This window comes from Anaerotruncus colihominis (genome assembly GCF_010206195.1).
GTDB lineage: Bacteria > Bacillota > Clostridia > Oscillospirales > Ruminococcaceae > Anaerotruncus > Anaerotruncus colihominis_A.
Genome location: NZ_VIQT01000016.1, coordinates 1 through 199521, shown reverse-complemented (window position 1 = coordinate 199521; position 199521 = coordinate 1). Strand labels below are relative to the sequence as shown.

Here is a 199521-nt window from a genome sequence, read left to right as displayed (position 1 = left end):
GCTCTGCACCTGGTCAGACAGAGCTTCTGCATATTCACGATTAAGATGCGCAAATCGCTCAACCTCTTGTTCCAAATATGTCTTATCAGCCAATAATTTTTCCTGTATCTCTAAGAGCAAATTTATTTTTTCCTGTAAGTTCTTTGTGTTTTGCTCCAGTTCATCATATCGGGTTTGCCAATCTTCATTTTGTCTTTTAAAATCCTCATTTAATTGTTCTAGCTGTTCATATCTGATATTCCAATCTTCGTTTTGTCTTTTAAAATCCTCATTTAATTGTATCAAATCATTTGATTTGTTTGTTAATTGAGAATTAAGCTCCTCCATTTGACTTTTTAAAATTTGATTCTGACCAGAAAGTTGCGTATTTTTAGCAATATTATTCTCATTCCATCCCTTCATCTTTACATAATTTTCATAATAAAGGTTCGTACGATTTAAATAATAAAGCATTTCATACAAAGCCTGTTTAAAATCATATGATTCCACTTCGGAATAAAGTTTTTTATCTAAAAATAATAAATTTGCTCTTATCACATCTGCTAAGAAATATCCCATTTGCTCTAATAATTGATTTACTTTTTCACCTGTCTCTGCACTTACCTCCACCCAAATCGCAGGATGAAACCGCTGTATGGATTGCTGCATCCCAGCCAATACATCACATTCGAAGCCTTCTGTATCAATTTTTACAAAATCCAATCGTTCCAATTGGTTCTCTTGAACAAAGATATCCACGGTTGTCAAAGGAATTCCTACGGAATCATCGGATTTTTGTACCTCAAAGCTGGTAGAGCCGAGATTCGATTCATCATAGTTTTTTATCTGAACAATGTTTTTCTGCCCCCCTACCGCCTCGGGAACAATAACAACCCGCTCCTGGAGCTGATTATCATCACAATTTCTTTGCAGACATTCCAAATTGGCTTTAAGCGGTTCGAAGGAGTAAATTACTTTGGGTGAAAGCTTAGTTGCCCAGTAGAGAGTATGATTTCCTAAATTGGCGCCTATATCAAAAATCACCTGCGGATTTTTAATAAGACTGCTCCACTTTTTTAATGTATCAGCCTCATAAAAATCATGCGTTTTTTCGATATTTTCAAAAATATATTCACCCTCATAGCCGTTAATTTTTAAATCTCCGATGTTGGTAACTTTTCTTTTCATTAAACGGACCTCTCTTGTGGTTACAAATATTTTTCCTGATAATCGCGCAGCGTAGGAGAGAATTCTTCTCTCTCCTGCGCTGTCATGGCATTAAATTCTCGAGCAAATCCACAATATGGCATAATAATATTTTCAGGTTTCTCAATTCCCAGTATTCTACCTTGATGCAACCACATTACTTTGTCGCAAAAATCCTGCATTTGCGGAACGGAGTGACTGACAAACAATATTGTCTTGCCGCTTTGGCGTATCTCATCCATCTTGTTAATACATTTATCCGAAAAGCTGTTATCACCGACCGAGAGAGCTTCATCAATAATTAAGATATCAGGATTCATGTGAACTGAGATAGCAAACCCCAGCCGGGAACGCATACCGCTCGAATAAGTCCGAAGCGGCTGATCAATATATTTTCCGATATCTGCAAATTCAATTATTTTTTCCTGGATCTCTGCAATTTCATGTTTATCCAAGCCCATTAAGATGCACTTATAATAGATATTCTGCATTCCCGTAAGCTGTTCCTGCATACCAGCGCTGGCCGCAAGCATGTTTACATCGCCTACAACCTGAATATCCCCTTCACTGGGGAAGGTGATACCAGTAATAATACATGCCAAAGTCGATTTTCCAGATCCGTTTAGGCCAATAATACCTACAATTTCACCTTGTTTAAACTCCAAGTTAATATCCCAAAGTGCTGTAAACTCCTCGGGATGATACCATGGAAATAATAACCCTTTCAATCGTTGAAAATCCCCATGATATAAAGGATATCGTTTATACAAATGCTCACAGCGGATTGCCACCTGTTTTGCCATTATCATTTGTTCCTTTACATATTTTATATTAGATCAAGTCGATGAAACGTTTTCTAAACTTCATATGAATATTGCATCCTAAAATAAATAGTCCAACAGTAACGGCCCAAAAGTATAAGCCCTGTTTCCAATGGGCCTCCAAGGAATTCCCATATAAAATACTTTCCCGATATCCGTCGACGATATAAGCCAGTGGATTAAACTTTAATATAAACCGCAAAGAATCTGGTAAAGAATCCTGAACCCAAACAACCGGAGTGATATAAAACAACAAACGAATGACAGAACTAAGAATTTTCTGAAGATCTCGAAACAACACAGTAACAGCGGAGGTAAGCAAAGCATATCCAGATAAAAATGCTATACCGCATAACAAAAAATAAGGAAGTTGTAATGTATAAATGCTTACACCATAGCCTGATACAAAAATCACTGCAAAAACAACCAACAAAGCCCATAGATGGCTGATGAATTGTGCCAATACCGTTTTAATGGGAACCAATGCAATAGGAAAATTCATTCGCTTGAGTACGCCGCTATAATTAAAGATGGAAAGGGAGCTGCCATTCATGGCTCCGCTGATATAAAACCACGGAATGATGCCAACTACCATCCAAATGATATATGGATAATCGTCCCGCGGCGGGGAGGTATTCAGACCAATTGCAAACACAGTCCAATAAACCAGAATTTGCAGTGCGGGATTTAAAAAATTCCAAATAAATCCGAGCAATGTGCCATTATTCTGTGACTGCATTTCGTAATTAGCCAGCCTCACCAGCCGCCGCCAGTTACGTATATTTTCCATTAATACTATCTTGACCGAATTTATCACGCTTATATCCCTTTCACTGATATTCTGACGGGCGTCACAAGCCGTTCTAATTAATTGTTTGCGCAAAGTACATCTGCAATCCGTTCACATGCATGTCCATCTCCATAGGGATTTGAGGCTTTACTCATTGACTCGTACATCTGCGGATCATTAAGGAGGTTAAAAAACGCGGAATAAATATGATCTTCATTTGTCCCTACTAACTTTAATGTGCCTGCTTCCACACCCTCCGGACGCTCGGTCGTATCACGCATAACCAGTACCGGCTTACCAAGCGAAGGGGCTTCCTCTTGGATTCCGCCGCTATCAGTCAAAATCAAATAAGATCGCGCTAAGAAATTATGAAAGTCCAATACATCCAATGGTTCAATCAGACGGATCCGTTCATGTTCCCCCAATATTGTCCGCGCTGTCATACGCACATCTGGATTCATATGGATCGGATAGATAACCTTCAAATCTGGCGTTTCATCCACAATCCGGCGGATCGCACGGAACATATGCCGCAGCGGCTCTCCTAAATTTTCTCGCCGATGAGCAGTCAGCATGATTAACCGGCTTCCATTGGCCCAATCAAGCATGGGATGCGTATAATCGCTGCGCACCGTAGTCTTGAGCGCGTCTATAGCCGTATTGCCAGTTACAAATATATGGCTGCCGGGTTTACCCTCGTCTAACAAATTTTGTTTTGCCAAATTGGTAGGCGCAAAATGATAAGCGGCAATAATTCCAACCGCTTGCCTGTTAAATTCTTCAGGAAACGGAGAATAAATATTGTGTGTGCGAAGACCCGCTTCCACATGGCCTATAGGGATCTGCAAATAAAAACAGGCCAGCGCGGTTACAAATGTCGTGGATGTATCCCCATGTACCAGGACAATATCGGGGCGTTCCGCTTCCATCACTTTGCGAATATTCAAAAGAATATTCGCCGTTAAATCAAATAATGTTTGCTGCTTCTGCATGACGGAGAGATCATAATCCGGTGTGACCTCAAAACACTCCAGCACCTGATCCAACATCTGCCGATGCTGCCCAGTCACACAAACCACTGTCTGTAGCTGGGAACGCCGTTTTAGTTCTTTAACAAGCGGACACATTTTGATGGCCTCCGGCCTAGTTCCAAAAACCAACATCACTTTGTTCATTAAATCATCACCATTTCTATATTATCCAACGGTTACATGAAATTCAAAGCGTATATACGCCCTTTAATCCGCAAATGTGCCTGGTATCCAATATGACCTTTCCATTCAAACGATCCATATTTTCATGAATATGACTGTGCCCAACCAACAACACAATAAAATCAATATCATTCAAAAACGCGTCAAAATCATGATATTGATTTTCAACAATATCTCTTTCCACCCATGGATCATACACCTTGACCCCAGTAGCTAAATGTCTTTTCATTGAATCAAGCATCTGTAAAGTTGGACTCTCGCGCACATCATCCACATTCTCCTTATAGGTAAGGCCATAAAAACCTACCCTGGAGACATCATGAATATCGTTCTCCTTCATAATCTGTGAGATACGCTCCAACACAAAATCAGGCATCGAATCATTGATCAGCCTTGCCTGATGAATAAGCTTCGCAATTCCCGGATAATCTCCAACTAAGAACCATGGATCTACCGAAATACAATGGCCGCCTACGCCCGGACCCGGCTGTAAAATATTGACGCGGGGATGCATATTGGCAATGCGAATAATTTCGTACACATCCATCCCATGCAAACGGCAAATCTTAGCCAGTTCATTGGCGTATGCAATATTGATATCCCGAAAGGTATTTTCCACCACCTTGGTCATCTCGGCCGTACGAATATCTGTGACCACGATATCGCCTTGGCAGAAAGAGGCATAAACCTGCTTTACCCGTTCACCGATTTCCTTACTGTCCGCGCCAATAGTACGGGAGTTGTGCAATAGCTCATATATCATATTGCCAGGGATAATTCTTTCCGGCGCATGCGCCAGATGGATATCTTCTCCGATTTTGCGTCCAGCCTGCTCTATAATAGGACGTACATATTTATCAATTGTTCCAGGCGACACTGTAGACTCCACCACTATTACAGCGCCCTTTGGACAAACCTGAATCAAATCTTTTATTGCATCTACCAAATAGACAGGATCTATTTTTTTGCTCAGCGCATCATAGGGCGTAGGCACCGCTATGATATACATCTCCGTTTTTACATATTCTGTAGTAAAAGTAATATCTTTTTTACGGGCTTTTATAAATAATTCGTCAAGGCCGTCTTCCTGAAATGTAATATGTCCATTACGCAACATATTGACCAGATTTTCATTTCGATCAATACCTATGATCGATACCCCATGAGCAGCCATCATCAATGAGGTGGGAAGGCCGATATATCCGAGTCCTACTACGCACACTTTCATTTTCATCTCTCCTATGGTATATAAAATACTGTTATTAACATCTCAGGTTTTCTTAACAACTGTTCACCCAAACAAACCGGCACCATAATTCCTGCGCGCCAAACAATGGTCTCAAAGGAAAACGCTTTGCTTTTATTGCGGCAAACCCCCATATTGGGGGGAAGATACGCAAATTGCTCCAGCAATACATTAAAGATTTGTCCATTATCTCCTATTTGCGGCCAATACCAATAATCATGTTTAGCAAGCGGCATTTGCTCTTTCAAAGCAGCTGGGCGCCATTGCTTACATTGATAAAATGAAATTTCACCTTGATTATTCATATCAAGCCAATCATTTTCAAAAATCCGGACAGATTCCGTAAAGAGCACCGCTACGGACGGCCTTGTCTGCACAAGTTCAATTCCAACGTGCTGTGCCAAATTACACAATCGCTTATGACAAGTATGATTAAGAAAAACTTCATAAAAATTCGCACTGCGCATCTGTTGGATCTTTTGAGGCGAAGGCCGCTCCTCTCCAACAAACCATACCCGATCAGAAAAAAAACGCCTTAATCCACAGGACTCATTGCTGATAACCACCTCTCCACAGGCCATTAATTCGAATACCCGCCGGGCAAACATCGTTGGCGAACTTTTAACTGTATTGATATTGACAGCATACAAATAGCCGCCAAGTACTTGTCCAAGCTGATCAAATGGTACGCCCGGACGGACAAGCGGTTTATATTTAATCGGATACTGACAATTTGGATCTGAAGAACCGCTCTGACGATCATAAATATCCAGATGCAGCCCTGACGAAAGCACCGTATCAAATAAACTACACATATCTTGACAGCGCTCATATTGGTCTGCATACCAACTTCCGGCAAATACCGCCTTATCCTGCATTTGCTTTCCTGTCGGATGAAACAGTTTCGGCGAGAATCCAAATTGCCATACACTTACATTTTCATGGCCTTTTGCCCGATACGAATCAACACATTCCTCTGCGGTTGTCAATATATAGTCAAATCGTAAAGCTGTATCAACAAAATCGTATTGCTGATTCCCCCAAAAAGTAGGGTCCTCTTTATTCCAAAACACGCTGACAATACCCATATCACGACAGAAATCAAGAATCTGTAATAACTCCCGCCGCTGCTCAAACAGCACTTGATGGTTGCGATAGATCCGGGCGCGCCAGCAATCACGATATTCATCTATTCCCGACCAAGCAGATTCACATAAAAAAATATCCGGCTTCCAGTCCTTGAGCACCTCATACCAATTTTGCGGCGTTAAAAAACGCGCATCACATTCTGCGCTGAAATCCTTCCACGTCATCTCGTCGCACACGAATGCGACTCTTAATTCCTTGAGACAAGCCACACGTCTGCGCCGGTCATACGGCTTGTCTCGTCTAGCCGCAGGCGGCCTTAAAGCATTTTGCCGCTTGAGCCTAGGCCACCATTTTAAATATAAATAATGAGTAATGGTCACCATCAGTGAAGACTTCTGAATTGCCCGGTAACAAGAATATATCCACCGCCTAAATTTCCTTACCATTTTTCTCCCGTTATAGCCTATATTTGCGTTTCGCACGCCATGCATAGCTCCATAAATATTTTCCGGCCCGCAATATTGAAAGGCTCTCCTGCTTGCGGTAAATTTCCCAGCGTTTCAAGGCGGCCTTAAGTTTATTGGAAGACCTTCCTCCGCACCGATAATTTACCAACAATTCCGGAATTCCTACAAAGCACACCCCTTTTCGCAATAAAATTAACCATAACGCATAATCCTCGTGAAAAAATCTTGAAGAAAATGGCGCACAGGGCAAGCAGGATTTTTCTACTAAAACAGTGGAGCAACCCACCACATTTTCACACAGCATCTCCTCATAACTGGTTTGTTCCGGCGGATAATAACCCTGATCCGTCTGCCCGTCCAGTCCTTGAATGCAATAGCCTGTATAGCATAATTGCGCACCCGTTTTTTGCAGCAACTCCAATTGCCGATGCAATTTATCAGCTTTCCAACAATCGTCGCTATCTAAAAAAGCTATATATTTGCCATTGGCCAGCTCTATGCCATCATTTCTGCGTGCAGCCACACCGCCATTAATACTTGATACAATCAATCGTATTCTCGAATCTTTACTTTTGATTTGTTCCACGATCTGCGCGCTGGCATCTGTCGAGCCATCATCCAACACAATCAGTTCCCAACTTTTGAGATCTTGTCTCTGCACAGAAGCGATTGCTAACTCAACAGTCTTTTCACTATTATACATCGGCATAATAACTGAAACCAGCGGTTTCTCCAATTGAGAATCATCTCTGTGTATCTTCTCTGAATAGGATTGTTCCATTTTCCGCAAATTCTGATTCCTAGCGGTTATGATGTTTGTATCGTGAGGGCGAATACCATCCGTGATCCTCTTGATTTCAGGCGTCAAGTTACAATCTGTATCCATTTTATAACCCACACTCCAGCCACATTAAACAGCATACTTTTATTAACTGGTTAACATTTATATTTTATTCCAAGCCAAACAGACAAATATCCTCGATATTTTAGGCAAAACAGGACATGTAAAAGAAGGATCTTTATAAATATTACATAAACTGAACCTGTATTTTGTATTAAAAACATACATCATTTTTTATCTATCTGCTTTTGCAGCAGTGCACTTTATTCGCTCAATTATTTTATAATATTAAATATTATACCCATCTCCGTTCCATAACATCAGGCATAATACCTAATTATAGACAATCGGAATTTCTTGCTCAGAATAATTAAAAAACATCTGGGTTTATCCTCAAATTTCGATTATTGTTTCCAATTATTTATTTGAATCTGCAAAATCAGACAAACTACTTATTTTAAGTATTTTAGCATATCTGACCCTACTTGTAAAGAATACATCCTGGTCTATTAGTTGCTTGCTTATGCTGTATTCCTTCACTTGCAGCATCATTCAAATCGCATCTTGCCAGCCTGCCAATTCCATCAAAAAACCGAAATATTTTAGATTCATAAAATAATAACCATGTCTTGCCGGCGAAAACAAAAAAGACAGCAAATCGAATATCGATTTGCTGTCTTTTTTCTTTTGGAGGCGCCACCCGGAATCGGACCGGGGAATGAGAGTTTTGCAGACTCCTGCCTTACCGCTTGGCTATGGCGCCGCGCCCATATACATATGTATATGGAAAAAGAGGCGTTGATGAACAGCGGCCTCTTTTTAGTGGAGCGGGTTACGAGGCTCGAACTCGCTACCTCCACCTTGGCAAGGTGGCGCTCTACCAGATGAGCTAAACCCGCGAATGGTGCCTTCGGTCGGAATCGAACCAACGACACGAGGATTTTCAGTCCTCTGCTCTACCAACTGAGCTACAAAGGCAAAACTGGCGACCCGGATGGGGCTCGAACCCACGACCTCTAGCGTGACAGGCTAGCGTTCTAACCAGCTGAACTACCGGGCCAGACTGCGCTGTTTTCCCGAACAGCGCGTTATTTATTATAATCCATTGCAGGCGCTTTGTCAATAGGCGCGCGGGAAAAATTTTCAAAAAAACTTCCAGCTTATCCACGGACTCCGCGCGTCCTTTCATGGTATTCCCTAATCGCCAAAGGATATACCGAGCCGGCGCGCTGTAAAAATCATCTGATCGTCGGCCGGGATAAACTTTGTCTTGCCGGCCACATCGGACAAAAGATTATGGTTCACGACATTGTTCTGCATCGCCACGGTGACGCCGAAAATCCCACGGCTGACCAGATCGGCCGCATAAACGCCGAACTGAGAAGCCAGCACGCGGTCATACGCTGACGGCGCGCCGCCGCGGATAAAGTGACCTGGAACAACCATGCGCGTTTCAAAACCGCTGTTTTCCTCGATCTGGCGAACAATACGAGCCGAGGCTGTCGTCTCGCCGGCCGCCGCGCGCCGTTCGGCGCGCTCCTTTTTTTTGAGCCTTGCTTCCTCCACGTCGAACGCGCCTTCCGCTACGCAGACGATCGAAAAGCCGTGTCCATCCGCGGCACGGCGCTCAACCGCTTTGACCACCTTTTTGATATCATAAGGGATCTCCGGGATCAGCACCACGTCCGCGCCGCCCGCTACGCCTGTATAAAGCGTCAGCCATCCGACCTTGTTTCCCATGATCTCGATAACCATCACGCGCTTATGGCTGCTGGCTGTTGTGTGGATGCGGTCGACCACCTCTGTGCCAAGCCCGACGGCCGTATGAAAACCAAATGTGACGTCGGTGCCCCAGATATCATTGTCAATCGTCTTAGGCAGTCCGATGACATTAAGCCCTTCCTCGGCGAGCAGATTCGCCGTTTTATGCGTGCCGTTCCCACCGAGCGTCATCAGACAGTCCAGCTTCATTTTTTTATAGTTGCCTTTCATGCGCGCGACCTTGTCGACATCGTTCTCGACAACTTTCATGCTCTTATAAGGCGTGCGCGCCGTGCCGAGAATCGTCCCGCCGCGCGTTAGAATTCCGGAAAAATCGGATTGTTTCATCTCATGGTATTCGCCTTCGATCAGGCCTTTAAAGCCGTCGACGATCCCTACAATCTCCACATCGTTCATCTTTTGATACATGGCCTTTGCGACACCGCGAATCGTTGCGTTCAGCCCGGGGCAATCGCCGCCCGCCGTCAGGATGCCAATACGTGTTGCCATTTTTATTTCCTCCTCCTGCAAAAGCCTGGCGCGGCCCTTACCGCCACAGCAAAAACCAGGCCAAAAAACCATACTCCACCAAAGTGACTGCCGGAATTCCCATGACAAAATACCAATGGCGCGTCTTGTGCCGGAACAGGTACATGCCGCCCCAGACACCCCATCCGCCGCCGAGCAGCGCCAACAGAAAGAATGTCCGCTCCCGCACGCGCCAAGCCTTGCGCTTCGCCCTGCGCTTGTCGACAAAGCAAACAGCCAGCCCCGCCAAATTGAGCGCTGTCAGTATCCAGAAAATAGCTTGTCCCATTCGCAGGCTCCTTTATGCGTGTCTTTACCAAATCAATTACAAACTGATTTTATATTCAGTATACCACTATTTTCCGGCTCATGCAAATCGTTCCGGCAACCTTTATTCTGCTCAGCGCAGCAAAAAATCGAGACGGTTATGCCTTCTGCACAGATATTTTGCCGGCAATCGATCGCTGCTTTTGAAACTGTGCGGGGACATCGAACAGATCGCATGGAACATCCGACAGTGCGGCTGCACGGAATCCCAGCGAAAAAATGTCTATGGCAAAACAATCCACACATGGATTCTCTCCCTCCCTTTTCCTAGCGCGGCGTGTTCTGATAATCTTTGATTTCCAGCGGACCTGCACCGGATAAGCTGGCAAAACATATATTTGTTATTGCCCTGTCTGCGCCCTTCTCCCAAAAAGAACGCGGGCAAAATCAGCCGTTAAGGAGGTTCTTATGTTTTCTTTATTTGAGACATTTTGCAATCTGATCTATTTTGCCCTGCATATCACTGGGACCGGATCCTTCCCACGCCCTTTATCCGCCAAGGAGGAGCGCGAATGTCTGGAGGGAATCGCCCGGGGTGATGAGGACGCAAAAACACGCCTCATTGAACACAATCTGCGGTTGGTTGCACACATCATCAAAAAATATTACAGCGCTTTCAAGGATCAGGACGATCTCATCTCCATAGGCACAATCGGCCTGATCAAAGCGGTTTCCACATTCAAGCCCGAAAAGGGTACGCGTTTTGCAACCTATGCATCCAGGTGTATCGAAAATGAAGTCCTCATGCATTTTCGCAATAAAAAGAAATCCGCCCAGGATGTTTACATAAGCGATCCAATTGATACAGATAAAGACGGCAACTCTTTGACGCTTCAGGATATCATGGCCGAGGATGACAACATTGTGGACTGTATTGACCTGCGTATCAAGTCCGAACAGCTGTACCAGTTTATTGAAGGCGCACTGGATGAACGGGAACGGCAGATTATCATCATGCGTTATGGGCTTGGAGGCACGCGCTCGCTTACACAGCGCGAGGTGGCAAAGAAGCTGGATATTTCCCGCTCTTATGTATCGCGGCACGCTTAATGTAAGCGCGCCGCGGTATAGCGGTATAAATAAGGCCGCGATCAAAACCACAAAAGTCAGGTCCATACGGCGGCTGTTCCTTGCTTTTCATGCTCCCGGCAAAAGCTTTCTTTATATCATCAAGCTGATCCCCGTCAGGCTTATGCCCGGGCAAAATACATCTGTGGCGCCCAGGCCGCCTCCAAGGGGACGGCCTGGATTGCGTATGCCGCATACTGCGTGGACAGCCTTCCTTCTGACAAAGACAGCAAAGCTTTATAAAAAAGTATTTAGACATACTTTTTGCACATAATTTTCGTACAATCGTACACAAAACCATACAATATTGCATTTTTCCGCCCCTTTCCACCCGCTATAATAAAAGAAAACAACAGGAGGCGCTAAAATGGCGGAACAGTTTGATCTGATCCTGACAAATTTACAATATGTCAACCTTTTTACCAAGGAGATCTATCCCGCTGAAATCGCCATTCGAAACGGCAAAATCGCGCGGATAACCCAACCGGGCGATCCTCCTCTCACCGGAGAAAACCACTACGATGCGCAGGGTAAATTCGCCCTGCCCGGCTTGATTGACACCCACCTACATATTGAAAGCACCCTGATGGGACCAAAGGGCTTCTGCGGCGCGGTGCTGCCTCATGGCACGACGACTGTGTTTGCCGACCCGCATGAGATCGCGAATGTGATGGGTCTGGACGGGATGCGTTATATGCTCCGGGAAAGCGAGGGGCTGCCAATGGAAATATTGTTCCTGGCGCCTTCCTGTGTCCCGTCGGTCGTTGGACTTGAGACAAGCCAAACCATCTTTGACGCGCCGGAGATCGCGAATTTGCTGTCAGAAAAACGAATGGCCGGCCTCGGAGAAGTGATGGACTACCCCGGCGTCATCAAACGAGACAGCCGGATGCAGCGAATTTTAGCCGCGGCGCGCGCCTCGGGGAAATTCATCCAGGGACATGCCCCCGGCCTGCGCGGACAGCAGCTCGCGGATTATCTCGCTGCTGGAGTGGAGTCCGATCACGAAACGCACGCCCCGGATGAAGCCCTGGAAAAGCTGCGGGCGGGGATGGTTCTGGAGTGCCGCAACGCCTCCAATTGCCGTGATTTGGAGGCGCTCGCGCCGGTCATTATCCGGCTCGGTTATCCGGAAAACGTGACTTTCTGTACCGACGACTGCGCGCCGGGCGACCTGCTCAAAAACGGACATATGGATTACGCGGTACGCACTGCAATCCGTGCGGGCCTCGATCCAATCGAAGCGTTCAAGATTGCGACTGTCAATGCAGCGCGGCTCGGACGGCTGCACGACCGCGGCAGCCTGCGTCCCGGATACCGGGCAGATATCCTGCTGCTGCATGACCTTGAATCCGTCTCGGTGGACGAGGTATTTGTAAATGGAAAGCTCGCGGCGCGCGGCGGCTGTCTCTGCGAACCGCTGCCTCAAACCACAAGCCTGCCGGAAAACACCGTCAAGCTGCAAAAGCCGATAACACAGGCGGATTTTTGTATTCGTGCGGAGGGGAAAACACATGTCCGTCTGCACACAATCTGTTATGATCTGGACGACCGCTTTGTGACCAAGCTGGGAACACGCCTGTTCCCGGTCGAGGATGGGTCGGCGCAGGTCGGGCAGCAGCCGGACTTCGCGCTTTTCGCGGTTTTGGAACGGCATGGAATCAACGGAAACCGCGCGATCGCACCGGTGCGCGGCGTGGGGCTGAAAGAAGGCGCGGTCGCAACCACCATCTCACATGACAGCCACAACCTGTTTGTGCTTGGACGCACGCCCGAGGAGATGCTTTTAGCCGCACAGACGGTTATAAACGCAAAAGGCGGCGTCTGCTGTGTGCGCGGCGGGCAAGTGACAGCGCTGCTTGAGCTGCCGATTGCGGGGCTGATGTCCGACGCGCCGGCCGAGCTGCTCGCGCAAAAGAGCGAACAGCTCCAAAATACCCTGCGTGAGATGGGCATTTTAGGGGACGCGCCGCTGATGATTCTCGGTTCCTTCGCTCTGGCGGTCATCCCCGAGGTGCGTCTGACCGACGTGGGGCTGGTCGATACGGTGAACCAGAAAAAAATACCTTTGTTTGTGGAGGAGGATGAAACAGATGTCTAAAATACAACTGGTCAAAAGCGATCCACTCTTTATGCAGGAGGTTGACACGCCTGTTGTCACGCTGGAAAAAGAAGATTATCTGCTGCGGCTGAACCTGCTGGTCGAACGGATCAAGACATGTGGATATACACACGCGGTCATTTACGGCGACCGGGAGCATTTTTCCCATATTGAATATTTCACCAGCTACGATTGCCGGTTCGAGGAAGCGTTATTCATCGTCAATGCCGCCGGGGAAACGGCGATCCTCGTTGGCAATGAGGGGCTGGCGTACAGCGAGCAGATCCCCTATCCGATCCGGCGCGTCCTATACCAGAATTTCAGCCTGCAAGGCCAGCCTAAGGATCAGCTTCGCCCCCTTTCCACTCTGTTTTCCGAGCTTGGAATCGGCAGGGAAAGCAAGGTTGGCCTGGTTGGGGTCAAATACTTTGAGAGCAGCATTGAAGGCGACCCGGTCCACACGTTTGACCTGCCGTCCTATATTCTTGACGGGCTGTATCGGGTCTGCCCACAGGAGCAGGTGTTCCAGTTTGGACAGGAGCTGACCGGCTATCCAGACGGCATCCGTATCCGTCTGCACTCCGCCAAAGAGATCGCATGGGCGGAATCGGCGGGCAACCGGGCTGCGCGGGCAGTCCAGCGGATGTTTAAGCATATGAAGCCGGGCATGAGCGAATTGGAAGTTTCGGCGTCTGCCGGTGTGGAACTCGAGCCGCTCAACGTTCATCCGATGATCAATTTCGGCGCGCGCAGCGTCTCCCGCGGGTTAAAATCCCCCCTGCAAAGCGAACGCCTCGCACTCGGACAGGTCTGCGGACTCTGCTACTCGGTGCGCGGCAACCTGACCTCGAAAATTTCGGTGGCGGCCTACGATCTGAACTCGTGGGCGGACGAGCTGAAGCCCTATTATGAAACTTTCTACCAGGCCCACTTTGCGGCGATGGCCGCATGGTACGAGTCGGCGAAGATCGGCGTCTGCTGCGGCGATGTTTACAAAGCGGTTTATCGCCATATCAGTCACGAAGAACACGGCATCACCCTCAACCCCGGCCATTCGACCGGCACCGAGGAATGGCTCAACAGCGCGTTCTGCCCCGGTTCGTCCCACAAAATCAGCGACGGGGAATTTGTACAGGTGGACATCATCGCAAGCGGTTCCAACCCGGTGCGCACCTCGATCTGTGAGGACGCCGTGGTGTTCGCGGGGGAACGGCTCCGGGCGCAGCTTCGCGAACAATTCCCGGACGTTTATGCTCGGATTCTGGCGCGCCAGAAGGCAATGCGGGAGGTCTTGGGAATTCAAATTTCAGACGAGCTGCTGCCGATGAGCAACCTCAACGGGGTCTATTACCCGTTCATGCTGAATCTGGACACAGTTTTTGCCTGCCGGTAAAGCTGGTAGACAAAAAGATATTTTTTAGAAAAGGGGAAAAAAGATGAAAAAATTGATCTCTACCGTTCTGGCCACCCTGATGCTTACAGGGGCACTCGCGGGATGCGGCGGCAGCTCCGGGCAGTCCTCCGCAGCGGCGCCTGCAAACTCCACGCCCGCAAACTCCACCACAGCGGCCGGTTCCGAAGCGGCCGGAGAGCCGCTCAAAATCGGCGTTTCGATGAACTCGGCGGACGAGTTTCGCACCTCGCTTTACAATGCGATTGCAGCCAACGCACAAAGTAAGGGGTATGAGGTGATCCAGACCAATGCCGACTTCGACCCAAGCAAGCAGCTGAGCGACGTGGAATCCCTCATCCAGAAGCAGCCGGATGTAATTGTGATCTTTGCGGTCGACGGCGAGGCGGCTGTCGCTGCGGTCGAGGCTGTCAAGGCCGCGGGCATTGGCTGCGTAGCGGTTGACTTCCACATCAACACCGACGCGTACGACGTGTTGATCGCCGACAACCAGACCCTGCACGGCGAGCTACAGGCACAGTATGTGCTTGACTGGCTGAATGAGGACGAAAGCCGTGTTGCCAACGTCGGTTATCTGATCGGCGCGTATATGGAGAGCGCGCTTGAACGTCATGATGGATTTGTAAACGCCTGTAACAACGAAATCAACAGCCGGGTGAACCTGCTTTCGGAACAGTGCGGAAACTGGATGGCGGACGACGCGATGGCGATCACTGAGGACTGGATTCAGAAATTCCCGGAGATGAACGTCTTTGTAAGCATGAACGACGATATGGCCATCGGCTGTATCCAGGCGCTCAAGGCGGCAGGCCGCAATATGGACGAGGTGCTTGTGCTGGGAATCGACGGAACGGTCAACGGCCTCGAGGCTGTGCGCGCGGGCGAATTGGACGGCACGACCGTTGTAAGCGTCGAGGGAACCGCCGAAGTGGTGATTTCTACCTGTGAAAAGATCGCCGCGGGCGAACAGTTTAACGGCAGCACCTACGAGCCGGGAATGATCGAGCTGGTTACAAAGGCGAATATCGACACAGTCGCGTAATTTTTCGGCAGGTCGGACGGGGGACCCTGCGTCCCCCGTTTTTTGCAGATTGCCAAAGGAGGATGGATATGGCGGACAGGCAGGTGGTGCTGGAGGCCCGGGGAGTCTCCAAAAAATTTCCGGGCGTGCTTGCGCTCAACCAGGTCGACTTGACGCTTTATAAGGGCGAGGTGCTTGCGCTCATTGGGGAAAACGGCGCGGGAAAATCAACCCTGATGAAAATCCTACTCGGGGAGTATCAGAAATCCTCGGGCGAAATCCGCTATCTGGGAGAGCCTTTCGAGGCAAAAAATCCCGCCGAGGCGCTGCGCAGCGGGATCACGATGATCCACCAGGAGATCAGTGCGATCCCTAGCATGACCGTCTCGGAGAATATCTGGCTCGGACGTGAGGAGCTTTTCTGCAAAAACGGTTTTCTTGATCACGCGAAAATGCGCGCCGCGACTGAAAGCCTGCTCAAGAGGCTTGAGATCGCGGTCGACCCGGACGCTCAGGCAAAAAGCCTCTCTGTCGCGGCGCTCCAGCTGGTTGAGATCGCACGTTCCGTTTCCTACGAGGCAAATATAATTGTAATGGATGAACCCACCTCCGCCCTGACTGAAACAGAGGTGCAGAAGCTTTACAAAATCATACGCGACCTTTCCTCACAGGGGCGGTCGATCATCTTCATCTCCCACAAGCTTGACGAGCTGTTTGAAATCTGCGACCGGATCACGGTCCTGCGGGACGGCTGCTATGTGGATACCAAGCCGGTTTCCGAGCTTACAAAGGACGATTTGATCCGGATGATGGTTGGCCGGGAGATCACCGATATGTATCCGAAAGCCAATGTCCCGATCGGAGAGGAGCTGTTCCGTGTGGAGCACCTCTCCCGCACAGGCTATTTTGAGGATGTGAATTTCCATGTCCGCGCCGGAGAAATTGTTGGTTTTTGCGGGCTGATGGGCGCGGGGCGCACCGAGATCATGCAGTCGATCTTTGGGTTGGACCCCTGCACCAGCGGGACGGTCACAGTGGCAGGCCAAACCTTTCATCCCGGCAGCACTCCTGAAGCGATCAGCCGCGGCGTCGCGATGGTGACTGAGGACCGGCTGCGTCAGGGGATCATCGCCAAGCTTCCGGTCAAGCAGAATATGACCCTCGCCTATCTGCAAAAAATTTGCAGGCTGGGATTCATCGACAGAACGCGGGAGCGGCGGGACTTTCAGCGGATGCGCGACGCAATGAGCCTTAAAACAGCGGGGGAAACACAGGAAATTGGTTCACTCAGCGGCGGCAATCAGCAGAAGGCGATCATTGCGAAATGGCTGCTTGCCCAGCCGAAGGTATTCATCCTTGACGAGCCGACCCGCGGAATCGACGTTGGGTCGAAGGCAGAGATATACAAGCTGATCGGAGAGCTGGCGGCGCAGGGCAAGGGGATTGTAGTGGTTTCCTCCGAGCTGCCCGAGCTGATGGGCATCAGCGACCGGATTTATGTGGTCTGCGGCGGCCGGATTGTGCACGAATCTGTGCGGGGCGAAGCAGACGCGCAGCTGCTGATGAAAAAAGCGTTTGGCGAATAGGGGGCTGTTCACGCCCGGAAAGGGATATGTTTATGGACAAGGCAAAACGAACGGAGGTCAACCGAGCTGTAACCTTCATCTTGGACAATAAGGCGCTGCTCATCCTGTTGATACTCGGCACGGCAATCCAGATTTTGACTGGGGGGCTTTTCCTTAACGCCTCCAATATCAGCAGCATCGTGCGTCAGATCTCAACCTCAGTCGTGCTTGGCGTGGGATTCACCGCTGTGCTTGCGTCAGGCGGGGTTGACCTCTCGGTCGGCCAGATGTTGAGCCTGATGGGGATTCTCTACGCCCATTATACCCTGCTGATGCCGCTGCCGCTCGCGATTCTGGCCGCGCTTCTTTCAAGTGTGCTGCTTGGCTGCCTCAACGGCGTGTTGAGCGTGACCTTCCGGCTGCCGGCCTTCATCGTTACACTGGCGACCGCGCAGGTGTTCAAAGGGTTCGCCTATCTGCTTTGCGACGGAAAATCGGTAGGCGGACTGAGCAACGCGGTCAAAAAGCTTGGCAGTGGGATTGTATTCGGGGTGCCGGTTTCAGCGATTGTGGTGCTGGTATTGGCGGCGATCATGGCGATTATGCTTCACCGCACCAAGCTCGGGCGGCATATCATCGCGACCGGCGGCAACGCGGCGGCGGCCAAAGCCTCGGGAGTGCGTGTTGAGAGAATTCAGATTTTGGGATATGTACTGATGGGAATCTGTGTCGCAATTGCGGCGATGCTGCTGACCGGACGGGTTTCGACCGCTCTGCCCGGCGCGGGCGAAGGAATGGAGATGGACGCAATCGCTGCGACAATCATTGGCGGTACCCCGATGAGCGGGGGATATGCAAAAGTCTCGGGCACGATCTTCGGCTGTCTCATCATCGGCATTATCAACAATGGACTCAATCTGCTGGACGTCAGTTCGTTCTGGCAGTGGGTCGCCAAAGGCGCGGTCATCATCTTTGCGATTCTGATCGACGCACAGACCGAACGGTTCTTCAATAAGCGGCGGGTTGCCCTATGAGCGGCCGCTTGCTATAATAATAAAGACAAAAACCGGCGCTGCCGGTTTTTGTAGTTTGTGATATGGCAGGAACGCGCAAAGGAGACGCACGTTATGAAGCTGATAGAGACGATTCTGGTGGATGATGACCAATTGGCGCTCGAATATATTGAGGAACTGATCGACTGGCAGGCTGCGGGATTCCATATCGCGGGACGGGCGCTCGATGGGGAACAGGGCTATAGGCTTTACCAGCGGGTGCGCCCCAAGCTGGTGATCGCAGATGTGCGTATGCCGGTAATGGATGGGATCGCCCTCGCTGAACGGATTTTGCAGGATGGGCGGGGCGCCTGCGTGCTGCTGCTCTCCAATTTCGATGAGTTTTCCTATGTGCGGCAGGCAATGCGCGCCGGTATTCGTGATTATATCCTCAAGCATGAGCTTGACGCGCCTTCTTTGCTGGAAAAACTTTCCTCAGTTAAAATGGAGCTGTCCCAAAAAGAACGGGAAAATTGGGACGCAGCAGAATCTTTTATCCGTGCGCAGTTCACCCGGCCCGAGCCTCCCTTGCCAAAAAATCAGACAGAAAGCGACCTTCTGCACCGGCAGTTCCAATATCTGCTGGTGCGGGAGGCCTTGCCGTTTTTGGAGCTTGTCCAGCTCTGCGGCGGCCGGGAGCAGCAGGCAAACAATCAGGCTGAACTGATCCGCACAGGCTGGACACGCCCTGAACAGGTCGGCTGTGTAACGGCAGTCGGCCGGGGGATCTTTGCCGTAGTGCTTGAAGCGGAGAATAAAGCCTCGGCGGTCGAGTCCCAACAGAAGATGTTTTTCAGCGCGCAGAAGCTTTCCCGCTTTTTAGAAAACCATTTGGGACATCCCTGCTCGGTCTTTACGGTTTCCGCCCCCTGCACGCTGCCGTTCGCCGCCGCTCTCTGGAAGAAATTTTCCCATACGCTCGACGCCTGTTGGTTTTTTGAGGAGGGAGCGGCCAGCGAGTGGGAGGAGTTTGCCCGGCAGCAAAGTTCAAGCAGTGCGCCCCCCTGCCCCGCTGCGGACGGCGAGCCCTATGCTCTGTTAAAGGAATCGGTGCGGGTGCAAAATTATCCGCTCTTTTTGCAGTCTGCCCGGCAGGTCCTGCGGCAAATTTTGACCGATCCCTCTCAGCCTGCGTTCGACCCCGTGCAGGAACCGGCCGGGTGGCACACCGCACAGGCGTTTCTGACCTGGGCCGGCGGCCGGCTGGCCCAGGCGCATCCAAATTGGTCGCAGCCGGTACGTGAGGCCGCCGCTTATATCCGCGCGCAGTACCGCGACCCTGGCCTCTCAGTGCAGCAGATTGCGCAGCACGCCGCGGTCAGCCGGTCGCATTTAAGCGCGCTCTTTCGAGCCGAGGTCGGCAGCGGTGTCAACGAATATCTGGCGCAGTACCGCATTGACCAGGCGGCCGCACTGATGGAAACAGGCCGTTACAAAATTTACGAGGTCTCAGAAATGGTCGGTTACTCGAGCAGTCAATACTTCTGCCGGGTATTTAAAAAACTGAAGGGGTATCCCCCGCGCACGGAAAGAAGGGGCAGGGATTGAAAAAAACATACGGATGGCGTTTGGGGATCACAGGAAAATTGTTTGTCATCATCTGTGCGGCGGCCTGTGCGGTGCTGCCTGCGCTCAATGCAATTCTTCCACAGGTGTTCATCCTGACCTTGCAGGACGACGCGATCAAAAGCGGCCAACTGCGCAACAGACAGATCATGTCCCAATTGGATTTAAGCCTGGGAGTGGTGGATGGTATCGGCAGGAGTATCCGGCTCGACCGCGAGATGGAAAACTGTATCCGCACAGCCGCCGGAAATGAAGCTGCTACACGCTTTGAAGTGCGGGGCAGGCTGAACGGTTACGTTATCAACAGCGCAGGAAAGCTGATCTCGGTCATCCTGCACCTGGACAACGGAGAATTTTACGCAAGCTCGGAGCTGTCAGCGCAGGAGCACGCGCTGTTCGAACAGGAATGGTATCAAAATTTTCAGGCGCAAAGGCGTGAAAAACGGTATTCCAGCGCACTGAAGGGATATTCCGGCACCTTCTCGATCAACTATCAGGATGCGAATGGGCGCGGGATCGGCAGTGAAACCGCTCTTGCGATTGCTATGCCCTATCTGGGTCCGCAAGGTTCGCATGGGTCGGTTCTGCTGATCTGTTCGCTCGCGCCGCTGATGCAGACCTCCACCTATCCGCTGGAGATCGAGGGGACGCGCTTCCAGCTTTATGACAATCAAAACGCCCCGTTTTATCCGGTTGACAGCATATTTGATCCAGCGGACGCCCAGACCTTTTTGGAAACCGCCTCGGAGCAGTCCGTCCTGCGCAGCGACGCCCGCAAAACCCCAGAGGGCTATCTGCTGTCGGAACGCTCGCGGTATGGCGACCTCAAGCTGGTGACTGAGATGACATGGGAAATGCTGCTTGCGCCCTATCACAATGTGATCCAGTTTATCAGTTGCTTCACCCTGTCGGCCGTGCTGCTGGTCTTTTGCCTGATCTTCCCTTGTATCATCCGTGCGCTCAAACCGCTGCGGCAGCTCTCCGCTTCAATGGGGTCAGTCGCCGAGGGCGATTTTTCCAATGAGTTGCAGGTCCGCTCGAACGATGAGGTGGGGGATTTGACCATCAGCTTTAATGAGATGCTCCGACAGCTTGCAGAATATTTTGTACGGATTCAAAAGAAGGAGGAGGAGAAGGAACGGCTGAGACTCGGGCTGATTATCGCTCAGATTTCTCCGCATTTTATCTATAATACGATGAATACAATCACCTACCTTGCCCGCAAGGGCCAGACTGAGGATGTCATCCGGGTAAACGGAATGCTAATCGGGGTGCTGCGCGACCGGCTGCGGATCAGCGATATCAATGTGTGTTGTCCGGTGTCGGAGGAAAAACATATCATCGATCAATATGCGGTGATTCAAACCTATCGTTATGGAAATATTTTTCAGATTATCTGGGAGATCGAAGAAGGGATGATGGATCATTTGATCCCCAAATATCTGATCCAGCCACTGGTGGAAAACGCTCTGTTCCACGGCCTGCTGCCGAACAAAGAGGAAAATGGGAATGTGCTGGGCGGAACAATCCGGGTGCAGATCGGCGGGAAGGGCGGACAGATGCGGATTGTCGTTTCGAACGACGGACGTATGATCGAACCCGAACAGCTCGCGCTGCTCAACCAGATCATAAATTCGACCGAACCCGCTGTGGATGGGCGGGGAATCGGTATCCGCAATGTAGCGGCGCGGCTGCGGCTGCTGTATAAGGAGAGTTCACGGATGCGGCTGACGAGCGGCGATGGCGTCACTGCCGTGGAGCTGTCATATCGGGAAACGTGTTAAATGGTTCAGAATGCATCAGCCGGCTTACCGATTGCATCCTCACACCGGCCGCCAACTGAATATGGATTCTTTGTTCCAGCTAAAAAGCCGAACCATCTGGATGGTTCGGCTTTTTCATTTTCTTATAAGACAGGCAAAAGATTGGTTCAACCGCATATAGTTTTATAAATAAATGAACATGGTGGCGTCCTGTGAAACAACATGCCTTAAAAAACAACGCATATTTTCCGGGGATGGAGAGGATATGCGTCAGCTTATACGCCAATCCTTTTATTTTATCTGCTTCGTTTTTTTGATGGAGACTGACAGCTTCATTGCGGGCTATACAACGAATGGCCGCTTATTTCGGGAGGGACCTCATGTATTTCTCAATAAGCAGCCCCATGGATTACCATGCGGCGTTATACATTCGATTATCAAAGGAAGACGAAAGCGAGGGACCGTCGGAGAGCGTCAGCAATCAAAAATCCCTGCTGGATGAATTTGTCCGGCAGCAGCGGCTGAATGTCTATGATACCTATATCGACGACGGCTGGTCCGGGACCAGCTTTGACCGGCCGGATTTTCAACGGATGATCCGCGATATTGAGGCCAAAAAGGTCAATATGGTCATCACCAAGGATTTAAGCCGTCTGGGACGCGACTACATTATGACTGGCCACTACATGGAGCGATACTTCCCCGAACACAGGGTGCGGTACATCTCCCTGCTGGATGGCATCGACACCGGGGTGGACTCCACCGCCAACGACATCACACCTTTCCGCGCTATCATGAATGATATGTACGCCAAGGATATCTCCAAAAAGATTGCCTGTGTCAAGCATGACAAGCAGCGTAAGGGGTTGTTCATCGGTGGGAAGCCGGTCTACGGCTATAAAATGCACCCCACCGAGAAAAACAGGATCGTCATCGACGAGGAGGCCGCCTGCATGGTGCGCCGGATCTTCAGTATGGCCCTCTCCGGCATAAGCTGCCGGCAGATCGCCGCCCAGCTCAACGAGGAGCATATCCCAACCCCAGCCACCTACGCAAACCTCCGTGTGGCTAACCCCGGCCCATACGCCAGCCTGTGGGCCAGCGAGCGCATCTCCGATATGCTGCATAACGAGACCTATATCGGCAACATGGTGCAGGGACGCAGCCGGAAGGTCAACTACAAAACCAAGAAGTGCATCCGCCAGCAGCCCAAGGACTGGATAGTGGTGGAGGGTACCCACGAGCCCCTCATCGACCGGGAAACCTTTGACAAGGTGCGACGGCTGGTGGACAGCCGCAAGCATACCCGCAGCCGCACCTATGACTTTCTGCTCAAGGGGCTGATCTTCTGTCATGAATGCGGCTACCCACTGGCGGTACTCAACCGCAAAAATGCCAAAGGCGAGGAGGTGCTGTACTTTGTCTGCCGCACCTATCAGCGGTTCACCAAAGCTGGGGTATGTACCTGCCATTCCATCAAGGAACAGACGGTCACCCAAGCAGTGATGGAGCGGGTACGGGAGGTTTGCCAAACCTATTTGCAGTCGGAAAAACTGCTGCCTATCGCCCGGCAGGAGATCGCAAAGGCTCAGGCTCAGGCGGACCACGGGAAAGCGATTGCCGCTCTGAAAGCCAACATTGACAGCCTGTCCGCTCATCTGGACCGGGTGTATATGGATAAGTTGTCCGGCCTGCTGGATGAGGCGGACTTTCAGCGGGTCTACCGGAAGGTCAAGGCCGACCGAACCGCGCTGGAACAACGGCTCTCCCAAACCGGCCGGCCGGACTTCTCCCCAGAGGAGCAAAACGATCTGGCCAAAAAGCTGGTGGAACGCTTTCTGGCTACTGCCCCCGCCAGCCGGGAGGTATTGATCTCCCTGATCGAGCGGGTAGAACTGACCGAAGAAAAAGAGGTCATCCTCCACTTCCGGTTCCGGGAACTGGAGCAGAGTGGGCGCCCCCTGTAATTGCAGGACCCTGCGCCTATGTACGGCGCATTTCTTTGGAGGAAAAATCGTTTACAATAGCGCCGCCGCGGTACATAGCGCCCCAGTTAATGTAAGCGGCAGAGCTTTGAAAAATGTGCCGCCTGTCAACAGCACAACTTTGGCTTTATCCGGTTTTATCCCACTCTTCCGATTGCCGGAATCGGAACCGGATGATCATTCGCTTGTTCCCGGTCAGCTCTACTCGCCTGTTCCAATAAATTGCGGCTGGCTTTTACCTTCCGGCAGATCCGTTTAAAGTCTCCGTCGTACAAAGTGCCATCTCTCGGTGGAGAAACAGTAGAAACGAGCGGAACAAAAGCTCGCCCGCATCCTCCTTTCCAAAGCGGCAGGTGATTTGCAGCTGACGTTTTCTCATTGTTAGATCCCCTTTCCATTGAAATAGTAAAGGATATGCGGGAAAACGCCCCTGCTTGCCTGTCTACAGCGAGGAACGCCGTAGACAGATGTGATTGGCGTTTCTCCGCGGAAAACAGTTTATTCAGTTGTATCTTGTTGTCTTTCGGCAATCAATTCGACTCCGAGGATCCCCTGTACACCATTGGACGGCGGATCATAATTCAAGGATCAGCGGGCGCTTGATGGAGACGCCGTCCAATATCACTTCACGGAGCGGCCAGCTCCCCGTCTGGGTGATGATCTCCCGCCGGTCTCCCTCGATCAGATAGGTGTCCTCCAGTTTGACACCCGCGATCGTCGGGTTCCACGAGAACGCCTGACAAGGCTGCACCGTCTCAACGCACGTCTCTCCGGCACAGTAGTCGCGCGTAGCGTAGCCAAGCGCACCGCCCTGGTGGTGTAGGTGGAAATCCTCGCCGTAGCCGGCCTCCTCGTAGGCGATACGGCCACGCCGCACGATGTCCCCTGCACGCGCACCGGACACGGTGTCGCGGATGTAGCCCGCGTCGATGCGCAACAGCGCCTCGTAACGCCTGCTTCGGTCGCTGTCGGGCGGGCCGAAGCTGACGATTCGGCTGAGGGAGACGGTCAGCCCGTACTTCTGCGCGCACACAGCCAGCATCGCGCAGCGTTCCACGCGGACATCCTTGGGGATTGGATGGCGGTAGCGCGTGAGGCGTTCGTCCGCCGCCACCAGGCAGACGGGCAGCAGATAGCCCGCCGCCGTCAACGCGGCAGACGCGCGGCCGGCGATTTCCCGCTCGCTCTCCCCCAAGCGGATTTCACGGCAGCACCGCTCGACGATGCCCGCCGCCTCGGGGCCTATCTCCCGATAACGCGCGGCCTCCTCGGGCGTAAGGCGGTAGCGCAGGCGCTGCAGGTCTGCGGCGCGGTTTTCAGTGCCGAAAGCGCCTGAATCGGAAACGGTTCTGCGCCCCGCGAGCAGTTCCCCGATCCGCTGCGCCTCGTCCTCGTGCCAGCGGTAATCCACCAGTTCAAACCCGCCGCCCGTCAACTCCTCCTCCATGATGCGGTACTGCTCGCTCGAGCAGCAGGCCGCATACAGCTTATCCATCGTGACAATCACCTTCGCTACCGCGCTGCCGGTACCCTGGTCGACGTAGGCCGACCGGCCGCAGCTAATCCAACCGAAGTTGTCGTTGGTTGTGAACAGCGCCGCTCCGCAGCCCTGCGCCTCTAAAAAGCCGCGCACCCGCGCCAGCTTTTCCTCCAGTTCTCTTTGCATCAAAAACGCTCCTTCCACACATCCCGCGCGGCTGTCGCGCGGAGACGCCGGAGGCTCGCCGCGGGAATGCGGCGAGCCTCCGGATCAGATTATTTGAACACAGCCTCGCGCATAAGGCGCATCGCCTCGGTGGCATCGGTTCCGTTGATGCAGGCGGTCAGCTTATCGAAACCGATCCTGTCAACAGCTTCATCGAACAGCTTCATGTAGCGGATGCTCTCCTCGGCGGCGCGGAAAGCAGGCTCGCGGAAGGGGAAGATATCGACCGATGTCCAGCCTTCGTAGCCGATCTTGCGCAGCGAATAACAAAGTTCAATATATTCGGCATAACGCACCGACCCGAGGATCATGTCGTCGTCCCAAGCGCCGTAGTTGTCGTTGACGTGGAGGTTATAGAGCATGCCGTGATTGGCGCACATCTCGATCACCTGGGCGATGTTGCCCTGGCTCTGGAACACATGGCCGAAATCAACGGTGAGGCCGACATTGGGGCGGCCGACATCCTTGGCAAGCAGCAGGGTGGTGCCGGCGCTGTCGAGGATGCAGCGGTTGCGCGGCTCACGCGGCTTGAATTCGAGCGCGATCTTCATAGCGGGGTTGTAGTCGCAGATTTCGCGCACCGCTTCCACCAGCAGGTTCCACTGACGGGTGTAGTCGGTCTGGAATACGTAATCGAAACCATCCTGCCCCATCCACACATTGACAAACTCTCCACCGACCGCGACGGCGAAGTCGACCGAGTCCTTACAGTACCGAATGGCGCGCTTGCGTATCTCGGAGTCGGTGTTGGTGAGGGATCCAAATTTGAAAGCCTTCTCACCGGTAACGGGGGCGTTGACGCCCGACACCTTGACGCCGTATTTCTCGCACCGCGCCTTGACTACGGCGGCGTCGCTCTCGCAACCATCGACGTCGTAGCAGAGCTCGACCGCCTCCAGCACGCCTGTCTCCGCAAGCCCTTTGATCTTCTCGTCGCCGCTGATCTCCTCCTTATAGCCGCAGCTCATGAAGCGGTCGCAGCGGTTCCCCATCGAACCGGTGATACATGCAAACTTGAGTTTACCCATAGCGTATGACCTCTTTCTCAATTGAATTTTGGCATATCTTCCTCCACGAAATACAGGACCATTCTCCCTCACGCCCCGCCGGTCTTTCCGAGCAGGGCCAGGAAGCGCCCGTAGGCGTCGTCCCACGCCGTACCGCTGCGCGGCTCGTAAGTCGTGATCCTGCACGAGCGGGCGGACAGCTCACGCGCCTGCGCGAGACTCGAAACCTCCCCATACGCCCGGAGTTGCAGGAGCAGGTTGCCGGTGAGCGCCGCCTCGTCCGGTCCGGCGTAGACCGGGCGGCCGCACGCGTCGGCGGTATACTGGTCAAGCAGGCCATCGCGGCTGCCGCCGCCCAGGATATGGATGGCCCGCAGCGGCCTGCCGATGATGCGTTCGAGCCTGACAAGCGTCCAGCGGTATTTAAGCGCGAGGCTCTCGTCGATACAGCGGATGAACTGGCCAGGCGTCTCGGGGACTGGCTGGCCGGTGTCGGCGCAGTAACGTGCGATCTTGCTGGTCATCTCCCCCGGCTCATAGAAGCGTCCGTCGTCAGGGTCGATCAGGCTGCGGAAGGGGGACCCAGCGCGGGCAAGCCGTTCGAGATCGTCGTAGCCGTACTCCTCCCCCCGCCGCCGCCAGTCGAGACGGCATTCCTGCGCAAGCCACAGGCCCATGACGTTTTTGAGCAGGCGGTAACGTCCGTCCACGCCCCCCTCAAGCGCAAAGTTGTAACGGAACGTCTCGTCGCTGACCACCGGTTCGTCAAGCTCGACGCCGACGAGCGACCATGTGCCGCTGCTGATAAAAGCGACGTCCGTCCGGTTGGTGGGCAGCGCGGCTACCGCGGAAGCGGTGTCATGCTCGCACACCGATACAACATCCATCGCGGGCGTCCCGAAGTCCGCGGCCGCGCGGGCCGTGAACCGCCCCAGCACGGCGCCGGAGGGCGTGATGGGGGGAAGGATTGTGCGCGGAATACCAAACCGGCCAAGGATTTCCTCAGACCAGCCTCCTGTACGGTAGTCGAACATCTGTGTGACCGATGAGATCGTGTACTCCGACCGCTTCTCCCCAGTGAGCAGGTAGCCGAGCAGATCCGGGAGAAGCAGCATCGTATTGCCCTCCGAGAAAAGGTAACGTTCTCCCTCTTCGGCCATCGCGGCGAGCTGCATGACCGTGTTAAAAAGGGCGTTCTGGTTGCCCGTCAGCATGTGCAGCTCCCGCCGGGAAATTTTGGCGTAGATGCCCTCGGCACAGCGGGCGGCGCGGGGGTCGCGGTAGCAGCGCATCTGCGACACAACGTCTCCGCGCGGGCCAACGAAGGCGAAATCATTGGAATAGGTGTCCAGCCCCACGCTAACCACGTCCCGCCCGAGCGCGCACGCCCGGCGGATGCCCTCCGTGAGGTTTTCATAGATACCCAGCAGGTTCCAGTAAAGGTCCCCGCCGAGGCTGATCTGCCGGTTTTCAAACCGGTGAACCGTACGGGCGGACAGGGTTTCCCCGTCAAATTCGCCCAGCAGCATCTTGCCGCTCGACGCGCCCAGATCAAACGCGATCGCTTTCACATTACCCTCCCGGGCGCCGGCCGCGACTCCCCGAAAGGCCGCTCCACGCTAGCACGCGACGTGCGTTTTTACCCCCCTGAGGCCAAGCATCCGCAGGCTTTCCTCGTCCGCGCCATCGTCGGTGATGACAAGTTCCACCTTGGAGAAGTCGGTCAGATACACCGCGCCCTGTTCATGAAATTTTGAGTGGTCGGCCAGAACGTAGACGTGCTGCGCATTGTCGATCATCGCCCGCTTGGTGTCCACCTCGTAAATGCTCCCATCGGTGAAGCCCGACTCGGGACGGATGGCGCGGCAGGACAGAAACGCCTTGTTCGGCCGGAAATTGTGCACCCATTCGTTGGCCAGTATCCCCGTCAGCGATAGGTTCTTCGCACGGAAGATCCCCCCAAGCGAGATCATGACCAGATTGGGATTGTTGACGTTGACCGACTCGATCAGCAGCTTGATAGAGTTGGTGATGACCGTCACCTGGTACGCCGGGTTGATGTTTTTGATCAGGCTGATGGTCGTGGAACTGTTGTCGATGAAGATCGTGTCGCCGTCCTCGATGAGCTGCGCAGCCGCCTTGCAGATCTTCGCCTTCTCCTCGTAATTCTGGATTTCCCGCATCTTAAAGGGGTACTCGGAGGTGTTGCCACCGGATGTTTCCAACACCGCTCCCCCGTGGGTGCGCTGGATCAGGCCCTCCTGCTCAAGCTCCCGCAGGTCGCGGCGCACCGTCTCCTTTGAAATCTCCAGCATCTGCGCGAGCTGGTTTACGCTCACCTTACTGTCCTTCTTCAGAAGGCTGACGATCAACGCCTTTCGTTCGATGTTGTACATCTTGCTACCCCCGACAATTTTTATTTTTCGGAAAATATTGTATCTTTAAATATACAATATTTTCGATTGGGGCGCAATCGGAACTATCGGATTTCTCCACTGAATTTAATGCTGTCCACCATGACCGCGATGAAGATGATGACGCCGCGGACAACGGTGTAGGCATAGGGGGAGGCGTTGGTGATGGTGAGACCATTGATGATAACCTGAATCATGATGATGCCGATCAGCGCGCCGGGGAACACCTTGCCCTTGCCGCCGAAAAGGCTCGCGCCGCCCACCACCGCCGACGAGATGACGACGAACTCGTCCCCAATCGCAAAGTTCTGGGTGATGGAGGTGAGATTGCAGGCGTTCACCATGCCTGCCAGCCCCGCCAGACAGCCGCACACAAGGTAGGCGATAAAGACGGTACGGGGGCCGTTGATGCCGATCCTGTTAGCGCCGGTGAGGTTGTTGCCGCAGGCGAAGAGCTGGCGGCCGAACTGGGTACGCGTGAACACGAAATGCCCGATTGCAACCGTGATGAGGAATACAAAGGCCATGACCGGTACGCCGAACAGGCGGGTATTTGCCACCTTGAAGCCTTGCTCGTTGAGTATCACCATCTTCTGGTCGGAGATGATGAGGCCGAAGCCGCGCGCAATGCTCATGGTTGCCAGAGTGGTGATGAAGGGCACCATCTTAAACCTGGCGACAAAAATCCCGTTGATCGTGCCGATGAAGGCGCCGCAGAGCACCGCTACCACGAACGATACGAGGATGGGGACATTGAAACGGTTGAGCAGGTAGCTGCCCATCAGGGCGGAGAAGTACATGTTGGACGCCACTGAGATGTCGATGCCGCCGGTGATCAGCACGAAAAACATGCCGACCGTGGCGATGCCCAGCGCGGAGGCGAGCTGCACAATGGTTATGGCGTTCTTGACCGTCAAAAACTGTGCCGACCGGCTGGCAAAGTAGACGATAACAAGCAGAAATATGATGTAGAGGCCGTAGTTGCAGAACAGGCCAATGAATCTCTTTTTGACGTTCCCGGCGGGCTTGGCGCCGGCGCCAGCAGTTGTCGCGCTCATTAGATACCTCCTCCTATCGCGGCCGTCATGATCCGCTCCTGGCAATAGTCCCCCTTGAGGAACTCGCCGGTGACGCGGTTGTGGCTCATGACGAGGATACGGTCGCACATACCCATCAGTTCCTCCATCTCGGAGGAAACCATCAGAACGGTGGATTTGTTCTTTGCCAAATCGTTGATGATGCTGTAGATCTCATACTTTGCGCCCACGTCGACGCCGCGCGTCGGCTCGTCAAGCAAAAAGACATTGGGCTTGCGCAGAACCCACTTGCCGAACACCACCTTCTGCTGGTTGCCGCCCGACAGGTTGACAGCCGCCTGTTTGGCGGGATCGAACGTCTTGACGTTGAGCTCCTTGACGGTCTGTGCGGTCATCGCCTGCTCGCGCCCGAAATCGAGAAAGCCGAACCAGCGCCGCCCCAGCTCCTGGAGGCTTGCCATGACGGTATTCTCCTTGACCGTCTTGGGCAGCAGCAGGCCCTCCTCGCGGCGGTTCTCGGTGATGAAAGCCATGTTGTTCTTGATACAGTTCTCGGGCGTCACCGGGGAAATGGCCTTGCCGCGGAAGGTGATCTCCCCGCCGTCCATGGGGTCCACTCCGAAGATGCAGCGCAGAAATTCAGTACGCCCCGCGCCCATCAACCCGAACAGGCCGACGATCTCCCCCTCCCGCAGGCTGACGCCGACCCCCTCGAATCGGCCCTCCTGCCGGATATCCCGCGCTTCAAATACGACGTCCCCGATCTCCTTTTCGATTGTGGGGTATATCTTGTTGAGCTCCCGGCCGACCATCATACGGATGACGTTGTGTTGATTGAGGTTGCCGATCACATCCTGGGTGATGATCTCGCCGTCGCGCAGCACAGAGATCTCGTCGCAATGGGCGAAAACGTCCTCGAGGATGTGGGAGATGAAGATGATCGACTTTCCCTGCTCCCGCAGGTCATGCATGATGCGAAAGAGCTTCTCTTTCTCCTTGTTGGACAGGGAGGTGGTTGGCTCGTCGAGAATGATGATGCGCGCGTCGTGCATGATCGCCTTGGTGATCTCAACAAGCTGCCGCTGGCCCATGGGCAGCGTGCCGACAATCGTATCGGGGTCTATGCCGTCGATGTCAAGCTGGTCGAGTTTCTCACGCGTAACCGCCTTCATCCTTCGAAAATCAACAGCGCCACCCGCGTGGGGCATGTCGGTGATAAAGAGGTTTTCCGCCACGCTGAGATTGGTGAAAAGGTTAAGCTCCTGGTGGATGAAAGCGATACCCGCCGCCTGCGAGGTCTTGGGGTCGGCCGGTTCGAAGGGATCGCCGTCAAGCAGGATTTCGCCGCCGTCACGCCGGTAGACGCCGCCGAGGATATTCATCAGCGTCGACTTGCCGGCGCCGTTCTCCCCCACAAGGCCGAGGATGCTGCCGCGGCGCAGGCTGAGGGTGATGTTTTTCAGCACGTTCACCAGCGCGAAGGACTTTGTAACATTTCGCAGCTGCAATATGTAGTCGCTATTCTGTGCCAAACGATTCACTTCCCATCTGAAAAATTGGGATTGCACCCCCGGTCACACGCGCACCTTCGCCTGCTTGAGCAGGTCGATGCTGGAGGCGATGAGGATAATTGCGCCTTTGATGATGCTGATAACGAACCACGGCACCCCCAACAGATTAAGGCTGACGTTGATGATAATGATGAGCAGCGATCCGAGGATGGTGCCGGTGATCCTGCCACGGCCACCCATCGGGCTGGTGCCGCCAATGATGATGCTCGCCATAATATCGATGAACAGGTTGCTCGCGTAGCCGGAGGCGCCCGCCTCCATCTGGGCGATCATGATGATACCCGCACAGGCCGCGCAAAGCCCGCTGACAATGTACAATTTAAAGATGGTCCGCTTAACCGGGATACCCGAGATGAGCGACGCCTTGGGGTTGGTGCCGACCGAGTATATCTGCCTGCCGAAACGGGTGCGGCTGAGCATGGTGTGGGTGACAGCCACCACGGCCGCCGTGAGCAGGAGCGCGTAGGGAAAGATGCCGATGCTGCCTGTGCCCATCACCGTGAAGCTGTCGGGCAGATTGCCGATCGTCTGGCCCTTGGTGTACCACACCGCGAGGCCGGAACCGACCATCTGCGTCGCCATGGTGACGATGAATGAGGGCATCTTGAAGGTGATGATTGAAAAGCCATTGACGACGCCGAAGACGATACCGATGCCGAGCATGGCTAAAATAGCCGCGGGCACCGCGTACCACTGTCCGCCAAGCAGGCCGGTAGCGCTCATGATCGAGGCTCCCACCACGCTCGTGAGCGCGATGACCGACGTAGCGGAGAAGTCGACACCGCCGTTGAGAACTGTGAAGTGTTCGCCGCAGGCGACCGTCAGCAGGACGCAGAGCTGTCCAAGGATGTTCTTGATGTTGTAGGCGGTGCCGAAGTTGGGCACCGCTAAGAGCGACAGGGCGACATAAAGCAGTAATATCCAGAAGATCGTGTTTACCGACTTTACCTTTTCCATAACACGTTCCATAAGTTTACCTCTCTATCCGTTTGAATTTGCTGTCAGGGGGGTAAAGTCCCTGTCACCGGGCGCTTTCAAAGCGCGGGCTTTAGTGGAAAAGTTGGGCGGGTTCCAAGTCCGCCCAACTTTTCCTGCCTGCGGATGGGCCAATTAATAACCGGCGAATCCTTTTTCCTCTACGTTCTCAAGCGCGACCTCAAATCCGGGATCGTAGGCGTTCGGGTCGACCGTCTCGCCCCTGGCGAGTTTGACCGCATTCTCGACGCACAGCTTGCCCTGCATGGTGGCGTCTTGTACGGAGACGATATCGACATATTTGGCCTTGATCTGGTCGACGGCATCCTTGGCGCCGTCAAAGGTGACGAATGTGACGTGCTTCTCATCATCGGCGGGATACCACTTGTCCACCTGCTTGAGCGCGGACTGGATGGCCGGCAGCAGCGCGTCGGACGGGGAGAAAATCATATTGATGTCCGGGTTTGCCTGGAAAGCGTTGAGCGCGCCGGAGAGGGCCAGCTCAGGTTTCCACTCGGTCGGAACCTCAGCCACGACCTCGAAGACGTCGGGATTGGCGTCCGCAACCTTCTTGAAGCCCTCGTCGCGCGCAACGGCGTTGACGTCGGTGAGGTTGCCGATGAACTTGAGCACCTTGTATTTCTTGCCGCTCGCCTTAGCCTGCTCGAGGATGTAGTTCATCTCGCGCTCGACCATGGCGGTGTTGTCGGAGGAGACGGTACACGCGACCTCGGCGCCCTCGCCCGCCGCGCGATTGTTCATGACGACGGGGATGCCCGCCTCGTTGCACTTTTTGATCGCGGAAACGATCGCGGTGCCGTCCTTCGGCGCGATAATGATCGCGTCAACGCCGGCGGCAATCAGCGTCTCAACCTGCTGATTCTGCTTCTGAGCGTCGCCGTCCGCGATGACCTCTGTGTACTTGACGCCCATTGCATCGAGCGTCTCATGCATGGAACGCTGATTTTCTACCCACATCTGGGATTCGATCGCATCCATCGAAATGCCGATGGTGATCTCGCCGTCTGCGGCGGGCGCTTCCTCTGGGGGTTCGGACTGAGCCGCAGGGGCTTCAGGCTGAGCCGCGGGGGCCGAGGTGGTTGCCGGGGCGCTGCTGCCGCACGCGCCCAACACAAAGAGCATTGCACACGCCAGGACCAGACACATGATTCTTTTCATTCTGTTTGCCTCCTAGTTTTTTGTTTTATACAACAGGGGGGAAAGTTTCCTCCCTGAAGGCAGACTGTCTGGGCTTGTTTGAAAATAGAGGGATTACCGGATTTTTCATGGACAGCCAGAGAACGCAAGGCAAAAAACGCAGGAATCCTTTTGGATTCCGAGGCTTTTTAACGCAGCATCCGCCGCTGTTTGCAGAAAAAGACGGTCATTTTGATTTTTCAAACAGCCCCTAAATAAGGTTCTTGAAGATGCCGCACATGGCGTCGGTCTCCAGCCGTTCGAGCATACAGTAGGCGGTGGTGAGGTTGGAGCCGGTGCAGAGCACTCCGTGCAGCGGGATCACCACACCGAGCGGCATCTGTTCCGACTTGTCGCGCATACCGTCAAAATACTTGTAGATGTTCTGCGCGAGTTCGGGGGTGTAGGCCCTCGTATAGGGGATCGCGCCGCAGTCGCCCTTCTGCATGGTGGCCTCGGTTACTGAGGGGATGGGCTTGCTCTGCGAGGCGTACACCATGCAGTACTGCGGGTGCGCGTGGATACACGCGCGGATGTAGGCGAAGTTCTTCAGCAGCCCGATATGCATATCGCTCTCCCGTGAGATATTCCCCTCCCCCTCAAGGATATTCTTGTCAAAGTCGATCAGCAGGAAGTCCTCGACGGCGATGTTGCAGCGGTGATCCTCCGACATCATCGAGGGGGACACCAGCAGCTTGCCGTCGTCGACCTGTACCGCGATGTTGCCGCCCGCCGCATTGGTGAGCCTGCGGTCGAACATGTGGTGCACGATCTCCAGCATTTCAGTGCGTTCCTTAATATAGGACAGATGATTTCCCAAAGCGATACCTCCAAATCTGTATTGGCTGAATCCTCACAGCCGGCGGATCACGACCCGTTCGCGCAGCGCCATCGCGCGTCCATGGTCAAACCCAACCGTCATCTCCGATTCGGCGGTAGCCGCCGAGACGGCGCACGCGAGGCGCAGGATGTCCTCGAACGGCAGCCCCTGCGCGAAGCCGCAGACCATGCCGCTGAGATAGGCGTCGCCGCAGCCGATGGTGTTGACAACGTCGACGTCAAGCGGCTCGACGCGGTAGGTATCATCACGGTAACGGACAAGCGAGCCTTCCCCGCCCAGCGAAACCGCCACCACCTCGACTCCCTGCGCTGCAATGTCCGCCATCGCGCCGAGGATCTCCTGCGTGTCCCCGATCGGCTTGCCGGCGAGCTGGGAAAGCTCGTCGGCATTGGGCTTGACGAGGAAGGGTTTGGCCTTGATACCCTCGATCAGGTTGTGGGAGCTGGTGTCAAGGAAAACGCGCACACCCTTGGCTGCAACGCGCTCCATCACGCGGTTGTAGAAGAAAGGCGTCTCGGTATTGGAGGCGTCGCCCGACAACACCATGAAGTCCCCCGGCGCGGTGCCTTCGGCGATGTGATCGAGCAGCTCCTCGCAGATATCCGCAGGGATGACCCTTCCCTTCTCGGTGATGAGGGTGCACTCGTTGGTCTGTTCGATCAAAGCGTAGTTGGTGCGGGAGTTTCCGTCGGGATAGTGCAGGAAGCGGACGTCGATGTTGCCCCGGCGGCGCAGGATCTCCCCGATGCGCTCCCCTATCTCGCCGAAGGTCACGCCGAACACCCGATTCGGCACGCCTAGCTGGCTAAGGTTGATCGATACATGCGTGCCCTTACCCCCCAGCACCTCCTCTGTTTTGAGGATGCGGTTGGTACTGTTCTTATGTAGCTCCTGGATAAAGAGCAGCCTGTCGAGCGCAGTGTTGATGGTTAACGTACTGATCACGATTTACCTCCGACCACGGAATCGGTTGTTTGTTTTGTTCCGTTTACGTGAATATAATCGCATAAATTTGGATGTTTTACAAGCCCCAATTTCTGATTCTCTGCACTTTTGTATATATTCACAAGTTTTTCAGTAAAATTCCGGCATCTTTTCCATTGTATTCTGTGGTTTTCTTCTTTATAATAAACAAAAGGGGCATATTAAAGACTAAATCAGTCTCAAACAGTCACAAAATGAAACAGGATAGATTTTCTCTCCGCCGCCCCGCGCACGGCGGACGCCCCCCATTACCTGCCGCGCGCGGCGGCGGAACGGATGGTTCTAATGACCGTACAGAACAGCGACGCTGGATATGTGGTGGGGATCGACATCGGCGGAACCAACTTCCGCATTGGGGCCGTGGACCAGAATGGCGCTCTGCTCGCCAGCGCGCACGAGAGCAGCCGCCGCTTCTTCGGCGGCGCGGACGCCGTCCAGGCGCTGGGGGACTACATTGATACCTTTCAGAAACGGGTGTCGGGTGAGCTGCGCGGCATCTGCGCCGGTTTTCCCGGAACCGTCGCCAAGGACAAGAGCCGCGTGCTCTCCTGCCCCAACCTGCCCGCCTTCACAAACGTCAATGTCGGCCGCCCGCTGGCCGCCCGTTTTGGCGTGCCCGCCCTCGCGGAGCACGATGTCATTCTCCTGCTGGAGAACGACATGCGCGCCGCAGGGCTGCATGGCCAGGATTGCGTCATGGCAGTCTACCTTGGCACCGGGCTGGGCAACGCGATGTACATCCACGGCCGCTTCCTCGACGGCAAAAACGGCGTGTCGGGGGAGCTCGGACATATCCCCGTTCTGGGCAGCGACGCCCCTTGTCCCTGCGGCAATCGCGGCTGTATTGAGCTGTGGTCGTCGGGCAAGCGCCTCGAACAGCTCCAGGAGGAGCATTTCCCCGCGCTGGAGGATTTCCGGACGCTGTTTACGCTGCACGCCGGCGACCCGGCGATCGATGGCTACCTCGACTGTGTCGCCACCGCTATCGCCGCTGAGATCAACATTCTCGACCCCGACACCGTACTGTTGTCGGGCGGGGTGTTGAACATGCCCGATTTCCCTTACGAACGGCTACTTGACCGCATCCGCCTGCACACGCGCAAGCCTTACCCCGCCGAAGCCCTTTGCTTCCTGCGCGGAGTGCAGGACAAGTACGCGGGTATCCGTGGCGCAGCCAGTTACCTCTGGTCCCGGCTGTGAGCGGTGTGAATGGCCTCCGTTTGTGCCCGCTGCGCGGTCGGTGGATGTGATTTTTTACACATGCTCCAGGATCTGCCGACCTCTGCACGCGTTCCGCGCTCCACGGAGCTTTCATTCCACAAAAATTTTGTTTCTCGCTTGACATTTGACTGTTTATGTGGTTATATGATGTAAAACACATGTATTCAGTCAATGTCAAGCGAAAGGAGATTCCGTTTATGAACAAAATTTCCCCATCCGTCATGTGTATCGACATGATGGACCTGAAAAACCAACTCGCGCGGCTCGACGCCGCAGGCGTGGATTTCTATCACATCGATATTATGGACGGCCACTTCGTCCCCAACTACAGCCTCAACGGCGACCTCATGCGGGCGATCAAAGGCGTGTCGAATACGCCGATGGACGTACATCTGATGGTGACAAACCCCACCGAGTACATCCAGTACTTCGTGGACGCGGGCGCCGAAATCATCACGCTACATATCGAAACGCTCGACCACCCCATCCGCGCGCTCAAGCAGATTCGTGCGCTCGGCAAAAAGGCAGGGCTCGCCGTCAACCCGGCTACCGATATCTCCAAATTCAAATATCTGCTCGACTTTCTCGACCTTGTGTGCGTAATGACGGTGGATCCCGGCTTCGCTGGCCAGACGCTCATCCCCGCCACTGTCAGCAAAATCTCCGAGCTGCGCGCGATGTTTGACGCGGCGGGCAAGCAGGGCGACATCGACATCATGGTTGACGGTCAGGTCAAAGAGGAGACCGCGCAGATGCTGGTAGACGCGGGCGCCAACATGCTCGTGCTCGGCTCATCGGGGCTCTTTAAGTTCCCGCCCGAGCGATATGCCGAGGTGGTAGCGATGTACAAAAATCTGAAGAAAGCGCAGGGCTGAGAAAATGAAAGAGCTGAAGTTGTTTGGATTTTCCGTCTCCTTTGACCCGTCGAACGATCGCTTAGTTTTGGGCGAGGGCGCCTCCTACGAGGACTACAGCCGCAAATACTCCAAGGCCATGTTTGGGTTGTTGGCGGACAGGGATTACCGCACCGAGGACGACCCCTACTACGATTTCTACAAGGCGATCGTCCGCGACGCAGATCGCGAGAAATTCTCAGGTGCGGGCCTGCGCTACGACAGCACCGTCATCATGGCGGGCCAAGCGGGCGCGGAGTTCAAGAAGACCGCAGGCCACTTCCATTGCGAGGCCCCCGGCAAGCAGATGAGCTTCCCGGAGCTTTACCAGGTCGTCAAAGGACGCGCCCTCTTTGTCATGCAGAAGGTGGACGACTGCCGCAAGGAGGGCCGGATGGTGGTCGAAGACGCCATCCTCGCAGAGGCCGGCCCGGGCGAAACGGTCGTCATCCCCCCCGACTACGGCCACTGCACTGTCAATATCAGCGATGAGACGATGGTGTTCATCAACCTCGTGGCGTGCGCCAGCCAGAATTTCTACGACTCGGTCAAGGCGAGCGCGGGTATGTGCTGCTACGCGATGCAGGACGCGGGCGGCTACCGTATCGAGCGCAATCCCCGCTACGACTTTGCTTGCGAGCCGCGCGTCGTCGCTCCACTCGACTGCGACGCGCTCGGGGTGCGGCAGGGCCTGTCCGCCTATGACGCCTTCCTGCGCGACCCGGAGAAGTTTGCCTACCTGCGTGAGCCGGAACGGGCTGCCGGTAGCTATCCCACCGCTTTTTGCGCCAAGTAACGACATTTCCCATTCATTTTCATTTTTCTTTCTCCATATGTCCGGCAGCCGTCTTTTTTCAGGCGGCTGCCGCGTGCTATCTGATTGCAGCAGTGGCGTCGCGGTATTCTTGGAGCCTGTATCCACAGCCGCCAAGCGCCGTCCGGCTGTGAATACAGGTTCTTATTCTGTCAGGAGGGATTTCTGTGGAAAAAATCAGGATCGGCATCATCGGCGGCGGCTGGCGCACAGAGTTCTTTACCCGCATCGCCCACTACGTCCCAAAGCGGTTCGAGATCGTCCGTGTGTACATGCGCAACGCCGAGAAGGCGCGAGCCTTCACTCAAAAATTTAATATCCCCACCACGCAAAATCTACCAGAACTATTCTCCAGCGGGCTCGACTACGTGATCCTCTCGGTAACGCGCGGAGCGGTCTACCCTTTCCTTGAGCGGCTTTTCGAGGCGGGAATCCCGGTTCTCTGCGAGACCCCGCCTGCCGAGACGCTCGGCGAGCTTAACGCCCTCTGGACACTCAAGCAAAAGCACAACGCCAAGATCAACGTAGCGGAACAGTATTTCCTACAGCCCTACCACCAGAGCGTTCTACGCCTGATTTCTGACGGGCTGATCGGCGAGGTCAACAGCGTCAACCTCAGTATGATGCACCAGTACCATGGCATGAACATGATCCGCCGCTACCTGGGGATCGATATGGAAAACTGCGTCGTGCGCGGACGGCGGTACACGGCGCCGACGATGCGCAGTTGCGACCGGCCGGGCATGGAGTACACCGGCGAAGTCCGTGACTGTACCCGCGAGGTGTTGACCCTCGAATTCGAGAACGGCAAGCACGCCCTGTTCGACTTCGACAACGAACAGTATTTCTCCTACATCCGTTCCCGCCATCTCTGCGTGTCGGGCGTGCGCGGCGAGGTATACGACACGGATGTGCGCTACATGGACGCGCAGTTTTCCCCCGTCCACAGCCGGCTCCAGCGGGTGGACCTCGGCGTCTACAGCAACCTGGAGGGCTACAGCCACCGGGGTATCACGCTCGACGGCAAGTTCCTCTACCGCAACCCTTACGAGTATGCCCGCCTCAACGATGATGAGATTGCCATTGCGGGTTGTATGGAAAAGATGTACCGCTCGCTGAACGGCGAGCCGGACTTCTATCCGCTCGAGCAATCGCTCCAGGACAGCTATCTCGCACTCGCGATGACTGCGGCGCTCGATTCGGGCGAACCGTTCGCCACCACCTCCCAGTCGTGGGCGCTATGACCGGCGACCTGCACTGTCACAGCCGCCACTCCGATGGCTCCGCGACCGTGGAATCGATCGTCTCCTATGCGGTCCGCTTAGGGCTCGACTATGTGGCGCTCACCGACCACGATACAATGGCGGGGGTCGACGAACTGTGCGAGCGCGGGCGGCGCGCCGGGCTGGGGACGATCCCAGGTGTCGAGTGTTCGGCGCGGGACGGGCGCACCGGGCGGCCGGTACACCTTCTCTGTTACCTGCCCCGCAATCGTGTGGTCCTACAGGCGGCGCTCGACCGGACGCTCGTCAGCCGCGCCGAAACCAAGTGGCAGATGGTCGAACACATCATGGAATCCTACCCTCTCACACGCGGCGACGTGCTTCGCTACAGCCGTGAGAGCGCATCGGTCCACGAGCCGCACATCATGCAGGCTCTCGCGGACCTCGGCTACACCAACACAGTCATTGGTCCGCTGATGGACGAGCTGATCGGCAAAAACGGGAGCTGCTACGTGCCCAATGTCTACCCCGAGGCGCGCGATATCGCCCGCCTTATCCAAGAGGCGGGCGGGATCGCAGTGGTGGCGCACCCCGGCCAGTTCGATTCTCTCGAGCTGGCCGAGGAGCTCGCGCGGGACGGGCTAATCGGCGGTATCGAGTGCCATCACCCGCGCAATTCCCCCGAGGTTACACAAAAGGCGATCGCGCTCGCCGCACGCCATGATCTGATCGTGACGGGCGGCTCGGATTTCCACGGCCAGTTCGCCAAGCGCCCACATCCGCTGGGGACGTGCGTCACCGACGGCGAAAATATCCGCAGACTGCTTGCGGCCGCAGGACAATGAGTAGGGATATTTAAAGCAGGCGGCATAGAAAAGGGAATAGCAAGACAGAAACCCAAGCGGGCCCCGGCTAACTATCAGAAGGAAGTCAGACAACCAAATAAAGTGACGGTCTTGATTTCTCAAAACCGTCACTTTAGGCGTGACAATTTGTGCTGTATGACAGCTTTTTTCTTTAGCAGTCATACAGCAGTTTTTAATTATCCTATCATCTTTGTAATGTTAGTACCAATCGTGTTTCTCACCCCGATCCAGAGCGTTGATCTGCGCCATTTCCTCATCAGTCAGCGCAAAGTCATACAGCTCGGTATTCTCCCGGATATGATCTGGATTGCTGGAGCCGGGGATGACCACCACGCCCTTTTGGAGATTCCACCGAAGGATCACCTGAGCGGAGAATACACCACAGCCTGCTCTCGCAAGGCTTTCCGGGCATCGTTTACATTAGCTGCGGCGCTATGTATCGCGGATTGAGAAAAAAGCGATCAGCATCCTACGCAGCAAATTTGAAAAGGAAGGCGCATTTTTAACAGAAGCTTAAGCGGGATACCAAAAGCCAGCAAACACGAACGGCTCTGTGTATCCTATGCAAACTGGCTGTAATACAGATCGGCATAAGCGCCCTTCGCCTTTAGCAGAGACGCATGGTCCCCCTGCTCAATAATGTCGCCGTTCTGCATGAACAGAATCAAATCGGCGTCCACAATTGTTGATAGCCGGTGGGCGATTACAAAACTGGTCCGGCCCTTCATCAGCGCTTTCATGGCTTTTCCGATTTCCACCTCTGTGCGGGTATCCACACTGGAGGTTGCTTCATCGAGGATGATAACAGCGGGATTACAGAGGAATACCCGGGCAATCGTTAAAAGCTGCCGCTGTCCGATAGAAATATTCTCAGCGTCGTTGCTTAAAACAGTGTCATAACCATGCGACATCGTGCGGACAAAAAAATCTACTCTTGCCGCCTTGGCCGCCGCTACGATCTCCGCGCGTGTGGCGTCCGGGTTGCTGTAGGCAATATTCTCTGAGATCGTTCCGCCAAACAACCAGGTATCCTGCAAAACCATCCCAAAATTGCTTCTTAAATTGGAGCGCGCCAGATCCTTTGTATCGATCCCGTCCAGGAATATTTTTCCTCCGTTTATCTCATAAAAACGCATCAACAGATTGATCAGCGTCGTCTTACCCGCACCCGTGCTGCCTACAATGGCCACCTTCTGGCCAGGCTTTACGGAAAAACTGATATTACGCATCAGCATCCGGTCCGCGGTATATCCAAAGCGGACATTTTGAAACTCTACCATTCCCTTTGCGTCATGAACTGCCAGAGGCGCCGCCGGCTCGGCTGAAAGCTCCTCCTCGTCCAGCAAATCATAAATCCGTTCAAGCGACGCCAAGGCGGACTGCATACTGTTGACCATATATGCAACTTCCGTCAACGGCTCCGAGGATTGGTTGATATACTGAAAGAATGCCTGGAACACGCCGACGGTCAGGGCGCCATCCAAAAGCATTTTTCCTGCGAGGACAGCGATCAACACCTGGCCAAAACGGTTGACCAAACGAATGGCAGGATTGATGGCGTTGATCATAAATTCCGCTTTCCGCGTGGATTCGGCCAGCTCCTGCGTCGCCCTGTGCATCTTTTCGGAGCTGTTTTCCTCCTGATTAAAAGCTTTTATGATCACGCGCCCGCTGTACGCCTCCTCCACATGGGCCGTCACATTGCTGACGCATTGCTGCCTTTCCATCGCATATTTCAGGGTCTTTGCGGAAAACAGGTTCGTAGAGATCAAGGCGATCCCTGTAAATATCATGAAGATCAGGGTCAGGGAAACGCTGAACCGGAACATCATAATCAGCGAGCCGGCAACCATTCCGACAGCTGTAAAAAGCTTAAGCAGGCCGGTCTGCAATGCTTCCGACATTTTATCCAGGTCATTGACCGTCCAGCTAAGGATCGCGCCTGTCTTTGTCCGGTCGAAAAAAGAGAGCGGCAGCCGGCTGAGCTTTGTGCTGATTTCTGTTCTCAGGCGCAGACTGAGCTTTTCAGCAAAGCTGGACATCAGATATGCTTGCAGCGTATAAAAGAGGGCCGTCGCCAGATAGATCAGCAACAGGTAAAAAATATCCCTGCCGCCATCTGCCCACGTCACACGAAACGCGGCTCCATCTGCGATGGCCGCCTTGATACTGTTCCAAAGCAGATCGACGATATGTGCGCTATAGGCTGGCGCAATGATGGATAGAAATGTATAAAAAACAACAGATACCAGGACAATCGTCAGCCGTTTATGTTGGTCGTTTACAAAACGCCACAATCTTTTTAGTGTTCTTCCCGCATGCGCTGGCGTTTCAAAATTCATTCCATCGTCCATGATGTCCATGCTGTCGTTATATTCACTCATCGCAAGCCCCTCCTTTCATCTGGGATTTTGCAATATCGCGATAAACCGGGCAGCTCTCCATCAAAACCGCGTGGCTGCCGATACCGGCAACTCTTCCATCCTCCAAAACAATGATTTGCTCCGCATTCATGATCGTACTGATCCGTTGGGCAATGATCAATACCGCCGCGCCCGCCGTCTCATTTTTCAGGGCCTTTCTCAGGGCTGCGTCGGTCTTAAAATCCAAGGCGGAAAAGCTGTCGTCAAAAATATACAGGTCGGCCCTTTTCATCAAGGCTCTCGCAATGGACAGCCTTTGCTTCTGGCCGCCGGAAAAATTTGCACCACCCTGCGCCACGGGGGCATACAGGCTGTCGGGCAGGCTGTTTACAAAGTCGGCCTGCGCCGTCCGCAGGGCGTGCTCCATCTGCTTTTTGTCCGTGTCTCGATCGCCATACCGCAGATTATCCGCGATTGTCCCCGAAAACAGCCATGCCTTTTGCGGCACATAGGCGATCCGCTCCCGAAGCTCCGCCTGAGTCATCCCACGAACGTCACAGCCGCTGAAAAGAATGGAGCCGGAGGTGACATCGTGAAAGCGCAAAATCAGCTTTGCAATCGTCGATTTACCGCTTCCGGTGCTGCCGATGATCGCTGTTGTCTCTCCACGTTTGCAGACGAAATTTAAATTCCACAGGGTGTCCTCATCCGCATCCGCAAACCGGAAGCTTGCATGATCAAAACGGATCACCTCGTCCATTCCCGTTCCCCCGGCGCAGGCTGCGGTTGGGCTGTCCTCAATCTCAGGCGTATGGTGCAGCACGGCGGAAATGCGCCGGACACAGATCATCGCCCGTGGGATTAGGATAAATACCATCTGCGCCATGATGATGTAAAACAGGATCATGACCGCATACTGCGTCAGGGCGGCAATATCCCCAATGTTCATAAAGCCTGCGCCAATCCGGTTTCCACCCAGCCAAAGGATGAATACAATGCACAGATTGATCGCAAACAGTGCGGCGCTCTCAAGGCCAGCGAATAAGCGGTTTGCCTGGATTGCCGATTCCGCATAGTCCTCAAAGGATTTTTTCATACGTTTTTCTTCAAACGCCTCCTTATTGAAAGCACGGATAACACGAACGCCTGTCACATTTTCACGAAGCACAATATTCATCCGGTCCAGAAAGCCCTGCAAACGGTCAAAAATAGCGGAGGCCTTTCTTGTGACAAGAACAGCCAGCAAAATGACAAAAACGGTGGCGCCTATAAGCAGGAAGCCCATCATGGTGTCAATGGAAAAAGCCATGACGATGCCCATAAGGCAAACCGCAGGTACCGGCAGCACCATTTGGATAAACCAAACAACGCCCTGCTGGATAATATTTACATCATTGAGCGTACGGGTGATCATGGAGCCGGTCCCAAATTGTTCAAAATCATAGGCGGAAAACGTAAGCGATTTGTCATAAAGCGCATTTCGCATATCCCGCCCGATCTTCGCGGAAAGGTCCGCGCTCAGATAGCTGCCGGTCAATGCGCCAAGGCTGGTAATCAGGGTGATGACCAACATATAGGCGCCGTTGCGGAGCAAATACTGCATATCCCCGCCGCTTACCCCCACATTGATCATATCGGCTGTAATGGTTGGTATCAGTAAGCCGCCTGCGACATCCAGCACCATCACAAGCAGGGTAAAGAAGCATAAGCATTTGTACGGTTTCATAAACTGCAAGATGGTTTTCATTGTGAATGATCCTCCCTGGGGCTGTTTGAAATCAGATGCGGTCCTGTTTTAGCTTCTCCTTCAGGCTTTTTATATACTTTTGGGTCAGCCGCAGCAGCTCCTCCTGTTCCTGCGGCAATAACGCCATAAAAGCCTCTCTCTCCTTTTGGACGACCGGAACGATATGTGTTTCTATGAATCCTTTTCCGCTTTGCGTCAGGCAGATATGTTTATCCCTTCCGCGTCCCTGTTTCAGATAAAGATATCCTTTCCGCTCCAGCTTTTGAATGGAGGAATGAACGGTCTGCTTATTTGCAAAGGCTTCGCGGCAAATATCCTTTTGCAGACATCCGTCTCCAAGCTCATGGATAATATAAAAAATAGTGAAAGCGCTGTCTGAAATATTCATCCTCAGAGCAACCTCATGATATATGTCGTCCAATTCCTTATCAATCCGGTTGAACGCCCTTAACAGTTCATTTGTTTTATCCTCCACGCAGACACTCCCCCTGGTCCGATTTCGTACTTATTGCATAGGATAGTATAGTCCGAAATCATACTCGTGTCAAGCCCTAAAAAAGAAAAACCGTCCGGGCTTTACCATTTCAGGTAAAGCCCGGACGGTTTTTATCATTCGATCGCAGGTATCATAACACGCGGCCCATGGCACTGTTCCCTCACAGCTTTCAGCGTCCGTTCATCAGGATGGATGAACACACGTCCGGAATAGCCGTCCACAACAGAAATTTCCCCTTCACGCAGGGCAAACAGCCCCTTACCGACGCCGACTACCGCCGGTACGCCCATGGTCCGCGCAAGGATCGAAGCATGGGAATCACGCGTCCCGCCGCTGGTGACAATCGCCAACACACGCCCGCGCTCGAGGCGGATCACCTCGCTGGGCAGGAAACGATGCGCGGCGATCACCCATTGGCCGCGCGCTCCACAAAGCTCCTGTTCCTTAAGGCCGCGCAGTTGGCGGATCAAACCGTTGCAGAGATCGACAATATCGGCGCCGCGCTCTCTGAGGTAAGCATCATCCATCCTCCAAAAAACACGGGCAAAGCGATGCCCCGCCTCCTGAACGGCATATTCCGCGACATAGCCATCCTCCAGAATCAGCTTTGCAACCGCATCGATGAAATCCAGATCCTCAAGAATCATCCTCTGCGTGTCAAAGATCATCGCCTCATCGCCGCCGACTTCTCTGGCGGCCCGCTCGCGCAATTCACCAAGCATCCCAACAGCGGCAGCACGCGCACGTTCAAACCGCTCGTTCTCAGCCGCAGGGTCCAGTGTCTTACGCGCTTTCTCGGACTTTGCCGCGTTATTGAAAAAATGGATCTGGCCGGCCACAATGCCGTGGGACGAGCCAATCCCGGATAATATCGTCATATGTCTCACCCCTGGCCTTCCGGAGCACCCGTTATGTCCGCTTTTACAACCGGTGCGCTCCATTCCCTCTATAAGTAACCAACGGTCCGCTTTCTCTTAGAGCCTATTCAAATTCTCAAAGCATATGGATTGGCGAGAGGTTTTTTCGTCCTGCAAAGCAAACATTCGCAGGCATACTGTATGTCTGGCAAGAATTTTTAACGCAGCCAGGGTGGAAAAACAGCCGCCTGGACATATGCTGGGAGATTTTGAATAGGCTCTTAGTGTATCAAAATACAGCCTGCAAAACCGGTCTGCAGGCCCAACATATAGGCATCCGCTGTTTGTTGCTTATTCACAACAGACCGCGTCAGCCCAAAAGTGAGAATTATTCATTTCTGACCCTATTATAAACCGATGATCCATCCGCGTCAATGCGTTTTTTGCAGGCTATTTCAATAAAGAATACTTTCTAAATTTCCGCTTGATTTTATTGCAATGCTCCAATAGATTTTATACACATTCCTATTTTCGGGCATTTGTTTTGCGGCACCAAACCGGCGCGGCTGCCGGCCGCATTAAGAACCTGTATTCACAGCCGCCAAGCGCCTGCAAAAATTTTCCTTGACCGGGTACAAACCCCTCGTCTGTCCAGCGTCCTTCGGCTGTGAACACAGGTTCTAAAGGGCGCCGGAGGATGTGTTATCCTCCGGCGCAAACAATTTGGTTTTTATGCATCGGGAAGCGATAGATTATCAAACGCAGTCGACTGATTTGACAGCCCCTCCTGAGTGGAATATTCAATCCTGACACGGTCCCCCTCGCGCGTCAATGCAAGCTCATCCGACACCATCGCCGGAATGATAAAGATCTGTCCCGGCTGCTCCTCCAGCAGCAGCTTATACGATGTCTCCCCGCCGTCTACCTCGGACGCCACACGGAGCACCACGCCGGTTGCCGTTTGAAGCTGGGCGGCCGTGCTGCCGCCTGTGGAGATGCCGGAATTTTTCAGCCCAAGCTGATAGTCGCGCAGCGCGAGGTCAATCGTCTCGCCTGTGCCGACGATCGAATAGTTTTCGACCGATACGAACGCATACTGCTTGATAAGCAAACTGCGGTCTTTGAGCGCCATAAAATAGGTCGGCTGCCCGTCAATGTTGAGAATCAACGGGAAGGTCGCCTGATAACCAAGATGCTGCACCTTACCCTGTGCGGAGCCTTGCGCAGCCTCCTCCGTCGCACCCGGCATCTGATAAACGATCGAATCCTTTGTCACCATATCGACCATGATAAAGCCGATGGCGCTGTCATCGCCGCCGATGCTTGTAATGCCTGTAAACAGGTAGCAACGGTCGTTGTTATAAATAATCATATGCCCCTGCGAAACGCGGAACTTGTCTCGGTCGGCAAAGTTGAGCCATCCATGCACAAACTCGCCTTTATTATTGATCTGTGTCAGGATAAACGATTCGGGCTGGATGCGGTCGACCCACTCCGGGATCGCATCGATTGTATATTTATGCATTTCTCCGGTGGTCGCGTTGACGACCCAGGCGCCGGTGGCCTCCGGCAGAGAAAATCCCCGCAGGTTGCGGTAGGTCGTATAGACCCAATAGGGCTGGCCGCTGTCGTCAATTTCAAAGGACGGATCGGCCAACCCGTCGAACCACCCGCCGAAAAAGCGCGTGTGACGCGTCAAATCCTGCATCAGATAATTTCCAGGCTGGTACTTGACCCTGTAATCTTCCACATACTGCACATCGTTGACGTCTGTAGCGGACACCAGGATATATCCCGGCGTGCCGGAGAGATTTGTCAGCCATTTGAACACGCCTGAATGATAAAGCGGCACCGCCCATACCAGCTTGCCGTTGACGCGCTGGATGGTCACGGCGTCCGTTCCCAGGCGCACCTGGCTGCCAAGTCCCGCGCGTTCGCCAAGCTTCTTGTCCGCCAGCACAACCGCAAGCTCCTCATCGACGATTGGCACCTGCTTGAGATCAATCGCCTGCATGTCGCTCGAAAATTCACGGTACTCCGATTCCCCAAGCTGATCGCGAAACGCGTTCGGATGGAAAATGAACGACGAGCCGATCAGAAGCGCCACATAAAATACCCACGGAGCGGCTAAAAGAATTTTTGTCCAGCGTGGAAACTTGCGGTTGGGCACATAATTGAACGCCCGCGCGCTGCGGTCTGTGAACTGGAATGTCAGCTCTCCAAAGCGCATCAGCGCCCAGGTGCCGATATAAATTGTGATAACAGCCGCCCAGAACAGCGCGCCGTCCGAAAAGAAAAACGGGTTCAGATTTGGCGCCTCAACAAAAATATAGGCTGCGATCAGCAGCGTAATTACGCCGAATACAACAACCTTATACCTCTTTTGCTTCATGTATCGGAATACTCCTTTCAACTCTGGTCCTGATGATGCTCCCTGGGCGCATCTGCATCCGTCTTTTTGCGGCCGATGTACGGCACATGCGCCCCACGGCGGCGCGGCTTATCCTGCGTATCCTGTTTTTGCGCAGATGTGCGCAAAAGCGGCGCGTCGGGCGCACAGTAGCTCTCGATATCGACCGGCATCTCGCGCGCCGACAGGCGGCTGTCAATAAACCGCTGGATCAGCATGTAAATGACCGAAAATACCGGCACGCCCAAAAACATCCCGATGAATCCATACAACCCGCCGAACAGCATGATTGCAAAAATAACCCAAAACGCAGAAAGCCCCGTTGAATCGCCGAGAATTTTCGGGCCGAGAATATTGCCGTCAAACTGCTGCAAAATCAGGATGAATACCAGAAACCACAGCGCCTTGATGGGCGCGTCGATCAGGATGATAAAAAACGAAGGGACCGCACCAATAAACGGCCCGAAATACGGGATGACGTTTGTCACGCCAACGATCACAGAAACCAGCATCGCGTTCGGCATACCAAGCAGCGACATTCCAATAAAGCACAGCATTCCGATGATCAGCGAATCAAGAATTTTTCCTCCGATAAATCCGCCAAACACATGGTTTGCCTCCGCCGCGAGGTCAAGAATCCAATCGGCCTTCTTTTTTGGCAGGATCGCATACCAGATCTTTTTGATACCGGCACAGAACCGCTCCTTGTCCATCAGCATATAGATAGAGATGATAATGCCAACGACAATCGTCAACAAGCCCGATGCGATCCCCGTCGAAACCGACAGCATCCATGGGAACAGCTGTTTGAGCATCGTCATCGCCGAACTCATGATCGTGTCGGCGTACTGACGAAGCGCTGTTTCGATCGTTGCATTGATATCAAAATCCGGCAGCAGGGCCAGCAGGCCAGGCAGCCATGTCTCCGTGGAATTGAGGTACGCCGTCATTTTTGCGATCAGCCCCGATATGCTCAACACAAGCTGGGGAAGGACAATTTTTGCAAAGATGGCGATCATCCCCGCTGAAAGCAGATAGGTCAGCAGAATTGCCAGGGCACGCAGCGGCTTGTCGCCAATACGCGTGCCAAACAGGCGGCGCAAAAACACACGTTCGACCACCTTGAGCACCGGATTAAGGATGTAAGCGATCCCAAAAGCATACGCAAACGGCATCAATAAGCGCGCGACTGTTGATACAAGCCCGCGCACGCTTGGAAAGTTGTCCAACAAGCTGTTGAACAGGATTGCCGCCGCCAGCACAAGAAACGCGTAAACGGCTATGGTTGTGTGCTGTCTGTTAAAGTTCAGTTTCATCGCTTTCTTATTCCCTTCCAACATCCATGCACCGCCGCCAAACGCGGCGATTGTCTGCATCTATCATACCATAGCCAGTTCCAAAAGAATAGCAGGAATCCCAGACTTGTTCAAAAGCAGGTCATACGCCGGACCTTTCAAACAGCATCCAGTCTGTTTTGGGGTTACATAAAATTGACCTGCCAGACCGTTCCCGGCCTGGGGCCTTTTTCACTTTATATCCCATATTTTTATTAAAAACCCGTGCTCAGCGCCACCACCGCACGGTTAACGGCAGCGGCATAGGCCAGCCAGACGCAATAGGGGACGACCAAAAGCCCTGCTATACGGCGCAAAGACAAAAAGCACGCGGCCATGACAATTGTCAGAACCAACAGCGCGCTCAGCTCCCAGAATGCGGGGCGCAGAAGCCCTAAACGAAAAAACAGCGGCGGCCACAGCAGGTTCAGGACAAGCTGCACCGCATAAAAGGTCAGCGCCCGTGTGCGGGCGGCGCTCTCCGGCGTGCGCCAGATCATCCACGACGCAATTCCCAATAGCAGATACAGCACAGGCCATACCACTCCAAACAGCCATCCGGGCGGCGCAAACGCCGGTTTATCAAGCGCTGCATACATAGCGGACATATCGCCCGCTAAAAGCGAACCGATCAGCCCCACTGCTTGCGGTATAGCAAGTGCGATCAACAGTGGTTTCAGTCTGAAGGATCCCGACATAACACCTTCCCCCTTTATCAAAAGACTCTTTAAAAATCAGAAATACGCTCCTGCTTCTGTTTTCAAACAAACCCTAATTTTTCCACAATAAGAGCTTATGGCATTTTTTCAAAAATTATACGGAAGATTTGACGCGGCGCGCCCTTTGGGGGTATAATAATCGCAGGGTTTGGGGCTTGTTTGAAAATAGAGGAATTGCCGGACTGTTCGCAAGCTGCGGACGAATGCAATGCAAAGAACGCGGGCATTCTTTGGGATTGCAATACCTTTTAACGCGGCATTCGCCAGCGTTTGTAGAAAAACACGGTTGTTCCGATTTTTTTAACAGCCTCTAATACGGCGTACAGAATGAAGCGCCCCAGGAAGGACATCACTTGCTTATGAAGCACATGCCAATTCATCTGAAGCTGTTTCTTGTATTTTTTAAGATCGGGCTGTTCACCTTTGGCGGCGGTTACGCCATGATCCCGTTGATCCACCGTGAAACGGTGGAGAGCAACCAGTGGATTGATGATGAAACCATGCTGGATATGCTCGCCATCGCTGAATCAACGCCCGGCCCGGTCGCGATCAATTCCGCAACGTTCATCGGCCATCGCGTGGCCGGTTTTTGGGGCGCGCTGTGCGCGACACTCGGCGTCACACTGCCGTCCTTTCTCATTATCTCCATCCTGTCACTGTTCATTATGCAGTATAAAAAGATCAAGTGGCTTGCCTGGATATTTGATGGCATCCGCGCCGGCGTCGTCGTGCTGATTGTCAACGCCGTCCTCAAGCTTGGCAAGCAATGTCCGCGCACAAACTTCGCAGCCGTCATCATCCTGTTGGCGTTGCTTGGGTCAGCCTTCTTTGGCGTCGATGTCATTATCTTGTTGATCTGCGCCGCCATTGCCGGGATCATCCGTCAGATGATCCTTGCGCACAGGCACAGCGGAAAGGGGGATGAGGTATGATCCTCCTCTATCTGTTTTTGACCTTTTTCAAGATCGGTCTGTTCACATTTGGCGGCGGCTATGCCATGATCCCCATGATACAGCAGGATATCCTGTCCCATGGGTGGGTTTCACAGAGCGATTTGATCGACTTCATCGCCATCAGCGAATCGACGCCCGGCCCATTCGCAATCAATATCGCCACCTTTGTCGGTATGTCAAAGGCAGGGCTTGCCGGCGCTGTTTTTGCCACGCTCGGCGTCGTGCTGCCCTCGTTTTTGATTATCCTTTTGATCGCTAAATTTTTTGCGCATTTTCAGGATCACAAATATGTCAAAGCGGCCCTGTACGGTCTGCGCCCCGCGGTCGTCGGCCTGATTGCCGCCGCCGCTCTCTCTATCTTTACCTCTGTCGCCCTGGGGGGTATCAGTCCGCATGCGCTGCTCTATTTCCGCGGTATGCCGTCCATCAGTTGGCGCGCCGTGCTGATTGTGCTGCTCGTCTTTCTTATCAGCCGCTGGCGTAAAAAGTTGCACCCCATCTGGCTGATCGCCATTTCCGGAGCTTTCGGATTTTTGTTCCACGCATTTTTGCCGACGCTCCATTGACGTTTTGAAGGAGGGTTCCCAATGACAAAAAAACAAGCTGCGCACGAAGCCGTGCGCCTGCTCAAAGAGGCTTATCCGGACGCTATCTGTTCGCTTGAATACCGAAAACCACACGAATTGATGATCGCCACACGTCTGGCTGCACAATGTACAGACGCGCGTGTCAACATCGTCTGCGTCGATCTGTTTGATAAATACAGAAGCGTCCGGGATTTTGCTGAAGCGAATCTGACCGACGTGGAGGAAATTATCAAGTCGTGCGGGCTGTATAAGACAAAGGCGCGCGATATCATCGCAATGTGCCAAATGCTGATGGAGAAGTACAATGGAGAACTGCCTGATACCGTAGATGAGCTGACCAAGCTGCCCGGCATTGGACGCAAAACCGCCAATCTTGTCGTCGGCGACGTGTTCCACAAGCCAGCGATTGTCTGCGACACGCATTGTATCCGGATCACCAATCTGCTCGGATTAACAGAGGGAAAGGACCCCGCCAAGGTCGAAAACCAACTGCGTCCGCTGCTTCCGCCGGAGGAATCAAACGATTTTTGCCACCGCCTTGTTCTGCACGGACGCGCTGTCTGCGTCGCGCGCCGCCCACAGTGCGACGCCTGCGTCCTCAAGGTCTGTTGCAAACACTATAAGGATACATACAAGCTAAAATAACAAATTGTAATAAAAAAGCCCCCGGCGAACGGGGGCTTTTGTTGTACCTCTATTTCCGATTTATAAGCGCCTCAAGCTCCGCACGCGTAAACGTATATGTCTTATCGCAGAAATGGCACTCCACCTGCGCTGACTCCTGCTCCTGGGCAAGGCGGCGCAGCTCGTCGCGGCCAAGGCTGACAAGCGCGCGCTCGACGCGTGCCTTTGAACAGGTGCATGTGTAAGCGACCGTGCGTGTTTCGAGCACATCGGGCGACAGGCCCGCCATCACAGTATCGATGATCTGTTCAGGCGTCATCCCCTCGTCGATCATCGTGGAGGCCGGCTTGATATCGCGGATATTTTCCTCAATCCGGGAAATCACATCCTCGCCTGCACCGGGCAAAAGCTGCACAAGATAGCCGCCCGCGGCGCGCACGCTTAGATCGGGGTTTACAAGCACCCCGAGCGCGCAGACAGCCGGCGTCTGTTCGCTGACCGCATAATAGTTCGTAATATCTGCGGCAATCTCACCGGAAACGATCGGCACGGAACCGGTCGCTGGCTCGGGCAGGCCGACATCTTTGATCACCGTCAGCATCCCTTCTTTGCCAACCGCACCCGCCACATCGAGTTTGCCCTGTGCGTTGAGCGGTATTTCCACAATGGGATTTGCGACATACCCGCGCGGATTGCCCGCGCTGTCCGAGACTGCGATCAGCGTGCCGGACGGGCCACCGCCCGCCATGCGCACGGTGACGCTGTCCTCCTCGTTTTTGAGCTGGCTGCCCATAATAGAGGCCGCCGTCATCAGGCGCCCAAGCGCGGCTGTAACAGTGGCCGATGTTTTGTGTATCTGCTCCGCCCGCGCCGCGATATCGGTCGAATCGACGGCCGTACAGACTGCAAGGCCGTCCGCGGCGATCGCGCGTACCAATTTTCCCATCTTATTCGTCCTTTCAGTTTACCCGCGCGTTTGATGCGCGGCGTCTTTTCGCGATATAAACAGCGCGCTGCGCCGTCTCTCCCGGCGGGCCGAAGGTATCGCCCTCACAGACAGCGCACAGGTCAAAGCCCGTCCGGTCCAGCAGCCCTGCCAACGTTTCATGTGTATATGCCCGCTCACAAAACCGCTCGCTTTCACGTGTATAACAGGCGCCGCTTTGCAGAAAGAAGTCGAGCGTAATCTCCGTTACAAGCGATGCATTCGTCGTATTCTGCCAAACACAGAACAAATCGCCAAGATCGTACACAAATGTATTGTTCGCCAGAATTTCCCGATGCTTGTACGGCGTGTTGACATCAAACACAAATACGCCGCCCGGCGCCGTAAAAAGCGCGACGCGCGCGAACGCCGCCTCAAGCGCGGCGGCGTCAGTGATATGGTTGAGAGAATCGAGCGCGCAGACGACAGCGCCGACTGTCCCATACAGATCGAGCGTATCAAACGCCTGGCAGAGAAACAAAATTTTTCCCCGTCCCTTTGCGGCGGCCTCTGCGAGCATATCGGCGCTTGCATCCACGCCGATCACATCGTAACCGATGGCGCTCAACTCGACCGACAGGCTGCCTGTCCCGCACGCCAGGTCCAAAAGCAGATTTTGTTCGGGCGTATCGGCATACCGACGGATCAACGTATCAAAATAGCGCGCCCGCGCCCGGTAATCGATCTCGTTTCCGATCAACCGGTCATAATAGGCCGCGAAGGATTGGTAGGCCATCAGCCCTTCACCCGCTCGAACACCACTTTATAGCCGTCGCTTCCGTAATTAAGCGATCGGTTGACACGACTGATCGTCGCAGTGGAAGCGCCTGTTTTTGACACAATATCGCTGTACACGCAGCCTTCACTAAGCATCTTGGCAACCTCTAACCGCTGCGACAGAGCCTTCAGCTCCGGAACCGTGCACAGATCCTCAAAAAAGCTGTAACATTCCTCCATCGTTTCAAGAGAAAGAACCGCCTTAAACAGATAATCCACATTCATGTCCTTGAGTTTCGTGTTCAAACAATCCGCCTCCAAAATGGGAACCCACCCGGCGCTGTCAGCGCACACAGGCAGGCTCCAAAAATAGTTGTTGCGGATATTTTATCATACCCGCAAAGCGGCATGATAAAATCGGCTATCAGGACGGCAGCGGGCCGCGCCCGCGTATCGCCCCGGCCATATCCGGATAGAATAATCTCCATTGCAATTATTTTATCATTTTAGTTTGCGAAAGTAAAGGATTTTGCAGCGTAAAGTATAAAATTATTTTACTTGTTATTCCAGATCGTTGCGAACCAGATCCTCATAGGTTTCACGCTTCACAACCACGCGCGCCTGCCCGCCGCGCAGCATGACCACTGGCGGACGCGGAATGCGGTTATAATTTGACGACATGGAATAATTGTATGCCCCCGTAGCCAGCACAGCGATGATATCGCCGGGATGTATCTCCTGTATCTGCATCCCCTCGCCGATCAGATCGCCGCTTTCGCAGCATTTACCCGCCAATGTGACGGTGCGTGTCTTTGGCTGCGACGCTTTGTTGGCGACCATCGCTTCATATTCGCTGCGGTACAGTATGTAGCGCGGATTGTCGCACATGCCTCCGTCGATTGATACATAGGTTCTCACGCCGGGAATCTCCTTGACCGCGCCGGCCGTATAGAGCGTGACGCCGGCCGGTCCTGCGATCGAACGGCCCGGCTCGATCACAATAAACGGCGTCTTAATGCCGCGCGCCTGTGACACGCGCCGGACTGTGCGCGCGACGCGCTGCATGTAGCGGTCGTATTCAACCGGATCGTGCTCCGGCAGGTATTTGATGCCGAATCCGCCCCCGAGGTCGAGGATTTCAAGCTCGCATCCCGTTTGATCACGCACATCCGCGATGAAGCCGAGCATCACCTCAGCCGCATGTTCGAACGGTTCGATATCAAAAATCTGGGAGCCGATATGGCAATGCACGCCCCGCAGGCGCACCCCCTGCATCGATACAGCCGCCCGGACAGCCTGCATCGCTTCTCCTGTTTCAAGCGCAAGTCCAAATTTGCTGTCGATCTGCCCGGTACGCACAAAATCATGCGTATGCGCGTCGATACCAGGTTTGATCCTGAACAGGATATTAGCCGGCTCGCCGCGGCTGAGTGCGAGCTGGTTGAGCGTCTCGAGCTCATCGAAATTATCGACGACGATCTGCCCGACGCCGTAAGCGAGCGCCTCTGTCAGCTCCTGAACCGTCTTGTTGTTCCCATGGAAAAAAATGCGTTCCGCCGGGAATCCCGCGCTGATTGCTGTGTAAAGCTCGCCGCCTGAAACAACGTCAAGCCCCAGTCCCTCCTCGGCCGCAATTTTGCAGGCGGCCTTGCAGCAAAACGCCTTGCTCGCGTAGGTTACAAGCCCGCGGCCGTCGTAATACCGTTCGATGGAACTGCGATAGCTGGCGCATGCGCGCCGGATTTCATCCTCGTCCATGACATAAAGCGGCGTGCCATACGTCTGCGCGAGCGCAACCGTATCGCAGCCGCCGATCGTTAAATGTCCAAGCTTGTTGAGCCCAAGGCAATCGGAAACAAACATTGTCATACACCCCTTGTCAGATTAGGGGCTGTTTGAAAAATCAAAATTTCCGGATTTTTCTATTTTCAAACGAGCCCTAAAACAGCCCCTTATTCGGCCGGCGGCTGCTCCATACCGTCATGCTCAATTTGAGCGACCACATCCTTGACAGCGTCGACCCCTTCGCCTGTTTCGGAAGAAAAGGGGATCGTTATGATCTGGTCCGCGCACGGCAATTCCGTCTCAAGCGCGGCCAGGCGGGCCGCACGCTGCGTTTTGGAGAGTTTATCGGCCTTTGTCAGCACAACGACAAACGGAATCTCACGGTCGATCATGTAGTTGATCATCGTCAGATCGTCGGCCGTCGGAGCGTGGCGCATGTCGATGAGCTGAAACACAAGCCTCAGATCGCGGTCCTGCTCAAAGTACCCGCCGATCAGTTCGCTCCAGCGGCGCTTTTCACCCTTGGAAACCTTTGCGTAGCCATAGCCCGGCAGATCGGCAAAGCGCAGCCCGTCGGCGCGGAAAAAGTTGATCGTCGCCGTTTTGCCGGGCACAGCCGAAACGCGCGCGAGCTGTTTACGGTTAAACAGCTTGTTGATCATCGAGCTTTTCCCAACATTCGAGCGGCCTGCGAACGCAATTTCCGGCAGCTCGGATGGCGGCAGCTGCGCCGCCGTCCCAAAGCTCGTTTCAAATTTTACATTGTGATAATTCATGTCGTCCCTTTCCAATATACCCTATTGCGGGATCGGTGAATTCGCCTTTCCAAGCGGCTGCTCCGGCGCGGCGGCCGGCAGCGCCGAAAGTGGCTGGGGAGCCTGTTTCTGCGGCCTGTCCACGAGCGCGGCGTCGAGTACTGTGTCAATGCGTTCCGCTGTCACGAAACGGACGGCACCGCGCACAACAGGATCGATGTCCGCCAGGTCCGGTTCGTTCTCCGCCGGAATCACAACCGTGCGCACGCCCGCGCGATAGGCGGCCATCGCCTTTTCACGCAGGCCGCCTATCGGCAACACGCGGCCGCGCAGCGTAATTTCACCCGTCATCGCCACGTCGCGGCACACAGGCGTACCCGAAAGCGCCGAAACAAGCGCCGTGCAGATGGTTACGCCGGCCGACGGTCCATCTTTGGGAACAGCCCCCTCCGGAACATGGATATGCAAATCCTTCGTTTTATAGAAATCATGGTCGACGCCGTACTCCTCCCAACGCGTGCGGATAAAGCTGACGGCAGCGCGCGCTGATTCCTTCATCACATCGCCGAGCGATCCTGTCAGCTCCAGTTTGCCTGTGCCGTCCATAACGGCGATTTCCACTTGGAGCAGCTCTCCACCGACCGAGGTCCAGGCCAGCCCGTTGACCAGACCGATTTCGTCATGCGGCGAAATCAGTTCGGGACGGAATTTGCGCGGCCCGAGGAGCGAAACGATGTTGTCGTTGTCGACAACGACCTTCTTTTCCTCGCCCGAAACGATCCGTTTTGCCGCCTTGCGCAGCAAAGAAGCAATCTCCCTTTCAAGCCGGCGCACGCCCGCCTCACGCGTATAGTTGTCGATCAGCGCATAAAGCGCGTCGTCAGCCAGCTTCGCTTTGGCGGCTGTCAGGCCGTGGCGCTTGAGTTGCTTGGGATAAAGATGCTTCTTTGCAATCTGAAACTTTTCCTCGCGCGTATAGCTGGTCAGCTCGATGACCTCCATGCGGTCAAGCAGCGGCCGCGGGATGGTATCGAGCGTGTTTGCCGTCGCGATGAACAGCACGTCGGAGAGATCGAAGGGTACCTCGATAAAATGGTCGCGGAACGCATGGTTCTGCTCCGAGTCAAGCACCTCCAGAAGCGCCGCGGACGGGTCACCGCGATAATCGTTTCCGAGCTTGTCGACCTCGTCGAGCAGCATCAGCGGATTGCGGCTGCCGGCGAGCTTCATCGCATTCATGATCCGTCCAGGCATCGCGCCGATGTACGTCTTACGGTGGCCGCGGATATCGCTCTCATCACGCACGCCGCCAAGCGAAATACGCGTGTACTTGCGGCCCATGGATTTGGCGATCGAACGCGCAATCGATGTTTTGCCGACGCCCGGCGGTCCCACAAGACAGATGATCTGCCCCTTGATATCCGGCGCGAGCTTGCGCACGGCCAAAAGCTCAAGGATCCGCTCCTTGACCTTCTGTAGCCCGTAGTGCTCGCGGTTCAACAGCGCCCCCGCCTTTTTGATGTCGATCTTATCCTGCGTGCATTTGTCCCACGGCAATTCAAGCACCGTATCGAGATAACCGCGGATCACGCCGGCTTCATTTGAATTGCCCGGCAGCTTTGTGAGACGGTCGACCTCCTTGCGCAACTTCTCGGCCGTCTGCCCGTCAAGATTGAGCTTTTCAATGCGCTCATAATAATCGGCCGCCTCATCCTGTTCGTCGTCCTCGCCAAGCTCATTGCTGATGACCTTGAGCTGCTCGCGCAGATAATATTCGCGCTGGTTTTTATCGACCTGTCCCTTGACCTTCTCCTGGATATCGGCTTCCAGCGAGAGGATATCATTTTCTTCCTCCAGAAGGTGCGCCAAAATTTCCAATCGTTTGAGCGGCTCGCTTTGCGACAGAATGGCCTGCTTATCCGCAACCTCCATCTGCATGTTGCCGGCTATGTATTCCGCCAGGTGAACGGGGTCCTCGCTGATCAGGGCGTTGACCACCAGCTCTTTTGGCATACGCGGCGTCAGATAACAGTACTCCTCAAACAGCTCCTTAACGGTCCGCATCAGCGCATTGCACATCGCCGATTTGACGCTGCGCGTGATCCGCAGCGGGAATTCGACGACCTGCCCCTCAAAGTACGGCTCCTCGCCAAGCACCTCCAGCAGCTTGGCGCGATACAGCCCCTCCACAAGCACGCGCCATGTGCCACCCTGAGATTTTATAATTTGCTTCACCTGCGCCACGACGCCGATTTTATAAAGATTCTGCGCTTTCGGCTCGTCGTCACGAATATCCTTCTGCGCCACAAGAAAAATTCTGCGGTCGCCGCCCATCACCTTGTTGAGCGCCAGCAGCGACTTTTCGCGTCCGACATCGAAGTGCAGCACCATCTGAGGAAACAGCACAAGGCCGCGCAGCACAAGGATAGGCATCCGCATCGGCTCTGGCGGCTCCTGTATTCCTGATTTTTTAACGATCGATTCGCTCATTTCGCGCCTCCATTCCTGGGTATACAAAAAAGTAAAGCAACACGCGGCCGCTTTACATCTATGGTCAGGGCCAAACGCGGACATAATCCGCTTTTCCGTCCGAAGAAGCAATGACGCTATGTCCGCGCACAGCATGGTATCCTCCCGGCAACCTAGTTCGACGCTTTGCGGCGGTTGCCGCCGGACGGCGGCTGCAAACGGCTTCGCCGTTTGCCCTGCGCATATGATACCATAAACGTCCACGTTTGTAAACGGCGGCCGCGTGGGAAATACCGCCACGTCCAAAGCAGCTTTTCAAAATTGAATTGTTATAAAAACAGCGCCCACCAGGCATCGCCGGTGGGCGCCAGGATTGCTGTTTTTCGGTCAGGACGCAGTTTCACGCCGGCGCGCGGGCACACGGCGCGCCGTAGAGATTTGCAAACGCGTTGGGCGGCGGTTTGTATCATAGACAAACGACGGCTTTTCCGTCCCCTCGACACAGCCCTTTGTGATCTTCACGGACGCGATCGTATATTCCGAGGGCGTGTCATACATCAGCGGGCCGAGCGTCTCCTCAAGGATCGCGCGCAGGCCGCGCGCCCCGGTCTTGCGCTCGATCGCCTTGTCGGCAATCGTCTCAAGCGCGCCGTCCTCAAATGTCAATTCGACATTGTCGAGGCTGAACAGCTGCTTATACTGACGCACCAGCGAATTTTTCGGCTCTGTGAGGATGCGCACAAGCGCATCGCGGTCGAGCGCCTCAAGCGCAGTCAGCACCGGCGTGCGTCCGACAAGCTCGGGAATCAGTCCGAATTTGACAAGGTCCTGCGGGATCACCTGTTGGACAAGGCGGTCGCGCGCCTTTACGTTTTTAAGTGTCGATGAAAAGCCAAGCGAGCTTTTATCCGTGCGGCGCTCAATGATCTTGTCGATGCCCTCAAATGCACCGCCGCAGATAAACAGGATATCCTTTGTGTCAATCTGAATAAACTCCTGCTGCGGATGCTTGCGTCCGCCCTGCGGCGGGACATTAGCGACCGTGCCCTCCAAAATCTTGAGCAGTGCCTGCTGCACGCCCTCACCGGAGACGTCGCGCGTGATGGACGGGTTCTCGCTCTTGCGTGAAACCTTGTCGATCTCGTCGATATAAATGATGCCCTTCTGTGCGCGCTCCACATCATAATCAGCCGCCTGAAGCAGCCGCAGCAGAATGTTTTCAACATCCTCGCCGACATACCCCGCCTCGGTCAGCGTCGTCGCGTCGGCAATGGCGAACGGGACGTTGAGCATACGCGCAAGCGTCTGCGCAAGCAGCGTTTTGCCAACGCCAGTCGGGCCGAGCAGCAGAACGTTCGTCTTACTCAGCTCCACATCACCGACATCGCCGAAATAAATGCGCTTATAATGGTTGTAAACCGCGACAGAAAGAGCTATTTTAGCGCGCTCCTGCCCAATGACATATTCGTCCAGCTTTTCCTTGATCTCGTGCGGCTTGAGCACAGCGATCTGCTGCTCCTGCCGGTTCTGTCGAGCGCGCGGTGCGGGCGGCGCGTCGTCGTCCAGCACGCTCTGGCAAAGCTCCACGCATTCGTTGCAGATGCATACGCCCGGCCCGGCGATCAGCCTTTGAACCTGGTTTTGCATCTTGCCGCAGAATGAGCAGCGCAATTCCCTCTGGTCGTCGTTCTTTGCCATGAAAAACCTCCCGGGGCAATCATCCCCATTGCAATTATCTTTCACAGCGCCCGCCTGCTTACGGCCCTTTGGGTTCTGCTGACAAAGCCGCAGCAGCCGAAACAGCGGCGCTGCTTAATTTGTCAGCAGTCCCCTTTCAGCCGCTTTATAAACACGCGGACGCATTAAAACGCAGAGCTTATTCCCTGTGCGCAATGATCTTATCCACAAGCCCGTACTCCATCGCCTGCTGCGCCGTCATAAAGTTGTCGCGCTCCGTATCGCGCTCGATCACTTCAAGCGGCTGGCCGGTCTGCTCAGCCATGATGCGGTTGAGCTTTTCACGCGTGCGGATGATCCAGTCGGTATGGATCTTCATATCGCTGGCCTGGCCGCGCGCGCCGCCAGACGGCTGATGGATCATGATCTCAGCGTTCGGCAGGGCAATGCGCTTGCCCTTGGCGCCCGCTCCGAACAGAAACGCGCCCATCGAAGCCGCAAGGCCGATACAAGTGGTGGAAACATCACACTTGACGAAATTCATTGTGTCGTAAATCGCCATACCCGCGGTGACGGAACCGCCGGGGCTGTTGATATACAGATTGATATCCTTATCAGGGTCCTGCCCCTCCAGATACAAAAGCTGCGCTACGACAAGGCTCGCCGTTGTATCGTTGACCTCGTCGCAAAGCATTACGATGCGGTCGTTGAGCAAGCGCGAAAAAATGTCATAGGAACGCTCGCCTCGGTTTGTCTGTTCCACTACCATTGGTACAAGACTCATATGCTGATTCCTCCCATAGCCAAATTCATCCGGGCGCCCGCCCGGAGCCGCGGGCCTGCCAGCCTGCGGTATATGATAAAACCAGCGCGTGCACGCCGGTATGTATGAGGAGGGTCCGCCGCGCGGCCGCGCGGCGGACCCCTCTCCGACTGATCGCGTATTATTCGGCGGATTCAGCAGGCGCCTGCTCGGCCGGCGCGGCCTCGGTCTTAGCTTTCCTGGCGCGCGGCTTGGAAGCCTTTTTCGGCTTCTCCGCAGGGGCCGCCTCCTCCTTGACCTCGGTGATCACGGCGCTGTCTCGCACAAGATCAAGCGCCTTGCCCATCGCCAGGTTGTGGGCCACGTCCTCGGGCGAAACGACCTTGCGCACACGTTCAACATCCATATTATAATTGCCGGCGATCTTGAGCAGCTCGCCGTTGATTTCCTCCTCGGTCGCCGCCAGCTTCTCAAGCTCGGCGATCTTCTCAAGCGCCAGACGCGTCTTAACCTGCGCCTCGGCCTGCGCCGCATACGTCTTGCGGAACGATTCAAGCTCCATGCCTGCGTACTGCAAATATGTCTGGAGATTCAGGCCCTGCGACTGGAGACGGTATTCAAACTCGCGCACCATCTCGTCGATGCGGCGCTCGTACATGCACTGCGGGATGTCAACGGTCATCTTGGCGCAGACAGCCTCCATCAGCTTATTCTCCGTCTCGGTCTCGCTGCGGCTGTCGTGGCGCTCCTGGGCTTTTTTCTTCAGATCGGCTTTCAGCTCGTCGAGCGTGTCGAACTCGCTGACATCCTTGGCGAACTCGTCGTCCAACGCCGGCAGATCCTTTGTTTTCAGCTCGTGCAGCTTGCATTTAAACACGGCGGGCTTGCCTTTCAATTCCTCCGCGTGATAATTCTCCGGGAATGTGACGTTTACTTCAAACTCATCGCCGACATTGTGGCCGACTACCTGACCTTCGAAGCCCTCGATAAAGCTGTTGGAACCAAGCTCAAGCGGATACTTCTCGCCCTTGCCGCCCTCGAACGCCTCGCCGTCGACAAAACCCTCAAAATCGATTACTGCGGTGTCGCCATTTTGGGCGGCGCGATCCTCTACAGCAATCACACGGCCGTTCTGCGCCTGCATACGGGAAAGCTCGGCGTCGACCTCGGCGTCGGTCGCCTGCGCCATCTTCTTCTCAACCTCGATACCCTTGTAGCCCTCAATCGATACCTCCGGCTTGACAGTGACGGTCGCCTTGAAGCTGTAGCCGTCCTTCCCAACCTCCATAACCTCGATGTCGGCGCGGTCAACCGGCTCAATGCCTTTTTCCTTTACCGCGTCCTCATAGGCGGCGGGATACGTATTATTGACGGCTTCCTCATAAAATACGCCCTCGCCATACAGGCGCTCAATCATTCTGCGGGGCGCTTTGCCGCGGCGGAAGCCTGGAACATTCATCCGTTTGCTGTTGCGCTTGAAAGCCGCGTCGACCGCCTTTTCAAACGTTTCGGCGTCCACCTTGATTTCAAGCTCCACACGTTTGTCGTCGTTTGTTTTCATCGATGTAACTGACATTTCTACTTCCTCCTGAAAAATTCTCCTGCTCCTGCCATTTTTCATGGAGGAACGGCCGGACGGCGCCAAAGCGGACCCGCCCGGAAATTACGGCCGGTCCGCGCGCAGTCCCCCTCGACCGCTGCCGCGTGTCTGCCAGCCATCCGTTGGGCCTTTCTGGATATTATAAGCCCACTATCTTGTAATTATAGCAAACAGGCGCGTCCATGCCAATAGATAAATTATGAATTTCCCGAAAAATCCGCAGTTTTTTTACCTGGTTCCACCAGCAGCGGGTCAAAACGCCGGTAATCGCTGCTGACGAGCGAAAAGAAAATGCCTCCGCGCTCCCCCTCGAAAGCCCACCGGCATCCGGCCGCATGGATATGGCCGTAATAACAGCGGCGCACGCTGTGGCGCGCGAGCACATCGAGAATCTGCGGCGACGTGTTTTCGCCGTATAAAGGCGGGTAATGCAAAAAGGCGACCGGCTCCAGCCCTGTCTTTTCCGCCTCAGCGATCGAAAGCTCCAGACGGATCGCTTCGCGGCTGATGATCTTATCGTCAAACGGCTCGCCCGTCTCAAACAGCCATCCACGCGAACCGCAGACAGCCACGCCGTCCGCAGCGACGCAGTTATTATTGAGGATTTGCAGAGACTTTAATCCGTGCGCCAAAAAAAAAGCCTCCATCTTTGTCCTGGTCGTCCACCAGTAGTCGTGGTTACCCTTTAAAAGGATCTTTTTCCCGGGCAGAGATTCCAGAAACATAAAGTCGGCGAGCGCCCCCTCCAGCGACATTCCCCAGGACGTGTCACCCGGCAGCACAACCGTATCGTCCTGGCAAATCTTCGCGCGCCAGTTTTCTTCTATCCGGCCGACATACCCCTCCCATCCCGGGAACACATCCATCGCGTGATCTCCGGAAAGCGACAGGTGCAGATCGCCGATTGTATACAGCGCCACCGCCTATCCCTCCCCGGAAAGTTCGTACCGTTTCATAAAGTCGAGCGCGTTTTCAAAAAAGAGGCGGTTGGCCAGCGTCTGGCCGAACGCCCCGCACACAAGCTGGTAAAGATCCTCCACCTTGCGCGCCGGGTCAAGCCACGACGGTACATCCGTCCCGTCGTAATCGGAGCCGAGCGCGAGCGTTTCCTCTCCGCCGAGCGACAGAAAATGCTCGATATGCGCCGCCAGGCACGAAAACGGGGGATCGGCAATCTCCTCCGACAGAAAATGCGTGCAGAAATTTAACCCGACCAGCCCTTTGGCCGCCACGATGCGCGCAAACTGTTCATCCGTCAGGTTGCGGCGATGGTTGCAGACGGCGCGCGCATTCGAATGCGACGCGACAAACGGCCGCCGCGCCAGATCCGCCGCCTGCCCAAAGCCGCGGTCGTTGAGATGCGAAACATCGACGATAATCCCCGCGTCCTCGCACGCCTCGACCACCTTGACGCCTCTGGGCGTCAGGCCGCCCGGCATATCCACGCCGCTGCCAAGCTCGTTTTCCCCGTTCCAGGTAAGCGTCAGCATCCGCACGCCGTCCGCCGCCAGCTCCGCCGCCCGCGAGCAGTCCCCCGCGAGCACAGATCCGCCCTCCACGGTGAGCAGCGCGGCACATTTCCCACTGTCGACCGTCTCCAGGATTTCGCCGGCCGTCCGTATCTGGGCGATACGGTCTTTGTTCGCGGCAAGCTGCGTGCGGAAAAAGCGAAGGTTCTGCTCATAATAATCGATCGCGGCGCGCCCGCGCAGCCCATCCGGCATAAAAATCGCGAAGCACTGGCACCATGAAAGCCCCTCCATGCGCTCCAGGTCGATGTGCGCGCCGTTGCGGCACAGGCTACGGTCCCCTAGTTCGAGGCGCTCGCCTGTGCTCAGGCGGGTGATTGTATCGCAGTGCAGGTCAAAGAAATACATCCAGATCCCCCGTATCATATGCATTTACAAGATGCGAAAAGCGCGTCACGCGCGCGCCGTCCGGGCCGCCGGACACGATCTCAAACACATCGAACCGCGGCTGCACAGCCCCCGTATTATATATGCCGCGTGCCCGCAGATATTCCACCGCGGCCAGCGCGATACGCCGGCGCTGCGCTCTCGTGACAAACGCCGCCGGCGCTGCCAGCGCATGTTCGCCGCGCGTTTTGACCTCGACAAATGCGATGGTATCACCGCGCTGCGCGATCAGATCGATCTCGCTGCGTCCGCTGCGCCAGTTGCGTTCCAGGATGCGGTAGCCCTCCGCCTCCAGCGCGTTTGCCGCGAAAGCCTCCCCGGCCGCGCCATATGTACGCGTACTCACAATCCGAGCTTGCGCAGGAACAGTTTCCGGTGCGCCGGGCACGGTCCGTATTTTAGCAGCGCCTCGCGGTGCGTCTTTGTCCCGTAGCCCTTGTGGCGCTCAAAGCCGTACTGCGGATACTGCACGGCCAGCCGCTGCATATAGCGGTCGCGTGTCACCTTGGCCAGGATCGACGCCGCTGCAACCGACGCGCTTTTTCCGTCGCCGCCGACGATGGTTTTACACGGCACGCCTTCAAAATGCGGATCGCGGTTGCCGTCGACGAGCGCGAAATCCGCGCGCACGCCAAGCCCCTCGACCGCGCGCCGCATCGCCAGCAGCGACGCCTGCAAAATATTGAGCTGTTCGATTTCCTCTACGCTCGCCGAGGCGACGCACCATGCGGCCACCTGCTCTGTGATCACGCCGTAGAGCGCCTCGCGCCGCTTTTCAGACAGCTTTTTTGAATCATTGACGCCCGCAAGCTCAAGCCCCGGCGGCAGGATCACCGCGGCGGCGTACACATCCCCGGCGAGCGGTCCGCGCCCGGCCTCGTCGACCCCGCAGACAGACGTATAACCCTCCAGGCGCGCGGCCTGTTCAAACTCGTACATACTCATTTCCCCGGCGGCACCTCCAGTGTGAATTTCCCGAGCTTCCCGCTGCGGAATTCATCGAGCACTGTGATCGCAGCGCGCTCCGTGTTGACCTCCCCGCCCGCGGCGAGCATCCCGCGCTTTTTGCCGACAAGGCGCAAAAGCCCGTACGCGTCGAGTCCGTCCGCCTCGCTCGGCGCAAAACGGTACCGCTGTGCGAGCTGATCCGGATAATCCACAGCCAGCAGCGCGAGCAGGCGCATCGCCAGCAGCTCAATATCGACAATATCGTCCTTGACCGCCCCGGTAAACGCAAGGCGTTCGCCGACGGCCGGGTCCTCAAATTTCGGCCAGAGCACGCCGGGCATGTCGAGCAGCTCGACGCCCTTGCCGAGCGATACCCATTGCCGCCCGCGCGTCACGCCGGGGCGGTCCTCCACCTTGGCGCGCCTGGAGCCCGCCATCCGGTTGATCAGCGACGATTTTCCCACATTCGGCACGCCGACCACCATCATACGCACCGGCTGACCGGCCATGCCCTTTGCGGCGCGTTTGGCAAGCTGCGGCGCGAGCGTCTCGCGCACAAGCGGCAAAAACGCCCCCAGGCCGCGCCCGCTGCGGCAGTCGGCCGCGAGCGCGGGCAATCCGGCGCCCGCGTAGTAATCGAGCCAGCGGCGCGTCATGGCGTCGTCGGCCGAATCGCATTTATTGAGCAACAGCACGCGCGGCTTTTGGCCGGCCAGGCGCCCGATCTCCGGGTTGCGGCTTGAGGCGGGGATACGCGCGTCCGCAAGCTCCACCAGGATATCGACGAGACGCAGGCTGTCCGTCATCAGGCGGCGCGTCTTTGCCATATGCCCCGGGAACCACTGAATGGACGGCATGTCCACGGCTGCCGGACTGTTTGTGAATCCAAGCTCCTCCATCAGACGCCTCCAATCTTATTGAACGGATAGATGCGGAACACTGCCTCACCCATCAAGCGCCGCTCGTCGACCATACCGACCGAACTGTCACGGCTGTCAAGCGAATGGTTTCGATTGTCCCCCATGACGAACACACAGCCCTCCGGCACACGCGTCGGGAAGGTCATATCGCCGGAAAGCGCGGTCGGCTCGTTGATATACGGCTCGTTGAGCAGCTCGTCGTTGCGCCAGACCTCATGCGTATTAAAATCAATATAAATAACGTCGCCCGCCTTGCCGATAACGCGCTTGACAAGCGGCTCCTCGCCGTCCTGCGTGCGGTCGACGACGACAATGTCGCCATACTGCGGTTTATAACCGATCTGGCGCAGCACAAGGCGCTGTCCCTCGTGCAGCGTCGGCTCCATAGAGACGCCGTTGACCGTCGCCAGCCGCACAAAGAACACAAACACAACCAAAAACAGCAGAAGCGGCGCAAGAAACGACTCGGCCCACTCGTACGCCTCGGCGCAGGAGCCGCCTGCGCGCGGCTGTCCTTCATCCTGAGGCGCATCCGGTCCTACACAGCTGTCCGGCTCATTCGGCGCGTCCTGCTCAAAGGGCATATCCGCTTCGCGTTCTGTATCCATCATGATTCCTCCGTCCTGTCAGTCTGTCAGCGCGCCCGCCGCGCCAACCGGGAAAAAGCGGAACACCGCGCGCCCCATCACCTGCCGCAAATCGACCATACCGATCGATACGTCGCGGCTGTCCGACGAGTGGTTGCGGTTATCCCCCAATACAAAAATATGTCCCTTTGGCACGACAACCGGGAACTCGACGCCGAGATTTATATATGTCGGCTCGTTGATATACGGCTCGTCGAGCAGCACGCCGTTGCGCCGCACATCGCCTGTATCAAAATCAATATCCATTTCATCGCCTGCGCGTCCGATCACCCGCTTGATGATCGGCGGCTGACCGTGCGCGGCGCGGTCGATGACGACAATATCGCCATACTGCGGGTCGTTATAACCCGCCTGCATCAAAATCAGACGGTCTCCGTCGTGCAGCGTCGGTACCATCGACGGCCCCGACACAGTCGCCGTGCGCAGTACAAATGTAAACAGAGTCAGAATCACGGCGATTGCCAGCACACATGATTCAATCCATTCGTACAGCTCTGTGACCGCCGCGCCCGGACGGCGCACGCCATTGAGCGAATTTTTAATATCATAGCGAAAATCCCACTCGCGCTTCCACTCCCACTCCGGCGGTGATCCATTTTCCACAGCGCGCCCTCCTTCCCGCAGACGCAGCGCGTCCCTGAAATCCCCTTCATCGTATCATACCGCGCGGCGCGGCGCAAGAAGGGGATTGTAAATGAAAAAGGGACGTTTCCACGTCCCTTTCCCCAAGCGCCCCGCTGCTTTCAGCGGATGACATCCCTGACCTTGGCGGCCTTGCCGACACGGTCGCGCAGATAATAGAGCTTGCTGCGGCGGACGCGGCCGTTGCGGACCAGCTCCACCTTGTCGATGTTGGGCGAATGGATCGGGAATACCCTCTCCACGCCGCAGCCGTGCGCCACACGGCGGACGGTAAAGGTCTCGGAGATGCCGCCGTGCTTCTTGGCGATGACGGTGCCCTCAAAAACCTGGATTCTCTTTTTCTCGCCCTCTTTGATCCAGACGTGAACCTTGACGGTGTCGCCAATCTCGATCTTGGGCAGCTGTGCTTTTGCACAGTCGCTGGCAATGTGCTTCAAAGCGTCCATTTACGCTTCCTCCTTCTTTTTTACAGACATTCATTCCCATTCGATCGATGGCAGAGGACTGTCCGGTTTCATGTACAATCCCGGCGGGATTGGGCACGAACGCCCGTTGCAGGCTCCAACGTTCATTACATGCCTATATATGTTACCACAGTGGCTGTCAAAATGCAAGCATCTTCCAAAATTTTTTCCGCTGCGCCTCTTGCCGTCATGCTTTGACAATCAGCGCCATAAATTCAAGCGGCTGCGTCCCGGCGTTGGCGATGCTGTGCCCCTCTCCGGAAGGCGTATAGGCGCAGTCGCCTGCGCGCAGCGTGACCCATTCGCCGTTATCGCAATAGCGCGCCGCTCCCGCGAGGATATAAAATGTCTCGCTCTCACCGTGGTGCTCATGCCAGCCGATTGAGCAGCCAGGCTCAAGCGTCATCTTTGCGAACAGACGTCCATGGCCGCAAAACTGCGCCTCATCGATCACCGGCGTCTGTAAAGCGCGCCCGTCGCCGCCGCGCATCTGTTCCTTTATAATGGGGCGGATATTCTCTTTCCTTGTAACCATATCAAAATACCTCCTCACACCATTGCTTTGCTTACTCAAACGGCCGCAGCTTTTCGTCGAGCACAGCCGTGCGCACCACGCGCACCCAACCGGCGCGCGCGCCGCCTTCCTGCGCAAACGTGTCGAGCAGCAGCGTCGGATTCAGGTTGAAGGCGCTGCCGGCGGCCGCGCGGATGGAACATGTCAAGGTATCGCCGTCCGCGCGCGGTTCTTTCAGGGTAAAATGCGGCTTCACATCGACGGTACGCTCGCCTTTTTTCCCTTTCTTGACGACCGGGACTGTCTCTCTGGCGCACCAGTGTGCAAACGCCCGCCACGCTTCGTCCGCATCCGCGCCGTCAAACTCCTGCGTCACTGTGTAGTCAGCCCACCTGATCGCATCCGGCTTCATGACGGCGGGCGCGGCCGCATAGCAGGAGATTCCCTCCGGCAGCACGGCGTTGAGCCTGTCGACGACAGTTTTCATCGGCAGCGCCTCGGTCAGACGGAAATCCATCGATTCGCATTCGCTCTCATAACCGAGCGCAAGCGGCAGCGCAAACGTCAGATACACATGCGGATGAAAGCCGAGCGTGTGCCATACGGGCAGCTTCGAACGCTTGAGCGCGCGTGAAATGCAGCGCACCAGGTCGAGATGCGAAATATACTTTGCGCGCCCCATTTTTTTATAAAAGACGCGCGCCGTCACGGCAAACAGATCAGTCCCCAAAGCACGCACCTCCCAACAGCCGGTTTGCACCGCAGGCCGAACAAGTGGCGCGGCAGTGCGGCGTCGTGCCGCCGTCGTGGGCGCGCTCATTTTCTCGCCTCAGAAACGCCTTCGACACGCCGTAATCGAGATGGTCCCACGGCATCACCTCGTCATAGGCGCGACGGCGGTTTGCGTAAAATGAGAAGTCGACGCCGCAGACCGCGGCCGCGTCCTCCCAACGCTGCATGGAAAAGAAATCGTTCCAGCCGTCAAGCCGCGAGCCTTCGCGCCACGCGTATTCGACCACCGGGCACAGCCGCCTGTCCCCGCGCGCGAGCGCCGCCTCCAGAAAGCTGGTCGGGCTGTCGTGGTATTTGACGGAAATTTTTCGCGACGAAACCGTGTCAAGCAGAATTTTCTGCTTGCGGCGCAGTTCCTCCATGGTGTCCTGCGGTTCGAACTCGAACGGCGTAAACGGCTTCGGCACAAAGCACGCCACAGACACCGTCACATTGACGCCGCGCCCCTTGGGCTTGTCCGGCATGTGATAAAACGCGTCCACAACCTTTTGCGCCAGGTGGATGATCCCCGCGATATCCTCGTCCGTTTCGGTTGGCAGCCCCATCATAAAATAGAGCTTTACATTTGTATAACCGCCGGAAAACGCCGTTTTGCAGGTGCGCAGGACCTCCTCCTCCGTGACGTTTTTATTGATCACGTCCCGCAAACGCTGCGTCCCAGCCTCCGGCGCGAAGGTCAGCGACGATTTGCGCACAGCCGCGACGCGCTCCATCAGCTCCCTGGAGAAATTGTCGACGCGCAGCGACGGCAGCGCAATATTCACCGCATCAGGCTCCGTCCAGGTGAGCATTTCGTTTAAAAGCGGCTCGATCTCCGAATAATCGCTTGTCGAAAGGCTGGTGAGGGACACCTCATCGTAACCTGTGCTGTCGCACAGGGCGCGCGCGTTTTTATTGAGCGTTTCGTGGCGCTTCTCCCGAAACGGCCGGTAAATAAACCCCGCCTGGCAGAACCGGCATCCGCGGATACATCCGCGCAGCACCTCAACCATCGCGCGGTCATGAACGGTTTCCGTAAACGGGACAACGAACGTTTCAGGATAAAAAACGTTGTCCAAATCCCGGACGATGCGTTTATGCACGACAGACGGAGCGTCCCCGCGCGGCGTGACGGCGGCAATCGCGCCGTCGGGCCGATAGGTCACGTCGTAAAGCGACGGTACATAGATGCCCGCAATCTGCGCGGCGCGGCGCAAAAACGCCTCCTTGGACACGCCCTCGCTCTTACAGGCTTTATACAGATCGATCAGCTCCAGGTTGACCTCCTCGCCCTCGCCCAGAATAAACAGATCGATAAAATCGGCGATCGGTTCGGGATTGCAGGCGCACGGGCCTCCCGCCACAACGAGCGGCGCAAGGGTTGGACGATCCTTTGAACGCACCTCAAGCCCCGCGAGATCGAGCATGTTGAGGATCGCCGTAAAGCTCAATTCATATTGAAGCGTAAAGCCGATCATATCAAAGCCGGCGATTGCATCCAGGCTTTCCAGCCCGAACAGCGGAATTTTATGCGCGCGCATCACACGTTCAAAATCGTCGCCCGGGGCGAATACACGTTCGCACCAGACATCATCGCGCGCGTTCATCAGCGAATAGAGGATTTTCATCCCCAGGTGCGACATGCCCACCTCGTATAAATCCGGGAAGCAAAATGCGAACCGCACATCCACCGACGCCGCGTCCTTCACAACGCTTCCTAATTCGCCCCCCGTATAGCGCGCGGGCTTCTGCACCTGCAAAAGCACCCGTTCCAGCGCCTTTCTGACATTCATGCACTCGTACATCCTTCCAGGGCACAACATCCCATGATACTGTCTGCTATTGTATCGCAAATGCGTTTATATTGCAAGCGCCCCGTCTCTTTTTGAAAAAGGTCCCCGCATGTGCAGGCGCCCACTTTTCCCGGCAGAGCTTCATAAAAGGCCATGCGGGCCGCTACAGCCCGCATGGCCTAAATTGTTGTATACGGTATCGCCAAAATTTCAGGCGGGTTTATGCGCCGGCCGCTTGTACGCAGCGGCCGCCGTCAGGCCAGATACCGCTCGGCGATCTGCTCCAGCCCCTTCGGGTCGGCCGCGTTCCAGGCGTCAAAATCCATTCCGCTTTTCGCCACCGCCGTCCCCAGCTCCACCAGAAACGCCGGGATCTCCGTCTCCAAAATTGTCCCCAGCTCCCGTCCCATGGACTCTTTTCCCTGGCGTTCGTCCCCGTTGACATACAGGACAAACGCAGGCTGCGGCTTCTTATCCACAGATTTCACACCACCTCTGAAGCCCAGCGCGCCAATCTGATGGGTGCCGCAGGAGGAAGGACAACCGGAAATGTGAATCTGAGGCAGAGCTTTGTCAGGAATGCCCGCCTTACGCGCCGCTTCTACGCAGGCCGCTAAAAGAGCCTGGGAATCGCGTAGGCCCACCTGGCAGATCCGCGCTCCGATACAGCTTACTGAATTTTCAAACAGCGTACCAGCGCTGTTTTTTGTCAGCTCCAATACCTTTCGGGCTTCGTTTCCGGTCAGGTTGATGATATAGGCCGTTTCGTCCGGCGCAAGGCGCATTTCTACACCGGGCATCTCTGTTAGCGCATCGCTTAAAGCACAAAATTCCTCCGGCGCGGGCTGTCCGCCGATCGGATGCCACTGCACCGTGTAAAGGCCGTCCTGCTTTTGCTTCAGGACCCGGCGGCCCTGCGCTGTAGAACCGTCGCCCCGCTTGTCAAAGGTTATAGGCTCTGCAACAATCGTCAGATCCTCGCCGCTGCAAAGCACCTCGTCCAATTTCTCGCGGTACGCCTTTGCATAGTTTTCGGGGCCGCCCAGCGCGTCCTGCATATAACGGGTGCGCGCTTTCCCGCGGTTTTCATAATTGCCATAAGCGCAGAAGGTCAGCCACATGGCTTTGATATAATAAAGGATTTTTTCAGGCTGGACCGCCTCAGCCACCTTGACGCCAAAACGGGGATTGTTCCCAAGCCCGCCCGCGCTGTATACATCGAACAGTCCATCTGCTCTTGCCGCAAAGCCCAAATCGCGGAATGTGGCGTGCGTCAGGTTTTTGGGAGAGTTGGAGAATCCGACCTTTAATTTCCGCGGCATCTTCTCAGCCTTGATAAAACTCATCAGATATTCCCCGGCCGCCTGCGCCCAGGGGAGTACATCAAAAAATTCATCCTGCTCCACGCCCGAAAGCGGGGAACACATCACGTTGCGGGGATAATCCCCGCCGCCGCCGATTGTCACAATTCCTGCATTTAGAGCGCCTTCCATAATACCGTATACCTGATCGGGCCGAAGGTCATGGAGCTGAATGGTCTGACAGGTGGTAAAATGCAGCCTTTTAATATCATATTGACGCAACGCCTTTGCCGTATACTCCATTTTCTCCCTGGTCACGCGGCCCGCCGTCATGCGCAGACGCAGCATACTCGCTTTCCCGCCTTTCTGCGCGTAGCTTCCGTAGTAGCCGGAAAAAGCCTTATAAGCGCCCTTATCCAGCTCCCCTGCGTAGAAAGCGTCCGTTTTTTCCTTAAATAGCGCGATATCTTCTTTCCATGCCTCGGGGGCAACCATTTTCATAGCCTGTCCATCCTTTTCTTTTTATAAAATACCATTCCGCCGTATTCCGGCAGTCCGGCGATGTATTCAGTTTACCCAAGTTTATCCACATTTTATCATGACCGCGCAGCGGCATGATAAAATTAGCCATCAGGGCGGCAGCGGGCCGCGCCCGCGTATCGCCCTGGCTATATATTTATATAAAATGATCGCGGAGCGATTATTTTATCATGCCGCTGCGCGGTCATGATAAAATTGGCCATCTGTACAGCTTCAAGCGTCCCTGATATCTATTCAGTGTATATTGTATCATATTATACATCGTGTCTCAACCAATTTTTCCCGGATACACAATCCCCTATTCCCCCGCTATTTTTCATGCAACGCCAAGGGCCGCCCCGATTGGGGCGGCCCTTGGCGATCACGTGCACAGAAGCGTAACGGCGAGGTAGACCGTTGTAAAAAGCAGCGTGCAATTTCCGTGTGCAAACAGCCAAAAGCCGCCTGCAAACAGCGGCGTCAGGATGACAAAGCCGATCACCCGGCGCAGCAGATCAGCTCGTTCCAGGCCGCCTGTACGGCACAGCAGCAGATGCAGCAGAACGCCCCCGTCAAGCCGGCCGATAGGAAGCAGGTTAAATCCTGCAAGCGCGGCGTTTGCAGTTGTAAACAGATTCCAGCCCGCAAAGGGGAAGGCCGCCGCCAGCGCCGCAAGATTGGCCGCGGCGCCTCCAAAATAGACAGCCGCCTCCTGGCCATAGGAAAGCAGGCCCTGCTTTTTCATACGCACGCCGAATGCGCAGAACTGTAAATCGGTCACGCGCGCGCCCACTATATGCATCGCTGCAATGTGCCCGCACTCGTGCAACGCGACACAGCAAAGCGCCGGTAAGCCCGCACCTGTCCGGTCAAACAACATATAAAGCGCCAGCACCATAAAAAAACCAAAAGTAAAAAAATAGCGCGTTCCACGAAGCTCAAATCCCATAGCCGTCCATCCCGTCAAGTACCCAAGCGGGATTATAATACTTCCCGTTCAGGTTGATTTCAAAATGGACATGCGGTCCGGTCGATATCCCTGTACTGCCAACATATGCAAGCAGCTCACCACGGCGCAGATTTGCGCCGACAGGCGCGACAATCTCCAAGCAATGGCAATAGGTCGTCTGAAGCCCTCCTCCGTGATCGAGCGTGATGTAATTTCCATAAATCGGAGACGTATCCACCTCGGCCACGCGCCCGGGCAGCGCGGCATATACGCCCACACCCTCCGGTGCAGCGATATCAAGCCCCCGGTGAAAATCATCCGCGCCGCTGATGGGGTGTTCGCGCCAGCCATACAGGGAGGTCACTGTACCCGACGACGGCGGTTCCACAAGCGCGGAAACAAAAATCGGAGCCAGAGCGCAGGAATCCGGCGCAGCCTTGCCGGACTCCCGCTTTGCGTCCATCCAGCCGCCCGCGCCGCCTGGCGGCGCGGATGTTGTCTGCGCCTGTGTTTCCGGCGCGCTGGATATGGCGTCTTCGGCGTGGTCATCCTCCTCAGCCTTTACAAACGCATTCCAGGCGTCAAGCGGCATACTCTCCGTCGACGGCTGCTGTGCGCTGTCTGCCTGGCCGATGGATGGCCGCTGCGCATCAGATGTGGAATCAACAGTCTCCGGCGGAGTCTGGCCGCGCGGCATAAATAAGCTACTGGCTTTCTGCGAGAGCCAGTCGGCCGCACGGTCGGCTGCCTGTCCGATACGAACCGGCAGATCGGATGGGAGCTTCCATGTCAGGCCGCCGCCTGGCTCCAGATAAGCGTTGTACTGCGCGCCCACTTCGTCCGCGAGCATGGGATTTAATTGCACCAACGCGAACGACACACCGCCAAGCAAAATGCAAAGTGCAATCTGTACCGTCATCAAAAACAGGTATGGGTCCTTTTTTTTTCCGCTGCGCGCCGGCGCGCCCGGCCTTCTGCGCGGCGGATGGGCTGTGTGAACCGTCATAATCGTCCTTCTCCTTTATATGGAATTAGACGCCGCCTGAAATTGCCGGGGCAATCTTCCCAGCAAACCAGCTCTGATCTTTGATAAGACAAGTCTATGCGCGCGCGGAAAAAATCATGCCCAGCGGACAAGCCCGCCGGGAAGTAAAAACGGGGCGCTTAAAGCGCCCCGTTTTTACTGTGACCGTCGTTGTTTAATTTTTGGAACGGATGTATTCGTCAATCGACTGCGCAGCGGTTTTTCCCGCGCCCATCGCAAGGATCACCGTCGCCGCTCCGGTCACGGCGTCGCCGCCGGCGAACACGCCGGGCTTTGTCGTCGCGCCCTTTTCATCCGCCACCAGACAGCCGTGCTTATTCGCCTCCAGGCCGGTCGTCGTGGAGCGGATCAGCGGGTTCGGGCTTGTTCCGATCGACATAATGACTGTATCGACATCGAGCACAAAGTTGCTGCCTTCCTTCGGGATCGGACGGCGGCGTCCGGACGCATCCGGCTCGCCAAGCTCCATCTCGACGCATTCAATCCCTGTGACATGCCCATTTTCATCTCCGATGATCTTCACGGGATTGTTGAGCAGCTTAAAGACAATGCCCTCCTCCTGCGCGTGATGGACCTCCTCGGCGCGGGCGGGCAGCTCCTGCATGGAGCGGCGGTAAACGATGTAAACAGTGTCCGCGCCCATACGCTTGGCGCAGCGCGCCGCGTCCATCGCCACGTTGCCGCCGCCGACAACGGCGACCGCCTTCGATTTTGCAATCGGCGTGTCATACCCTTCGTGGTATGCTTTCATCAGATTGATGCGCGTCAGATACTCATTGGCCGAATAGACGCCGAGCAGCCCTTCGCCCTCGATGCCCATAAAGCTCGGCAGGCCCGCGCCGGATCCAATGAACACCGCTTCATAGCCCTGTTCAAACAATTCGTCGACCGAATCCACCTTGCCGACGACCATATTTGTCTCAATATCAACGCCAAGCTCTTTGAGCGCGCCAACCTCGCGCGCGACGATCTCCTTGGGCAGACGAAACTGCGGGATCCCATAGACAAGCACGCCGCCGGCCGTCTGAAGCGCCTCGAACACAGTGACCTCATAGCCCATTTTCGCCAGATCGCCGGCGCAGGTCAACCCGGCCGGGCCAGCGCCGACCACCGCGACACGGTGGCCGTTGGAGGCAGGCTTTTCCATTTTACCGTCTCCATGCTCCATCCACCAGTCCGCGACAAACCGCTCCAGACGGCCGATGCCGACCGGTTCGCCCTTGACCCCGCGCACACATTTGCCCTCGCACTGTGTCTCCTGCGGACAGACGCGTCCGCAGACAGCAGGCAGGCCGTTGGTCAGCGCTATTTCACGGTACGCGCCGGCAAAATCGCCCTCCGCCACCTTTGCGATGAACTGAGGGATATGTACGTTGACTGGACAACCGGCCACGCACGGCTGATGCTTGCAGCGCAGGCACCTCTGCGCTTCCTCCATCGCCATCTCAGCCGTATAGCCAAGCGCGACCTCCTCAAAATTATGGTTGCGTACATCCGGCGCCTGTTCCGGCATTGGATGCTTCTTCGGCGACATATTAGGCATTGCGTTTTCCTCCTGTCAGACGGCAGATATGGGCCGGGTCCTCGCGATCAGCGGCCTCCCGCTCTTTATAGAAGCTGTTGCGATGCATCAGCTCGTCAAAATCGACCTCATGGCCGTCAAAATCCGGCCCGTCGACGCATGCGAATTTCATCTGGCCGCCGACCTTGACACGGCAGCCGCCGCACATGCCCGTTCCGTCAACCATGATCGGGTTGAGTGATACGAGCGTTTTAATGCCGTAGGGCTTTGTGGTGGCCGCGACAAACTTCATCATAATGACCGGGCCGATCGCAATCACCTCATCGTACTGTTCGCCAGCGTCAATCAGCGCCTGAAGCTTGTTGGTGACAAGCCCCTTTTCGCCGTATGTGCCATCGTCGGTCATGATGTACAGATGATCGGTGACAGCCTTCATTTCGTCCTCAAGGATCACGATGTCCTTCGAACGAAATCCCGCGATCATATCGACCGCGATTCCGGCGTTGTGCAGCGCCTTGGCCTGCGGATAGGCGATCGCTGTGCCGACGCCGCCACCGATGACACAGACGCGCTTGGCGTTTGGATCGATATGTGTGGGCACGCCGAGCGGGCCGACAAAGTCCAGGATGCTGTCGCCTTCCTCCAGCGTGTTGAGCAGCTTGGTCGAAGCGCCAACAATCTGATAAATAATCGTCACGGTCCCGGCCTCGCGGTCATAATCCGCGATGGTCAGCGGCACGCGCTCGCCCTGCTCGTCGACGCGGAAAATAATGAACTGGCCCGCCTTCGCCTTTTTGGCGATGTGCGGCGCCTGCACCTCCATTAAGGTCACGCTGTCATTGAGGGCGCGTTTTCTTACGATTTTGTACATTCTTTCACTCCTGCCTCCCGAACCACGCACACGCGGGTTCTGTTTTGAAAATCTGTAAAATAAACAAATTTTTCTCATTTATTATATCAAACTTTGTAAGCAGACGCAATAAGAAAATATCCTGCATACATGCCCGCTACGAGACAACGCGGATTTTAAACCTTTCCACAGCCTCGCTGCCGTTATAGCCCTCGGCAATCAGATACGCCGTGCCCTCCCGGAGCCCCTCAACATATACCGTGTGCTCGTCGTCGCTGATCTTTGAGATCTCCAGAATATCCGGATCGCTTACGCTCCACTTGATGCCGGGGTCCTCGGCGTTGGCCGGCGACACCTCGCCGGTGTATTCGCCGCGGGAGCCGCCCGCCTCCAGCTCGTCCGGGCCGGAAATGGAAATCGATTCCACAAGCACGCCTTCCTCCGGCTCGGCCTGCTCGCCGTCCTGCTCATCGTCTGAGCTGTCGCCGCGCACCTTGACGGTGCAGGCCGCCGTCTTGCCGCCGTCGTCCGTTGTAACAGTGACCTGCGCTTCGCCCTCACCGACAGCAGTCAGTTCCCCGGACGACGATACCTCAACGACATCCTCGTCGTCCGACTCCCATGTAACGTCCTTGTTTTCCGCGGTCCGCGGGCGGACGACCGCTTCGAGCTGATACGTCTCGCCCACGCGCATCGAAAGCTTCTCGCGATCGAGCGATACGCTTTCAACCGCGTCGCCGCCCTCGTCACCGCCGCCGGCGTCCTCGTCCTCCTCATCGTCGGAGCCGTAATATCCGGAGCTTGTCCCCCCCAGATACGCGCTCACGCCGTTGGCGATCGCTTCGGCGATGCGGTTTTGATATTTGGAATTGATCATCTTCGTATACTCGTCGTCGTTTGACAAAAATCCGATCTCAGCCAGAACGCACGCAAACTGGCTTTCGCGCGTCATGTAGTAAAGCCCGGCTTTCGCGCCACGGTTATCCGTGCCAAGCGCCGACGCCACATTCGCGGAGATATTGGCTGCGAGCTGTTTGGCAAACGGATAGAAATAGTAAACCTCCGTCCCCTTGGCCGAGCTGTTCTGCGCGGTATTGCTGTGGACGCTGACAAGCACCTGCGCATTGAAAGAACGCGCGGCCGCCAGACGCGTGGCCATTGTGGAACCGGGCTGCGTCATCAGCACGGACGCGCCCTGGCTCTTGAGGTTCGCAACGAGCTTTTCAGAGATCGCATAGTTGATATCCGCCTCGTCCTTGCCCGGATAGAAGCCCTCCGCGCCCGGATCGTTTCCGCCGTGTCCCGGGTCCACGACCACCCGCGCCCCTGAAAGACCGCCTGGGGAGTTGTGAAAGCGCAGGTTCAGGCTGTCGCCCTCATAATACGCCCTGTATCCGATGAAACCGCCCGCCTTTTTAAGCTTCAGCACCAGATTTGACCCATCCCATGAGGCGGACTCAAAGATACCCTTTCCATCGGCGGAACCAGGCGTTTCGGACGTATACTGGAACCGGAACACAAGGCGGCCGCCGTCGTACTCCACCTTGTAGGGAACCTTCTGCGTCATATCGAGCGTGACGGTCGTATACGAACCAGACGTCCTGATGCGTATATCGGAGATAACGTTCTGATCCGGCATGGATCCCCCGCTCGCCTTGATATCGGAGGAATAAACGCGCACGCCCGATTCCAGCTTCCAATACGTCTTTGTCACGCTGCCGTTTTTATAAACAATCTCATCGCCATATGTCTTGTCGACCGTTCCCTGCGGCAGCGGGAAATAGTTCGGATTCGAGTTGTCGTTGAGCGTGTCAGTCGGGAACGTCTCGGCCTGGTCCGCAGTGACATAAACAACCGCGCCGTCGCCCATCACAGCGAGCTTGTTGACCGTGACGGACGCGCCCTGCATCGTCTGCGTCTCTCCCTGGACCGTGGCGGTAAAGGTGATATTCCCCATCGAGGTCGCGGTCGCCGACGCGCTCGGCGCTGTAAATACGCCGACATACAGCCGGTAGCCCGAATCGCGCTCGGCCCCGTCCGTGTCGTCCTTTGTTTCGGAGAGCTGGATTGTCTGCCCGCCGACACTCGCCGTCACCTGCGCGCCCTCATACGCCAACGCGGTGACGGACACCTGCATACCGCCGTCGACAGAGATCTTCCCCGTCGGGCTGACCTCCTTGATGACCTGTACGATGCGCGTAATATTGTAAGTCAGGCTCTTGCCCTTGTGTTCGATTGTAAAGGTGTTCAACCCCGCCTTGAGATCCTCGCGGATTGTAAAGTAGCCGCTCTCATTCGTCGGGATTTTCTCCCCGTTGATCGTTACGTCCGCCTGCGGGTCGGAGGCGCCCTGGAAGGTGACTGTCTGCTCCTGTGTTGTAAAGGTCAGCTCTGCCGGCTTTGTAACAGCGAGCTGCGTGAGCACCCACTGCTCGTTGATCTCGTCGTTTAAATATTGAATCAGCGTCGTGGTGCTGCCGCCCGGGTCGCTTCGCAGGGCCGAGAGCGAATTAAACGCGCTGCCGGAACTGCCGCCCGCCTCCTCAAGGCGGATGATCTGCGCTGTAAGCTGCTCATAGACCGTCCAGCCGACCGACTGCGTCCCAACGCGGTCGGCTGCGTGCATCATATAGAGCTTTGTATCCATACCGTCGACGACGCCGGCCCACCACGCCGCGACAACGCCGAACTGCGCCGTCTCCTCGTTCGTGGAGCCGTAGTTTTTGACCATCACGAAATCGAACAGCCCATCCTTTACAAAGGCGCGCGTATCCGCGTTGCCCGTACCGAGGGCCGTCGTTTCAGATTTCGTGTCAGAGCCGTCCGGATCGGCGTTGCTGTTCTGCCAGACCGCCTGCGCATAAAGCCCAACCTGCACGCCCGGCGCGCGCTTACGCACCGCAGCGGCCGCCGTCTCAAGCAGCGCGCGCGGGACCTGGCGCTGATACGCTTCATAGCCCATACCGCCGCCGCTTTGCAGATAACCTGCATAGGCGGCCGCGCTGTCCGCGCATTCATAACCGTCGAGCAGGATGCCGTCTGGTTTGTACGCTTCGGCAAACGCGCCGATATTTTCCGCCAGGTCGTCAAGCGCCGCGCCGTTGGCGGTCAGCCCTTCTCCGCCCGAACGGTTTGAAACATCATATGTCGCATAGACGTAAAAACCCATGTCGCGCGCCTTTGCGCAGAGGTACTCCGTCACGTCAAGCCCAAGCGGCGCGCTCTCCAGCGCGCTGCTCTCAAACAGGACGCTGCCGCCGTACTGCGTGTCGATGATCACCGTGTTCATCGTGAGCTGCTGCGCGGCGGCAAGCGCCTCGTCAAGCTGCGCGGCAAGCTCCTGCGCGCTCACATCCGTCCCGTTTGTCAGATAATCGGTCCCCGCGGAGATCATCACGCCGCGCATCTCGGCCGGCACGTTGAAATAGACAGGCTCGTCCGCCTGCCCGTCATCCGGACTGTCCGCCTCCGTCTCCCCGGCCATATCCTGCGGCGCGGACGACGCGTCCAGCGCCGGATCCGGGTCCTCCGCGGAAATGTCCGGCAGCTCGTCCGCCTGTGAAGAATCCGCCGGCGGCCCGCTTTGTTCAAAGATTTCACCATCCGTCCCCTGTTCGCCGCCGCCCGGCTGATCCGCCGGATGCTCGGAGCTTCCGCTTTGCGCCGGCCCCTGCGCAAACTCCGTGAGCGGACCGCTCAGAGAAGCCAAAACGCCCGTCAGCAGCGTCAGGGAAACGAACACTGCCGACAGGACGAGAATCAGTTTTTTTCGATTGGGGGCGTCTTTAAACACAGCTTGCCTCCCCGCCCCGGCGAGCTGCTCCGCCGGGCTTCTTAAATCCGCGCCGCGCCGCGGCAATGCATGGCGCAGACGGGCCGGAGGCGTCCGCCTTTAAAAAGGCGGGCAGCTCGCGCCCCGTCTCATCAGCCATATCAAAATACTTTTTTCAGATTGCTGCGCTCGATCTTCATCTGCTCAGACACATCGCCGAACAGCGATTCGTAGCTGTAGATCACAACGCCGCCGTAGTGCTCCGCCTTGCGGGCCGTCTTGACCATGCGCGCAAGGATATCGGTCGTATCGATCCATTCGTTCTTTCCGCCACCGGCCCAGGTATCGACTGTACCGACCTTATAGGCGGCGATCCCGACATACAGCTTGATCGAATCGACCTTGATCATATTGTCCCACAGCGCGACCGTTTCCGCGTAAGGGGCCGTACCGTTGCGATAACCGTAGTAAATCTGCGGACAGATATAATCGACATATCCCGGCTCGGAGACCCAGGTGCGCACGTCGGCAAACTGGCCGTTGTAGTTGATGTCCACATTGCCCTGCGGGCTGATGCCGAACAGGCAGTCGGGATTGGCCTTCTTCACAGCGGCGTAGACGTCGCGCACAAGCTTGTTGACGTTTTCCCGCCGCCAGTCGGCCTGCGGCAGGCGGCTGCCGGACGCCTGATAGGCCGCCGCGTCAAACGTCAAATCCGTGGTCGGATAAAAATAATCGTCAAAATGAATACCGTCAACGTCGTAATTTTCCACAATCTCCCGCACGCCGTTTACAATCAGCCCGCGCGCCGCGGCACTGCCGGGATTGTAGTAGACGCCGCCGTTCCACATGAGCGCGCCGTCATTGCCGCTGGCCAGCCATTTTTTCGCCTGGTTGTCCGCCGACATGGGCTTGTCGTCGAGCCGCACCCGGTACGGATTGATCCACGCCTCGATGCGCAGCCCGCGTTCATGCGCGAGCGAAACCATCAACTCCAGCGGGTCGTAGCCGGGGTTGCGCCCCTCCTCGCCTGTCAGATAACGGGACCAGGGGAAATAATTGGACTTATAAAGCGCGTCGCCAAAGGGCCGCACATGGACAAATACCGTATTAAACCCAAAGCCGGCCGCCTGATCAAACGCATCCCCGATATTTTTCACAAACTGCGCCTGTGTCTTCCCCTTGATCATCGGCTCCAGCGTCAGATAAGAAATCCACACCCCACGCACCTCGCCGTCAACCGCAGAGGAAAGCACCGCGGTCTGCGCGCCGCCGAGCGCGTCCCTGTCGCGGCTGTCGGGCGCTTCCACGCCGTATACGCTCGTGTGTTCCGGACGGTTCAGCATAACCGGCGTTTCTTCCCCGCCGGACGGCGAGCCCGCGGCAATTTGGCCGCATCCGGCCGCCGCCAGCATCAACACCGACAATATCACGCTCAAAACCTTTTTCATGCGTTCGACTCCTTCTCGCAAGCATTCGTCATAATTTTACACGTTCCGCACCGGCAGGTCAATAGCCTGGAAAAACTTTCCGTGATCACCATTGACATTTTCAACATTTTGTATAAACTGGTAAACAGGCGGCGACCGCTTTATTAAATTTTTCAAAAATTAACTTTGTCCATGCCGCATAAAACGGCGTAAAAGGTGACGTTCATGTTCCCAAAAAATATATTCAGTATCCATACAAATATAGTACCATCGGCAACAGTCAATATTTGCTGCCCGCGCTGCGGGCAGCGTGGGCAAATGTCCGTCTTTCACGTGCAGCGCGACGCGGCCTTTTGTGGCTTGCGCTTTCTGCGCCGGGATGGACGCCGCATTCTCGTCTGTCCTTCGTGTGCGGGCGTATTCACGCTCAAAACGTTCAAGAAAACGTATCTGTCCAAAGCATCGGACAGTGTCCGCTGAAAAAGCGGCGGCCAAAAGGGCCGGACGGCGCTGCCGTCCGGCCCTTTTGGCCGCCGCTTTTATATGTTTTCATCCTCCTGCCAGGAATCGATCAGCCCCTCGCACACGCGGCGCAGCTGCGTGGCCGCTGCGCAAAGCGCAAGCGAACGCGCCAGAAGCGCCTCACGCGCGCCGGGCATTTCACCGTCTGGCTGGACCAGCTCGCGCAGCAGTTCAGGCAGACGCCCGCGCAGACGGTCTTTCATCAAAAGCGCCTGTGTATATGCACGTTCAAAATCCATTTCGTCCTGACCGCATGAAACAAGCTTTTTGATATCGGAAAGCGCGAGCTGCTGCTTGAGCGTTAAGATGCACAATAGCTGCATCACCTGGCCGCGGGAATACTTTTTGCCGCGAACGGGCATAATAAGGCGTTCCTTGCTGTAATTGTTGACCATCGTTTTTGTCAGCAGCTTGTCGCCCGGCAGCCGCTTGTTGCGCGCAAGCCCCTCATCGACCAGAGTCAGAATCTGATCCATATACAGATCAATACGAGGCACTTCGGAAGCCTGTAAGTCGGCGTCCCCGAATGCCTGTTCCAGAATTTCATCAAACGATTTCATCGGATCGCCTCCAGCTCTTATTGTATCTATTATATATAAAATCATTATTAACCGCAATATTCTATTGATTTTTCAATTATTTGCATTATAATAATTATATAAAGTAGTTATTAAAACTATATAATACATTTCAGAGGTGTATATTATGCCCAGAATCTTTCAAAGGGCCCGCGATCCCATCAGCAGCTATACCCATTTTATCGGTGCGGCTCTGTCATTGGTGGGATTGGCAGCCATGGTGATTGAACTGATGCTGACATCGGAGCAAAGCCCGCTCAATGCTGTCTCCTGTATCCTGTTCTGCCTGTCGCTGATTGCGCTTTACAGCGCCAGCGGCGTCTACCACTTTTCGCGCGCCGCCGCCAACGTGTTGGTCGTACTGCGCAAGCTCGACCATGCGATGATTTATGTGCTGATCGCCGGTACCTATACGCCGCTGCTGCTCACGCTGCTGCCCGCTCCGCATGGAGCGGTTTTCACCGCGGTCATCTGGGCCGTCGCGCTGGCCGGCATTGTTATGAAGCTTTGTTGGATCAATGCGCCGCGCTGGCTTGGCACTACATTATACCTGCTGCTCGGATGGGCCATCGCAATTGACCTGCCCGCGCTCGCCGCGCTGCCGGTTCCGGCTGTCGCGCTGCTTGCGGCCGGCGGGCTGCTTTACACTGCCGGCGGACTGATCTATATGGTGGGGCGTCCCAACCTGTCCGAACGATTTGGCTTTCATGAGCTGTTCCATCTGTTTGTAATCGCGGGAAGCGTCTGCCATTATTTTCTTGTGCTGCTGTATATCGCGTGACATCCGCGCGGTTTTGTGATATGCTGAATTCGACAAAATAGCTGCAAGGGGATCACTCGTCATGCGGAAAAAGAACGGTGCGCGCTGGAAAATCGGATATGGAACGGTTGGGTTTCTGGCGCTTGTTCTGACCGCTGCGCTCATATGGTATGGCGTTGCTTCCGCCCTGCCCGAAGTTCCCGCTTCAATCCGTTTTACTCCCGCGCCCATTCTCAACCCGTATCCTGAGCTTGAAGGGCTTGTTGTACACATTAACACAGCCTCGGAGGAGGAATTGACACAGTTGCCAGGCATCGGTCCGGCACGGGCAAAGGCGATCCGGGAGTATATCGCCCGTTTCGGCCGTATCCGTACGCCGGAACAGCTTTTGGAAATTGAAGGGATCGGGGAACAGACGCTCGAAAATCTCCGCCCTTTTTTGGCATTTGACTAAGGTCTGTTTGAAAAATCAAAATTTCTGAATTTTTTTATTTTCAAACAAGCCTTAGGGCCACCCGATATTCGAGCCTGGAAATAAAAACCGGCCGGAATATCCGGCCGGTTTTTTACAATTTGTTTTCATTCACCCAGTTGCGTGCGCGGATCACATCATCCTCATCGACGATGGGAGCCCCATTTCGGTACCCCTCGGCCTGGGAAATGGCCTGATTGATAAAAGCGCTTGTAACCTCCGCGTTCGGGTCAATCCGCGCGTAATTGCCATGCAGGATCTTACGGCCTGGACCCTCGGGATGGATATATCTATTTTTTTCGAACGCATGCATTCTGCGCGCCTCCCTGAAAAAATTTCGGCGGCAATGGCTGCGCGCCGCCTGCCTTTAGTGTGTGCGGACAGGGGCGCAATCATTCGCCTGCCTCCTCAGAAAATCCGTCCCTTCACAGTGCATTTTTCAATGTTACAGTTTTTGGGTTAAAAATTGTAGATTTTTAAAAAAATCTATTTAAAATGGTTGACTTTTCCGGACAGGCATAGTATAATAAATCTCGTCGCTTGTGGATGCCACATCCAAAAGGCAAATGTGGGAGCTTAGCTCAGCTGGGAGAGCATCTGCCTTACAAGCAGAGGGTCACAGGTTCGAGCCCTGTAGTTCCCACCAATAGGGCCCGGTAGTTCAGTTGGTTAGAACGCTAGCCTGTCACGCTAGAGGTCGTGGGTTCGAGCCCCATCCGGGTCGCCATCTTTCTTCTATAAGCTTTGCCAGTGCTTACGCCTTTGTAGCTCAGTTGGTAGAGCAGAGGACTGAAAATCCTCGTGTCGTTGGTTCGATTCCGACCGAAGGCACCATTCGCGGGTTTAGCTCATCTGGTAGAGCGCCACCTTGCCAAGGTGGAGGTAGCGAGTTCGAGCCTCGTAACCCGCTCCACAGTAAAAAGCGTTGAAACCATATGGTTTCAACGCTTTTTACTTTTGGCAAAGCATCGCCCGTTTTGGGATGCCGCTTTGATGCAGCTCCCTACAATAGATCACCCTCCCTGCGCTTATTCACACAAGGAGGGCGAATTCGAAGGGCAATTATTCGAATCTATGCGCTTTATTCAACCTCTGTTTGATTTGCCGCTCACAAATAAATTACATAAAAATCGCCCGATATTTTAGGAAATATGTGGATTTTGCAAAATAAATATTGTATAATAGAGGACAAGCGGTACAATTTTCCGCTGAATTACAGAAGGAAAAAGAGGTGCAGGTATGAATCGTTCCAAAATGACCCGCCTGTTCGCAGGTTTCACTGCGGCGCTGCTGACAGCGGGAACCCTTTCCTTGGGTGCGTTTGCCACCCCGGCGCAGGAAGATACCCATATCCGGATCTTCCACACCAATGATGTCCATTCAAGGTACGACATGTCGACAAACGACGATGGGACACTTTCGGGATTTGGATACGCGCGGATGAAATCGCTCGTTGATACCTATTCCCAGGGTGTGGATGAAACGTTGGTATTCGACGCCGGCGATACCTTCCACGGCCAGCCGTTCGCGACCCTCAATCGCGGCCTGAGCATCGCACAGCTTATGAACGTGGTTGGATATGACGCAATGGTTGCGGGCAATCACGATTTTAATTATGGCGCGTCCCGTACCTCGACGCTCGCACGCCATGCGGGTACAGCCCTATTGGGCGCCAATGTATTGGATAAGGACACCGGCGCTGTTCTAAAGGGCTTTACTGCAAACAAAATGTACCGCGTTGGCGATGTGAAGATTGGCGTCTTTGGCCTTTCCACGCCGGAAACCGCCTATAAAACCAACCCCTTGAATGTAAAGCAGGTCAAATTTGCCGATCCTGTTTCCACAGCAAAAAAACAGGTACAGGCGCTTGAAGAACGAGGCGCAGACGTCATCATCTGCATTGCTCATCTGGGGATCGATCAGGAGAGCGGAACTGCGGTCAGCACCAATGTCGCCGCCAAGGTGAACGGGATTGACCTGATCATTGATGGGCACAGCCATTCCACGCCCAATGAGTATCAGGCGGTCAACGGCACTGTGATTGCAAGCTGTGGGGAGTACATGGCCTATCTGGGTATGGTGGATATCACGGTTTCCCCTGACGGGACAGTTACTGTCGAATCAAATCCGCTGAACGCCTCAGATTATACAGCGGATGAAATCGCGCCCGACGCGGCTGTCCAGGCCACAATCGACGCGATCAAAAAAGGCCAGGAAAGCAAGCTTGGCCAGGTAGTCGCCACCACGCCTGTCGCTTTAGATGGCGAACGCGCCCATGTGCGTACCAGTGAAACCAATCTTTCCCGCCTGATTACCAGCGCGATGCTCGCTGAAACCGGCGCGGATGTGGCGCTGACCAACGGCGGCGGAATCCGCGCGTCGATCGATCAGGGGCCCATCACGGTAGGTGAGGTTCAGAATGTTCTGCCCTTTGGCAACTACATTGTAACCATCAAACTCACTGGCAAAGACCTGCGTGCGGCCGTCGAGCATGGGCTGCCGGGTTATCAGGCAGACGGAACACTTGAGCAGCTTGGACGTATGAGCCAGTTTGCCGGTATGGAGGTTTCCTACGACCCAGCGCGTCCACAGGGAAGCCGTATCCTTTCCATCACTGTCAACGGCAGGCCCCTTTCTGAAACACAAACCTATCTCGTTGCAACAAACGATTTTATGTCGGTTGGCGGAGACGATTATACCATGCTTAACAAGCCGATCGTCAATGAATTCTGTGCTTTGGATGAAGCAGTCATCAAATATCTCAACAGCAGCGGAAATCAGGCGCTCGAGGAGGCCGAAGGATCCGTTCGTCTGGCGGCAGCATAATTTCGTACAACTAATAAAAATCCCCCCGCTTTGCGGGGGGATTTTTATTTTTTCTTGCCGCGCCGGGCGGCTTTTGGACGCACCGATCCTGGCTTCGCCATATGCGCGCGCGCCTCGCCGCCGCGCGCTGCACGCGCAGGGCGCGGTGGCCGCGCCTCCTTGGGCGGCGTCTCAAAGACCTGCATTGGATACGGATGCTCCTTAACCACCGGAATTTTTTTGCCGATCAGTTTTTCAATCACGCCCAGGTTCTCCATCTCCATAATGCTGCAAAATGAAATCGCTATACCTCCCAGCCCCGCCCGGCCGGTCCGGCCGATCCGATGCACATATGTCTCTGGGATATTGGGCAGATCATAATTAAATACATGTGATAATTCGTCGATGTCAATACCGCGTGCTGCGATATCTGTGGCCACTAATACGCGGATATCCCCATTTTTAAATGCGGACAGCGCACGCTGACGCGCGCCTTGACTCTTATCACCGTGGATCGCCTGCGCCTTGATTCCAGCTTTCACAAGCTCGCGCGCGACACGGTCCGCGCCATGCTTTGTAAAAGTGAATACAAGCGCCGATACGATGGAGGCATCCTCCAGAAGATAAATCAACAACCGGCGCTTATTCGGCTTATCCACAAAGTAAAGGCGCTGTTCGATCGCCTCGACCGGCGAGGAAACCGGCGTGACAGCGACCTTGACCGGGGCTGTCAGGATTCGGTCGCACAAATGCATAATTGCTTCCGGCATTGTGGCGGAAAAAAACAACGTTTGGCGCTTATGCGGCAAATAGGTAATCACCCGCTCCACATCATGAATAAATCCCATATCAAGCATACGGTCAGCTTCATCGAGCACAAAGGCGCGCACAGAGGAAAGGTCTATGATTCCCTGCCCGATCAAATCATTTAAGCGTCCAGGCGTAGCAACAAGAATATCCACGCCGCGGCGCAGTTCGTCGACCTGAGGCGTCTGCGACACACCGCCGAATACAACTGTGGAACGCAAACGCAGATACCGGCCATATGACCGAAAGCTGTCTCTGATTTGAAGCGCCAGCTCACGAGTTGGCGTGAGCACCAGCGCACGGATCACACAGGGCGTTTTTAAGCCAGCGCGCTGTGTGTCCAATCTCTGTAAAATCGGGATTGCAAAGGCGGCTGTTTTGCCTGTGCCTGTTTGGGCACAGCCCAAAACGTCATGTCCTGCGAGCGCGGGCGGGATCGCCTGTTTCTGAATTGCAGACGGCTCCACATATCCTTCGTCACGTACTGCACGCAGGATGGGCTGAATCAACCCAAGTTCTTCAAATTTCATAAATTTTTTCAATATCCTTTTACTGAATTGCACCATGCAGTGGAGATTGCATGGCCGCAGCGACTGATTTCAAAGCGGTATAGCGTCATCACTCTGGCCATCAACATTGGCGTATCGCCGTATCGCCCTGGCCATAAACAAGGTACCCGCATAACCGCTCTGCGGTTATTATACCATGTCCGCGAAGCGGCATGGTATCATTGGCCATCGGGGCGGCAGCGGGCTGCGCCCGCGTATCGCCCTGGCCATAAGGTGTATAATAACCGCTCTGCGGTTATTATACCACATTTCAACCCAAAGCGTACACACACTCTTTTCCCAGTTCTGTCCGTCTCATAAGGACAGGCGCGCCCTGCATAAAATCGTAGAGGGGCCTATTCAAGATACCAGGCCGATGGCGTCTCCAACAGACAATTTATTCAGACTACACAGGAAGGAAATGCGCATGAAAATCATTGATAAGCTGCTGCTCCCCGTCGCGCTCGCCTTTGCCGTCGCGGCAGGAGGCGTCGCCGCGCATCTTGCACGCAGCATTCCCACAAACGCGGCTGCCCCAGACGGCATTGAACTGCCAATTGTCATGTATCATCATGTGCTTAAGGAAGCGGGGCGTTTGAATCAATTCACCGTTTCCCCTGATGAATTCCGCATGGATATGCAGTACCTCAAGGATTGCGGCTACTCACCGATTGTAATTCAAGATCTGATCAATTATGTCAGGGAAGGCGCTCCTTTACCAGAAAAACCCGTCATGATCACATTTGACGACGGCTATGAAAGCTTTCATGAGTATGTCTATCCCATTCTACAGGAGTATCAGTATAAGGCTGTCTACTCCGTTGTTGGAACATATGCCGACCAGTATTCCCAAATTGACGACCACCACATCCGGTACTCCCATTCCACATGGAATGAATTAAAAGCTATGCACGACAGTGGTCTTGTAGAAATTCAAAACCACTCCTATGATCTGCATCATAATGATGGCGCGCGTCACGGCGCAAAACGGAAACCCGGGGAAAATCTGGCGCTTTACCGCGATCTGATTATTGAGGATCTTGGGAAGCTCCAACAGGAATGCAAGGAAAACCTTGGCTGGGCACCCACATGTTTCACCTATCCATTTGGACAGATCAGTTCCGACACGCTGCCAATCCTTAAAGATATGGGCTTTCAGGCCGCTTTGACCTGCGAAGAAAAACTCAATTACATCACCGGGGACCCTGAACAGCTCTACCATCTGCGCCGATTCAACCGGCCACATGGAAAAAGTCTGCAAGCCATTCTGGAAGCACAGAAACAGAAATAAACAGCCCCCAACTTTTGCAGACATTGCCTTGAGAAGCTGTACCAATCGAGGAACGTATATGTCCTGGTGGAAAATTTCCCGTCTGGACTGTGTCAGAAAAGCTCGAACTCCTGTGCTTTTCTTCCTTGCCAGACAAAAAAGTTTTCTCACCAATCCATGTACTTCCCCCGATTGGTACAGCTTCTACTTGTGATATTTTGTTCCAGCATTGATCGCGCAGGCGCGGTAAAGCTGTTCCAGCAGCAGCACGCGCGTCAATTGATGTGGGAACGTCATAGGCGATATGGACAGACGTAAAGACGCCGTGCGTTTGACTTCATCAGAAAGCCCGTGTGAACCGCCGATTACAAATGCAAACGACCCGCACCCGCCCGCAGCCGTGTCAGCCAGATATGCCGCGAGCGCCTCAGACGCCATCTGTCCGCCCTCGATGCACAGCGCAATCACACGTGCACCGCGCGGGATTTTCTCAAGAATCCGCACGCCCTCCTTCTCGATACAGGCAGCGATCTCCGCTGAGGACGGATCGCTACCGAGGCGCACCTCGTCGATCTCTGTAATGGCGACGCTGCTCCACAGTCCCAGGCGTTTGATGTATTCCGCGCAGCCTTCGCGCATCCATGCTTCCTTGAGCTTGCCAACCGCCACGATATGCAGCCCAATCATAAGGTCACCATTTCAGACGGGGCGGACCGTCTGGCCACCTGTAAAAGAAAGTCCCGTCCCTCATGCATTCCGCATTGTGTCAGCGCAGAATGCGCGGATTGATAGGCGATTTCAGGCGTATTGCTGTTTTCCGACAAATGCCCCAATATAAAGCGCGTGCTCCCGGTTCGTACAAGGCGTGTCAACTCCCTAGCGCAGCCATCGTTGGAAAGGTGTCCCAGGTTTGAAGCGATTCGGCGCTTGAGATAATAGGGATAGTCGCATACACTGAGCATCCCAGTCTCATAATTCGACTCGATCATGACAAGATCGCAGCCTGTCAGCATAGAGGCGACCCCATCGCTTATGTAGCCCATATCGGTTGCAACCGCCACACGGCGGCCGTCAGGCGTCTGCACCCGATACCCAACGCTGTGCACACTGTCATGCGGCGTATCAAAGCCGTCGATCAGCAGTGAACCGACTGAAAACGGCCGGCCAGCTTCCACAGCGAACACCTCCTGATCAGGCGTAATCACGCCGTCCCATCGCAACCTTTCAAGCACCTCGGCTGTTGCGTACAGAGGAATTCGGAGCTTTTTAAGCAGCACGCGTAGCCCACTGATATGGTCGGTATGCTCATGCGTGACAAGCACTGCCAGCAACGCGCGCGGATCAATTCCCCGCGCGTCCATGGCGGCCATCAATTGCTTGCAGGAACGTCCCGCGTCAACCAGCACTGCCGAATCTGACGAAGCGATATAAACGCTGTTTCCGCTTGAACCCGAAAACAGCGGACAAAACCTTGCCATGTTCCTCCTTCCCGGCCCTTTTGAAAAAATGCCTCGGCGAAAAACTTCCCGGCCTTTTTGAAAAAAGGCCTCGGCGAAAAACTTCCCGGCCTTTTTGAAAAAAGGCCTCGGCGAAAAACTTTAGCCGGCTGCGCCGCAAACAGTGGGACACGCGCTACCGTCCATACTGGCTGCGCCGCAAACAGTGGGACACGCGCTGCCGTCCATGCCGGCTGCGCCGCAAACAGTGGGACACGCGCTGCCGTCCATGCCGGCTGCGCCGCAAACGGCGGGACACGCGCTGCCGTCCATGCTGGCTGCGCCGCAAACGGCGGGACACGCGCTGCCGTCCATGCCGGCTGCGCCGTGCTTACAATGCTGCCTGCAGCTCGTTATCTGGAATAATAACCTTTCGGATATCCGCTCCCAAGCCGGTCAGCTTTTCCACAATATTTTCATAGCCGCGCTCAATATGCTCGATATCCTCGATTTCTGTGACGCCGCGCGCGGTCATCGCCGCGATCAACACCGCCGCGCCGGCGCGCAAGTCAACCGCGCGCACAGGAGCCGCCGCAAGCTGCGTCACACCCTCAACGACCGCAACCTTTCCATCCACTTGAATCTGCGCGCCCAGGCGGCGCAGCTCGTCGACATAGCGGAAACGGTTGTCCCATACGCCTTCTGTTACAATGCTTGTCCCGTTTGCGATTGAAAGCAGCGCTGTCATCTGCGGCTGCATATCGGTCGGAAAGCCGGGATGTGGCATGGTTTTGAGGTTAACCTTACTCAGAGGGCCTGTGCGCGTTACGCGGATGGAATCGTCATATTCAATCACGGTCGCGCCGGCTTTTTCCAATTTCTCCGTGATAGCCTCCAGATGCTTAGGGATCACATTGCGAACCAAAACGTCGCCGCCAGTTGCGGCGGCCGCGACCATATAAGTGCCAGCCTCGATTTGGTCAGGAATAATGGGATAGGTGGTTCCATGCAGGATATCGACGCCATGAATTTTGATGACGTCCGTACCCGCGCCGCGGATATCAGCACCCATTGAATTCAGAAAGTTGGCCAGATCGACAATATGCGGCTCCTTGGCGCAGTTTTCAAGGATAGTAATGCCCTTGGCCTTGACAGAAGCAAGCATTACATTAATGGTCGCGCCAACGGAAACGACATCGAAATAGATATGTGCGCCCAGCAACAGATCGGCATGCGCATTGATCATACCGCTGTCGATTGAAACGTCAGCGCCGAGGGCCTCAAAACCTTTCATATGTTGATCGATTGGCCGGACGCCGAAATTGCAGCCGCCCGGCATGGATACGCTCGCACGGTTGCAGCGCGCCAAAAGCGCGCCAAGCAGATAGTATGAGGCGCGCATATACCGCGCAAGCTCATAGGGGACAACCGGTTCGACAATATGTGTTGTGTCAATCTCCACAGTTGTCCGGTCAAGCATCTGCACCGACGCGCCAAGCGCCCGCAGAATCTGGAAAAGCACTTTGATATCGCTGATATTGGGAATATTTTCGATCACACACTTGCCCTGCGCCAGGATTGTTGCTGGAATAATTGCAACAGCAGCATTTTTCGCCCCGCTAATTGTGACTTCGCCATTGAGATGTGTTTCACCCTGAACAATAAACTGTTCCAACACGACCGCCTTTTCTCCGCGCCTGTCAATCCAATTATTTGTAAAACGCCCCGCCTTTTTGCGCGGTGAACCGGGGCGCAGCAATTCCGATTTCAAAAGACAGAAAAAACGCGCAGCGACCTGCGCATTACAGCATGGTATAATTGCCCATCTAAAGGCGGTTGCCGCGTAAGCGGCGAGCCGTTGGGCATATCCCGGTATCATAATCGCTCCGCGGTTATGATACCATGTCCGCAAAGCGGCATGGTATCATTGGCCATCGGGGCGGCAGCGGGCCGCGCCCGCGTATCGCCCTGGCCATAAAGCGGTATAATAATCGCTCTGCGGTTATTATACCACCGATATCATGGAAATAAAAGAGCAATTTTTGTATTTTTCTTCGAAATCCTTTTGAACCGGAAGCTATACCAGACAGTAAATTTTTCTGTAAAGAAAAAACAGCCGTCCCAGATGGAAACTTCATCCGGGACGGCCGAAGCAAGCTGTCTTGTGCCGCTTCTGCTTTGATTTTCCGTTATGGAAATCAAACAAAGCTGATTTTTAACTGTAAAGATATGGCGCAGCGTCGACGGGTGTACCGTTGATGCGGATTTCAAAATGCAGGTGCGGACCGGATGCGTTCCCCGTCTGGCCAATCGCGGCGATTGTGTCGCCCTGGCTGACCTGCTGGCCAGCCTGCACATACAGCGCGCTGCAATGCGCGTAAAGGGTTTGATACCCGCCGCCATGGTCGATAATCACACGGTATCCGTACATGCCGCCCCATCCTGCGGCCACGACGGTGCCGTCGGCTGATGCAATCGCAGGTGAACCATAACAGCCGCTCCAGGAAATATCGGAACCGGTATGACCCCAATAACCGCGGAAACCTGGATTGATCGAACCGCCGACAGTCGGCCATGCCCACGCGCCAGGCGCGGTCGTCCCGGTACTGTCGCGCGGAATGGTCATAAGCGGCTTGTTGCCGCCGACCTCAATGATCTGATTGACAGGCTCCTTAATCACAGTACGGTTTGTAATATTTCGTTCCGTCTCAATGCCGTCGATCATCACAATTTCGGCTGTAACCTCGCGCAAGCCCTTCTCACCCTTTTGGATTGTATGTGTATATCCAATATTTTCCTCCGGGTTTGTTTCCTGCGTAATGGTATATTCAATATCCTCCTGATAACGGATGGTCTTTGTCACCTTCACGCCGAGATACGGCACGGAATTGGCGATCAAAAGCTCATCATTTGGGAACAGGCTTGTTTCAACATCCGGGTTCATCGCAACCAAATCCTTCAGGGAGATACCGTTTTTAGCAGCGATGGTAATCGGAGTGTCTCCCTCGACAACCGTGTATATCTTTTTGCCGCGCTCCTCCTTGTTCAGGATCTCCTCGATTTCCTCAAGTGGACGGATTGAACCTGATTCCCCGGATGGATACAGTCCCTCACGGATTTGAATTTTCTTGACAAAGCTGATATTCGCATCCTTGTCGCCCGGCCCCCGGTATTGCTCCTGCATATCGTAAAGGAGCTGGAGCAACGCACGGCCGTCCTTGACCGCGCCGATGTAGGTGCCGTCGATATACAGCCCGGCCGCCTCCTCAACAGCAAAGCCGTCAGGGTTGTTTTCACTTCTGCTGATCGCCTGAATCATCTGGTTGGTGAGTGTATCCGCATCGGAAAGCTCCACGCGCGGTACGCCAAGCAAACTGTCCGCCCATGCAAACAACGCGGTTGGCTCCTCCTCGCGCACAGCCTCCAACTGATAGATCGGACGAATCAGATCCGCCTGCGTCTGTGCGTCCTGCGCCTGCTGTCCCTGCGCTGCAAAGTCCTGCTGCGTCGGGTCCGCTACAAGCACATCGTCCAGGCGCATACGCGCTTTCATGTCATTTTCGGCCTGTATAAAAACAGATTCACTGCTGATATAACCGAGATCAATTCCGTTATACTCTACATGCAGAGCCAGCGTGCGGCCAGTAAAATACTGCACGGTCAGCACACACACCACACAGGCCGCGACAGGCAACGTATAGTTGAGCAGCGTTTTAAAAATTCGCCACAGCCTGCTGAGGGTAAAGCCGACAATACGCAGATAGATTGACAGCACCTCAGAGAAGGTGCCATAGCGCCGCGCATTGCTCAAGGCCTTGAGATAATCGCGGTAGTGGGCGCGCAACTCGACAAACGGCGCAATCAGCTCATTCCAGCTTTTGCGCACATAGCGCCGGAAGCGGAAGGATTTTTTTGCCCGCCGCGCCGCCGCAGCCTCGCGCCAGGAACGCATACTGTGAACCAGACGGCGGCGCTTGCCGCGCGTAGAACGCAATAGCTGAATACCGACAAAATAGCCATAATCATAAACTGCGTTTACACAGCGGGCAAATAAATTATGTACCGCGCGTGCGAGTGGACCAGGCTCCTTCTGGGGCTTTTCCAGGGTCTGCCCATCCCCGCCGGCGGACGCCTTATTCTGACCGTCGGACTGTTCCAGCGCGCGATCGACCTTCTCTGTCTCACCAGCGGGCGTATCGGCCGCGCCAAAGGCCGTCTCATTTGATTGTATATCCGAAGCCGCCTCGGGCAATTTCTGCGCCGGCGGCTCAATATGCAACTGTGGGTCTGCACCCTGTTCAGTATTCGCAGGCTGTCGTGCGGAGTTTTGCGCCTGCTCCATACGTTCGTTTGGCGCGTCTTGTCCCGGCGCGCCGCCCTGAGCGCAATCACCCGCGCCGCGACGCCGCTTGCGTCTCGACAAGCACATCATCTCCTTTCCGCATCAATTCCGGCCGAATACGCCGGTTCCTATTGAAACACCGCCTTGAAAACCGCAGCGGTTATTGTATCAGCGTGTTTATAACAGGAGGACTTATATCATATCCCCTTATCCTCAAAGCGGTATCGGGTTATCATTCATTGAAAAGCGATCGTTGTGCAGTCAACAGGCTGTTAGCCTGAAGCAAGCAGGAATCGCTCTGCGGTTATGGCGCCATGTCCGTTTTACGGATGCGGCGTCATTGGCCATCGGGGCGGCAGCGGGCTGCACCCGCGTATCGCCCTGGCCATAAGGTGTATAATAACCGCTTTGCGGTTATTATACCACAGCGGCAAGCCCTTTTGGGCTTGTCTGACGCAAAGCGGCAGCGAAACCGGCTTTGCCGGTTTTGGCTGTGGTGCAACATGCGCAGTCCGCTGCTTTGCAGCGGACGCCGCCGGATGGCGGCTACAAACGGCTTTGCCGTTTGCACTGCGCATATTATACCGTGAAACGTGCACAATGGCAAGTCCAATCAGACTGGAACCTTGCAAAAGGCGCGCAAATGGCCGACAAAATCCCATATTTGTATAGTAAACACGAATTATATGGCGAAACTTTCGACACAATATGAATATTTTGTTTCCTCCGGGACAAAAAAGCGCGGAAAGCGTTTCAAAACGCCTTCCGCGCACGGTCAAACGATTTAGTTCGCCTTTGTCTCGACCTCTGTTTTCATCTTCTCCAAAAAGTCCGCCAAGGGCATCGTCGTCGTTTTGCCATCGCGGCGGTCGCGCACCGCGACTTCGCCGCTTTCAGCCTCCTTGCCGCCAAGCACCAGCATATACGGAATTTTCTGGAGCTGCGCCTCACGGATACGGTAGCCCACCTTTTCATTGCGGCTGTCCATCTCAATGCGAAGGCCAGCCTTTGCCAGCGCGTCGGCCACACTCTGCGCATACGGGATATGCTCGTCCGTTACCGGCAGCACTTTGACCTGCACGGGCGCGAGCCACAGAGGGAACGCGCCGGCATAATGTTCGATCAGGATACCGATAAAGCGTTCAATGCTTCCGAAAGCGGTGCGGTGCACCATAACCGGCCGATGACGTTCGCCGTCACTGCCGATATAGGCCAGATCAAACCGCTCCGGCATCTGGAAATCAAGCTGAATCGTACCGCACTGCCAAGTGCGTCCGATGGAATCGCGCAGGTGAAAATCGATCTTGGGACCATAAAACGCGCCGTCGCCCTCATTGACCGTATACGGCCTGCCATTGTCCTCCAGAGCTTTGCGCAGGGCGGCAGTGGCCGTCTCCCACTGCTCCTCGGTACCCATCGAATCCTCCGGACGTGTGGACAGCTCAAGGAAATAGTCAAAGCCAAACACCTTATAAATGCTGTCAATCAGATTGATAACGCCGAGGACCTCCGCCTCGATCTGGTCGGGCGTCATAAAGATATGCGCGTCGTCCTGTGTGAAGCAGCGCACGCGCATCAGGCCGTGCAGCGCGCCGGAAAGCTCATGCCGGTGTACAATGCCAAGCTCCGCAAGACGCTGCGGCAGGTCGCGATACGAATTCATGCGGCGCTTATAGACCAGGATACCGCCCGGACAATTCATCGGCTTGATCGCATAATCGCGGTCGTCGATCTTTGTCGTATACATATTGTCCTTATAGTGATCCCAGTGGCCGGAACGGTGCCACAACTCCTCATTGAGGATGAGCGGCGTGCGGATCTCCTGATAGCCGTGCTTTTGATGCTCCTCGCGCCAAAAGCTCTCCAGGAGATTGCGCAGGAGCATACCCTTTGGGAAAAAGAACGGAAAGCCCGGTCCTTCCTCATAGATATCAAATAGATCAAGCTCTCGGCCCAGCTTGCGATGGTCGCGGCGCTTAGCCTCCTCAAGCATGTGCAGATAATCGCTCAATTCGCTCGCCTTTGGGAAAGCAATGCCGTATACGCGGCAGAGCATCTTGTTGCTGCTGTCGCCATGCCAATACGCTCCTGTGCTTTGGAGCAGCTTAATTGCCTTGAGCGGCGCGGCGGTCATCAGATGCGGCCCGGCGCAGAGGTCGGTAAAATCGTCCTGACGGTAAAAGCTGACCTTCTCGCCGCTGGCCGCGTGCTTATCGATCAGTTCAAGCTTGTATGGCTGGTCCTTCATCAGCTCGCGCGCCTGCGGCGCGTCAAGCTCAAAACGGTCAAGTTCCACACCCGATTTGACAATGGCTGCCATCTCCTTTTCAATAGCGGCCAGATCCTCGGGCGTAAAGGGCTTTTCGACATCGAAGTCGTAATAGAAGCCGTTTTCAACAGCAGGTCCGATCGTGTACTTTGTGCCGGGATAAAGGCGCATGACAGCCTGCGCCAACACATGCGAAGCCGTATGCCAGAACGCGTGCTTGCCCTCAGGGTCGTCAAAGGTCAGGATCGAGAGCGTACAGTCGCTCTCAAGCGGCGTGCGCAGGTCGACGGCTTTGCCGTCCACCTTTCCAGCGCAGGCGGCCTTATAAAGGCCCGCGCCAAGGCTTTTTGCAACCTCCGCGACTGTCGTACCCTGCTCGTACTGCTTGACAACACCATCTTTTAACGTTACGTTTATCATCATTTCAGCATCCTTTCACTGCGAAAAATAGACTGGTCAAATGGAACCTGCTGACAAACCGGGCCATACCGAAAACGAGAGCGATTTTTCGGCAGACAAAATAAAAAAAGCCCCATCCCACAACGGGATGAAGGCAAGCCCCACGGTTCCACCCGAATTGCGCAAACGCGCCGCTCAAGCGATCTGTAACGGGATCAGCCGGCGCGCTCATCGCGCGCGCTCGGGGGGCGGTCGCCGCCAAAAACCGGATGGCACGGCTTTCAGCAAGCGCCGCGCCTCTCTGTAAACAGGCTGTGCTTTGGTTGCGTTCCCCGTCATCGCCTTTGGACGATATCGGACTTTTTTCATCTTAGCACGGCCGCCGCGGCCTGTCAACCGCTAATTCGCCTGCCTTGTGCCAATCCGCGCATATTAGATAGGATAACCCGGTTAAATACACAATATTTCTTGACAATTATACAAAATACATATACAATAGGTATTGTCATGCAGTATGTTTTATGGGAACGCAGCTTTGAATTGTTCGTAAATTTTACGTGAATCAAACCGCCTACCTGATAAATATTCTATCCGCTTTGCATATGCCTATGCCCGCGCGGCCGGGCTTTTTAGTTTTGCAGGGCGGGTTGCGGACATTGAAAATTGCATAAAGGAGGGCCAATTCCCAAATGAGCACAATCGGAATCATTCCCTTTGTCATTGGCATCATCATCTCCTTTTTGGTGGGTGCTGTCATTGCTTTTTTTCTGGGTGTGGAATACCGCAAAAAATCGGCCGAGGCGACTCTTGGATCCGCCGAGGAGGAGGCAAAACGCCTGATCAGCGATGCGATCAAGTCGGCTGAAACAAAGAAAAAGGAAGCGATCATCGAGGCAAAGGACGATATCTACAAGCTTAAACAGGATAATGAAAAGGAAATGAAGGAACGCCGGTCGGAGGTTTCCCGCCTTGAGCGCCGAATTCAGCAAAAGGAGGAGTCTGTCGACAAAAAGCTCGACAACCTTGAAAAAAAGGAGGAGACGCTTCAAAACAAGCTGCGTGAAGCCGATGTCAAGCTCCAGGAAGCTGAGGATGTCAAGTCGCGCCAGTTTGAAATGCTCGAAAGGATCTCCGGTTTCACGGCTGATCAGGCCAAAAATTACCTGCTTGCCAATCTTGAGGGCGAGTTGACGCACGAAAAGGCGCTGCGGATCAATCAGTATGAGAGCCAGCTCAAGGATGAAGCCGACCAGCGCGCCAAGGAGATCATCGCGGCCGCCGTTGGCCGCTGCGCCGCAGACTATGTCGCGGAAATCACCGTGTCGGTCGTTCCGCTGCCAAGCGATGAAATGAAAGGCCGAATCATTGGGCGCGAGGGCCGCAACATCCGCACGCTCGAAACGCTTACCGGCGTCGACCTGATCATCGACGACACGCCGGAGGCCATCACCCTTTCCAGCCATGACGCCGTCAAACGCGAAATCGCGCGCGTCGCACTCGAGCGCCTGATTCAAGACGGGCGTATCCATCCCGCGCGCATCGAGGAAACCGTTGAAAAGGCGCGCCGTGAGATTGAGGGCAAGATCAAGCAGGACGGCGAGCATGCTGTTATGGAATGCGGCGTCCACGGTATGCATCCGGAGTTAATCCGCCTGCTCGGCCGGATGCGTTACCGCTCCAGCTATGGACAGAACGTACTTAGCCATTCGATCGAGGTTTCACAGCTCGCCGGCATGATGGCCGCCGAGCTTGGCGCAGATGAAGCGCAGGCGCGCCGCGCCGGCCTGATCCACGATATCGGCAAGTCGATGACACATGAAATTGAAGGCTCCCATGTGCAGATCGGCGTCGATCTGGCCCGCAAGTACAAAGAAAACGCCGACATCATCCATGCGATTGAAGCGCATCACAATGATGTTGAGCCAAAGACGATCGTAGCCTGCCTTGTTCAGGCTGCCGACGCCATTTCGGCGGCGCGTCCCGGCGCACGGCGCGAAAACCTCGAAAACTACATCAAGCGTCTTGAAAAGCTTGAGGAGATCGCCAACTCGTTTGAGGGCGTGGAGAAATGTTATGCGATCCAGGCCGGCCGTGAAATCCGCATCATGCTCAAGCCTGACGTCGTTTCCGACGATCAGATGACCATCGTTGCGCGCGATATTGTCAAGAAAATCGAGAGCGACCTCGATTATCCCGGTCAGATCAAGGTACACTGTATCCGGGAAAACCGTGCAATCGAATACGCGAAATAAGAGAAATCAAAGCGGCGTCCCGACAGGGACGCCGCTTTATTCACGTCTGGATGGCTTTCTCAGCCAAGCACAAGGGAAAACAAAACCGTCAAAAGCCCTGAGACGCCGACAGCGATCCCACTCATCGCCCCCTCCAGCTCCCCCAGTTCCAGCGCCCGGCTTGTGCCGAGCGCATGGCTTGACGCGCCGATTGCCAGGCCGTCCGCGACCGGGTTTTTGACGCGGAACATACGGATCATATACGGCGCAAGGACCGCGCCAATCATGCCTGTAATGATCACGGCCGCGACTGTCACTGGGACAATACCGCCGTGCTGCGCGGAAATTTCTGTGGCGATCGGCGTCGTCACAGATTTTGGGAGCAGCGAAGCCGTTACGGCCTCGTCGAGCTTAAACAGGCGGCAAAGCGCATAAACGCTGCCCATCGAAACAATCGAGCCAGCTGCGCAGCCAGCAACCACAGGCAGCAGGTTTTTACCAAGTATCCCGCGCTGATTGTAGATCGACAATGCAAGCGACGCTGTGGCGGGCGCCAGGAACAAGGCAATCAAGTCGCCGCCCTTTTGATAGCTTTCCAGCGGGATATGAAACAGCATCAGCAGCCCCACAATCAAGGCGGCTGCAATCAGCAAGGGGTTCGCCAGCGGTGTTTTCAGCTTGCGGTTGACCCATAACCCAGCTTCATAAGCAAGGATGCTCAAAACAATCCCAAACAGCGGGGATTCCAAAACAGCCCTCATCATTCCGCCTCCCTGCGGCGCGTCAGCCGCCGCTGCAAGGAGGATACCGCGCGCACGGTGAAGCTTGTGGCAAAAAAGGTTGCAATTGTGGTGATGAAGCAAATGGCAAGCAGCGGCAACAGACAGCGCCGCAGAACATCAAAATATTCCATAACGCCTACGCTTGCCGGAATAAAAAAGAAGGGCATGTTTTTTAGCAGGAAATCTGTTTTCTCCCGCACATGTTCGACATGTAGCAGGCCCGCCAGCAACAGGACAAGCAGCAAAAGCATGGCCGTCACACTTGCCGGGAATGGGACCGGCACATATTGCGCCACAGCCTCTCCGAGCAGGCAAACGCCGAATACAATTGCGATCTGCACCATGAGTTTTACTTTCATAAACCGTCCTCCGTCATTGGAAAATCTGATCCACCGGATTTCAGTATAGCGCGTACTTTCCGCCGACGCAATTGCTTTTTGCAGGATTCTTTTAAACTCTTTCATTTGCAACGGTGTACAAAGGGAACATAATAAAAAACTTAATAATGGACTGCCAATCTTACACAAAGTACCGCCCAAACGAGACTACGGGCGGTATTTTTGTATCATGGCGGAGAAAGGAGGAACTTCCCACGGGGGCTTGACTGAAAAGTTGAGCCCCTTTTTTCATGCCAAAAAACAGGAGGTAAATGCTTATGGCAGATGATAAAACCACAAAAACGCCGGAACAGCCGGTAACGGATAGCGGGCCGGGCAAGGAAACGCCTCCCGCTCCCCCAAAAGAGCCGGAGAAGGTTTCCGTTTCCCCGGATCCGGAAAAAAAGACGGAACCAGAGGTAAAGAACCCACAGGTTTCTGTCTATAACTTCGCTGAAATTATGAAGGAAAAGAAAGCCGAGGAACGGGCGGCAGCTCCCGGCGTGGAAAAGCCTGACCCGGCAAAAGCGGAGAAACCGGAAAAGCAGCCGGAGGCTCCGAAAAAAGCAGAGGAAAAACCCAAAGAGCCGGAACAGCCGAAGCGCCGGGGCCGACCCCCGAAAGCAGATAAGGACAAGGACGCAGCCTCGAAGTCCAAAGCTCCTGCACAGAAACCGGAAAAGGCGGTCAAAAAGGAACCAGAGAAAAAAACAGCCCCAACGGTACAGGCCGCTCCCGCTCCGAAGGAACCCGAAAAACCGAAGGATGCACCACGCCGGGGCAAGGAGCAGATCGTCTATATCAAGCTGAACGAGCTCCACGCCTTCAAGAATCATCCCTTTGAGGTTCGGGATGATGAAGAAATGCGGGCTATGGTGTCCAGCGTCAAGGACAAGGGCGTGACCCAGCCCGCTATCGTCCGTCCCCGTGAGGATGGCGGCTATGAGATCGTGTCCGGCCACCGCCGCCAGAAAGCAAGCGAGCTTGCCGGATATGCGGATATGCCCTGTATCGTCCGAAACCTGACGGATGATGAAGCCATCACCCAGATGGTCGAGGACAATCTGAACCAGCGTGAAGAAATCCTCCCCAGTGAGCGGGCCAAAGCCTTGAAAATGCAGCTTGAAGCTATCAAGCACCAGGGCTCCCGCACTTCGGGCCAGATTGACCCGAAGGACGCTGGCAAACGCTCCAACGAGATCGTGGCCGAGCGCAATAAGATGGCCGTCAAGCAGGTGCAGCGGTATATCCGTCTCAATGAGCTGGTTCCCGACCTGATGAAGTTGATGGATGAAAAAAAGCTGGGCTTTACTACGGCGGTGGAGCTTTCCTATGTCAGCAAAAAGAACCAGAACTATATCGCCGTCGCCATTGACAGCCAGCAGTCCTCGCCTTCACAGGCGCAGGCAAAGCGTATGCGGGAACTGGACGAAAAGAAGCTGCTCAACGGGGATGTGATCGACGGCATTATGATGGAGGACAAAAAGGAGGTAGACAAAGTGATTTTGACAGGTGCGGAACTGAGCAAGTATTTCGGCAAGGAAACTACGCCGAGGGAAATGAAGGACCAGATTATCAAGCTGCTGGACGACTGGAAGGGTCAGCAGAAGGAACACGAAAAGCCGGAGAAGAAAAACGAACAGGAAAAGTAAGCCAAAACTTCGGGTCAGCATGGCCCGAGGATTGCGGGGCTCTGCCCCGCGCCCCGAAGCTCTGGAGATATAAATTATTCCCCGTCGCCAGTTATTCCGTAGCATAGCCGGGAAAATCAGTCAAGGGCAGCGCCGCCGCAGGCGGTGCCAGAGGCACCCTTGACGGATTTCTCCCGGTTGTGCTTTTTCCCGGTCAAGCGACGGGGATATAAATTCTCCAGAGCCGTTCCCCTTCCCGGGGGAAGGGGCGGAGGGGTTGGGCGATACCTTGCTTTTCCCTAAACCAAAACAGAAATGGAGGCTCAACCAATGAAACGACCTTTAGCATACCTGACTGCCGCATGGAGCGGCGAGCCGGATGTTGATATGGAGCTGGCGGCCCACTACTGCCGTCTTGCTTATGAGGCGGGCTTTTCCCCGATCTGCCCGCTCTTGTATCTGCCGCTGTTTTTGAATGACAGCGTTCCCGAGGAACACAAGGCCGGGATTGATATGCGCCGGGATATGCTGCGGCGCTCCCATACCCTGATCGTCTGCGGCAGCGTTGTGGACGAGGATGTAAAAAACGATATTGCGGTTGCCGGGCGGCTGGGCATTGCGGCGACCACACTGGAAGGGGTGCTTGCCGTGAAGGGACACGGTACCCCGGGCCATGCCGGACATTAAGCTGGGAAGCCTTTTCGACGGGATCGGCGTGTTCCCTCTGGCTGCTTCCCGGTGCGGTATCCGTCCGGTATGGGCCAGTGAGATTGAAAAAGCGCCCATCTCCATAACCAAAAGGCACTTTCCCGACATGGTGCATTTGGGGGATATTACGAAGGTGGACGGCGGGAAAATCCCACCTGTCCATATAATTACCTTCGGTTCCCCCTGTCAGAACCTTTCTCTGATCGGCAACCGCTCCGGCCTTGCCGGGGCAAAATCAAGCCTGTTCTATCAGGCGTTTCGTATCATACAGGAAATGAGGGATGCTACTGATAACCTATATCCAGCTATCGCTGTTTGGGAAAACGTCATGGGAGCGTTTTCTACAAATGACCGGATGGACTTTAGAGCCGTCCTATCCGCCTTCTCGGACACCGAAGTTCCAATGCCTCCTTCGGGAAGATGGGGAAACGCCGGAATGGTGGTGCGAGGGGGAACGCCTGATGTGTGCTGGCGGCTCATGGACGCCCAGTATTGGGCAGGCACCCGAAGGCTGGCACGAAGGCAGCGGATTTTCGTCGTGGCGGATTTTGGAGGCAGACGTGCCGCAGACATACTATTTAAGCCCCGTCCAATGCTCCCACTTCCTCCGCCTTGCGGAGAGGGCGGGCGGGCCGCCGCCGAAGGAGATCGAACAGCTTCTTTTGAAACAGGGCGGCAGATACCAGTCATCCACCCCTTTCAGTGCTTCCGTATGCGGGGAGCGGCAAAAAGGCAGGAAGAAACGGCCTTCCGAAACAGCTTCGGATTACCAACTGACCCTTTTCCCACTCTTTTAGCCAGTGACGTGACGCCCTTCGCCTTCTGGTATGAAGGCGACCCGGCGGGCGGCTGTATCCGTTTTCTGACGGAAACAGAAAGTGAACGGCTGATGGGGCTGCCGGAGGGCTGGACAAAGTATGGGGCGGACGGCGTGGAGATCCGGCCTCTGCAACGCTACAAGGCGCTGGGAAATGCGATTGCCCTCCCTTGTGCCGATTACATTATGGCCGGGATCTATGAGGTGCTGGCTGACCGGGCTGGAAAGGAGGAATAAGCCCATGTTTGAAGCCTATATAACCAATACAGCCCTATACCCCTTAATGGGGATCGAGGTAGGGACAACGGTACATTTCCCCATGACGACACAGGAGTTGCAGGCCGCCCTTGCCAAAATCGGGATAGACGGGAAACGGTACAGCGAAGTGTTCTTTACCAGCTTTGACAGTGATGTGCTGGGGCTCTACGATCATCTCTACGAATGTGAGAACATCGACGAGCTGAACGAGCTGGGCCACGCCCTGCTGGAAGTACGGGATAAGGGCGGACTGGAAACCTTTGAAGCCGCTCTTGTCTTGGGAAACCACACAAGGAGCGTGAAGGATTTGATAAACCTGACGCAGAACCTTGACCTTTACCGCTTTTACCCGGATATTTCCGATGATGAAGGGCTGGGCCGTCTTTACGCCGACGAGCTTGGGACTATCGACATACCGGAGCACATTCAGAACTACTTCGATTATGAAGCCTACGGGCGGGATGTGCGTATCAACGAGGGCGGCGTATTCGCTCCCGGTGGATATGTGTCGGCAGTCCCGGAGGGCTTCAAGGAGTATTACCACGGGCCGCAGGACATTCTGCCGGAACACCGGATATTTGCCTATCCTGAAAAGGCCGAGCCTGTCCACTCCATTCTCGCTGCACTCAAACGGTTTCAAGAGGCCCCGCCCGCTCCGAAAAAGGACAAGGCGGGGCCTTCCCATGAAGAACGGTAAGACTTCGGGCCAGCATGGCCCGAAGCATGAAGGAGGTGCATACCATCAACTATTACCCTATCAATGAAGGGACCGCCCGCCGGGCAAAAGAAATGAACAGCTTTTCCGACTACAAGGAAGGGAGCGCAACGGCGGAATACCGGGCAATGGTGGACAAGGCCGCCGCCATAGCGGAAAAGCAGAAATCCCGGGTGGACCCCATGTACCATGAGAAGATCGACCATCTGTTAGACACCTACGCCCGCAAGCTGGCCGAAAACATGAACCAGGGCTTTGCCATTGACGCAAGGGTTCCCTCTATGATGATCGCCGGACCTGCCAATTTCCCGGTGGGAAAGAAAGAAAAACAGAACCGGGCCCGGGACAGCAACATGGAGGAATGGCGGTATATTCAAGGGCTGCTGGATAAGATACGCAGTACCGGCATGGGCGGGATCAGCGCCGATGACCCGGCAGCGATTGAAAAGCTCCAGAAGAAGCTGGACGGGCTGGAACGCTCCCAGCTCATTATGAAGGAGGTCAACGCCTATTACCGCAAACATGGCAAGCTGGACGGCTGTGCGCTGCTGTCGCCGGACCAGATCGAAAAACTGAAAGCAAGCATGGCGTCAAGCTGGCGGAGCGACCCGAGGCCCTTTGAAAGTTACCAGCTTACCAACAACAATGCGGAGATCCGCCGGGTAAAGGCCCGTATCGAACAGCTTTCCAAACAGGCACAGCGGGAGTTTTCCGGCTGGGAGTTCGACGGGGGCCGTGTGGAGATGAACCGGGAGGACAACCGCTTGCAGGTATTCTTTGATGGAAAGCCTGACGCGGACACCCGGGCCGAGCTGAAAAGCAGCGGCTTTCGCTGGGCTCCCAGCGTGGGCGCATGGCAGAGGCAGCTCACGGACAACGCCATCCGGGCGGCTGACCGGCTGGAATGTATCAAGCCGCTGTCCGGCGAAAAGCCCTCCCAGCTTCAAAAGAAGCCCTCTATCTTGCAGACCATGCGGGAACAGGGCGAAAAAGTCCAGACGGAGCCGGAAAAGAAAGCTCCGTCCGGCAGGGATGTCGAGCGGTAAGCCTCGGGCCACATTGGCCCGAGGTTTTCTGTTTCCCGAGATTGTACGGGGGCCTCCCGGATAGCGGGAACCCCGACGGAAAGGAGGTTTTATGCAGGAAGAAGTAAACCAAAAAACGGTTGCCCTTTCGATCAGGACAACGAAACTCACGGGAAAAGTGCTGGCTGCCGCTCTCGGGAAGGTGGCGCGGGCACTGCAAAAGCACCACCGGAAAGCGCTGACCCCGCAGGGACGCCAGAGCGTAAAAAAGCTGATGAACCACTATGGCGGCAAAAGCGCCATGCCCTATGTGGGAGCCCCAAAGGATTTTGACCGGATCGCGAAGGAGTTCCATGTGGACTACGCTTTCCATAAAGTGAGCCCCGGCCATTACCTGCTGTTTTTCAAAGCCAATCAGGCGGACGCCATCACGGCGGCCTTCCAGAAGTACAGCGCAAAGGTGCTGAATAAAGAGCAGGACAAGCCTTCCATCCTCGGCCAGCTTCGGAAATTCACGGAGCAGATCAGGACACAGGCAAAGGAAAAGCAGCGGACCAGAGAGGCGGTGAAGGACGGACGTTGAGTGACAAGATCAGAAAATATGTGCTCCCAAACCTGCCGTACCTCTTTGTGTTCTGGTTTTTCTCCAAAATCGGGACGGCCTACCGGATCGCCCCCGGCACAGACTTCGGGACAAAGCTCATGGGGATGCTCGATACCTTCCCAAAAGCCTTTGAAACCTACTGGCCGGGGCTTGGCGGTATTGACCTGCTGGTGGGCCTTGCCGGTGCGGCTGGGATGTATCTGCTGATACAGTCAAAGATCAGGCAGGCGAAAAAATTCCGGCGGGATGCGGAATACGGCACCGCCCGCTTTGGAACAAAGGAGGATATAAAGCCATTTGTTGACCCTAAATTTCAGAACAATGTCATTCTGACCGGGACGGAGTTCCTTACCATGAAAACCCGTCCGAAGATACCCGCCAATGCCCGGAACCTAAACGCCTGTGTCATCGGCTCGTCCGGTTCGGGCAAGACAAGGTTCTGGCTGACCCCGCAGCTCCTTCAAGCCCATTCCTCGTATGTGGTGGTAGACCCGAAGGGCGGCACCCTCGACCAGTGCGGGCGGTTTCTGCAACGGGAGAAATACAGGGTGCGGGTGTTCAACAGTATCGACTTTTCAAAATCCATGCACTATAATCCGCTGGCCTATATCAAGACGGAGAGCGATGTTTTGAAATTCGTTACCGCCCTGATCGCCAACACCAAAGGCGACGGCAAGGAGGGCGACGAGTTCTGGACCAAAGCCGAAACCCTCTTGTACTGCGCCCTTGTGGCCTACATCGTGTTTGAGGGGCCGGAGGAAGAACGCAACATGAATACGCTGGTGGAAATGATAAACAGCATGGAAGTCCGGGAGGATGACGAAACCTTCAAAAACGCGGTGGACTATATGTTTGACGGGCTGGAACGCCGCAGCCCCCAGCACTTCGCCGTGAGGCAGTATAAGAAATACAAGCTCGCCAGCGGCAAGACAGCCAAAAGCATTTTGATTTCCTGCGGTGCAAGACTGGCTCCCTTTGATATTCCCCAGCTTCGGGAGATCATGTCTTATGACGAACTGGAGCTGGATAAGCTGGGGGATGAAAAATCAGCGCTGTTCTTTCTTATCAGCGACACGGACACCACCTACAACTTTTTGGTTGCCCTCGCTTTTTCGCAGATGTTCAACCTTCTGTGTGAACGGGCTGACAACACCTATGGCGGGCGTCTGCCCTACCATGTGCGGGTGCTGTGGGACGAGGCAGCCAACACCGGACAGGTGCCGGGGCTGGAAAAAATCGTGGCTGTCATCCGCTCCCGTGAGATCAGCCTGACGCTTTTTTATCAGGCAATGAGCCAGTGCAAGGCATTGTACAAAGACCATTCCGAAACCATCATGGGCAACATGGACAGTATCGTATTCCTCGGAGGCCGGGAGGCTTCCACCCTAAAGGATATTTCGGAAAACTGGCTGGGCAAGGCCACCATCTCCATGCAGACCGAGGGCCGAAGCCGTGGACAGTCTGAAAGTTACAGCCAGAATATGCAGCGACTTGGCCGGGAGCTGATGACCACCAGCGAGATCACCACCATGCCCGGAGATAAATGTATCTTGCAGCTTAGGGGGCTCCCGCCTTTCCTGTCCCCGAAGTATGACTTGAAAAAGCACCCGAATTACAAGTACACAGCCGAATTTGATAAAAAGAAAAACGCCTTCCGCTTGGAAAGCCTGTTCCGCCACCGGCCATTGAGACTAAAGCCGGAGGACGAATACACGGTGTACGAAGTGGACGGCTCCGACACAGACGAAGAAGCTGACCTGTTGAACTTCGATGATCTGGACAGCGACGAGTTCGTGTAACTTCGGGCCATGATGACCCGAAGCGCCGCCGATGTGGGCGGCTTTTTTTGTACCCAAAACCATCAAACAAACAAAATGGAGGAACATATATGGAATTTTTCAATCAGGCAATCGACATTCTCAAAATTCTGGTCATGGCTCTTGGCGCCGGTCTGGCGGTATGGGGCGTCATCAACCTTCTGGAAGGTTACGGGTCGGACAACCCTGCGGCAAAATCACAGGGCATTAAGCAGCTCATGGCAGGCGGCGGTGTCGTCCTGATCGGCCTTCAGCTTATCCCTCTGCTGTCCGGTCTGTTCAGCTAAGTGTCACCCGTTGTCCCTTTTTCCAGAAAAGGAGCTGATGTATGGACTTTATCATCGACGCAATCGTTGAATGGCTGAAAGGTCTGCTCGTCGATGGTATCATGGGAAATCTGGACGGCCTTTTCGATAACGTCAATCAGAGCGTTGGCGAGATCGCCACACAGGTAGGCACGACCCCGGCGGACTGGAACGCCGGGGTCTTTTCCATGATACGACAGATCTCTGAAACTGCCATTCTGCCAATCGCCGGGGTCATCCTCACTTTTGTAATGACTTATGAGCTGATACAGATGCTTATAGAACGCAACAACCTCCATGAAGTTGACACATGGATGTTTTTTAAGTGGGTGTTCAAAACCTTTGTGGCTGTGATGATCCTGACGAATACCTTCAATATTGTGCTGGCGGTCTTTGATGTGAGCCAGCATGTGATACAGCAGTCAGCGGGCATTATCCAGAACGGGACAGAGATCACGCCGGATGTGCTGGACAGTCTGCGGACAGAACTTGAGGTGATGGAGTTAGGCCCTCTGTTCGGGCTCTGGCTACAATCCTTCCTGATCCAGCTTACCATGATTGCCCTTAATATCGTGATCTTCGTCATCGTATATGGCCGTATGATTGAAATTTATTTACTCACAAGTTTAGCGCCTATCCCGTTTGCCACCGTCCCCAACCAGGAAACCGGACACATGGGGCAGAACTATTTCCGCTCCCTCTTTGCGGTGGGCTTTCAAGGCTTGCTCATTTTGGTCTGTGTCGCCATCTATGCGGTGCTGATCCAGAGTATCGCCACCGGCGGCGACCCCATCGGGGCGATCTGGGGCTGCGTGGGATATACGGTGCTGCTGTGTTTTACCTTATTCAAAACAGGCAGTCTTGCAAAATCCATCTTCGGCTGCCATTAAGAGACTTCGGGCCATGCTGACCCGAAGCGGAAAGGAGCAATCCATGCAGGAAAAAACTGCGGGCGGAACACCAGCCGCCCCTTTGAAACTGGATGTAAGCGTGCGGGTCATCGAACCTGTGAAAAATCTCATGGGCTTTGCCAGCGTGAAATTCAATGACTGCTTTGTGGTGGAAAATCTGAAAATCGTACAGGGCAGCAAGGGCCTCTTTCTTGGGATGCCCAGCCAGCCGGACGGCAAAGGCGGCTACCGGGATATGGCCTACCCTGTCACAAAGGAGTTCCGGGAACAGCTCAACACCGCTGTTCTGCAAGCCTATGAGGCAAAGCTGGAACAGATGGCGGAGCGCGGCTCTGTGGGGCGTGCGTCCATCAGCGACCAGCTCAAAGCCGGGAAAGCGGCTGCCGAACAGGCAAAGGCGGAACGGTCTCCGAAGGAAAAGCCCAGCCGCAGCGCAGAGCGTTGACCTCGGGCCATGCTGGCCCGAAGCAGAAAGGAGGCGGGAACCATGCCACGCAAACGGACGGGCTATGACGCGGCCTGCTATTACGACGGAAAACTGCTGGGCCGCTGTACCAAAGCGGATAGCGACGCCTATACCCTGTTGATGAACGCCTGTGGTGGGGACGCCGCCCGGGTCCTGCGGGAATATGCCTATTTTTCCCCGGAACTTCGCGCCATATTGGAAAAGGCGGCGCTCATGCAGGCGGACCGGAACCGGACGGGCGGAATGTTCCATGCGCCGAAAAGTTCCCCGTGGGGTGAGGTGCAGAGCTGTGAAACCCTCTGTCCAGGGGTGTTTCTGGTATCTACCGCCAGCCACGGCGGAACGATGGTGGCAAACGAGGTAGCCGCCGTCCTCTCCCCAGCGGCCAAAAAATGCGGCTTCAAGGATAAGGGCTATATCTGCTATGAGGAGGACGCGCAGGAAAGCGTAGTGCTCCGGGAGCTGCTGGATAAAAAGCTGAGGAACATCCCTGACCGCATTAAGGACAAAGAGCAGTTTGAAGAAAACCTCAACCAGTCCATCCGGCAGTATAACCCTGAATACTGGCGGGCAAGGCAGAGCGGACGCAAGGCCGCCGAAGCCGCCCGCAGTACAGCCCCGGCCAAAGAGGCCGCAAGATAACCTCGGGCCATGCTGGCCCGAAGCAGTAAAGGAGGTGTACCCAAATGGCCTATGTGCCAGTACCAAAAGACCTTTCCAAAATCAAGACAAAGCTGGCCTTCAATCTCACGAAGCGCCAGCTTATTTGTTTTTCCGGCGCGGCGGCGGTGGGCCTTCCGGCCTACCTGTTTTCTCGTGGCAGTATAGGAAACAGCGCCGCCATGTTCCTGATGATCGGCCTCATGCTCCCGTTCTTCTTTTTCGCCATGTATGAGCGGGACGGCCTGCCGCTGGAAAAGGTGCTGAAAAACATCATCCGCACCCGTTTCCTCTATCCCCGGGTGCGGCCTTACAAAACCGAAAACTTCTATGCGCTGCTTGGCGCCAGAAAGGAGGCGCAACCGATTGCGAAACAACAGAAGGGCCGGAAAGCCCGCAGGCAGAAAGCCTGAAAAGCAGGGCCTTACCGGTCTGTTCACAAAGGGAAAGAACATTCCCACCACCGCCCAGCAGACCCTCCCTTACCGGGAAATGTACCGGGATGGGGTGTGCCGGGTAGCGGACCGCTATTACACCAAAACCATTGAATACGAGGACATCAACTACCAGCTCGCACAGTCCGAAGATCAGGCGGCCATCTTTGACGGGTGGAGCGCCTGCCTCAACTACTTTGACAGCAGCCTTCCGTTCCAGCTTTCCTTCCTCAACCACCGGAGCCGCCCAGGCAGCCGGTACAGTGTGAACATCCCCATGCAGGATGACGATTACAACAGCGTCCGGTGTGAGTATGTGGAAATGCTGGAAAACCAGATCGCCAAAAGCAACAACGGCATTGTCCGCACAAAGCTCCTGACCTTCGGCGTGAACGTGGACGACCTTCCCACCGCCAGGGCAAGGCTGGAACGTGTAGAGGCGGACATTTGCGGGAACTTCAAAAAGCTGGGCGTCAAGTGCCGCTCCCTTTCGGGGCTGGAACGGCTGGAGCTTCTTCACGGGCAGCTCCACCCCGACAGCGGCTCCCCCTTCCGGTTTTCATGGGATATGATCCCCAAAACCGGGCTTTCCACCAAAGACTTTATCGCCCCGGACAGCTTCGACTTCCGTTTCAGCCGACTGTTCCGGGTGGGGACGACTTGGGGCGCTGCCTCCTACTTGCAGATTTTGGCCTCGGAGCTCTCGGACAAGCTGCTGGCGGAGCTTTTGGAAATGGATGCGGAAATGACCATCACCCTCCATATCCAAACCGTCGATCAGGCCGCCGCCGTAAAATCCATCAAGGCCAAAGTCTCCGACATTGACAAGATGAAGGTGGAGGAACAAAAGAAGGCAGCCCGGTCAGGGTACGACATGGACATACTTCCGCCCGACCTCGTAACATACAGCAACGACGCAAAGACCCTCTTGGAAGATTTACAGAGCCGGAATGAAAGAATGTTCCTGCTGACCTTCCTTGTGGTAAACATGGCCCCGACCCGCCGGGAGCTGGACAACGACCTGTTCACGGTGTCCGGTATCGTCCAGAAATACAACTGCACCTTGAAGCGGCTGGACTTCCAGCAGGAGGACGGTTTTCTTTCCAGCCTTCCGCTGGGCCATAACGGCATTGAGATCAAGCGCGGCATGACGACCAGCTCCACAGCCATTTTCGTTCCCTTTATGACGCAGGAGCTCCGCATGGATGGCGAAGCCGTCTATTACGGGCTTAATGCACTTTCCCATAATGTCATCATGGCAAACCGGAAAAAGCTCAAAAACCCCAACGGCCTGTTCCTCGGTGTGCCGGGCTCCGGTAAGTCCTTCGCCGCAAAGCGGGAGCTTGTGAACGTGTTCCTTGCCACCCGTGACCGGATCATTGTGGTTGACCCGATGGGCGAATATTCGCCCCTTATCAAGCGGCTGGGCGGACAGGTCATCGAGATCGCCCCGGACAGCCCCCACCACATCAACCCGATGGACATTGACCTGAGCTTTGACGAGGAAAACCCGATGGCGCTGAAAGCCGACTTTATCCTGTCGCTGATGGAGCTGATCGTCGGCGGCAAGGATGGCTTGCAGCCGGTGGAGCGTACCGTTATTGACCGCTGTGTGCGCCAGATGTACCGGGAACACTTGCAGGACCCGGAAACAAGCAAAATGCCGACCCTACAAACCCTGTATGACCTTCTCTGTTCCCAGCCGGAGGGCGAGGCGGTGCGGCTGGCAACGGCCCTTGAAATTTATGTGTCGGGTTCCCTTAACGTGTTCAACCATGAAACCAACGTGGACCTGAACCGCCGTCTGGTATGCCTTGACTTAAAAAAGCTGGGGGCCGGGCTTCGGACGATTGCCATGCTCATTATGCAGGACTTGGTAAACTCGCAGGTGTCTATGAATTTCCTGCGCGGTATCGCTACATGGTGCTACTTCGACGAATTTCATGTGCTGCTCCGTGACCGTCTGACAGCAAGCTATTGTGTGGCGATCTGGAAAATGCTGCGAAAAAAAGGGTGTGTTCCCAGTGCTTTAACGCAGAACGTGAAGGATTTTCTGGCAAGCCCGGAGATTGAGAACATCTTTGAAAACTCGGACTTCCTTGTGCTGCTCTCGCAGGCGCAGGGGGACCGGCAGATTTTAGCCAAACAGCTTGGGATCAGCCCCCACCAGCTTTCCTATGTGACCCATACCAATTCCGGCGAAGGGCTGCTGTTCTTCGGGAACACCACCATCCCGTTTGTTGACCGCTTCCCGCAGAACACGGAGCTGTACGCCATTATGACCACCCGCCCGGAGGACAAAAAACAGGAAATGAACCGGGCATAACACACTTCGGGCCATGATGGCCCGAGGTTTGGAAAGGAGGGATACATCATCGGAAAGAAACCGGACAAACGGAATTTTCAAAGGCCGGGGCCGACGGAGGATACCGGGGGCAATCGCCCCGGACCGGCTGAACGGGAAGGGCCTTCCCCCGCACCGTCCCGACGCCTGCGGTTTGAGGACGAGGATACCGGGCAGGACAGTCCTTCGGGCCACAATGGCCCGAAGTCCAAAAGCGGTAAGTTTCAAGAGGACAGCCGGAAAAGCCGTCCCTCTGACCGCATGAGGCAGGAGGATGAAGCGGGCGGGCCGCAGGATACCGGCAAGGCACAGGAGCCGGAGGGCTCCGCCGAGAAGGCCGGGAGCAAAAAGGACAAGTACCAGAAAGCACAGGCAAAAGCGGAACACGCCGGGGAAAAGCTGGGAAAGGCCCGGGAGAAACTGGACAAGACCGAGGCAAAACGGGCAGCGAAGAAGCCGCCGGGGCTTGCGAAGAAAGCTGTTCGGGGAGCCCGCACCGAAGCATGGTTTTATCTCCACAACAAAATCCACGAAGTTGAGCATAAAAATGTGGGTGTGGAAGGAGCCCATAAGTCGGAACTTGTGGCCGAGGCCGGAGCCCGGAAACTGACCCGGTATGCCAAACGGAGATACCGGGAGCACCAGGTCCGGAAGGTGGCAAAGTGGGAACGGAAGGACATAAAAGCCCGGGCCAATGTGGATTTTCAGAAAATGGCCTCCGAACACCCGGAGCTTGCCAGTAATCCGCTTTCCCGTGTGCAGCAGAAATGGAAACTGAAACGCCGGTATTCCAAAGAAGCAAAGGCGGCTGCAAAACAGGGCGCAAAGGCCGCAAAGAAAACCGCTGCCGCTTCGGGAACTGCGACCCGGCGGGCGGCGCAGTTTGTGACCCGTCATCCCGTGGCGGTGCTGGTCCTGCTCCTGCTGTTGCTGCTCTGTTTTCTTGTGTCAGCGGTGAGTTCCATTTTCCCCACGCTTGGCAGCGGCCTCGCCAATGCGTTATCCGGCACCTCCTACGCCTCGGAGGATACGGACCTGCTGGGGGTGGACGAGGACTACACAGCGCTGGAAACCGAGCTGGCGCAGACGGTAGCGAACATCGAAAGCACCCATCCCGGCTATGACGAGTACCGCTATTCCGTGGACGAGATCGGCCATAACCCCTATGAGCTGGCGTCCTATCTCTCGGCAAAGTACCATGTATATTTCCGTGAACAGGTGCAGGACGAGCTGCGGGAGATTTTCGAGGCACAGTATGAACTGACCTTGACGGAGGAAGTCGAGATACGCTACCGCACCGAAACCAGTACCGACCCGGAGACCGGGGAAACCACCACCGAGGAAGTCCCCTATGAGTATTACATTCTCAATGTGACCCTCACAAACAAAACGCTGCCCGCCGTGATCCTGCCGAGGCTTAACGAACAGCAGCAGGAAATCTACACCGTTATGCAGCAGCTCAAAGGCAACAAACCCTATCTGTGGGAAGGGATTTACAACGGCGGCGAAGATACCGGCCCCAGCTATGAGATACCCGGCGAGGCGCTGGATGACCCGGCTTTTGCGGCGCTCATGGAAGAAGCCACAAAGTACATCGGCTGGCCCTATGTATGGGGCGGCTCCAGCCCGTCCACCTCCTTTGACTGTTCGGGCTTTGTCTGCTGGGTGTACACGGCCAGCGGCGTCCACAACCTGCCCCGTACCACGGCGCAGGGCATTTACAACCAGTGTGCTATCATTTCTCCCTCCGAGGCAAAGCCCGGCGACATTATCTTTTTCACGGGAACCTATGACAGCCCCGGCCCTGTGTCCCATGTGGGGATTTATGTGGGCGACGGGATGATGCTTCATTGTGGTTCGCCCATCCAATACGCAAACATCAATTCAAGCTACTGGCAGACACACTTCTATGCCTTCGGGCGTTTGTGAGCCAGAGGAAAGGAGTCCTTGCATGAACAAGATCGACAAGCTCGATAAGGAACTGGAAAAAGCCCGGGAGAAGGCTGCCGAATGGCAGGCCAAAATCCGGGAGCTGGAAAAGCAGAAACAGGAGGAAGAAAACAGCCAGATCGTACAGGCGGTGCGTTCTCTCAAACTGACCCCCGCCGAGCTGATGGCCTTTCTGAACGACCCCAAAAACAGCCTTACAGCTTCGGGCCATACTGACCCGAAGCCGGAGGCGCCCGAAAAGGAGGACACAGCCCATGAAGAAAATTAAATACCGCAGGCTGGCGGCGATGGCTGCCAGCCTTTTGTGTTGCCTGATCTTTACAGTCCCGGCTTATGCACAGAGCAGCGAGCCGCAGCCGGAGACAGCTCCCTCCCCGGCAGAAACCGAAGCGGAGCCGGAAACCCAGAACCCCTTTACCCCGGACGGGACGGGAACCGTGGTGGACAACGCCACCGACGAGGATGGAAAGGAGTTCTACACCATCACCACCGCAGACGAGAGCGTGTTTTATCTGGTGATTGACAAACAGAAAACCAGCGAGAACGTCTATTTCCTCAATACCGTTACCACAGACGACCTTCTTCCTCTTGCCGAACAGGGTAAGGAACCGCCCAAAGAAGTGACCCCTGAGCCAGAGCCAAAGCCCACCGAACCCGTGGAGGAAGTGACCGAGCCGGAACCCGAACCCGAGGCCAAAAAAACAGACAGCCCACTTCTTTCGCTGCTCCTGATCGGGGCGGTGGTGCTGATCGGCGGCGGTGTCGGTTATTACTTCAAGATTTACAAGCCGAAGCACGAAGCGCCGGACCTGGAGGACGACTACTGCGAATATGAGGACGAAGGGCCGGAGGAAATCGCAGAGGAACCCGAGGACGAGGATACCCCTCCGTGGGACGAAGACACGGAAGAACAGGAGGCCCGCCAGTGAATTTTACCAACAGCCCCTTTGAGCGAATGATGAAGGAAGTGCCGTGGCCGGGCCGGGGCAGTGACGACCCTTGTACCGGATGCCGCTACTACAAGGAGTGCAAAGGCAGGAAAAAACAGTGCCGGAAGAAATTCCGGGCGCTGATCGTGGAGCCTCGCCCTTCGGGCCATCGTGGCCCGAAGTCCTGAATGGACGCCCGGGAGCTGACCCGTGACGAGAAGAAGAAAATCCGTTCCCTTGTCACGGGGATGTGCGCCAACTATGACCGGGAAACGGGCCTGTGCCTGCCGCTGGACTATGCCTGCTATATGCTGCACAAATGCTGGACAGGGGCATACTGCCGCTATTTCCAGGAGGCCGTCTTGCCTCTCGACCCGGAGCTTCTTGCGGCGCTGACCGTGGAAGGTATTTCCCCGGAGTTTCGGGCCTGTGCGGTCTGCGGGCGGGCATTTTTACCGGAAGGCCGTCAAGCCTATTGTTCCGACGCCTGTAAGACCGAAGGAAACCGCCGGAAAAGCCGGGAACGTATGAGGAAAATGCGGGAGAAAAGGCCGGGCGGCGGTTACGATTTGCCGCCTCCAAAGGCTTGATATTCCGGGCTTTTTTGAGGGTGTTTCCGGGGCGGGAATACTGCAACCCATCCCGCCCCGGTTTACTCCCTTATTTCGTAACATACCACACTTCGGGCCATGTTGGCCCGAGGTACAGAAAGGAGGTATCTCTTGGAGATTGTACAAGGCTATGCCATTTTGAAAACAACCACTTTTGACAGCGGACACGGCTTTGCGCTGGGGCATAATCCGGGAGCGCCGAGCCCCTTTGTGACCTGGCAGTTTACCGAGGGGGAAAACGGCCATCGGGATTACTACTGGGGCCGCTATGGAACCAGTCAGGCGTGGGCGCAGAGGGACTTTGACCGCCGGGTGGACGACTATCAGCAGCTTTACCATGCGGCGGTCAAGCATACCGAGCTGGGACCGGAGGGCGTTTACCGCTATTATTCCACCCAGCGGCCCGTGGACATAGGAACTTACCCGAAGCCGCCGGATAACCAGCCCCTTTCCATTGTCAACTACGACGATGACAGGCGGCGTCCTGTGGCAGACGGCAGGCTGATGGCATGGGGCGAACTGACCTATGCAAAGCCGCTGACCGAAAAGCAGATGGAGGATTATGAACTGAAACCAGCACCGGGCAATCCTGACCGGGTGCGTCCATCCATTACTGCCCGGCTCAAAGACGGAACCAAAGGGCAGGAACCCCCGAAGGAACCCGGCCAGAAGCGAAACCATAAAAACCATGAGGAACGATAAAGGAGAATCGCCATGCACGAAAAAGACAACTATCTGAAAACCGCCGAGCTCTCCACAGAGCAGAACTGCAACATGATCGACGGCGTACCCAACAACACGCCCATCCCGCCCACGCCCCCGGAGTTGGACGCAAAACCGCTGGATAAGGTAAAGGAGCCCAAAGAACGCCGGAAAGGCCGGGAGCTGGAACGCTGATGGAGAACCGCAAGCGGAATGTCCATCTGCACGTCATGGTAACGCCGGACGAGCTGGCAGCCATCCATGAACGGATGGCTGAGGCGGGCATTTCCAACACCGGGGCTTATGTACGGAAAATGGCTCTGAATGGGTATATCCTGCACATCGACCTTGCGCCCGTAAAAGAGCTGATCTCTCTGCAACGGCGCTGTTCTAACAATCTCAATCAGGTTGCCATACACGCACATACCTATGGCGTGTACCCGGAGGAAATCGACGGATTGAAGCGGGACTATGAAAAGCTGTGGGGCGAGGTGTCAAAAGTGCTGCGGGAGCTCTCCGAGCTGGTGGCAAAGTAAGACGAGGGCGGCAGGCTTCCGTTGCGGGGCTTGCCGCCCTGCTCTTTTTTTACCACTTCGGGCCAGCATGACCCGAAGCCCGTCATAAAAAATTCAGATTTTCAAGATTGTAGAACCAGCTCTATAATGATATAATAATTCAAGAAGGGAGGCTGATACCATGCTGAAAATGGTTATTCGCATGAATGATGATAAAATCACAGCCGAAAATAAGTACCGGCTGGATGGCATTTACAACACAATCAATCATACATTCCAAACCGTGGGCCTTCCCCGTATGGAGGATAGTTCCGGCGCTTTGGTATTCCGTGACTGCGGCAGAGCGAGGGATTTTAGTCTGTTCGGCCGGATCGTCAATACCTTGAAGCGGCAGACATGGTTCATGGATAATGTTTCTGTGTGGCGTCTTTGTGACAGTGACGATTCTGACAGTCCAGATGATTTCAATGAAGAAGATCTGTTGACCCACTATCAGGAAAAAACAGCAATGAGGGCTTGAGTTTTGGAGAGAAAATATTTCAAAGCCTTAAATTTTGATCTGGACACCCATCAATTAAAAGAGCATTACCCCGGAGCCAATTACCGACAGGCGTATGACGACTTGCGCCGGTTCTTCAAACGGCATCGTTTTTCTCACCGTCAAGGCTCCGGCTACATATCGGATGATAAGCTGGCAACTGCTGATATATACGATTTGATGGATGAATTAAGCAGACAGTTTCCGTGGATTGGAATATGCGTGAATAAAATTGATGTGACCAACGTGGGACGGCAGCACGATTTGACAGAGCTCTTGAAACCAGCAGAGGATATTGTTATCGACACTTCGCTGCTAACAGTTCCCGATTGCCCGCAGCAGGAAACAGAATAACAGAAATTCGGCAGGACATGAATGTGTCCTGCCGAATTTCTGTTTTCGGGCCATACTGGCCCGAAGGTTTGGGACAGGATTTACTAATCTTTCGCAACATTTATGTCCCCGGGCAGGCATGATAAAATAGGGGTAGGAAGGATAGATAAAGGAGGTTTTGAAGATGAAGATACTGCTGAAAATATTGGTTGCTCCCTTTGCTTTGGCGTTGTCCCTTCTGGCGGCTCTGCTGGTATTCCTGTTTGATATTTGTGCCGTCCTGCTGACGATTGCCTCTGTGATCCTGGCGGTGCTGGGTGTCGCTCTTTTTTTCACGCCGACGCCCATAGGCGGGATTGTATTTCTGTTTCTTGCCTTCCTTCTTTCGCCGTATGGACTGCAAGCGGCGGCGGGCTCCCTTCTTTGGGCGCTGGACGGAGGCAAATCCGCTCTGTACCGGTTTCCGGCAAGTTAAGCAGCCTCGGGCCATACTGGCCCGAAGTCGGGGCGGTCTGAATGGGTCGCCCTTTTCTCATGGAAAGGAGGGATGATTTTTGGCTACCACAACTTTGTTGCAGCGCCATGCGGGCGAAGGCGAAACGATTGCTGAGGCTATCCGGGATTGTCTGGACTATGGCAAGGACCCGGAGAAAACAGAAAGCGGAAAGTATATCTCCGCTTATGAATGTGATCCGGCCACCGTGGCGGACGAGTTCCTTTTGGCAAAAGCCAGCTATGCCGCTATGACGGGCCAGGAACAGAAAAAAGAAAATGATGTGCTGTGCTATCAGATACGACAATCCTTCTATCCGGGCGAGATCACCCCGAAGGAGGCGAACCGTATCGGCTATGAGCTGGCTATGCGCTGGACGAAGGGGCGGCACGCTTTTATCGTTACCACGCATACTGACAAGCAGCACATCCATTGTCACATTTATTACAACTCCACCACCCTTGACTGTACCCGGAAATTCCGAAACTTTTGGGGTTCCAGCTTTGCCCTCCGTCGGCTCTCTGACAGGCTGTGTCTTGAAAACGGGCTGTCCATTGTGGAGAACCCGAAGCCCCGGAGCAAGAGTAAGTATCGGAATTATGGAGAATGGCAGAAAGAACGAAAAGGGCCGCTTTCTTATCAGGACAGGCTGCGCCTTACCATTGATACTGTACTGGCGGAACGCCCCGCCGATCTGGATGAATTTCTTGTTCTGATGAAACGGGCCGGATATGAAGTCAAGAAGGTTCGGGGCGGCGGTATCAGTTTCCGGCTGACCGGGCAAGGGCAGGAACGCTTCACCCGTCTGCGTGCCTCCACGCTGGGGGACGGCTACGACTTGCAAGATGTTCTGGCCGCCATTGAGGGCAAAGAAAAACGCCCCGGGCACTCGGAGCGGAAAATCAGTCTGGCGGTGGATATTCAAGCGAAGCTGGCTGCCGGTAAGGGGCCGGGATATGAACGCTGGGCGAAGGTATTTAACATTAAGCAGATGGCTGCTGCCCTTGCTTATATACAGGACAATGGCCTGACCGATTATGAGCAGTTGGCGCAGAAGGCCACCGAGGCGGCAGACCGTTTCCATGCCATTTCCGAGCAGATCAAGCAGACAGAACAGGCCATGAAAACCAATGCCGGGCTAAAGGCCGCAACGGTTCAGTATGCCAAAACCCGTCCGGTCTTTGAGCAGTATAAGGCGACGAAGTACAGCCGGAAATTTCTTGCGGAGCATGAGGCCGACCTTGAACTGTACCGGGCTGCACAAGCGGAAATGCGCTCTCTGCTGGGCGGGGCAAAGCTCCCCAAAATGGATGTGCTGAAGGAAGAAGGCCGCAAGCTCACAGCAAGGAAAAAACAGCTCTATGGAGAATACCAAAAGGCACGACGGGATATGCAGGAGATTGTCACGATCAAGGCGAACATTGACACTCTGATGGGCTACACCGAGCCGGGCAGAAAGCATGAAAAGGAGCGTTGAGATTATGAAAACAAGGAGCAAAGCGACGCTGACACTTCGGGCCATGTTGGCCCGAAGATACGGGTTTGGGGCGAGCCCCAACAAGCCGCCTTTGTGCCACTTGTGGCCACAGAGGCATTGCTTGCCACTTAGCGGCAGCCCCTAAAATGGCGCAAAAAACAGAGGCCCTTATTCTGGAACCTCCGTTTCTCTGGCTTTCTTAATGCCTTCGGCTGTGGCTTCTATCACGACAAGCTCTTTTTCATTCATGGAGTTTAGAAGTACATCAATGTGCTTTCTGCAAGAGCTTGGCCTTGCCCCTCCGTCCGCATGAATAAACTGGTCAACTGAAACGTCAAACATAGTAATGAGTTTAACAAAAAGGTCGAAGCTGGGATACTGACCTTTGTTCTCAATATTCATAATGGTACGGGAGTCACGGTCTACTAATTCCGCAACATAGGCTTGTGTCCAGCCCTTTTCTTCTCTGGCTCTTTTGAGAGCCGCCCCGAGGCCGTGAAAGTCAAACCTTCTTTCATCTTGGTTCATTCTCATATCAATCTACATTTCGTGTTGGATTATGAGAATGTAATGAAATTTTACATAAAGTAGTATTTCATTTCATCAATGTGCAGCCTCCAACTTGTACTATTCGAGATAAAGAACTATAATGTATTCTGTGGAGGTGCGAAATGGACTATATGACATTGAAAGAGGCCGCCGAAAAGTGGGGCGTGACACCTCGTAGGGTAAATTATTATTGCGCTGGAGGGCGTATCCCCGGCGCTGTGAAAATGGCCGGTGTTTGGCTGATTCCTAAAACTGCGGAGAAGCCGCTTGATGGCCGGACAAAACAAGGAAAGGAATTAAAAAATGAATAGAATATTACTATTGGAGGATGATGTTAGTCTGATAGATGGCTTGGTCTACTCTTTGAAAAAGAATGAATTTGATGTTGAAGTTGCCCGTACTGTATCTGAAGCAAAACAATACTTATCCAAACTCGACAGATACGATTTGTTGATTTTGGATGTCACCCTGCCAGATGGAACTGGATTTGATGTATGTGAAACAGTACGAAAAGAAAATCAGAAAGTCCCGATTATATTCCTGACCGCATCGGATGAAGAAGTCAACATAATCCGTGGGTTAGATAGCGGCGGGGACGATTATATCACCAAGCCTTTCAAGCTGGGGGAATTGTGTTCCCGTATCCGGGCGCTGCTGCGTCGGGCCGGAGTTTCCAAAAGCGAAAAAAACACTTCTATGGAATGTGGCGACATTACCATTGATCTGTTGGGTAGCCGTGCAACCTTAAAGGGAAAAGCATTGGATTTGACAAGCGCTGAATATCGTTTGCTTTGCCTGCTGGTAAGAAATGCAAATCGCGTTGTGACAAGGGACATCATTCTAAATGAGCTGTGGGATGATACAGGAAATTTTGTTGATGATAACACCCTGTCCGTCTATGTACGGCGGCTTCGTGAAAAAGTGGAAACCGATCCGTCCCATCCAGAACACCTTATAACCATCCGGGGCTTTGGCTACCAATGGAAAGAGGTGTCTGTATGAGCTTGTACCAAGATAGACAGATTAAAGGCTTCCTGATATTTTTAATTTTGTTTTCCCTGTTGTTTGTAGGTACAGGAGCCGTTTTGACTATTTATCAGGTGAACGATGTGGAAGTCCTATGGCTCAAACACGATGAAGCGGTTTCGTCCTCACTTTTGGAACAGGGTGTTTCTAAAGAAGTGATAGCAGTTGCCTTTACTAATACGAACATTAGTGAAAATGGCAGGTCATTATTAACGGCTGCGGGTTTGGGAAAACAGGCAGAAAGCAGTATGCGGCCTTTTTTTAATCAATTTCAGCGTTCCGCTTTCTTCATCATGCTATGCACTGTGTTATTTTTTCTCTTTGTGCTTACCATAGGAGTATTCGTTTTTTTCTGGAAAAGGAAGCGATTGTACCAACAGGCCGACAAAATATTATCAAATTACATCAACGGGGATTACTCTTCTCATTTGCCACAGAATTACGAGGGTGCAATCTATCAAGTGTTTTCTTCGATAGAACAGCTTGCAACTATGCTCCAATCCAAAAACGAAACAGAGCGTAAAGCAAAAGAGTTTTTGAAAGACACCATATCCGATATATCTCACCAGCTCAAAACGCCTCTGGCAGCCCTCGCTATGTATCAGGAGATCATTGAAAGTGAGCCAGAAAATGCAGAAACGGTCAAACAGTTTGCGGCGAAGATGGGTATTTCTCTAAAGCGTATGGAGCAGTTAATCTTATCCATGTTGAAGATAACCCGACTGGATACGGGAAACATCATTTTTGAGAAAAAAAGTTGCCGTGTGTCCGAGCTGATAGCTCATTCAGTCAATGACCTAACCACAAGGGCTAAAAGCGAAAGCAAGCAGATTCAGATAGATGGCGATGGTGAACAGCAGCTTATTTGTGACATGGAATGGACAGGCGAAGCGATTGGAAACGTTGTAAAAAATGCGCTGGATCACACACAAGCTGGCGGCATTGTCTATATTACATGGGATCGCACTCCTGCCGTGTTTCGTATTTTTATTTCTGATAATGGTAACGGTATAGCCCCGGAAGATATTCATCATATCTTCAAACGCTTTTATCGCAGCAAACATTCTCTTGATACACAAGGAATTGGACTGGGGCTTCCCCTCGCCAAGTCCATTATTGAGGGGCAAGGCGGTGTTATCTCCGTACAAAGCGAAGCTGGAAAAGGTACGCGGTTTACACTTTCTTTCCTTACGGAACTGTAAGGTCAAATTCATCTGCTTGTAAGCTGCTTTTGCTATCCTTTTGAGAAAGGAGGTACTGATGACTATGGAAATATTGAAAGTACAAGATTTATGTAAAACTTATGGAAAGGGTGAGGCGAAAGTCGAAGCGTTGAAGAAGGTTTCCTTCTCTCTGGATAAAGGCGAATTTGCTGCCGTTGTGGGTGAATCCGGTTCTGGCAAAAGCACATTACTGAACTGTATTGGAGCTTTGGATACCCCTACCTCCGGCCACATTTGGGTTGATGAACAAGACCTGTTTTCCATGAAAGAGGAACAGCGCACGATTTTCCGCCGTCGTAATATCGGCTTTATCTTCCAATCCTTTCAGTTGGTTTCCGAGCTGAATGTGGAGCAGAATATCATGTTTCCGCTTCTTTTGGACTATCGCAAACCAGACCCGGCAGCAGTAGAAGAAATTTTGGAACTCTTGGGCCTTACCGAGCGTCGGCATCACCTGCCGAGCCAACTATCCGGCGGACAGCAGCAGCGTGTTGCCATTGGTCGGGCGTTAATCACAAAGCCCAAACTGATTCTGGCGGATGAACCTACTGGCAATCTGGACAGCAAGAATAGTCAGGATGTTATTACCTTGCTTACACAGGCTTCCCGCCGCTATCAGCAAACAATCCTGATGATTACCCACAATAAGAATTTGACTGCATCCGTTGATCGGGTGTTTCGGGTATCAGATGGCGTTTTGACGGATTTGGGAGGAAAAACAAATGAAGCATTATCTTGACCTTGTTCCCATATCCGCAAAAATCCACAAGAAGCAAAGCAGAATGTCTATTTTTTGCATTGTGCTGGCTGTGTTTCTGGTTACAACTATTTTTGGAATGGCAGATATGTTCATCCGCAGCCAGATTTTGCAGGCACAGCAGGAGTCTGGGAATTGGCATATTGCCATTCGGAATATCAGTAATGAGAAAGCTGCAATTATCGCTTCACGGCCTGATATAGAAGCGTTTTCACCGTATGGCGTTCTCAATTATCGTGGAAATTTAGGCTATACTTTGGGTGGAAAAAATGTAGCGATATGCGGTTGTGATGAAAGATATATAACTGAAATCTGGACTGACCAACTTGAAGAAGGTGTTTTTCCACAGACAAGTAATGAAGCGTTGGTGACTGAAAATGCAAAGCAGATAATGGGTGTTGCGATTGGTGATCCCATTGCCGTAGAAACTCCTGATGGCGACAAACTGAATTTTACCATATCAGGATTTATGAATAATACCGCCTCGATAATGAGTGGCGACTCCTACGGCATCATTTTGAACACAGAGGATTACTGCACTATTTATCCGAATGTATCAGACGGGGAACCGAATGATTACGGCATTATGTTTTACGCTCAATTTGCAAACACAAGAAATATACAAGGGAAAATTGCTGATTTGAAAGAACAATGCAATTTATCGGATGAACAAATATCTTCCAACAATAATCTGCTTGGATTGCTTGGACAAAGCCGTGTTCCCTTTTTATTACAGGTTTATTTGGCCGCGGCAGTATTGTTTGTGCTGGTAATGTTAGCTGGTATTATGATGATTGCAAGCAGCCTTAACAGCAATGTAGCCCAGCGTACAGAATTTTTCGGCCTTATGCGCTGTATCGGTGCAACACCAAAACAGGTTATGCGCTTAGTACGGAAAGAGGCGCTTAGTTGGTGCCGTTTGGCGATCCCTGTGGGTATTTCCATCGGTGTAGTTGTCATTTGGGTCTTATGCGCGATTTTGCGTTTCCTAAGTCCGGAATTTTTCAAAGCGATGCCTACATTCGGATTTAGCGTACCAAGTATTCTTGCAGGAATCGTTGTGGGCTTGGTAACAGTTTTGTTCGCTGCCTATTCTCCGGCAAAGAAAGCAGCAAAAGTATCTCCGCTGGCAGCGGTGTCCGGTAATGCAAACGACTTGGAGCCTGCAAGAAATGCCGCTAATACACAACTGCTTAAGATTGATACAGCACTTGGAATTTATCACGCAAAAGCAAATCGGAAAAATCTGTTTTTGATGACAAGCTCATTTGCTCTCAGTATTATCCTTTTCCTTTCATTCTCTGTAACAGTTGAGTTCATGCAGCATACCTTAACACCGCTCCAACCTTGGACAGCAGATCTATCTATCATAAGTCCCGATAACTCCTGTGCTATTGACAAAACAGAACTCGATAGTCTAAAGGAAAATCCTGTTGTGGATTTAGCGTATGGAAGAAAATTTGCATACGAGGTTCCGTCTGTCACAAACGGTATTGAAAAAAAGATGGATTTAATCTCTTATGAGCAGTATCAATTTGATTGGGCAAGGGACTATTTATTAGAGGGTTCTCTGGAATCTGTGCAAACTGATTTAGGGACGGGCTTAATTGTTTATAATTCGCAGAACACAATACAAACAGGCGATACGGTATCCCTGAATATAGACGGACAAAGTGAAGAAATTCAAATTGTTGGAATATTGTCCAACTGTCCGTTTTACAGTGCCGCCGATGTTGGAACAATTATTTGTTCAGAGGATACATTTGAACAAATTACTGGCGAGTCGAAATATACGGTTATTGATGTGCAGTTAGTGAAAGGCGCAACAGACGAAGAGGTTTATGTGATCCGCCAAATGGTAGATTCATCATTTACTTTCGCTGATGAACGCATGGGTAACAGCAGTACCATGGGAACTTACTATTGTTTTTGGCTGTTCATCTATGGATTCCTCGTCCTAATTGCAATGATTACAATTTTTAACATAATCAATAGTATTTCCATGAGTGTGTCTGCACGGTTGAAACAGTATGGCGCTTTCCGCGCCATCGGCGTTAGCATGGGACAGCTAAGTAAAATGATCGTTGCAGAAGCCTTCACCTATACCATAATCGGCGGTGTAGTTGGTACGGTGTTGGGACTGTTTTGTAATAAGCTATTGTTTGGAATGTTGATAAGTTATAGATGGGGGGATGCTTGGACTCCTCCATTACCAGAGGTAGCCGTTATTCTGTTGATTGTTGTAATCTCTATAATTTTGGCTGTGCAAGGGCCAATCAAGAGAATACGCAATATGTCCATTGTTGATACAATCAGCGCACAATAAATTCAAATCATATATAAGCAGGTGGGTTTTTAATTAAGCCCGCCTGCTGTTATTGAGCTTACAGTTTCGTAAGTCAAAATTCACCTGTTTGTAAGCTGGAACTATTATGATTAAAACAGAAATTGAAAATACATATCTGCCGGACGACGGCAAAAGAAAAAAAGCCGTCGTACAGCAGACACATTTACACGCCTATGGAGCGGCGGCTTTGATTTTCAGAGCCGCCGTTTCTTTTCGTCTATCCCTAAACCAACGACGACCTAACACCGTGTAAATCCACGGCGGCATATAGGAGGATTGCCGCCGTGTCTATTTTTGTCTTTTTTCACAGTACCCATGACCTACACCAGCTAAAAAAAGCGTAGCTCCCCCTCCGGGTTATTCCGGCTATGTATGCGAAATTTGTTGGAACCTTAACTATCATGTCATTTCATGCGTCCGTGTGGCTTCATGCCGCCCGGGCGCTTTTGCGTTCTTATGGGGCTGCTTCGGGTCATGTTGGCCCGAAGCCATTCCCCGGTGCCGCTCCCCGCCGCCTTCGTTTCGGTCACTCGTCAACCAACAACCGAAACGGAGGTCAATATGGCTATTATCAATTTGCGGGACTATTACCCATTCTATACATCGGATTGCTTCATGGAAGTATCGGAAGAAGTTGCAGAAATGTTCAAAGAGTTTGATCGTAAAGAGGCTGCGTACCGGCTGCGTACATACCGCCACAAAGCCTACTATTCCCTTGATCGGGATGACGGGCTGGAACATGAAGCTGTCTTTGTCGCCTTATCTCCCCATGAACTGTATGAGCGGAAAGTGACCATGCAGGAGCTTCACGCAGCGATTTCCAGTCTGCCGGACAAACAGGCAAAACGGATTTATGCTCATTTCATTCTCGGCATGACCAAACAGGATATTGCACGAGCAGAGGGCGTCCATGAAAAAGTGGTTCGTGTCGCAATCGAGCGAGGTCTGCGGCACTTAGAAAAAATTTTGAAAAATTCTTTGTAAGGCGTACCGATTTAGGCCGGAAAATGAAATGGCTTATGAGAGGTAAAACACTTCGGGTCACAATGGCCCGAGGTTCAGACAAACCTCATGCAGATTGAAAATTGAATAAAAAGACACCCGGATACGAAGGGAAACGCGCTGTGTGACAGACCCGCCATGACCTCGGATTTCAGAGAATACAGTCTTTGTAAAACTGAGCGAGCGAACAGGTCCATGCCATAGGTGGGGCAAGGCTGGCTCCACCGGAACAGGCGCAGAACCCGGATACTTGCGTTTAGTCACAGTCCGAGCGTTGAAGCGGTCTTGCAAGCCGTGAGCCGTCGCAGGCAATGAGAACGCCTTGCCATCAGAATGGGGAGAGTTGAAATACTATGGGGCATGAAGCCTATGCCCGTCCGGTGTGTCTGAAATGAAGTGAAAACCTATGGGGAGCCCCCGGCAATGCTGTCTGATGATAGGCCAACCGATCCGGCGTGGCTCCCCATCTTTTCAAAAAAGGAGCACTTTATGGGAAATGCGTTTGGAATGATCCCCGGCTTGGAACCGGACGAATGGAGCAATGACGCCTGCCGTGGTTATGTCATTATGGCAATGGAGAACTGCGGATTTTCAAAGAAGGATATACGGCGTGTTGTGGGGCAGCTTTATGAAGTATTCGACCTCAACAGCGTGGAGGACGCCAAAGAAAAGTACCTTTCCAGTCCTTACTGACCTCGGGCCACATTGACCCGAAGTGGAGAAAGCTCAAAGGGCGGCACCTGCTGGGTGCCGTCTTTTGACATTTCCCCACGGGACAAGTGGGAAAGGCTGGCATATACACGCACTTTCGCAAAGGAGGTTTTCAATGACGCAAACTGTCGCTTATGAACGAGAAACAAAGTCTGTCGCATTTCAAGGGAAGATCATTGTGCTGGAAAGCCTCACGCCGGTACTTCCCCCGAAGGAGAAAGAACAGCGCAGAAAAGAAATTGAGCGTTGTCTTTACGAGGTGTTCAGCAAATATGGAGACAGATTTCCCTAATCATTCGCAACATTGTTGTCCGGGGCTGCTGATGGTATAATATAGTTGTAAGGTTGGTAGCTCCATTCCAACAAGGAAAGGAGCCCAATATGGAATTTATCAGAGAAGATTGTATTTACGCAAGACAGTCAGTAGACCGCAAGGACAGTATCAGCATTGAAAGTCAGATCGACTTTTGCAAGTATGAATTGAAAGGCGGGAGCTGCCGGGTATTCAAGGACAAAGGCTATTCCGGTAAGAACACGGACAGGCCGGAGTTTCAAAAGCTGCTGGGCGAAATCCGCAAGGGAAAGGTCCGGCGGGTCATCGTGTACAAGCTGGACCGTATAAGCCGCTCTATTCTGGACTTTGCAACGATGATGGAGCTGTTTCAAGAGTATGATGTGGAGTTTGTATCATCCACAGAAAAGTTTGATACTTCGACCCCGATGGGTCGGGCCATGCTGAATATCTGCATTGTATTCGCCCAGCTTGAACGTGAGACAATTCAGAAGCGTGTCACAGACGCCTACTATTCCCGGTGTCTGAAAGGCTTCCACATGAGCGGACAGGCACCATACGGTTATCAGTTAGAGCCTACTGTGGTAGAGGGTATCCGCACAAAGAAAATGGTTGCCGACCCCATAGCCGCCGACCATGTACGGCTGATGTTTGAAATGTACGCTGAACCGGAAACCTCCTTCGGAGATATTACCCGATACTTCGAGGAACAGGGTATCAAGATTTACGAGAAGTCAATGGTTCGGAGTTTTCTTTCCCAGCTTTTGCGAAACCCCGTTTATGCACAGGCCGACTTGGAGCTGTACGAATTTTTCAAGAGTCAGGGTGCAGCGATTGTCAATGACGCTTCTGACTTTGCCGGAACAAACGGCTGCTATCTCTATCAGGGGCGGGATGTGAAGGAGGACAAGGACAGGTGCTTAAAAGACCAGATACTTGTTATCGCTCCCCATGAAGCACTCATTTCCTCTGACACATGGCTGAAATGCCGGAAAAAACTTATGGCAAATACCACCTTCCAGCAGGGACGGAAACCGAAGAACACTTGGCTGGCTGGAAAAATCAAATGCGGGCATTGTGGGTATGCTCTGAAAGCCACCCATGTACCAAACAGCACCGGGTATTTCCGCTGTACCAAACGGACGGAAAACAAAGGCTGTCCGGGCTGCGGGAAAATCCGCAAAGAAGAATTTGAGCAATTCATTTTCTCGGCCATGCAGGAGAAGTTCAAAGACTTTCAGATACTCCACGGCAGAGAGGAAAAAGTCAATCCGAAACTGACCGCCTATCAAGTGGAGCTGGTACAAGTGGAGGCAGAAATTGAAAAGCTGCTGGATACGCTGACCGGAGCCAATGCGACCTTGCTTGCCTACGCCAACAAAAAAATTGAAGAACTGGACACCCGACGCCAGACCATTTCAAAGGCAATCGCCGAATTGAGCGTTGAAACCATATCTCCCCAGCAGATAAAGAAGTTATCCTATTATCTCGACAACTGGGAGAGCATAGATTTTGACGACAAAAGAAAAGCCGCCGATGGTTTGATCTCTACGATCAAGGCCACCAGCGACCGTGTTCAGATAGAGTGGAAAATCTGACATTTCCGCTCTATCGCCCCTCATTTCTATTTTATCTTGTTTGTACCCCTTGTACACTGATGTTTTTATAGATTGCGACACATTTTCCAAGGTACAACGCGGTGGGCTATGGGAAATTGGACAGCACTTTTTGGCACAACAGCCCGATTTGATAAACTGCCAAGGCAGCTCCATAAGCAACCAATGTCTGTGAAAGAGCGGCGATCACCGTCGTTTTAATGGAATGCAGCTCGCGGCGCATCGTCGCCAATGCTGAAACGCACGGCGCATAAAGAGCGCAGAAGGTTAAAAACGACGCTGCCGAAAGCGGAGTAAACAGCTCTGTAAGCGCCGTTTCAAAAGAATGCGCGCCAGCACACGCCACGCCGAGCGACGAAACGACGGCTTCCTTTGATACCAATCCCGCCAGCAATGCGATAGCCGCCTCCCCATTTCCAAAGCCGAGCGGCTGAAAAAGCGGTGCGAGCGCGTTTCCGATAGCGGCAAACATACTTTGCGATGCATCCCCGGTCCATTGGAAACACAGATCGATGTGCTGCATCAGCCAGATTAAGACGCTCAATAAAAATATTAACGTCCCAGCCTTGCGCAAAAAATCACCGCATTTAGATATTGTACTGTACAATACATTTCGCAGCGACGGCACACGGTACGGCGGGAATTCCATCAGGTACGGCGCGCTGCATGTCTTATAGGGGCCTGTGCGCAGCCAGGCCCCTACAGCACAAGCCGCCGCGATTCCAAGTAAATAGAGCATGGCCAACGCCACACCTTGATGCGATGGAAAAAACACGCCTGTCAGCAGTGCATAGATCGGAAGCCGCGCACTGCACGGCAGATATGGCGTCAAAAGGATGGTCATGCGCCGTTCCTGGCCGCTGCTCAGCGTTCGCGCTGCCATGACAGCCGATGTTGTACAGCCAAATCCCATTAAAAGCGGAATAAAAGATTTGCCTGTCAATCCGATCCTCCTCAGAAAATAGTCCATCAAAAAGGCTGCGCGCGCCAGATATCCACACTCCTCCAATACGGTAAGGCACAAAAAGATCAAGGCGACCTGCGGCAAAAAAGTCAGTACACTGCCAACGCCGCCGGCTACGCCATCGGCTGCAATCCCGACCCAAAAATCTGATGCGCCAAATTCCGGAAGCACCCTGCGCAAAAAATCCGCTGCCTGTATAAAAAATCGTTCAGCAGCGCGCTTCATGGCAAGCCCCAGGCTGCCAAAACAGATTATAAACATCATAGATACGACAGCCGTAAAAATCGGAAACGCCAGAAAACGGTTGAGCGCCAATGTATCAAGCCTGTCGGACCAGGTATGCGGCCGCTTCGCGGCATGTACGGCTGTTTGCCGTACAATGGAATCGACAGCATGATAACGCGCCTGCGCCAGAAATGCGGCTGCATCTGTCCCGCAACGCTGTTCAAATTCGCTTCTGATCCTGTCGATATGCCGGCGCTGTGTCTTTGTAAGACCAAGCGAATCGGCAAGCTGCATATTTTCCAGCAGACCAACCGCATAAAACCGCAGCCGTTCAGACCGGCGGATATGCTCTGCAATCACGCAGGCGACGGCAGCGATCGCCGCCTCAGCCGCCGCGCCATAGCGCGGCGGCTGGCCTGCGCGCGCCCCAGCGCGCGCCGTTTTGGCTAACAGGCTGACTCCCTCTCCGCTGCGCGCCACAACGGGAACCACCGGTACGCCGAGTATATGCGCCAGCGCGCCGCAGTCAATCGTACCGCCTTGCGCATGCACCTCGTCCATCATCCCAAGTCCAACGACCATCGGGCAGCCAAGCTCGCAGAGTTGGAGCGTCAGATAAAGACCTCGTTCCAGGGACATCCCATCCAACAGGTTTATCACTGCATCATATGGGCCATCAAGAAGAAATTCGCGTGTCACCTGCTCCTCCAGCGTAAAGGCTGCAAGTGAATAAAGCCCTGGCAGATCAATCAAACGCGCACTGCTGCCACGCACCACCCCTTCCCAGCGTTCGACCGTCACCCCAGCCCAGTTTCCGACATGCTGATGGGCGCCTGTCAGTTTATTAAACAGCGTCGTCTTGCCGCAATTTGGATTTCCCGCAAGCGCAAGCGTCTGCACATCCGTCACCCCCAATGGTAACAGAATATGTCATTGCATCATAAAATAGGCACGCACAGAAAAGGCCGCCCGAAAAATCGGGCGGCCTTTTTCAGTCCGCTTCAGAGCCTGCTTGAAAAAAATCGTGTTTGCTCCAGTTCTTATAGAATCCTCAAGCCCTGCAAAACTTTTCGACATAATTATCAATGGCCGCCTGGACAATTTCCAAAGCAGTCTCCGGGCCGGCAGTATCGTTAACAGCCGTCTGTTTGCCCTCCAGCTCCTTGTAAACCGAAAAGAAATGGCGCATCTCCTCAAAAATATGCACCGGAAGCTCATCGATGCTCTTATACATATTGTACATTGGATCGTTGAAGGGAATTGCAATGATCTTCTCATCGTTCTTCCCATTATCAATCATCGAGATTACACCGATCGGATAGCAACGTACAAGGCTCAGGGGAATTAACGACTCCGAGCACAACACAAGCACATCGAGCGGATCCTTATCGTCGCCGTAGGTGCGCGGGATAAAACCATAGTTGGCTGGATAATGCGTTGATGTATACAGGATACGGTCCAGGATGATCAGGCCCGTCTCCTTGTCAAGCTCATATTTGTTTTTTCCGCCCTTTCCAATTTCGATGACAGCAATAAAATCGTTTTTTGAAATACGTTTAGGTGAAATATCATGCCAAATATTCACAGCCTGTTCCCTCTTTCATACAGTTTCCAAACCCTTGCATGGTGACAGTTTACCATATGCCGCCAGAAAAAGCAACTCACCACCGTGTTTTTGTCTCAACAACCTTTCCGATGATGACGAGCTGTTCAAGCTCCTCCCCAATGAATACCTGCGGCTGATACGCCTGATTAAACGGCTGGAGGATGACCGCTCCCTCCTTTTTAATCACGCGCTTGAGCGTTCCCTCCTCGCCCGCGACAAGCACAACCGCCAGCTCGCCGCTTTCAACATCGGGCTGACGATGTACAAGCGCCAAATCGCCGCTGTGGATACGCGGTTCCATGCTGTCGCCGCGTACAATTAAATAAAAATAATCCCTTGGATCGCGCACCTGCGCAGGCGCAGTTCCATAATCCTCCTCAAATGCATAAGCCCCGTAGCCGGCCTTCACGGTCCCAAGCACCGGCAGCCGCGCCGTATCCTGCGCGCTGTTTTCAAAATCATGGTCACGCCCGAGCAGATAGTCGGAAGATACGCCCAGCACATCGGCAATTGTCGCCAGCGCGTTCGGCCCCGGTGTCGAGCTTGCGGCCTCCCATTTCGCTACCGCCTGCTGGCTGACGCCAAGACGCTGTGCCAGCGCGCGCTGCGAAATCCCGCGTTCCTTCCGAAGGGCTTTCAGACGTTCTGAAAACATTCTGTATCCTCCATCCATTTTGTTTCTTTTAGTATACAATCATCTGTTGTCTATGTCAATCCGTATTTTTAGAAAAAGTTGTTAAAATAGCACTTGACAACTATATTAAGTTGTATTATAGTGAATGTAACAACCGCATTTGACAACGAGAAAGAAGGTTCCCCATATGAAGCTGCTATACCGCGCACGCCAACTGTATCAACTGCTTTCCATCATTTCTGTCTTTTTAATGATCGGCTCGCTTGGAGCGTGGGAAACCGGCGGCATCAGCTTCCCTGAGCTGGCGTTCCAACTCTTATTTTTCGGCGGATGCGCACTTTTCTACGCAAAAAAAGGCGGCCGCCCAAAGCGTACCGCCACGTATAACCCACGCAAAGCCAGCCATACCGGCAGGGTTATCGCGCACCCGGCCGCACGCCGCCGGGTCCGTGCCGCCTGATCCGTTTATTGAGATTTGGTCAATCAAAGCCCCTCCAATCGGAATGTCGGCGTGAATTCTGCACATGCGGAAGCGCGCTCCTGCATATACCCATTGAGTCCAAGTTCCCGCGCGCGTTGCAAAACACGATTGTACTCATAGGTGCTGACACGCCGATCAATTTCCGGATACCGCGCGCTGTGATGCGACGGTGTGTATTGAGCCATCAGGCTGATTAAAATTTCATCCCGTGGCAAATTTGATGCAATCCATTCCAAAACAGCAATCGAATCCTCCGCGCCCTTGGGCAGCACGAGATGGCGGATCAACAAACCCTTTTGCAGCACCCCATTCACGTCCATCTCAACACGACCCACTTGACGGAGCATCTCCGGCAAAGCGGCCGATACTACTTTAAAATAATCGGCCGCTCCCGAATAACGCGCGCTACGGCGCGCATCGACATACTTAAAATCGGGCAGATAGACATCTATCATGCTTTCCAGCGCGCGCAGCGTCTCCATCGATTCATAGCCGCCTGTATTACATACAACCGGAACTCGCAAACGCGGACGCGCCAGGCGCACAGCCCGCGCTGCCCAAGGCGCAAAATGCGTCGGATTAACCAGATTGATATTGTGCGCGCCCTGCTTCTGGAGCGAAAGAAAAATATCTGCAAGTTGCTGCACTGTCAATTCTTTTCCAAATCTCCCGGCGCTGATTTCATGATTTTGACAAAAGCAGCATTGCAACGCGCAGCCCGAAAAGAATACCGTTCCAGAACCGCGCGTGCCGCTGATGCACGGCTCCTCCCAGGCATGCAGAGCCGCGCGCGCCGCGCGCACATGATTTCCGCCGCCGCAGAAGCCGGTTCCACGCACCCTGTCCGCACCGCACCGGCGCGGACAGAGCGTGCAATTATACGCGTTCATGCAGGAGCATCCAACAGGAACCGCTCAACAATCCGGCCCGCGCTTGCCACGCGATCTGCACAGGTCAGCTTATGTTGGCCATTCAACTCCAGAAGCTCCCTGCAAATATTGCTTCCATTTTCCTCTGCAAACGCCTTAGACAAGAAACGGATCAGCGCATATGTATCCTTTTTCGTGAGACCGTCCGCAACCGCTCCGCTGCTGTTTTTCAGGCCCGCAAGCATATAAATAGCGGCCGCCGCCCCGCAGATCCCGTCATGAGAGCCTCCAATCCCGCCGCCAAAGCCCTCTGAAATGCGAAAAGCCATCCGTTCATCAAGGTCAAATTGTGTACTGTAGGCACAAAGCACCGCCTGCGCACAATTACACCCCTCTTTATGGAGAGCAAGCGCGCGCTCGATATAACTGCCCATAGATTGATACATCCCCTTGTCCGTTTTGCTGTGGCGCTCCCTTCATCCCTGCATACACGCAAAAGCGGGCCCCGCCTTTGGAAATCAGCGGCGTCGCATGTATGGAATCGCCAGCCACAACGGGCGGCTGTCTTATAAGGGGCAACCTATTTGCTGCAATCATTATACCAGTCATGCAAGGCGATGTAAATCCCATGCAACCATGGAGAAAACAGGCAGCGCCGCAAGTTTTATCACTTTTATTGCGTATTGCGCCTGTTGTTAGAAAATTTGGCCCAATTGGATATAATTGTCCAGCAGATGGATAACATCCCGCTGTTTATCCGCATCAAGCTTCATGATTTCATTCATGCAGCGTTGAAGCTCTGTAATGCACTTGCCTTCCTCCGACGCAAGCTGTTCATCAAACAACTGCGCTGTTTGGATTTTAAGGCCCTCCGCGATATGGTCAAGTGTCTGAACCGTCGGATTGCATTTGCTGTCGCGTTCCAATCTGCTGACACATGCTGAAGTCAGACCAGAAATAAACGCCAGTTGTTCCTGTGTGATTCCAAGCGTCGTGCGCAGATACCGAATATTTTTTTGAATAATCTGACTGCTGTTCATCCAAAACACCTCTTTTCGACATCATAATACATTCTTCGATCCTTTTCCAAATGTCATAGGTACAGAATTGAAGAATTGGTATTATAGTTACAATTAATTTTGCCATATCTGCGGATTTTTTTAATTTTACAATAAATTCTGTACTTATATTATAAAACAAAATTTAAAATAAAGAAATACAATTTTTACATTTTTTCATCCTTTTTTTACATTTCCTGCACTTTGTCCAGTATTCAATTGGCCTTGCCTCATTTTCCTTGCATTTTATGAAGGGCAATCGTATAATAATGGTCGTACAACATTCCAACAAAAAGGAGGGCCTGCATGGTTTGTCCTTCTTGCGGCAGGCGCATTCCGCGTAAAAGCCAATACTGTCTTCACTGCGGCGCCCCTGCGGCTGCTTTCAAATCTTCTGATGAAAATGGAGATGGCTCGCCAGTACGTACCTGTATCCTTTGCGGCGGACCGCTGTCGGAGGACAGCACCGCTGATGTCTGCGAGCCTTGTTTGAGCGGACAAACGCCGCTTCATCCAATGGAACCAGAGCCGGAACTGCTTCCAGCGTTTGAAGAAAGCGCGCCTGATGACCCCGTCACAGCGAAAAAGCATTTGCCTATGCTCAAATGGCTGCTCTTTATTTTTATTCTTCTGGCCGCTGTGGCCGCTGCGCTTTTTTTCCTGCGTTCTCATAACGCGGGGGACTCTATTGGGCATACGTCATCAGCGGTACATACAACTGCTCTTTCGGATGAGGAGCAGTATGCCGTTTCCTGCGCACAGGAAATGGTAACTGCGGCCGCTTACAATCCGGGGAGTGTCCATTTCCGCAAATCAGATCTTTCCGTGCAATTCGATGGATCCTTCTACACTGTTACGCAGACGTTCGACCGCAAGATTGCAAGCGGCGAGAGCGTCACACAGCCTTATACGGCAGTCCTGTCGTTCAACGGCGGTACTGGCGGCGGTTATAAGCCTCTGTCGCTCAAAGTTGGCGACGATCTGCTTTATGATTATCGAATGGCGCAATGAGCTGACAATAAAAGGCGGCCGGCAGTAACTGCCGGCCGCCTTCGTTCTTATGAACGCGTCTGTTTTTCAAAATCCGTTGGGCAGGTGCAGAACAGGGCATAATCCCTGCAATATACAACACTTATGCAGTAATCTTTTTATCACAGAACAGGCATTCACAGTTCTTTCACAAAATTGTTACAAATACAATGTCCCTAATTGGAAATCATTTTGGTTATATTAGTAACAAGCTGGCCACACCAAACTGATTTTCTTAATATTAAGCCGAAAAGGAGGCGCTTTTTATGAATATGAAAAGAATCGTTGCGGCGCTGCTTGCATGTGCATGCGCGCTCTCGATCAACGTGACATCCTTCGCCTATAACCGCAGTATCATTGACCAGGTCGTTGACAGCGACGGCGAAATCGCTGACTCAGAATATGATGCGTATGCTCCAGGCAGCTACTATTATTATGTGATCGGGCCGTCAAGCGATTATGATATTCTGACGAATTCTGATTACCTGCGTTTTTCTATGAAGAAAAAGACAAACGGCAAATATATCGACGACGCCGAACTGATTGAGAAAAAATTTGGTGGAACCCGGTATGTTTGTATCCAATTCCGTGTGAAGGACAATTTCACCGAGGATGAATATAAAATTGAGATGGAGGCCCAATTCCGCGCCAAAAAGGACCTGGTTGCGATCACCTCGGGACTGTCCGGAAGTTTTCCAAGTTTCCGTCCCGCTACCAGCAGCGACACATCTACCGGCGGCAGCACAGCTCTGACACAGCTTCAGCGGGAAAAGGCCGCGCTCAATGACAAAACGCCCTTCTCTGTCCCAGCTACAAGTTCTGAACGCAGGGTCAATGAAATTTTGCAGGCGATAACCGATGCGGAAAACGCACTTGCGAACGTTGTATCCGGCGCGACGCCGTCCTGGGGCGCCATTGCATCTCTGACCGACGCACAGCTCGATTCGCTTCTGTCAGGGTTGCCGTCTCAGGCGGGTGTCAACCAATCGAATCAGCAGGCCGCTCAGGAGGCGGCCAAGCGCAAGGAACGCATGGATTATCTGAATCAGGAGATTTCCCGCATTGAGACTGAAATCCGCCGGCTTGAGGCGGAAGTTTCCAATAAACGGGTCAGCGTTCCAGACAGCGCCGCCGCGCAGCAGAAGGTAAATGATCTGCGTGCTGAGCTGGCAGGCTTCAAAGAGCGCCAATCTCTGCTGGCAGGGATCAGCACTGCGCTGACAAATTATGACGTTGCGCCTTCAGAAACGACTTTCAATGCGCTCAAGGCCGCCGTGCAGAAATATCATCCGGCGCAAACCTCGATGTACGACGGCTCCGCGATCACACCGAACATGCTTGACAATATTGTTTACAGCGCACCGCTGCCGCCCTCCAGCCTCACACCAGCCACACCGGTTACGCCGCCCGGAACCGACAGCGACGCTTTCGGCGACCTCGACAGCAGCTTCTCCGTTGGCTCAGACGATTCCCTGGACCCTGGAATGGAAAGCGTTGGAGATCATGGAGAATCGGATATCATGATGATGAGCGCCACAACTGCCGTTCTGACAAATACAAATGCAGGCGCCGACGCAGTCCGCGACACGGCGGTCGCAACGATCCGCAGCGCCGTCCAATCCGAGACGCCCGCGCTTGCAGCAATGATCAATGACTACGAAACAAACCGTATCCCCACAGCGCAGCGGGAGGTCGACAGCCTGCAAAACACCATCGCCGCCGCACAGCAGGCTGTGCGTGACGCTGAGAACGCCCTCGCCGGTTATAAGGCCGGAGACGGCGCAAAGCTGGACGGTTATAAAACCGAACTTGCGCAGCTCCAACAAGAGAGTTCAACCGTTACGCCCGATCCTGTTATCACACAGGAGCAGGTGCGCCCGCTTGTCAACAGCGTCAAATCCGCCCGCAAGGCGCGTCTCGACGCGATCAATGATAAACAGGCCGAGATCGACCGCCTGTCCAGCGTTGGCGGCAGTACGACCCCCGGCTATCTCAAATCAGGTGACACCTATTACAAAAACTTTAAATTCTATATTGGCAACCAGCAGATCACCGATGACGACGCGACCTTCTATGCAGGTGAAAAAGGCGTTGTGATCAAACCGGTCAAAAATGAGATCAATACTGTCACCTGGGAAAACAGCAACGGTTATATTGCGTCGGTCCGTTTCCGCGCCGACTCCGAGGTCAACTACTATTGCCCGCGCCTTTCAACAGCCTGGAACAGCGAGGATTATACCGAATATTTTAACAATCGCAATGCATACCTCTATGATTTTGTCGGCAACCCGAAGCTGCCTTGCACTTCCCGCGCGACATTGTCGCTTTATAACCCATACGTTGACGACAATGGGCGGATGACCGTCAACAAAAACAAGATTTACGTTTACGAAGTGGTCGATGGCGAGCTGATCGACCGTTCAAACAGCTTCTCCTTTGGCGAAAATGACGACGGTGATTCCGTGCTGACACTTCAGACGCGCACGCTTGGCACCTATATTATTTCCGACGGCAAGGCGAACGTCGATAAAAGGAAGCCGTCAAACAACAATAACAACAGCGGCAACAACAATCAGAACAATTCAAACAAGGGACCCACCATTAACATCAATCAGAACATCAAACCGGTTCCGAATACTGGAAGATAAACGGACGTTTTCCCTCTCTTTACAACAGCAGCCCCCGGTTTCTTTGGAAACCGGGGGCTGCTCTATGGAGCGAATCATCAGTTTTTCAACGACTGGAGCGGCGCCGGGATACGGCCGCCGCGGCCTATAAAGCGTGCCGGCGAAAAGGTGTTGACCTTCATGATCGGGCCGCTGCCGAACAGGCCACCGAACTCAAGCTCCTCGCCAGCCTCACGGCCGACGGCGGGGATGATACGCACAGCGGTCGTTTTGGAATTGACCATGCCGATCGCCGCCTCGTCGGCGATGATCGCCGCGATCACCTCAGCCGGCGTGTCGCCCGGCACGGCGATCATATCAAGTCCGACCGAACAGACGGCCGTCATCGCTTCAAGCTTTTCAATCGAAAGCGCGCCGCAGCGGGCCGCGTCAATCATGCCCGCGTCCTCCGAAACGGGGATAAATGCACCGGACAGGCCGCCCACAGCCGAGGACGCCATCACGCCGCCCTTTTTGACTGCGTCGTTGAGCAGAGCAAGCGCCGCCGTCGTACCGCAGCCGCCGCACTTTTCGATACCGATTTCCTCAATGATATGCGCCACGGAATCGCCGATGGCCGGCGTCGGCGCAAGCGACAGATCGACAATGCCAAACGGCACGCCAAGCCGGCGGCTCGCTTCGGAGCCGATCAACTGGCCCATGCGTGTGATCTTAAACGCCGTCTTTTTAATCAGCTCGGCAACCTCAGTGATATTGAGGTCCTTTGGCGCGGCGGCCAGGGCGGCGCGCACAACGCCCGGTCCTGACACGCCGACGTTGATGACGCAGTCAGGCTCGCCCGCCCCGTGGAACGCGCCGGCCATAAACGGGTTATCCTCCGGCGCATTGCAGAACACGACGAGCTTGGCGGCCGCGAAACAGTTGTTGTCGGCTGTGATCTCCGCGCAGCGGCGCACGATGCGTCCCATCAGGCCGACCGCGTCGAGGTTGATGCCCGTCTTAGTTGAACCGATGTTGACGGACGCGCAGACATGGCCAGTGGCCTTGAGCGCCTCAGGAATGGCGTTGATCAGCGCCTCGTCGCCCGCGGCAAAGCCCTTATGTACAAGGGCGGAAAAACCGCCGATGAAGTTGACGCCCACCTCACAGGCGGCGCGCTCAAGCGCCAGCGCGTACTTCACGGGATCGCCGCCGGAAGCGGCGGCCAGCATGGCGATTGGCGTCACGGAAATGCGCTTGTTGATGATGGGGACGCCGTACTCCATCTCCAGCGCCTCGCCTGTTTTCACCAGGTCTTTGGCGCAGCACGCAATCTTGTTATAGACCTTTTCACAGGACCGTTCGATGCTGCCGTCCGCGCAGTCAAGCAGCGATATGCCCATCGTGATCGTGCGGATATCCAGGTTTTGATCCTGGATCATGCGGATTGTTTCAAGAACATCGCTGGTATTAAGCATAAGTTTACTCCTTCGTCAGATGCGGTGCATCGAATTAAACACGTCCTCATGCATGACATGGATGGACAGGCCGGCCTTTTCGCCGAGCTGGTTCATCTGATAGACAAGCTCGGACAGCTCGCAGTTGACGCTGGAAATATCAACCATCATAATCATGCAGAACAAATCCTGCAAAACGGTCTGCGTAACCTCAATAATATTCGCGTTGCACTCGGCGCATTTGTTGGCCACCTTGGACAAGATACCAACATGGTCCTTGCCGATGACAGTTAAAACAGCACGCATACTCTGTTACCTCCCAAACCTGATTGTAAGAACCTGTATTCACAGTCGCCAAGCGCCGTTCAGACGGGTCTTTTGCCCCCGCTTGGCGTTAAATTTTCTTGCCGGGCGACAGCCCGCCTGCAAAAATTTGCCTTGACCGGGTACAAACCCCTTCGCCTGTCCGGCATCCCCCGGCTGTGAATACAGGTTCCAAGCCCGGCGCCCGCGCCGGCCGTTCGCCTTGTATCACGGTTGGAATAGTATAGCACATTTTTCATAAAAATGCTATACTATTTATATTGCCGTATGCTATACTATGAAAATGAATTGCAAATTCTCAGCGGGACGCGGCAAAAGCCGCCCCCATTGATCTAAGGCTGTTTGAAAAATCGGAACAACCGTCTTTTTCTGTGAATGATCCGGCAATTCGTCTGTTTTCAAACAAGCCCTAAATATATACAGGAGGATCATCATGTTCAGCAACATTTTTGACAGCCATACCCATTCCGACAATTCCTCCGACGCGCACCATTCCGTCATGTTCATGTGCGAAAGGGCCGTAGAGAAGGAAATCCCCGGCATCTGCATCACCGATCACTGCGAGCTGCGCACCTTTGAAGAAGGCCAGTACGAAATGCGCGTCACACAGTCCGTATTTGAGGCGCAGAAGGCGCGGCGCGTGTTTAACGGAAAGCTCGCGGTTATGGCGGGCATCGAACTTTCCGACGTGCTTTATGACCCGGCCCTGACCAGCTCCATCCTTGAGCGTTTCCCGTTTGACATGGTGATGGTTTCACAGCACAACACGCTGTCTGGGGAGGATATTTATTACAGCGACTTTGGCGCGTGGAGCAGCGGCGATATCGACCGCCTGCTGGAGGAATATTTTACATATCTGGTCAAGGCCGCGCAGCTTAATCAGTTTGATGTCATCGGACATCTGACCTATCCGCTGCGCTATATCACCGGCAAGCATAAAATTCGTGTCGACCTGCGCCGCTACGACGACAAGATCGAGGAGATTCTGCGCCTTACAGCGCAGAACGGACGCGCGATTGAGATCAACACCTCCGGGCTGTACGGCGCTCTGCGCGACACCATGCCGCCGCTTTGCTATGTCAAACGGTACCGGGAGCTTGGCGGCGAGTATATCACGCTCGGCTCGGACGCCCATTCGGCCGACGCGCTCGGACGCGGTATCGATTCCGGAATGGAATTGCTGCTTGAAGCCGGATTTTCATACTTCACATTTTATAAGGAGCGCCATCCGCTCCAGTTTAAGATTATCTGAACAGACGAAAAAGGGGTGCGCGAAGCATGAAGGAACAAAACAAGGAAAAACTGTTAAGGTTGATCGACGACAACGCAAAGCTTACGAACGAGCAGCTTGCCGTCATGCTCGGCGAGGATGAACAGGATGTCGCGCAGACGATCGCCGATTTTGAGAAGCTGGGCGTCATCCGCGGCTACAAGGCGCTGATCGACTGGGATCAGACCGACCGCAACCTTGTTTCGGCGCGCATCGAGATCAAGGTCATTCCAAAGGGGACAATGGGATTTGAGGAGATCGCCTACACCATCTCCCAGTTCCGCGAGGTGGAGACCTGCTATCTGATGAGCGGCGGCTATGATCTGGCGCTGACGATCAGCGGAAAGACGTTCAAAGACATCGCGCTTTTTGTGGCGCACCGCCTCGCGCCGCTTGAGCCGGTCCAGTCGACCAGCACGCATTTTGTGCTGAAAAAGTACAAACAGCGCGGCCAGATGATGGTCGACGATTTCAAGGATGAACGGGAGGTAACCTCCCTGTGATAGACTACGACAAAATTTTAAGCCGCCGCGCTGTTGCGATCAAGCCGTCGGGCATCCGCAAGTTTTTCGATATCGCCGCAGAGATGGACGACGTGATTTCACTCGGCGTCGGCGAACCTGATTTCAAGACGCCCTGGAATATCCGCCGCGCCGGCATCGAAAGCCTGGAACGCGGACATACCTGGTATACGGCCAACTCCGGGCTCATACAGCTTCGCGAGGCGGCCTGCGGCTATTTGAAGCGCCGCTTCACCCTTGAATACGACCCCAGAAAAGAGCTGCTGATCACGGTCGGCGGCTCCGAAGCGATCGACATCGCTATCCGCGCGCTCGTGGAGCCGGGCGACGAGGTGCTCGTTGTAGAGCCGTCGTTTGTCTGTTACACGCCGATCGCCGAGCTGACCGGCGGCGTGCCCGTGCCAATCGCCACACGTGCCGGGGACGCGTTCAGACTGACGCCGGAACAATTGAAGGCGGCCATTACCCCGCGCACAAAACTGCTGATCCTGCCCTTCCCCAGCAATCCGACTGGCGCAGTCATGCGGCGCGCGCATCTGGAGGCGATCGCAGAGGTGCTGCGCGGGACCAATATCATGGTTCTATCGGATGAAATCTACGCCGAATTGACGTATGGCGACGAACGCCATATTTCCTTTGCGGAAATCGATGGCATGAAGGAGCGCACTATTTTGGTGCAGGGCTTCTCCAAAAGCTACGCCATGACTGGCTGGCGCCTTGGCTATGCCGCGGGTCCTGCCCCAGTGATTGCGCAGATGACAAAAATACATCAGTTTTCGATCATGTGCGCCCCCACAACAAGCCAGTACGCCGCGATCGAGGCGCTCAAAAACGGCGACGCCGACATTGAGGAGATGCGCGGCCAATATGATATGCGCCGCCGCCTGCTCGTGGATGGGCTGAACCGCATGGGGCTTGACTGCTTCTCGCCCGAGGGCGCGTTCTATGTCTTTCCCAGCATCCGCTCGACGGGCCTTTCCAGCAACGACTTCTGTATGCGTCTGCTGGAGGCGGAACGCGTCGCCGTTGTTCCGGGCGACGCGTTTGGTGAAAGCGGCGAAGGGTTTGTGCGCATTTCTTATTCCTATTCTGTCAACCATCTGCTCGAAGCCCTCAAGCGGATCGACCGCTTTCTCAAGACGCTTTAAGCGGTCTGCGGCCGTCAACGGCCCCGGTTTTTATCCTTCATCGAAAACCTCGTACATTTAGGAGAACGTATATGCCTCTGGACGGAGTATTTTTGACCCGGCTGCGGCGCGAACTGGCCGGCGCGGTCGCCGGCGGGCGCGTTGACAAGATTTATCAGCCGGCCCGTGAAACGATCGTGATCGCCATGCGCGCGCGCGCCGGAAACCGCAAGCTTCTTTTGTCGGCGTCGGCATCAAATCCGCGCGTACATTTCACCGAGCTGGCGCAGGACAACCCCAAGTCGCCGCCGATGTTTTGTATGCTGATGCGCAAGCATCTGACGGGCGCAAAGCTCGTCGATATCACGCAGGCGGGGCTTGACCGCATCCTGCATTTCCACTTTGAAACGACAAACGAGCTTGGCGACCGCGTTGTATTGACGCTGTCCGCCGAAATTATGGGCCGGCACAGCAACATTATCCTTGTCGACCAGGAGGGACGCATCATCGACGCGGTCAAACGCGTGAGCGATGAAATGTCGCGGGTGCGCCCGGTATTGCCCGGTATGACGTATACGCATGTGCCGGCCGGCAGCCGCCTGGACATCTATACGGCCGCGCCCTCGGAAATTGTAAGCCGGCTGCATAATACGCCGGAACAGCCGCTTTACAAGGCGTTGATATCGGCGCTTGAGGGTATGAGCCCGCTTGTCTGCCGCGAAATCGCCTGGAACGCCGCGCGCGACTGGGAAACGCCTGTTTCTCAGCTTGACGGCGAGCGGGAAACGCGGCTCAAATTTTATCTTTCGCAGCTCTCCGATAAGCTCAATCGCGATGAGGTCCATCCGGTGATGCTCATTGACGCCGCCGGCAAGCCGTCGGATTTCACCTATATCGATATCAACCAGTATGGGCATACGCTCGTCAGCCGTGATTTTGACACCTACAGCGCGCTGCTTGACAGCTTTTACAGCGAGCGCGACCGCATTGACCGGATGCGCCAGCGCGGCGCGGATCTTCTGCGCCTGCTTGCGAATCTGAGCGAGCGCACCGCGCGCAAGCTGGCGGCGCAGCGCAAGGAGCTGCTTGAATCGACGGAGCGTGAAACGCTTAAAATCTACGGCGATCTGATCAACGCGAACCTTTACAGCCTTGAGAAGGGCCAGCCCTTCGCGGAGGTTGAAAATTACTATGAGGACGGCTGCCCCAAAATAAAAATCCCGCTCGATCCGATGCTCACGCCGAGCCAGAACGCGCAGCGGTATTACGCGCGCTACCGCAAGGCCGACACAGCCGAAAAGAAGCTGCGCGCACTCATCGAGCAGGGCGAGTCCGAACTGGTTTACCTCGACAGCGTATTTGACGAGCTGGCGCGCGCCTCGCTCGAATCGGAGCTGAACGCCATCCGCGAGGAGCTTGCAGCACAGGGCTATGTGCGGCGCACGGCGCGGCGCGGCATGAAAGAGGAGCGCCTCGCGCCGCTGCGCTTTGTCTCGGATGACGGCTTCACGATTTTATGCGGGCGCAACAACCTGCAAAACGACCGCCTGACGCTCAAGGACAGCCGCAAAAACGATATCTGGCTGCATACACAGAAAATCCCCGGCTCGCATGTCGTAATTGTGACGCAGGGACAGGATGTCCCGGACCGCACGCTCGAGCAGGCCGCCGTTATCGCCGCGTATCATTCCAAGGCGCGGGAATCAGGGAAAGTCGCGGTCGACTATACACAGGTGCGCAACGTGTGGAAACACCCATCCGGCAGGCCGGGGCTTGTGCTCTACGAGCCGTATCAGACTGCGATCGTCGAACCGGACGCCGCGCTGGCTGACAGGCTGCTTGAAAAACAGCACAGGCAATCGTAGTTTCCGCTAAAAACGCGGCCCGGTTTGGGCCGCGTTTTTCAGAGTTTATTTTAAAGTAGAAAAATTTGGAAATTTTGATTTTTCAAATAGCTTCCAACAAAAAATTGAAAGTATCCGCGCCGTTTTCCGCCGCAACGGCTGCGAAAAATTGGCGCGCATCGTACAAGCGGACGCGGGCAACATAATCGCGGGGGAAAAAACGCACCGCGTCGTTTCCCCCGCGTGCACGGCCCAAAAGAAGCCGTGCGCACGCCGCCCGGTCTGTAAGGATCGACCCGCCGGCACACACCCTGCGCACGACGGGGGACGGCGGCCGAATAACGCCGGCGCGCAGCGGCAAAAGGACGATGAGAACATGTCTCGAGAGAGCGCCTATTTCATTGTCAGAAACCTTGACGGCAAACACGACCTGAAGGAGCTCAAACAGAAGCTTGATACGCTTCGCGGCGTATCGTCCGTCAGCGTCAACACGCAAAACCACCTTGTCAGCGTCGATTATGACAGCTCGGGCGTCACTTACGACCGGATCGAGCACCGGCTAAACAGGCTTGGTTACGAAATCGCGGCCGACGCCAGCAACATCCAAACGCAGTAGGAGGCGAGCGCAATGCCCAAGGACAGCCAGCCGGATAAAAAAGAGGTCCGCATCCGAAAATGCAACGGCCAGACGCCGCTGACCCGCGAGAATCAAAACCAGCACAACAACGCGAAAAAGCAGTCGATCAGGCACAATGATGTATAAATACGGTGCGGATATGCCCCGGCCAAACGGCCGGGGCGTTTTCGTTTTTTCACCTGGCGGCCCCAGCCGTTTTCTTCGGCTTTTTACACAGCTTGAGCACAATTTTGCGCTGCTTTGCCGCTTCCTCAAATAAGCGCGCCGCGCATGCGGCCTTTTCCCTGGCTACCATTTCATCATTTTCCTGCTGTGTAAGCTGGTCCATCACATCGCGGATAACATCCAGATCCAGCAATGCGACGGCTGTGCAAAAGAAGGTCTTTCGCCGCCCATCGTTATAGCCGTCAAGCAGCGTATGCAGAATCTTAATTTTTTCCTCCAATTCGGCGCGGTACGCGTCGAGTCCAATCTGTTGGAGCCGCGCAAGGTCATGCGCCATATGACGGTGCGAAAGAAAGGAGTCGTATTCTGTCATCGCCTGATATTGAGCGCAGGGATATTCTATGCAATCGCAGCAAAACTCGATTCCGCCGCGGCCCAGGCTGCACCGTGCGATTGCGCAGGACTGATTACCCTTTCCCCCGCCGCAGCCCGGACAATAGCCGTTTAAATGCATGGGGCATAATCCACAGTTCAGCCCGCAGAGTGAAAACAACGGATACCGTCTCTCAAATTCCTTCAAAGCTACCCCTCCTGCCTGTTTACATCATAAATAAAAGTATGCCGCCTGTCAATTTCGATGCAGAAAATTGGACAAATCCCCCCCAAAAATGGTTGTATGCGCAATCAATATATGTTATGCTATTTATATCTTCTATTATGGAATGCCCCTTACAAAAAGCGAGGTATGGTTATGGAAATGGAGCAGATTTCCTTCAGCAAACACATCTCAATCCTTTACCGCTGCGGGCAGTCGTATTACGACGATGTCCTGCGTGAATACGGCATCGGCTGCGGCCAACAGTTCTTTTTGCTTCGTATCTCGCAGCTTCCCGGCATCAGCCTGCTGGAACTGGCGCAGATAGGTAATTTTGACCGCGGCACCGCGACGCGCGCTGTTCAGAAATTGGACGAGCTTGGATATATCCGGCGCGTGGGCGATCCAAACGACCGGCGTGTTGTGCGCCTTTACGCAACAGAAAAGGCCCGCCCTGTGATCGAGGCTACACTCGCGGCGCGGCAGCGTTGGAACGATATTCTAACCCAGGGAATGACATCACAACAGTGTGAGGTTGCCCAAACGCTCCTGGTGGCGATGTCACAGAATGCGCACTGCTATGTTTCCAATGACAGCGCACAGCATGGGCACGCCGTGCACAGGCAAGTTGATCCAACAGGAAAAGAGGAATAAAAACGCAATGGAACAAGCCATCGAAAAACAACAAAACCCGCTTGGCTATGAGCCGGTACAGAAGCTGCTGGCACAGTTTGCGCTGCCAGCGGTCATCTCCATGCTGGTCAGTGCGGTTTACAACATCGTCGACCAGATTTTTATTGGCCGGGGAGTCGGCTTTCTGGGCAACGCGGCGACAACCGTATCGTTTCCGATCGTGACAATCATGTTGTCCATCAGCACCCTGCTTGGGGCTGGCGGGAGCGCCTATGCCGCGATCAAGCTCGGCGAAAAGCGCGAGGAGGAGGCCGAGCGGACGCTTGGCAGCGTCTTTATGCTTCTGCTTGCCGCAGGCGTCCTGCTGGCGGCAGTCGGGCTGATATTCCTAAACCCGATCCTGCATTTGTTCGGTGCGACATCTCAGAACCTGGAGTATTCGCGTGATTACGCCTCCATCATCCTGATCGGCGCACCGTTTAACATGCTCAGCGTCGGGCTTTCAAACATGGCGCGTACAGACGGAAATCCCCGCCTGTCCATGTACAGCATGGTGATCGGATGCGCGCTCAACACCGTTCTCGATCCAATTTACATATTCATTTTGGGATGGGGCGTCAAGGGGGCGGCCATCGCAACCATCACCTCGCAAATCCTGTCGGCCATCGTGCTGACCGTGTATTTCCTGTCCCGCGGCAAGATGCGGCTGCGCCGGGTAAACCTGCGTCCGTCTGGCCATATCTGTAAAACTGTGGTTGCGCTCGGCGTTTCAAGCTGTATCACGCAGCTCGCCTCGACCATCCTGCAAATCACAATGAACAACTCGCTCGTCTATTATGGCAACCAGTCGCCGGCCGGCGGCGATATTGCATTGAGTGCAATGGGCATCGTCGTCAAGGTCAGCGCCATACTCATTGCCGTTGACATCGGAATCGGAATCGGCTCACAGCCGATCCTGGGCTTTAACCGGGGCGCCAATCAGCCGCGGCGCATTAAGCAGACCTATCGCATCGCTGTTACAATGGCCACGATTGTTTCAACGGCGGGGTGGCTTGTCTGTATTCTCGCGCCGCAGCTTCTGCTGCGCCTGTTTGGCTCAGGAGGGCAGCTCTTTACTGATTTTGCGGTCAAATGTATGCGTATCTTTATGTTCGGTGTTTTCTGCTCCGGTTTCCAGATCGTTACGACCAGCTATTTTCAGGCAACCGGCCAGCCGCTCAAGGCGTCTGCACTGTCAATGCTGCGTCAATTGATCCTGCTGATTCCGTTGATTCTCATCCTGCCGCTGTTCATGGGGCTTGAAGGCATCCTGTATGCCGGTCCGATCGCCGATATCACCGCGGGAATCCTTGTCTTCTGTTTTGCCGCCCACGAATCGCGCCGTCTCGACCGCTGGATTGAAGAAACAGACGCGTGACCGCCGCAGGACTTTATTGCGCATCGCACGCCTTTTTGATTTGTTCTCACAATATCCAACAGTATAGGGGCGGGAAGCCTGAATGGCTTCCCGCCCCTATACTGTTGCCTGGCATGGCGGCGCGCCCGCTGTGCGCCCGTGCACGGACAGCATGTTTTCCCCATATAATAAAGCAGCTTTTACCGGTCGTTCTTTTGCTGTTTTGGATCGCCCGGGCCCCCCCCAGTAAAGCAGCAGAATGGAGACAATCATGTTTTATATCCGCACAAATGACCAAGTGAAAATCGCGGTCTATGATCTGAATCCCTGCGGTGGCGAAACAATCCTGCTTATTCACGGATGGCCGCTCTCACATCAGATATTTGAATATCAGGAGTCGCTTCTAACCGCCAACGGATTTCGTGTTGTGAGCATGGATCTGCGCGGTTTCGGCGCGTCGGACGCGCCAGCCTGCGGCTATAACTATGACCGCATGGCAGACGATATCTATGCTGTTGTGCGTGCTCTTAACCTGCGTTGCTTTACGCTTGTCGGATTTTCGATGGGCGGCGGCATCGCGACGCGCTATATGGGGCGCTACAATGGCTATGGAGTCAAACGGCTTGTGCTGCTGGGCGCGGCCTCTCCACGTTTCACGCAATGCGATGGCTTTCCTTACGGTGTGACGCGGGAGGCTGTCGACGCCTGGATTTCGCAGGCTTCCACAGACCGCGCGCAGCTCTGCAAGCAATTCGGCAGTATGCTGTTCGCCTCCCCGCAAAGCAGCGCCATCGTCGATTGGCTGCGCACGCTGTCGCTCGGCGCCTCCGGCATCGCGACCATTCAAACAGCCTGCGCGTTGCGCGATGAGGACTGCCGTGCTGATCTGGCCAGGATCTGTGTGCCCACTGGCATTTTTCATGGCAAGCAGGACGCTGTCGTTCCATTTGAACTGGCGACCGTTCAACAGTCATGTATTCCGGGCGCGCAGCTTTTCGCATTTGAAAACAGCGGCCACGCTGTATTTTACGACGAGCTGGACAGCTTCAATCAACAGCTTCTCGCCTTTCTGCGCATACCCGTATGCTGAAATCCAGCGTCCTGCGCCCGGTTTAAATTTGATTCACAAATTCTTTTCACATTGTTTCGATTATTCTAAAACTCCATCCACAATTGCTCTGTATACTATGAGCATACCAAACAGCAAAGCCGGCGCGGGTGGACGGAACACCGGCCCGATTCCGGCAAATCAACCAGCCCTTCCCATAAGGGATTTATATATTTCTTTTTCATATCTCTCCTCTTTTCCTTTCCTCTACTTAGTGGCATGGCCCTCCGGCCATGCCGGCACGAACAGAGAAACGGCCGCCCAATTATATGGACGGCCGTTTTGTGCGTTTGGCTTTAGAGCTTTAGATTTACAAAATATGTATTCCCCTCAAAATCATCGCTCCAGACCTCCAGATATTGGAGCTTAAATTCCGTGACATCGTTTGGGACAATAAAAATTAAATTTCCAGTGCGGCTGTCGCCTTTTAACAACTGATACTCCTCGGGAAGCTGACCCTCAGCGAATTGCGTATCAGGATAAATGCCCGTGTCGCCCAAATCCGCCCAGGTGAGCTGGAAATCGGTGTCGAACATGGGGATGCTCGAATCGTCTTCAAAGGTATTTTTAATCGTAATGTTGACGACCAAAAATTGATTCGTTTCGTCCTCAGGCACATATCCTTCAATCTCAGCCGCGGTTGAAACCTCGTTTATCTGGAAGTTAAAAAACGCCGTCTCCACCAGGTCGCCCGCTTCAAAGGTATAGGTCTGCCCATATTCGCGCCCCTCAGCCTGTAGCGCCGTGCCAGCATCCTCAACCAATCCGGAAACCGTATCCGAAACACTGTTTTTGCATCCTGCGCCGCCCAACGCCACACAGGCCGCCAGCAGCAATACCGCCAGTTTTTTCATCTCAATTCTCCTCATTTTCCGGGCCGCTTCGCGTGCTGTCAAAACGTCTTTTCCCATGTTGCCCGCGTCCGCGCCTGCGCGCCCTCATTTTTTTGCATACACGCAATAAACAGGTTTTGTTTACCAAACTTCAAATTCGGTTTTTAAAACGCGTATGCATATTGTTTTTTAATAATACCATGTCCGCAAAGCGGCATAGTATCATCGCCCACCAAAAGGTGAATGCCGCTTACGCGGCATTCCATTGGGTATATATAATAACCGCTCTGCGGTTATTATATCATATTTTAAATAAATATCAACAGGATTTTATCCGGTTGGTGAATTTTATAAAATCCCAGCCACGCAAGGCGGAATCAACAGCGCCTTCCCTGCCTATAGACCACCGCTGCGCCAAAAAACGCCAGCGTATTTACGTCAACGCTTTTTCAGAAATGGCTGCGTCAACTCCTCCCAGGATGCAGCAAAAGCCCCTGCGTTCAGCCTGCGGTTAGGGTCCCCTTTTGAGGGCGGCTTCTTCAGGCCGCTTCCCGGCTCTGTATTGGCGGGCTTGTCCGCCTGTTCTTCGGGGAAGCTGTCATGCCGGATCAGAAGCGGGTCAAGCGTTTCATCTGCTATAAGCCGGATGCAGGGAATCCGCTGTGATCGGCAGCTGAACATTGCCGCTGCCCAGTCCTCCCACTGTCAAAAACTGCGTGCTTCCCAAAAGGTCCGGATTACCGGCCCGCTGCTTATAGACATAGGATACAGGGCGGCGCTGCTGATAAAGTATTTTTATTTATCCCTGACGGATTGATTATCTGTCAGGGATATTTTTATATGAAGGACGACAGGGAGAATCTCCAATCTTACTTTTGTTATTTTGCACAAATTTGCTCGCAAAAGTTTCATATTGTCCATTTTTGCAAAACCTGTTATAATAAAGGCATCAACAAATAAAAAGGAGGCTTTTTCAATGGAAAAGACACGCGTCGCGCTATTGGGGTGCGGCTTTATCGCTAATATCCATGCGGAGAGCTACGGCCGCTTTGTCAGCGATGCCGAGGTGGTGGCCGTGTATGGCCGTCACAAAGCCCATGCTGAAGAGTTTGCCAAAAAGCATGGCATCCCGGCCTGGTATGACGATCTGGACGCGCTGCTGGCTGCCGAGCAGGTGGACGTGGTGGACATCTGCCTACCCAATTACCTGCACCATGAGGCGTGCCTGAAGGCCGCCGAAGCAAATAAGCATGTGATCTGTGAAAAGCCCCTGGCTCTGACCCTGGAACAGGCCGACGAGATGATCGCGGCATGTGAGAGCCGCAATTTGAAACTGATGTATGCCGAAGAGCTGTGCTTTGCCCCGAAATATGAGCGCGTGCGCGCACTGGTGGAGGCCGGCGCTGTGGGCGATATATACATGCTCAAACAGGGTGAGAAGCACAGCGGTCCCCACAGCCGCTGGTTCTACCAAAAAGAGACGGCCGGCGGCGGCGTGATGATGGACATGGGCTGCCACGCTCTGGCCTGGTTCCGCTGGATGAACAGGAACAATCCCGTGAAGAGCGTGTATGCCTCGATGAAAACCGTACTGCACAGCGACATCACCGACTGTGACGACAATACCATCACCATAGTGGAATTTGAAAACGGTGTGACCGGACTGGCCGAGGACAGTTGGGCCAAACATGGCGGTATGGACGACCGCATCGAAGTGTACGGCACCAAGGGGGTATCTTACGCGGACTTGTTCCAGGGCAACTCCGCCCTGACTTACAGTCAGGATGGCTACGACTACGCCATGGAAAAGGCCGGCAGCTCCCAGGGATGGACGTTCACCATCTTTGAGGAGGCCTTCAACCAGGGTTATCCGCAGGAATTGAGCCACTTCATCCACTGTGTGCGCACGGGCGACACCCCTGTAGTGACAGGCCGGGACGGCCGCGCGGTGCTGGAGATCATCTGCGCCGCCTATGCCTCAGCCAGAAGCGGCGCCAAGGTGGAGCTGCCCTTTGAGCCCAAAGGTCTGAAATATCCCATCGAACTGCTGCTGGGTTGAGACTATGGAGATCAGGATATTTGATACTGAAAACCTGGCCGCAGGGTATGTTGCCGACACCGTGGAGGCACTGCTGCGTGAAAAGCCAGAGGCCGTGCTGTGCCTGGCCGCAGGACATACCTCCCTGCCCGTGTTTGACGAGCTGGCACAGCGCGCACTGGATTTCTCTCTGACACACATCATCGGCCTGGACGACTGGCTGGGCGTGGGACCCGACACCGACGGCAGCTGCGCGGCCTTTCTGCGGCGCAACTTCTTCAGCCGGGTGAACCTGCGGACGGAGAATATCCGCCTGTTCAACGCCCTGGCCCAAGACCCCGAAGCGGAGTGCGCCGCCATGGAACGGCAGATTGCCGACTGGGGAGGTCTTGACTACCTGCTGCTTGGTATGGGCATGAACGGCCATCTGGCCCTGAACGAGCCTGGCGACAGTTTTGCCCGCCGCGCCCACGTGACATCCCTGTCAGACACCACCAGGCAGGTGGCGCCCAAATACTTCCCTGCCGGAATGCCGGCTATCACACAGGGCATTACCTTGGGTATCGCGGACTTTATGGAGGCACGCTGTGTCCATCTGGCAGTGTTCGGCTCCCACAAGGCGCCGATGGTAGCCCGCCTGCTGGCGGAGGACCCCAGTGAGGAACTGCCCGCTACGGCGCTGAAAACGCTTCCCCAGGCACAGCTGCTGCTGGATCATGCCGCGCTGGACGGGGCGGCCTGTGTATAAAACGAAAAAGCACGCGGGGGCAAAATGCCCCCGCGTGCTTTTTCAATATACCTTGTGACTGACCATCTCATTCACGCGGGCCAGGGTGGCGGCGCGCGTCTCATAATCCTGTAGCACCAGGCCCATATACAGGCTGTCAACAATAGCCAGCTGGGAGATGCGGGAGAACATTGTTTCGGTGTAAAAATCCGTCTCCACATCGCCCGTCACCAAGGCGATATCAGCCCATTCCAGGATGTGTGTGCCCTTGAAATTGGTGATGGCAATGGTGGAGGCGCCCTGCTGCTTTGCCATGCGCAGCGCGTCCACCGTATCCCGGGTGGCTCCCGAGTGGGAGATGCCCACAGCCACATCGCCCGTACCCAGGGTGCTGGCGCAAATCTGCTGTAGATGACTATCCGAATAGGCCCGACAGGGCAGCCCTATGCGCAACAGTTTAACGACCATGTCGCCGGCCACGGCGGCTGAGTTGCCCACACCATAGATATCAATGAGCCTGGCGCCGGCGATAGCCTTCACTGCGCGCAGGTAGCTGTTCCGGTCCAACATGCGGCGGGTGTCCTCCAGGGCGCCTACGGCCATGGTGAGCATGCGATCCGGCAGCGCCGCCAGGTCGTCACCTGGGGCCACACGCACCTCCACCAGCTGTTTTTCCGGCCGGGGTACTGCCGTCTCGGCAGCCAGGGCCAGGCGCAGGGTGGCCAGGCTCTCATACTCCAGCACATGCAGGAACCGCATCACTGTGGGCTGGCTGACGCCGGCCCCCTCCGCCAGCGCCGCCATGGTGAGGGCCATGGCGCGAACCGGAGCGGCCAGGATAAAATCGGCCACTTTGCGCTCGGACGGACGCAGGGCGGTATAGCAGGTTTTGATGCGCTGGATGGCACTGTCCATAAGGGATCCCCTCTCTGTTTTGTTTCATGATACCCCAGCGGCAAGCCCTTTCGGGCTTGTCTGCCGCAAAGCGGCAGGTAGACCGCGGCTTGGCCGGTTTCGGCTGTTGTAACATGCACAGTCCGCTGCTTTGCAGCGGTTGCCGCCATCTGGCGGCCGCAAACGGCCAAGCCGTTTACCCTGTGGTTATTATACGCTAGTGGAGGACAATGTGCAAGGAAGATGTAGAAATACTACATCTGTTTATTGACTTTGTAGCGCCGCTGTGTTATGCTGGAATCAGTGAAAGGAGATGCGCGGCCCTGTCCGCCCGGATAAATACAAGGCGCGTATCATATGCATATGAAACCTGCAAAAAAAGCTGCCGACATGACCGTGGCTGAATTGGCCAAATACATTGATCAATCCGTGCTCAAGCCCGAGTTTACCGAGGCGGATATCCGCAAGTACATCCAGGAGGGCATCGACTTCGGCTGCCGCACTGTGTGTATCAACCCAGCTTCCCTGCCCATCGGCATCGAAATGTGTGAAGGCACGGACACGGACATCTGCGTGGTCTGCGACTTCCCCTTTGGCCTGTCCACCACAGCTTCGAAGGTGATGCAGGCAGAGGAGTACTGTAAAACCGGCAAGGTGTTTGAATTGGACATTGTGGCCAACTACGGCTGGATCCGCAGCGGCAAATGGAACGACGTGCAGGCGGATATCAAGGCTGTGTGCGATGTGTGCCACAAATACGGCACGGCGGTGAAAGTGATCTTCGAAGTGGATTCCCTCACCCTGGACGAAGTGAAGCGCGCCACGGAAGCGGCCATTGCCGCTGGCGCGGATTTTGTAAAGACTTCTACCGGCTTCTTTACCGGCGGCAAGAACGAGGGTGCTACGCTGGAGGTGGTCAAGGCCATGATGGACACGGCCCAGGGCCGCTGTAAGGTCAAGGGAGCGGGCGGCATACGCACTCGCGAGCGTTTTTTGGAGCTGATCGACATGGGCATCGACCGTATGGGCATCGGCTACCGTTCCACCCCGGTGGTGCTGGGATGTACCCCCGAGGAGGCCAAGGCACAGCGTGGCAACGCGTAAATATCTAAATAATACAAGGGCCGTCCCCGGCGGGGACGGCCCTTGTAATTTATAAAAAATCCAAAAAACGCAATTCGTGTTCAACCGCCAGTGGAAGCGGTAAAGCCCATATCCCGGGCTATCTGCTGCCAGGGCAGCAGATCACGCTCATGCAGCATGGGGCCATCGCCCATGGCGTATTGAAGGCCCAGGGCTGCATATTTGTTTTTGCCCAGGGTGTGATAGGGCAGCAGATCCACCTGACCCACGCCGCAGCTCCCGACCAGCTGGAAAATGCCCCTCATGGAGGTCTCGTCGTGATTGAAACCCGGGATGACCGGCACCCGCGCCACCACCTTTGCGCCGCTGGCCACAGCGCGGGCCAGGTTTTGACGAATGAGGGGCAGGTCTCCGCCTGTCACCGCCCGCAGGCGGGCCTCGTCGGCATGCTTGACATCGAAGAGGAACAGGTCGGGCTTTGTGGGGCAGGTATCCCAGGCCTCAGCGGAAAAGGCGCCGCAGGTTTCTACGGCTGTGGAAAGGCCGACGCTTTTACACAGGTCCAGGAAAGCGCCCAAACCCAGAGCCTGGGCAAAGGGTTCCCCTCCGGAGATGGTAACGCCGCCGCCGGAGGCCTCGTAATAGTCTTTATCCCGCACCACCTCCGCCAAAAGGTCCGATGGGGTGCGTTCCTCGCCGCACAGGCGCAACGCGTTTTGCCCACAGGCATGCACACAGGCGCCGCACACAGCGCATAGGGCGCGATCCATCAGGGGCTTTTCACCGGACGTGATGGCACGGGCCCCCCGGGAGCAGGCGGACACGCATGCGCCGCAAGCCGTGCAGCGCCCCTCGAACCACAAAAGCTGGGGTTCCGGCCGCTGGCTCTCGGGGTTGGCACACCAGGGGCAGTGCAACGGGCAGCCCTTTAAAAACACAGTGGTGCGGATGCCCGGCCCGTCCCTGGTGGCAAAGCGCTCCACCTCCATCACGCGCAGGGCCGGCTCAATCATAGAGGACACGGCTCATCAGCTCCTTTTGGATATCGGGTTCCAAATTGACGAACACGGCTGAAAAGCCGCTGACACGCACGATGAGATCAGGGTATTTTTCCGGGTGCTTCACCGCGTCCTCCAACACGCCTGGCTGGATGACCGTGACCATCAGGTGGCAGCCGCCGCGCTTGAAATAAGTGCGAAACAGCGCCTTGATCTTGTTGCGGTTGTCGCGGAAGAACGATGTTGAGAACTTGATATTCTGCACTGAAGCGCCGTGCAAGCGGGCGTCGAATTTGGCCAGAGAATTGAGCATGGCTGTGGGGCCGCGGGTATTGGCGCCGCCCTGGGGGTTGTTGGCCGGGTTCATGTACTGACCCGCGCGGCGGCCGTCCAGCGAGGCTGCCGTGCGGCGGCCCCACTCGGTGTTGAGCTGATTGTTGCTGATGACGATAAGGTAATATTGCATGCCGGCCGCGATGCCCCGGTCTCGCACGCCGTTGGCTACGTACTGGTATAGCCGGTCGGCCATGGCGTCGGCGGTGTCCAGGTCATTGCCGTACTTGTCGCAGCGCCACAGATCCAGCCGGACAGCCTCATCTCCAGGACCCTTGAAGTCCCGGTTTGCCGCCGCTACCAGTTGGGGCAGAGTATATTTCTTTTGCCCGTACACCAGATCCTTCACAGCCCAAAGAGCGTCCGATGTGTTGATGTTGCCGTAAGTCTCATTGGTGCCGCCCAGATAGCGTACACCGCCGTCCAGCACGGCCTTGCCGCGGGCGATACAGTCGTCCATCAGCAGGCTGGTGAACAGGAAACTCACTTCCCGGTTCATAATCCTGTAAGAGCAGGTTTGCGACTGTATGGAAAGATCCAAATAGTAATCCAGCAGCTTTGTGTACTGCTGCCACAGTTCTTCAAAAGTTGCCAGCTGCGCGGCGGGCTTCAGGGCTACAGGGCCGCATTTTTTCTTACCGTCCATCGGGTCGATGCCGTTGTTCAGGGCAATTTGCAGCAGTTTCAGAAGGTTGATGCAGGTGTTGGGGGTACCGGTGCTCTGACCGGCAATGACGTATTCGCCGCAGCCAAAGGGCACGTACTGCTCGGCCGTGGACCGGTCCACGCGCATGGCGTGCATCACCGCAGGTACATTCACTTCATCGTTGTACAGGGTGGGATAGGTGGCGCCCCGTCCCAGGGACTCCAAAGCCATGTCCCACACATCCTCGGGCGTATCCTTTGTGATGCGCAGGGTGAACTGCGGCTCCACATAGCGCAGTTCCGCTGCGGCGCGCAGGCCCAGGCGTAGGAAAATGTCAGCCTGTGCCGGATGCTTGCGGCCATAGCCGCCCACGATGATACGGCCGTTGACCGTAGTACGGCGGTTCTCGATCATGCGCCAGAGGCACTTCATATATTCGTAAGCTTCATCTTCGGTCAACCGGCCCTCAGCCAGATCCCGAGCCAGATAGGGACCCAGCAGGTCGTCCAGGCGGCCGTAATTGATGACGCCAGCCAGCAGTGCGTACAGCCAGAACAGCTGCAGCGCCTGGGGGAACGAAACCGGCGCGCCGTGGCACACGGCCTCCAGATCCTCTGCCATACGTTGCAGCTGGACGGCACGGGCATCTGCAGCGCCCTGCGCCAGATCCCGCGCCTGTGTGGCGTAATGGCGCGCGCAGGTGCAGAATAAATCCAAGCAGTCTTCACCGGCGCGGTAGAACGCGTTGTCGCCATTCTTCTGCCGGCCGCGGCTTATACGGGCGCGCAAGCCGTCCACACCGCCTTCCAGCAAAGCCTCGTAATCCAGCATCATGCCGGATAGACGTGCTGTAGCGATAAGGGGGAATTCACAGTCGATAAAGCGGCCGATGGTGTCGTCTGTCAGAACATCCTTGCAGTATAGCGTCTTGAGGTCATGATCCAGCCAATACTGGTACAGCGCGTCCAGCCGGGCCTGCCCGGCGCCGTCCAGTTTTTCTTTCAGGGCTTTCAGCTTGCCGAACACACAGTAATGCCCCACGCCGCCCAGGGAGGTGACGCAGCCAAAGCCAATAGGCAGAAAGTCCAACCGTCCGGCGAACAGGTCATCGGGCTCAATACGGCGCAGCAGCGCCGGGTACAACACCTGTAAACAGGCCAGCTCCCGCTGTTCCTTCGCAGCGTCCAGGTTGGCGTCGTATACCCGGGTGTACTGTTCCATCAGGTCCAATTGCTGATCAGGCGTCATCTGCGGGGGCAGTTTGCGGCTGACCTCCACATTCTGAATACCGTCCACATCAAATTTTGCCATAGAGATACCTCCTTTTGCCCTGGCGGCGCGGTCAATGCCTGCTGCGCTCGGCGTCGCGCCAATTGCTGCGGTAGCCGCCCAGCAGATCCACAAAGCGTTTGGCCGTCAGATGCGGGCGGGTAATGGCGCTGCCTACCACCACGGTGTGGGCGCCCAAATACAGGCATTTGACAGCGTCTTCAGGCGTGTAGATGTGACCCTCCATCACCAGATAAGCCTCGTCGCCCATGTCCCGGCACATACGGGCAAACTCCCGTAGGTCCGGGGTCTCGATGTGGGCTGTCTCACGGGTGTAGCCGTACAGGGTAGGGCCCACAATGTCAGCGCCCAGGTCCACGGCGCGGCGCGCCTCGCCGTAGGTGGACACATCGGCAAAGAGGATGGCTTCGGGCAGTTCCTGTTTCACGAGGGGCAGCAGCTCCCATGCGGGGCGGCCCTCGTGGGTGATCTGATCCGTACAGTCCAGTGCGATGATCTCTGCGCCGGCTTCCCACACCTGCTTCGCGGCTTCCAGGGTGGGGGTAATAAACACGTCCGTGTCCTCGTGCCAGATCTTATAAAGGCCGATCATGGGCAGCTCGGGTACGGCGGCCTTGATGGCGCGGATCTGCTCGGGCGTATTGGCGCGGATGCCCACGGCGCCGGCCCAGCGGGCGGCCTCAGCCATTTTCACCACCATGTCGTCGGTATAGATGGGATCGTCATGCTGCACCTGGCAGGAGACAATCAGCCCATTTTTAAAACTTTCCAGAATCTCTCTCTTCCTTGGATCGTTTGTTTTCATCAAAAAAACCGCCTTTCCCACTGGATTGTTCACAGGATGAGTTTCCCTGCTACCAGTATAACAAAAGCGGTTTTCAATTTCAATAACATTTTTGCAAATATGAACATTTCTAAGCATTTTCAAACTATTTGAAAATTTCCGGGCAGCTTCATATGCGATTTGGGCCCGGTGGTATAGATTTTATCAAAGCCGGAGAGGTCGGCCAGCGTATAAAATCCTTTTTTCTCCAGTTTGGAATCGTCTACCAGCAGGTAGCGGTGGGCGGCGCGCTCCATGGCGATCAGCTTCATGTTGGTGCTGGCCATATCCAGATCGAAGCACTTGCCCTCGGCCACAGACATACCATAGCAGCCGATGAAAGCGTGCTGGAAGCGGAAATTGCGCAGCATCTGCTCAGCCAACAGGCCAGTAAACATATTTTGATGGGCATTGTATTGGCCGCCGATGACCACCAGCTCGGCCCGGGGATTGCCGGCATGGGCCAGAATAAGTGTGCTATAGGTGACGATCTGCACCGGGCGGGGCAAAAGCAGCCTGCCCAGCGCCGCAATGCTGGTGCCGCAGTCCAGAAACACCGTGTCGCCGTCCTGCACGTTCTGCGCGGCGGCAGCGGCCACGGCCGCCTTCTCGGCCTGATTGATCTGTACTTTGGACTGCATAGCCAGCTCGCTCATACCCAGCAGGTCGCCCGCGTCGCCGGAACGGGCGGCGCCGCCCTGTACACGCACCAGTTTGCTCTCCCGCTCCAGTTTTTCCAGGTCCCGGCGGATGGTCGCCTCCGAAGTACCCACCGCCTGGGCCACTTCCTTTAAATTGATAACGCCCCGCTCGTGAATGGCGCGCAGGATATAAAGACGGCGTTCCGATGCGATCATAACAAGCTCCAGCCCTCCCCGGGCATATGCCCGCAAAAATCGATTTTCACCTGGGCCCGCACAGCGTCCAGTACCTGCATGGCCTGGCAGGACCACCGGCGGTAAAGCGCGCCGCCAAGCGCGCCCCTGGCCAGGGCGATAAAATCCCTGACTTCATAATACATGTCCTGCGGCAGGATTTCAAGACCAAGTTCCCGCGGCCTGCCGCCCCGGGGCAGCAGGCGCACCATCCGCGGCGCGCCCACGGGGCCAAAGGCCAACGCTCCCTCTTCCCCTGCCACTTCGCAGAGCTGGTGGCTGTCGTACAGTTTGCTGTAGCGCAGGTCCACAGTGAAGCCCCCGTATTGGGCATGCACACTGCCCACGGCATCGATGGAGCCGGGCAGGAACGCACCTTTGGCCTCAATAGCCCTGGGTGGGCCGAACAGCATCACCATCATGTGCACACAGTACACGCCGATATCCATCAGCGCACCGCCGCCCATGGACGGGTCAAAGGCGTTGAGCACTACCCCCTGCTGCCACCTGGGGTAACGGGAGGAATACTGGCAGTAGGACAAATCCGCGTGACGCAGGGTCCCCAGACCCCCCAGCGCCTGCCGTACCGCAGCCGTGGCCGGGCTGTGGGCGCTGCGCATGGCCTCCAGCAGCACAACGCCGTTCTCATCCGCCGCGGTGTACATCCGTGTCAGCTCCTCACTGCACAGGGCCATGGGCTTTTCACACAGCACATGTTTGCCCGCACGCATCATCTGGATAGCCTGGGCCGCATGGCACACGTTGGGACTGGCGATGTACACCGCGTCTATATCCGGGTCGGCGGCCAGCGCCTCCAAGGAGGTGTAGGCCCGCTTGGCGCCCCAGGCGCCGCACAGGCGGCGGACTTTTTCCGGGCTGCGGGAATACACTGCCTCCAACACAAACTCCCGGTGCAGACGGGCGCCCGCCAAAAAATTTTCCACAATAAAATTGCTGCCTATGGTGGCAAAACGCATCGGATTTCCCTCCCCGCCTTTATTACCCCTTAAATTGTAACGTATCACGCGCAGTTTCGCAAGCGAAAAGGCCCGCAGCACATCTTTCGACATGCCGCGGGCGGGATGTATTCTGCAAGCGCCGCTCAGGACACGCCCAGCATGGCGGCCCCGATGATGCCCGCATCGTTGCCCAAGGTGGCCCGCAGAATGGCCGGGGGTTCCATCAGGTCGGCGGCGTATACGGTCTCGCCCACCAGGCGGCGCACGGGGTCAAGCAGATAGTCGCCCTCATTGCTGACGCCACCACCTAGAATAACCACTGTGGGCCGGAAGCTGGTGACCAGGCTGCCAATGCCGGCGGCCAGGTAGTTCACGTAATTCTCCACCACGCGCAGCGCAGCCTCGTCGCCTTTTTTGGCCGCGTCAAAAGCGGTGCGGCCGCTGATCTCGCGCAGATCATTGCCGCACATCTCGCGCATGATGGTGCCGGGATACGCGGCGATCATCTCGATGGTCTCACGGATGAGGGCCGTAACGGAGGCGTAGGCCTCCAGGCAGCCCCGGCGGCCGCAGGTGCAGGGCACGCCATTGTATACCAGCGTCATGTGGCCAGGCTCGCAGCCAAAGCCGTTGCCGCCAAGAAAGATCTTTTTGTTCATGATGAAGCCGCCGCCCACACCTGTGCCCAGCGTGAGCAAAAGCACGTTCTCATAGCCTTTGGCGGCGCCCGCCAGGCTTTCGCCCAGCGCTGCGCAGTCGGCATCGTTGGCCAGCCGAACGGGAATGTCCCAGTTTTTCCGGAACTCGCCAATCAGATCAGTATCCTTCCAGCCCAGATTGTTGGCGAACACAATGTGCTGATTGCTGGGATCAATGGTGCTTGGCGCGCCCACGCCCACGTATTCGATGTCCTGTTCGGTAAGGCCTGCTTTGTGCAGCGCCTCCCGCGCGGCGTCCGCCATGTCGCGCACCACCTCCTCAAAAGGCCGCGTGCCCAGGGTGGTCACGTGGTGGTGCGCCAGAAACTCATATTTTTCGTTGATCACGCCTGTGGCAATGTTGGTACCGCCCAGGTCGATGCCAAGGTAGTATTTCATACGGAGATTTTCCCGCCTTCCTTGAAAATTATACGCCCATCTTTTTCAGCACACCGTCCACAAAGGCTTTGGCACGGGGGATGTCGCCCTCGTCCAGATGTTCGATAATCAGGGGCATATTGGGATGATGCTTGGCCAAAAGCTTTGCGTACAGCTCGTAATTGAGCACGCCCAAGCCCGCGGCCGGCAGCTCCACGTCGCCACTGCCGCGGAAGGAGTGGGATTCGTCAGCGTCGATATCGGCATGTTTCTCGGATACGTCCTCGGCCAACCGGCAGTCCTTGGCATGGGCCACGCGCATGTACGGCGCCAAGCGGGCGAATACCTTCTCCAGCTCGGCGTCCATATCGCCGATGTTGGCGCCGGTGAAGTAATTGGTAGGGTCGCACAGCAGGGCAAGATTCGGCGAACCCACATCTTTGAACAGACGCTCAATCTGTTCAACGCTGCCGATAACGTTGTTGATGTAATTTTCAATGAGGAAGGTGACGTCATTCTCCTCACAGCAGGACACGATGTCCTTGATGATGGCCAGCACTTCCCCATAGGTCTCCTCACTGGCGTTACGGTCATCCCACACCCAGTCGCTTTCGGCGTTATAGGTGCCGGTCTCGCTGGCGATATACCCGCAGCCCAGCCTGCGGGCGAAGCGGGCCATATCCTTGAAATAGGCGATGTTGGCCGCGCGTCTGGCGGGATCGGGGTGGGCAAAGTTGGTGTAAGCGGACAGGGCCACGATCTGAATGCCCGCATCGCGGAACTTGTCGCGGATCTCTTTGGCTTTTTCGTCCGTCAACTGGCCTTTGACGGCGTCGCAGTCCTTGAAGGAGACATCCAACTGCACACAGGAAAAGCCGTCCTCCTTTACGCGGCGGATGGTCTCGTCAATGGAATAGGGATAATAACCGGTAAAAATGCCGACCTGGATCATAACAGATGTCCCCCTTCTATCGTTTCAGGATCTCGTCCAATGTGACCGTGCGCTTTTCACGGATAGAGGCATAGCACGCCTCCACACAGGCAATGGTTTTGATATTGTCCGTGCCGGAGATCTCCGGCGTCCTGCCGTTTTCCACCGCACACAGCAGGCTGCCCATGGTGCCGCGGAAGGCGTCAGGGAACCATACCGTGTCCCACTGGGGCTTAAGCCACTCATGCGGATATGCCTTGCAGGCCAGCTCCAGAGTGCTGGGGCAGTGTTCCGGGTAGCGGTGCCAGCCGATGGTGCCCCTGGCGATACCATCGGTACCGTCCACGCGCCAGCGGATGTAGTTGTCCTGGGCGCAGGGCTCCTCAGGCCAGGTCCACACATCGTCCAGGTTGGTGGCCATCATGCCGTTTTTGTACTTGTAGCTGACCTGGGTGATTCCGTCGGTGTGTTCGAATCTGGTGCGCGGGTCGGTGCGGCACACGGCTGTAATCTCCTCCGGATCTCCAAAGAGATAGCGGAAGATGTCCACATGGTGGATACCCATGCTGTAGATCTCCAGCTTGTCGTAGTTGCGCAGGAAAGCCTGCCAGTCCGGGATGGCGCGCATTTCAATGGTGGCCAGCACCGGCTCGCCCAGCAGGCCCTGGTTCAGCACATACTTGAGGGCGCGCATGGACTGGTCGTACCGCATGTTGGAATTGACAGCCATGGGGATGCCCGCCTCTTCGCACAGAGCGGCCACTTCACGGGCATCCTCCAGGGACATGGCCAGCGGCTTCTGACACAAAATGCCCCGCAGGTGTTTGTGTCTGACGGCCTCGCGTACAATCTCCACCTGCGCGTCGGGCGGAGTGGCGATATCCAGGATCTCGATGTCCGGATCGGCCAGCATCTCCTGCCAGGTATCATATACGTGGGGGATATTGTACTCCCTGGCTACAGCCTCGCTGATATCACGGTTCAGGGAGGTGAGGCCATAGGGATTGAAACCCATGTCGCGGTAGGCCTTAAGCTGGCATTCCTTCATGATGAAGCCAGCGCCCACACAGCCGATGCGCCAGTCCTTGCGTTTTGGGCAGGGCGGCAGGGTGGCGTTCTCGATCTGGCGGAGGAGGGTTTCTTTGTCCATCATTGTTCGTTACGCTCCTTTCTGCGGGCGTCAGCAGGCGCCCCTCTGCAAATTTGCAATCTTATTGACGCACGGGTCTGGCACGGTTGTACGCAGCCAGCAGGATGATGAGCACCGCGCCCATGATCATGTTCTTGATGCTGTCCGTCACCTGCAACACGGCCAGGCCGTTGCTGAGAATGATGAGCAGCAGCGCGCCCGCAGCCGTACCGCTGTAACTGCCTTTTCCGCCGGTAAGCAGCGTACCGCCAATGACCACGGCCACGATGGAATCCATGGTCATACCGTCATAGGTACCGCACTTGATAAAACCGGAGTTGCCCGCGCCGATAAAGCCCGCCAGACCGCCCAATGCGCCGGCCAGCACATAGTTGAGCATTTTGATCTTGGTAGTTTTGATGCCTGTGAGGAAAGCCGCGCGGTTGTTGTTGCCCGTGAGGGTGAGCTGCTGGCCGTAACGTGTGCGGTTCAGCAGATAATACATCAGTACAAAAAACACAGCCGCAAACAGCACAATGGCTGGAAAGAAACCGCCAAAGCGGGTGGTGATGAGGGATTTGAACCAGTCGGGCGCCTTGGTATCATTGGGCTTGCCGTTGGTGGCCACATACTGTAGACGGCTGACGATGTTGGAGATGTACAATGTGACGACCATGGGCGGCAGGCCGGCTTTGACCGAACCGATGCCGTTGCACAGGCCCACCAGGCCACCCACCGCCAGGCAGGCCAGCAGGGCCAGCAGCATTTTACCCACGTCGCTGCTGCCGCGCATTACGCTGACAGCCAGCAGGGCCGTCATGGACATAGTGGCGCCCACAGACATGTCGATGCCGTCGGAGATAATAACCAGCGTCTGCCCCGCCGAGGCGATGAGCAGCATGGAAGTAAGGGACAAAATACTACCGAAGGTGATTGGGTTCAGGCTTTTGGGGTTGAGGGTAATGGTGATGAGAAACAGCAGCGCGCTGATGACCAGCGCCATGCCGATCTGATTGTTCTTGACGAACAGTTTGAATCCGGAGACAGCGGCTGTATTACTTTTCATGTTCTGGGCCTCCCGTGACTTGCTTTTTTAGGCCGGTGAGCAGCGTGGTGCGCTGCGCTTTCACAGCGAAGATCGTACCCAGCAGGCCCAGCAGGATGATGGTGTCCGACACCAGGTTGTGCCAGTAGGTATTGAACTGGCCGGGCAGCATGGAGAAGATCTTGGGCACGGACGTCTGTACCAACAGCTGGAAGCCGACGCCGTACAGGGCGCACATCATGGTGCCCCAGCCGCCGGACAGCGCGATACCGCCCAGGATACAGGCGCTGATGCTCTGTAAACCGTAGATCTCACCGGTAATGGGGTTGCCGGTGGAGTAGGCCGCCGTGTAACAGATGCCGGCAAGGCCGGTGAGGAAACCCGCGATGGCGTACACCTTCACCTTGGTAAGGGAACTGTCGATGCCGGTGGCGAAGGCGTTGCGCTCATTGCCGCCGATAGCATACACATGGTGCAGAAGGGGGGTGCGGCGCAGATACACCCAGCCCAGATAGCATAACACCAGAAGAATGACGCTGGTGGGAATAAAACCCAGCCAATATGTATCGTAGAATTTGTTCATCTCTACAGGAACCTTGCCGCCGGGGGCCGGACGAATCATCAGGTTGATGCCCTTGACGATATAGATCATGGCATAGCCCGCCAGCAGCGGCGGGATGCGCAGATAGGACACAATGACGCCGTTGAACGCAGCCAGCAGCACCGCGGCCAGAATGGTGATAAGCCAGGCCACCGGCGCGGGCATACCCGTCCATTCAGGCAGCATCACGGCCAGCACGTTGGCAAAGCTCATCTGCACGCCGATGGAGATATCGATGATACCCATCAGCATCAGCAATGCCTGACCCATGGTGAGCAGGATCAGCGGCATATAGTTTTTGAACAGTGTGGCAAAGTTTTTATAGGTTTTTACACTGAAGAAATTTGCCGGGTCCTGGACGGCCTGGATGGTGAAATATACAACCAGAGCAGCCAGAAACAGCACCATGCCCACGTAAGCAGGGGATTTCTTCAGTTCGATCAATCTGTTTTTCATCTCGCTCATCCCTCCTCTTTCTGGGCGGCGTCGCTGAGGCCCAGCATTGCGGCCACCAGCTTTTCCTCGGTGCGGTCGGCGCCGGCCAGGTGGGCGCTGATGTGCCCTTCATAGAATACATAGATGCGGTCCGAAATCTCCAGCAGCTCCTCGTTATCGCTGGAGACATAGATCACGCTCATGCCGCCTTCCAGGCATTTTTTCAGGATGGCGTGGATCTCGTGGCGGGAGTGGATGTCCACGCCCTTTGTGGGGTCGTCCAGCAAAAGCAGCGCGGGCGACAGCGCGATCCATCGGCCCACCACCAGTTTTTGCTGGTTGCCGCCGGACAGTGAGCTGGCCGGGTGCTGGGTGCTGCCGGCCACGATACCATAGTCGTCCATGGCTTTTTGGGCAAAGTCCTGCACCGTCTTTTTTGACAGGGGCGTGAACAGCCTGCCCTTGGTGCCTTTGGCCGCGAAGATATTCTCGGCCACACTGCGGATGGGGAACACCGATTCGCGCGCGCGGTCACCGGAGATGAAGCCCATGTCGTCGGCGATGGCGTCCGCCGGGGAGTTGTAACGCACCAGCCGGCCTTTATAGCGCACCTCGCCGGAGGAGGCGCGCTTGTCCGCCAGGATAGCGCGGATGAAATCCGCCTGGCCCTGGCCGTCCAGGCCGCCGATGCCCACCACTTCGCCTCTGTAGGCGCAAAAGTCCACATGATCCAGCCTGGGCAGCATGGTCAGGCCGCGCACGTCCAGCAGCAGGTCTTCGTCTGAGTGCTCACGGCGGTCCGATGCCGGGCCTCCGGCAGTATGATCCGGGCGCTTACCCGTCATATGGAAGACGATCTCGTCCAGGTCCATATCTTTGATGGCGCCGCTGGCTACGGTTTCACCGCCCTTGAGGATGGTGCAGCGGTCGCACACGCGAAAGATCTCGTTCATGCGGTGGGTGACGATGATGATGGCCATGCCCTCTTGTTTTAGCTGCTGCAAAGTGTCAAAGAGGATGTCCACCTCGTCCGAGTGCAGGGAGGCCGTAGCTTCGTCCAGCACCAGGATCTTGGGCTGCATGGCCAGGGCTTTGGCAATCTCCACCATGCTTTGGGTACTGGGCATCAAAAACTGCACCAGGGCATCTGGGTCTACGTCGATCTTGAGCTTATCCAGATACTTCTGGGTCAGGGCGCGGGCCTTTTTGGCGTCCACCATGCCCGCTTTTCCTTCGGGCTCCATACCCAGGGTAATGTTATCCACGATGCTCATGGTTGGGATGAGCGAAAGGTCCTGGTAAGCCACCGCCACGCCAAGCCTGCGGGCGTCGGCGCTGGAGCGGATCTGGACCTGTTTGCCGTCGATAACAATGGAACCCGCATTGGGGTTCACCAGGCCGCTGAGCACTTTCATCAGGGTGGATTTGCCGCTGCCGTTGGAGCCCAGCAGCGCCATGATCTCGCCGGAATCCACTTGCAGAGAGGCGCCGCTGAGCGCCTTGACCGCGTCAAAATTTTTGGAAATATTGCTCATTTCCAGCAAGGAGTATCCCTCCAGTTTATAAGATTCAGCCGGATGGCTGGAGTTGACTTGTTTGGACAGGTTCATGAAAAAAGTGAGGCGGGATATCAATTACGCCGACGGGTGCAAATCCCGTCGGCGTAATCGCACCCTGTATGAAAACAGATTTCGCCGTTACTTTTATTTAAAGTAAGCAGCTTTGGCCTGGTCCACAGACAGGTAGGATGAGATGGACATCGAATCGGGCATATCCTTCACTTCATCCAGTTTTTCGGCCATGTTGTCATAGGTCATGATCCACTGAGGCGCATAATAGATCTCAGTGGGGCTGTGCATTTTACTCTCGTCCAGTTCATTTCCCAAACGGACGTTGATCGCAACGGCCAGGGCAGTGGCGCCGATTCCCGGAGGGTTCTCGGTGACGATGAACGGGCACACCAACTCGTTCTCGTTGATCTTGGCGATGCGGCGAATCCAGGCAATCTCCTCAGAAGAGGTGATGCAGCCGGGATAGGGAGCGCCGGCCTCTTCAATGGCGTCCATGATGCCCTGCGCGGACTCCTCGTTGATGATGCCGTCGAACTCCAGTCCGGAGGCCAGAATCTCACTCATCAGCTGTTTGGCCTCGGGGTCGCTCCAATTATGGGCGACAGCCTTCACGATCTCAATGTTGGCGGCCGCCAGATCCTCAGTCCAGCGCTTACTGCGGATCTCGGTGGCGGAGTTGCCCTCGATACCCTTGAACTGCACTACTTTGCTGCCGGCGCCCAGGGTCTTAATCACGAAGTCGGAGTTCAGTTTCGCGTAGGCGTCCTGATCCACGACGACGTTGAGGATCTTGTCGGAGTCATAGATGCAGTCGGCGTTGACATAGGTGATGCCGGCGTCGGTGGCCTTGTCGATCACGGCGTCCAGGCCGGAAGCAGCGATCGGGTTCACCAGGATGATGTCATAACCATCGTTGATGGACTGCTCGAGCTGCTGAGTCTCCAGCGCGGGGTCGTTGTTGGCCACGAAGCTGTTGTACTCGCTGATGAGGCCGGCCGCTTTGGCGGCGTTGGCCGCTTCGGCCATCTGATCCTCATAAACGGTGCGGTAGGGGTTGCCCTCAACAACGGCGTTGTGCGAGGCGACTTTGAAGCCGCCGGTCGCTGCGGGCGCCTCGGAAGGGGCCGGGGTACTGGCGGCCGGGGTGCTGGCGGCCGGGGTGCTGGCGGCCGCGCCTGAACCGGTACCGCCGCATGCCGCAAGCAGTGCGCCGATCATCACGACCACCAAGAGTGCGCTAAGAACTTTTTTCATGGTTTGTCCTCCTTGTCAAATTTATAATCAGAGCAGAGCGCTCCAACTACCGTTTTTACCGGGCCCGTGCGCCGGGCCTTCTGCTTTTCATTTTACTTCATCATTTGTATAAATTTCAACATTTTTTATCATTTTCGTGCATTTGACTGCATTTTACCATTCAGTTTTGAACGTTCTGCCAGTAGTAAGCGCTTGCAAAGCTTCCTCCACCACAGGCAGGAAATTCTGACGCATGGTGAATTCGCACACGCCGTTCACCTGGACATACAACCGCCGCCGGGGCGCCGTATACAGGGCTAGTACATCATCGTCCTTTTCTCTGTTGCGGTATATATAGCGGATGGTCAGCTCCGCTTCGCCGGAAAGCTGCGGCGCCTCTTCCAGCGCCGCCCCGTCGCAGGCAGCTGATACGAGCAGGTTATAGAAAGCGCGGAACCGGGTGCTGTCCAGCGGCTGGCCCTCATAAGACGCGGCGACGTTTCTGGCATCGCCTTCCACCTCGAAGCGGTAATCACGTCCAAAGGCGGACACCTCCACCGCCTGCACATCCGAGATGAAGGGGGAGAGGAACCAGCGTAGCACAAAATCCTGATACTCCACATGGAGAAAGGACAGATCCAGAATGCGGTATACCACGCCGTCGTCGTTCAGGGTGACAATATATCCGTCCTCCCACTGGCTGACCAGCAGCCTGTAATGCTCCACCGGGGCGTCCGCGCCGTTTTTGTAATCAAACTCAATGCACAGATACGGATCGTCGAATCCGTAGGCGGCCAGTTCCTCTTTCGTACAGTTGTAATCCACTACTCCCTCAGAGATGAGGCCCAGCAAATCCTCGGCCACTTCCAGCAGGGTGGTTGCGTTCGCCTCATGCAGTCCGGGCGCTACCACCACATGGGTGACCGCACCGAAACTAAGGCCGGTCAGCTGCATGTCCGCCCGCTCGGGCAGCACAGCTTTGAGGACAATGGGGCTGTCCAGCGCCCGGCCGCTGAAAGCGATGTCCTGCAGGGCGTCCAGCTCGGAGGCTGTGTTTTCGGGCGGGATGATGATGTAATTGAGGTACTTTTCCACCGGCATGGTAAATCGGATGGAGCGGTTGTTCTTCATCAGCAGCACTGCGGCGCCGCCCTCTTCCATCAGGTAGCGGCCGCCGCCGACGGGTTCCTCGGCGCCCAACAGCAGATGCAGAGAGGAACCGTCGGTATAGGTGACATCCACCCGGGCCTCGGGCTGGTCCAGACCGTAGTCGGCCAGTCCGGACAGGTCCTCGGTGACGCTCCGTGTGTACTGCACGCTCGACGCCTCGTCCCGCAGCATCTGCACATATTCGCCGTTCACCAGATGGGCGGGCAGGTCGGCCACGGTACAGGCGCCATCCTGCCAGGTGACAGTGTACGCACCGTGCTGATTCTCCACGTCCACGCGGGCTACGGCTTCGGGTGTTTTCTGCGCGAGGTGCAGGACTTCGTTCCCGCCGCCAGCCGTCCCATTTCGGACCGGCGGGCGGGACAGCAGGAACCAGCCCGCCCCGCCCAGCAGCGCCAGTATTAGCAGCGCGGCGAGGAGCATCTTGATCGGTTTCGCCATTATTTGTGCCTCCTGGATAGCCACACACCCGCACCCATCAGCAGGATCACCGCCGGCACGCCGGCGACGAACAGGTAACCCAGACGGTCGGCCTGGCTCTGGTTGATATCAAGGGTATTGCCCACAATGGTTTTAGAGGTCACTGCGAAAGTCTCCTCTTTCTCACACAGGGTGTTCAGCAAACTTATAAGGTAGCGCCCGTTGGCGAAAGAGGAATTTCCTACCGCATAGGACTGTAGCAACTCGGACGATCCGGACACCAGCACATTGGAGCGGGCCTGTATCACGCCGGCGTTGCCCCTGTCCCGTAATTGTCTGCTGCACAGCACCAGCGCCGGAAAGGGACCATGCCGGACGGCGTCGTCCGCAGTGAAGGATTCATCCGCATCACTGGGGCGCACACCGGTGGTGGCGCCGAATTGCAGCAGAGTCTCGGTGTAGTAGTTCTCCTGCTGGGCGAACAGAATCTCCAGCGGGCGGCTGACAGGCACCAGCATAGGGGCGCCTGAATCCGGCGCCAGTTCAGCATAAGTCTCGCTGGCATAATCGGTAATGGCATAGAACGGCTGGGTGGAATAGACACGCGCCGCGTCCGTCTCAAACACCAGGCCATCGCCCGCGTACACGCCCCAGTCCGACAAAAACGCCTCCAGGTTGGGCAGCGCGGCCTGTCTGGGGCTGGCGCAATAGAACAGCGTTCTTCCGTAGGCGCCGCCGTTTTTCAGAAAGCTGTCCAGCAGGTCGATTTCCTCGTCCGACAGATCGGCGGTGGGAGCCACCAGCAGCACCAAGTCGGTGTCCTCATCCAGTTGACCCGTCAACAGGTTTCCTTCGGCCACGTCGTAATTGTTGGTTTGCAGCAGGGACTCAAAGGCCGCCATGCGCGTCTCTCCGTGTCCGGTCAGCACCACCGCTTTGGGGACGGAATCGCTGGTGACATACAGCACCGCGCTGAGGATAGCTTCCTCAGCCCGGGAGGAAGCGATGGTGATGGCGCCGGATGGGGAGAGGGTGTAGTTAAACAGTTCCTCGGTTTTGACCAGGCGGGTCCTGCCATCCGCAGACACCAGGATGTCGCCCTGTTTCATGGTCAAATCGGGATAGCGGGCGGCGAAGGTGGGGTCTGATTCATAATCAATATAAGCGATATCGATCTTGTCTGCACGCCTGGCGAACTGGCGCATAATCTCATTGGCCTGGGCATTGTAAACAGAGGTGTTCACAAACCGCTCCTCAGGCGCCAGCACCCGGATGCTGACCTGTCTGTCCAGACTCTGGAGGAACTGCCCGGTGTCGTTGCTCAGTTCAAACAGCCTGGCGCCTGTCAGGTCGATGGACAGCGGATACCGGTCGGCCAAAGCGCCCATCACAATGTTGAGTGCAACCACGATGAGAAAGCCCACAGCGGCCAGGATAGCATATACGCTTTTGATGCCGTTTTTGCGGCTGAGCAGCCGATTAAAAAAGTGTTTCATGGCGTCCCCCTATGCGATGCGGCGCTTTTCAAAGGCGCACACAGTCAAAAAGACAAACAGGGTGGTCATACTCAGGTAAAACACCACATCGGCCAGATTGAATATACCCAGGGTGAAATTCCGGTAGTGGGTCTGGAAGGACAGGTCGGTGACGAAGCCTGCCAGTACCGTGTTCTTAATGAGGCCGGCCAGCGAGTCCAGCAGTATGAGAAAAAAGCCCACGCAGAACCCGCCGATTGCGGCAATGATCTGGTTTTCCGTCAGGGTGGATATGAGCAGCCCTACGGCGATGAGCGCCGCGCCCAAAAGAAACAGGCCGATAAAATGCCCCAGGATCACGCTCCATTCCACCGGGGCGAAGCAAGACAGCATGAAAGCCTGTACCAGGGTAATCGCCATGGCCACCAGATATACCAGCAGCGCCGCCAGCAGCTTGCCCATTACAATGCCCGTGGTTGATACCGGGGCCATCAGCAGCAGCTGGTCTGTGTGGGCGCGGCGATCCTCGCTCATGAGGCGCATGGTCAGGATGGGGATGAGGAACAGCGTGACAGTAAACATCATCTCGAACAGGGCGCGCATGTCCGTGGAATTGCCGTACAGATTGAAACTGAAAAAGAAATAGCCCGCGAACAGATCGTACACGGCAATAAACACATAGCCTGGCGGCATATCGAAACAGGCGTTCAGTTCTCGTTTGAAGATCGCAATCATGCCTTTGGCCCTCCATCCTTGCACGGTTCTTCATCCACCAGCCGTAGGAACACGTCCTCCAGCGTCATGTCGGCGCTGCGGATGCCCAGCAGGGGTAGCCTGGCATCCGCCAGAGCGAAGAACACGTCCCGGCGGATATCGGCCCCGCCCCGGCCCGCCACGCGGTACTCCCACACACCGGGTTCCTTCTGATCCATCCGCTCCGCCGTCTCGACGGAAGGTGCGGCCGTCAGCACCCGGAGGGTTTGCTCAGGCGGGCCCTCCACCAGCAGAGACATCCTGCTTTTATTCTGCATGGCCCGCTCCAGATGTTCGGGGGCGTCGTCGGCCACCACCACGCCGCGGTTCAGCACGATCACCCGTTCGCATACCGCCTGGATCTCCGTCAGGATGTGGGAGGAAAGGAGGACCGTGTGCTCGGCGCCCAGGCGGGAGATGAGCGTGCGGATCTCAATAATCTGTGTGGGGTCCAGCCCCACGGTGGGTTCGTCGAGGATAAGCGTCTCCGGATCGCCCAGCAGGGCGGCGGCAAGCCCCACGCGCTGGCGGTAGCCTTTGGACAGATTTTTGATGACGCGGCGGGTCACATGGGCGACGCCAGCCTTCTCGCACGCGTCAGCGACGGCCTTTCTGCGGCCGCCCTTCAGCTTTTTCAGTTCGTAGACAAAGGAGAGGAACTCCCCCACCGTCATATCCACATACAGCGGCGGCAGCTCGGGCAGATAACCGACCTTTTTCTTGGCCGCAGCAGCATCCTTTTCCATATCGACGCCGCCAATCTTCACCGTACCGCTGGTGGGGGCGAGGCAGCCGGTGATGATGTTCATGGCGGTGGATTTACCCGCGCCATTCAGGCCCAGCAAACCCAGCACCTGGCCCTTCGGCACAGTGAAGCTGACATCGTCCAGCGCGCGCTTGGCGCCGTACTCTTTGACCAAATGGCTCACTTCGATCATAAAAGCCGCCTCCTTTCCGGTAAATTTATAAAGGATCACGCATCGGCGGTGTAAGATTCAAGGATGCGCACCAACTCCAGTATCTCCTCTTTGCGCGGCTGGAGGCCGTCGGGGTTTTCACTGATAATACGTATAAAATCGCTGAGTTCTTCAAGAAACATGCCGGTGGGCGGCAAGTTGATGCCCGTGGGGATCTTCACTTTTTCCTCCACGTCAAAAGCCCGGGGCGGGGCGTCGAACTGGTAGGCCGTCACCCGCTCGCCGTCGTGGATGACCACCGCGTTCTCAAAGCAGGCGCGCCAGGTGGCCGTGAAGGGGATATCGGCGTTGTACCAGGCAGCCTCGGCGCACACAGTGGTATCCCCAAAACGGTAGGAAAAGCGGTAATGCTCTTTGTAGCTCAGCCCCGGCCGTCCGGCGCTGGTACAGGCCGCCTCATCCGGTTTACCCAGCATGCTGATGATCAGGTCCAGATCATGGATATGCAAATCGAAGGGAATATGGCCGCTTTTCTCCCGATCAAACAGCCAGCCATTCTTTACCCAGCGTGGACAGGCCGACAGGCGCAGAAACTGCGCATCCAGCAGCCTGCCGTACTCCTTTGTGCGCACCAGATCTTTCAGCACCCTGGAGGATGGTGCGTATTGCAGCACCTGCCCCACCAATAACAGCACGCCTTTTTGCTCAGCCAGATCGTACAGGGTCCTGGCATCCGCGTAGTGCAGGGCCAGAGGCTTTTCACAGATGACATGACGGCCGCTCTGCAGCGCCTGGGCGACATGCTGTTTGTGCAGGAATGTGGGCGTGCACACATCCACCACGTCCAGTTGCTCCTGCGCCAGCATCTCGCCGGGGTCGGCGTACACGCGCACGTCCATGCCTTGCACCAGTTTTTGGGCCTGGGGCGAGGGGTCGCACAGGGCGGCCACCTCGCAGCCTGCGATGTGGGCGTAATTGTTGAAGTGGACGGTGCCCATGCCGCCCGCTCCGATGATCCCGATCCTCATTTTATCCGCTCCCACGCTGTTCACACAAACTGACGCATGTAGCGGTAGCTCTGCTCGATGCCGGATTTCACATCGGCAGGGCTTCCCTCAAAGGCGCGATCCTCCACCTCGATGCAAGCGGGGCCGGCGTAGCCGATGTCGTTGAGGGCCGAACAGAAAGCGCCGAAATCCACGCCGCCCAGGCCGGGCAGCTTGGGCGAGTGCCACAGCGCGGGATGGGAGAAGAGGCCGTACTCATCCAGTTTGTCCTGATAAATTTTGATATCTTTGAAGTGGACGTGGAAGATGCGGTCCCTGAACTCATACAGGGGCTTAATATAAGAGGCGCCCAGCAGATAGGGATGGCTGGGGTCGAAGTTGAGGCCCAGATTCGGCGAGGGAATCAGCTCGAACATTCTGCGCCAGATGTACGGCGTGGAGGCCAGATTGTTGCCGCCGGGCCATTCGTCTTTGGTGTAGTACATCGGACAGTTCTCAATGCCGATGCGCACGCCCTTTTCTTCAGCGTGCTTCACAATGGGCGTCCACACCTGAACATATTTTTCCAGGTTCTCCTCCACGGACTTTGTCCTGTCCTTGCCAATAAAGGTGGTGACCATGTTGACGCCCATGGCAGCGGACGCGTCGATAAGCTTCATCAGGTGGTCCACGGCCACACCGGCGGCTTCCGCGTTGCCGTCCAGGGGGTTGGGATAGTACGCCAGCGAACTGATCGCCACGCCTTTGGCCGCAGCATAATCAGGATAATAGCGCATTTTTTCATTGGTAACGGAGTTGATGTCGATGTGAGTGACGCCCGCGTAACGGCGCAGCGCTTTGCCCACAGGCCAGCAGCATACCTCCACACAGCCGAAGCCCACGCCGGCAGCATAATCAATAACTTCTTCAAACGTCTGGTTGGGCAAAATAGCAGAGACAAGGCCAAGGTTCATCATATGTACAGTCCTCCCTCTCAATGGTCAGCGGGCCGTATCACAGGCCCAATTCATTCAATTTTTCTTTAAGGAAACGGACGGCCAGACGGATATCTGCGCCGGCGTTCCCGCCCACTTCCCGCTCAATGGTCAGATAACCGTTGTAACCGATATCAGCAAGGGCCTGGAGGTACGGATCCCACCGAACCTCGCCCTGGCCCAGAGGCAAATCGCTGAAATAGGTGCTGACAGTGTTCAGCGCCTCGATACCGCCTTCAGCGAAGATACCGTATACCTTCTCGGGGCCGGCGTAGAAATTGCAGCGGCCGTCCTTGGCATGGGTGTGCACAATGGCGCTGCCCGCGGTGTAAACACCTTCCACCTCGTCGTCTCTGGTCACCATCACCAAATTGGCGGGGTCGTAATTGACGCCTATACCCGCTTTGCAGCCGGAAAGGAAATCTATCAGGCGGGGGATGGGTTCGGGACCCGTCTCCACGGCGATGGTGACGCCGTTTTGCGCCGCATAGGCGCCCGCCTCGCAGCAGGCGGACAGCATGTTGGCCCAACGCGCGCTTGTTTTATCCTCGGGCACACGCCCGATGTGGGTGGTGATCACACGACAGTCCAGCGCCAAAGCCAAGTCCACGGTGCGTTTCAAATAATCCACTTTTTCCGGGTTGTCCGCGGCGATCTCAAAGCCGTGGCCCCCCAGTTCGCCGCACAGGGCTGTTACCTCCTGGGCGCAGGCCCGGGCGGTGCTTTTGATTTGGGCGATCTGACCGGCTGTGACTTTGCGCGGGTCCAGCTCGTTCCAGGCATAGATCTGTACGCCCGAAGCGCCGCACTGCTGGGAAGCACGGATGCCGTCCAGCAGCCCCACACCAAACCAGTCCGCCAGGGTACCGATCTTGAACACGGGGCCATTCCTCCTTATTTTTATGGTCAATCCTCTATGCTGACCCAGCGGCGCTCTTTGGCGCTCTGTACGATCTTTTCACACAGCAGCATCTCGCGCCTGCCGTCCTCAAAGGTGGCGTAGTCCTCCGGCTTTCCGCCGGCGATGGCTGCGTAAATCTTTTTGAAATTCTGCTTGAAGGTATCCGGGAAGCCCTCCACATGGCCGCCTGGGTAGCTGATGACGCCACGGGTACCGTCGTCCAGGATGGAAGGGTCCTTCACCAACTCGCCGTTATCGCGCTCGCGCCGGCCGATCCACAGGGCGTTTGAATTCTCGGAGTCCCAGTGCATGGAACATTTGGAACCAGCCACGGAGACCACCATCTGGTTTTTACGCCCCGCAAACACCTGGCTGATGTTACAGCTGGCATGGCCGCCGTTCTTGAAATGGAACAGCACGGTAGCCCAGTCCTCGGTTTGGATAGGCACCTCGGCGTAATCTTCGGGCCGCAGGGCCATACCGGAATATGTCTCGATGGGTTTCAGGGGCTTTTTGCGCGTTTTGTGGAAGATGGCAAAGTCCGCCAGTACCTCAGTGACGCGCTGGCCAGTGATGTACTCCACCAGGTCCACCCAGTGGGAGCCTATATCTGCGAAGGCGCGGGAAGCGCCAGTGGCTTCGGGCTCCAGGCGCCAGCTGTAGTCGGTGTCCAGGAACAGCCAGTCCTGTAGGTAACCCCCATGCACGGTGTAGATATCGCCCACTTGGCCTTTTTTCACCATCTGGCGCATCTGGAAAGCCATAGGGTAGAAACGGCAGTTGAAGTTCATGGCGTTGACAAGGCCCTTCGCCCGGGCAGCGGCAGTCAGCTTTTCAGCTTCCTCTACGGTACAGGTCATAGGCTTTTCGCATACCACGTTCACGCCGTGTTCCATGGCATACATGGCAATCTCAAAATGGGTGTTGTTGGGCGTGCAGATGTGCACGCAGTCCAGCCGCTCGTTATCAATCATCGCTTTATAGTCGGAATAGGCCCCAGGAACGAACAGGGACTTGGCCTTTTCCTCGACGCCATCAAAATCCGTGATAGCTACGACCTCCACATTTCCCAGGCGGCGCAGCTGTTCGATGTGGACAGCGCCGATGAAGCCGACCCCCACGACGCCCGCTCTCAACAGTTCCATTGTTTCATTCTCCTTTCTTTATCGCAAGAATAGCTTTCCGGTAAGGTTTTCTTCAAACCGGTAATGCACATCAATAAAATACCGCGCCGCGCCGGCAAACTGGGCGTGCTTGGGCAGGCGGCTGTACTGCAGTTCACAGGAACTGACAAACTCTCTGAAGCTGCAGGCGGTGATGTGCTCCTGCAGCCGCTCAAAGAAATAATTTCCCAGCAGACGGGCCTCGCCGCCGATCACGCACTTGCGCACATTATACAAGGTGATAAAATTGCTCAGCGCGAAAGCCAGATCCCCGGCCATGGAGTCCGCCATGCGGCAAACCTGCGGCTGGCCCTCATCGGCCGCCCTGCCCACTGTCTGGTAGGTGAAAGCGCCGAACGCCTCAATCTCCCCGGCGGTCATGAATTCCCGCGCGCGCTCAGCCAGCACGCTTTCGCCGATGCGGCGCTCCAGGCAGCCGCGGTTACCGCAGCGGCACAGCGCGCCGTCCCGCACCACAGAAAAATGGCCGAACTGGGTGGTCATACCGTTGGCGCCCCGCAGCATCTTGCCTCCGGAGAACATCACAGCGCCCACCCCGCCGGAAAGGTTGACAAAAATAGACGATTCGTCATCCAGAAAGCCCTTGCTCATCTCCGCGTATGCATAGCAGGCCGTGTCGTTGAACATGGCCATGGGCACGTTCGGGATGGCGGCGCGCAGGCGGCGTACCACCCACTCGCCCGCCTGTACCGGCAGCACGCTGGAGAACACGCGTTTCTGGCAGGGGTCGATAATGCCGGGCACGATGATACACAGAGCCAGCACGCGCGGCTTGTGCTCATCTGCACACAGAGCCGCACACAGGGCGCGGTAGCCGTCGGCGATCTGCGCCGCATAGTCCTGGCCCGGGTCAAACATTTTTTCGCGGAAATTTTTGACTGTGCCGCCCAAGCCCACGCTTGCAATCTGCAGCTTTGACCGCAGCCAGTTAACCACCGCCACCACATTGCCTTCGTCGTTCACACGCAGGCTGTTGGGTTTGCGTCCCTGGCGTCTGGTTTGCGCGGCGCCTGCGTCCAGTAGGAAACCCGCGTCCAACAATTCCTCCACCAGTGTGGAAACGGTCGTCTTGCTCAGCCGGGTGAGCGAGGCAATGTTGGTGCGCGAGATCCCTTCGTTGTCGGCCACCAGGGTATAGATCTGTTTGAGGTTGGTCTGTTTGATGAGCTGCTGGCTCAGGACTTTCAAGATCCATACCCCCTTTTGCATTAGTTAGTTCAGTGGCCGTACAATAAACTGGTCTAATTATACTGGTTTTCAGCAGCATTGCAACGGCTATTTGATAAATTTGTATCAATCCACAAGGTTTTTTGAATTTTTTGTGCAATGTCACTTTATAATAAAACGGTTGCAATTGCGTAAAATCATTCTTATTTGCAAGGCAAACGAATCATTTGTCAGCCTTTTGCCTCACCCGTACCGCACGGCTTCCTCAAAGAAAACAAGCCCACGGCAGATCGGGAGATACACCGCGGGCTTGTTTTTTCAACGATATAGAATTTATTTTTCTTAGGGCTTGTTTGAAAATAGAGAAATTGCCGAATTTTTCGCAAGCGGCAGGAGAACGCAAGGCAAAAAAAGCAGGAATCCTTCCGGATTCCGAGGCTTTTTAACGCGGCGTCCGCCGCTGTTTGTAGAAAAAGACGGTAATTTTGATTTTTCAAACAGCCCCTAAGCCGCCTGATGCAAAATCCACGCCTCTTCCGCACCGATCTTTACGGTAAAAACCGGAAAGTTAAACTCTTCCGATTCTCCATTTTGGTATATTTTGATCCACACATGTGATCATTGCCACGAGCAGGCGCCCCGGCCGGTCAGAGACGCAACGCACACGAGACGCGCGGCAGAAGATAACAAAAAACCCCACCCGAATGGATGGGGTTTGGAGCTAGTAGTCGGACTCGAACCGACGACCTGCGCATTACGAATGCGCTGCTCTACCAACTGAGCCATACTAGCGTTTGATCTTAACGACGCTTAAATAGTATATCATTAAACAGCTTGTCCGTCAATAGATTTCATATGGATTCCAAAAAATTTTTTCAAAGATTTTCCGTTTTTTTGTTGACGAACAGCCGGACGGGCTTTATACTGATTGCAGCTATCAAGCTTACGGGAGGTCGCGCAATGCTGCTTACAATCGATATCGGCAACACCAACATCGAATTCGGTCTGTTTAAAGGCCCGGATATCATTGGATCGTTCCGGCTTGGGACCAATCACAACATCACCTCCGACGAGGTCGGACTGTTTACAGCGCAATTTTTCCGCGAGAACGATTTTGACCGCCGCACAGTAAAGGATATCGTGATCACTTCTGTCGTCCCACAGGTCATGCATTCCATTGTGAACGCTGTGAAAAAGTATTTTTACAACAAAACCCCGCTTGTGGTGGGCGACAATCTGCCGCTGGCGATCGAAAACCGCTATGACCAGCCCAAAGAAGTCGGCGCGGACCGATTGGTTGCCGCAATCGGCGGGTATCATAAATATGGCGGGCCTCTTGTCATTGTCGATTTCGGCACGGCCACCACGTTTGACGCCGTCGATCAAAGCGGGGCTTATCTGGGCGGCGCGATCTTCCCCGGCATCCGGATCTCGATGGGCGCGCTGTTTGATAAAACAGCCAAGCTGCCCCGCGTCGAGCTTGTGCGCAAGGACAGCGTCATCGGGCGCAATACGGTTTCCAGCTTACAGGCCGGCGCCTTTTTTGGATATGCGGGCGCAGTGCTCAACATTGTAAATACCATGAAGCAGGAGCTGGGCGGCAGCGCGCAGGTGATCGCCACGGGCGGCCTTGCAAGCCTGCTGGCGGCGGAAACCGGCGTTTTTAAATGCGTCGACCGCACGCTGACGCTTGACGGGCTTTATATTATCTATCAGCAATATCTCCAGGGCAGCCGTCCGTAAACGAGAAAAAAGAGGCTGTCAAACGACAGCCTCCCGAGAGAAAGAGAGCGCACACCCGGGTTGATCAGACCCGCTTTAAAACTGATTTTTCAGGAGGGCTTTCCCCAAAGCCGACCATGTTTATATTATAGAATACCGGCGGCGCGATTTCTTCCCTTTTCGATTACAAAACAGTTACAATCCGGTTACAAACACCCTTGCAATCGTTACAAAATGGTAACACGCCGCCCAAAGCGCGCCAACACGCTCTAACTGATATAGTCCTCGATCATGGAGGTCAATTCATCGTACGTTTTCACACGGATTCCGCGGGAAAGCTGTTCCTGGTCAAGCTCCGGCAGTGTGCGCACATACACGTCAAACACCAGTTCCGGCTGTACGAGGTCGTCTGTAAAAACCGCCAGCTTGCCCTCATAGGCGCGCAGCAGATACGGATAGTTCGACGGGTCCTCTGAAACGGCCTGCTCGGACGCGCCTGAGGGCGTCATTACAGAAGGCGTCTGCGGCGGCAGGGCGTATACCACGCCGATGGTGATCAGTGATACGGCGATCACCCCGATCAGGGTGAGTAAAATTGCATTGCGCATAAGAGTCCCTCCGGTCAGAATCGGCGCGGCCGCTGCGGCCGGTTTGGCGCCGCCGCGGCAAAAAAATTTTTTCGCCGTGGATTCGTTTACAATATTTTTGGCACTATTAAGGTAAAATATGCATATACGTCCCAATCACACATGAATTTGTGGGCATATTTTCGTTTAAAAATCAGTAACACTTTGCACGGGAAATGTGGTATACTATAAGTTATGTAATTCTAAAAAATGGCCAGCATGGTGTTTAGATAGGCAAAGGAGGCTTCTAATTTGAGTTCACGCAAAGAGCGTTCCGTCGGCCGGATCATTGGCGGTACCTTCGCCAATATCGGCCGTGTGATTGCCGCACTGATTATGGTGGGCATCATCACAGGCTGTATCATCGCCTGCGTGCTGACGGTCTATATCCTGCGTTATGTCAACTCGGACGATCAGGTCAGCCTTGACAACATTGACATGCGTTATACCACCATCCTTTATACCGAGGAAACCGACCCTGAAACAGGCGATTATGTGGAGCTTCAGCGGCTTCAGACCATTGAAAACCGCATCTGGGTCGACTACGATCAGATCCCCCGCCACATGATTGACGCGGCGGTCGCGATCGAGGACAAGCGCTTTTGGGAACACAACGGCGTTGACTGGAAGCGCACGTTCGGCGCATTCGTCAATATGTTTGTTCCCATTTATCCGACTCAGGCGGGCGGTTCGACGATCACGCAGCAGCTCATCAAAAATATCACTGACGACGACGCTGTCAACGTGCAGCGCAAAGTGCGCGAGATTTTCCGGGCGCTCAACCTCTCCAAACGTTATTCCCGCGAACAGATTCTGGAGGCTTACCTCAACACAATTTACTTCAACAACGGCTGCTATGGCGTTCAGGCTGCCGCCAACGTCTATTTTGGCAAGGATGTTTCCGAATTGTCCGTAGCGGAATCGGCTTCGATCATCGGTATCACAAACGCACCCGGCGCATACAACCCGTTTACCAACCCTGAGAACAACAAAAAGCGTCAGGAGGATATCCTGTATGCGATGTTTGAGCAGGGGTATCTGACGCAGCAGAAGTATGACGGCGCCGTTGCGGAGAAGCTTGTGTTCACGCCGCAGGCGGCTATTGACCGTGTCAATCCGGTTTACAGCTATTTTACCGATTACGTGATCGAACAGGTCATTTCGGATTTGATGGAACAGTACGGCTTTGATTACCAGGTCGCGCAGCAGATGGTTACAAGCGGCGGACTAAGGATCTATACAACAGTCGACACTGATATGCAAAATTATGTCGAGGATTTTTACAGCGATGTCAAAAATTTCCCGACTGTCACAAACCAGGGCGAATATCCACAGTCAGCCGCTGTAATCCTTGATACCAACGGCAAAATTCTGGCGCTGGCCGGCGGTATCGGCGAGAAGAAAGGTATGCGCGAATACAGCCGCGCGACCGATGCGTATCGTCAGTGCGGTTCGGCGATCAAGCCGATCTCCGCTTATCTCCAGGCGATTGAAACAGATATGTACACCTGGTCGTCCAAAATTGACGACAGTCCGATTGACCTGGGCGGCGGGCACATTCTCGTTAACCACTATATGTCCTATCTTGGCCCGATCACAGTTGACGAGGCAATTCAGCGGTCGACCAACACGGTCCCTGTCAAGATCATCCAGCAGATTACGCCGAAGATCGCTTTTGATTTCATGCACGATAAACTCGGCATGACCTCGCTTGTAGACCGTCTTGTGACGCCATGGGGCGTCGCTTCGGATATCGACGTATTCCCGATGGCGCTCGGCGGTCTGACAAACGGCGTCACCCCGCTCGAAATAGCGGGTGCTTATCAGATTTATGCGAACGGCGGTTATTTCACTCAACCATATGCCTATACGCAGGTGCTTAACGCTGACGGCGATGTGCTGCTCACGCGTGACACCACGCCGCGCCGGGTCATCTCGCCTGAAACGGCCACCATCGTCAACCGCCTGATGCAGCGCGTTACGACCGGGCCTTACGGGACCGGCGGCGCTGCGCCGTTTAATCAGGCCAGCTATCCGGTCGCCGGCAAAACAGGCACGACCGACGACGATAAGGATCAGTGGTTTATGGGGATCACACCATACTATGTCACAGCGATCTGGATGGGTTACGACGAGCCGGAACGAATCCGGTATGTCGGCGTCCCCTATCCGCCGCCGGTTCTCTACAAATCGCTGATGAGGCCGCTTCATGAGGGCCTTGAGCCAAAGCAGTGGCCGGTCTGGGGCGATGTGCAGCAGGCGACCTACTGCACCACCTCCGGCGATCTGGCTGGCAGCAGTTGTCCTACCACTGCCGTGGGCTGGTATAAAACATCGAACGTGCCGCCTGTATGCACCACCTGCGACGCAGCGATTGCCGAGGATCTTGGAGGCAGGCCGGGCCGTGACGACAAGGATAAGGATTTTGATCCCGGCAAGCCGGATTATGAGCAGGGCGACAGCAGTGACAGCCGCCGCATTCGCCCTCCCTCGAGCGGGTTGACCATCCGTGATGAAGATGAATAAAAAAAGGATCCGCCAGTGGCGGATCCTTTTTTTATAGATTGCGGAGCAATCTATAAAAAATTGGCCATCCACGTTGTCCCTAGCGCGGATGGCCGGTTGACTCAAATAACAGCTGTCAGGAGCTTCAAAAATCATCTCAAGAAAGCGTTGCGTATGATTCGATCAAATCATACAGCCGCCGGTCAAAATATGCCGGCAGGGCTACCGCGCGTTCTGCTGTGCCATCGTAGAGCGCAGCGGCAATCTGCGCGCGCTCCGGTTCAACAAGCAGCATCCCTTCCCGCTCCGACGCATCGACGGCTGCCTGCTCCGCCGCAATAAACCGCTCTTCCAGTTCCGCGAGCAAGCCTGCGCACGCTTCAGCCAAAACGGCCTGCTCATAGCTTCCAAGACGGTTTACAGCGCCTGTATTCGCAGTTAGCCAGAGCGGCGAACAGGTGTGAAACGACTTGATCAGATAAAGGGTGTTTGGATCGGCGCCAATCTGCGCAAGCTGAGACGCCTCCAGTTCAACCGTACCGATTGTAACCGTCCGCGGCGTTGTCTGCCCACCCGGTGGCAAATATTGAGTCTGCGTGTCGAAAGCTGCTGGGATCGCATTTCTTGAATACGGCACAACCTGCGCGCCAAGCGCGCCGAGCAGTGCTAATTTATCGGCGCTGTCGGTTCGCATGGCGATTGGAAGATCACGGAAGTCATCGGGAGTTCGCATCTCGCTTGCATCGCTGACAAAAAAGAGTCCGCCTGTATAAAGCGCCGTCAGGACGCTGACGCCCTGTGGAGCAATCGCTTCATTCACATATGCGCGCACATCCTGAGCGTTCAGCGCAAGGCTCATATGACGGTTATCATCGTATAAAAACGGCAGCGTAAACATAGAAAACAGCGAATTGGTTCGTGCCAGCTGCGTATTGCGCAACAACATCAGTTCTGCGTCGCCGCGTGCCAGAGCGCCGAATTCAGCGCGGCCTGTGCGCACATCGATCGTCAGGCTGCCGCCGCTTACACGCGCCACACGGTCGGCGAAAGCGTCGGCCGCGGCGAGCATATCCGCGCCCAGGCCGTCGCCAACTATGAAGCGCAGCGTTTGCGTTGTTTGTCCAGGCCCCGACGGCTGCGCAGGTGCGGAGGAGCAGCCGCAAAGCTGCGATGCACACAGCACGCCGGCCAATAACACGCGCCGCAGACGTTTCACTGGATCTCCCTTATTTTTCACTGCGGGCGCGCAGGCGGCGCGACCGTTCGATGTCATCCATTTCCTCATACAGTTCGTCCTCCTGCCCGTCCGCCTGCTCATCCTTCTGCGAATCCGTCTGCTCGTCCTCCTGCGAATCCGTCTGCTCGTCCTCCTGCGAATCCGTCTCCGGCTCGGAGGCAACCGGCTCCTGCGGCGGCACATATGTTTGTGGAGGTATGTACGGCACCTCCGGCACAGCCGGCGGCGTCTGCGGGACAGAGGACTCATCCGGCGGCTGTGTGGAAGGTTCCTGCACATCCGGTATGGACTCGGACGGCGTCTCCGGCGGCTGTGCGGGCGGCGCGACATAGACGCCCTGGTGACGCATGTTATCGATGCACTGGATATGATACGGCGTGCAGGCCGCGAACGAATTGTTCGCGAAGATCAGCTCATTGATGCCGTTTTGCTTGATAAAATCAATTGCGCCAAGCTCAAAGTAACGCTGATCGACAATATATACTTCATCATAATGATTGATCAAAAACGGCGCGAATGCGTTGCCGAACGACTCCTTAACGACCATGATCCTGCGGCCGTTGCCGATGCCTGTTTTCACCTTGACAAGCGGGAAATCGCCATGCAGGAATACGGAATAGCTGTTCGGGCTTTTTGCATATTCGCCCCAAAGCGTCCAGTTAACCGGCGTATACGGCGCGCCACGGTCATACCTCTGGGCTGTATAGGACTGGTCAAAGATATAGTAATCGACATAATCCGGATGCTTGAGCAGGGTCGTATCCTGTGTCTGCGCGTACATGGTGCCGATGAAATCATCGAGGCGCCGCGTCTCAAAGTCGCTGATTTGCAGCGGTGTGACGCCGGCCTGCGCGCAGAAGGCGACATATGCATAATAGGCCCCAAGCCCTGTCCAATGATGGTCCGTGCGGAAATAGATATATTCATCAGAATGCTCTTGAAGCAGCGAATATGCATCCACACGCTTGATCTGCGGATCGAGCTGGCCATAGATATAATCGATCATATCCTTTTGCGACTGGGTAAGCTCGCGGTATTTGTCCGGCACATAAAATTCGATCGCCGTTGGGATCACCATATCATAGATGCGCACGCCGGGCAGCTCACTGTGATACTTGTTGATCGTCTCGGCGTACCATGCGCCGTTCTCACGCAGGCCTCCGAACAGCGACATAGCCATCCCCTTATACACAAACGTGCCGTTGTTGATCGCGCCCGGCCCCATACCGTCGTCGATCACCGCATGATCGTGATTCGGGTCGACCTGCGGCACAAACGGCTCCGACTGCTCATCCCGGCCGGACGAAGCGTCGTCACTGGAAACAGCCGCATTCTGTTGGCCGTCACGCGGCTGCGCCGGCGGCACCGGGGCGCCGGTCGAAGCGTCGGGCGGAATATCCTGCGTCTCACCGCCGGATGGGGCGACGATACGCACATCGTCAAAGCGCACGCCGCGTGATTCGTCCACAACAGCCGACAAGCCGACAAACGCGTCGCGCAGCGGAAATGTGTCCGCATACCAGGTTTCAACATCGCGCGTTAAGCCGCCGGAAAAAAGCGCCTTGGCCGAAACAGCCGGAAATCGCGCGAGGTCACGCTTTTCAATCACTGAACGGACAGGCTTTTCCAGGAAAAGAGAAGCGAGAAAAAACAGGGCCAGCGCGCAGCCGATCACAGCAATATTGATCCAGCCGAGACGCCGCAGCTGCTCCGGGGTAAATTTGCGGCGCAGGCGCTCATAATAATCCGTCCGCTCCTCTCCAGGATCGGGCGCACGGGCTACATCCAGCTTATCCGCGGGGCTGTAGCGATATTGATACCGATAATGTTTTGTCAATTTATACAGATTGTATTTCATTTCAAGCTCCTCCAGGGCGATCAATCAGAAACGATAGTACAAAAACGGATTGTAACTTTGGCCAACCAGCTGCGCTGTACTGACCAGCAGCAAGACCAGATTCAAAAGCGGCTGAAGTCCAAGCAGCACGGCGGCCTTTTCCGGAGACAGGCGGTCGGAGAGAAACTGGCGAATCCACTTGATAATCGGAATGCAGAATACCGCGGCCAACAGGAACCAAAAGATGTTGTTGAGCAGCGTAATTTGCGTGCCGCTGTCCCACAGGCGGTTGCCGGCCAGCCCAAACATGGCCCGCAGATATCCGCCGAGCTGATCGAGATCAGTAAAGTAAAAAACAACCCAGCCGATAAGCGTTAAAAACAACAGGTAAACATGGCTGAACGCCGCCGGAATACGCCGCAACCATTCCCCCAGAAAAGCGCGTTCCAGCATGATGAACACGCCGTAAAACAGTCCCCAGAGAATAAAATTCCAGGAGGCCCCGTGCCACAGCCCGGTTAAAAACCACACGATAAACAGATTGCGGTAGGGATGGCTCTGGTTTCCGCCGAGCGGGATATAGACATAGTCGCGAAAAAAGCTGGACAGCGAAATATGCCAGCGCCGCCAGAATTCGGCCACGGAGCGCGCGATATATGGATAATTGAAGTTTTCCTTATAGTGAAAGCCGAACATACGTCCAAGGCCGATGGCCATATCGGAATAGCCCGAAAAATCATAATAAATCTGTAGGGTAAACAGCGCCGCGCCAAACCATGCCGCGCCAACCGAAAGGTTCGCCGGCGCGGCCGCCATATAGGTGTCGGCGAGGCTGCCGGCCGCGTTGGCAACGAGCACTTTTTTTGCAAGCCCGAACACAAAGCGCGTCAATCCCTCCGAAAAGCCGGCCGCGTCCACAGTGCGGCTGCGGATTTCGCGTGCAACATCGGCGTAGCGCACAACCGGGCCCGCTACAAGCTGGTGATACATGGATAAATATAACAGATAGTAAACCGGATTTGACTGCGCTTCGGTATCGCCGCGGTAAACATCGACCACATAGGAAATCGTCTGAAAGGTATAAAAGGAGATACCGATCGGCAGTGCGAAAGCTGGCACGCCAAAGGATGTGCCCAGCAGATCGTTGACCGTCCGCACAATGAATCCGCTGTATTTGAAGCTGCCCAGCAGCAACAGGTTCAGCGCCAGCGACGACGCCACAGCCGCCTTGGCCATCCATGTCCCGCGGAAACGGTCGATGAGCCGACCGTGCATATAGTCAAACGCCGCCGATGTCAACAGCAGCATAAACCAGACCGGCTCCCCCCAGGCGTAAAAGACAAAGGAGAAGGCCACCAACACAAGATTGCGATAAACAATGCGCTTTGAGAGAAAGTAAAGGATCAGGTTGAGTGGCAGAAACAGGTAGATAAACAGTAAATTGGCGAATACCATCAGGCGCTCCTCAAAATACAATATTAGCGGCGGCTTGAAAATCGAAAGCCCCGTTTCTTTCTATGATCGGGCATTTCCGGTTTTCAAAATAGCGTTGGCCGTCCGCACCCGGCCATGGAGCTTGTTTCAAATGGAAAGGGCTTACCCCTTCCCTTCAAACAAGCTCTTGATCACATATATTTTATTATACACTTTTTTCCCGCAGAATAAAGCCTATTTTTCCTCGGCGGACTTGTAATTTTTGCTTTTTTGCGTTACTATATGGAATATTATCCCGGCACAATGCCGCTGTGCCAAAAAATGGGATTGTTGACAAACCAAGCTGTGCCGAAAACGAGAGCGGTTTTTTCGGCGGATAAAACAAAAAAACGCAGGAATCCTTTCGGATCCCCAGGCTTTTTAACATGGCGTCCGCCACTGTTTGCGGAAAAAGACGGGAATTTTGATTTTCAAACAGCCCCTGGGTGGGGCGACTTTGTCAACGGCTCAAAGTATACCAAAGACGGAGTGATTTTACTTGCAGCAAGCTGCCCAAAAACGAGCTATCCTTTTGATGGTCATCTGCTCCACGCTATGGAGCATCGCCGGTATTTTTATCAAGCTGATCCCCTGGAACGCGCTGGTTATCGCCGGATGGCGCAGCCTGATTTCAGCGGGGTGCGTCGTCGTCTATATGCGCGCGGCGCGGCTGCGCGTGCGTGTGAACCGCACGTCGCTTGTGTGCGGCGTCTTTCTTGCGCTGACTTTTTTGGCGTTCGTCTCCGCCAACAAGCTGACCACCGCCGCAAACGCGATTGTGCTCCAGTTCACCGCGCCTGTGTTCATACTCATTCTGTCGGCGCTTGTATTTCGCCAGCGGTTCGCCCGTGCCGACGTTGCCGCTGTGCTGCTCACCATGTGCGGTATTGCGTTGTTTTTCCTTGACCAGCTCTCGCCCGGCAGCCTGCTTGGCAATATCGTCGCCATCGGCGCGGGGCTTTCCATGGCGGTCATGTATATTGCCACAGGCCGCGCCGACGAGGAAAGCCGCATGAACGGCATCCTGATCGGCCATTTGTTCACGGCGGCTGTCGGTGTTCCCTGCATGTTCCTGTTTGATACGCCCGTTTCAACGCCAGCGGTCCTGAGTATTCTCGCGCTTGGCATCGTTCAGCTTGGTATCCCCTATGTTCTCTACGGCATCGCAGTCAAAGACTGTCCGCCTCTTGTCTGCTCATTGATCGGCGCGCTCGAGCCGCTTTTAAACCCTGTATGGGTATTCCTCTTTACAGGTGAACGGCCCGGCCTATTCGCCCTCATTGGAGGCGCAGTCGTCATTGTGACCATCACGGCCTGGTGTGTCCAGCGCGACCGTGCGGGCGCGGCCGGAAAAACCGTCTGATCAGACGGCGCGGCACGTATTTCCCTTTGACGGGGGAAGTAAAAAGTTGTATAATTTTGGAGGGAGATTGCACAATAGAAAAAGACTGCTCCCAAAACGGCCTGAATCCATTTTGATCAACATGTCTCATCGACGAAGTTTATAAAGGTAGGGATTGTAAAACATGCCGAACGAAACAAACGACGTACAAGCTGTAAACGAAACACCAGCGGCGCCCACAGCCGATGCGGCCGCTGCCGGGCCGGACACACAGGAAACCGCCGCACCGGACGCTGCGCAGCAGACAGAAAGCCCCGGAGGGTATGTCGTCAATCCGGAAAAGAATGAAACCATCGAGGTCGACGGCGTCCAGTACCGCCGCCTGTGCATCAAAACACATGTCATCACCGACAAGGACAACATCGTCGACGTTGTGGAAAAATACGCCGCCCCGCTTGTTCAGGATGGCGATATTGTATTCATCACAGAAAAGGCGGTCGCCTGCACACAGCGGCGCGCCATTCCCCTGGAGGACATCCACCCGCGCCCGCTCGCGCGGTTTTTAAGCAAATTCGTTTTGCGCACGCCATACGGCATTGGGCTTGCCATGCCTGAAACAATGGAATGTGCCCTGCGTGAATGCGGTACTATCCGCATTTTGTTCGCCGCCGCCGTCTCGGCTGTCGGAAAGCTGTTTGGTATCCGGGGCTGGTTTTACAACATCGCCGGATATCGCGCGCGCAGCATCGACGGCCCGTGCGAATTCACACTGCCGCCCTATAACCACTATGTTGTGCTCGGCCCCGACCGCCCCGATGGCGTCGCGTCCGATATTTCACAGCGGTTGGGCGGTACGCAGGTCGCTGTCACTGATATCAATGATCTTGAGGGGCAAATCCTTGGCACCTCCGACAAACGGATGGATCGCGAACTGTTATGCAAGATTCTCAAGGACAATCCGCTCGGCCAGTGCAGCGAGCAAACTCCAATGGGCATTATCCGGCGCGTTTGATGCACCGGATACATACAGTTGGTAATTTTTTATTCACAGTAAACATTTTGTAAACCGCAAAAAAAGAAAAGGAGCCATATGGGATGGATAATGTATTCGTAGTCAACGCAGGCAGCTCGACCCTCAAATACCAGCTCATCAATATGGAAAATGAAAGCGTGGTCGCATCGGGTAACTGTGAGCGCATCGGCATCACCGGCGGTATCATCACCTACAAATACGGGGACGGCCAAAAAAAGGTGATCAATATTGATCTGCCCACACATAAGGCCGCGCTCGATCACGTGGTTGAGCTGCTCATGAACGGTGAAACAAAGGTTATCGAAAGCATGGACGACATCGTTGCCGTCGGGCACCGTCTGGCGCTGAGCCTGTCCATGTCCAACGAGATCACCCCCGAGGTTATGAAGGACATTGAATCGACCCGTGACATGTTCCCGCTGCATCTTCCCGCGATGGTGACAGGCGTACATGCGTGCGAGCAGACCTTCGCCGGCAAGGTGCAGGTTGCCGTTTACGACAACTCCTTCCATTTGACTATGCCGAAAAAAGCATATATGTACGCTATCCCCTATGAATACTATGAAAAGTACGGAATGCGCCGCTATGGTTATCACGGCACCAGCCACCGCTATGTTTCGTTGCGCCTTGCCAAGCTGCTCGGCAAAAAGCCGGAGGAGCTGAAAATCGTCACCTGCCATCTCGGCAACGGCTCATCTATTTGCGCAATCGACGGCGGTAAATCGGTTGATACGTCGATGGGGTACACGGCGCTGGCCGGCCTGATGATGGGTACGCGCACCGGTGACATCGATCCGTCGCTTCTCCAGCCAATCGCTCGCAAGGAAAATATGACGCTTGACGAAGTACATAACATTATCAATAAAAAGTCCGGTATGCTCGGCATTTCTGGCGTATCGAGCGACGACCGCGACATCCAGCAAGCAGCACGCGGCGGGAATGAACGCGCCGCGCTCGCGCTGGAGATGCGCGCCTATCAGATTCAGAAGTTCATCGGCTCCTATACAGCCGCGATGAACGGCATTGACGCGCTGATATTTACCGGCGGCATCGGCGAGCATTCCGCCGACGTGCGCGCGGGCGTCTGCAAGAACATGGATTTCTTTGGCATCAAGCTTGACGAGGCGAAAAACGCTGTCTGCACCGGCGCTGAAACCGACCTGTCCGCTCCGGACAGCCGTGTGAAAATCTGGGTCATTCCGACCAACGAGGAGCTTATGATCGCGCGCGACGCTTACGATATTTACCGCTCCAAACACGCCTGAGACATTCCTGCCTTCCAGCCTTTTTGAAAAAAAGGCTTCAGCGAAAAACTTTCCAGCCTTTTTGAAAAAAGGCTTCGGCGAAAAACTTTCCAGCCTTTTTGAAAAAAGGCTTCGGCGAAAAACTTTCCAGCCTTTTTGAAAAAAGGCTTCGGCGAAAAACTTTCCAGCCTTTTTGAAAAAAGGCTTCGGCGAAAAACTTTCCAGCCTTTTTGAAAAAAGGCTTCGGCGAAAAACTTTAATCGGCTGCGCCGCAAACAGAAGGTCCGGCGCAGTGTGAAAAAAGTTTTGTCTGTTGTGCAATGAAACCATGGCGCATCCTGAAAAAAAGGGCCGGTCCACAAAAGCGTACTTTTGTGGACCGGCCTTTTTCAATTCGGGCGTCCTCCGACTGAGTCCATCATGCGCTCGACAGCCGCGCGCAGCGCGGCATGTTCCGGCGCGTCCAGCGCCGGGTCAGCGGCGAGTACATACTCCGCGGCCTCCCGCGCCTGTGTAACGGCGTCCGCATCCGTGACAAGGTCCGCGATGCGCAAGCGCGGCAGGCCATGCTGCTCCTGCCCCAGAAAATTGCCCGGCCCGCGTGTTTTCAAATCATATTCAGCAATCGCAAAACCATCCGATGTCTTGCACATCATCTTCAAACGTTCGATTGTCTCCTCGCTGCGGCTGTCGGACAACAGGATACAATAAGACTGTTCCTTTCCGCGCCCTACACGGCCGCGCAGCTGGTGCAGTTGGCTTAATCCAAAACGCTCCGCATTTTCGATCATCATAATAACCGCGTTTGGCACATCGACGCCCACCTCCACGACCGTTGTTGAGACAAGAAGCTGGATTTCACCGCGCTGGAACGACGCCATAACACGTTCCTTTTCAGACGCTTTCATCCGCCCATGCAGCAGGCCAACTGTATAACCGGTAAACGCACCGCCCGACAAATCCATCATATATTCTGTGGCCGCGCGTAGGCCCATATCCTCCTCCCCGGCTTCAACACGCGGACATACAATATATGCCTGCAAGCCGCGGTCAAGATGTTTTCGGATAAATGCAAACGCCCGCTCCCGTTTGCCGGAGCTGATCTTATACGTCAGAACCGGGCTGCGTCCCGGCGGAAGCTCATCGATCACAGAAATATCCAGCTCGCCGTAAATCATCAGGGCCAGCGTGCGCGGGATCGGCGTCGCGGACATCACAAGCGTATGCGCGCAGCGTCCCTTGCGGCGCAGCTTGGCGCGCTGCGCCACTCCAAAGCAGTGCTGCTCGTCTGTGATCACAAGGCCAAGATTCATAAAATGAACACCCTGCGAAATCAGCGCGTGCGTGCCAAAGCACAGGTCGATTTCTCCAGCTTCCAGCGCATTGTGTACAGCGCGTTTCTGCGCTGGCGTCAATGAGCCGACCAGGAGGGTTGTTTTCATTCCCAGCTTTTCACAAAGCGGTTTCAGACCCTCATAATGCTGACGTGCCAACAGTTCTGTCGGCGCCATCATAGCCGACTGTGCACCCGACAAAAATGCAAAATATGCGCCTGCCGCCGCGACCATTGTCTTACCCGAGCCGACATCGCCCTGTACCAAGCGGTTAGCTGGCGTCGGCTTTTGCAGATCGCCTGTCAGATCAGCGATTGCACGGCGCTGCGCCCCTGTCAATTCGAAAGGCAGCGCCGTATAAAACGCCTCCAGCGAATGCGGTTGCATGGGCGTGGCTTGTTGCGCGCGCGCACGTGTGCGCAACAAGCCCACGCCGGCCGCGAGCATAAATAATTCTTCAAAAATCAGCCGCTGTCTGGCCCGTTCCAGGGCCGCCGTATCGCTTGGGCGATGAATATCACGCACTGCTCGTCCGATCCCTTCCAAACCGTTTCTCACACGCACTGTCTCCGGAATCCGTTCCGGCAGTACGGGAGCGCGCACAAGCGCTTGTCCGACAAGGTTGGCAAACGCCTTTTGCGTCAATCCTTCGGTCAATGGATAGACTGCGATAAACGGCTGATCAGCCCGCTCGGGATAAACAGCAGGCGCACGCATCTCACGGCGCAGAAGCGTCCCTTCCATCCGTCCGTAAAACAAATAAGGCTCGTCTATTTTTAAGGCGTCAACCGTAAACTTTGTATTGAAAAAGGTCAGCTCCAGCACGCCGGAATCATCCGCGACCATCACCTTGTATAGGCACAATCCACCACGCAGACGTGTTTCACGTCCCTTTTTTATAACTGTGGCACGCACCGCGCAGACCTGATCCAATGGCGCGCTCATCACCTCGCACGGGGCTGTCAAGTCGATATAGGCGCGCGGATAATGTAGTAACAAATCCTCTGCTGTCACAATTCCAAGCCTTGCAAGCGCCTGGGCGCGCTGCTCTCCAACGCCGCGCAGCGTTGTTACGGATCTCGCTCCGGCTTCTTCCATCTAGCTGTTCCCCCTCTCCGAATAAATTCATTTTACCGCATCTGCTATATTTTGTCACCACATGTTTTGAAAATTTAACCAGTTGTCTTAGAGCTTGTTTGGAAATAGAGGGATTGCCAGATTTTTTGTAAACAGCCGGAGAATGCAAGGCAAAAAACGCAGGAACCCTTTCGGATTTCTAGGCTTTTTAACGCAGCATCCGCCCCTGTTGGTAGAAAAAGACGGAAATTTTAATCTTTCAAATCGCCTCTAATCCATCCTATCCCTTTTGCATGTATCTGCCCATAGACAGATACCCCAGCTTGCAAGTGTCCGATATCTGGTTTTTCAAATTTACTGTGGACGCCGTAAAAAATCCTAAAAAATTCCCCGGAAATAGTTGACAAGCCTCTATCCTCCTGCTATAATAATTAAGCGTCGTACAGACAACGTGCTGGTCGACTGCCGGGGCGACCCATTAGCTCAGTTGGCAGAGCACTTGACTTTTAATCAAGGTGTCCGGAGTTCGAATCTCCGATGGGTCACCATATGGGGGCGTAGCTCACCTGGGAGAGCGCTTGAATGGCATTCAAGAGGTAGAGGGTTCGATCCCCTTCGTCTCCACCAAACAGTCAAAATCCGAACCCAACGGGTTCGGATTTTGTATTTTTAATTCCACCAAAAGAAAACCAGACGAACACAATGCCAGCCATTTATATGCTTGGCGGGGTGTTCGTTTTGGTTTATCCACCTAAAATTTAAAAAGCCAAAAGTCTATTATACAGATTTTCACTGTATAATAGACTTTTTACATAAAATACTTTAGTGAAAATTTTTATTTTATACTAAAATCCCGAAAGATTCTAAAATAATTGTTAGAATCAAATAAAAAGACGCTTGGCTATGATCAGGATTTTACTGTCCACGCGGCTTGGCGAGCAGAGGTGGACGCAGGCAGATCTTGCAAGGGCTACCGGAATCAGACCCAACACGATTGGAGAACTCTATCATGAGTTTGCCGAACGGGTCAGCCTTGAACATCTCGACTTGATCTGCGAAGCGCTTGGTTGCGAGCTATCAGATCTCATTGTTCGCGAGCCGAATAACGAGGCCAGGAGCAAGAGACGAACCGGCAACCCCTACATACTAAAAAATGAGCCAGTCTCCACCGACCCGGACGTTCAGGCGTCTGGGGCTTTTTTATAGTTCCTCTCCATCAGGCAAAGTGAAGCGAATCTCAACAGAACACCCGAGAGCCTTAGCCAGTTCTCCGATATCCTTTTCGGTAAAATTATCC

General features: G+C 54.9%; 184 protein-coding genes, 11 tRNA genes and 1 pseudogene. 84 read left to right on the top strand and 112 right to left on the bottom strand.

Annotated elements, in window-relative coordinates:
• The 13 genes from FMM72_RS12030 to FMM72_RS11970 all read right to left on the bottom strand — a co-directional run.
• Positions 1-1167, bottom strand: a 1167-nt coding sequence (locus tag FMM72_RS12030) for an FkbM family methyltransferase (protein ID WP_162221562.1), incomplete at its 3' end; no start/stop codon positions are given.
• A 20-nt stretch (positions 1168-1187) separates the two neighbouring features.
• Positions 1188-1988 (bottom strand): ABC transporter ATP-binding protein, encoded by an 801-nt coding sequence (locus FMM72_RS12025; RefSeq protein WP_162221561.1) that lies wholly within the window; start codon positions 1986-1988, stop codon positions 1188-1190.
• A 28-nt stretch (positions 1989-2016) separates the two neighbouring features.
• Entirely contained in the window at positions 2017-2889 is an 873-nt protein-coding gene (locus FMM72_RS12020; RefSeq protein WP_162221560.1) for an ABC transporter permease, read from the bottom strand.
• Positions 2874-3971: a non-hydrolyzing UDP-N-acetylglucosamine 2-epimerase gene (gene wecB, locus FMM72_RS12015; protein WP_162221559.1), complete on the bottom strand. Its 1098-nt coding sequence runs from the start codon at positions 3969-3971 to the stop codon at positions 2874-2876. Before wecB ends, FMM72_RS12020 begins: the two co-directional genes overlap by 16 nt.
• Positions 3972-4014: 43 nt before the next feature.
• The gene (locus FMM72_RS12010) at positions 4015-5238 is read right to left on the bottom strand and encodes a nucleotide sugar dehydrogenase (RefSeq protein WP_347561297.1); all 1224 of its coding nucleotides are present in this window, start codon (positions 5236-5238) and stop codon (positions 4015-4017) included.
• 11 nt (positions 5239-5249) lie between these two features.
• Positions 5250-6728 carry a CgeB family protein gene (locus FMM72_RS12005; RefSeq protein ID WP_162221557.1) on the bottom strand — a complete coding sequence of 493 codons (1479 nt, stop codon included), beginning with the start codon at positions 6726-6728 and terminating at the stop codon, positions 5250-5252.
• Positions 6729-6801: 73 nt separating this feature from the next.
• Positions 6802-7698, bottom strand: a complete 897-nt coding sequence (locus tag FMM72_RS12000) for a glycosyltransferase family 2 protein (RefSeq protein WP_162221556.1) — start codon at positions 7696-7698, stop codon at positions 6802-6804.
• A gap of 643 nt (positions 7699-8341) precedes the next feature.
• Positions 8342-8416, bottom strand: a tRNA-Cys gene (locus FMM72_RS11995).
• A gap of 60 nt (positions 8417-8476) precedes the next feature.
• Positions 8477-8552, bottom strand: a tRNA-Gly gene (locus FMM72_RS11990).
• A gap of 3 nt (positions 8553-8555) precedes the next feature.
• Positions 8556-8631 (bottom strand) — tRNA-Phe (locus FMM72_RS11985).
• A 5-nt stretch (positions 8632-8636) separates the two neighbouring features.
• A tRNA-Asp gene (locus FMM72_RS11980) sits at positions 8637-8713 on the bottom strand.
• Positions 8714-8850: 137 nt separating this feature from the next.
• Positions 8851-9924, bottom strand: a complete 1074-nt coding sequence (locus FMM72_RS11975) for a 6-phosphofructokinase (RefSeq protein WP_162221555.1) — start codon at positions 9922-9924, stop codon at positions 8851-8853.
• 37 nt (positions 9925-9961) lie between these two features.
• Entirely contained in the window at positions 9962-10231 is a 270-nt protein-coding gene (locus FMM72_RS11970; protein WP_162221554.1) for a DUF1294 domain-containing protein, read from the bottom strand.
• Positions 10232-10677: 446 nt separating this feature from the next.
• On the opposite strand from FMM72_RS11970, the gene sigK reads away from it, so the two are divergent.
• From sigK to FMM72_RS11925, 9 genes are all read left to right on the top strand, one after another.
• Positions 10678-11319, top strand: a complete 642-nt coding sequence (gene sigK / locus FMM72_RS11965) for an RNA polymerase sporulation sigma factor SigK (RefSeq protein WP_160208950.1) — start codon at positions 10678-10680, stop codon at positions 11317-11319.
• Between the two features lie 385 nt (positions 11320-11704).
• Entirely contained in the window at positions 11705-13438 is a 1734-nt protein-coding gene (gene ade / locus FMM72_RS11960; RefSeq protein WP_162221553.1) for an adenine deaminase, read from the top strand.
• Entirely contained in the window at positions 13431-14831 is a 1401-nt protein-coding gene (locus tag FMM72_RS11955; RefSeq protein WP_162221552.1) for a M24 family metallopeptidase, read from the top strand. Before ade ends, FMM72_RS11955 begins: the two co-directional genes overlap by 8 nt.
• A 43-nt stretch (positions 14832-14874) precedes the next feature.
• Entirely contained in the window at positions 14875-15891 is a 1017-nt protein-coding gene (locus FMM72_RS11950; protein ID WP_160208947.1) for a sugar ABC transporter substrate-binding protein, read from the top strand.
• A 68-nt stretch (positions 15892-15959) separates the two neighbouring features.
• The gene (locus FMM72_RS11945; RefSeq protein ID WP_160208946.1) at positions 15960-17456 is read left to right on the top strand and encodes a sugar ABC transporter ATP-binding protein; all 1497 of its coding nucleotides are present in this window, start codon (positions 15960-15962) and stop codon (positions 17454-17456) included.
• 32 nt (positions 17457-17488) lie between these two features.
• Complete coding sequence (locus FMM72_RS11940; protein ID WP_160208945.1) at positions 17489-18469, top strand: ABC transporter permease; 981 nt, start codon at positions 17489-17491, stop codon at positions 18467-18469.
• Positions 18470-18562: 93 nt separating this feature from the next.
• Positions 18563-20035, top strand: a complete 1473-nt coding sequence (locus FMM72_RS11935) for a response regulator transcription factor (protein WP_162221551.1) — start codon at positions 18563-18565, stop codon at positions 20033-20035.
• Positions 20032-21837 carry a sensor histidine kinase gene (locus FMM72_RS11930; RefSeq protein ID WP_162221550.1) on the top strand — a complete coding sequence of 602 codons (1806 nt, stop codon included), beginning with the start codon at positions 20032-20034 and terminating at the stop codon, positions 21835-21837. The genes FMM72_RS11935 and FMM72_RS11930 overlap by 4 nt, the downstream gene beginning before the upstream one ends.
• Positions 21838-22196: 359 nt before the next feature.
• The gene (locus tag FMM72_RS11925) at positions 22197-23783 is read left to right on the top strand and encodes a recombinase family protein (protein ID WP_162221549.1); all 1587 of its coding nucleotides are present in this window, start codon (positions 22197-22199) and stop codon (positions 23781-23783) included.
• Positions 23784-23938: 155 nt separating this feature from the next.
• Here the strand turns inward: FMM72_RS11925 and FMM72_RS11920 are convergent, their stop codons facing one another.
• From FMM72_RS11920 to FMM72_RS11870, 11 genes are all read right to left on the bottom strand, one after another.
• Positions 23939-24331 (bottom strand): hypothetical protein, encoded by a 393-nt coding sequence (locus FMM72_RS11920; protein WP_162221548.1) that lies wholly within the window; start codon positions 24329-24331, stop codon positions 23939-23941.
• A 44-nt stretch (positions 24332-24375) separates the two neighbouring features.
• The gene (locus FMM72_RS11915; RefSeq protein WP_162221547.1) at positions 24376-25467 is read right to left on the bottom strand and encodes a M24 family metallopeptidase; all 1092 of its coding nucleotides are present in this window, start codon (positions 25465-25467) and stop codon (positions 24376-24378) included.
• Positions 25468-25556: 89 nt separating this feature from the next.
• Positions 25557-26534: a sugar phosphate isomerase/epimerase family protein gene (locus FMM72_RS11910; protein ID WP_162221546.1), complete on the bottom strand. Its 978-nt coding sequence runs from the start codon at positions 26532-26534 to the stop codon at positions 25557-25559.
• 68 nt (positions 26535-26602) lie between these two features.
• Positions 26603-28084, bottom strand: coding sequence for an FGGY-family carbohydrate kinase (locus FMM72_RS11905; RefSeq protein WP_162221545.1), 1482 nt, complete (start codon positions 28082-28084; stop codon positions 26603-26605).
• Positions 28085-28132: 48 nt separating this feature from the next.
• Positions 28133-28909: a DeoR/GlpR family DNA-binding transcription regulator gene (locus tag FMM72_RS11900; RefSeq protein ID WP_160210276.1), complete on the bottom strand. Its 777-nt coding sequence runs from the start codon at positions 28907-28909 to the stop codon at positions 28133-28135.
• Positions 28910-28992: 83 nt separating this feature from the next.
• Positions 28993-29985, bottom strand: coding sequence for an ABC transporter permease (locus tag FMM72_RS11895; protein ID WP_162221544.1), 993 nt, complete (start codon positions 29983-29985; stop codon positions 28993-28995).
• Positions 29985-31496, bottom strand: a complete 1512-nt coding sequence (locus FMM72_RS11890; protein ID WP_162221543.1) for a sugar ABC transporter ATP-binding protein — start codon at positions 31494-31496, stop codon at positions 29985-29987. The genes FMM72_RS11895 and FMM72_RS11890 overlap by 1 nt, the downstream gene beginning before the upstream one ends.
• 42 nt (positions 31497-31538) lie before the next feature.
• On the bottom strand, positions 31539-32504 hold the full coding sequence (locus tag FMM72_RS11885; RefSeq protein WP_162221542.1) for an ABC transporter permease: 966 nt from the start codon (positions 32502-32504) through the stop codon (positions 31539-31541).
• 141 nt (positions 32505-32645) lie between these two features.
• Positions 32646-33689 (bottom strand): sugar ABC transporter substrate-binding protein, encoded by a 1044-nt coding sequence (locus FMM72_RS11880; protein WP_160210280.1) that lies wholly within the window; start codon positions 33687-33689, stop codon positions 32646-32648.
• A gap of 229 nt (positions 33690-33918) precedes the next feature.
• Entirely contained in the window at positions 33919-34527 is a 609-nt protein-coding gene (locus FMM72_RS11875; RefSeq protein WP_243151683.1) for a class II aldolase/adducin family protein, read from the bottom strand.
• A 33-nt stretch (positions 34528-34560) separates the two neighbouring features.
• Entirely contained in the window at positions 34561-35493 is a 933-nt protein-coding gene (locus tag FMM72_RS11870) for a 1-phosphofructokinase family hexose kinase (RefSeq protein WP_160210281.1), read from the bottom strand.
• A gap of 324 nt (positions 35494-35817) precedes the next feature.
• On the opposite strand from FMM72_RS11870, the gene alsK reads away from it, so the two are divergent.
• The 5 genes from alsK (at position 35818) to FMM72_RS11845 (ending at position 40528) form a co-directional block, all read left to right on the top strand.
• Positions 35818-36732, top strand: a complete 915-nt coding sequence (gene alsK, locus FMM72_RS11865; protein WP_162221541.1) for an allose kinase — start codon at positions 35818-35820, stop codon at positions 36730-36732.
• A gap of 218 nt (positions 36733-36950) precedes the next feature.
• Positions 36951-37628, top strand: coding sequence for a ribulose-phosphate 3-epimerase (rpe, locus tag FMM72_RS11860; protein WP_160210283.1), 678 nt, complete (start codon positions 36951-36953; stop codon positions 37626-37628).
• 4 nt (positions 37629-37632) lie between these two features.
• Complete coding sequence (locus FMM72_RS11855) at positions 37633-38442, top strand: glucose-6-phosphate isomerase family protein (protein ID WP_160210284.1); 810 nt, start codon at positions 37633-37635, stop codon at positions 38440-38442.
• Positions 38443-38627: 185 nt separating this feature from the next.
• Entirely contained in the window at positions 38628-39704 is a 1077-nt protein-coding gene (locus FMM72_RS11850; RefSeq protein WP_162221540.1) for a Gfo/Idh/MocA family oxidoreductase, read from the top strand.
• Complete coding sequence (locus FMM72_RS11845) at positions 39701-40528, top strand: PHP domain-containing protein (RefSeq protein WP_160210286.1); 828 nt, start codon at positions 39701-39703, stop codon at positions 40526-40528. Before FMM72_RS11850 ends, FMM72_RS11845 begins: the two co-directional genes overlap by 4 nt.
• A 219-nt stretch (positions 40529-40747) precedes the next feature.
• On the opposite strand, the pseudogene FMM72_RS11840 reads toward FMM72_RS11845, so the two are convergent.
• From FMM72_RS11840 to FMM72_RS11805, 8 genes and pseudogenes are all read right to left on the bottom strand, one after another.
• Positions 40748-40921, bottom strand: a pseudogene (locus FMM72_RS11840) (aldo/keto reductase); the annotation flags it as partial.
• A gap of 188 nt (positions 40922-41109) precedes the next feature.
• Complete coding sequence (locus FMM72_RS11835; RefSeq protein WP_162221539.1) at positions 41110-42933, bottom strand: ABC transporter ATP-binding protein; 1824 nt, start codon at positions 42931-42933, stop codon at positions 41110-41112.
• The gene (locus FMM72_RS11830; RefSeq protein ID WP_162221538.1) at positions 42926-44659 is read right to left on the bottom strand and encodes an ABC transporter ATP-binding protein; all 1734 of its coding nucleotides are present in this window, start codon (positions 44657-44659) and stop codon (positions 42926-42928) included. Before FMM72_RS11830 ends, FMM72_RS11835 begins: the two co-directional genes overlap by 8 nt.
• A 31-nt stretch (positions 44660-44690) precedes the next feature.
• The gene (locus tag FMM72_RS11825; protein ID WP_162221537.1) at positions 44691-45134 is read right to left on the bottom strand and encodes a MarR family winged helix-turn-helix transcriptional regulator; all 444 of its coding nucleotides are present in this window, start codon (positions 45132-45134) and stop codon (positions 44691-44693) included.
• 134 nt (positions 45135-45268) lie between these two features.
• Positions 45269-46033: a phosphoenolpyruvate-utilizing N-terminal domain-containing protein gene (locus FMM72_RS11820; protein ID WP_160210290.1), complete on the bottom strand. Its 765-nt coding sequence runs from the start codon at positions 46031-46033 to the stop codon at positions 45269-45271.
• 709 nt (positions 46034-46742) lie between these two features.
• Complete coding sequence (locus tag FMM72_RS11815; protein ID WP_162221536.1) at positions 46743-48404, bottom strand: hypothetical protein; 1662 nt, start codon at positions 48402-48404, stop codon at positions 46743-46745.
• A gap of 17 nt (positions 48405-48421) precedes the next feature.
• Positions 48422-49762 carry an AI-2E family transporter gene (locus FMM72_RS11810; RefSeq protein ID WP_160210292.1) on the bottom strand — a complete coding sequence of 447 codons (1341 nt, stop codon included), beginning with the start codon at positions 49760-49762 and terminating at the stop codon, positions 48422-48424.
• A 209-nt stretch (positions 49763-49971) separates the two neighbouring features.
• A complete protein-coding gene (locus FMM72_RS11805; protein WP_160210293.1) occupies positions 49972-50454 on the bottom strand; it encodes a TspO/MBR family protein in 483 nt (160 codons plus the stop codon).
• A gap of 380 nt (positions 50455-50834) precedes the next feature.
• Between FMM72_RS11805 and FMM72_RS11800 the strand changes: the two genes are divergently transcribed.
• The 3 genes from FMM72_RS11800 to nth are packed head-to-tail and all read left to right on the top strand — an operon-like array spanning position 50835 to position 52660.
• Positions 50835-51407 (top strand): chromate transporter, encoded by a 573-nt coding sequence (locus FMM72_RS11800; protein ID WP_160210318.1) that lies wholly within the window; start codon positions 50835-50837, stop codon positions 51405-51407.
• Positions 51404-51994 carry a chromate transporter gene (locus FMM72_RS11795; RefSeq protein WP_162221535.1) on the top strand — a complete coding sequence of 197 codons (591 nt, stop codon included), beginning with the start codon at positions 51404-51406 and terminating at the stop codon, positions 51992-51994. The genes FMM72_RS11800 and FMM72_RS11795 overlap by 4 nt, the downstream gene beginning before the upstream one ends.
• 21 nt (positions 51995-52015) lie before the next feature.
• Positions 52016-52660 carry an endonuclease III gene (gene nth, locus FMM72_RS11790; protein ID WP_160210295.1) on the top strand — a complete coding sequence of 215 codons (645 nt, stop codon included), beginning with the start codon at positions 52016-52018 and terminating at the stop codon, positions 52658-52660.
• Between the two features lie 49 nt (positions 52661-52709).
• Here nth and hslO read toward each other — a convergent pair whose 3' ends face one another.
• The 28 genes from hslO to FMM72_RS11650 all read right to left on the bottom strand — a co-directional run bounded on the left by hslO (position 52710) and on the right by FMM72_RS11650 (position 84475).
• Complete coding sequence (gene hslO / locus FMM72_RS11785) at positions 52710-53585, bottom strand: Hsp33 family molecular chaperone HslO (RefSeq protein WP_162221534.1); 876 nt, start codon at positions 53583-53585, stop codon at positions 52710-52712.
• Positions 53586-53598: 13 nt separating this feature from the next.
• On the bottom strand, positions 53599-54360 hold the full coding sequence (locus FMM72_RS11780; protein WP_243157800.1) for a class I SAM-dependent DNA methyltransferase: 762 nt from the start codon (positions 54358-54360) through the stop codon (positions 53599-53601).
• Positions 54360-54647 carry a YerC/YecD family TrpR-related protein gene (locus FMM72_RS11775; RefSeq protein ID WP_024730759.1) on the bottom strand — a complete coding sequence of 96 codons (288 nt, stop codon included), beginning with the start codon at positions 54645-54647 and terminating at the stop codon, positions 54360-54362. Before FMM72_RS11775 ends, FMM72_RS11780 begins: the two co-directional genes overlap by 1 nt.
• Before the next feature lie 255 nt (positions 54648-54902).
• On the bottom strand, positions 54903-56204 hold the full coding sequence (gene lysA / locus FMM72_RS11770) for a diaminopimelate decarboxylase (protein WP_160210297.1): 1302 nt from the start codon (positions 56202-56204) through the stop codon (positions 54903-54905).
• A gap of 89 nt (positions 56205-56293) precedes the next feature.
• Complete coding sequence (yihA, locus tag FMM72_RS11765) at positions 56294-56902, bottom strand: ribosome biogenesis GTP-binding protein YihA/YsxC (protein ID WP_162221533.1); 609 nt, start codon at positions 56900-56902, stop codon at positions 56294-56296.
• A gap of 21 nt (positions 56903-56923) precedes the next feature.
• On the bottom strand, positions 56924-59371 hold the full coding sequence (lon, locus tag FMM72_RS11760) for an endopeptidase La (RefSeq protein ID WP_180322921.1): 2448 nt from the start codon (positions 59369-59371) through the stop codon (positions 56924-56926).
• A 366-nt stretch (positions 59372-59737) separates the two neighbouring features.
• Complete coding sequence (gene clpX / locus FMM72_RS11755; protein WP_160210299.1) at positions 59738-61048, bottom strand: ATP-dependent Clp protease ATP-binding subunit ClpX; 1311 nt, start codon at positions 61046-61048, stop codon at positions 59738-59740.
• Positions 61049-61226: 178 nt separating this feature from the next.
• Complete coding sequence (gene clpP / locus FMM72_RS11750; protein ID WP_160210300.1) at positions 61227-61811, bottom strand: ATP-dependent Clp endopeptidase proteolytic subunit ClpP; 585 nt, start codon at positions 61809-61811, stop codon at positions 61227-61229.
• Between the two features lie 160 nt (positions 61812-61971).
• A complete protein-coding gene (gene tig, locus FMM72_RS11745; protein WP_162221532.1) occupies positions 61972-63366 on the bottom strand; it encodes a trigger factor in 1395 nt (464 codons plus the stop codon).
• A gap of 221 nt (positions 63367-63587) precedes the next feature.
• A complete protein-coding gene (locus FMM72_RS11740; protein WP_160210302.1) occupies positions 63588-64310 on the bottom strand; it encodes a metallophosphoesterase in 723 nt (240 codons plus the stop codon).
• A 3-nt stretch (positions 64311-64313) separates the two neighbouring features.
• A complete protein-coding gene (locus FMM72_RS11735) occupies positions 64314-65267 on the bottom strand; it encodes a dipeptidase (protein WP_162221531.1) in 954 nt (317 codons plus the stop codon).
• A complete protein-coding gene (locus FMM72_RS11730) occupies positions 65254-65652 on the bottom strand; it encodes a YraN family protein (RefSeq protein WP_257431176.1) in 399 nt (132 codons plus the stop codon). The genes FMM72_RS11735 and FMM72_RS11730 overlap by 14 nt, the downstream gene beginning before the upstream one ends.
• The gene (gene rnhB / locus FMM72_RS11725; RefSeq protein ID WP_160210304.1) at positions 65649-66251 is read right to left on the bottom strand and encodes a ribonuclease HII; all 603 of its coding nucleotides are present in this window, start codon (positions 66249-66251) and stop codon (positions 65649-65651) included. The genes FMM72_RS11730 and rnhB overlap by 4 nt, the downstream gene beginning before the upstream one ends.
• Positions 66248-67153, bottom strand: a complete 906-nt coding sequence (ylqF, locus tag FMM72_RS11720; RefSeq protein ID WP_162221530.1) for a ribosome biogenesis GTPase YlqF — start codon at positions 67151-67153, stop codon at positions 66248-66250. Before ylqF ends, rnhB begins: the two co-directional genes overlap by 4 nt.
• A complete protein-coding gene (gene lepB, locus FMM72_RS11715; RefSeq protein WP_243157799.1) occupies positions 67153-67785 on the bottom strand; it encodes a signal peptidase I in 633 nt (210 codons plus the stop codon). The genes ylqF and lepB (FMM72_RS11715) overlap by 1 nt, the downstream gene beginning before the upstream one ends.
• A gap of 15 nt (positions 67786-67800) precedes the next feature.
• On the bottom strand, positions 67801-68424 hold the full coding sequence (gene lepB / locus FMM72_RS11710) for a signal peptidase I (RefSeq protein ID WP_160210306.1): 624 nt from the start codon (positions 68422-68424) through the stop codon (positions 67801-67803).
• A 140-nt stretch (positions 68425-68564) separates the two neighbouring features.
• Positions 68565-68909, bottom strand: a complete 345-nt coding sequence (gene rplS, locus FMM72_RS11705) for a 50S ribosomal protein L19 (RefSeq protein WP_160210307.1) — start codon at positions 68907-68909, stop codon at positions 68565-68567.
• A gap of 205 nt (positions 68910-69114) precedes the next feature.
• Complete coding sequence (locus tag FMM72_RS11700) at positions 69115-69462, bottom strand: cupin domain-containing protein (protein WP_207710347.1); 348 nt, start codon at positions 69460-69462, stop codon at positions 69115-69117.
• A gap of 31 nt (positions 69463-69493) precedes the next feature.
• Complete coding sequence (locus tag FMM72_RS11695; protein WP_162221529.1) at positions 69494-70171, bottom strand: TIGR03936 family radical SAM-associated protein; 678 nt, start codon at positions 70169-70171, stop codon at positions 69494-69496.
• On the bottom strand, positions 70161-72005 hold the full coding sequence (locus FMM72_RS11690) for a TIGR03960 family B12-binding radical SAM protein (protein ID WP_243157798.1): 1845 nt from the start codon (positions 72003-72005) through the stop codon (positions 70161-70163). The genes FMM72_RS11695 and FMM72_RS11690 overlap by 11 nt, the downstream gene beginning before the upstream one ends.
• Positions 72006-72259: 254 nt before the next feature.
• Positions 72260-73807, bottom strand: coding sequence for a nitrite/sulfite reductase (locus FMM72_RS11685; RefSeq protein WP_162221527.1), 1548 nt, complete (start codon positions 73805-73807; stop codon positions 72260-72262).
• A 400-nt stretch (positions 73808-74207) separates the two neighbouring features.
• Complete coding sequence (locus tag FMM72_RS11680; RefSeq protein WP_160210311.1) at positions 74208-74774, bottom strand: hypothetical protein; 567 nt, start codon at positions 74772-74774, stop codon at positions 74208-74210.
• The gene (locus tag FMM72_RS11675; protein WP_162221526.1) at positions 74764-75780 is read right to left on the bottom strand and encodes a M23 family metallopeptidase; all 1017 of its coding nucleotides are present in this window, start codon (positions 75778-75780) and stop codon (positions 74764-74766) included. The genes FMM72_RS11680 and FMM72_RS11675 overlap by 11 nt, the downstream gene beginning before the upstream one ends.
• A 193-nt stretch (positions 75781-75973) precedes the next feature.
• Complete coding sequence (gene gltA, locus FMM72_RS11670; RefSeq protein WP_162221525.1) at positions 75974-77362, bottom strand: NADPH-dependent glutamate synthase; 1389 nt, start codon at positions 77360-77362, stop codon at positions 75974-75976.
• Positions 77355-78212: a sulfide/dihydroorotate dehydrogenase-like FAD/NAD-binding protein gene (locus FMM72_RS11665; RefSeq protein WP_006874133.1), complete on the bottom strand. Its 858-nt coding sequence runs from the start codon at positions 78210-78212 to the stop codon at positions 77355-77357. The genes gltA and FMM72_RS11665 overlap by 8 nt, the downstream gene beginning before the upstream one ends.
• A 136-nt stretch (positions 78213-78348) precedes the next feature.
• Positions 78349-81984: an N-acetylmuramoyl-L-alanine amidase gene (locus tag FMM72_RS11660; RefSeq protein ID WP_162221524.1), complete on the bottom strand. Its 3636-nt coding sequence runs from the start codon at positions 81982-81984 to the stop codon at positions 78349-78351.
• Between the two features lie 140 nt (positions 81985-82124).
• Positions 82125-83414, bottom strand: coding sequence for a glycoside hydrolase family 10 protein (locus FMM72_RS11655; protein ID WP_162221523.1), 1290 nt, complete (start codon positions 83412-83414; stop codon positions 82125-82127).
• A gap of 518 nt (positions 83415-83932) precedes the next feature.
• Positions 83933-84475 carry a DUF1836 domain-containing protein gene (locus FMM72_RS11650; protein WP_162221522.1) on the bottom strand — a complete coding sequence of 181 codons (543 nt, stop codon included), beginning with the start codon at positions 84473-84475 and terminating at the stop codon, positions 83933-83935.
• Between the two features lie 145 nt (positions 84476-84620).
• Here FMM72_RS11650 and trhA point away from each other — a divergent pair, with 145 nt between their 5' ends.
• Together trhA and FMM72_RS11640 are read left to right on the top strand one after the other, a co-directional pair.
• The gene (trhA, locus tag FMM72_RS11645; RefSeq protein ID WP_162221521.1) at positions 84621-85274 is read left to right on the top strand and encodes a PAQR family membrane homeostasis protein TrhA; all 654 of its coding nucleotides are present in this window, start codon (positions 84621-84623) and stop codon (positions 85272-85274) included.
• Between the two features lie 61 nt (positions 85275-85335).
• The gene (locus tag FMM72_RS11640) at positions 85336-85707 is read left to right on the top strand and encodes a ComEA family DNA-binding protein (RefSeq protein ID WP_160211055.1); all 372 of its coding nucleotides are present in this window, start codon (positions 85336-85338) and stop codon (positions 85705-85707) included.
• Between the two features lie 112 nt (positions 85708-85819).
• Here FMM72_RS11640 and FMM72_RS11635 read toward each other — a convergent pair whose 3' ends face one another.
• The gene (locus tag FMM72_RS11635) at positions 85820-86038 is read right to left on the bottom strand and encodes a hypothetical protein (RefSeq protein WP_162221520.1); all 219 of its coding nucleotides are present in this window, start codon (positions 86036-86038) and stop codon (positions 85820-85822) included.
• Between the two features lie 257 nt (positions 86039-86295).
• Here FMM72_RS11635 and FMM72_RS11630 point away from each other — a divergent pair.
• From FMM72_RS11630 to FMM72_RS11610, 5 genes are all read left to right on the top strand, one after another.
• A tRNA-Val gene (locus tag FMM72_RS11630) sits at positions 86296-86371 on the top strand.
• Positions 86372-86375: 4 nt separating this feature from the next.
• Positions 86376-86452 (top strand) — tRNA-Asp (locus FMM72_RS11625).
• A gap of 31 nt (positions 86453-86483) precedes the next feature.
• Positions 86484-86559, top strand: a tRNA-Phe gene (locus tag FMM72_RS11620).
• Between the two features lie 3 nt (positions 86560-86562).
• Positions 86563-86638: transfer RNA gene (locus FMM72_RS11615), tRNA-Gly, on the top strand.
• A 326-nt stretch (positions 86639-86964) separates the two neighbouring features.
• Positions 86965-88551: a bifunctional metallophosphatase/5'-nucleotidase gene (locus tag FMM72_RS11610; protein ID WP_160211053.1), complete on the top strand. Its 1587-nt coding sequence runs from the start codon at positions 86965-86967 to the stop codon at positions 88549-88551.
• 44 nt (positions 88552-88595) lie between these two features.
• On the opposite strand, the gene FMM72_RS11605 is transcribed toward FMM72_RS11610, so the two are convergent.
• Complete coding sequence (locus FMM72_RS11605; protein WP_160211052.1) at positions 88596-89867, bottom strand: DEAD/DEAH box helicase; 1272 nt, start codon at positions 89865-89867, stop codon at positions 88596-88598.
• Between the two features lie 445 nt (positions 89868-90312).
• On the opposite strand from FMM72_RS11605, the gene FMM72_RS11600 reads away from it, so the two are divergent.
• Positions 90313-91176, top strand: a complete 864-nt coding sequence (locus tag FMM72_RS11600; RefSeq protein ID WP_243151750.1) for a polysaccharide deacetylase family protein — start codon at positions 90313-90315, stop codon at positions 91174-91176.
• A 183-nt stretch (positions 91177-91359) separates the two neighbouring features.
• Here the strand turns inward: FMM72_RS11600 and FMM72_RS11595 are convergent, their stop codons facing one another.
• The 6 genes from FMM72_RS11595 to thrS form a co-directional block, all read right to left on the bottom strand.
• Positions 91360-91842: a 23S rRNA (pseudouridine(1915)-N(3))-methyltransferase RlmH gene (locus FMM72_RS11595; protein ID WP_162221519.1), complete on the bottom strand. Its 483-nt coding sequence runs from the start codon at positions 91840-91842 to the stop codon at positions 91360-91362.
• Positions 91839-92633, bottom strand: a complete 795-nt coding sequence (locus tag FMM72_RS11590) for an MBL fold metallo-hydrolase (RefSeq protein WP_160211049.1) — start codon at positions 92631-92633, stop codon at positions 91839-91841. The genes FMM72_RS11595 and FMM72_RS11590 overlap by 4 nt, the downstream gene beginning before the upstream one ends.
• 120 nt (positions 92634-92753) lie before the next feature.
• Positions 92754-92966 carry a hypothetical protein gene (locus FMM72_RS11585; RefSeq protein ID WP_162221518.1) on the bottom strand — a complete coding sequence of 71 codons (213 nt, stop codon included), beginning with the start codon at positions 92964-92966 and terminating at the stop codon, positions 92754-92756.
• 16 nt (positions 92967-92982) lie between these two features.
• A complete protein-coding gene (locus tag FMM72_RS11580; protein WP_160211048.1) occupies positions 92983-94266 on the bottom strand; it encodes a UDP-N-acetylglucosamine 1-carboxyvinyltransferase in 1284 nt (427 codons plus the stop codon).
• A gap of 540 nt (positions 94267-94806) precedes the next feature.
• A complete protein-coding gene (locus FMM72_RS11575) occupies positions 94807-97014 on the bottom strand; it encodes a peptidoglycan DD-metalloendopeptidase family protein (RefSeq protein WP_162221517.1) in 2208 nt (735 codons plus the stop codon).
• 703 nt (positions 97015-97717) lie between these two features.
• Positions 97718-99622, bottom strand: a complete 1905-nt coding sequence (gene thrS, locus FMM72_RS11570) for a threonine--tRNA ligase (RefSeq protein WP_160210197.1) — start codon at positions 99620-99622, stop codon at positions 97718-97720.
• A 668-nt stretch (positions 99623-100290) separates the two neighbouring features.
• Between thrS and rny the strand changes: the two genes are divergently transcribed.
• Positions 100291-101853 carry a ribonuclease Y gene (gene rny, locus FMM72_RS11565; RefSeq protein ID WP_160210185.1) on the top strand — a complete coding sequence of 521 codons (1563 nt, stop codon included), beginning with the start codon at positions 100291-100293 and terminating at the stop codon, positions 101851-101853.
• A 59-nt stretch (positions 101854-101912) separates the two neighbouring features.
• On the opposite strand, the gene FMM72_RS11560 is transcribed toward rny, so the two are convergent.
• Both FMM72_RS11560 and FMM72_RS11555 read right to left on the bottom strand, forming a co-directional pair.
• Positions 101913-102593: an LrgB family protein gene (locus FMM72_RS11560; protein WP_160210196.1), complete on the bottom strand. Its 681-nt coding sequence runs from the start codon at positions 102591-102593 to the stop codon at positions 101913-101915.
• Entirely contained in the window at positions 102593-102973 is a 381-nt protein-coding gene (locus FMM72_RS11555; protein WP_162221516.1) for a CidA/LrgA family protein, read from the bottom strand. Before FMM72_RS11555 ends, FMM72_RS11560 begins: the two co-directional genes overlap by 1 nt.
• A gap of 290 nt (positions 102974-103263) precedes the next feature.
• Here FMM72_RS11555 and FMM72_RS11550 point away from each other — a divergent pair, with 290 nt between their 5' ends.
• From FMM72_RS11550 to FMM72_RS11430, 25 genes are all read left to right on the top strand, one after another.
• Positions 103264-104643, top strand: a complete 1380-nt coding sequence (locus FMM72_RS11550; protein ID WP_162221515.1) for a ParB/RepB/Spo0J family partition protein — start codon at positions 103264-103266, stop codon at positions 104641-104643.
• Between the two features lie 309 nt (positions 104644-104952).
• Positions 104953-105309, top strand: a complete 357-nt coding sequence (locus FMM72_RS11545; RefSeq protein ID WP_009901612.1) for a hypothetical protein — start codon at positions 104953-104955, stop codon at positions 105307-105309.
• On the top strand, positions 105296-106384 hold the full coding sequence (locus FMM72_RS11540) for a DNA cytosine methyltransferase (protein ID WP_162221514.1): 1089 nt from the start codon (positions 105296-105298) through the stop codon (positions 106382-106384). Before FMM72_RS11545 ends, FMM72_RS11540 begins: the two co-directional genes overlap by 14 nt.
• Before the next feature lie 4 nt (positions 106385-106388).
• Positions 106389-107102: an antirestriction protein ArdA gene (locus FMM72_RS11535; protein ID WP_162221513.1), complete on the top strand. Its 714-nt coding sequence runs from the start codon at positions 106389-106391 to the stop codon at positions 107100-107102.
• A gap of 26 nt (positions 107103-107128) precedes the next feature.
• Positions 107129-108166, top strand: a complete 1038-nt coding sequence (locus FMM72_RS11530; RefSeq protein ID WP_243157797.1) for a hypothetical protein — start codon at positions 107129-107131, stop codon at positions 108164-108166.
• A gap of 91 nt (positions 108167-108257) precedes the next feature.
• Positions 108258-108728: a PcfB family protein gene (locus FMM72_RS11525; RefSeq protein ID WP_162221511.1), complete on the top strand. Its 471-nt coding sequence runs from the start codon at positions 108258-108260 to the stop codon at positions 108726-108728.
• Entirely contained in the window at positions 108725-110548 is a 1824-nt protein-coding gene (locus FMM72_RS11520) for a VirD4-like conjugal transfer protein, CD1115 family (protein ID WP_162221510.1), read from the top strand. The genes FMM72_RS11525 and FMM72_RS11520 overlap by 4 nt, the downstream gene beginning before the upstream one ends.
• 89 nt (positions 110549-110637) lie before the next feature.
• Positions 110638-110853: a Maff2 family mobile element protein gene (locus FMM72_RS11515; protein ID WP_016306504.1), complete on the top strand. Its 216-nt coding sequence runs from the start codon at positions 110638-110640 to the stop codon at positions 110851-110853.
• A gap of 41 nt (positions 110854-110894) precedes the next feature.
• On the top strand, positions 110895-111761 hold the full coding sequence (locus FMM72_RS11510) for a VirB6/TrbL-like conjugal transfer protein, CD1112 family (RefSeq protein WP_162221509.1): 867 nt from the start codon (positions 110895-110897) through the stop codon (positions 111759-111761).
• 43 nt (positions 111762-111804) lie between these two features.
• Positions 111805-112227 (top strand): septation protein SpoVG family protein, encoded by a 423-nt coding sequence (locus FMM72_RS11505; protein WP_243157796.1) that lies wholly within the window; start codon positions 111805-111807, stop codon positions 112225-112227.
• A gap of 42 nt (positions 112228-112269) precedes the next feature.
• Positions 112270-112890, top strand: a complete 621-nt coding sequence (locus tag FMM72_RS11500) for a DUF7007 domain-containing protein (protein ID WP_373925758.1) — start codon at positions 112270-112272, stop codon at positions 112888-112890.
• A gap of 44 nt (positions 112891-112934) precedes the next feature.
• On the top strand, positions 112935-113321 hold the full coding sequence (locus FMM72_RS11495; RefSeq protein WP_021419855.1) for a PrgI family protein: 387 nt from the start codon (positions 112935-112937) through the stop codon (positions 113319-113321).
• Positions 113239-115668, top strand: a complete 2430-nt coding sequence (locus tag FMM72_RS11490; protein WP_373925757.1) for a VirB4-like conjugal transfer ATPase, CD1110 family — start codon at positions 113239-113241, stop codon at positions 115666-115668. The genes FMM72_RS11495 and FMM72_RS11490 overlap by 83 nt, the downstream gene beginning before the upstream one ends.
• A gap of 279 nt (positions 115669-115947) precedes the next feature.
• Positions 115948-117615 carry a C40 family peptidase gene (locus FMM72_RS11485; protein WP_162221506.1) on the top strand — a complete coding sequence of 556 codons (1668 nt, stop codon included), beginning with the start codon at positions 115948-115950 and terminating at the stop codon, positions 117613-117615.
• 22 nt (positions 117616-117637) lie between these two features.
• Entirely contained in the window at positions 117638-117904 is a 267-nt protein-coding gene (locus FMM72_RS11480) for a DUF4315 family protein (RefSeq protein WP_118595621.1), read from the top strand.
• Entirely contained in the window at positions 117891-118565 is a 675-nt protein-coding gene (locus FMM72_RS11475; RefSeq protein ID WP_162221505.1) for a DUF4366 domain-containing protein, read from the top strand. Before FMM72_RS11480 ends, FMM72_RS11475 begins: the two co-directional genes overlap by 14 nt.
• The gene (locus tag FMM72_RS11470; RefSeq protein WP_036744833.1) at positions 118562-118753 is read left to right on the top strand and encodes a hypothetical protein; all 192 of its coding nucleotides are present in this window, start codon (positions 118562-118564) and stop codon (positions 118751-118753) included. Before FMM72_RS11475 ends, FMM72_RS11470 begins: the two co-directional genes overlap by 4 nt.
• On the top strand, positions 118754-119155 hold the full coding sequence (locus FMM72_RS11465; RefSeq protein ID WP_162221504.1) for a cysteine-rich VLP domain-containing protein: 402 nt from the start codon (positions 118754-118756) through the stop codon (positions 119153-119155).
• A 132-nt stretch (positions 119156-119287) separates the two neighbouring features.
• Entirely contained in the window at positions 119288-119878 is a 591-nt protein-coding gene (locus FMM72_RS11460; RefSeq protein ID WP_243157795.1) for a hypothetical protein, read from the top strand.
• A gap of 12 nt (positions 119879-119890) precedes the next feature.
• Positions 119891-120073 (top strand): DUF4316 domain-containing protein, encoded by a 183-nt coding sequence (locus FMM72_RS11455; protein WP_003500078.1) that lies wholly within the window; start codon positions 119891-119893, stop codon positions 120071-120073.
• Positions 120073-120414 carry a plasmid mobilization protein gene (locus tag FMM72_RS11450; protein WP_162221502.1) on the top strand — a complete coding sequence of 114 codons (342 nt, stop codon included), beginning with the start codon at positions 120073-120075 and terminating at the stop codon, positions 120412-120414. Before FMM72_RS11455 ends, FMM72_RS11450 begins: the two co-directional genes overlap by 1 nt.
• 160 nt (positions 120415-120574) lie before the next feature.
• Positions 120575-120913 carry a hypothetical protein gene (locus FMM72_RS11445; RefSeq protein WP_162221501.1) on the top strand — a complete coding sequence of 113 codons (339 nt, stop codon included), beginning with the start codon at positions 120575-120577 and terminating at the stop codon, positions 120911-120913.
• A 3-nt stretch (positions 120914-120916) separates the two neighbouring features.
• Complete coding sequence (vapD, locus tag FMM72_RS11440; RefSeq protein ID WP_016306491.1) at positions 120917-121285, top strand: VapD family protein; 369 nt, start codon at positions 120917-120919, stop codon at positions 121283-121285.
• Between the two features lie 163 nt (positions 121286-121448).
• Positions 121449-121739, top strand: a complete 291-nt coding sequence (locus FMM72_RS11435; protein WP_162221500.1) for a CD1845 family protein — start codon at positions 121449-121451, stop codon at positions 121737-121739.
• Between the two features lie 79 nt (positions 121740-121818).
• Positions 121819-123234: a relaxase/mobilization nuclease domain-containing protein gene (locus FMM72_RS11430; RefSeq protein ID WP_162221499.1), complete on the top strand. Its 1416-nt coding sequence runs from the start codon at positions 121819-121821 to the stop codon at positions 123232-123234.
• 168 nt (positions 123235-123402) lie between these two features.
• Here FMM72_RS11430 and FMM72_RS11425 read toward each other — a convergent pair whose 3' ends face one another.
• Positions 123403-123768, bottom strand: a complete 366-nt coding sequence (locus tag FMM72_RS11425; protein WP_180322920.1) for a helix-turn-helix transcriptional regulator — start codon at positions 123766-123768, stop codon at positions 123403-123405.
• 137 nt (positions 123769-123905) lie between these two features.
• Between FMM72_RS11425 and FMM72_RS11420 the strand changes: the two genes are divergently transcribed.
• From FMM72_RS11420 to FMM72_RS11380, 10 genes are all read left to right on the top strand, one after another.
• Complete coding sequence (locus FMM72_RS11420; RefSeq protein ID WP_162221498.1) at positions 123906-124094, top strand: helix-turn-helix domain-containing protein; 189 nt, start codon at positions 123906-123908, stop codon at positions 124092-124094.
• On the top strand, positions 124087-124785 hold the full coding sequence (locus FMM72_RS11415; RefSeq protein WP_162221497.1) for a response regulator transcription factor: 699 nt from the start codon (positions 124087-124089) through the stop codon (positions 124783-124785). Before FMM72_RS11420 ends, FMM72_RS11415 begins: the two co-directional genes overlap by 8 nt.
• Entirely contained in the window at positions 124782-126011 is a 1230-nt protein-coding gene (locus FMM72_RS11410) for a sensor histidine kinase (protein ID WP_162221496.1), read from the top strand. The genes FMM72_RS11415 and FMM72_RS11410 overlap by 4 nt, the downstream gene beginning before the upstream one ends.
• Before the next feature lie 64 nt (positions 126012-126075).
• Positions 126076-126771 (top strand): ABC transporter ATP-binding protein, encoded by a 696-nt coding sequence (locus FMM72_RS11405; protein ID WP_162221495.1) that lies wholly within the window; start codon positions 126076-126078, stop codon positions 126769-126771.
• Entirely contained in the window at positions 126755-129115 is a 2361-nt protein-coding gene (locus FMM72_RS11400) for an ABC transporter permease (RefSeq protein ID WP_162221494.1), read from the top strand. Before FMM72_RS11405 ends, FMM72_RS11400 begins: the two co-directional genes overlap by 17 nt.
• Before the next feature lie 106 nt (positions 129116-129221).
• On the top strand, positions 129222-129389 hold the full coding sequence (locus FMM72_RS11395; RefSeq protein ID WP_162221493.1) for a hypothetical protein: 168 nt from the start codon (positions 129222-129224) through the stop codon (positions 129387-129389).
• Between the two features lie 308 nt (positions 129390-129697).
• Positions 129698-130120: an RNA polymerase sigma factor gene (locus FMM72_RS11390; protein ID WP_172486543.1), complete on the top strand. Its 423-nt coding sequence runs from the start codon at positions 129698-129700 to the stop codon at positions 130118-130120.
• Between the two features lie 441 nt (positions 130121-130561).
• Complete coding sequence (locus FMM72_RS11385; protein WP_118545776.1) at positions 130562-130831, top strand: hypothetical protein; 270 nt, start codon at positions 130562-130564, stop codon at positions 130829-130831.
• A gap of 133 nt (positions 130832-130964) precedes the next feature.
• Positions 130965-131141 (top strand): hypothetical protein, encoded by a 177-nt coding sequence (locus FMM72_RS16980; protein WP_016306487.1) that lies wholly within the window; start codon positions 130965-130967, stop codon positions 131139-131141.
• A gap of 89 nt (positions 131142-131230) precedes the next feature.
• Positions 131231-132739: a recombinase family protein gene (locus tag FMM72_RS11380; protein ID WP_162221491.1), complete on the top strand. Its 1509-nt coding sequence runs from the start codon at positions 131231-131233 to the stop codon at positions 132737-132739.
• Positions 132740-132845: 106 nt separating this feature from the next.
• On the opposite strand, the gene feoB is transcribed toward FMM72_RS11380, so the two are convergent.
• The 3 genes from feoB to FMM72_RS11365 all read right to left on the bottom strand — a co-directional run bounded on the left by feoB (position 132846) and on the right by FMM72_RS11365 (position 136207).
• Positions 132846-134846 (bottom strand): ferrous iron transport protein B, encoded by a 2001-nt coding sequence (feoB, locus tag FMM72_RS11375; RefSeq protein WP_162221490.1) that lies wholly within the window; start codon positions 134844-134846, stop codon positions 132846-132848.
• Between the two features lie 151 nt (positions 134847-134997).
• Positions 134998-135531, bottom strand: a complete 534-nt coding sequence (locus FMM72_RS11370; RefSeq protein ID WP_160210182.1) for an inorganic diphosphatase — start codon at positions 135529-135531, stop codon at positions 134998-135000.
• Positions 135532-135607: 76 nt separating this feature from the next.
• Positions 135608-136207, bottom strand: a complete 600-nt coding sequence (locus FMM72_RS11365) for a LexA family protein (RefSeq protein WP_243157793.1) — start codon at positions 136205-136207, stop codon at positions 135608-135610.
• Between the two features lie 166 nt (positions 136208-136373).
• On the opposite strand from FMM72_RS11365, the gene FMM72_RS11360 reads away from it, so the two are divergent.
• Positions 136374-136646 (top strand): hypothetical protein, encoded by a 273-nt coding sequence (locus FMM72_RS11360; RefSeq protein ID WP_162221488.1) that lies wholly within the window; start codon positions 136374-136376, stop codon positions 136644-136646.
• 23 nt (positions 136647-136669) lie between these two features.
• On the opposite strand, the gene FMM72_RS11355 is transcribed toward FMM72_RS11360, so the two are convergent.
• From FMM72_RS11355 to FMM72_RS11345, 3 genes are all read right to left on the bottom strand, one after another.
• Positions 136670-137557 (bottom strand): radical SAM protein, encoded by an 888-nt coding sequence (locus FMM72_RS11355; protein WP_162221487.1) that lies wholly within the window; start codon positions 137555-137557, stop codon positions 136670-136672.
• Positions 137554-137970, bottom strand: a complete 417-nt coding sequence (locus tag FMM72_RS11350) for a C-GCAxxG-C-C family protein (protein ID WP_160210178.1) — start codon at positions 137968-137970, stop codon at positions 137554-137556. Before FMM72_RS11350 ends, FMM72_RS11355 begins: the two co-directional genes overlap by 4 nt.
• A 261-nt stretch (positions 137971-138231) precedes the next feature.
• On the bottom strand, positions 138232-138576 hold the full coding sequence (locus tag FMM72_RS11345) for a helix-turn-helix domain-containing protein (RefSeq protein ID WP_160210177.1): 345 nt from the start codon (positions 138574-138576) through the stop codon (positions 138232-138234).
• A gap of 324 nt (positions 138577-138900) precedes the next feature.
• Between FMM72_RS11345 and FMM72_RS11340 the strand changes: the two genes are divergently transcribed.
• Entirely contained in the window at positions 138901-139605 is a 705-nt protein-coding gene (locus FMM72_RS11340; RefSeq protein ID WP_162221486.1) for a zinc ribbon domain-containing protein, read from the top strand.
• Positions 139606-139889: 284 nt separating this feature from the next.
• Positions 139890-142271: a hypothetical protein gene (locus tag FMM72_RS11335; RefSeq protein ID WP_162221485.1), complete on the top strand. Its 2382-nt coding sequence runs from the start codon at positions 139890-139892 to the stop codon at positions 142269-142271.
• Between the two features lie 77 nt (positions 142272-142348).
• Here the strand turns inward: FMM72_RS11335 and FMM72_RS11330 are convergent, their stop codons facing one another.
• On the bottom strand, positions 142349-143707 hold the full coding sequence (locus tag FMM72_RS11330; protein WP_162221484.1) for a PFL family protein: 1359 nt from the start codon (positions 143705-143707) through the stop codon (positions 142349-142351).
• 15 nt (positions 143708-143722) lie between these two features.
• Entirely contained in the window at positions 143723-143992 is a 270-nt protein-coding gene (locus tag FMM72_RS11325) for an ACT domain-containing protein (protein WP_160210173.1), read from the bottom strand.
• A gap of 451 nt (positions 143993-144443) precedes the next feature.
• On the opposite strand from FMM72_RS11325, the gene FMM72_RS11320 reads away from it, so the two are divergent.
• From FMM72_RS11320 to FMM72_RS17405, 6 genes are all read left to right on the top strand, one after another.
• Positions 144444-145262, top strand: coding sequence for a histidinol-phosphatase HisJ family protein (locus tag FMM72_RS11320; protein ID WP_160210172.1), 819 nt, complete (start codon positions 144444-144446; stop codon positions 145260-145262).
• A gap of 26 nt (positions 145263-145288) precedes the next feature.
• Positions 145289-145783: an Lrp/AsnC family transcriptional regulator gene (locus FMM72_RS11315; protein WP_160210171.1), complete on the top strand. Its 495-nt coding sequence runs from the start codon at positions 145289-145291 to the stop codon at positions 145781-145783.
• Positions 145783-146949, top strand: a complete 1167-nt coding sequence (locus FMM72_RS11310; RefSeq protein ID WP_162221565.1) for an aminotransferase class I/II-fold pyridoxal phosphate-dependent enzyme — start codon at positions 145783-145785, stop codon at positions 146947-146949. Before FMM72_RS11315 ends, FMM72_RS11310 begins: the two co-directional genes overlap by 1 nt.
• A gap of 71 nt (positions 146950-147020) precedes the next feature.
• The gene (locus FMM72_RS11305) at positions 147021-148793 is read left to right on the top strand and encodes an Rqc2 family fibronectin-binding protein (RefSeq protein WP_162221483.1); all 1773 of its coding nucleotides are present in this window, start codon (positions 147021-147023) and stop codon (positions 148791-148793) included.
• 355 nt (positions 148794-149148) lie between these two features.
• Positions 149149-149388, top strand: a complete 240-nt coding sequence (locus FMM72_RS11300) for a heavy-metal-associated domain-containing protein (protein WP_160210194.1) — start codon at positions 149149-149151, stop codon at positions 149386-149388.
• A 12-nt stretch (positions 149389-149400) separates the two neighbouring features.
• A complete protein-coding gene (locus tag FMM72_RS17405) occupies positions 149401-149535 on the top strand; it encodes a hypothetical protein (RefSeq protein WP_006874072.1) in 135 nt (44 codons plus the stop codon).
• 49 nt (positions 149536-149584) lie between these two features.
• Here the strand turns inward: FMM72_RS17405 and FMM72_RS11295 are convergent, their stop codons facing one another.
• Positions 149585-150154, bottom strand: coding sequence for a DUF3795 domain-containing protein (locus tag FMM72_RS11295; RefSeq protein WP_162221482.1), 570 nt, complete (start codon positions 150152-150154; stop codon positions 149585-149587).
• Positions 150155-150325: 171 nt separating this feature from the next.
• Here FMM72_RS11295 and FMM72_RS11290 point away from each other — a divergent pair, with 171 nt between their 5' ends.
• The 3 genes from FMM72_RS11290 (at position 150326) to FMM72_RS11280 (ending at position 153288) form a co-directional block, all read left to right on the top strand.
• The gene (locus FMM72_RS11290; RefSeq protein WP_243151672.1) at positions 150326-150823 is read left to right on the top strand and encodes a MarR family winged helix-turn-helix transcriptional regulator; all 498 of its coding nucleotides are present in this window, start codon (positions 150326-150328) and stop codon (positions 150821-150823) included.
• Between the two features lie 7 nt (positions 150824-150830).
• A complete protein-coding gene (locus FMM72_RS11285; RefSeq protein ID WP_162221481.1) occupies positions 150831-152219 on the top strand; it encodes an MATE family efflux transporter in 1389 nt (462 codons plus the stop codon).
• Positions 152220-152469: 250 nt separating this feature from the next.
• On the top strand, positions 152470-153288 hold the full coding sequence (locus FMM72_RS11280) for an alpha/beta fold hydrolase (protein ID WP_180322919.1): 819 nt from the start codon (positions 152470-152472) through the stop codon (positions 153286-153288).
• 314 nt (positions 153289-153602) lie between these two features.
• Here the strand turns inward: FMM72_RS11280 and FMM72_RS11275 are convergent, their stop codons facing one another.
• Entirely contained in the window at positions 153603-154160 is a 558-nt protein-coding gene (locus FMM72_RS11275) for a DUF4352 domain-containing protein (RefSeq protein WP_162221479.1), read from the bottom strand.
• 417 nt (positions 154161-154577) lie between these two features.
• Complete coding sequence (locus tag FMM72_RS11270; protein ID WP_162221478.1) at positions 154578-154820, bottom strand: hypothetical protein; 243 nt, start codon at positions 154818-154820, stop codon at positions 154578-154580.
• A gap of 295 nt (positions 154821-155115) precedes the next feature.
• On the opposite strand from FMM72_RS11270, the gene FMM72_RS11265 reads away from it, so the two are divergent.
• Together FMM72_RS11265 and FMM72_RS11260 are read left to right on the top strand one after the other, a co-directional pair.
• Positions 155116-156198 carry a Gfo/Idh/MocA family protein gene (locus FMM72_RS11265; protein WP_160210164.1) on the top strand — a complete coding sequence of 361 codons (1083 nt, stop codon included), beginning with the start codon at positions 155116-155118 and terminating at the stop codon, positions 156196-156198.
• 4 nt (positions 156199-156202) lie between these two features.
• A complete protein-coding gene (locus FMM72_RS11260) occupies positions 156203-156925 on the top strand; it encodes a 6-phosphogluconolactonase (protein WP_162221477.1) in 723 nt (240 codons plus the stop codon).
• 42 nt (positions 156926-156967) lie between these two features.
• On the opposite strand, the gene FMM72_RS11255 is transcribed toward FMM72_RS11260, so the two are convergent.
• Entirely contained in the window at positions 156968-157819 is an 852-nt protein-coding gene (locus FMM72_RS11255; RefSeq protein WP_162221476.1) for a MurR/RpiR family transcriptional regulator, read from the bottom strand.
• Positions 157820-158161: 342 nt separating this feature from the next.
• Here FMM72_RS11255 and deoC point away from each other — a divergent pair, with 342 nt between their 5' ends.
• Positions 158162-158902 carry a deoxyribose-phosphate aldolase gene (gene deoC / locus FMM72_RS11250; protein WP_160210192.1) on the top strand — a complete coding sequence of 247 codons (741 nt, stop codon included), beginning with the start codon at positions 158162-158164 and terminating at the stop codon, positions 158900-158902.
• Positions 158903-158982: 80 nt separating this feature from the next.
• Here the strand turns inward: deoC and FMM72_RS11245 are convergent, their stop codons facing one another.
• The 22 genes from FMM72_RS11245 to FMM72_RS11140 form a co-directional block, all read right to left on the bottom strand.
• Positions 158983-159894 (bottom strand): glycyl-radical enzyme activating protein, encoded by a 912-nt coding sequence (locus FMM72_RS11245; protein ID WP_243157801.1) that lies wholly within the window; start codon positions 159892-159894, stop codon positions 158983-158985.
• A complete protein-coding gene (locus tag FMM72_RS11240; RefSeq protein WP_162221474.1) occupies positions 159887-162169 on the bottom strand; it encodes a pyruvate formate lyase family protein in 2283 nt (760 codons plus the stop codon). The genes FMM72_RS11245 and FMM72_RS11240 overlap by 8 nt, the downstream gene beginning before the upstream one ends.
• Before the next feature lie 31 nt (positions 162170-162200).
• A complete protein-coding gene (locus tag FMM72_RS11235; RefSeq protein WP_257431120.1) occupies positions 162201-162986 on the bottom strand; it encodes an N-acetylmannosamine-6-phosphate 2-epimerase in 786 nt (261 codons plus the stop codon).
• An 86-nt stretch (positions 162987-163072) separates the two neighbouring features.
• Positions 163073-163828 (bottom strand): DeoR/GlpR family DNA-binding transcription regulator, encoded by a 756-nt coding sequence (locus tag FMM72_RS11230; protein WP_160210158.1) that lies wholly within the window; start codon positions 163826-163828, stop codon positions 163073-163075.
• Positions 163825-164823, bottom strand: coding sequence for a Gfo/Idh/MocA family protein (locus FMM72_RS11225; protein WP_162221473.1), 999 nt, complete (start codon positions 164821-164823; stop codon positions 163825-163827). The genes FMM72_RS11230 and FMM72_RS11225 overlap by 4 nt, the downstream gene beginning before the upstream one ends.
• A 125-nt stretch (positions 164824-164948) precedes the next feature.
• A complete protein-coding gene (locus FMM72_RS11220; RefSeq protein WP_162221472.1) occupies positions 164949-165902 on the bottom strand; it encodes an ROK family protein in 954 nt (317 codons plus the stop codon).
• A gap of 28 nt (positions 165903-165930) precedes the next feature.
• Positions 165931-166833: a sugar phosphate isomerase/epimerase family protein gene (locus tag FMM72_RS11215; protein WP_160210155.1), complete on the bottom strand. Its 903-nt coding sequence runs from the start codon at positions 166831-166833 to the stop codon at positions 165931-165933.
• A gap of 16 nt (positions 166834-166849) precedes the next feature.
• Positions 166850-167965, bottom strand: coding sequence for a Gfo/Idh/MocA family protein (locus tag FMM72_RS11210; protein ID WP_243157792.1), 1116 nt, complete (start codon positions 167963-167965; stop codon positions 166850-166852).
• Positions 167966-168023: 58 nt separating this feature from the next.
• Entirely contained in the window at positions 168024-169007 is a 984-nt protein-coding gene (locus tag FMM72_RS11205; protein WP_160210154.1) for an ABC transporter permease, read from the bottom strand.
• Positions 168997-170043: an ABC transporter permease gene (locus FMM72_RS11200; RefSeq protein WP_160210153.1), complete on the bottom strand. Its 1047-nt coding sequence runs from the start codon at positions 170041-170043 to the stop codon at positions 168997-168999. The genes FMM72_RS11205 and FMM72_RS11200 overlap by 11 nt, the downstream gene beginning before the upstream one ends.
• Before the next feature lie 5 nt (positions 170044-170048).
• Positions 170049-171557, bottom strand: coding sequence for a sugar ABC transporter ATP-binding protein (locus FMM72_RS11195; RefSeq protein ID WP_243151676.1), 1509 nt, complete (start codon positions 171555-171557; stop codon positions 170049-170051).
• Between the two features lie 168 nt (positions 171558-171725).
• Positions 171726-172847, bottom strand: a complete 1122-nt coding sequence (locus FMM72_RS11190; protein WP_162221471.1) for a substrate-binding domain-containing protein — start codon at positions 172845-172847, stop codon at positions 171726-171728.
• A gap of 153 nt (positions 172848-173000) precedes the next feature.
• A complete protein-coding gene (locus FMM72_RS11185; protein ID WP_162221470.1) occupies positions 173001-174437 on the bottom strand; it encodes a DUF4340 domain-containing protein in 1437 nt (478 codons plus the stop codon).
• On the bottom strand, positions 174437-175912 hold the full coding sequence (locus tag FMM72_RS11180; RefSeq protein ID WP_162221469.1) for a GldG family protein: 1476 nt from the start codon (positions 175910-175912) through the stop codon (positions 174437-174439). Before FMM72_RS11180 ends, FMM72_RS11185 begins: the two co-directional genes overlap by 1 nt.
• Positions 175913-175921: 9 nt before the next feature.
• Complete coding sequence (locus FMM72_RS11175; protein WP_162221468.1) at positions 175922-176626, bottom strand: ABC transporter permease subunit; 705 nt, start codon at positions 176624-176626, stop codon at positions 175922-175924.
• The gene (locus FMM72_RS11170; RefSeq protein WP_257431111.1) at positions 176623-177621 is read right to left on the bottom strand and encodes an ABC transporter ATP-binding protein; all 999 of its coding nucleotides are present in this window, start codon (positions 177619-177621) and stop codon (positions 176623-176625) included. The genes FMM72_RS11175 and FMM72_RS11170 overlap by 4 nt, the downstream gene beginning before the upstream one ends.
• Positions 177618-178589 carry a Gfo/Idh/MocA family protein gene (locus FMM72_RS11165; protein ID WP_162221467.1) on the bottom strand — a complete coding sequence of 324 codons (972 nt, stop codon included), beginning with the start codon at positions 178587-178589 and terminating at the stop codon, positions 177618-177620. The genes FMM72_RS11170 and FMM72_RS11165 overlap by 4 nt, the downstream gene beginning before the upstream one ends.
• A 20-nt stretch (positions 178590-178609) precedes the next feature.
• Entirely contained in the window at positions 178610-179521 is a 912-nt protein-coding gene (locus FMM72_RS11160) for a sugar phosphate isomerase/epimerase family protein (protein ID WP_160210189.1), read from the bottom strand.
• 40 nt (positions 179522-179561) lie between these two features.
• Positions 179562-180422, bottom strand: coding sequence for a sugar phosphate isomerase/epimerase family protein (locus FMM72_RS11155; RefSeq protein WP_162221466.1), 861 nt, complete (start codon positions 180420-180422; stop codon positions 179562-179564).
• 26 nt (positions 180423-180448) lie between these two features.
• A complete protein-coding gene (locus FMM72_RS11150) occupies positions 180449-181588 on the bottom strand; it encodes a Gfo/Idh/MocA family protein (RefSeq protein WP_160210145.1) in 1140 nt (379 codons plus the stop codon).
• Between the two features lie 18 nt (positions 181589-181606).
• Complete coding sequence (locus tag FMM72_RS11145; protein ID WP_162221465.1) at positions 181607-182815, bottom strand: ROK family transcriptional regulator; 1209 nt, start codon at positions 182813-182815, stop codon at positions 181607-181609.
• A 695-nt stretch (positions 182816-183510) separates the two neighbouring features.
• Positions 183511-183586 (bottom strand) — tRNA-Thr (locus tag FMM72_RS11140).
• Positions 183587-183754: 168 nt separating this feature from the next.
• On the opposite strand from FMM72_RS11140, the gene FMM72_RS11135 reads away from it, so the two are divergent.
• A complete protein-coding gene (locus FMM72_RS11135) occupies positions 183755-184537 on the top strand; it encodes a type III pantothenate kinase (protein WP_180322918.1) in 783 nt (260 codons plus the stop codon).
• Positions 184538-184785: 248 nt separating this feature from the next.
• On the opposite strand, the gene FMM72_RS11130 is transcribed toward FMM72_RS11135, so the two are convergent.
• Positions 184786-185124 (bottom strand): BofC C-terminal domain-containing protein, encoded by a 339-nt coding sequence (locus tag FMM72_RS11130; protein ID WP_160210142.1) that lies wholly within the window; start codon positions 185122-185124, stop codon positions 184786-184788.
• A gap of 270 nt (positions 185125-185394) precedes the next feature.
• On the opposite strand from FMM72_RS11130, the gene FMM72_RS11125 reads away from it, so the two are divergent.
• Entirely contained in the window at positions 185395-187668 is a 2274-nt protein-coding gene (locus FMM72_RS11125) for a transglycosylase domain-containing protein (RefSeq protein ID WP_162221464.1), read from the top strand.
• Between the two features lie 136 nt (positions 187669-187804).
• Here FMM72_RS11125 and FMM72_RS11120 read toward each other — a convergent pair whose 3' ends face one another.
• The 4 genes from FMM72_RS11120 to FMM72_RS11105 all read right to left on the bottom strand — a co-directional run bounded on the left by FMM72_RS11120 (position 187805) and on the right by FMM72_RS11105 (position 192582).
• A complete protein-coding gene (locus FMM72_RS11120; protein ID WP_160210140.1) occupies positions 187805-188932 on the bottom strand; it encodes a TRAP transporter substrate-binding protein in 1128 nt (375 codons plus the stop codon).
• On the bottom strand, positions 188874-190742 hold the full coding sequence (locus FMM72_RS11115; RefSeq protein ID WP_162221463.1) for a DHHW family protein: 1869 nt from the start codon (positions 190740-190742) through the stop codon (positions 188874-188876). The genes FMM72_RS11120 and FMM72_RS11115 overlap by 59 nt, the downstream gene beginning before the upstream one ends.
• 24 nt (positions 190743-190766) lie before the next feature.
• Complete coding sequence (locus FMM72_RS11110) at positions 190767-192176, bottom strand: MBOAT family O-acyltransferase (protein WP_162221462.1); 1410 nt, start codon at positions 192174-192176, stop codon at positions 190767-190769.
• Positions 192177-192360: 184 nt separating this feature from the next.
• Positions 192361-192582: a hypothetical protein gene (locus FMM72_RS11105; protein WP_162221461.1), complete on the bottom strand. Its 222-nt coding sequence runs from the start codon at positions 192580-192582 to the stop codon at positions 192361-192363.
• Positions 192583-192693: 111 nt separating this feature from the next.
• Between FMM72_RS11105 and FMM72_RS11100 the strand changes: the two genes are divergently transcribed.
• The 3 genes from FMM72_RS11100 to FMM72_RS11090 all read left to right on the top strand — a co-directional run bounded on the left by FMM72_RS11100 (position 192694) and on the right by FMM72_RS11090 (position 195834).
• Positions 192694-193557: a DMT family transporter gene (locus FMM72_RS11100; RefSeq protein ID WP_162221460.1), complete on the top strand. Its 864-nt coding sequence runs from the start codon at positions 192694-192696 to the stop codon at positions 193555-193557.
• A gap of 163 nt (positions 193558-193720) precedes the next feature.
• Positions 193721-194548, top strand: coding sequence for a coenzyme F420-0:L-glutamate ligase (locus FMM72_RS11095; protein ID WP_207710346.1), 828 nt, complete (start codon positions 193721-193723; stop codon positions 194546-194548).
• Between the two features lie 83 nt (positions 194549-194631).
• Positions 194632-195834 (top strand): acetate/propionate family kinase, encoded by a 1203-nt coding sequence (locus tag FMM72_RS11090; protein WP_162221459.1) that lies wholly within the window; start codon positions 194632-194634, stop codon positions 195832-195834.
• On the opposite strand, the gene FMM72_RS11085 is transcribed toward FMM72_RS11090, so the two are convergent.
• The gene (locus FMM72_RS11085) at positions 195813-196175 is read right to left on the bottom strand and encodes a hypothetical protein (RefSeq protein ID WP_162221458.1); all 363 of its coding nucleotides are present in this window, start codon (positions 196173-196175) and stop codon (positions 195813-195815) included. The genes FMM72_RS11090 and FMM72_RS11085 overlap by 22 nt on opposite strands.
• Before the next feature lie 27 nt (positions 196176-196202).
• Complete coding sequence (gene recG / locus FMM72_RS11080; RefSeq protein ID WP_162221457.1) at positions 196203-198245, bottom strand: ATP-dependent DNA helicase RecG; 2043 nt, start codon at positions 198243-198245, stop codon at positions 196203-196205.
• Between the two features lie 451 nt (positions 198246-198696).
• Between recG and FMM72_RS11075 the strand changes: the two genes are divergently transcribed.
• The 3 genes from FMM72_RS11075 to FMM72_RS11065 all read left to right on the top strand — a co-directional run bounded on the left by FMM72_RS11075 (position 198697) and on the right by FMM72_RS11065 (position 199430).
• Positions 198697-198772: transfer RNA gene (locus tag FMM72_RS11075), tRNA-Lys, on the top strand.
• Between the two features lie 3 nt (positions 198773-198775).
• Positions 198776-198851 (top strand) — tRNA-Ala (locus FMM72_RS11070).
• Positions 198852-199127: 276 nt separating this feature from the next.
• Complete coding sequence (locus FMM72_RS11065) at positions 199128-199430, top strand: helix-turn-helix domain-containing protein (protein WP_162221456.1); 303 nt, start codon at positions 199128-199130, stop codon at positions 199428-199430.
• Positions 199431-199521: the final 91 nt, after the last annotated feature.

Coding starts and splice junctions, on each gene's coding strand:
- FMM72_RS12025 (WP_162221561.1), bottom strand. CDS start 1,988: ATGGCAAAACAGGTGGCAATCCGCTGTGAGCATTTGTATAAACGATAT.
- wecB (WP_162221559.1), bottom strand. CDS start 3,971: ATGAACAAAGTGATGTTGGTTTTTGGAACTAGGCCGGAGGCCATCAAA.
- FMM72_RS12010 (WP_347561297.1), bottom strand. CDS start 5,238: ATGAAAGTGTGCGTAGTAGGACTCGGATATATCGGCCTTCCCACCTCA.
- FMM72_RS12005 (WP_162221557.1), bottom strand. CDS start 6,728: ATGGTGACCATTACTCATTATTTATATTTAAAATGGTGGCCTAGGCTC.
- FMM72_RS12000 (WP_162221556.1), bottom strand. CDS start 7,698: ATGGATACAGATTGTAACTTGACGCCTGAAATCAAGAGGATCACGGAT.
- FMM72_RS11975 (WP_162221555.1), bottom strand. CDS start 9,924: ATGGCAACACGTATTGGCATCCTGACGGCGGGCGGCGATTGCCCCGGG.
- FMM72_RS11970 (WP_162221554.1), bottom strand. CDS start 10,231: ATGGGACAAGCTATTTTCTGGATACTGACAGCGCTCAATTTGGCGGGG.
- sigK (WP_160208950.1), top strand. CDS start 10,678: ATGTTTTCTTTATTTGAGACATTTTGCAATCTGATCTATTTTGCCCTG.
- ade (WP_162221553.1), top strand. CDS start 11,705: ATGGCGGAACAGTTTGATCTGATCCTGACAAATTTACAATATGTCAAC.
- FMM72_RS11955 (WP_162221552.1), top strand. CDS start 13,431: ATGTCTAAAATACAACTGGTCAAAAGCGATCCACTCTTTATGCAGGAG.
- FMM72_RS11950 (WP_160208947.1), top strand. CDS start 14,875: ATGAAAAAATTGATCTCTACCGTTCTGGCCACCCTGATGCTTACAGGG.
- FMM72_RS11945 (WP_160208946.1), top strand. CDS start 15,960: ATGGCGGACAGGCAGGTGGTGCTGGAGGCCCGGGGAGTCTCCAAAAAA.
- FMM72_RS11940 (WP_160208945.1), top strand. CDS start 17,489: ATGGACAAGGCAAAACGAACGGAGGTCAACCGAGCTGTAACCTTCATC.
- FMM72_RS11935 (WP_162221551.1), top strand. CDS start 18,563: ATGAAGCTGATAGAGACGATTCTGGTGGATGATGACCAATTGGCGCTC.
- FMM72_RS11925 (WP_162221549.1), top strand. CDS start 22,197: ATGTATTTCTCAATAAGCAGCCCCATGGATTACCATGCGGCGTTATAC.
- FMM72_RS11915 (WP_162221547.1), bottom strand. CDS start 25,467: ATGCAAAGAGAACTGGAGGAAAAGCTGGCGCGGGTGCGCGGCTTTTTA.
- FMM72_RS11910 (WP_162221546.1), bottom strand. CDS start 26,534: ATGGGTAAACTCAAGTTTGCATGTATCACCGGTTCGATGGGGAACCGC.
- FMM72_RS11900 (WP_160210276.1), bottom strand. CDS start 28,909: ATGTACAACATCGAACGAAAGGCGTTGATCGTCAGCCTTCTGAAGAAG.
- FMM72_RS11895 (WP_162221544.1), bottom strand. CDS start 29,985: ATGAGCGCGACAACTGCTGGCGCCGGCGCCAAGCCCGCCGGGAACGTC.
- FMM72_RS11885 (WP_162221542.1), bottom strand. CDS start 32,504: ATGGAACGTGTTATGGAAAAGGTAAAGTCGGTAAACACGATCTTCTGG.
- FMM72_RS11880 (WP_160210280.1), bottom strand. CDS start 33,689: ATGAAAAGAATCATGTGTCTGGTCCTGGCGTGTGCAATGCTCTTTGTG.
- alsK (WP_162221541.1), top strand. CDS start 35,818: ATGACCGTACAGAACAGCGACGCTGGATATGTGGTGGGGATCGACATC.
- rpe (WP_160210283.1), top strand. CDS start 36,951: ATGAACAAAATTTCCCCATCCGTCATGTGTATCGACATGATGGACCTG.
- FMM72_RS11855 (WP_160210284.1), top strand. CDS start 37,633: ATGAAAGAGCTGAAGTTGTTTGGATTTTCCGTCTCCTTTGACCCGTCG.
- FMM72_RS11845 (WP_160210286.1), top strand. CDS start 39,701: ATGACCGGCGACCTGCACTGTCACAGCCGCCACTCCGATGGCTCCGCG.
- FMM72_RS11835 (WP_162221539.1), bottom strand. CDS start 42,933: ATGAGTGAATATAACGACAGCATGGACATCATGGACGATGGAATGAAT.
- FMM72_RS11830 (WP_162221538.1), bottom strand. CDS start 44,659: ATGAAAACCATCTTGCAGTTTATGAAACCGTACAAATGCTTATGCTTC.
- FMM72_RS11820 (WP_160210290.1), bottom strand. CDS start 46,033: ATGACGATATTATCCGGGATTGGCTCGTCCCACGGCATTGTGGCCGGC.
- FMM72_RS11815 (WP_162221536.1), bottom strand. CDS start 48,404: ATGAAGCAAAAGAGGTATAAGGTTGTTGTATTCGGCGTAATTACGCTG.
- FMM72_RS11810 (WP_160210292.1), bottom strand. CDS start 49,762: ATGTTGGAAGGGAATAAGAAAGCGATGAAACTGAACTTTAACAGACAG.
- FMM72_RS11805 (WP_160210293.1), bottom strand. CDS start 50,454: ATGTCGGGATCCTTCAGACTGAAACCACTGTTGATCGCACTTGCTATA.
- FMM72_RS11800 (WP_160210318.1), top strand. CDS start 50,835: ATGAAGCACATGCCAATTCATCTGAAGCTGTTTCTTGTATTTTTTAAG.
- FMM72_RS11795 (WP_162221535.1), top strand. CDS start 51,404: ATGATCCTCCTCTATCTGTTTTTGACCTTTTTCAAGATCGGTCTGTTC.
- nth (WP_160210295.1), top strand. CDS start 52,016: ATGACAAAAAAACAAGCTGCGCACGAAGCCGTGCGCCTGCTCAAAGAG.
- hslO (WP_162221534.1), bottom strand. CDS start 53,585: ATGGGAAAATTGGTACGCGCGATCGCCGCGGACGGCCTTGCAGTCTGT.
- FMM72_RS11780 (WP_243157800.1), bottom strand. CDS start 54,360: ATGGCCTACCAATCCTTCGCGGCCTATTATGACCGGTTGATCGGAAAC.
- lysA (WP_160210297.1), bottom strand. CDS start 56,204: ATGTTTGTTTCCGATTGCCTTGGGCTCAACAAGCTTGGACATTTAACG.
- yihA (WP_162221533.1), bottom strand. CDS start 56,902: ATGAATTATCACAATGTAAAATTTGAAACGAGCTTTGGGACGGCGGCG.
- lon (WP_180322921.1), bottom strand. CDS start 59,371: ATGAGCGAATCGATCGTTAAAAAATCAGGAATACAGGAGCCGCCAGAG.
- clpX (WP_160210299.1), bottom strand. CDS start 61,048: ATGGCAAAGAACGACGACCAGAGGGAATTGCGCTGCTCATTCTGCGGC.
- clpP (WP_160210300.1), bottom strand. CDS start 61,811: ATGAGTCTTGTACCAATGGTAGTGGAACAGACAAACCGAGGCGAGCGT.
- tig (WP_162221532.1), bottom strand. CDS start 63,366: ATGTCAGTTACATCGATGAAAACAAACGACGACAAACGTGTGGAGCTT.
- FMM72_RS11735 (WP_162221531.1), bottom strand. CDS start 65,267: ATGTATTTCTTTGACCTGCACTGCGATACAATCACCCGCCTGAGCACA.
- rnhB (WP_160210304.1), bottom strand. CDS start 66,251: ATGAGTATGTACGAGTTTGAACAGGCCGCGCGCCTGGAGGGTTATACG.
- ylqF (WP_162221530.1), bottom strand. CDS start 67,153: ATGGAGGAGCTTGGATTCACAAACAGTCCGGCAGCCGTGGACATGCCG.
- lepB (WP_243157799.1), bottom strand. CDS start 67,785: ATGATGGATACAGAACGCGAAGCGGATATGCCCTTTGAGCAGGACGCG.
- rplS (WP_160210307.1), bottom strand. CDS start 68,909: ATGGACGCTTTGAAGCACATTGCCAGCGACTGTGCAAAAGCACAGCTG.
- FMM72_RS11700 (WP_207710347.1), bottom strand. CDS start 69,462: ATGGTTACAAGGAAAGAGAATATCCGCCCCATTATAAAGGAACAGATG.
- FMM72_RS11690 (WP_243157798.1), bottom strand. CDS start 72,005: ATGAATGTCAGAAAGGCGCTGGAACGGGTGCTTTTGCAGGTGCAGAAG.
- FMM72_RS11685 (WP_162221527.1), bottom strand. CDS start 73,807: ATGAAAATGGTTGCCCCCGAGGCATGGAAAGAAGATATCGCGCTATTT.
- FMM72_RS11680 (WP_160210311.1), bottom strand. CDS start 74,774: ATGGGATTTGAGCTTCGTGGAACGCGCTATTTTTTTACTTTTGGTTTT.
- FMM72_RS11675 (WP_162221526.1), bottom strand. CDS start 75,780: ATGACGGTTCACACAGCCCATCCGCCGCGCAGAAGGCCGGGCGCGCCG.
- gltA (WP_162221525.1), bottom strand. CDS start 77,362: ATGCCTAATATGTCGCCGAAGAAGCATCCAATGCCGGAACAGGCGCCG.
- FMM72_RS11665 (WP_006874133.1), bottom strand. CDS start 78,212: ATGTACAAAATCGTAAGAAAACGCGCCCTCAATGACAGCGTGACCTTA.
- FMM72_RS11655 (WP_162221523.1), bottom strand. CDS start 83,414: ATGAAAAAGGTTTTGAGCGTGATATTGTCGGTGTTGATGCTGGCGGCG.
- FMM72_RS11650 (WP_162221522.1), bottom strand. CDS start 84,475: ATGAAATCGTTTGATGAAATTCTGGAACAGGCATTCGGGGACGCCGAC.
- trhA (WP_162221521.1), top strand. CDS start 84,621: ATGCCCAGAATCTTTCAAAGGGCCCGCGATCCCATCAGCAGCTATACC.
- FMM72_RS11640 (WP_160211055.1), top strand. CDS start 85,336: ATGCGGAAAAAGAACGGTGCGCGCTGGAAAATCGGATATGGAACGGTT.
- FMM72_RS11635 (WP_162221520.1), bottom strand. CDS start 86,038: ATGCATGCGTTCGAAAAAAATAGATATATCCATCCCGAGGGTCCAGGC.
- FMM72_RS11610 (WP_160211053.1), top strand. CDS start 86,965: ATGAATCGTTCCAAAATGACCCGCCTGTTCGCAGGTTTCACTGCGGCG.
- FMM72_RS11605 (WP_160211052.1), bottom strand. CDS start 89,867: ATGAAATTTGAAGAACTTGGGTTGATTCAGCCCATCCTGCGTGCAGTA.
- FMM72_RS11600 (WP_243151750.1), top strand. CDS start 90,313: ATGAAAATCATTGATAAGCTGCTGCTCCCCGTCGCGCTCGCCTTTGCC.
- FMM72_RS11595 (WP_162221519.1), bottom strand. CDS start 91,842: ATGATTGGGCTGCATATCGTGGCGGTTGGCAAGCTCAAGGAAGCATGG.
- FMM72_RS11590 (WP_160211049.1), bottom strand. CDS start 92,633: ATGGCAAGGTTTTGTCCGCTGTTTTCGGGTTCAAGCGGAAACAGCGTT.
- FMM72_RS11585 (WP_162221518.1), bottom strand. CDS start 92,966: ATGGACGGCAGCGCGTGTCCCGCCGTTTGCGGCGCAGCCAGCATGGAC.
- thrS (WP_160210197.1), bottom strand. CDS start 99,622: ATGATAAACGTAACGTTAAAAGATGGTGTTGTCAAGCAGTACGAGCAG.
- rny (WP_160210185.1), top strand. CDS start 100,291: ATGAGCACAATCGGAATCATTCCCTTTGTCATTGGCATCATCATCTCC.
- FMM72_RS11560 (WP_160210196.1), bottom strand. CDS start 102,593: ATGAGGGCTGTTTTGGAATCCCCGCTGTTTGGGATTGTTTTGAGCATC.
- FMM72_RS11555 (WP_162221516.1), bottom strand. CDS start 102,973: ATGAAAGTAAAACTCATGGTGCAGATCGCAATTGTATTCGGCGTTTGC.
- FMM72_RS11550 (WP_162221515.1), top strand. CDS start 103,264: ATGCTTATGGCAGATGATAAAACCACAAAAACGCCGGAACAGCCGGTA.
- FMM72_RS11545 (WP_009901612.1), top strand. CDS start 104,953: ATGAAACGACCTTTAGCATACCTGACTGCCGCATGGAGCGGCGAGCCG.
- FMM72_RS11540 (WP_162221514.1), top strand. CDS start 105,296: ATGCCGGACATTAAGCTGGGAAGCCTTTTCGACGGGATCGGCGTGTTC.
- FMM72_RS11535 (WP_162221513.1), top strand. CDS start 106,389: ATGTTTGAAGCCTATATAACCAATACAGCCCTATACCCCTTAATGGGG.
- FMM72_RS11530 (WP_243157797.1), top strand. CDS start 107,129: ATGAAGGAGGTGCATACCATCAACTATTACCCTATCAATGAAGGGACC.
- FMM72_RS11525 (WP_162221511.1), top strand. CDS start 108,258: ATGCAGGAAGAAGTAAACCAAAAAACGGTTGCCCTTTCGATCAGGACA.
- FMM72_RS11515 (WP_016306504.1), top strand. CDS start 110,638: ATGGAATTTTTCAATCAGGCAATCGACATTCTCAAAATTCTGGTCATG.
- FMM72_RS11510 (WP_162221509.1), top strand. CDS start 110,895: ATGGACTTTATCATCGACGCAATCGTTGAATGGCTGAAAGGTCTGCTC.
- FMM72_RS11505 (WP_243157796.1), top strand. CDS start 111,805: ATGCAGGAAAAAACTGCGGGCGGAACACCAGCCGCCCCTTTGAAACTG.
- FMM72_RS11500 (WP_373925758.1), top strand. CDS start 112,270: ATGCCACGCAAACGGACGGGCTATGACGCGGCCTGCTATTACGACGGA.
- FMM72_RS11495 (WP_021419855.1), top strand. CDS start 112,935: ATGGCCTATGTGCCAGTACCAAAAGACCTTTCCAAAATCAAGACAAAG.
- FMM72_RS11490 (WP_373925757.1), top strand. CDS start 113,239: ATGCGCTGCTTGGCGCCAGAAAGGAGGCGCAACCGATTGCGAAACAAC.
- FMM72_RS11485 (WP_162221506.1), top strand. CDS start 115,948: ATGAGGCAGGAGGATGAAGCGGGCGGGCCGCAGGATACCGGCAAGGCA.
- FMM72_RS11480 (WP_118595621.1), top strand. CDS start 117,638: ATGAACAAGATCGACAAGCTCGATAAGGAACTGGAAAAAGCCCGGGAG.
- FMM72_RS11475 (WP_162221505.1), top strand. CDS start 117,891: ATGAAGAAAATTAAATACCGCAGGCTGGCGGCGATGGCTGCCAGCCTT.
- FMM72_RS11465 (WP_162221504.1), top strand. CDS start 118,754: ATGGACGCCCGGGAGCTGACCCGTGACGAGAAGAAGAAAATCCGTTCC.
- FMM72_RS11455 (WP_003500078.1), top strand. CDS start 119,891: ATGCACGAAAAAGACAACTATCTGAAAACCGCCGAGCTCTCCACAGAG.
- FMM72_RS11450 (WP_162221502.1), top strand. CDS start 120,073: ATGGAGAACCGCAAGCGGAATGTCCATCTGCACGTCATGGTAACGCCG.
- FMM72_RS11445 (WP_162221501.1), top strand. CDS start 120,575: ATGCTGAAAATGGTTATTCGCATGAATGATGATAAAATCACAGCCGAA.
- FMM72_RS11435 (WP_162221500.1), top strand. CDS start 121,449: ATGAAGATACTGCTGAAAATATTGGTTGCTCCCTTTGCTTTGGCGTTG.
- FMM72_RS11425 (WP_180322920.1), bottom strand. CDS start 123,768: ATGAGAATGAACCAAGATGAAAGAAGGTTTGACTTTCACGGCCTCGGG.
- FMM72_RS11420 (WP_162221498.1), top strand. CDS start 123,906: ATGGACTATATGACATTGAAAGAGGCCGCCGAAAAGTGGGGCGTGACA.
- FMM72_RS11415 (WP_162221497.1), top strand. CDS start 124,087: ATGAATAGAATATTACTATTGGAGGATGATGTTAGTCTGATAGATGGC.
- FMM72_RS11410 (WP_162221496.1), top strand. CDS start 124,782: ATGAGCTTGTACCAAGATAGACAGATTAAAGGCTTCCTGATATTTTTA.
- FMM72_RS11405 (WP_162221495.1), top strand. CDS start 126,076: ATGGAAATATTGAAAGTACAAGATTTATGTAAAACTTATGGAAAGGGT.
- FMM72_RS11400 (WP_162221494.1), top strand. CDS start 126,755: ATGAAGCATTATCTTGACCTTGTTCCCATATCCGCAAAAATCCACAAG.
- FMM72_RS11395 (WP_162221493.1), top strand. CDS start 129,222: ATGATTAAAACAGAAATTGAAAATACATATCTGCCGGACGACGGCAAA.
- FMM72_RS11390 (WP_172486543.1), top strand. CDS start 129,698: ATGGCTATTATCAATTTGCGGGACTATTACCCATTCTATACATCGGAT.
- FMM72_RS11385 (WP_118545776.1), top strand. CDS start 130,562: ATGCTGTCTGATGATAGGCCAACCGATCCGGCGTGGCTCCCCATCTTT.
- FMM72_RS16980 (WP_016306487.1), top strand. CDS start 130,965: ATGACGCAAACTGTCGCTTATGAACGAGAAACAAAGTCTGTCGCATTT.
- FMM72_RS11380 (WP_162221491.1), top strand. CDS start 131,231: ATGGAATTTATCAGAGAAGATTGTATTTACGCAAGACAGTCAGTAGAC.
- FMM72_RS11365 (WP_243157793.1), bottom strand. CDS start 136,207: ATGTTTTCAGAACGTCTGAAAGCCCTTCGGAAGGAACGCGGGATTTCG.
- FMM72_RS11360 (WP_162221488.1), top strand. CDS start 136,374: ATGAAGCTGCTATACCGCGCACGCCAACTGTATCAACTGCTTTCCATC.
- FMM72_RS11355 (WP_162221487.1), bottom strand. CDS start 137,557: ATGAACGCGTATAATTGCACGCTCTGTCCGCGCCGGTGCGGTGCGGAC.
- FMM72_RS11350 (WP_160210178.1), bottom strand. CDS start 137,970: ATGGGCAGTTATATCGAGCGCGCGCTTGCTCTCCATAAAGAGGGGTGT.
- FMM72_RS11345 (WP_160210177.1), bottom strand. CDS start 138,576: ATGAACAGCAGTCAGATTATTCAAAAAAATATTCGGTATCTGCGCACG.
- FMM72_RS11340 (WP_162221486.1), top strand. CDS start 138,901: ATGGTTTGTCCTTCTTGCGGCAGGCGCATTCCGCGTAAAAGCCAATAC.
- FMM72_RS11335 (WP_162221485.1), top strand. CDS start 139,890: ATGAATATGAAAAGAATCGTTGCGGCGCTGCTTGCATGTGCATGCGCG.
- FMM72_RS11330 (WP_162221484.1), bottom strand. CDS start 143,707: ATGCTTAATACCAGCGATGTTCTTGAAACAATCCGCATGATCCAGGAT.
- FMM72_RS11325 (WP_160210173.1), bottom strand. CDS start 143,992: ATGCGTGCTGTTTTAACTGTCATCGGCAAGGACCATGTTGGTATCTTG.
- FMM72_RS11320 (WP_160210172.1), top strand. CDS start 144,444: ATGTTCAGCAACATTTTTGACAGCCATACCCATTCCGACAATTCCTCC.
- FMM72_RS11315 (WP_160210171.1), top strand. CDS start 145,289: ATGAAGGAACAAAACAAGGAAAAACTGTTAAGGTTGATCGACGACAAC.
- FMM72_RS11305 (WP_162221483.1), top strand. CDS start 147,021: ATGCCTCTGGACGGAGTATTTTTGACCCGGCTGCGGCGCGAACTGGCC.
- FMM72_RS11300 (WP_160210194.1), top strand. CDS start 149,149: ATGTCTCGAGAGAGCGCCTATTTCATTGTCAGAAACCTTGACGGCAAA.
- FMM72_RS17405 (WP_006874072.1), top strand. CDS start 149,401: ATGCCCAAGGACAGCCAGCCGGATAAAAAAGAGGTCCGCATCCGAAAA.
- FMM72_RS11290 (WP_243151672.1), top strand. CDS start 150,326: ATGGAAATGGAGCAGATTTCCTTCAGCAAACACATCTCAATCCTTTAC.
- FMM72_RS11285 (WP_162221481.1), top strand. CDS start 150,831: ATGGAACAAGCCATCGAAAAACAACAAAACCCGCTTGGCTATGAGCCG.
- FMM72_RS11280 (WP_180322919.1), top strand. CDS start 152,470: ATGTTTTATATCCGCACAAATGACCAAGTGAAAATCGCGGTCTATGAT.
- FMM72_RS11275 (WP_162221479.1), bottom strand. CDS start 154,160: ATGAAAAAACTGGCGGTATTGCTGCTGGCGGCCTGTGTGGCGTTGGGC.
- FMM72_RS11270 (WP_162221478.1), bottom strand. CDS start 154,820: ATGTTCAGCTGCCGATCACAGCGGATTCCCTGCATCCGGCTTATAGCA.
- FMM72_RS11265 (WP_160210164.1), top strand. CDS start 155,116: ATGGAAAAGACACGCGTCGCGCTATTGGGGTGCGGCTTTATCGCTAAT.
- FMM72_RS11260 (WP_162221477.1), top strand. CDS start 156,203: ATGGAGATCAGGATATTTGATACTGAAAACCTGGCCGCAGGGTATGTT.
- FMM72_RS11255 (WP_162221476.1), bottom strand. CDS start 157,819: ATGGACAGTGCCATCCAGCGCATCAAAACCTGCTATACCGCCCTGCGT.
- deoC (WP_160210192.1), top strand. CDS start 158,162: ATGAAACCTGCAAAAAAAGCTGCCGACATGACCGTGGCTGAATTGGCC.
- FMM72_RS11245 (WP_243157801.1), bottom strand. CDS start 159,894: ATGATTGAGCCGGCCCTGCGCGTGATGGAGGTGGAGCGCTTTGCCACC.
- FMM72_RS11240 (WP_162221474.1), bottom strand. CDS start 162,169: ATGGCAAAATTTGATGTGGACGGTATTCAGAATGTGGAGGTCAGCCGC.
- FMM72_RS11230 (WP_160210158.1), bottom strand. CDS start 163,828: ATGATCGCATCGGAACGCCGTCTTTATATCCTGCGCGCCATTCACGAG.
- FMM72_RS11225 (WP_162221473.1), bottom strand. CDS start 164,823: ATGCGTTTTGCCACCATAGGCAGCAATTTTATTGTGGAAAATTTTTTG.
- FMM72_RS11220 (WP_162221472.1), bottom strand. CDS start 165,902: ATGAAATACTACCTTGGCATCGACCTGGGCGGTACCAACATTGCCACA.
- FMM72_RS11215 (WP_160210155.1), bottom strand. CDS start 166,833: ATGATCCAGGTCGGCATTTTTACCGGTTATTATCCCTATTCCATTGAC.
- FMM72_RS11210 (WP_243157792.1), bottom strand. CDS start 167,965: ATGATGGACAAAGAAACCCTCCTCCGCCAGATCGAGAACGCCACCCTG.
- FMM72_RS11205 (WP_160210154.1), bottom strand. CDS start 169,007: ATGAAAAGTAATACAGCCGCTGTCTCCGGATTCAAACTGTTCGTCAAG.
- FMM72_RS11200 (WP_160210153.1), bottom strand. CDS start 170,043: ATGAAAAACAGATTGATCGAACTGAAGAAATCCCCTGCTTACGTGGGC.
- FMM72_RS11195 (WP_243151676.1), bottom strand. CDS start 171,557: ATGAGCAATATTTCCAAAAATTTTGACGCGGTCAAGGCGCTCAGCGGC.
- FMM72_RS11190 (WP_162221471.1), bottom strand. CDS start 172,847: ATGAAAAAAGTTCTTAGCGCACTCTTGGTGGTCGTGATGATCGGCGCA.
- FMM72_RS11185 (WP_162221470.1), bottom strand. CDS start 174,437: ATGGCGAAACCGATCAAGATGCTCCTCGCCGCGCTGCTAATACTGGCG.
- FMM72_RS11180 (WP_162221469.1), bottom strand. CDS start 175,912: ATGAAACACTTTTTTAATCGGCTGCTCAGCCGCAAAAACGGCATCAAA.
- FMM72_RS11175 (WP_162221468.1), bottom strand. CDS start 176,626: ATGATTGCGATCTTCAAACGAGAACTGAACGCCTGTTTCGATATGCCG.
- FMM72_RS11165 (WP_162221467.1), bottom strand. CDS start 178,589: ATGAGGATCGGGATCATCGGAGCGGGCGGCATGGGCACCGTCCACTTC.
- FMM72_RS11160 (WP_160210189.1), bottom strand. CDS start 179,521: ATGAACCTTGGCCTTGTCTCTGCTATTTTGCCCAACCAGACGTTTGAA.
- FMM72_RS11150 (WP_160210145.1), bottom strand. CDS start 181,588: ATGGAACTGTTGAGAGCGGGCGTCGTGGGGGTCGGCTTCATCGGCGCT.
- FMM72_RS11135 (WP_180322918.1), top strand. CDS start 183,755: ATGCTGCTTACAATCGATATCGGCAACACCAACATCGAATTCGGTCTG.
- FMM72_RS11130 (WP_160210142.1), bottom strand. CDS start 185,124: ATGCGCAATGCAATTTTACTCACCCTGATCGGGGTGATCGCCGTATCA.
- FMM72_RS11120 (WP_160210140.1), bottom strand. CDS start 188,932: ATGAGGAAATGGATGACATCGAACGGTCGCGCCGCCTGCGCGCCCGCA.
- FMM72_RS11115 (WP_162221463.1), bottom strand. CDS start 190,742: ATGAAATACAATCTGTATAAATTGACAAAACATTATCGGTATCAATAT.
- FMM72_RS11110 (WP_162221462.1), bottom strand. CDS start 192,176: ATGGTATTCGCCAATTTACTGTTTATCTACCTGTTTCTGCCACTCAAC.
- FMM72_RS11105 (WP_162221461.1), bottom strand. CDS start 192,582: ATGTTAAAAAGCCTGGGGATCCGAAAGGATTCCTGCGTTTTTTTGTTT.
- FMM72_RS11095 (WP_207710346.1), top strand. CDS start 193,721: ATGCCGAACGAAACAAACGACGTACAAGCTGTAAACGAAACACCAGCG.
- FMM72_RS11090 (WP_162221459.1), top strand. CDS start 194,632: ATGGATAATGTATTCGTAGTCAACGCAGGCAGCTCGACCCTCAAATAC.
- recG (WP_162221457.1), bottom strand. CDS start 198,245: ATGGAAGAAGCCGGAGCGAGATCCGTAACAACGCTGCGCGGCGTTGGA.
- FMM72_RS11065 (WP_162221456.1), top strand. CDS start 199,128: ATGATCAGGATTTTACTGTCCACGCGGCTTGGCGAGCAGAGGTGGACG.